The organism is Synechococcus sp. PCC 7336, assembly GCF_000332275.1.
Classification (GTDB): Bacteria; Cyanobacteriota; Cyanobacteriia; order Thermostichales; family PCC-7336; genus PCC-7336.
In genome coordinates this window covers 1,163,268-1,393,953 of sequence record NZ_CM001776.1, presented here as the reverse complement: position 1 = coordinate 1,393,953, position 230,686 = coordinate 1,163,268, and the positions used below count along the sequence as shown (strand labels likewise).

Sequence of the window (230,686 nt, the reverse complement as noted above, 5' to 3'; positions counted from 1 at the left end):
ACCGTCTGGTACAACCGCTTTGCGAGAGAAGATAGACCCGTGGCGAGATATATTTGAAACCTGCAATATTGACAGTAACTGGGCACGAGGCCGCTTCAAATCCTTATGTTTCAGCGAACCATCCGAGCGGGGTTCGCTCCTACTCGACCTGAGTTCGATGACTCTGCATTGCCCTCACCCCCGGCCCCTCTCCCAAGCTTGGGAGAGGGGAGCAACAGCCTCAAACCCGCAATCTACCGTTCTATTCCCCTTCCCCCAAACTTACGGCTGACGCCACGCTTCGCGAGGGGGGAAGGGGTTAGGGGATGGGGGCCAATCCCTTGTCGAACTCACGTTACTCGGATGCCGAACTATACTAGACCTTCTAGGGTCGCCCCAATCACCCGAAAATCGAGATCTTTGCGCAGTTTTTCCAAAGCAGCTTTGGCGGCTGGGTCGTCAAAATAGCGCAGGATACGAGCAGATTGGGCTCTCACATCCCCATCCTCAGCATTTGCGGCTTGCAGCAGGATAGCGAGGGCCTCCGCTCGATAGGGGGTATCGTACAGATTTTGCAGGCAGGTCAGGGCCACCTGCTTCACCACCAGGTCGTCCCCTTCGTATCCAGCTCGACAGAGTTTGAGCAAAACGGCAGGACAAGTGAATTCCTCCAAAGCAGCGAAAATGCTTTGGCGTACCAACCAATGGGGATGTTGCTCGAAGATCTCTTCTAAATGAGGTAAAGCGCGATCGCCATACTTCGCCAGAGAGTTGGCTGCTTCCGCAATCACATTGCTATCTGTCTCGCGAGCGACAATATCTAACAGAGCTGCAAACCCGTCTTCAGTTTGCTTGTAGCCAAGACCCATCGCCACAAACGAGCGAATCAGAAACTCTTTGTCAAACATCCGCTGTTTGAGTAAAGGCACAGCATCCGCTGGAGGATGGTGTCTCAGCTCAGTGATGCCTTTCATCCGCTGCTGGGGATCGGAGCTTTCTAGAAGAGTGGCGATTTGATGCAAGTACATCAGAAAACTTTAAGTTATCTACGCCTCTAGTTTACACAACTTTACAAAAATCCACCGCAGTATCAGTAGAGAAGGCCCCGTTGGTGACCGCAGGCAAGCACTTTTGTGACTTCCGGGAGTCGTAAGCCGTTACCGTCAAATGAATAAATATAAATCAGTTTTATAAGTTCGATTAGATTTCCTTATATAAAGGGATATGTTTAGGAATGTTGCGTTATATTGAGTTTGTAGCTTTCAGCTATGGTTTGTGATTTAGGCTCACCCCCGATGTAACTACCTCGATTGTCACACTCCTTTTGCGCTCTGCAGACAAGGGGATTTCTGAGTTGTTGACGCTTGCTGGTATTTGCTAGCAACTGTGCTTTGCAAGTGCAACGGAATTTCTTAAGTGCATATATTGATTGAGGAGCTCAGGATTCGGCAGCGCTTCCTTTGCAATCATGCTCTCATTATTTGGAGGCCTTGAAATAACTCGATCGCAAGGTGTCTTTTGACATCGAGCAATGCCTGAACGCCACAACATCAAGCTTTATTTTAGGTACAACTATGAACGGAAGAAACATGAATTATCTAGTTGCCGTGATGACAAACCGAGTTCGAGCTGAAGAAGCCTATTTTGCTTTACGAAAAGCAGAACTGCCGATCGAGCAACTAGACATTCTAGGTCGTGGATATAAGACTGCAGATGAGTTTGGCTTGATTAATCCCAACGATGAAGCGGAAAAGCAAGCAAATGGACTTGCATACTGGGTTATTCCTTTCGGGTTTGCAGCAGGCTATCTCTTTAATCTCCTGACGAATATTGAGATCGTCGGTTGGCTTGGAGATATAGGTAACCATATTTTAGGAGGGTTCTTCGGCGCTGCTGCAGGTGCTTTTGGAGCCTTTGTCTCTGGTACGTTAACGGGTTGGACTGTTGGCAGTGGCGATGCGATCGCTTATCGAAACCGCTTAAATGCGGGAAAATATCTCATCATTGCACAAGGAAACGGTGCTTTTATAGAGCGGGCAACCCAGTTAATCCGCCAGTACGAACCTGAAAACCTTCAAGGCTACGTTGAGACTGTTCCTGTATAATCTGACGTGACTAATGACTATTATCTGAAGAATTTAATTGTCAAGTTCCGGCGAACGATCGAACGATGGAATAGTTTATCTATCGAGCAAAGGTAATTTTATTGCTTGATTGACAAGAGGGCGATCGTAGAGATTTACATCGTAGAGATTTACATCGCAGAGATTTACATCGCAGAGATTTACATCGCAGAGATTTACAAGCTCAAAACTTGCTCTAAAATCTAGATAAGCCTCATCTATGTTGAAACCTAGAGTTTTCAGACTGGGGGATTTAGGGGGCGAAGGCAGCGATTGACAGCGCTAGTGGAAGGAACTCAAAACTACGGGTTTCAAACTGGACGCGCTTTATAAATGAATTTTAAGCCACAGTTTCCCATGTGAACGACCGCGACCCCCATCTATAGCGATCCTAAATGAATTGTAAACCCCAATCCTTGCCAGCACTGGGTTTCAGGCCACTTAGCGTTCACGACTGATTTATGACTGCTATATCACGAATACCGAATCTCAAACCCTTGCAAATGTTCCAAAGGCTCGTAAATCACCTCCACCGCCTCTACGATCGCCGCCGGACTTCCTTCGCGACACCACCGCACGACCCCTTCCACCGCTGGCGCAGTCCCCTCAAACACCGCTTCCACTCGACCATCTGCCAGATTGCGTACCCATCCCTGCAAATCTAATGCCACAGCCGCACGTCGGGTATACGCTCGGTAAGAAACCCTTTGCACTCGGCCCGAAACCAACACGCGGGCTCGGATCGTCTCCCGAGCTCGATCGGGATCTTTCAGCATTGCGCGATCGCCTCAACCATTCCTCAATACCCCTATTTCCGTTTCAGCAACACCGCCAGCAACCAAGCCGTGAAGAGCCCCACAGAAGCCGCCATCACAACCACCAGTCCCAACGGCAGTTGAACCGATTGCCAGACCATAAACCGCAGAGAAACCACACTGGAATTTTGGGTTGCGAAGACAGTCACCCACAACAATCCAACACTGACGAGTAATAGCTGCAGCAGTCGCATTGACTTCCCTCAATCGGCAACGAGCGACAAATCACTCTTTAATTACTATGACCGCTATTGGAGCATTATTGCCCGCTGTCGCCGAACGCAGGCGATCGGGAAAGATAGCATTGCCGATGCGCTTTGGCGATCGCGCTGGCTCGCGCCATCGATCGCACTGACGCCTGTTTTGTGATTGAGGATTGACAGAAGATGTACGACACCATCGCGATTGGAGCCGGTCTATCGGGGCTGATTTGCGCCCGTAGATTGGTTCGGGCGGGGTTGAACGTGTTGGTGTTAGAAAAGTCTCGCGGCGTTGGCGGCAGGATGGACACCCGACGGGTGGAGACTCCATTTGGGACTGCAACGATCGATCGCGGAGCCCAATACATGACCGCCAGCAACGACCGATTTCGGCGATTCGTGCGCGAGCAGATCGAGCTGGGCACGATGGCAGAATGGACTCGCGACATTTACGAACTCAAGCCAACAGGATTGCATCCGGCCCAACTGGACAATCGCTACCCTCGCTATTGCTGTCCGATGGGCATGACGGCAATCGCAAAAAACCTGTGCGAGTCGGTGACCGTGCAGCGGGAAACGCGAATCCAATCGTTACGGGTCACCTCCGAAGGCTGGCAGGCGATCGCAACAGACGATCGCGTTTATCGAGCTGCCAGTGTGGCGATCGCGATGCCCGCCCCTCAAATTTTGGCTTTATTGGCCGACTGGTTAGATGACAGCTCTCCCCTCTACGCTCCCCTGCAATCCGCCGAATATATGCCCTGCATTGCAGCAATCGCCGGCTACGACCCCGAAGTTGTCTTACCCGACTGGCAGGGGGTGAAGTGGGTGGATGACGAGCGGGTGACATGGCTGGCGATCGACAGTAGCAAGCGAATCGAGCCGCCGCAGCCCACAATCGCAATTCATTCCACCGCCGAGTTTGCACAGGAATATTGGGATGCGGATGAGGGAGGGTTGCAGTCTGCCGGACGGTATTTGCTGGAGCGGGCAGGCGATCGCCTCGAACCTTGGCTGACTTCCCCCCAATGGATGCAGGTGCATCGCTGGCGCTACTCGCTTCCCGTGGAAACGGTGGGGTTGGCCAGCTTAGCCACGAGAGTGGCGGCAGAGGGAAGCAATCGCCGTTGGCCTCTGGTCTGTGCGGGGGATTGGTGTGCGGGACCGACGGTCGAAGGAGCTTTTATCTCTGGTGAAGATGCCGGAGCGCGTCTTGTCGCCATGCTGCAAGAAATTGCAGTTTGAACTGCTAGCAGCGCGCAATCCCAGCTTCGCGAGCTGCCTGTTTCACGGCCGCCGCCACCGCAGGCGCAACGCGATCGTCAAATACCGACGGAATAATGTGGATGGGGTCTAAATCAGTTTTGGACACTAAACTGGCGATCGCCTCCGATGCCGCCAAAATCATCTCCGCATCGATCCCCGTCGCACGACAATCTAACGCCCCGCGAAACACCCCCGGAAAGGCCAAGACATTATTGATCTGATTGGCATAATCGCTTCGCCCCGTGGCCATCACCCCCACATTGTCAGGCACCCGTTCCGGCTGGATCTCGGGAATCGGATTGGCCAGAGCAAACACGATCGCCCGTTCCGCCATACTGCTAACCATTTCGACCGACAACGCCTTGCCCGTACTGACCCCAATAAACACATCGGCCCCTTTAATAACATCGGCGAGCGTGCCAGACATATCTACCGCCAGCGATCGCTTTTGGGCTGTCAGGTCCGTGCGATGGCTGCCAATAATGCCCTGGCGATCGCAAGCCACAATCTGCTTTGCCCCCGCCCGTTTCAAAAGCTGAACGATCGCCACACCCGCTGCCCCCGCTCCATTCAGGACAATCCGCACTTCACTGAGGGATTTTTGCACCACCTTAAATGCATTCATTAGCGCCGCCAACACCACAATCGCCGTCCCGTGCTGGTCGTCGTGGAAAATGGGCATCTCCAGTTTGTCCTCCAACCGCGCCTCAATTTCAAAGCAGCGGGGAGCTGCAATATCTTCCAAATTAAAGCCGCCAAAAACTGGTGACAGATGCACGACTGTCCGCACAATCTCGTCGATGTCCTGCGTATCCAAACAAATGGGGAAAGCATCGAGATCGGCAAACTTCTTGAACAGCATCGCCTTCCCTTCCATCACCGGCAAGGCCGCTTCGGGGCCAATATTGCCCAAGCCCAACACCGCGCTGCCATCCGTCACAATCCCGACCGCATTCCCCTTCACCGTCAAGTCGTAAACCGAGGGTGGATCTTGGACGATCGCCTTGCAAATGCGACCCACCCCGGGCGTATACACCATCGCCAAATCCGAAGCCGATAAAATCTCGATCTTGCTGAGAATGTGAATCTTGCCCCCCCGATGTAGGTTGAAGGTGCGATCGCAAACCAATTCGATCGCAACATCTGGCAATGCCTTCACCGCCCGCACAATCTGCTCGGCATGCGCTTCGCTGACCGCATCCACCGACACTTCGCGCACCGTGTGACTCAAGGTCCGTTCGAGCAATTCAATATGACCGAGATTGCCTCCCTCTTCGGCGATCGCCTGGGCGACCTTTGCTAACATGCCAGTGCGATTGGGTAAGTGCAGTTGCAGCGTGATACTAAAACTGGAGGTGGGGGTGAGGTCAACCATATAATCGTGAGAGCGAAGGGGCTTGAGTTCTGGGGCAATAACGCCACTACTCGGGGCCGCACCAGGCGGAACCGAGCCAGCGAGTATGATACGTCAAAGTGGAGACAATGGAAGTTGTCTTAACTTACAACTCAAATTTGGGCTCGCGGGCAGAAAAAAGCCACGCAAGCCTGAAACAAACTCAAACGACTAGTTAATAAACACCCCTCGCGACACCGTCAGATCGAACGTAAAGTGGATGTCGATATTCGTTCCCTGAAAAGCGGTTGGGAGCGGTTCTAGAGGGGCAGCCAATTGTACGGCGGAAATTGCGGCGGAATCTGTTTGTTGGTTGCCAGAAGACTGAGCCAAGCGCAGATTTGAGATTTGACCGTTGCGGGCAATGGTGAACAGCACCACAGTGCGACGGGATGAATTGGACTGACCGGGAATCCAGTGGCGCTCGATGGCTCGCTGCAGGCGGGCTAAATAAGGCCCCCAATCCACTTCGGCACGGGCCGCGACGCTGGGGGGACGGGCCGCGCTTTGACTGGGGTTGAGAGGACCGGAGGCAGCCGATCCTCCTGAGCCGCGAGAGCTGGCGGCAATGGGGGGGCCTAACTGGGAGGCAGCCGATTGTCGCGTCTGGGGGGCGGGGGGAGTAGGGGGCGAGGGGGCTGCGGCAATTTGATTGAGGTTGGATTGACGGGATGAAGGAGCGGCTGGGGCCGGAGTCGAGATCGGTGCTGGAGTGGGGCGCGCAGTTGGGCGGGGGGTTGGGCGGGGAGTGGGGGCAGGGGTTGGACGGGGAGTGGGGACGGGGGTTGGGCGGGGAGTGGGGGCCGGAGGCACGGGAGCTTGAGCAATGGTGTCTTGCGGCAGCGGCTCGGGTTCGGGTTCCGGCGGAGCGGGGGCCGGAGGCTCGGGCGGCGTGACTGGAACCGGGGGGGCGGCCTGGATGGGAGGTTGTGGGGGTTGAGCAGGAGGTTGCGGGGCTGTTTGAGGGGGGGCAGGTGGAGCGGGAGGAGGCGCTGCGGAAGCAGCAGGGCGTCCTGCCGAGGGGGGCTCGGGACGGGCCTCGCCACCATCGAGGGCATTGTTATTGGCGCGCAGCTCGGTGTCTTCGGGCGGCAAGATATCGCTGGGGTCTACAATCGTGAACTCGATGGTTTCTTGCTCTGGCGGAGTCACCGGCCAAGCCCAGAATCGCAGCAGCCAAAAGAGCAAAAGCAGGAGGTGAAGGCCCAAGGAGCCCAACAACCAAAGCAGCAGTCTGTCATTGCCGGCTTCTGATTCTCTGCGTCTGTATTCCGCAGATAGAGTCATGAGCTCTCCTTCGATCGGACTGAATGCGGGCACAACTAAGCCATTTATAACACCCGTTTTTGCAGATGCCCCTAGCGCGGGCACGCAATCGCGGCTGCGGCTAATCGCCCCCCGACTCCGCCGAGTTCGCTGCAAGATTACTCTAATGGGCGATCGCCCGAATCGTCGGCCACAAAACAGGTTTCCAAAATATTCAGCAGCTCTTCTGGACTGCTGCGAGCGATCAGCTCGCGGATGAGCTGTTTTTGGGCTTCGGGATTGTCAACTTTACCCAATCGCTCCATTGCAGCTAGCTTGGCGAGGGCTTTGGCTTGGTTGGTTTGGAGATCCAAGCGGCGATCGGGGCTGAGGGCGCTGTTGGGGGCGCCGAGCAGGTATTGGGAGATTTCGGTAAAGAGGAGGGGACCGGCCAGGGTAATGGAATCTTTGGCACGGGCGGCGGCACGGGCTAAGTCTTGTGCTTCCTGCTGGCGGTCGATCTCTATGACCAAGGTTTCTAACAGTTGCAGCAGTTCGGCCGTATCGCATGGCCGCAGTTGCTTGCGGGCTGTTGCCTGGAGGGGTTCGATATCGATGTGGCGATCGCGGGCCACTGCGGCAATCTCGTCATTCAAACGCTCCACTTCAGTGGCGATCGCCCCTTTACCCCCGGCTGCAATTTCTTCGAGTTGTGTCTCTGTCAGTCTTTGGGCTAATAGCTCTAGCACTTGGCTGTAGAGTAGCTCGCGGGGCAGTAAGACCCCCGTTACGCCTGCATCCGAACGTTCTAGAAAAGCTTCAACATCTCCTCCGGCGATGCCGATCAGCCGCTGCAATAGAGCCAGCACATCATCGGGGGAAGAAAGCTGCAGGACCGAGCGAATGGTTTGGCGCAGTTGGGGCGATCGCGGCAGGTCTAATTCTTCTAACCGCTGCTCGGCCTTGGCGATCGCCTCGGTCATCAGCCCCGGCAAATCGACAGACTCGCGTCCCTGTTCTACTAACGAGCGGCTGGTCTGCTGCAAGACGCGAGCGGTCTCGGCGAACATTAATAGGTTGGGGGCTTCGATAGAGGGGGTAGCCATAGGGGTCTCGGCAGAACGGCAACTTGCAAGCTCCCTTGAAGAATAGCGCGGCGGCAGCCGCCTCTCTCCTGGTTTTAGTCGCGCACCTGAATGTTGAGTGGTATTGGGGAAGATCGCGATCGGAGGCTTGGGGGGAACATTGAAATTTGGAAAACTTATATACAGTTGGCAAGATATTGATTCTTCGAAAAGGAAGTCACTCTACTGGCATGCATTTTCAATGGGCAGCCTGAGAGCAACCTCTGAAAAATGATTTGGAAGAGCGATTCTCTACAATCTCGCGAGCGTGAATCTATTTTGCCAGTTAATGACTCAGTGAAAATTCAGCAACCAATAGAGAGATGCCAGAATGTCAATCTTAAAAAAGATACAGAATCGATTAATGAGATTTTCTAGAGAACAAAAGCTTCGGCAGTTCTATTCTCTTTTCAAGGAAGGCGAGACTGTTTTAGATGTAGGAGTATCGCCAGAATCAAACAGGGCAAAACCTGCTCGAAACTACTTTCTCAAGAATTATCGTTACAAGCCAGAAACCTATACTGGCCTAGGAGTGCGAGAGCTCATCGGTATGGAAGGTAAATTCCCCGGGAAAAAATTTGTTCAATATTCAGGTGGAAAGTTCCCTTTTGCAGACAAAGAGTTTGATTGGGTGTTTAGCAATGCAGTGATCGAGCATGTTGGCGACGATCGATCGCAACTATTGTTTCTCAATGAAATGATGCGCGTATCGAAAAATGTCTTTTTTACAACTCCAAATAAATACTTCCCTATCGAATCGCACACTAGCGTTTTCTTCTTACACTGGCATGACGATCTATTTTATAAGTGGTGCGGTAAAAACAAGCCAGCTTATGATAGAGACAGTCTTTATTTGTTTTCCTTCAAGCGCCTAGAGAAGATGGTGAAACGTTCTCGTGCTTCCTCTTTTGCAATCTATCAGAATCGATTCATTGGCTTGCCCATGACGTTTAGTGTGACTTGCACGAACGGCTGAGTTGACTGAATATACTCAAGGCTGAATGGTGACGGTGCCGTCATACAGTAGTTCGCCCGCTAATAGTTGAAGGCGAGTCACGCTGACATCTTCGCCGAGGTCGAGAAGCATGCGATCGAGCCCTTCAATCGGGATGGCAGTTTCGCCACTGAGCCAAACGGGATTGACTAGCAGCAGTTGGTTGCTGTTTTGGGCTTGCAGTTGAGTCGCAATTGAGATCGGTACGGCGTCGCCACCAGGCATGTCGAGGGTGGCGTCGAGCTGAAGCGCTCCATTTTGCAGCGTGACTTGCGGATCGCGGATGAGAAAAGCCACCGATTGCTCGTCGCCAAAGGGAAGTTTGACTCGAGCTGCTTCTAGCTGCGATTGAATCAATGGGGCCTGCAAAGACTGGTTGAGATCCGCTTCGCTCCAGCGCATTTGCACGGCGACCGGCAGGGGTTCGATTAAGCGCAGAGATTCGCCGCGTAGAGCAGCTTGGGTGTTGAGGCGAATGTTGCGTCCGTCTAATTGAACTGTGGTGATGTGGAAACCATCCCGGACTAAGTTGTCTCCCGAGACTTCAGCCCGTTCGATGGTGCCGCCGAGGATGTCGCGATCGCGACCGCTAATGGAGACGGAGAGATTGTCGACGCTATCGACTTCTGATTCGAGCCAAGCACCCACTAAAGGGTTGAGGATGGGACTGATGAATTGGGCTAGGGCAGGGGTTGTAACGATGCTCGCCGGTAAGGCGGCAGCAACGGCGATCGCCATCCAGCGTCCAGTGTTCGTTCCCATGTCTGTCTGGCCCAAATTCTCTATAGGTGCTTCCGAGAGTCTAACGCCCCTGTCGATCGCATCGCTATGTGTTTTAGAGAAAGGATTTCAGCGTTTCGACGTATTCGTTAATATTACGTTGATTGCCGCCAAAGTCGTATTCGCCCATGCGACCGACAGATTGGATCGACAGTTGGGTTTGAGGGGGATCGTCGCTGGTGGGGGCGATCGCCACGGTGATGTCATCGACAAATTTGAACACTTTAGTGCGAGATAATCCTTTCACGACATGGGTTTCGGCATCTGCGGCGACGAACTCGCCGCGAGGCCAAGCGGTAAAGGCTTGTTGTGCAACGGAGAAGACGCGATCGGGATCGGCCTTGACAATCATTTGCTGGGTAGCTTGGTTGTTGGGGCTGGCAGCCATAGCAGGTGGGTTGAATCCAAAGGTGAAGGCGAGCAAGAGGGCAATGATGCCAAAAGCAGGTTTGAGTTGGCGCACGAGTGGAACTCTCGATAAAGTTTGACTGCATTTATGATGGCGGTTCCGGGGTGGAATGGCTAGAGAGAGGCAGGTGGCGATCGTGCGATGCGAAGTGCTTGCCCGTTCGCGGTAGATGGACATCGTCAAAAAATTTAGGCATAAAGCAATTGATTCCCGATCTCCTCAGCCGTCAGTGCATTCACCAAAATGCCAACCCGTTTGGCAACTTCATAGGCTCTTTTCTGAGGCACAACAATAATTCCAGAGTGCTGTTTATCTTCTTCCACATACTGTAGGTGCAACCGCTCAAAATCAACTCGGTTATGGGTTAAAATACACCGGTTAATGGACGTAGCAAACTCAAGTTGCTCGCGATCTGTTTTGCCAAGGGTTGCTTGTTCGGGAACAGTCATAATATCTAAACCGCGCGATCTCAACAACGTGGCAACCAGAGCCGAGATATCCTCATCTGTGTAAAGTGCCGCAAAAGTTGTCACGAGGCATCCAATGCGGCTCTCACAGATGGATGCACGAGTTCGTCGGGTACCCGATTTTGCTCAATGTATTCATTAATCTCTGCCTGACAATCTAGATAGAAGCTCAAGGCGTCAAACACTTGCGCTAGACTTAGGTGAGGCAAATGGTTTAAGATTTCTTCTGGCATAATGCCAAGCCGCCACAAGCCAACAATAGCACGAACAGATGTACGAGTGCCCAGAATAATTGGCTCTCCGCTCAAAATCTCAGTATTGCGAGTAACGTAGCGCGAGAGAGTTTCAGCAGGCATAGAACAAAGCATTGAGCAGAAACATTAGATTCCATTCTATCAATAGGTAGCAGCTAGCGACAGAAATATGCTTTCACCCACATCTCGAGATCCAATTTTCTCGGACCATTGATTTCTGGTTAGCCATGCCGTTGCAAGCAACGTCAGTTCGACAGGTGTCAGGTCAAGCAAGATGGGAACATTGATTCGTATCTCAATGGATTTGCTCGCATTCCGATTCTCGTCCGCGCACAACCCGCCTCCCTGTCAACAGACCTCTAGTCTCCGTTACCACCGTACATTGCCCTTCGCGATTGGAGCAGCGGTAGGGATTGGGGGAGACTAAGCCGGTCGTGTCGGTGTTAGCTTGCGATTCTGTGGCAACCATTGGAGTGCCCTAAGCTCCTACCTCCATTATCTTCTCTGCCAGAAGGAAAGGCGACGTTTGCGATCGCTGTAACCGTCATAACCCATCAAACTGAAAGACCCCAGCCCAATGCCGAGGTCTTTTCAGTCTTGCTGCTAGAGCTTTGAAGGCTTTAGCTTTTTGTTGGCGGCGACGATGTCGCTTGCGGCCCTTTTCTTGCGGCTGACCGCTAGCCTTCCAATTGGGGATTTTCACGGCTATCCTCCGATACATGCGCGTCACGAGTTGAAAGGTAGATTAACTCTAGCGATTCAACAACATTACTAGGCTCTTCTACCTACATTAGCATATTCATTCCTAATCGCTAAGGCTAACAGGTGGAAGTCCAGCCAAATGCTTTATTTTAGCGAAATGTACTTAGCGTTACAATTGAGAAGATCTCGTCCCCTTTATACGGCGACCCTTAAGAATATGCAGGAGAAGTACAAATGGGAAGTTACACCGAATACCGTTTAGACCCAGAGCAATTTCCCTTTCTCAAGGGCTTCCAAGCAAAGTGGCAGACTATTAGGGATGAGTTTACACAATTCAACCAAAATGCCTCTAGTGAAGAGTTAGCATTCGCCTATAATGTACTGGGGCCGAAAAGTAAAACACTGAAGACTAAAGGAAAAGGCAAATATAGTGCTTTCGGAATATTGTTCCAAGGCATCTTTATTGAAGAATACATTAGGGTACATCACATACATTATCCTAATTACGATTCACATCATGCCTCAGAACGAGCACTGGAGTTAAGGGAGAAATATTTTTCAAAATTGTCGGAGGCGATCGCAACGATAAATTCCACTGACGATGACATCCTCAGGAATGTCTACTTTGGCACTTACTATCCGGGGCTAGATATCAAACTGCATGTGAACAATCACCCCCATATGAATCGCGGCTATCTAGGATTGATCGTGCCAAAGGGAGATGTCGCGATGAAGATCTGTCACGACGAGCTCTTTTGGCATGAAGGCGAGTTCATGGTTTTAGATCATAGCTATCCACACTGTCCGCATAATTATACCGATCGCGATAGAACTGTCTTAATCGTAGACTTCTTTAAACCCGATATGCCGAGAGAGAAAGCGATCGCATTTGAAACAGATCTAGTCAAAAAACGCATGCAGGATAATCCCTATAGCTTAGGAGTATTTGGCAAAAGCGACAAAGCTGAAAAAGCAGATTTCATCAAGTATGGTTTAGCCCATCAGTTAGAATGGGACAAAGCCCTACAAGCCTAAGATAGACCCAATTCTTAGCATAAAGTTGTATAAAATTTCTCAAAACTAACAGGCAAGCTTTCCTCCTCCGATTTCCTCTCTAGCCACACATGAGGTCCATCGTGTCTGAAGCCACAGTTCTGGACAAAGTTATCAAAAATGTGCGCCTGGTTCGCCCCAATCACCCGACTGTCGAACAGCTAGATTTGGGCATAAAGGATGGCAAATTTGCCTGCATCGAGCGGGATATTTGTGGCGATCGTGCAAAAGATGTGTTCGACGCTCAAAACCTGCTGGGTTTTCCTGGGGTGATTGACTCCCACATGCACGTCGGTATCTATCAACCTCTCGACAAAGATGCCGCGACCGAAAGTAGAGCAGCGGCGATGGGGGGGGTGACGACAAGCTTGAATTATATCCGTACCGGTCAGTATTACCTCAATAAAGGCGGACCTTATCAGGATTTCTTTCCCGAGGTACTGGCACTGTCAGACGGGAAGTTTTTTGTCGATTATGGCTACCATATTGCACCCATTAGTGGCCAGCATATTGACGAAATGCAGTGGCTTTTTGAAGAGCATGGCATCTCGTCGTTCAAAATTTTTATGTTCTACGGCGGCTACGGCCTGCACGGTCTCTCAGACAAGCAAAACTTTTTCCTCATGATTGAGCCAGAGGAACGCTACGATTTTGCTCATTTTGAATTTATTATGCGCGGCCTGACTAAACTGAGAGAACGTTACCCAGAAGCCAATGATTTCATCAGCCTCAGCCTTCACTGCGAAGTCGCTGAAATCTTGAGTGCTTATACCAAAATTGTCGAGGGCGATCGCAATCTCAGCGGTCTCAGAGCCTACAGTGCTGCCCGTCCGCCCCATTCAGAAGGGCTAGCCATATTTATCGCCTCCTACTTAGCTCACGAGACCAATTGTGCCAATATCAATCTGCTACACCTCAGTTCCCGTAAAGCATTAGATGCTGCTCTGATGATGGATGTGGCCTTTCCTCAGATCAATTTCAAGCGAGAAGTGACAGTCGGTCATTTGCTCTTAGATGTGGACGCCCCCACAGGCAAATGGGCTAAGGTCAACCCCCCCATTCGATCCCGAGCTGATGTGGAATATTTGTGGCAGGCAGTCTCGAACGGCCAAATTGATTGGATCGTCAGCGACCACGCCTGTTGCTCTGCTGAGAAGAAAGCAAGTCTGCAAGACCCCGACAATATCTGGCTGGCAAAATCTGGTTTTGGCGGTACGGAATACTTACTCTCTGGCGTGTTTAGCGAAGGTAGCAAGCGCGGCTTGTCCTACAATCGCATGGCCGAGATGTTGTGTTGGAATCCTGCCCAGCGATTTGGATTGTTGGAAAAAGGGGATATTGCCATTGGATACGATGCCGACTTCGTGCTTTTCGATCCGAACGAATCCTTTGTGGTTCGTGCCGAAGAGTCTGAGTCCCAGCAGGGCTATTCGCCGTTTGAGGGGATGGAATTGACTGGGCGAGTCAAGAGTACATTTTTGCGCGGCAATCTGATTTACGACAAAGGACAAGTCATCGGTTCGCCCTGCGGGCAGTATTTGAAACGCCCCTATGGGGTGTCCCCGAAAGCAATGGCATAAAGGTCGATCCCCTTTGTAATCTCTATAGAGCCTAGCTAGTTATAATTGGGATGAATGTACGAGATAACTGTATCTGGGGCGAAGTATCACAGGAGTAGAAATGATTGCAACCCTTAAGCAACCATCTTCACTGATTCATGAAATGCAGCTTGAAAAGGTCGGAGATTTTTATTTATTTAAGTTTAGTGAGTCGCTTCAACTTCGCATGGAAACTCTGCTGGACAGGAAGAAGAATGAATCGTTAACTCTCGATGAAATTAGTGAACTAGATGCGATCTCGGAGCTAGATCGTATCTTTACCCACATTAACGCGATGTTAGCCGCTCGAGATGTCAATTAGTTAAACCCCATCCAGATTGAGATCTGGAGTTTTCAGGCATTGCACTCGGCCCCCTAAATCCCCCACCAGTGGGGGACTTCCGAGAGGCTATTGGCTTCGTTCTACAACTTTCTCCATCGCCTTCTCCGCCTCCCAACCCTCAACTGGAACTGTACTCAAGTCCCCCAGAATGGGGGATTTAGGGGGCTAATGCAGCGAACCACAGCGCTAGTGAGAGGGTCTAATAGACACATTCTCAAAACCACGAGTCTCTGCTTAAACGAGAAGATTTTGGCTTAAAACTGGGTTACACCCACCATCGATGCTTGATTAACCTGCGAGTAGCTTACCGAGATACAGTCTTCGGGATCGTCGCGGAATGACGTCCGAGTAGATGCACCCACTCACGATCGAGTGAAACTAGAGGTTGACTGATGGCGATTGATTCATTCAAAGCATTAGCGCTCCAAGTGACCTGCTCGGCCGTCAATCGGGCTCGAAATCGCACTGAAGCGCGATCGCTGATGCAACAGACTCTCGATCGCCTAGAGTCTCAAATTGCCGCCAGCCTTGCCTTTATTGGCCCCGACTGTCGCCTGGTAGTCTTGCCCGAATACGTACTGACGGGTTTCCCGATGGGAGAGTCAGTAGTCGCTTGGGCAGAAAAAGCCTGCTTAGACATGGACGATCCGCTCTACGACTCGCTGGGACAGATTGCCCAAAAGCACAATATCTTTTTAGCTGGAAATGCCTACGAACTCGATCCCAATTTTCCAGATCTGTACTTCCAGAGCTGCTTTACGATCGCCCCGACAGGCTCGCTCGTCCTGCGCTATCGACGGCTCAATTCCATGTTTGCTCCCACCCCACACGATGTCTGGGAGCGATATCTCGACTGTTACGGTCTCGACGGTGCTTTTCCGGTGGCTAAAACCGCCATCGGCAATCTTGCTGCCGTAGCCTCCGATGAGATTTTGTTCCCAGAAGTGGCGCGCTGCTTGGCCCTGCGGGGGGCGGAAATTTTTCTGCATCCCACGTCAGAAATTTACGGCAAGGGGCGATCGCCGAAAGACATCGCCAAAATCGCCCGCGCGATCGAAAATTCCGCCTATGTCATCTCCGCCAATACCGCAGGTATCGCTAACACCAATATCCCTAGTTCCTCAACGGACGGCGGCTCCCAAATCGTAGACTATCGAGGACTGGTTTTGGCCGAGACTGGTGCCGGAGAAAGTATGGCCGCCTTTGCAGACATCGATCTGGCAGCCTCGAGACGATTTCGCCGCCAACTGGGTTTAAATAATCTGCTGGCCCGACAGCGACCGGAGCTCTATGCCGATTGCTATCGCCAAGCGCGCATATATCCCCCCAACACCATGCTGGAGGGTAAAGTGGAACGATCGCACTTTAGGCAAACTCAGCAAGAAACCATCGAGCGTTTAGACGAGCTCGGGATGATTTGAGAGATGGCTGGCCCCATTGGCGTTCGCAATCCCCGCACGGGAATGGTTGACTACTGGATCGAGCCTCCAGAACGGGATCGGCTGGCCGAGCGATGCGATCGCCTGCGAACTGCTCAACTCGACTGGCAGGCGGGAGGGCTGGAACAACGCATCGAGGCACTGCAAAGATGGAAGCAGTCTTTGTTGGCCCGCAAGCAGAAACTAGTACAGGCATTGACTGCCGACACGGGCAGACGAACGGAATCCGCGCTCGAACTGGATTCGGTTATCTCCAGCATCGATCGCTGGTGTCGGCTAGCCCCCCAATTGCTGGCGGAACCAGAACCGAAGTCCAGCGCCATCCCCTTCATCCGATTGCAACAGCAGTCAGTTCCCTATGCTTTAGTCGGTGTTATCAGCCCCTGGAACTTTCCACTTTTGCTGTCTGCGATCGACACCATCCCGGCCCTGCTGGCTGGTTGTGCCGTCGTCGTGAAGCCGAGTGAAATTGCCCCCCGATTTATCAAACCGCTGTCAGAGGCGATCGCCGCTGTCCCCCAGCTTCGAGATGTCTTGGCTTATGTGGAGGGGGCAGGCGATACGGGGGCTGCTGCAATCGACTGCGTCGATCTAGTCTGCTTTACGGGCAGTGTGGCAACGGGCCGGACAGTAGCAGAGGCCGCAACCAAGCGCTTTATTCCAGCTTTTTTAGAACTGGGAGGCAAAGATCCGGCGATCGTGCTGGCCTCCGCCAATCTAGAGTTGGCCACCTCAGCCATCTTGTGGGGCTCGACGGTCAATACCGGTCAATCTTGTCTCTCCCTCGAACGCATTTACGCTGCCGATGCCATCTTCGAGCCCTTTGTCGCAATGCTGGTCCAAAAGGCAAAGCGCCTGCAGCTAACCTATCCATCCGTCGACAGTGGCCAAATCGGTCCCATCATTGCTGAAAAGCAGGCAGCGACGATTGCCGCACACCTCGATGAGGCTGCGGCAAAGGGGGCAGTGGTGCATTGTGGAGGGGCAATTGAAGCATTAGGTGGGGGGCTCTGGTGTCGCCCGACAGTTTTGACTCAGGTCGAGCGATCGATGAAGGTGATGGCAGAGGAAACGTTTGGTCCGATTATGCCGGTCATGTCATTCTCGACAGTTGAAGAAGGCGTGGCGCTAGCCAACGATACGAACTACGGCCTCAGCGCGGCTGTTTTTGCCGGATCGGACGCTGAAGCTCTAGAGGTAGCACGCCGTATCGATGCGGGTGGCATCAGTATCAACGATGCTGCGTTAACGGCATTCATCTACGAAGGAGAGAAAAATGCCTTCAAAGGGTCCGGCTTGGGGGGTTCGCGCATGGGACCGGCAGCGATCGCGCGATTTATGCGGAAGAAAGCCTTTTTGGTCAAAACAAACTCCGCACCCGATCCCTGGTGGTTCGATCTCCCAAAAGCCACGGACGATATGTCCGACTAGCGATTATCTCTGCGAAGCAATGCCTGAGGGAAATAGATAAATCTGAAACTAGGTGCGATTGAAGCGATAGCAACAAGGAGCATTAGACATGTCTGCAATTCGAGCTGAAATGCCCGTCCTCGTTCGACATGAAGGGACCTGGGCTGGCACTTATACTATTATCGATAATGACGGAAATATCATCGACAAACACAAGTCGCAGATAACCTGCAAGTTTCCAGAGGAGGATGCTTCTTCTCCCTACTTTCAAACCAATCGGTATGAGTGGCCTGATGGAAAGGTGCAAGAGTATCAGTTTCCAGGCACTTACCGCGATAAAAGCCTCTGGTTTGACACAGAACGCATTCACGGACGTGCGTGGGAAGCAGATGATTCGATCGTTATCTTGTGGTTTAGTTACAAAGATATAGCGGACGTTTACGTCTATGAAATGATTCATATTAATTCCGGCAACGCTCGTCGCGCTCGTACTTGGCACTGGTTCAGGGATGGGGAAATTTATCAACGGACTTTGATTGAAGAAGAGCGGATACGATAAAGCGTTCTAATTGACTGAGGGATTGAGATTTAAAGATGAACCAGCCTATCAAGCGGGCATTCTTAGATACTGACGACGGCCAGATTCTTTACCGAATCGGTGGAGAAGGCGAGCCACTTCTTTTAATGCACATGAATCCCCGCAGTAGCGATGAATTTCGCGAGTTGATGCCCATTTTTGCTGAAAACAGACAGGTGATTGCAATGGATCTCATGGGCTTTGGCGATTCTGACAAGCCTCCCAGACTGTATACGATCGCCGACTACGCCAAAACGGCGATCGCCTTATTGGACGAGCTAGGCATCCAGAAAGCAAGCATTATGGGCAACCATACCGGTGCATTTGTTGCTGGAGAGATGGCCGCCGCTTACCCCGATCGCCTCAATAAGCTGATCTTGGGCAACGTCGCAGGCTTCGGCGAAGCGGGTAAAGCAAGGCTAATGCAATTATTCGAGCGAGGCTTTCAAATTCAAGCAGACGGCTCCCACCTGATGAAACGATGGCAAGCCCGCTCTAGATACGTAGGTTCTGCCGAGTTAAATCATCGCTGGGTTTTAGATGACTTTAAATGCTTTGGCTATCCTTTGTACGCAGTTTGGGCTGTAGCCGATTATTGCCTGGAGGCGGAAGCGAGATTTCGCACGATCGCCTGTCCCACACTCATTCTGTGGGGACTAGATGACGTGGAGGAATTTGAACGACTGGGCTTAGCGAAAATGGAAAATCGCCATTTTGTCTCTCGGGTTATTCCTCACAGCAGAGTGGTTGAATTTGAAAAGGGGACAATTTGTATGATGAACCAGATGCCCGAAGAAATCTCGAAGGTGGCGATCGAGTTTCTGAATAATTCGCAATAGTTTAGTATATGCGAACAAAACCTCTGAAGGCCAGCGAGCCGATAGTAGCGAACAATTCATGCATTTAACAATGAAACAAACCTCGTCCGTGTTGAGACCTGAAGTTTTTAGACATTGCACTCATCCCCCTAAATTCAATGACGGAATTTAGGGGGCTAATGCAGCGAACGACAGCGCTAGTAAAAAGAACTCAAAACTACGGGCTTCAAGCTAGACTTGGTTTATATATTTAATCGTTAAACATATTTAATCGTTAAACGCCAAGCAAAAGTAACTTCAATTACAGTTCTCTAGCTCAAAGTCTGATAACACTGGGGTTACCATCGAAGAGCCACATTAAAGATGTTTAACCTCCTCAATGCTTTTTTTGCGTTTATTATGCTGGGAATTTTGGTCCTTTTGGCGAGATACGTCAAGCATAATGTTAGGTTATTTAAAACTCTCTATTTGCCCGAATCGATTATAGCCGGAGTGATTGCCCTGTTGTTAGGACCTGGAGTGTTGGGCGCGATCGCAAATTCTTTGGGGGCAAATGCAGATTCTTATCTTGCAGGGGGAATATTTCCCGAAGCCATGCGGACTGTCTGGTCGCAAGCTCCCGGTATCTTTATCAACATAGTCTTTGCTGCTTTATTTTTAGGAGAAACCATTCCCAATCCCAAAGAGGTTTGGCGTAAAACTGCACCTCAAGTGGCCTTTGGCCAAAGTCTTGCTTGGGGACAGTATACGATCGGAATTCTTCTGGTCGTGCTAGTTCTGTCTCCTCTATTGGGTGTCGATCCCATTGCAGGAGCATTGATCGAAATTGCTTTTGAAGGAGGGCACGGTACTGCGGCGGGAATGGCCGGAACCTTCACACAGTTGGGTTTTCCCGAAGGTGGAGATTTAGCCTTAGGCCTAGCTACTGTGGGTATTGTCTCTGGAATTATGTTTGGTGTGGCCTTGGCTCATTGGGGTCGTCAAAAAGGCTATATCCAAAGCGAGCTGGAGGAAGTCAGTAGTGGCGATGCTCAATTTCAAGAGACGGCAGAAATCGAAGACCAAAGAATACTTGAAGGAAGAGCTCGGTTGATGCAAAACCTATTGGTCGATCCACTTTCACTCAACTTTGGTTTTACGGGTTTGGCAGTAGTAATAGGTTGGTTAATCTTACGCGCACTTACTTGGATCGAGTCGATCGCTTGGGGTAGAGGCGGCTTTGAGTTAATTGCTGCAGTCCCTCTATTTCCAATGGCATTAATTGGCGGCATCATCGTCCAGCTGGTCATGAAATATCTCGATCTCGATTGCCTGATTGTCAGAAGACTGCAAGAAAGAATCGGTGGCGTGGCTCTTGATGTAGTGGTGGTCACAGCTTTAGCTTCAATTAACCTTGCTGTATTGGGAGCAAATCTTGGCATTTTTCTGAGTTTGGCGATCGCCGGCATCACCTGGAATATTTTAGCCTTTATTTATCTTGCTCCTCGCATTTTACCTGTTTATTGGTTCGAGCGAGGTATTGGCGATATGGGGCAGTCGATGGGGGTTACTGCGACGGGGATTTTATTAATCCGTATGGTAGATGCAGACAACCGAACCGGGGCCTTTGAAAGTTTTGCTTACAAACAACTTTTTTTCGAACCGATTGTCGGTGGGGGTTTATTTACAGCGGCTGCCCCTGTACTCATTAGTCAGTTTGGTGCCGTATCGGTTCTTATGCTGACCTCTGGATTACTGGCGTTCTGGCTAATATTCGGCCTAATTAATTGTCAGCGAATCAAACAACAATTCAAGCTAGTTTGAATGCTTTCCTCTCAGCTCCCGGCTCAAACTTGTTGAGCATGTTGCTCTACCTTTCGAGGATTGCCGTACACTTAATCTCTACGATAAGCCCTGGTGTAGATAAGCCCGTCACACCTACGCCCGTCCAAGTGGGAAACTGATGGGTGAAGTAACGGTCTTTGACCTGCATAAACAGCGGCAGGTGGGGAATGGTCCCTGGCTGTTGCTCTAACTTAGAAGACAGTTGAACCTGTGACTGACCGGAGCCTATCCCTGTGACGTGGTAGGTAATCATCTCTACCACATCGTTAAAAGAGGCGTCTGCTGCTAAGAGTACCTGTTTCACGTTCTCGAAAGCCTGCACAAATTGAGCTTCCGTTTCCTCGACGACTTGTAAATTTTCATCGCGGCCCACCTGCCCTGAGATATACAACATATTCCCAACCCGAATGCCAGGGCAGTAGCGATATTTTTCGTATAAAATTTCCATTCCCTTCGGAATAATGGCTTTTCGGGTAATGCTCATCGCTAATATCCTCGATATTCTTTCATCGTCTCAATATTCTTCTATCGATAGAATTCTTCTATCGATAGATCGTAGGCTACTACTGGAGATGGCAACTCTGAGGTCGAGCTCGTGAACGTTGCACTAGTGACTGGAGGCACTCGCGGTATCGGTCTAGCGATCGCCCGCAAGCTGGCGAGTGATGGCTTCAATCTTATCCTCGGATACCATTCCGATCGCGCAGCCGCCCTCGAAGCTAAGCACGAGTTGGAAAAGTTTGACGTCAACGTTGTGACGGTGGCAGGAGATATCGCGGCGATCGAGACGGTTGACAGTCTTTTCAAAGCGGTAGAGGAAGACTTCGACAATCAGCTCACCGCCTTCGTTCACGTCGCTGGGTATGCCATTACTGCCACACTGCCCGGTGGATTTACGTTTGAGCAATATGAGGAGGCTCAGAATCTTTATCCGAAAGCGTTTCTCAGATGTATGGAAAAAGCGTTGATTTATATGCCAGACGGACGGGGAAGGGCGATCGCCATTTCTGCCAGTGGCATTCACAATCCCGGTAAGGTCTATGCCATGTCTGCACCTGCGAAAGCGGGGATGGAGGTGTTAGCCAAGCATTACGCGATCGCCCTCGCCCCTCGGGGAATCACTGTGAACGTTATTTCACCAGGCTACATTAAGACCCAGGCGTGGAATGGGTATCTAGAATTATTACCCGAGATTGACCAGGTTCCAGCAAAGAGCACCCCCATGGGGAGATGGGGGCAGCCCGAAGATATTGCTCCCTTGGTCGCTTTTCTATGCTCGCAAGACAGCGGCTTCATTACAGGACAGCACATTTATGTCGACGGGGGTTTAAGTCTTTCTCTATTTTGGAATATTCATCGTTTGAGCGAGCATGTTGAGTCTGAGTAGCGATCGGTTCTGACAAAAGTAACTTTCAACAGTCAGTGCTCCATCGAGCAATCAGCAACCCTCACGCTGCGGGAAGTTCTCGAAAGAAAAATACCTTATCGGGAAACACACGATGCCCAGCTCGATAAGCCAACTCTTTTGTTTTACCGAGAAAGCACTTTCCAGAATTGGGCTCTAGCGCAACAAACCAACCGGGATAATCCCTTTTCAGAGAAGGAGAAATCAAATTCTCACAAATCCATTGACTAGACAGATTGCCTAAAAAATGAGGCACATTTTCTGGATCGATGTTATGCCGATCTAGACTTGTCAGTCTTGCCTCGACCGCTGCGATAACCTCTTCGCGGCTGAAAGGCTTGGTCAGATAATTATCTGCACCAAGATTTATCCCCATTCTCAATCGATCGTTTTTGCTCTTTGCTGACAAAAACAAGAACGGCATGTCTTTTGTGGCCGAATCTTGGCGTAGTTCTGATAGCAATGCATAGCCATTTAATCCCGGCATCATAATATCGCAGATGATGAGATCGGGATTGAGCCTTCGTGCTAGCTCCAATCCTTCCTTACCACTGGCTGCACAAATGACTGAATAGCCTCTAGACAGCAAAATCTTTCGGAGGCACAGCCTAATCACCGAATCATCGTCAATGACTAGAATTTGCTGGGTCATGACCACACTCGTCAATAATTGGACCTGAACTACCAAAAATATGGTATAAGATTGCCCGTGAAATTTTTGTGAACACAAAAGTTACCTACAGGCCCCTCAGCCCGAGCTTCAATTGCTACTCTACCAGATCGGTATGGGCAACTTGCAAAAACAGACACTCCTTGACAGGGCAAGATGGCGGGATTATTGTTTAGGAGTCCTAAATTTAGAACTCCTAAACAAACACGGGAGGTTCTGATGTATAAGGTTTTGTCAGCTGCGATCGCGGCTGTTCTGGCTAGCATTCTGTTCGTGGTTGCGGGGGCTTTCGTGCAAGCAGCTCCCGAGATCGATCCAGTTCCCGCGTCTCCATCCCTGGATATCGCAGCAACGAGGGTCACTTACTTAGAATCACTCGACTTATTGGTGTTCGAGCAAACTTTACAAGGGGAGGTGGGTCTCGCAATGCCGAGCCCTGCGGGGCAGTTGGATGGCGCTCCAGTGTACTGAGATCGCCCGGGAGAGTGACCTTGCCTTCTCGGACAGAACCGGAAATGGCTATTGGGGCCCCAAAGCCAGGTTCCGCATTCATTTCATACGATAGACACATCCCCCTTCGCCGTTTTGTTGTGACCCAAACCTTTTTCGATACCGAATTGTCCCCACTGTCCAAAAGGGTGATGGTGGGTCTAACGAAAATTGCTACGGCCCTCCAAAGCCAGTCTTGGCAGGATGCAGAAGCGTTAGGCTTATCTCCTACCCAGGGAAAGATCTTGGCCCTGCTGCTCGATCGCGATCGCCTCGGAATACGACTTTCGCTTGTGGCGGAAGAACTCGAAATTACTGCTGCGACGGCGAGCGATGCGGTCAAAGCGTTGGTGTCTAAAGGGTTAGTGGACAAGGCTCGGGCTGCAGATGACAGACGGGCGATCGCCATTACCCTGACAGAAAAAGGCAGAAGTTATGCACGGCAAGCTGCGGGTTGGACGGATTTTTTGGCCGTGGCCGTAGATGAATTATCTGAAGCAGAACAAGAGGTATTTTTAGCTGGATTAATCAAAATCATTCGCAAGCTCCAGGAGCGAGGACAGAGCTCGGTGGCTCGCATGTGCGTCACCTGCCAGCACTTCCGACCCAATGTTTACGCAAACTCCGATCGCCCCCACCATTGCACGTTTGTGGATGCTCCTTTTGGAGAGCGTCACCTTCAGGTGGACTGCCCCGACCATCTGGCTCAAACATAGACTGTCGGCGGGCAGTGAAATAGCAACAGGAAGGACAAAGCGCTGCAGTCGCTACTGTGACAGATCGGTATACACAATCTGTTGAAACTGCTCGGGGGTGAGGAAGCCTTTCCCCCAATCGGCATCGAGATCGGCAGTGGGCTCCGAGGCCACAAACTCTTCCATCGTCAACCCCCCAGCGATCGCCCGCGCGGTGCGAGCGCGCACCACCATTAGCATGTCCCGATAGGCAGCTAACTCCGCTTTATTCGAGAGCGGTCCGTGCCCTGGAATAATTTGGGTATCGTCATCCACTTTCTCTAACAACAACTCGACCGCAGCGATTGTGCCGTCAATCGAGCCGCCACTTTCCACATCGATAAACGGATAGCGACCGTTGAAATAGACATCCCCCATATGCACCGCATCGGCATCGGGAAAATGCACAATCGCATCGCCATCGGTATGGGCAGTCTCGACGTGAAAGACCCGAACGGACTCGCCATTGAGGTGAAACGTAACGGTGTCATTAAACGTCACCACCGGCAATGCCACTTCGGGCGAGGCGGGAAAATTCAAGCCGAGGCTTTCCACCACCGCATCGACACTCATGCGCTCGCGCACGTTGTCGTGGGCCACAATCAGCGCCCCCGCTTCGCCCAGGGCTTCGTTGCCGCCCGTGTGATCGAAATGCCAGTGGGTGTTGATGACAAACCGAATCGGGAGATCGCTAATCTCGCCGATCGCGGCGATGACCTGCTCGGTTAGGGGGGCAATATCGTCGTCAATTAAAAAGACGCCATCCTCTCCGGCCAACACCGCCATGTTGCCTCCTCCCCCCTGCAACATGTAGAGGTTTTCATTCAGCGTTTGGGTTCGAATCCTAACGGGTTCTTCGCTCTCTTGCGCAACAGCGGCACTCAGCAACGCCCCACCAAAGGCCCCCAGCACTAGGCCAGCCAGCACCGTCTGTTTAATGTGGAACATGAGAGAACCTCCCGCTCGCGGTCACAGTAGAAATGAGTCGCCGAAATTGGCTGACCCTCGGCATTATATCCAACGACATTGTCATAACTGCGGCTTGCGTTTCTTCCGGGCTGGCTGGATAACGAAATGAACAGGCAAGATCGAACAAGATATCTTATTAAAGGTACTGCACCACCCCCATCGAGAGCCTTGACGGTATCGACCTCGCGTTTCGCAAGGAGCATCGCAGCGATCGCAATTATAGCTGGACACACATAATCACTAGGCTGTCAAACCAGAATTGAACTACTTAACATTTCGCAATAATGGTGTTAGCATGTGTAAAGTAATTGCAGCATCAGAACATGACAGCAGCTTTATTTGGCGGTCTGACATTCGATAAGCAGGGGGGCGATCGCTTCGTCAGTAAAGTGGTCGCAGCTGCGATCTCGACCCTATTTCAACGGACTGAGAAGCTAGAAGCTCAGGTGCGGGCAGAGCCCGTGGCAAAGCTCCTACAAGGCAGTGTCGATGGATTTGACTTTATCGGTCGCGGCTTGCGCATGTACAACGGCTTGCGCATCGAGGCAATGGAACTCTACCTACAATCGGTGGCGATCGATTTTGGGGCTATCTTCCAAGGCCGAGTAAAACTGAAGCAACCCACTCAGGCTGTCATGCGAGTGGTGCTGACGGCAGAGGATTTGACGAAGTCATTCAATACGCCCTTTGTCGTTGAGAAACTGCAGCGGTTGCAGATCGACGGTCAACAGCTATCCTTGCGCCAAACAGATGTGGAGATTACTCGCGATCGCGAACTGAAGCTAACCACTCAAGTCAAGCTGGGCGATGCTGCCGAGTGGCAGCCGCTGAGTTGGACAGCTCGCTTGCAGGTGGTGGAGCAGCACCGCATCGAATTTGTGGATGTTAAATACGAGGGAGCTGGCGAGCTGCTAGACCTTGGCCGCGCCCTCATAGAGCACGTCAACGAAATGCTCGATCTCGGCAACTTCGATCTAGATGGCACGAGTGTGTCGATCGATCGCCTGCGGATTCAGCAGGAGAAGCTGATTTTCTACGGCATTGCCAAGATTGCACATTTTCCCAGAAAGGCGGGTAAGACCCAGTCGTAAAAGTAGGCTTACAGACAATTCGCGCCAACAGCGACTGCGGCTGAGGTATTTTGGAGACAGTCCCTCCTGTCAGCAGGGCAGCGGGCTACTGAATTCATACAGGGATGTCGCTGAATATATGCTCGAAAAGCACCGATCGATGCCAGTGCGAGCTCCAAAGCGGGTTGAGAGGTTGACGCAGATTGAGAGATTGACTCCATTCGGGCTCTGTTTGCTGGGACTGACTGCTGCTTTTTTACAGGGCACTGCAGCGCGGGCCGAGTTAGCGACCCAACTGCCCGTTACCGTTCCTATTGCCCCACCGACACCTGCCGATCTCGCTACATTCGACCGAGTCGTGCAGCGAGCTACTGGCGATCGCCTCTCTCAGGTCTCCTTTGGGGAGATCGTGCAGGCGATCGCCACAGAATTTCTCGGTGCCCCCTATCGAGCGGGACTGTTAGACCGGTTCGGGCAGGAAACGCTGCTGACCTCGCTGCAAGAATTTGACTGCGTCCTCTTTGTGGAAACAGTGCTGGCGATCGCCCGTAACATTGCTCTGGAGGATACCTCCTTCGAGAGCTTTGCCGGACACATTCAGACCCAACGCTATCGCGACGGCAAAATAGACGGGTATTGCAGTCGGCTGCATTATTTTTCCGACTGGATGGCAGACAATCAAGAGCGCGGCAATCTGCGAGATCTCGCGCCAGAGTTGGGGGGGATGCCGCTGCAGAAATCCCTGACGTTTATGAGTCGCCATACCGAGTACTACCCTCAACTGGCCAACAGTGCTGCCAATATTCGATGTATTGCAGAGAGGGAAGCCGAGTTGCAGCATCTCTCCCTGGCCTACATTCCCTCCGATCGCATTCGAGAGTCGTATGCCCAGATTCAGCCTGGCGATATCTTTGCACTAGTCACCTCGCTGGAAGGTCTCGATGTCATTCATACAGGCTTGACCTACCGTACCGAGACCGGCATTGCGGCGATCCACGCTTCCCCCAGCGGAGAGGTCAAGATTTCTAGCGACTTGCAAGCCTATGTCCAACAGGCTGAAACGGCGATCGGTATCCTCCTGGCTCGCCCCAGCGATCCCCGACAGCCTACTGCTGTCCGTTGACCGGTCGCGCCATCCCCCTTCATTCGATCGCCTGCGAACCATCCCCGCGTGAATCCCAATCCCATCCTTCGCCTACGCCAGTTCCTCACCGTTCCCCAGCAGGGCGATCGCCGCAGTCTCAGCCGATGGTGGCTAGCTGCCAGTTGGCTGTTTTCCTTGACCTACAGTAGCCTTGCCCTCCAGCAAGCCTTTGCCGGAGACTACATCATCCAAGACGATGCCCGCCAGCACGTATTTTGGATGTACCGCTACCTCGATCCGAATCTATTTCCCCACGATTTAATTGCCGATTACTTTCAGTCGGTGGCTCCTGCGGGATACAAAGCGCTCTATGGGTTACTGGCCCAGGTCGGGATCGAGCCCGTGGTGGCGAGTAAGCTATTGCCGACCGTTTTGGGACTGCTGACCACTTATTTTTGCTTTCAACTTGCCTTCGAACTGTTGCCCGTCCCTTTCTCAGCCTTTCTTGCGTCTTTACTGCTCAATCAAAACCTCTGGGGACAGGATGGCTTGATCTCGGCTACGCCGAGGGCCTTTTTGTACCCGATTTTCTTAGCCTTTCTGTGGGCACTGCAGCGGCGATCGCCGCTGGGAGTCAGTTGCGCGATCGCCGCTCTGGGCACTTTTTATCCCTCTCTCGTGCTGGTCTGCGCCACGTTACTTGTTATCCGTGCCCTCAGCATGCGAGCCAAATTTCCCTATCTGGGTCTCCGGCAAGAGGCACTACCCGCCAGCCTCTCGGGACTGGCGATCGCCGCTGCAGTCATTTTCGCCTATGCCCTCGGCACCTCCACCTACGGTCCTGCCATCTCCGCCGAGCAAGCCCGCCTGCTGCCGGAGTTTGCCCCCAACGGTCGCACCAGCTTTTTCAGCAATGGGGATCTGTGGCAGTTTTGGCTGAATGGATCGCGCAGTGGCCTCAATATTGCAGCGGCACTGATTCCGCCGCTGGCCTATGGATCGCTGTTGTTGCCGGTACTGCTGAGAGTTCCGCGCCTGTTTGACTTAGGGAAGCAGGTGCGGGACAAAGTAGGGCTATTATGGCAACTCCTCGCGGCATCGGGGGTAATGTTTTTAACTGCTCACGCCCTCCTCTTCCGCTTGCATTTACCCAGCCGCTACACCGTTCATTCCCTCCGCATTGCTGCGGCCCTGGCAGCCGCTCTAGCGATCGCGCTACTCTTAGACACCACACTCAAAACCGCTGCCAGCGCCACCCGGCATCGGCGCTCCAAAGAATTGTTTGCTCTCTTGAGTGTCGGGCTGCTGGCGATCGCCACGATCGGCTACCCGGCCACCCAACACGAGTTTATCGAAACCGATTATGTCACGGGGACAAAACCCGCACTCTACCAGTTCTTTCGACAACAACCCGGCGATCGCCCCATCGCCTCCCTCTCCGCCGAAGCCAATAACTTGCCGACCTTTGCCCAACGCTCCATCCTCACCGGGGCCGAATACGCCATTCCCTTCCAGCAGGGCTACTACAGCCAAATTCGCCAGCGCACGCTCGACCTCTTCGCAGCCCAGTACACTTTGTCTCCCAACCGCGTCGTACAGTTCCTGAACGACTACAACGTGGGATTCTGGCTGCTCGATCGCAATGCTTTCACGACCTCGGCCATTACCGGCAGTGACTGGCTGAAACAATTTCAACCGATCGCAGCGGAGGCGATCGCCACCCTCGATGCAGGCGATCGTCCGGCGTTAATGGCCGCGATGGGCACTTGTAGCGTCTTTGAAAGCGAAGCCCAGATCGTGCTGTCTGCCGATTGTATAAAAACTGAATTGGCCCCAGGCGATTGGTGGTCAGTCGTCCGCGACAAAGTCTTAAGCCCAAACTCATAGATAACTGGTATTAGTAGTTCTACTGTGGTTTATTTGCTCTGGATATGCTGTTTATGAGAATGAAGACGGTCGCATTAGCAGTAGCACTGACAATTCTTTCCACCGAAATGGCTCGTGCCGAAGTTGTTGTCGAGTTGAATCAATTACTGAGTGACGGCACGATTGGACCATCCATCGGAACAGTCACGTTGAGCGATTCCGAGTACGGCCTGCTCGTCAGTCCCAACTTGGAACAGTTAGAGCCCGGACTGCACGGCTTTCACATCCACGCAAACCCTACCTGCGAGGCTGCCACGAATAGTGAGGGCAAACTGGTCCCCGGTTTGATGGCAGGGGGACATTTCGACCCCGAAGAGACTGGCACCCATCTGGGACCTTATGCCGAGGGCGGTCATTTAGGCGATCTGCCGGTCCTCTACGTTGACTCTGAAGGGGTTGCTGCCGTTCCCTCTCTAGCGCCTAAAGTGACCGAAAGCGACCTGGCGGGAAGAGCCTTAATCGTTCATGCTGGCGCCGATAATTATTCCGATATCCCCAGCAAATTAGGCGGTGGTGGAGCTCGCTTCGCCTGCGGAGTATTCTAAGATCTCTCAGATTTTCAACCTAGCTCGGGAGGTGCTGCAGATCGTCGGCTGCACCCTCTCAGGCTTCGTTGAGACAAACTCACGATCGCCGCGAGGCCGATTGCAGCGATCGTCCCCGCCAGGTCCATCCCCTACCCGTGCTGGTGCGATAGGCGGAGGACACCAGAATGGCGATCGCGATCGCCCCCCCCAACCCCGAAAGCCACCAATAGTTCGGAGGTAAGCCTCCCCAGCGCCAGAGCAATCCCCTCGGAATCGATTGGCAGAGGAGTCCAATACAGCCCAACCCCAGCCAAAGGAGGCGGCCGGTAGCCAAACCAGCTACTAGGGCCACCCAGGGGAGAAGGTAAATCACGACTAAGGCGGCGATTAAAACCAGCCACAGCCTCCACTTGCGCTCCAGCCCTTCAAACAGATTTTTGCTCCAGCCTTCCCACAAACTGGCGGTATCTCGATACATGCGGGACTGCACTAGGCCGCCGCTAAAGCTGTAATACAGTCCGAGTTTTCGGCGTTTTGCCAACTTGGCCAATTCCACATCTTCGACAACGCGATCGCCTACTGCTGCATGGCCCCCAATTGCCCGATAGGCCGACTGGCGAAACAGCATAAACGGTCCTGCCCCAAAGGCTTCCTCCGAAGCAGGGTCGTTGACGGCTATATAGTCAAACCCCGCCCCCAGAACCGCCATCATCACCGGCTGCACCAGCCATTCCGCCCAGCAGCCACAGACAATCTCGGGGCCAACGCTCAACAACCCCACCTCTTGCTGGCGGGCTCGGTCCACTGCTGCTTCAATTGCCCCCGGCTGCAACCGCACGTCGCAATCGACGAAGAGCAGATAGTCAGCCTCAATCTGGCGGGCAGCCCAATCGCAAGCCCAATTTTTGCCCACCCAAGCCTCTGCTTCCGGCCTGGGAGGCGTGCTGAGGATGTGGAGGCGATCGTCCTGTCGCTGCGCTGCAAAAGCTCGGGCTAATTGTAGAGTGGTGTCGGTGGAACCATCGTCAGCCAAATAGAGCTGCAGGGGGCGATCGGTGCTGTCGAGAATGTGGGAGAGGCAACCGACGACGTTGTCTACTTCGTTGTAGGCTGGCACGATAGTGGCAAGGCTGGGCCAGTCCATATCGTCTTGGGGAGCTTCTAGTTGAGGGGCAGCGGTGAGGGCGAGATAGAGTTTGCGACCCAATCCCAGAATGGTGGCAATCGAGCAGGCAAAGAGGGTGGAAATGACAGTATCGATGGGATGGCTGAAAAGACTGGAGAGCATAGTAGCAGAATGGCGATCGCGACCCATCAATTCTGCCCTAGGCGATCCTGCAATGCGCTGCTCGACGCGATCGCTGGGGGCTAATAACATAATGGGCAATGTGGGCATTGCCGATGCTAGATGTCGGCAGACATGAATGCCCTCCACTTGGGGCAACTGCCATTCCACAATGGCTAAACTGGGATTCAAGATGGCAATTCGTGCCCAATCTCGAAAAAAATTAGTCGTCATGAGGGTGGAGTACTCCGACTGGGCTAACCAGTCGGGGGGAGTGTCTCTATTCCCGATAAAAGCGATCAAATGCTGCTGGATTTCGGAAGATCGATAGGATTGTCGATTGCTAGCGACAGGCAAAGATCGAACAGCGTGCATAAATTTCATCCCAAATTCAGCGGACAGTCAACAGCCGCAATAGATCTTTCCGACGGAAAAAAGTTAGCCTTAACGTGCAGCTTCCATGTCTGTGAATCGATGATTTGAATCACGATTCACAGTCAATAACTTAATTTTTCGCCGCTGGCGGGCAATCAACCCTTCACCTTCCAAAATAGATAGTGTCCGATAAAACACCTCTGGCGCCAGCCCGAGCTCATTTGCAACATCTTTCAGCGGGCGATCGAATTCAATTAATCGATGACCTGGTTGTGTGACAAATTGTAGATATCTCAAAATGCGACCGCGTGCAGACCGAATGCCCCGCAATTCCAGACCATTTTTGAGGCTGTCGATCGTTTGGGCGAGCTGTTGGGCAAACACAAATGTCAGTTCGGGCAAGTCATTCAAAGCTTGAGCAAACTCTTGCTTGGGATAGGCGAGTACCGTTGCATCGACTTCGCAAATGGCAGAACAGGTATAGCGCTCGCTAAAGGGGGCGATCGCTGCCACCATTCCTCCCGCTCTTGCCACCTGCAGAGTTATCGCTACCCCTTCATGGGTATATCGAACCACTCGCAATCGTCCTATTTCAACAACATAGAGAGCGGTGGAAATATCCCCTTGATGAAACAGAAACTCGTCAGCAGCTAAGTTTTTAACTTTGACAGTTTTCTGTAGAGAAGTCGGTAAGTCTGAAGACCTCAAATATTGAGATAACGTCATACTCAATGCCTATAAATGCAACGATGACCTCCCTAGAGAGGCACATTACTCATTAAAGGTGGGCTGCCTGAGAGCAGTCTTGATGGGGTAGGGTGCCGCTATAAAGAAACCAAGAGCTAGAGCTCAGGACACATTCGCAAGATTCTCAGTTTTCGTCGATGGAGATTACTATGGGTAAAAAGTTTCGATCGAAATGTTCGAGATCGAGTCAAGTTTTCTTGTCCTAATGGACTAAGTGCATAACTAGCTAATTTGTAAAGGGTTTTTCGTAAATAAATATGAAGTATTCTGTGCGATCGCCAAATGGTATTTATGTCGAGAATGCAGCGGGATTCGAGCAGTAAGAATCAATCGCGATCGCCCCCGATATCGGCGGAGATTCGGTCTATTCCCCACCGCCGAAGCAATGGAGATCGAATATAATCGAGCGGCCGTATCGAGATGGTTACCTCAAACATGGCAGCTCGTTCGCAGTCCAAAGCACCCACTGCAGTCTCGCCGATCGCCTCCACTGAAGCCACTCTTGCAGGCTTTCGCGCTCTGTCCGATCCTTTACGGCTGCAAGTGCTCGAAGCCTTACGCACCGAAGAATTGTGTGTCTGCGATCTGTGCAGTCGGCTGGACGTACCTCAGTCGAAGCTTTCCTTTCATCTCAAAGTGCTTAAAGAGGCAGGACTCTTGCAAGCCAGACAGGAGGGTCGCTGGATGTATTACCGCCTCAACCTATCAACTCTGATCGAGTTAGAAAGATATCTATCTGAATATCGTCGCTTCAGCCCCATCCTGCCCGCGCGACCCTGTCAAGACTAGGAGTTCTGCAGAAGAACCTTGCACTAGCCCCCACTCGCTACGCTGCGACGCAGGATAGGGCGTTCGGTAGATCGGTTGACAGGAGTGGCAGCACTGCTGCGGTAGCGGCCCCAGTGCTTGTTGACGCCGTATCGACTGGGGGGAACGCAGTCTGTATCAGAAACCTCCTCTGTATAGACGGGCCGATCGCCGTCGACAGAGAACTCGTATTTCAGTTGGCAGATACGCTTGTCCCAATGTTCGAAATTGAGCTGTTCCAGCAGATCCAGCGATCGCGAATACCGATAATCCATCGTTTCTCTCAACACAGTTACCGGCTTGCATTCAACACTACAGTTTGCAACGCTGCCAGCGCTCCGCAACAGTTCTTAGTCAAATTCGTCTCTCCTTTCAGTTTCCCATCGAGGGCGATCGCCTCTCCCGTTCTGCCGAGGGGGCTTGACTGGCATAAAACCAGCACGTGGAGAGGGGAAGCTCTCTCTTACAACTCGAACACAATCAGCTTGATTTCCGTCATTTCTTCAATCGCATAGCGCGGACCTTCGCGACCGGAGCCCGACTTGCCGCGACCGCCATAGGGCATGTGATCCACCCGCCAAGTGGGACTGTTGTTAATCAGGACAGTACCGGGCGTGAGTTCGCGACCGGCTTTGAGGGCTAACCGATAATCGTTGGTGAACACGCCCGCATTCAAGCCGGAGTAGGGGCTATTGTTGGCCAGCGCGATCGCCTCGTCAAAGCTGTCGTAAGGCTGCAAGGCAACTACCGGGCCGAACACCTCGCTACAGGCGATCGTCGTATCGGCAGGTAGGTTCTCTAACACCGTCGGTAGATAGCAACTGGGGAAATCGGCATGGGGTTTACCCCCAATCGGGACCGTGGCACCCGCAGCCCGAGCCTCGCTCACCCATTGGTGGACGCGATCGCGTTCGGCAGCTCCGACCATCGGCCCCACAAACGTGCGATCGTTCAGCGGGTCTCCTACCACGAGAGCGGCCACTTTATCGATAAACCGCCGCTTAAACTTCTCGTAGATAGAGGCGTGAATCAAAATTCGCTGGGTGTGAATGCACACCTGTCCGGCAAAGGCAAAACCGCCAAAGACGCAGCGATCGACTGCCAGAGTTAAATCGGCATCGCTATGCACGATCGCCGGACTCATGGAGCCCAACTCCAACATCACCTTTTTCTCTTTCGCCAGCGATCGCAGGTGCCAGCCCACATCCGCACTGCCCGTAAACGTCAGCACTTGGATGCGGGGGTCGGTGGCCAAGCGCTCTGCCACAGCACCGCCACAGGGCACCACATTGAGGCAGCCATCGGGGAGCCCCGCCTCCGCCAAAATATCTGCCAGTAATAGTGCCGCTGAAGGCCCGTCGCTGGGGGGTTTGAGCACAACGGTATTGCCGGCAGCAAGTGCGGGAGCCACCTTGTGCGCCACGAGATTGAGGGGGAAATTAAAGGGGGTAATGCCCCCCACCACCCCCAGCGGTTGGTGCAGGGTGACGGCAAACTTGCCTTCGCCATTGGGGACGATATCCATCGGAATTTGTTCGCCCCGCAATTCCAGACAAATGTGGGCGGCTTCTTTAAAGGTCTTAACCGCACGACTCGCTTCGCCGCGAGCCGTCACAATCGGTTTGCCCACCTCTTCAGCAATGGTGCGGGCCAACAGCTCTTGCCGCGCTTCGATTAGCTGGGCGGCGCGGCTGAGAATGTCGGCGCGCTTGTGGGCGGGAGTGGCCTTCCAAGTCTCGACAAACGTTTGATGGGCCACGGCAATCGCCTCGTCCAGCAAAGCCCCATCGCCAAAATGCACCCGAGCGACTAGCGAGCCGTCAAACGGATTGGTCACCTCTCGAATTTCGACACCCGCACGCTTCCGACCGCCGATCCACAGCAGCCTTTCCTGCACTTGAGTGTGTGGCGTCACCACTTGCATGGCCCTATCCTCAAACGCTCTAACCTATCCTCACCGTAGCCAACCCCTCTGGCGATCGCCTCTAGGCCGATGGGAATCTTTACGGTCAAGTCGGCAAACTTGCCATCGCAGCCGCTATGCTTGCAACCTCGTCCGCATACTGTTCAATCCCGCAGGTCATTTCTCTGCTATTTGCAGTTGGCTAGAACAACATTGAGTGGAGTCTCGACCCAAATGGGAGGTATAGTGCGATGAAAAAGTTAGCATTCCCCCTGGTTCTACTTTTGGCGGCGGCTTGCAGCCCCCCTCAAACTGCGAGTGAAATTCCCGAACTGGCTGAAGAACGGGTTTCCTCTGTCAGGCAAGGAACGGTCGCAGCCCCCGATGGGGTCTCTATTGCCTACGACGTTCGGGGTAGTGGCGACACTGCCTTGGTGTTCGTTCACTGCTGGTCCTGCGATCGCTCTTACTGGAGCGAGCAACTGGATACCTTTGCCGATCGCTATCGGGTTGTTGCCCTCGATCTGGGCGGACACGGTGTCTCGGGGAGCGATCGGGAGGAATGGTCCATAGCGGGTCTTGCTGGCGATGTAGAAGCGGTTGTGGAAGAACTCGATCTAGAGCGAGCCATCCTCATCGGTCATTCAATGGGGGGCCCAGTTTCGCTAGAGGCCGCACGCAGGATGCCAGAGGCGGTCATTGGCGTAGCCTGTGTCGATACACTGCACAACGCAGAATTTGCCTGGGACCCAGTTTTTGCCGAGCAGGTCGCCGATCGATTAGCAGATGACTTTATCGGAGCCAGGACCGAACTACTAGGGCAAATGTTTCTGGCCGATGGCAGCTCTGAAGGCGTGTTGGAGTGGGTTGCCGAGCGAGGCCGTTCGGCCAATCCAACAGCGGCGATCGCGCTCTTGCGCGATTTCCCTAACTTCGATCTACAGGCTGTCCTGTCTGAAGTAGAGGTGCCGATTCGCTGTGTCAACGCTGCACCACTGCCCCCCTTAATGCCCGAAACGGCGATCGAGATCAATCAAAAATACAGTGACTTCGATGCCGTCATCATGGAAGGGGTCGGACACTTTTTACTACTCGAACAACCTGAAGCATTCAATGCAAAATTGGATGAGGTTTTGGCAGAGTTAAGCGCTGGTTGATGTCATGGCACTGGCTCATCCCTTTTGTCACAAGCGTTTGAGGAAATTTGGTCGCGTCGAGAAGATGGGTATTCCCAATCGCTATCGCCTGTTCTTTCGGGCTTTTGCCGTTCCAGAGCAGAAGTCTATCTTCATCCTCTGGTTGGGCTATCCTCGCAAAGAGGGGGATAAAAACGACTGTTACAAAGCTTTTCGGAGAATGGTAGAGCGTGGGGATTTTCCTGAATCTCTCGATGAACTGTTGCTAGAGAGCGAACGAGACTGATGCCGAGCATGGCCTAAACTGAGTTCGATGACTCTGCATGGCCCTCACCCCCGGCCCCTCTCCCAAGTTTGGGCGAGGGGAGCAACAGCCTCAAACCCGCAATCTACCGTTCTGTTCCCCTTCCCCCAAAATTACGGCTGACGCCACGCTTCGCGAGGGGGGAAGGGGCTAGGGGATGGGGGCCAGACGCCTGTCGAACTGACGTGGCCTAAAAGAAGCGTAAGGCCAAATCGGAGTATCGCGCCCAAAGGCTAAATCAGCAGATTTGGCCCTGTATGGAATTGGCGATCGCCTTTCAGGCATTAGATATTAATGCTTTGGGGAATATTTGTGGGTTTGAGATAGTCGTAGTCGGGTCGGTTGAGATTGCGGCGATCGATTTCTTCGCCAATTCCCTTCAACTGGTCTTGAAAGACTTTGAGAGGAGCCTCTACCTGCGGATCGTCGAAATGGTCTGGCTTATAGTCCCCGAGTTTCGAGTAATAGACCGACCCCAGCAAATAGAGCAAATTGAGCCCTGACTGCGCCTGGTCGAGGGGTGGCAGGAGCTGGAAATAATCTGCTTCGGTCATATCCTTATCGATCTTGCGACCCGGTAAATAGCCCGCCGTCGGCATTGCGGGCGCGTAGCTCATAATGCCCTTTTGCGGAAAGTTAACCGCTGCATGTTGGGCACTGCCGGTAAAGATAATCAGCGTAACCGCATCGACCAGATACTCTAAGGTATCGATCGCCCCTCGTCCGTCACTGCCAAAATCCGTCAGACGCCCGCCCTCAAAGGCCACGATTTCTTTAGCCCAGTTTTGCAAGTGGGCATCCTCCGTTACTTTTTTCAACCCACCATCCGCTGTGTCGCTATCGGTGTAGTACAGAGCCAGATAGGCACCCGCCCACTCGTGAATGGCGTCCCACACCAGCAGGGCATCGTCTCGGTAGGGGTAAACGGGCAAGGCTTGCCGATCGTCCACGCCGCGATCTTGCAAGCGTTTGTACAGCATCTCGGCATTAAAGCCCCGCATCTGCAATCCTTTCACTGCCAGGGTGCGGGATTGTTCGATGGTGCAAGACAACAAAGCGTTGACCCCGCCTTGGGGGGCGACTAGGAAGGCTTGGGCTGCATTGTTAATGGCGAGGGTGCCTTGAAAGTGAGGCACTAAAAGTTTGAACAGGGGATGGGTGGCGGGCAGTTGCCGGTGGGTCGCCATCACAAACGGCTCGACCAGCAGGTGGGTGCGGGCTAGATGAGAGATGGCTTCGTGATAGTTGGCGTCGGCGATCTGGACGGTCGTTTTTGCAGCCAGCCAAGCATATTTGCCTGTGGCGGCGGTAATGTAATCTTCTGCGGCCTGACTGCCCGTTTGAATGGCCACGGGCTTCAGCAGTCGGTGAGGACCGTCGCCAGCGGGAACCGCAAACATCGCTAGCGGAGGATAGATATATTTTTGCTCCTCTGGTTCGGGGCCGAAGCTGCCTTCCAAAGCCCCCGCCAAGATCGAGTAATCGGCGAGATAGACCCGCCCCTCGGCGATCGCCTGCTCTAACGAATCGGCCTCATCCCCCATCGCCTGCTTGTAGTCGGCCTCAGTAACAGGCAAGCGCGGATCGGGAGCAGTCATGCGAGCGATAACCAAAGGATTGGCCCCGGCCACCCGCAGGTAGGCAAACATCTCGTCTGCTTGAAAGGTATTGGCAATTTCAGGCAGATCGACGTAGGCAAATAACTTGCGAAATTGCTCTAGGCTGGAAGCATGGCCGGCATCAGTTTGGAGATCGACGGTCTTCAGAACATTATCAGCAAATGGCGAGAGAAAATCGTCGCCGAGGGCTTGGATAGCGGGAGAGTTAATGAACGATTCCACTTCTTCTTCACTCGTGGGAAAGCCTCGGAACAGCAATTGGGGAACGATCGTTAACACTGCTCCGTACAACTTGAGTCGGCCCCTGCGCCCCAAGTCGGCCAGCGTTTTGCGGAAGGCGGTTCTCAACACTCGCTTAACATCGTCTTTAACCCCGGGCTTGCCGCGATCGCCGTAATTGGCAATGAGGGTGTTGATGACTAACCTAAGAGCGTTTCTTGCTGTCAAGACCACCCAATCGCTAGCAAAACCTTCACCGTCAGGCAGGGTATCTGCCATCGCGATGGGTTCGATGTACGTGTAGTTGTAGGTATACGCTTTCTGTGCGCCCTCAAGCGATGGGGACTGCTGCAAACTGTTCGTATCGTTCATGAACCGAGCCTCTAGAAAGGTTGATAGAACTGGTTAGCGAGCGCCGCCGGTCTCGAAAGTCTTCGCGTAGCGGAGTTGCCAGCACAAGCAACTTTGGCGATCGTCGCATACCGATGTAAATGGGCACTGAAGAGGCGCTGAGCCGCGTTATAGGCTTAATGCCAATGGTATATATGTGCTTATGTATGTCTGTGCCTATGTATGCGCATTCTCTTAAGACTTTAGACAAATCCGCCAAACTCGCAAACCCTTGTCCTAATCGCCATCCACTGGCGAGCGGGGGGGGCGTCCGGGCTGTGGGGATTTAAACCGTTGTTTGGCTGCGGTAAAGGCTTCGTTCGCGATCCGTTGAATGCGAGCGGGGTCGGGGGTTTTGCCCCCCATCAGATCGCCGAAATAGACGCAGGCCCCTTCCCCTAACGCCCAAGTATAGGCGGCAGCCCACCAAGCGGCGATCGCACTGCCAAAACCGGGAATAAATTTGAGCAATTCTCGCCCTACCGTGCGGGCCACAAAGCCCCCGGCGATCGTACTGACCAGGCCCCCCACCTGCGCGGGCGTCAGGGTTTGACCGTATAGCTTGCCCAATAACCCCACCATCGAGATTTGGAGTGCGGTGAGGGCGGGCATCGTGGCAAAGGGGAGGGGAACGGCAGAGACCGCCGCCGCCATAATCGAAAATGCCAGCAGATATCGTCGTGCCGTCTCGCGGTAGAGGCTGCCCAGCTTGCGACTGGCGTCCTGAGTTGAATCCAATAGCTGGGCAATGGCTCGGGCTTCGGCTTCGGGCAGCATTTCTGCCAAGCTGTCGCGTAGAGCCTCAAGTCCGTAGAACGTAGGCTCGTAGCCGTCTTCTTCGAGCGTAAAGTCAATCGGTAGAGCGCGATCGTAAAGCCCCGCAAACGATGTCCGTACGGCCTCGTAGGCTCGGCTTACATCTGGGTCATCGGGCGGATAGGGGGGATGGTTATCAGTCTGGGAGGGATAGACCTCGTGCAGGCAGGTAACCGCAAGCAGGCAGGGAATGTCTGGATATTCCTGCCGCAGTTGTCGGGCGATGGCACGGAGGGTGTCGGTGGCAAAGTCGTTCAGTTTGACTGTCAGAATGACGATCTTGGCACCGGGACTATCCCGGCCTAGCTCCTGCAGTAGTTCGCCTACGAGCACTCGATCGTCTCGCTCGGCATCCCCCAAGCCCACAGTGTCGGTAAAGAGCAATAGGGGTAGGTCGCCAGAGGGATAGGCATAGCGCTCGGTGTGCTGCGTGTAGGGCCGAAACCCGCGACCGACAATCTCGGCGGACACCCCTGTCAAACCGCGCACGATCGAACTTTTGCCCGCTTGGGGCTTGCCAATCAGCAGAGCTGAAGTGGTGGGCAGTTCCGCCCGGACGCGCTCGATAATCTCAGCCATGCGAGCATCGCTCACCCCCAACCACTGGCTGAATAAACTGCCCCACCCCGCTTGTGGCCAGCCGATAGCAAAATTATCTCGATCGCCGTCGCCATTCGGTTGAGGGCGATCGGGATCTGGCCCGCCAGTTGGCGGCGGGGATATTTCAGGGCGATCGCCCATCAGTTCACTCCCAATCCACAACACAGACTCTTGGAGACTGACCTCATCGGCTCTAGCCTCCAATCCCCTCTAGCATGTCTCAGCCAAGATGGCTGCGGCAATTCGATCGCCTCCACCTCGACCCAGCCGAGCCTCGCGGTATCGATCGCGAAACAAACTAACTTAATATAGAAATGTAAAGGCTTTTCAATGGATCTCAGGTTCGGTCGCAGCGATAAAATACTTGAGATTTAAGAGACCTTAACAGCTCTTGCACGATCCCCCATGTTCGAGACTGCACTGTCGGCGATCGCTCGGCCTAGTGAAGTGTGGCGAGCGGTCTAGGGAGTGGTCGTGTCAGCCGTTTTTTATGGAGAATCCAGATCGTCCATGACTGCCACAATCTATCCCCCTGCCGCCGAACCACCGTCGCATACCCTCACACCCGAGACGAAGCTTACAGACATCATCAAAACGCTCCCCAAGGAAGTCTTTGTCAAGCATCCGCTCAAAGCGTGGCGCTCGGTAGCGATTAGTATTGTGGCTGCTGCTCTCGGCTATGGGGCGATCGCCTTTGCGCCTTGGTATCTGCTGCCCTTTGCCTGGTTTTTCAGCGGCACTGCGCTAACAGGATTTTTTGTGATCGCTCACGACTGCGCCCATCGCTCCTTTGCCAAGCAAACCTGGTTGAACGATCTCGTCGGTCACTTGGCGATGCTGCCCCTGCTATATCCCTTTCACGGCTGGCGCATTCAGCACGATGTCCACCACTTACACACCAACAAGTTGAATGTGGATAATGCTTGGCACCCTTGGACTGAGGAAGGTTTCAAAGCCGAATCTCCGGCTATGCAGAGATTATACAAAGCGCTGCGGGGCGGGTTTTGGTGGCTGGCATCCATTTTCCACTGGGCATTGCACCACTTCAATCCCGCCACTGAGAATGTGACCGCTCGCGAGCGGGGCAAGTTTACCTTTTCGGCGGCATTCGCGCTCGTGGGTGGGGCAATGATGCTATCTGCCCTGGTGTACTTCACCGGTTGGTGGGGATTGGTCAAGTTTTGGCTGATGCCCTGGCTGGGCTATCACTTCTGGATGAGCACATTCACGCTCGTGCATCACACTTATCCTGGCGTGCAGTTCAAGCTAGCTGAAGAATGGAATGCAGCCGAGGCACAGTTGGCGGGGACAGTTCACTGCGACTATCCCAAGTGGGTGGAACTGCTTTGCCACGACATTAATGTCCACATCCCCCATCACATTTCGACGGCCATTCCCTCCTACAATCTGCGCGCCGCCCACGCCAGCTTGAAGGAGAACTGGGGAGAATCCACAATCGAGTGCAAATTTAATTGGGAGTTGATGAAGCAGGTGGTGGGCCAGTGCCATATCTTCCACCCCCAGCAGGCCTATCAATCTTTTACTGAAATTAAAAAATAAGCTCCGAGGACGAATTCACACAACTTTTGCTGGCAAACAAGTTCCCCGTAACTCCCTTAAACCCCGTCTAAGTAGAAACCTGTAGTTTTGAGAATGTGTCTATTAGACCCGCCTGCGATGGCAGTAGCGGCGATCGCCGCGCGGCAGAAACCTGTAGTTTTGAGAATGTGTCTATTAGACCCTCTCACTGGCACTGTGGTTCGCTACATTAGCCCCCTAAATCCCCCATTCTGGGGGACTTGAGTACAGTTCCAGCTAAGGGTTGGGAGGCGGGGAAGGCGATGGAGATCGTGATGATTAAAGTTGTAGAACGAAGCCAATAGCCTCTCGGAAGTCCCCCACTGGTGGGGGATTTAGGGGGCCGAGTGCAATGTCTGAAAACTCCAGATCTCAATATGGATTGGGTTGAGATGTTTATTTGCCGATACAAAATTGGCTGAAAATGCGATCGAGCATCGATTCGGTGACCGTTTCGCCCGTGATTTCCCCCAACGCTCGGACGGCATCTCGCAAATCGATCGTCCAAAAATCCAAGGGCAATGCATCGGAGAGGGTCTGAATCACCTGTCGCAACGAAGCTTGCGCCCGCAAGAGGGCGGCTTTTTGGCGATCGTTGATGGCTACATCCAAATTGCTGGCGGTCACCTTGCCTTGGGTGGCGATATGGATAACAGCACGTTCGAGGGCACGGATGCTTTGGGCGGCGGGCTCGGAGGCTTGCAATTGAGTGGAAATAACCGGACAGGTGGCGATCGCCTCCGGCAGCTCGACACTCTCGGACGGGGCTAAATCCGTTTTGTTGATCGCAATCAGGAGCGGACGGCCTGCCACAGTTGCGTAAATCGCCTCATCGCCAGCAGTCCACCCCAACGGCGCAGCAACCACGAGGATGACGAGATCGGCAGATTGGGCCACCTGGCGCGATCGCTCGATACCCAAACTCTCCACCCGATCGCCCGTCTCCCGAATTCCCGCCGTATCCAGCACCTGTACCGGCATCCCCTCCACCACCAACTGCGATTCCACCACATCCCGCGTCGTTCCCGGCAGGTCCGTCACAATGGCGCGATCGATCCCACTCCAAGCATTCAACAAACTGGACTTACCCACATTCGGCTGACCCACGATCGCCACCTTCAACCCCCGCCGCAACAACTCCCCCCGCTCGGCAGTGGCCAAAATCGCTGCGACGCGATCGCAAATTTCCTCCAACGTTTTCTGCACCTCTGACTCGTCCAGCGGCCCCAAATCGTCTTCAAAATCAATCTGGGCTTCCACCGTCGCCAGCACATCGAGGCAGCGCGATCGCAACTCCCGAATCGGTTGGGCCAACTTGCCCCGCACCCCCGCCAAGGCCAACTGGGCCGCCTGCTCCGACTGCGAACCCACCAACTGCGAAATACTCTCCGCTTGAGTTAAGTCAATCCGCCCATTCAAAAAGGCCCGCAATGTAAATTCTCCGGGCTCTGCCAGCCGTGCCCCCTGCTGCAAACAAGCCTGCAGTGCAGCCTGCACCACCATAATGCCGCCGTGACAGTGAAACTCCACCACATCCTCGCGAGTGTAGGAACGGGGGGCTTGCATCCACAGCAACAGAGCTTCGTCAATTTCGTTCCCCGCAGCATCCCGCAAGCTGCCGTACAGAATGCGATGACTGTCCCAAGCGGGCTTGCCCGCTGGATGGAAGAGCACTTTAGCAAGATCGAGGGCTTCGGGACCGGAGACGCGCACGATGCCGACGCTGCCTCGGGCGGGAACGGCGGCGGTGGCGATGGCGGCGATTGTATCGGAGGGATTGGCAGACACGAACTATCGCTAGAGCAGACTGGATCTACTCTAGCGACTTGGCTCCTCGGGGCTCGTCAACCGAGACCTCTATTCCTGCGGGCGAGCCATCAAAACGGGGCACTGGGCGTGAACGCGCACGTAGTCAGACACAGAATTCCCCAATAGACGCTCTAGATCGGGCAGGGTTTTGGCAATACTCGGACGGCGATCGGGAGAGCCCATCACCAATAGGTCGGCCCCCTTCTCGCCCGAAAGCAGTGTAATTTCGCGACCCGGATCGCCAACGGCGTAAAACGATCGGTAGGGAACACCTTTGTTCTTTAGCGTGGAGATTGCAGTTGCTAGCACCTCGTCTTCTTTCTCGGGATTGTCTGGAACTTTCTGATAGCTGGCCGAGGCGCGATCTGAAAGCACCCGGATCAGTAACAGTTCGCGGCCGACTGCATCCGCGATCATATCCATGCCAATTTTGAGGGCTTGCTGGGCGGCTTGGGACCCATCGAGTGCCACCATGACGCGGTTGATATTGGGGGAGGGCATCAGACCTTCCCGCACAATCAATAGCGGGCGAGTAGACAGTTGGAACACGTATTGGCTGACCGAGTTTTTAAAGATGGCCACCAGCCGGTTCATACTGCGCCCCCCCATAATCGTCAGGGACGCATCGATTTCGTCAGCAACCTTCAATAGGACGGTTTTGGGATCTCCTTCTTCGAGGCGATCGCTCACAGTCACATTCTCAAAACCCTCTAGTTCTGCTTTGGCGCGATCGAGATAGGCACGGCCATCGGCTTCTTTGCTGCCACTGAGCCGCTCTGTTACTTGAGTTTTGGGGACGACGTGCAACAGGGTGACAGCTGTTTGACCGTAGCGGGGTAGCCCTAAGAGCGCTTTGGTTTCTCTAACGGATGCCCCCGAGGCGTCCACGGCCACCAAAATGCGATTGAAAAGCTGCATGAATTCAGTCCTCCAGATACGTTCGAGCTCGCTCGCTGAGGGCGGGATGCGCTGGTTAGCTAAACCCACGATGGGGCGATCGCTCGAACCCCGAGAGCGCAGGAGCCTCTCTTGCAGTATGAGACTCATCTCAATCGTTGTAAGTCGAATGGCAATATTCGTTAATATCGAGATGCCGCAAGGCCGCAGGCAAGAAAAAAATACTTCAATACTCAGCAGTTATTCAAAGCCTGATTGAGGTCTTGTCGTCCCAAAATGCGGATAATCTCAACTCCGCCACTCTCGATTCGATAATAAATCGAATGTACGCCGCACACGCTGCGCCTATATCCGGCGCGGATATCGTCAACGGCAGGGTAGAGCAAAGGGTTTTCTCCAAGGTCGGAAAATCGCTGTTTCAGCCTATTTTGTATAGTCTATTGCTTGGCTTAGGCCGTATTCGTCAATACCATAATCAAAAATCTGGTCGAAATCCTCAGTGGCTGCCACACTGAGCTTATAGTGTCCCATTTTCACGCTTTCGTTCGATAACGCCTTGCATAATTTCTTCCGGCGTCCGATCGCTAAAACCGCTGTTCTCGCCTTCAATTAATGCAGCACGGATAAATTCAACTTGACTCTCCCGCTTCTGACGTTCGCGGATCAGATCGCGGATCGCTTCGCTATCGCTGGTGTACTGACCACTTTGGACTTGCGCTTTCAGCCAGTCGTTATGGGCGTTTGTGAATGAGATTGTTTTTCTCGGCATGGTGATAGCCTCCAAAGGTCTGCACCAAAGTGGTTCTAGACTACACTACTTTTCACCGCTTTGCAGGTAAAATCTTTGACTCGTTCTGATGCCATGCGTTAGGAGAGTCCTACAATCGTTTCAGCCGAGGTACCGATCGCAGTCGAGCCCAGTCGGCAGGAGTATTGCAGTTAAAGAAAAGTTGTGGCTTGTTAATGTCCCACTCTTGCGGCGATTCCCCCGCCAGCCACATTTGAAACGATCGCCCCCCTTCGTGCAAAAATGCCTGCACCGAGGCCAAACAGCTCGTCCGATAAAAGCCGCACAGCGGTTCCCAGCCTCGTTCGGAGCGGTGGAGCAGGGCGATGCGATCGTCCCCCACGCGATCGAGCTGCGCGATGCCCTGCCGCAAGCTATCCGCATCCAGGCAAGGTAGATCGCAGGCCAACAACAGTACCCAATCCGCCGTCACCTGCTGCAGTCCCAAGGCAAACCCCGCGAGAGGACCGCAAGCCGTGTCGGGATCTTCGGGAATGAATTGGCCGCCGAGGGGCAGATGGCGGTAGCGATCGGGCCAAGGGGTCACCACATAGGTGGTTTGAGTGCAAGCTGACGCCACTCGGCAGACCTGCTGCAGTAGGGGCAGACCGTTCACTGGCAGCAGCGCCTTATCTCGGCCCATCCGCCGACTGCGACCGCCCGCCAATACAATCGCCACGATCGATCCTGCTGTCACACGCCACCTAAAGCCGCTTCCGCAGCTCCTTTCGCCCTTTCCACAGCCCCTTGCAAGCGCTGCAACTGCTGCTGCACTTGCCCGCTAGAGAGCAGCGCTTCTGCCCGCTCGATCCCCTCCGCCAAGGTCGCACAAAGCCCCACCTGCCATAAGTAAAATCCGCCATTCCACAGAGCCGCCTGCTGCCACTCGCCACCCCCTCCGGCCAGCACCGCCCGGATGCGATCGCCCCATTCTGCCGTCGGCACAACCGCAATTTCCGACCCGTCCATCCCGAAATCGCGAGGATGTGACAGCAACCGTTCCGGTTCGAGTCCGGGCTGCATGGGGTGAATGCAGATAATGCCGGTGCGATCGCGCGGCAAATCGCAACTGCCTTCCAAGCCTTTCACTGTCACCAGACGGCGATAGCCCCCTTCGAGCAGGCAGGTCTGTTGCAGCCGTTCTTCGGTGGGGGGATGGACATAGCCGGAGACCATCAGTACCTCGCCGCGATAGGGAGCCCAAACCAGTTCCAGAGTGGCGAGGGGAGGACGCTTGCCAATTTGTTCGCGATAGGACACCAAGGCTTCAGCCAGCGGGAAGTGTTGGGGTTGATAGACAAATCCCAAGCGGGTTTGCTGAAACACTTGCTGGGTGCAAGCGAGCGAGAGAGGGGTCCAATCCACCCCCAATGCCTGCCACAGATCGACGAGGGGAACGCCATATTTCGTGGGCATGCGCCGACCGCCGTGCAGGATGGCGGGATACTTGGCGGCAGTGAGGATAAGAGCAGTGAGGGGGGCAAAAGGGGCCGAACGCGATCGCCCGTCGTAAGGAATGCCGAAGACGATGGGGGGCTCGGCACCAATTGGGGTCAGGTTTGGCCCCAGTCGGTTGTAAGTATCCAACAGGCCAACGAGTTCTTCGCTGGTGGGACGCTTGATGCGGTGGGCAATCATGAACGCGCCAATTTGAGCGGGAGTGGCTTCTTGCTGCAGCATCATCGCCGTGGCCGCAGCCGCTTGAGCCCGCGTCAAATGCTTGCTGGTATGGGCACCACTACCGACTAACTTCAATAACTCTCGAAAGGCGTCGCTCATAGTTACAGAGGGGAAAGGTGAAGCAGTTGTCAGCCAATCTGGCGCGATCGCAGCAAGGAAGTCCGTAAAAGCACAGCGCTCTGTAGGCGCTATTATGCCGCAGCGATACTGCGATGCCGATACCTAGGCTACACAAATGACCCTTAGGGATGAGCTATCGCCTCAGCATTATCCAATTCGAGCTCTGGTTCGACGGCAGTCCAGTCACGACTCTTGGGGACGGGCTGTTGGCGGACTAGCTTGCAAAAATACTGTATAGGGGGGAATTGCAGCCGATCTTGGGTGGTTACGAGCGACACCTGCCGAGCCAATCGCGGCGCTTCGGTGGGTCGAATGGCCAATTCGCGATCGTCTCGTGCTGACAGCGTTGCAGCCCGAGGCAAGAGCGCCGCCATTTGCCCCTGCTTGACAATGCCGCGAAAGGCTTCCAGAGTGTTGAGTTCCAGAGCTATCTTGAGCTCGATCCCCTGGCGCTGAAATTGTTCCTGCACGAGCCGCTGCATGCCATAACCGTCTTTAAAGACCACTTGGGGGTAGCGGGCGAGTTCGCGCCAAGGGATGAACTCGAACTGGGCCAGCGGGTGGCGGGCCGAGATCAACACCTCAACGGGTTCGTCGTAGAGGGGTTCGATCGCAATTTCAGTGTTGGCGGTCATCCAGCGGTTGTGCATGACAATCGCCACATCCACCAATCCATCGCGCAGGACTTTGAGGGCGCGATCGCTACCGAGGGAGGTGACCCGCAACTGTACGTTGGGATAGGCGTGGCAAAACTGCTGCAGGATAGGGGGGAGATAGTCCGAACAGGCGGATTGAATGGCCGCGATACACAGTTCGGTTTGCTTGCCCGCAGCCAACTCCGCCAATTCGGTGGAGGCGTGCTCCCATTCCTGGCAAATGCGGCGGGCGCGCCCCAGTAAGTGTTCCCCCGCGACAGTGAGTTTGGTGGGGGTAGAGCGGTGTAGGAGCGAAAGGCCCAATTGAGTCTCTAGCGCTTGAATTTGGCGGCTGACAGTCGATTGGGTAATGTTGCATCGGCGAGCAGCCTGCTGAAAACTTCCCGATTCTGCCACCGCAAGAAATGCCTGAAGCTGCTCTAGCCGCATTCGCCACCTCTAGTAATGCCACGCTTTAACGCGCAGCAAGATTTCTGTTGCTTGCAATCCGATCGAGATCCCATTTATGAAGAATCACTGAGAAAAAGATTGCTGTGATGTCAGAGTAGGCAAACGCCTTCAACAGGTTCGTATCGGAGGTTACATAGTGTATATCGGTTTTTCGGCAAGTATCATATTCAACTATCTTCGCCCCTATCCCACCCCACTGCATACACTAGTAGGTAGCCGCGATCGCCGAGTCAGCCAATGGTTGCCGTCAAAGACTCTATGAGCTTTGCCGAATATCTAGAATGGGAAGCCCAACAGGACTGGAAACACGAATATATCGACGGACAGGTATACGCTATGGCTGGCGGCACCCTTGCCCACAGCCTCTTAGCGTCCAAACTGATTACTGCTTTAGGTGTCCATCTAGACGGAAAACCTTGTCAAGTCTTCTCCCCCGACGCTAAAGTTTGCATTTCGGAATCCGGCCCCTGTTTTTATCCCGACGTTAGCGTTACCTGCCATCAGCAGGATTTAGCGGCAAGCGACTATCTGCAATTTCCCTGCCTGATTGTCGAAATCCTTTCCCCCAGTACAGAAAAAATCGACCGAGGCAAAAAGCGCCTCCAATATCAACGTATCGCCACCCTACAAGACTATGTATTAGTCTCCAGCGAAACCCAAAGAGTTGAAATCTATCGCCGCACCAATCACAACACCTGGGAATACACCCTTTACGAGCTTGGCGATACCCTTCAATTCAGCAGCATCGATCTCGCCCTCCCCCTCGATCGCCTCTACGAGAATGTTGTCCTAGTCCCCGAATCGGAAGCTAGCTAGCATCAGGCCCGCTGTAAGTAGTGCGGGAGAGTCGAGATCGCCTCTACAGAACTAGCTCCATCCATTTGCTGGGGGAGAGACACGCGATATCCCGCTTCAATGAGGCCATCAACGATCTGCTGTACGTGTTCCAGTCCTCTTGTCTGGAGGACGAATTGAATACTCACCGACTGCAGCGGCAGACTGGTAAATGCCCGTTGATGGTGAACGTCAACAACATTGGCTCCAGCTTCGGCAATACAGCGGGAGACTTCCGCCAGCCCCCCTGGCCGATCGCTGACATCCACATCTAGCCGTATCAGCCGACCGGAACGCACCAAACTCCGCTGCACAATTCTGGAGAGGATGGGCAGATCGATATTGCCGCCACTGAGAATAATCCCCACAGACCGACCGACAAAGCGATCGCGATATTTCATCAGAGCTGCCAGTCCGACCGCTCCTGCCCCCTCCGCGACAGTCTTTTCCCGTTCGAGCAACAGTCGCACCGCTTCCTCGATATCCTCTTCATCGACCAGAAGGATGTCGTCCACCCACTCCCGCACAATCGGCAATGTCAATTGACCGGGGGACTTGACCGCGATGCCTTCTGCAATGGTGGAACTGCCGCACACCGCCAGATCCCCTCGCAGAGCTTGGAAGGTGGAGGGGAAGCGTTTCGTTTGGACGCCGATAATCTCGATGTCGGGACGCAGACTCTTGGCGGCGATCGCATTCCCCGAAATCAAGCCACCCCCTCCCACAGGCACCACGAGCGCCTCTAACTCTGGATAAGCGGCCAATATTTCAAGGGCGATCGTCCCCTGTCCGGCAATAATGCGTTCGTCATCGTAGGGGTGAACCGTTTGAAGACCCCGCTCGCGGGCCAATTGATAGCCCAAGACGATCGATTCGTCTAGAGTATCTCCGTGGAAAATCACTTCAGCCCCGAAGGCGCGGGTGCGTTCCACTTTGTTATTGGGGGTGAAACGGGGCATGACGATGGTGGCCGCAATGTCCAACTGTTGGGCCTGATAGGCCACGGCCTGAGCGTGGTTACCCGCTGACATGGCAACGATGCCTGTCTCCTTCTGGGCGGGGGTGAGGGAGAGCAGTTTCACCAAGGCTCCGCGTTCTTTGAACGAGCCGGTGAATTGCTGGTTTTCAAATTTGAGGATGACGTTTGCCCCCACTAGGTCTGACAGCGATCGCGACGGACGACAGGGGGTATTGGAGACGCGATCGCGCACGATTTCGGCAGCAGTGTGAATGTCCTGCAAAGTGACAGTCATTGCAAGTCTCCTCAGTCAGGATGAATGGCCTATGCTGGGCTTGCGGTTAGGATAGCGTACTGCTTGCTAATACGAGTAATGTTGTCCCTTATCTCAGGATGAAAAACTATTGGCAGCTTAATAAGCCTCCTGGGACGGTTACACTGATAAAGCCTCTGTTCACAAGAATGGGAATTTATTGATTGGTGCTGTTTACGCTAAGAAAATGGGATTGAAGCCTGGGGATGAATTTACCCTCAAACTGGGCAAGCGGAGTATTGCGTTGACGCGGGTAGATTAAAGCGAATGAAAATTTGGAGGCGATCGCACTGCTCCAATCACCTGAAAGCATGCAGTCTAGCAATAGTAGTGACCAGTTGGTATTTGACGGGTATTTCCACAAGCTAGAGCGTATCGGGATCGATTCCCTTTTGTCGGAGTTTGTCCAGCAGTTGCTCGCGTAACTGTTGTTCCTGCTCGGCCCGCAGGCTCTCCTGCTCGCGCAATTGTCGTTCCTGTTCGGCCCGCAGGCTCTCCTGCTCGCGCAATTGTCGTTCCTGTTCGACCCGCAGGCTTTCCTGTTCGCGCAACAGTCGTTCCTGCTCCGCGACCTCAGTAGGAGCAGTGAGTCGATTCCCCTCTCGGTCATACCAGTACAACCAGTCTCTCGACCAACCTCGATAGGTTCCCGACTCGCTTCCCAAGCCCAACCCAATCTCTGGCAGCCAAACCGGCTCCCCCGTTTGCAAGACGTAGCGATCGCCTTCGAGCCGATAAACCTCTAAGGGCTGACGCCGCTTGCGAGTGCAGTACTCCAGGTTGTAGATCGCGTAATACAACACACCGATGCGGGCGTACTCTTCCATCTTGGAGCCGTACTCCTGCCCGTAAGTGCGGGAGACGTATTCCACCACCAGAATCGGTAGCTCGCCCTCATCCCAGACGACGTAGCTGAGTCTGCCGCCCTTTCGAGGGAGCCGCTCCACTCCCAGACTCAAGAAGCCATCGGGGGCAATGGAAGGTTTCTCGGGGTCGTAATAGACGGCTAAATTAATGCCCCAGAACCAATCGGTGCGATCGCGCCAGTGCCAAGCGAGGAGATCGCCGAGGAGGCTGGCGGCGAGCACTTGCAATTCGCTATCCACAGGGGCAAAGTCAGTTTCGGGCAGTTCGTCTTGAGTGGGGAGGTATTGCCGGGGTTTGAACTGGACCATCGGGTTTGCTCCGAGCTGAGCTTACTCTATCGTAGCGAGGTGGGTTAGAGCTCAAAGAGATCGTGGTTGACGACAAGAGGGAATGCTTTCGTGCGATCGGGTTTGGTGCGTCAGGTGGGCAATGGTTCACTTCCAGACTTCAAGAGTTGAAAGCTACTCACAGTAAGCCTTTCAGCCTCTGGAAGATAGTCGCAAAAAGTAGCGAATTATCTGGACTATGTTTGCAGAGAGTAGATTAAGAGACTGATTGACACTCAAGAGGCAAGAAAATTATCAGAACTCAATGTAATCGTGCCCTGCAGACATCACAAGATGGCTAGCTTTTGCTTCCTTTGCTAGCCAAGATTGGCCGATTTTGAACCAAAGCCGTAACATAGCGGCAATTCGAACGGTTCGGTTTGATGGGCAGCCCATGTCATTGGGGCTTGCTCTCAATGTACGTACAAAGAGGTGGGTTGAGATTCCCTGCAACGCGCCGATCGCTCAGTTCAATCGAATTTTCCCGCAGTGCTATATACCAACTCTTGTCTTAGGGGAATTGTATAAGGGGCTTATTGTTCGCAGCAGATTCAACGTAATATTGATACCCTCGAAGAACTGAGCGAACTGCTAACGATCGAGCCCTTCGATCGAGCCGCCGCAGTAGAATTTGGCAAAATCCAAGGCGAACTTCGCCGCGTAGGCAAACCCACGGGAGAAATAGATGCCCTCATTGCTGCAGTTGCCCGTAGGATTCAACAGCCATCCTGCTTGCGCATGCGAGTCAAGGCATCGATACAGCGATCGAGCTGCTCGCGGGTGTGGGCAGCAGAGATTTGTATGCGAATGCGAGCTTGTCCTTTGGGCACGACTGGATAACTAAATCCAGTGGCATAAATTCCTTCCTCCAGCAAGTCGCGGGATATATCCTGGGCCAGTTGGGCCTCGTAGAGCATAATCGGCACAATCGGGTGAATGCCGGGTTTGATGTCGAAGCCGAGGGCAGTCAGGCGCTGGCGGAAGTAGCGGGTGTTTTCCCGCAGGCGATCGCGCAGTTCGGGGGTTCGGTCGAGCATCTCCAGCACCTTCAGGCTGGTGTAGACAATGGCGGGAGCCAGACTGTTGGAAAACAGGTAGGGACGCGATCGCTGTCGCAGCAAATCGATCGTCACTTTGCGACCTGACGTAAAGCCGCCCGAAGCTCCGCCCAGGGCTTTACCGAGGGTGCTGGTGACGATATCGACTCGGCCCATGACGCCGCAATGCTCGATGGAACCGCGTCCTGTCGGGCCGAAGAAGCCCGTGGCATGGCTGTCATCCACCATAACTAAGGCATCGTAGCGATCGGCCAGATCGCAGATTTGCTTTAACTGAGCGATATCGCCATCCATACTGAAAACGCCATCGGTGGCAATGAGACGAATTTTGGCAGACTGCGCCTGCTGCAGGGCCTGTTCCAATGCCTGCATGTCGCTGTGGGGGTAGCGGTAGCGCTGGGCTTTACACAGCCGCATGCCATCGATGATGCTGGCGTGGTTGAGAGCATCGCTGAACGCGGCGCAGTCGCCATCCAAGAGGGTCTCAAATAATCCTCCATTGGCATCGAAGCAGGAACTGTAGAGAATTGTGTCTTCTGTACCGAGAAACTGCGAAATTTTCGCTTCTAATTCTTTGTGAATGGTCTGGGTGCCGCAGATAAAGCGGACTGATGACAGACCGAAGCCGTACCGATCCAAGCCTTCCCGAGCGGTGGCAATCAGCTCGGGGTTGTTGGCCAAGCCCAAATAGTTATTGGCACAAAAGTTAATCGCTTCCTTCCCCCCTCGAATGGCAATCTCGGCATCCTGTGGCGTCGTCAGCAGTCGTTCCCCTTTGTAGAGACCGGACTGGTGAATTTCGTCCAGGATGGCTTGGAAGATGGGGGTCGCTGTCATCGCCATGAGGGAATCTCCTCAGAATTCAGCAGGCAAACTGGTTGTTCCGTTCAAACACCACCCGAGATCGGTTGCGGACCCGCACGATCGGCTGCTCCGTTCGAGCCAATGTGTTGCGAGAGATGCACGAGCATATCTGCCACGATCGCGGGCAAGTCATAGCAGTGCTGCCAGCCCCAGTCTTGCCGTGCCTGTGAATCGTCAATAACAGACGGCCAGGAATCGGCGATCGCCTGCCGAAAATCGGGCGCGTAGTCACAGGTGAAGTGTGGCAGGTGGGTCTGAATCTCTGCAACAAGTTCTACTGCAGAAAAACTGACTGCCGCAACGTTATAGCTGGAACGAACGGCGATCGCTGTAGAGTTCGCTTGCATGAGGGCGAGGATAGCGGCGATCGCGTCCGGCATATACATCATGGGCAGGCGAGTGTCGGGCCGGACAAAGCAAGTGTAACTGCCGTATTTGAGGGCGTCATAGAACATTTCAACCGCAAAATCCGTCGTTCCACCCCCCGGTAAGGCGCGGTGGCTGATGATGCCGGGGAGACGCAGGCTGCGCACGTCCACCCCAAAGCGATCGGCGGAATAGCGACAGAGCATTTCTCCTGCCGCCTTGGTAATGCCGTATAGGCTGGACGGATCTTCGATCGCGAACTGGGGGGTACCCATCTTGGGACTGTGGGGACCGAAGACAGCAATCGAGCTGGGCCAAAACACTTTTAGCCGGTGAGTTTTGGCAACTTCGAGGACGTTTCTGAGCCCATCGATATTGACCTGCCAGCAGCGATCGGGATACTGTTCTCCCTTAGCTGAAAGGACTCCGGCCAAGTGGTAAATCGTCTCGATGCGGTACTGTTCTACGAGCTCTTGCAGCCGCCGCTTATCCGTCACATCCAGAACCTCGTAGGGCAGCCGATTGGCATCTGAGGCGGACAGGGGCCGACGACTCGTTTCGATGACTTGTTTTGCACCATAGCGATCGCGCAAGGCGATCGCGAGGTCACTCCCAATCTGACCCTTAGCCCCAGTGACTAAGATTCTTTCATTCATCAAACGATCGGTTTCCAGTCAGTTTTACTCAACTATTTTTAGGCAATTGAACGAATGCTAATCTACTCGATCTCCGGTTGATTTCAAGATCCTATTTGTAGTGCAGCAAACAGAGAGAGTCATAACATTGACTTGAAGGACTTGACCGGATAGGACAAGTGCATGTATTGATGTGTATTGCTTCCAGACAGGGGTTGGACAAATTTTAGAAGCTTGAGAATGTCTCTCTGGACTTCGAGCCCTGCTGACTCAGCCGCCAAACCAAGCTCCTCAAACTACAGAATTTGAAGACCGAGACGCAATCAAATCCATTTTATTTGTTTTTACAGAGCCTGTCAGGTAGTCCAATTGATTTTTGTTACACAAAAATCAATGATTTTGATTGACCTCGGCCATAATTGAGATGGAGAAGGCTCAGCCTGAGGAGGCCTGTAATGGACAATCGTCGAGTTGAAGCGTACGAAGTACTGGGGTTCATTGCTGTGTTTGCCGTCATTTTGGGCGTCATCGCGCTGATTTGATCGCGCCAGCACTCTAGCCCGACAGTGCCAAGCCACACTGTCGGGGAATCCATTGAGCTGAGAGGGGCAGCAGCCTGCATGAGGCGATCGCTGCCAGCGGCTCGGTCTGCTCGGACTGCGGTCCAGCAGAGATGTTGCACTGGGCGGGAAAACCCCGCCCCTACGGGTCAATAACCTACATTTCACCTCCATCTTTTTCCACCATAGATAATTGGGGGGTCGATCCAAAATGTTCGAACGGTGCGTCTGTACTTTGGAGGTTTGAAGATTGGTGACTCCAATGCAGTGTCTGAATTACATCGACGGTCGCTGGGTGCCCGCGCGATCGGGGGCTGTGATGGAAAGTCGCAATCCTGCCGACTGGCGAGAGTTGGTGGCAACCGCGCCGCAGTCTGATGCGGCTGATGTCGATGCCGCCGTTGCCGCTGCCCGCCGCGCCTATCGAAGCTGGCGTCTCGTTCCCGCCCCGGTGCGGGCAGAATCTGTTCGCCGTATCGGCGAACTGTTGTTGGAGCGCAAAGCAGAACTGGCCCAACTGATGACTCGGGAAATGGGCAAACCTCTGGAGGAAACCCGAGGAGATGTGCAAGAGGGCATTGACTGCGCCTTCTACTACGCGGGGGAAGGGCGTCGCTTGTTCGGCCAAACCACCCCTTCGGAATTGGGCAATAAATTTGCCATGACGGTGCGAGTTCCCATTGGCGTCTGCGGCCTCATTACCCCGTGGAATTTCCCCATTGCCATTCCTTGCTGGAAGTCTCTCCCAGCCCTGGTTTGCGGGAATGCGATCGCCTTCAAACCGGCCAGAGACACCCCTGCTTGCGCCACCCTTTTGACTCAAATTTTTGAGGCCGCCGGTCTGCCTGCTGGCGTCGTCAACCTGGTCCACGGCACGGGAGAGGCCGTCGGTCGAGCCCTCGCGGAGCATCCCGGCATCGACCTCATCTCGCTGACCGGATCGTCGCAGACGGGGGCCGAAGTGGGGGCCACCTGCGGGCGCACCCACAAGCGCGTTTGTCTGGAAATGGGCGGGAAGAACGCCCAGATTGTGATGGAGGATGCCGATTTAGACCTGGCCCTCGAAGGTGCTCTGTGGGGAGCGTTTGGCACGACGGGACAGCGATGCACTGCCACCAGTCGTCTCATTCTGCATCGCGATATCAAAGCTGAGTTTGTCAGTAAACTGATCGAACTGACCGGCAATTTGCGACTGGGGTCCGGCCTCGATCCTCAAACTGATGTCGGTCCTCTGATTAACCAAGCTCAGCGCGATCGCGTCATACGCTATCTCGACATTGCCCGCGACGAGGGAGCGAAGCTGGCGATCGGAGGGGAAGTGGCGAGGGAGGACGACCTGCAATACGGCTGCTTTTTCCAACCCACGATTTTGGATGGCGTAACGCCGGATATGCGCGTTGCCCGAGAGGAAATTTTCGGTCCCGTTGTATCGGCGATCGCCGTGGACTCGTTCGATCGGGCCATTCAAGTGCTGAACGACACCCCCTACGGTCTCTCCTCCTCTGTCTACACGCGGGATGTCAACCGCGCCTTTCAAGCCATGCGCGATCTTGAAGCAGGCATCACTTATATCAACGGTCCCACCATCGGCGCAGAAGTTCACCTGCCGTTTGGGGGCGTCAAGCAGACGGGGAACGGCCACCGCGAAGCCGGGAGCGCAGCCCTCGATGTGTTTTCGGACTGGAAGACGGTCTATGTGGACTTTTCCGGTCAATTACAGCGGGCTCAAATTGATAACCGTTGAGGATGCCATGTTTGATGCATTGTCCAACCCCACGCTGCCTCGGTTTCCGAAACTGGTCGCGCCGCTGCCGGGGCCTCGCGCCCGCGCTTCGATCGATCGCGATCTAGCCGTGTCTTCCCCCTCCTACACCCGCGCCTATCCGCTGGTGGTGGCTCGCGGCCAGGGTTGCTCGATTGAAGATGTGGATGGCAATGTCTTTTTGGACTTTACGGCAGGAATTGCGGTCACAGCCACCGGTCACGCCCATCCCCAAGTGGTTGAGGCCATTCAACAGCAGGCGACTCAATTCCTGCACATGTCGGGCACAGATTTTTACTACGCTCCCATGCTGGAGTTAGCCGAAGCCCTGGCCGCGCGCGCACCGTTTCCAGAGCCGGACAGTGGCACTCGCGCGCGCGTATTTTTCACCAACTCCGGCACGGAGTCGGTGGAAGGCGCAGTTAAACTAGCTCGCTACTCCACAGGTAGGTCTCGGATTGTTGCCTGCCTCGGCGGCTTTCACGGACGCACCTACGGCTCGATGTCCCTCACGGCGTCCAAAGCTGTCCAGTGTCGGGGGTTCGGCCCCCTCCTCCCCGGTGTCACCCACATTCCCTACGGCAGCCATGCCAGCCTCGATGACCTGGAACGGGAACTGTTTCCCTCGATGCTGCCGCCGGACGAGATCGCGGCAATTGTGGTGGAGCCCATTCAAGGGGAAGGGGGCTATATCGTGCCGGAGGATGGATTTCTGCAGCGGGTGCGCGGGATTTGCGATCGCCATCGCATTTTGATGGTGGTAGATGAAGTCCAGTCGGGCATGGGGCGGACGGGCAAGCTATTTGCGATCGAGCATTGGGGCGTCCAACCCGATATTGTCACGTTGGCAAAAGGCATTGCTAGCGGTTTGCCGCTGGGGGCGATCCTGTCGCGACCGGAACTGATGACTTGGCCTCCCGGCTCCCATGCCAACACCTTTGGGGGCAATCCCGTCGCCTGTGCGGCAGCCAAGGTCACGTTGGGACTTCTGGAAACCGAGCTGATTGAAAATGCGCGCCAAATGGGAGAGGCATTGCAGGTGGGCCTAACGCAGCTCGCCGCTCGCTTCGACAACGTTTCTCTGCCTCGGGGGAAAGGGTTGATGGTGGCGATCGATCTGTTCGATCGCGATCGCAATCCCGATCCAAATTTGCGCGATCGCATCGTCGATCGCGCCTTCCATCGCGGTCTTTTACTGCTCGGTTGCGGCAAAGCTGCCATTCGATTTTGTCCCCCCCTAGTCGTCGAACGCGAACAGATTCAGGTTGCCTTGCAAATCCTTGCTGAAGTGTTGAAAGATCTCTGATGAAACGCATTCAGATAGCGCTCCAACTGTGGGAGCGACTCTGGCAGACCTACCTCGGCCGAGTTCCCTACGCCCGAATTTATCAACAGACGATCGAAGCAGCGGGGGGAGCGATCGCCAACGACCACATTGCCTTTCGCTCGCTGCGTCTCGACACCGAAACTCCCCACGGAGCAATCGACTTGGGGATTCTCTACCTCGCCTGGATGTTTGAATCTTTAGGCTACGAAGTGGCAGGAGAATATGAATTCCCAGACCGGCATCTCTACGCGCGTCACTACCTGCATCCCGAGCGCGATCGGTTTGCATTACCCAAACTCTTCATCAGCGAACTCTTAGTAGACGAGCTGCCTTCCCCCATTGTGCAGTCGATTTACCAAAGCGTTCGGTCCGGCCACTTTGCGGACGTGCAAACCCTGAAGCAAACCATCGAGACGGCCTCCAACGATTTCGCTATACAACAGACAGCCGATCGCCTCCAAACGGTCTTCACCCGTCCCTGGAACCCTCCCCTGCGTTCCGTCGTTGAAGCCGTCAATAAAGTCAGTCAATACGGAGCTTGGGTCTTACTGCACGGCTATGCCGTCAACCACTTTACGGGTTACGTCAACGCCCAAAACACCCCCCATTTCCCCGATATTGAAAGCACAGCCCTCGCTCTGGCGGAACGGGGAGTACCGATGAAAGTGGCGATCGAAGGCAGTTGGGGCAGTGGTCTGCGTCAAACCGCAACCCATGCGGTGATCGAAATGGTTTCAGTGCGGGATGACGAGACTGGAGCCTCGATGCAAATTCCTTGGCCCTATGCCTACTTCGAGATTGCCGAGCGCAATTGGGTCGAAGTTTCTCCGGGGCAGACCGAACTATTTGAAGGGTTCCTCGGAGCTCAAGCCCAGAACTTATTTGAGATGACTCGAAAGGCGATGTAGTCGAGATTTATAGGAGAGCCACTAACAAGCCTGCGCCGATCGCGCTATTGATGGCGAGGAGCTGGCGCAGACTATTACGTTGGGCAGCATTCCCAGCCTCAACTTCACATGCACAATCTGCCATCACGACTCCTCCGAGCAATTGTAGCGAGTGCATTCGTAAACACCCTTTGCCACATCCGCTAGCAATTCATCTGCTAGTGCCAACATTTCGATCGCTCGCGGATCGCTTAGCTGGTAGCTGACGTAACGTCCCTGCTGGGTAGAAACGACCAGTCCGCAATCTTTGAGACAGCTCAGGTGATTGGAGGCATTCGACTGACTCAATCCAGTTGCCTCAACAATTTCACCGACAGTGCGCGAACCCGTTCGCAGCGCCTCCAAGATGGCCAATCGCGAGCCATCTGAAAAGCCACGGAAAAGCTTGGCCTTCAACTTGATAGAAGTTGTTCGAGCAGTGACGATCATATTGCTGAGGTTGGAATCTTAATTTTTCTTTTAGATATTATCATATCAGCAATTGCTGATATGATAATATCTTGAGTGTCCACCCAGTTAGTCGAAATCTAGTGAAGTTTGATTGCACTCATATCATTCTCCAGTTGACTGGAGGTCCTACGATCTAGGTGGGCTCATTAACCTCAAGCAAATAGGAGGACCGAGAAATGAAGGCTAGTTATGCTCTCAAAAAGCCAACCATTGCTGCCTTGACGGGACTAGTTTTACTAATAGGAGGAACGAGTTCTTTGCTAGCCCACGAGATTTCTCAGCAACCCAACCCAGCGACAGATTTTTCTAATGGAGATTTAACAGCACCTTCTCAGACCTATCCTCCCCTCCAGCAGGGCACGAATCCAAATGCTCCCTGGATAGGCCCCAGACATAGGATGGGACCCGGACAACATATGATGGGACCCGGCTTGGGGAGAGGCAACCGTTGGGGATACGGTCCCCAGCATGGCATGATGTTTGACCCCAATACCGTCGAAACCGTTCGAGGGAGAGTCGTTAGCGTCGAGCCTTTTACTCCAATGCAAGGGATGTCCCAAGGTAGGCAGCTACTGATTCGGACCGGCGATGAAACGGTACCCGTGCATCTCGGTCCCGCCTGGTATCTCAATACCCAGGAGTTGCCACTTGCCCCCAATGATGAAGTAGAGGTCGTCGGCTCCCGGATGCCCTTTGCTGGAAATTCGACGATTATTGCATCTGAAATCCGACGGGGGGACGAGCGGCTAATTCTGAGAGATAACCAGGGATATCCGGCCTGGAGTGGTTGGTCTCAGCAGAATGGTCGCTGGGGACCTGGAAGAGCTTGCTGTTGGTAAGGCGTCTGGAGTGACTGAGGGCTTCTGTCACCGATCGCACTGGAGAATTGCCTACGCAGGCGATCGCATATTGGGTGGCGCGTTCCTCACCGTGAAAGGTACGGGCGCTAGACCTGACGCATTTCCCAGACACCTCAAGACCCTCAATAGGCTTTAGAGACTCATGCGATGAAACAACTCAGACGCCGACAGTTCATAGCGCTCGGCACCAGTGCTGCTGGTACCCTCCTGCTGTTACAGGGGAGGTTGTTTCAGTCGAAAGCTCAACCATCCTCGCCGTCCTCTACTGAAGATAGCGCTGAAGAGGGGTTAGTTGAGGTTTTCCTTGAAGCTAGCTATGGCACTGTCAATATCGGCGGACAATCGGCTCAACTCTTCTCCTATAACGGGCAGATACCCGGCCCTAAAATTGAAGCTCGCCCTGGCGATACGGTCCGCATCCGCTTTAGCAACAACCTCCCCGAGCCAACAAATCTCCACTACCACGGCTTGCACGTTCCTCCCACTGGCAATGCCGATAACGTCTTTCTAAACATCCCCAGCGGAGAAGTCTTCACTTACGAATTCACGATTCCCGACGACCATCCAGGAGGAACCTTTTACTACCATCCCCACCTCCACGGTTGGGTTGCCAGACAGGTATTTGGCGGTCTCGGTGGCATATTTGTTATTCGGGGGGAGATGGATGAAATTCCGGAAATTGAGGCTGCTCGAGAAGTCTTTCTATTCTTAAAAGACTTTGCTTTAGATGCCAGCGGTCGAGTTCCAGCACCCCATCATATGGAACAGATGCTGGGACGGGAAGGTCCTCTGGTGACTGTTAGCGGTCAGTCAAACCTCGATTTGTCTATTCCTCGCGGTGGCTTGCTGCGCTTGCGTCTGATTAATGCGTCCAACGCCCGCTTTTATCGGCTAACACTCGAAGATCACCCTCTTTATCTCATTGCTACAGATGGCATATCGCTATCCGAGCCAGTAGAGCTGAGAGAGTTGCTGTTAACTCCGGGAGAACGTGCGGACGTGCTCGTAAGAGGTGAAAGAGAGCCCGGACAGTATCGATTGCTGGATCTGCCTTACAACCGAGGGGGCATGGGAATGATGGGACGCGGCATGGGGTCGGGAATGATGGGGCCGATGGGACGCGGTCGTATGGGGCCGAGGATGGGGCCAGGTACGGATTTCTCCTCAGGCGGAGGCACCGCCCGGACTTTGGCCACTTTGACGTACCGAGGGCAGGTTGAGTCTATGGCTCTACCTCGGCAACTGATTCCCGTGGAAGCATTACCCGAACCCCAGACTGTGCGACGTTTCTCTCTAAACCACGGCATGAGGCCGGGTATGGGAATGGCCTTTTTAATTAACGGCTACACTTTCAACCATCAACGCATCGATACGCGGGTGTCCCTCAACACAGTAGAGGACTGGGAAATTGCCAATACAGGGACAATGGATCACCCCTTTCACCTCCATACCAATCCTTTTCAGGTGATTAGCCGGGATGGTCGGGCTGAAGCTTTTCGAGCCTGGAAAGACACAGTCCTCGTCCGGCCAGGGGAAGTGGTGCGCCTTCGAGTTCGATTTGCAGATTTTCCGGGCAAGGCCGTTTACCACTGCCATATTCTCGATCACGAAGACCTCGGCATGATGGGGATAATTCAAATGCAGGGGGGAAACTAATGGCTTGTTTGCGAGACTCAACAATGTCACGATCTCTGCAATAACGCATCACGTTTCGAGCAGAACCCAGCTCTTCAAATTGAGTGAATACTAGCTCAATACAGCTTTGCCATCATGACCTCCGGGGTACTCCCGCCAGAACGCAGAGCGTTTGGCGGTGAGGGGGATAGGATAGTTAAACGCAGGGCGGTTGGACTACCGCTCTCTGGCTGTGGAGGCTTATCCGCTGGGATGCCTGTGAAACAGCAACTCTCACTCGTGAGTCTGAGAAGCTCCCGCTAGACCCGTAGGGTTAGCGGTGAGAGTAGTCACCTTTACCCCCCGATCGAGCTGCTGCTCGGTGGGAGACGATCGTTCACGATATAAATCACAATGATGAGCTAAGGCAATCATTATGATGTATGTCAATCCTGAAGCCACACGATGAGCGAAAACATGAATGTTGCGGCGTTATTAGAAAATGTGAATGTCTCCCCTGAGGTTCTGACCGACCGTGGCGCGTTCATACAGGCTGTTCGTCAAGGCATTCCGGGTCTAGCCGTCAAACAGGCCGTCGCCGTCTTGGGCGAGCGAGAGCTGTTTATCCGGTTGCTGGATACCACCTCAGCGAACCTGAGCCGCTTCTATCGCAAGAAGGCGCTGACCCGCGCCGACAGCGAGGAAGTGCTCGATACATTGCGCCTGTTCCAGTACGCCGTTACCGCGTTTGAAGATAAAGAGATTGCGCAGGAATGGCTGCATACCCGCATTCCTGCCTTGGCCGGAGAGCGTCCGGTCGACCTGTTCGATACCTTTGAAGGGCGCACTTTAGTGAGGGAATCGCTGCGCGCGATTGAGTACGGCGAATTCTCCTGATACTGCTTTACCGGATTGTCAAGGAGAAATATCTCGACAACTTCTCAGGACAGGGTAAATCCTTTATCGACGGCGCTCGCTGGAATCAGCCAGGACTGCCGGTACTCTATTTTGCATCCAGTCCTGCGGTGGCCCTTCTAGAGATGGCCAACTACCTTCCGTCACCCCGACTTGTCCCCAAAAGCTATCGGCTCGGGATCTACGAATTGCCCGAAGATGTGTCTTGTGAAACACTAACCATCGCACAAATGCCGAAAGACTGGGCCAAGTACCCTTATCCAGCAAGCACTCAAGCAATGGGCAGCGACTGGCTGACACGGTCGACTAGCCTGTGTCTGCTGGTACCCAGCGCAGCCATACCCGCCGGTTTAGAGCAGATAGTGGCGATAAACCCCAACCATCCGGAGATTGGCAGCCTGAAACGAGTTGATGTGAAAACAGACTTGTATAACGAACGAGCGTTTCAAGGCATCAAATAAACTCTTGAGAAACAAATCCAAAAAACTCCTCACAATTACCTCTCAACCAATAATGAACGCTCGACCGATCGCGATCCCCGCGATCGACAAATAGAACCTGCCTATTTGGCAGAGGCGATCGCAGAATTCGTTAGAATCAGCAGCAATCCAACTCAATGGAATGCCCGTTCCAGAAATATAGCAATAGTGGGGATCGCAAGCATTCTTAGAAAACTCTCAGAATAGAGGCAAAAGCTCAAAAGAGCCTTCTTCGTTACGTCTCGCAATCAAAATACTACATAATCCATAAACTTTGTTGTCAAAATAATTTCGAAAAATCTAGTTTGTTATAATGAGTTGACAATCGTACATCCAATAGGCTGGGAGGTGATTCAGATTTTCTGTTGCAGCTCGTTGAGGTCTTTTAAAACAGGACGAACAATCGAATGCTGCCGCCTGGCGCAACCTTTTGCCCGGGCAATTGATTGTTTGACTCCGAGACCTTTCAAGAGTGGCCTTTATAGCAACAGGATGCTTCCAAAGTGTAGTCAGGTTTTACTCTCTTTTATCTCAAACTTGCTAGTTGCTGTTTCTGTTCGCATTGCCGTATAACTGACCTGAGAGTTCTACTCCACAACATGCATCCCTGTTTCTAAAAGTCGAAAGGCAGCATTGTCAGAACTTAGGGTGAAATTATGAACGGCCCAGGAACGCTCAAAATGGAGCAGCAGTTTAGGCTGCAAGTGATGAGAGAAGCAGTCAAGTCTGCCGATCGCGAGCAATTAGAGGAGTTTTTCCTCGAACTGACGCGACAGTTAATGCTGAAAGACAATTGGATTCAGCACATGTTCAAAGAGTGCTATCTCCCGGATTTCTCAAGCTTGAAAGTTCAATAAATGAGAGCTCGTCTTTTTAACTGCCTTCACGTCCAGTGAGAGAGGCTACAGCAAGATTGAAGGCTGTTCTTACGGCGGGCTCTCGCAATCTAGCCTGTCGCAGACCGACTCGCATTCCGCAAAGACGGGGATAGAGTCTGCGGTCAGGTGTGAATTTTGAATTGCTGTGTGAGTTTTGAATCGCTGTGTCGAAGTTCAGCCTCCAGATTTCGTAGAATTGGACTAGAGGTATGCGGAGTGTTTGTCTCTCTGCTGGCGATCTTGCTGCGATCGCGAACGAAAGCTTTGTGGAATCGCTAGATAAGATTCTCGCTCGAACTACCACGCCAACCGTTTGCAGTGCAGTCATCCCCTATTGCTGCTGAGAGATAGCGAAGTGAAGCCGAACTGCAGAAGACTGCGGTTCCCAATTTAGATGTTTGAGGGATAGAATCGTGCCTCAGTTAGCTCCTCATATTTTCGAACTCCTGCACCGTCAGGGAGTTCAACATGCGTTTGGGATTCCGGGGGATTTTGCCCTGACCCTCTACGACGCTTTGGCAGAGAGCGAGATCGAACCGGTGGTGATGACCCACGAACCCTGCGTCGGGTTCGCTGCCGATGCCTACTCCCGCATGCGGGGAATCGGGTTGGCGGTGGTGACCTACGGGGTCGGCGGCTTGAATATGGTTAATGCGGTGGCGGGGGCCTATGCCGAGAAGTCGCCGCTGGTGGTCTTGAGCGGCGGTCCTGGCGTGAAGGAGCGGCAGGAGCGGGGGTTGCTGCACCATAAGGTGAAAAGCTTCGATACGCAGCGACGGGTTTACGAAGAGGTGACTCTGTACGCTGCAACGTTGGACGATCCGGCTACTGCCGACGCGCAGATCCACAAGGCGATCGACAGCGCCATCACCTTCAAACGCCCCGTCTATTTGGAAATTCCCCGCGATCGGGTCTACGCGGAGATTGAAGAAACCAGTCACCCACTGCCGCCCCTCAAACAGACGGACCCAGACACACTCTCGGAGGCGTTAGCCGAAACCCTCGACATGCTGCAACAGGCCCAATCCCCTGTGTTGCTGGTGGGGGCCGAGGTGCATCGTTTTGGCCTGCAAGAGCGAGTGGTGGCGATCGCCGAAAAACTGGGCCTGCCGGTCTGCGCCACGATGCTGGGCAAATCCGCCTTTCCAGAAGGACATCCCCAGTACATCGGTATCTACAACGGCGAAGCTGGAGATCCCTACGTGCGCCATCGGGTGGAGGACTCGGATTGCCTGCTGATGGTGGGGGTGTTCTTGACCGACATCAACTTGGGCATGTTCACAGCCCACCTCGATCCGGGCCGAACCATTTCCGTCACCTCCGAGCGGCTGGCGATCGAGCATCACGAGTATGTCAATGTGCGGTTCGAGGACTTTATCGCGGCCTTAGAGGAGCACCCCGATTTACCCCAGCGCGATCCGGCGGCGATCGTGTCGATGCGTCCGCGCGTTGCGCCCGATAGCAGCAGCGTTTCTATGGGCGGCTTAATCTACGAACTGAATCAGTTCATCGACAGCGACACCCTACTCGTCACAGACGTGGGCGACCCGCTGTTTGCCGCTGACGATATTCGCATGCAGGCCGGGACGTCATTTTTGTGTCCTGCTTTCTACGCCAGCATGGGCTTCGCAGTCCCTGGGGCGATCGGGGCGCAATTGGCCGATCCCTTCCGACGGGCGATCGCCTTGGTGGGGGATGGGGCCTTTCAAATGACGGGGATGGAATTGATTACGGCGAAACGGCTGGGATTGAATCCGATTGTCATCGTCATTAATAACGGCTCGTTCACCTCCTTGCGTTCGATGGGACACGAGGAGGCGGCCTTTGTGAATATTCCTCATCTCGACTATGCCCAACTCGCTACGGTGTTGGGGGGGCACGGTTTTGCGATCGGAACGGGTGAAGAGCTGCGACAGGCATTGCGTAGTGCCCGAGCCAGCAACAGCTTCAGTATTTTGGACGTTCGTCTGGCTGCCGATGACATATCGCCCGCTTTGCAACATTTAAGCGCCCTGTTTGCCAAAACCCTCAAGGGATAGCAGGGCGAGGAGGATCGTTATGACAATGGCCACCCCATTGAAATCGTCGCTGGATCTCGCACCCACCCAGCTACTCATCGATAACGAGTGGGTGGACAGTCTCTCGGGCAAGACTTTCGACACCCTCAATCCCGCCACTGAAGAACCGATTTGTGCCATTGCGGAGGCTGGCGCTGCCGATGTCGATCGCGCTGTCAGCGCTGCCCGTGAGGCATTTGAGCTGGGCGAGTGGGCTGAAATGTCCCCCAGGCGTCGTGGCGAGCTCCTGTTCGCCCTAGCCGATCTCGTCGAACAGCATCGGGACGAACTGGCTCGGTTAGAAACCCTCGACAATGGCAAGCCCCTCAGCCAATCGCTTAGCGCAGATTTGCCTCTGACCGTGCAGTGCTATCGCTACTATGCGGGTTGGGCCGACAAAATCCAGGGGCGCACCTTGCCCGTCGATCGCCCCTATTTCAGCTATACGCGGCACGAGCCCATCGGCGTCGTCGGTCAGATTATTCCGTGGAATTTCCCCCTGCTGATGCAGGCATGGAAACTGGCTCCTGCGTTGGCGGCAGGCAATACGGTGGTGCTCAAGCCTGCTAGCAACACCCCTCTAACGGCTCTGCGGGTGGGAGAACTAATTGTGGAAGCGGGGTTTCCTGCTGGCGTTGTGAATATTGTGCCCGGTCTGGGGTCTGTCGCTGGAATGGCGATCGCCAGCCACCCAGACATCGACAAGGTAGCCTTTACGGGGTCCACCAAAGTGGGTCACTCGATTTTGGCAGCGGCCGCCAGCAGTAATCTCAAGCGGGTGACGCTGGAGTTGGGGGGGAAGAATCCCAATATCGTGTTTGCCGATGCCGATATGGATGCGGCGCTTGCCGGGGCACATTTTGGCCTTTTCTTTAACCAAGGACAATGCTGTACGGCGGGATCGCGGTTGTTTGTGCAGGACAGCATCTACGACGAGTTTGTCGATCGCAGCGTCGAACGCGCTCGGAACCGGATTGTGGGCGATCCCTTCGACCCGGAAACGGAGCAAGGGCCGCAGGTCAGTCAGGCCCAGATGGATCGAGTCATGCACGATATCGAGTCGGGGATGCGCGAGGGCGCTCGCCTGTTGTGCGGCGGCAACCGGATCGGCGATCGCGGCTTTTTTGTCGAACCGACGGTGTTTGCCGACGTTCGAGACGAGATGACGATTGCGCGGAAAGAGATTTTCGGCCCCGTGATGAGCATCATCAAATTTAAGGACATTGACGAAGTGATTCGGCGAGCGAATCAGACCATTTACGGTCTGGCAGCGGCTGTGTGGACTCGGGATATTTCGAAGGCTCACGCGATCGCCCATGCCATCAAGGCCGGAACGGTTTGGGTGAATTGCTATGACGTCTTCGATGCAGCAGCCCCCTTCGGTGGGTTCAAGCAGTCGGGTATTGGCCGCGAGCTGGGGGAATATGCTCTGCAGGAATACACCGAGGTGAAGGCGGTAACGGTCAAGTTGTAGGCAGAGCCAGAACTGCTGCTGGCACATTTCTGAGGTGATTCCTAATGGAAACTATCTTTCGATTTGCGGACGATCTCGGTCCAGCCAAGATCGTTCACCTGTATGACCCCCGCACGGGGTTGAAAGCCATTCTCGCGATCGATAATGTTGCCCTCGGCGCGGCGATCGGCGGGGTCCGCATGGCTCCTGATGTCACCACCGAGGAGGTGTTTCGGCTGGCGCGAGCCATGACGCTGAAAAATGCTGCGGCCAACCTGCCCCACGGCGGCGGCAAGGCGGCTATCTTGGCCGATCCGAAATTGCCGCGAGGGGAGAAGGAGCAATTGATGCGGGCGTTTGCACGGGCGATCGCCCCCTTCACCGACTACATTCCCGGTCCCGATATGGGGACTGACGAGCAGTGTATGGCTTGGGTGTACGGCGAGATGGGTCGCGCGATTGGCTTGCCCGCCCAGATGGGGGGGATTCCGCTCGACGAAATTGGCGCGACGGGGTTCGGTCTGGCGATCGCGACTGAAGTTGCCACTGGCTACTGCGATGTCGAATTAGAGGGCGCTCGCGTTGTGGTGCAAGGGTTTGGGTCTGTCGGACAGCATGTGGCGAAGTTTCTAGCCGAGAAAGGAGCGATTTTGGTGGGTGTTACGGATTCGCAAGGAACGTTGTTCGATCCTGACGGGATTGATGTGGCAATGGCGATCGCCCTCAAGCGATCGGGTCGCAGCGTTATCGATCTGCCCCGAGGCAAAGCTTTGGATCGCGATGGGGCGATCGATATTGAGTGCGAAATCTGGATTCCGGCGGCGAGGCCGGATGTGGTCCGTCTCGATAACATCGATCGCCTGCAGGCCAAGTTGGTGGTTCAGGGGGCGAACATTCCCTTTACAGCGGCGGCTGAAGAGATTTGTCACGCCCAGAATATTCTCGTGATTCCAGACTTTATTGCTAATGCGGGCGGCGTGATTTGTGGGGCGGTGGAGTATCGAGGGGGGACTCAGGCGGATGCGTTTGAGGCGATCGAGCGCGAAATTCGTGTCAATACTGCTGCGATGTTGGATGAAGCGGTGCAAGCGGGGCGGTTGCCCAGACATGTGGCGATCGAGCTGGCGCGATCGCGGATTCGAGCCCGACAAGATAACCGCATGTCTGTCAGCTAAGGGCTAAGAGCTGGTTGTGGAATTGGGGTGAGGGCGATCGGGTGAAGTCCGACGAGTGCCAGCAAATAGCAGGGGCCTATTGAGATTAGTTCATTGGTCTAGCGTTGTGTTCATAGGTTGGGAGGCTTGTGGCGCAGAGTATAAAGATTGGCGAAGTTTATGAGCGATCGAGTAAAGCTGACTCAAGTGCCATAAAATAGCTGAATTTATCTAAGTTAAAGACAAATCCGATCGAGAAATTCGGTATCAACAGAGCTTAACTGTTGAGAGTAAATATCTGAATTTTACTCTAAACAAATATTTATATTATCAATATAATAATTTCAGGGAACAGGAAAGAGGAGTTCAATATGTATAGAAGATCTAAACATTTAAAAGGCTAGTAATTCTGCCAAAAAGGTTCAATCAAAAAAAATCAACGAGCTTTCAATGATTTGATTCATTGAAAAATCTTGAATTGGTTGAGATACCAAAAATCTATATTAGTCTAGTAAGTTTATGGAGATTCAAAAATGGCTGTTTTTAGAGATGATTTTGTCGATTTTGAAATTGCCGATCTGAATAAAGATGTAACTGTGACAGTTACAGTTGGTGAAGGAAATCTTGGAGGATCTAGCTATGATTTGAATGGAGAATTTATTCGCGATGTTGATGGAGATGGAATACCAGTAAAGATTGGAACTGGAAATGAAATGAATGGCAAAAAACTGAGAATTGTTACTACTGTAACTGATAGTAACGCTAGAACAAATCGAACCAGTATTGCTCTCAAAATTGAGAATCAAGGAAAAAGATTTAATAGAACTTATATAGCAACGGTAGATGAAGACAATGAGACAGCGATCTTTCTAACTCTTATTACGTTCAGATAGTTTTCAACTTGATCTGGCGGCATCTTGGTGTCTCTTGACTAAGGATTGTACAGTTCTGGACTGGGATCTGGCTTGTGAATTTACGAGAAAAAAATTCTTCTTTTGGAGTCAATAAACGTACAGGTTAAACATCAAAAATCTAGATTAAAGTGAGGAGAAGAAATGCGGCTTAAAGATCTTAGACTATCACCAAAAATTGCTTATTTTTTATGTCTATTTGGCTTGTTAAGTATAAGCAATTTATCCTTCGCTCAAGTGACAGGTGATATCGACTCTTCTGAAGAAGAAAAACGACAAGAAAGTCCTGAGCTTGAAGCAAGGGTCGTTAGTAATCGCGCTCAAGATTTGATGAATACAGTTCTTGAAGACGGAGAAAATCTAAGCATTGATCGCCTTAGAGTGAGCAATACTCCAGCATTAAATATTCTTGGTATTTCTGAAAGAGAGATATCTAAACCAACAACACCTCAAGCATTTGGTGTGACTATATTGGAATCAGTTAGTAGTGCACAAGGCAGCTTTCCTAGTAATTTTGTAGTGGAAATTTCTCCTTTCTGGTGGTTCCCCCGTCCAAATCTGACATTTGAAGATTACTACAGCAAAACAGGTTTTGGTGAATTTATTCCAGAGAGTTTTGCAATATCTCTAGGCAGCACAGATGTTATGTTGACGGATGGAGATAATGAGATTGATGCAACCCGGTTATCCACTGGAATTAGTTTTTTACTAGATCCGGGAAAACCTGACAATGAACTATGGGAAAAAGCTGAAGAGGTAACGCAACTACAAAGGCAACTGAGAGCCTTGCTACGAACGCATCTAGATAGTTGCCAAAGAAAGATTATAAGTGAGAAACTGGGCATTCCAGAAAATGATCCAAGGTTCGTGGACCTTATGAATGAGCTTCTGAATGATGAAGCAGAAGCGACAAGAGTCAATACAATTTGTTTTGCCCAGATAGGAGTTGAACGTGCGGAAGAAGATCCTGAAGATACCGAAGGTGATGATGCAAGTATAAATACTGAAAGAGATCGACAGAGCGTCTCTCAGAATTGGAAAACAACAATTATTAATCTTAGAACTTCTTTAGACTGGTATAAGAGAGAATATTGTTCTAGTCAAAGTATAACTAGATTAGTTACGGGAGATGCAATAGTCTCTCAACGAGAACTTTGCTCGACCGTAATCAATCGAATCAAATTGGTAAACGAAATCATTTCAACAGCAGACTCTAAAGAAATCAATGAGAATGAAATTTTCTTCCTAGACTCCATCAAGCGAAACTGTACAGGAGCTATCTTCACAAATTTGCAAGAGAATAAGAGGCAACTAGACAGCTTGATATCTGATTGTTCGACAGATTTGCTAACAGTTAGCGATCAGCTAGAAACCTTCGATCTCCTCTTGTCTATTGAAGCTCAGCCTATTCAGAAAATGGAGGAAGAAATTCAAAGTATTCTTACGAAGCTTAAGGTGCTTGCGGCAGATATTGAAGAGCTTGATTTAAATCGAGAAGGATTTCAACTTAGGTTCGATTCTGCAGGAGCCTTTGATTTCATTGATGATAGTATCAGTTCAATAGATTTTGCTAAAGCTGCAGCTTGGTTGACAGCATCTTATCAACCTACTGGACTTATGGATGACTTCACGTTTCTTGGCATTGGCCGTTATACTTTCGATGATATAGGTGATAATGGTGAAAATTTAGTCGATCTAGGAGCAAGCTTTCTCATAACTCCCAATCAAGGACCTGTCAATTTCCAGATTGAATATATTGCAAGATTTGGAGATCGAAGAGACGATCGCTTAGTCGGAGTACTTGAATATCGAATCAATGATACTTACTCAGTGTTTGCCAGTTATGGTCAGACATTCGACGATAGCTTTAATGGAGATAGTGATTTAGTCTCAATCTTTGGAATTAATTTTGGTCTTGGAGAAGGTCCTGTAATTAGCGAAATTTCTGCCGCCGCATCTGAGTCTGAAAATGCTAGATAACTCCGAACAGTCATGAGACTCTGTAAAAATGATAGAAGTATTCAGTGCTTTTATGGCTAGTAACAGAAATTTCATCAAAGAGCTATACATCTAATCTTTGACTACAATTCTCAGGAGTAATACTATGTCTTGGATACTCGAAACCAGAACATCTATGTATCTTATGGAAGAGGATAAGTTTATATCAAAAATTGACTTTAAATCAACAAATCCTAGTGGCAAAGATAAGCTGATTGTTGTCGATCTACAAGACTGGTTTAGAAGAATAGATTCTCTAGGCACGTTGGTTCGGGATCTAGGTCGTACTGATGAACCCGAACTTTTAGCTGAAGATCATCCTGGTACTGGTTCTGACTTCTTTTCTAAACCTCCCACCCAAATAAAGCGAACACGAAAACAGAGTAATAGACGGACTGGTGTTGATATCGACACAATTGTTTTACACTACACAGCATCTAACAATGATGCTTCTGGCCTCTTCACCTTGACAGATGGCGATCGCGAAGCTAGCTCCCACTATCTTGTATTCAAAAATGGAACTATATACGAGATTGTCCCAGAAGACAAAAAAGCTTGGCACGCACCATCGGTGAATTCGCGCTCAATCGGAATTGAGCATACGGCAGGAGTAGGAGAAAGATTTACTGAAGAACAAGAGGCTGCATCCATTAAATTGGTTTCGTATTTGCTAGCAAAATATGACTTGCCTTATACGGCTGTGACTGCACATAAGTGGACACCTCAAGCTACACTATGTCCTGGAAATCTCTTTGGCAGCAATGGCACACTTGAGGAATTTATGGCTTGGCGTGAACGTAATTTTGCTACTTTATTTCCTTCAGATGGAAGTGCAGATCGAATCATGACGGCTTAGGGACAGGTGAATTCGACGATATCGAACTGCTCTCATGCCCAGCCCTCTCCTAATATTGGGAGAGGGTAGCAACAGCCAAAAATCTCTATTTATCATCAAGTTCCCCTTCCCCAAACATTGAGGGAAGGGGTTGGGGAATCGGGAGCAGCCTGTTATCGAACTCACGTTAAGTAAAGCTCAGCACTTGAACTCAGATCTGAATAAATTATCTTAATGGAGAGTTGGTTAGGGTGACTTGGTTTCTAGCTTTTCCAGCCTGCTGACTAAATCACGGTTGGTTTTCTTAAGTTGCTCCAACTCATCTCGCAGCTCCTTCACCGCGCTGTCAGACCCAGCATTCTTCTGCACCTTCTCGATCGCCTCTCCAACCATCCGCTCAACCCGTCCATCGCTACTCTCCAAACTCTGAAGAACTGGAATCGCCTTAGTCGTATTCAACTGACCTAACGCATTCACAGTCGCCACTTCAGTCAAGAAAAACGTTTCGCGAGAGAGCTCGCGCAAGCGTTCGAGCACTTTGGAGTTCTCCTTCTCAGAAGCATAAGAGCCCAGAGCGCGGATAGAGGCCAAGCGCAACGGTTGAGACACGCCACTTTCGGTGTATTTGAGCAATAGATCGAGAGCCGCTGCCGACTCCTTCATTTGAGACAGACCGCCGATCGCCCCCGATCGCACCACCTCATTCCAACCTGCCTTCTCCTCCAACACCGACTTGAGAGCCGCGATCGCCTCTTCCTCCCTCACATCGCTATCCACCGTCTTACCGGCAATCACCCCGATCGCCCGAGCGACAGCCCCCTCAAAGTAATAGCTCTCGTCCCCGTCTTTCAGCCGTTGCAGTAGCAGGTCAAAAGTTTTGCGGGTTTTGAACTTCGTCAGACCGGCGATCGCCGCTCGGCGCACGTGGGCATCGCCATCCTCAAGCGCAGAAGCCAAGACATCGAAGACCTGGTCGAGGGAGATATCGGCCAACGCTTCGCACACCTCCACGCGCACCCCCCAGAATGCCTCGGCTTTGAGGGATTCTTGTAAAGCTTTGAGCGCTTCGAGATTGCCTTTTTTGGCGATCGCCTTGGCCGCATAAATGCGCGCCATTACATCAGACGCATACAGCAACTGAGCCTTCAACTCCGGCAGAGCGTAGGTGAGTTCGACCGTTTTGAGGTGGTGATTGCCGCGATCGAAGCTGATAAATTGCGGTTTCTCGGGCAGGGGGAAGAAAAAGCTCTGTTCGGCTTCGCAGACTTTGACCGTGAAATCCTTCAGGGTCTTGCCGTCGTCGTAGCCAAAGGCGATCGGAATTTTGAGATCGAAAAGAGACTCTTTATCTTGGGTTTGAGTAACCGTGACCTTGGCCAACTTGGCATCGTCATCCCAGCTATAGCCGACCTTGTAATCGGGATGGCCCCCTCGAAAGACATACAGATCCAGCAGGGGTTGGATGTTAATCCCAGTGGCCTTATCCACCGCCCGCACGAGATCGGCAGTATCGACCGTGCTGTGGGCATGGTCGGTGATGAGAGATTGAATCGATTGACTGAACAGATCGTCACCGAGGCGATGGCGCAGCATGTGGTAGACGCAAGCGCCTTTCTCGTAGATGTGGCGATCGTAGAGTTCGATCGCCTCCTTATATACATTCGTCACCATCGGACGGCGATAGCGACTGGAATCTTCGCTCAAATAGCTCTTTTGGTCGCCGTAGCGGTTGTAATCTGCCCGCTCTTTATCGTAAGCATGGTTCAACCACAGCGTTTCAGAATAGGTGGCCATGCCCTCCTTAATCCAGGCATGAGACCAATGCTTAATCACAATCAGATCGCCAAACCACTGGTGGGCGAGTTCGTGGGCCACTAGCGTTTCGGCGCGGGTATTGTCGATCGCCGCCCGCTCGTCCAACAAACAGCGATCGGTCAGCAGTGTCACAGAGGTATTTTCCATGCCGCCAAAAATGAAATCATCCACACACACCTGAGCGTATTTGGGATAGGCATAGGGATAGCCGAACGCGGTCGAGAAAAACTCCACCATCTCGGGGGTTTTGCCCATCGTGATGCGGGCTTGCTCTTCGCGACCCTTCTCGACGTAGTAGGTAATGGGCTTGCCCTTCCACTCGTCCTGCAGTTCGGCAAAATCGCCGATCGCCAAAGCCACCAGATAGGAGGGATGAACCTCCGCCTGACTCCAGTGATAAGTCTTTTTCTCCGCCCCCGATTCAGTCACCGCCACCAACTCCCCGTTGCTGACTGCCATATAGGGGTCGGGCACAGTGGCGAGAATTTCGGTGGTCGCCAATTGGCCCGGATAGTCGAAGCAGGGGAACCAATAGCGCGAGTCTTCATCCTCCCCTTGGGTCCACACCTGCACCGGCTTATCGGGATAGTCCTCACTGGGATGAATGAAGTAGATGCCCCGTTGGGGTTGGCGGGCGGCGTAGGCGATCGCCAGTTCTAGCCGTTCGCCCCTACGGGTAGGCTCCGCTAACTGAATCTCCAGTTCCTTGCCGTCGTAGCTGAAGCTCAGATCGGCGTGATGGCAGCGGACAGATTGAATTTCGAGATCGACCGCATCCAGCTTGAGGGAACGAATCCCGTCCCGAATCGGGTTGAGCTGAATGCTGCAGGTGCCTTCGATTTCGCGCGCATCGAGCCGGATATCTAAATCGAGGCGAATGTGTTCCACCCGACCGGGGCGATCGGGGGTGTAGTGGGGGCTGGAACCCGGTCGGGCAAAAGGTTTGGGTTTGGGCTTGCCATCTTTGCTGTCTTCGTCAAAGCCAAAGCTGCTGAGGGCGTGCAGGCGGTTGAGGAGGGACATGGCAACGGCTCCGAGGGGGATCGAGTGGGCTGAAAAGGGGCGATCGCTAGCGTAACTCGCCGATTTGCCGAGTGCAGCAGCAGAAGCGGATGAAATTAACCTTGATGGAGAGCGATCGTTGTGTTAATAATCGCGACACCTGTCTAAATGTCAGGGGATCGCAACTTAATATGGGGGTAAAGGAATTCGGTGCAAGAACATGCAAACTTATTATGCGAGTCAGGCGGATCGCACCACTTTTGAATTCGAAACACATCGTCTCTATCTGTGCGAGTGTTTGCGAATTCAGACTGCTGCTGCGGGGCGCGATGCGGCGACACTGTTAATTTTAGCGAAAGAGTCGCAGGCACTGAGCTGCGACATTCCCGAGTTGCTGGATTGGACCCCCGGCATGGACCCAGTGTCGCGAGCGAGCCGCGAAATGAGTCATCTCAATCGACGACTAGCCTTGGCCCATTAAGGTCTGCGGCGTGGTCAAATATCTCGCTGAGGCGATCGCGATCGCCTCAGCGGAATACTGGAATCTGGCCTTAAGGATATGCTAAAGAGCGGTGGCCTCAGTCCTGCTTGATGGAAGCTCGGCGACCAACGGGACTTGCGATGACGATCTGCCCATGACTACGACCTCTGAAACACTTTCTCCCATCATTTCCCAGCCAGAGCAGCAAATCCTTTTGCATGGGGTTAGCTGGCAAGAGTATTTGGTGTTGGATGCCACGTTCGAGGAAAGACCTGGCATACGGCTCTCCTATCTGGAAGGAACTCTAGAGATGATGACAACCTCATCGCTACACGAAGCGTTGAAGAAAGTCATTGCCCGCTTGCTCGAAATCTATGCCTTTGCCAATCACATCCCACTGCAGGGTTTTGGCTCTAGAAACTATCGAAGCGAAGCACTGGCCAGGGGGTTGGAGCCAGATGAATGTTATTGCCTCGATCCTGCGAGCGAGTTTCCCGACTTGGCCATTGAGGTGGTGTTAAGCAGTGGCTGAAGCTGTGAGCGCGTTTTACGCAGTAGCAGTCGCGGCCAGAGCCAAGCGCGACCGGTAGAACTGGCGCGGGCCATTTCTCTAGATGCCTTTCCCATTCGTTGGATCGAGCTGGCGATCGCCCCTCACTTGCGCTGATTGAAATTTCTTGAGGGAACCTAAAACAATTCTGTAAACTCTCTGGGTTTTAAGGTCGTTTTGAATTCACCTACCTACCATAGGCGATAGAGGCCAGCCTCCTTCGCGACGGCATTCCTCCCCACGCCCCAGATTAGGCCAGACACTATGGTTGCGACCGCCCCATCCTCCTTAAGCGATGCCTCCAATCGCGATATCCAACGGGGGTTTATGACCCTCTCCCGATACATCCTGCAAGAATTTGGCGACTATTCTGCCGAGGCCCAAGATTTCAGCGCCCTCATGTCCCGCATCAGCTTGGCAGGCAAGATGATCGCCCACCACCTGAGCAAAGCGGGCTTGGTGGAGAATGCCCTCGGCGTCACCGGTACGGTGAACGTACAGGGAGAAGAAGTCAAGATGATGGATGAATACGCCAATACCGTATTCATTCGGGCGATCGAGCAAAGTGGACTGGTATGCCGGTTGGTGTCTGAAGAAATGGACGAACCCGCCCACCTGCCCGACAATTGCTCGTTGGGTCGCTATGCCATCTTGTTCGACCCCATTGACGGTTCCTCCAATATCGACGCCGACCTCTCCATTGGCTCCATCTTCTCTATCATTCGGGCTGAAGGTATCGACGAAGGCAATTACGAGGATTTACTGCAGCCCGGACACAAACAGTTGGCGGCAGGCTATATCCTCTACGGCCCCAGTACCCAGTTGGTCTATTCCATGGGGAAAGGGGTACATGCCTTTATCCTCGACCCCAGTTTGGGGGAGTTCGTGCTGTGGAAAGACAACATTCAAACGCCCTCCCGAGGGACCACCTACAGCCTCAATGAGGGCTATTACTGCCAGTGGGCCGGAGCGGTGCAGGAGTTCGTCCGCTACGTCCATCGCACTGAAGGCTACACGGCTCGCTATAGTGGCGCGCTGGTGGCTGACGTACACCGCATTTTGATGTACGGCGGCGTCTATCTCTATCCCGGCACGTTAGAGCAGCCCGATGGCAAGCTGCGGCTACTGTACGAGGCGTCACCTCTGGCCTTTTTACTCGAACAGGGGGGAGGGCGCGCCGCGACCACAGCGGGCGATCGCATTCTCGACATTCATCCCACCGCCTTGCACCAACGGGTGCCGCTGGTGATTGGCAGTGCCGACAATGTTGCCGAAGTGGAGAATATCCTGCGCCAGCACGCCACCACTGGCCCCTCCTGCTGACCCGAAGGGGATACGATCTCTAAGCCATTCCCCCTTTCACTCTCGTCGCTCCCCATCATCAACACCCCATCGAGACTTTAATCCCCCAGGTTTGAGTATGGTCGCCCTAGCCCCCAACCCCCTTCGTATCGGTCTGACCCAAGAACGCGTCCCAGCCCCCCTTCTGTTCGTGCTGTTCGGCGCGTCGGGGGATCTGGCAGCCCGCAAACTCATCCCCGCCATTTACCGCCAGTTTCAAGCCCGCCGCCTGCCCGCCCAATTTGCCCTCGTGGGGGTGGCCCGTCGGGAATGGACCCACGAGATCTATCGAGAGAAGATGCACGCGGCGGTGGAGGAATTTGCCCCCAACGATGTCGGGCGTCCGGGGGTATGGGGCGACTTTGCCAGCCGCCTGTTCTACTCGCCGCTCAATATCCAAGAGCGAGAGAGCTACCTGCGCCTGAATGAATTACTGGATCGACTCGATCGAGAACAGAACATTCGCGGCAATCGCGTCTTCTACCTGTCCGTCTCCCCCAAGCTCTTTCCCAGTGCTCTAGAACAACTGGCTGATACCGGCATGATTGCCGATGTCAGCAAAAACCGGATTGTGATCGAAAAACCCTTCGGTCGCGATCTGCCTTCAGCCCAAGAACTCAACCAAATCGTCAGTGCCGTCTGCGATGAAAAACAGGTCTTTCGCATCGACCACTATTTAGGCAAAGAAACCGTCCAAAACATGATGGTGTTTCGGTTTGCCAATGCGATTTTCGAGCCGTTATGGAATCGCAACTACATCGACCACGTCCAAATTACCGTGGCTGAAACCGTGGGTGTAGAAGAGCGCGCGGGCTATTACGACTCTTCGGGTGCGCTGCGAGACATGTTGCAAAACCACCTCATGCAAATCTATGCGCTGGCGGCGATGGAACCCCCCGTTTCGCTCGGTGGGGATGGCGTGCGCAATGAAAAAGTGAAGGTGGTGCAAGCGACTCGCGTGGCCAATCCGCGCAACATTGCTGCCTGTGCCGTGCGGGGCCAGTATTCGTCTGGCTGGATGTCGGGCCGGCAAATCCCCGGTTATTTGGAAGAGCCGGATGTCAATCCCGAGTCGGCGACGCCGACCTTTGTGGCGGTGAAGTTGATGTGCGACAACTGGCGCTGGCAGGGGGTACCGTTTTACCTGCGGACGGGCAAGCGTTTGCCGAAGAAGGTATCCGAGATCGCGATCTTCTTCCGGCAAGTGCCCTTGTTGCTGTTCGAGTCTGCTGCCCAACAGTTGAGTCCCAACGTGTTGACGATGCGGATTCAGCCGGATGAGGGGATTTCGCTGCGGTTTGAGGCCAAGATGCCCGGTCCCGATATTTTGACGCGATCGGTGGATATGGATTTTCAATACGGTACTGCCTTCGGCACCAAGACGGCAGATGCCTACGATCGCCTCTTGTTGGACAGTATGTTGGGGGATCAAACCCTCTTCATGCGCTCCGATGAAGTGGAAGCGGCTTGGCGGGTGGTCACGCCCTTGCTGACCGATTGGGAAGATCCCGATGCCAGCCACCGCGTCAGCCAGTACGAAGCCGGTACGTGGGGACCGGCGGCGGCGGAAGAGTTATTGACGAAAGAAGGTCGGCGCTGGCGGCGGTTGTAGGTGCGCTGGGGGAGACTCGGGAGCAGTTCGAGTCCCCCCGTTCCGGTCAGACCGATTCAGCTATCGTTCGGCCTTCGATACTGAGACGACAATGCCTGCGATCGCCCCCAAGCTCGAGCCAAGAGCGATCGCGATTTCAGCCCAACCGCTGCAGTTCGGCCTGAAATTCCTTTAGGGCCACGCTCGACGGAACCGCCCAACCCCGCTCGACATACTTAGGAATCAACTGCTTCACAGGAATTTCTGGAAATGCTGAGCTCTCTGTCGATAACTGATAGTGCTGTCCGTCGAACAGATAAATGCTCAACTCTGCAGATTGATAGATCCAGACTTCTGGAACGCCAATCGGTTCGTAATCTTCAATTTTAGTGAGAGAGGTGAGATCGACTTCTAAAACCAAATCAGGAGGAGGATCGATCTCTAAATCGATTCGATCCTTGCCCAGAACTGCTTGCGCATTTTGAATATACAAGCAAGTGTCGGGCTCTACTCCCTTCTGGCGAAAGCGCTTGAGGGTAGTCGGATGATAAACGGACCAATCTTTTTTCCGAGCAATCAACATGGCTTGAACGAAGTTCATCAAAGCAGCGGACCGATGGCCGTGGCCGGGTAAAGGAGCCATTATTCGAATTTCTCGGGTGGCGGCATCAAACGTAATTTTTAAGGCCGCATTATCCTGCCGCCGCTCTAATAGCGTCTCGTAATCTTCCCAAGTTTGTTGGCGCAAAAGCACTTCAGTTCCCGGCTCGAGATCGAGGGTACCTTCAGAAATCGTTGGCAACATAGCTGCTAGCAGTGAGGCACTGGCTTTAGTGTAGTCAATTCTCAATGTCGCGATCGCCCCCAACCCTTTGCCACCATCACAGCAACGGGCTGCCGTGATGGTGAATCAAATACCAATTCGGCCCCATCCGCTCGAAAATATTGGTGGCCAGCGATCGCGCCTTCCCCCGTTGCCGCTTCGCCACCTGCATCACATGTTCGATCGCCACAACATAACCCAAATCCCCATTCACCTCTACAGAAATAATCTCCGTATCGATCTCGAGGTAATCGGTATTGCGAAAAATCGCCCGCCAAGACTCGCCAATCGCCTGCCAGCCCTGCAGCGGCAAGCGACCGGGATGGGCACACAAACAGCCAATCCCCTGCGAACAGACCGCCTCCATTGCCTCCATATCGCGCTTCTCAAACGCCCGATAAAACGCCTCGTTCGCCGCCAATAGAGCCTCAGTCTCAGTCTCCACGCGATCGCTCTCCACTCACTCCCCTCTTATTCTGGCTGCGATTCTACCGCCTCCTACTACGTCGTTGGTTTTAGCGGCTGCCTCTCGAAATGTCTTGCTTGCTGTAAGCGTCCCCTCCTCAGATCCCGCTGGAGAGGCTATAAAAATTGGTCGGCTTCTGCCTCTACCTTCTGAAAATTTTGCTTAAAGCTATTTGCAAGCTGATTTGCAGCCTCTATCCACGCTAGGGCATTCTCAGGTTGAGTGTGGCAAAATTGGCTTTTTCCATCTGGACAAGCCAGTAGCTCGGGTGCATCATCCCATCGATCTGATTCAGGCCACAGAAACTCCATCTCTGCAATAACAGGCAGATTGTGGCCGACCAACCACAGTGGGTAGCAATTCAATATCACTCCGGGGCAGACTTCTAGCTCTAATCGATACTTCAGTTCTCGGTTTTGAAAGCTATCGCGGCTTGAGGAAGGCAATTCTTTTTCGATCGCATCTCGATCGGGTAGCGAATTCAACCATTCGCGAACTGTATTCTGTATGTCTGGGACATCAAATGGAGTCATCGTAGGTTTCCTAGCGTATGCAGGTCAAACTCCTTGGCGTCTTGTTTCTAACCTCTCAGGCTTGCTGCTGTCAGTATCGGAGAATGCTCTAGAAACAACAAATTAAATAATATGTAGATTCATTAAGCCTAGGAATGCCTAATACTTTCCTAACTCCATCTTATTTGAGTCTGATTTGAAGTCAGGTGTTCCTTCCTTGCCCAGGAATTGCTAGTGAAAGGGTGGAATTATCTCTAAAAGTATCAGTTTTTGTTCTGGATTTTCGACATTCATCGAAAATCCTTGAGATATATATTCTATACACCAGTCATAATCCTCCAAAAGGCGGATAAACTTATAGTCGAAACCAAAATCAGTATAATTTTATTTTTTAAGCTGAAGCTAGAATAAATCACGAGCATCTACATAGTCCAATAGCTACTTTACTAAAAATGAAAAATATCTTTTAAGGTAGACTCGCGTTAGGCGGGCCTAAAGTTGGCTTGTAGAGATTCAACGTTCGTAGAGAATAGATAATTCGATACTACGATATCCTCGACCGTGGTTCCATATAATCTCCTTCTGTCGATATAAACTCCTAGGCAGATAGAATTTAGCAATTTTGAGGCAAAGCATTCAACAACCGTCGATCCTTGCAACACCTATTCCAGAAGGAGTTTGGATAAAATGAGCACACTGAAGGAAGATGCAATCTTCGTGGCGGCAGTCAGCAAATATGTCAATCGAATTCTGAAACACTATCCCATCTGCCCCTATCAAGAAGCCTTTACCAATCCTTCTCTACGACAACAGCTCTTAGATTATATAACTAATAGAGTGTCTGAAAGTGATGTCTTGCTTGATGAGATACAGCAATGGATGTATGGATATAGCGAAGTCCGAGGTCGATCGAGAGATCGCTCTTTTGATTTTGACGAACTAATCTATCGAGGTGTTCATCAAATTTGCCAAGACAACTCAATTAGAGATACTCACATGTTCCATGCTGAAGATTTTTCCAATGGGGATACTCCCTCCAATTGGTTCGGCTAAATTTTCAGGAGTATGTAAGAAGTGTGGAAGTTCTCAGTTTAGAAGCTGCAGCCTGCGCCTGCCGTTTCCGTCACACTCGTTTAAACTGATGAATCGATCGCCTCTATGCTTCAGAGGCGATCGCCGACTGTTGCATCCACGAGGAACTCGTGAGCCGTCAAGAAAGTTCCCTGCGTAGGTTTGTCACCACTCGACTACTGCTGTTGCCCGCCACATTGTGGATGGTCGCGACAATTCTGTTTGTCTTGCTGCGTATCGTTCCGGGAGATCCGGTGGATGCGATTTTGGGGCCGAGGGCATCTGAGGCCGTGCGGGAGCAGATGCGGGCGGATTTGGGGCTGACAGGCTCGCTTTGGGTGCAATACCTCAACTATTTGGGCCAGTTGTTGCGTTTGGACTTGGGCACTTCGATTTCCTCCACTGGCAAACCAGTGCGCGAGATTATTGCCACCTTTTTTCCCGCTTCGGCAGAATTGGCGATCGCCGCTCTGCTGGTGGCCCTGGCGATCTCTATCCCCCTGGGGGTTCTCGCCGCCACCCATCCCCGCAGCCCTGTAGACACCGCCACCCGCACCGCCAGCATTCTCACCTACGCGATTCCGGTATTTTGGGTGGGCATGATGGTCCAGCTCGTGTTTGGCGTTTATCTGGGCTGGTTTCCCATTGGCAATCGCCTGCCGGTCAGCATGGCCGAGCCCAGAGCGATTACCGGGCTGTATGCGATCGATGCTGCTGTGACGGGAAATTGGGCGGCTTTAGGGGAAGCTCTGCACCATCTGGCGATGCCTGCAGTTACTCTCGGCCTCGTCTTAGCTGGGGTGTTCGTGCGCACGATCCGGGTGCATCTCACTGAGGTGTTGCGATCGCCCTATATTGCCGCCGCGCGAGCGAAAGGGTTGCGAGAATGGCGGGTGGTGTTCGTTCATGCGGGGCGCAATGCGTTGGTCCCCATTTTGACAGTGATGGGGTTAGTGGTGGCATCACTCATGGGAGGGGCGCTGCTGACAGAAGTGACGTTTTCTTGGCCGGGGTTGGCTAGCCGTTTGATCTTGGCGATCGGGCAGCGGGACTATCCGGTGGTGCAGGGGTTAGTGGTGTTTTTTGCCTCAATTGCGATCGCAGTTAGTTTGCTGTTAGACATTCTCAACGCTTACATCGATCCCCGCATTCGCTACTGAGGAGCGGGGGCGAGATTGCATTTAGGAACCAGCCTTCTCCGTTGGGCGTCGATGAATTTACGTCGGGAAGATGAATGGGTTTCTCCGAACACTTCATGACCTGATGCCAAGTGGGGTCATTGCCTCGTCCGACGATCTAATCCGACGATCTAAATCGTAACTGTTATGCCGTGAACCAACCGACGCTAGCCCGAGTTCTTCCCCGTTTGGGAGCGTGCCTGGTTGCTCTGGCTGTTCTACACGCCACTGCTTTCGCCGCGCCCGAAAGACGTCTCAACCGCACCAGCCGCTGGTTAGAAGTGCGCTCTATTCGCGGCCGAGTGGCCTACCTCCCGATCGCCTTGGAAACCGAACAAGTTGCCCAACTGGGCGATCGCCTCGTGGCTGTGGGAGACAGCCTCAGCACGGCAGTAGACTCAGGCGCTCAATTGCAATTCGACGATGGGATTGGCAGCCTCAGAGTATACGACAACACAGCGATCGAAGTTTCTAGAATTGAGACCCAGACAGACGGCAGTAAAATCACCCACATTACCGTGCCGCAAGGAACGGTGCAATTCCAAATTCGGCGATTCACCCATCCCGGCTCCCGCCTGAGGATCGAAACCCCCGCCGGCATTGCCGGAGTACGGGGCACGAACTTTGGGGTGGGGGTCACCCCCGACGGCAGCAACACAGCAGTGGCCACCCTCAGTGGCTCTGTCAGTGCCAGTGCCCAAGGCAAGACAGTCATTGTCAATGGCGGCTTTTATTCCACCATCGAACGGGGCCAGCCCCCCACCGCTCCCTTGCCTTTGGGATCGAGCAATCTGCGGGTGGGAATTCGGCGACTGGAAGTGGTGGACTTGCCGGACGGCCGAGTCGGAGTTCAACTGGCGGGGGTGCTCCATCCGATTAACTCCATCGTCTTCAACGGCACGATCGCCCCCAGCGATCGCGCGGGACTGTTTCAAAGCGAAGTCATTCCCCTGCAAGACAACCGCCACCTCACCATCACCGTGCGATCGCCGGTTTGGGGCTCCAGAGACTACGAGCTCACCCTGACAGAAGACCGCTGGATACTCGATAACCCAACTGCTCGGCCCCAGGTTATTTTGCCTGCTCGGGGGTCAGTGATTCGGCGGGAATAGCTCGACCGGCGGCAAAGCACAGGGCTCGCTGGCGATCGATAAATTGGCGGGCCGTCCGTCCCGAAAAACCATTCTGCTGCTGCGCCCAAATCAGGGCCTCTCGCTGCAGCCTCTCGGGAGAGAGCGGTAACTGGAAGTAATCTGCCAAGTGGTTGACTGTGGCAAAATAATCGGTCTGTCTGAAGGGAGGGAAGGTGAGGGTGAGGCCAAACCGATCGCTCAGAGATAAAGTTTCCTGAACGCTATCCCAGGCATGGACTTCGGTATCGCTGGGCCTGGGGCGATCGGCCAGATCCTCTTTGACCAAATGGCGGCGATTGGAGGTGGCGTACAAACAGACATTCTCGGGCCGAGTCGCAATATCCCCCTCCAGCATGACTTTGAGTTGCTTGTACTCAGTTTCTGCAGCAGCAAATGACAGATCGTCAATGAAGACGATGAAGGCGTGGGGCAATTGCGCTAGACGATCGATCGCCACCAACAGATCCCGCAAATCCGACCGCGCGATCTCCACCACGCGCAGGCCGCGATCGCCGTATCGATGCAGCAGCGACTTGACTAGAGACGACTTGCCCGTTCCCCGTGCACCGTACAGCAAGACATTCAAGGCGGGCTGTCGGGCCAACAGAGCTTCGGTATTTTGGCACAGCAGCATTTTTTGGCGATCGCAGCCGTAGATCCAATCGAGGGCAATGGCATCTGGTGCCGCAATGCCCGCTAGTTGACCGTCCTGCCAGCGCGCTGCTCGATAGCGACCAAACAGCCCGACGCCGTTCTGGCGGTAATAGGCAGCGAGATCGCCCACACAGTCGCCCCAATCCTCAGCATCCTGCAGCCGTCGGGCGATCGCAGTGCTCGGACTTCGAGCATCTTTCCAGGTGACGAGCGCCTGCCCCGCCGCCTTTTCCACAGCGCAACCCAGCAGATCCCCCTGTTTCCACCATTGCTGCAAGTGGGATAAATCGCGCGCAGCAGCCTCCAGCAGCGATCGCGGCAGATCGCCGAGATCCCGCCTCGACGCCTGCCGCGAAAAGGCGTTTTCAGTCACTAACAGCTCCCGCAACAGCCAGTCCGACCCGCTGCACTGCCGTTCGGCCAACTGTTCGAACCAATTGCCATAGGCTGAGAGCACCTGCAATTGCCACGCATATTGCTCCGAGCGATCGGGGGCCGACAGCAGTTGGCGGGCACATTCCAGCCACGCTTGCGCGACAGGAGTTTGCAACAGCGATCGATAGACCAGCAGAGAATGAATCGCCTGCAACTGGGCGAACAGATCTGGATTCACAGTGAATGCTCCTGAGTGGCAAGCCAGTCTCTATGCAATCCCACCAGCCGTCAATTAGCTACTGCGGATATCGCCATCGGGCATGACTGTGCGTTCGAACCGAGCGGCATCCAGATCCACTCCCTCAAACTCTGCCCCGCGCAAACAGGCTCCCGCAAAGTTGGCACCATCCACCTGTGTGTGACTCAAATTTGCCCCGATCGCCTGCACGGAGTCCAAGACGGCATCCGATAAATTCACCCCAGCCAAATTCGACTCCATTAAATTGGCTTTGGTTAAATTCGCCTCCACCAGGTCGGCACTGGCCAATTCCACTTTGCGCAATTGAGCTTTCACCAACTGAGCCTCTGACAAAATCGCTCCTGTAAAATTAGCGCCCGTGCAGTCTGCACGACTCAAATCGGCTGCCGTCAAATCAGCGTTCCACAAATTCGCTCCCGTTAAATTTGCCCGCTGTAGTTTTGCTTGCCGTAAATTGGCATCCCATAAATTGGCATCCCATAAATTGGCTTCCGCTAAGTTCGCACCGGCTAAATTTGCCACGCTCAGATTGGCCTTCCACAACTGAGCCCCCTGCAAGTTCGCCTCCATCAAATCGGCACGGCTGAGATCGACCCCCATCAAAACGGCACGACTCAAGTTGGCCCCAGTCAGCAAGATCTCGCTCAAGTTCTCCATGCTGAGGGTTGCTCCAACCAATTCGACACCGGCAAAATCGCGCTGGCCAGACTCGTAGAGCTCCAGTAATTCCTCCACCGTCATCGATCTATCCGTTGGAGTCGTGTTTTGTCGCATTACCTATCACCCTACAGACTTGCCTTGCGCCAGCCGAATCAGTCCACTCGCCAAACCGCCTGAATCCCCATCGCTGGTGCAGTGTAACTCTAGTCTGCCATTTGAGAGGACCGCAGCGATCCTTCGCCAGCCTTGAGTTTCGCCAAGCAGCAGCCCGAGTAACAGTCACACGCATTACGGATCGGTGGGCGATCGCTACTGCCCTGCTGCTGCCTCTACAGCCTCCACATACCAACGGGTAATCGTATCGGGACGCGTGATGGCTGTCCCCACCACTACGGCCCAGGCTCCAGCGGCGATCGCCTGTGCCGCCCGAGCGGGCGAATTGACGCGCCCTTCTGCAAACACCGGCAGATGGTGGGTTTGGGTCAGTCGACTGACCAAATCGAGATTGGGGCGATCGCGCGGCAAATCTGCCGTTGCGGGGGTGTAGCCGCTCAGGGTGGTCGACAGGCAATCCGCGCCTGCTTCTACACAAGCTGCAGCATCCTCGTCGGTGGAAATGTCGGCCAGGACGATGCAGTCGTAACGCTGTTTGACAGCACGGATCAATGCGGGACCGTTGAGGTCTGAATCTGGAGCGGGACGCGATCGCAAGGTTCCGTCCATCGCCACAAGATTGCAGCCAGTGGAGAGCAGGTCTTCCACAGCTTGGAAAGAGCCGGTGATGCAAACCGTCCCGTCGGGAAATTGCGTTTTCACGAGTCCGATCACTGGCAGCGAGACCGTTTCAACAATCTTGCGAGTCTTTGCAACCCCTTCTGTCCGAATTGCTGCTGCTCCGTTCTGTTCTGCTGCCCGCGCGAACATCGCCACCCCTTCTGGGGAGTTAAATGGGCTCTCTCCCTCCGCTTGACAGGACACCACTAAGCGATGTCGGAGCGATTGCAGTAGGTCGCCCCAATTGAATCGTTCACTATTCATGCTCAATCACAGGTGGGCGCGGGCAACCCCTTCCGCTCGTGCAGTTGTTTCAAAATCTCCGCATGACGCTTGCGGGTAATCGGATAGAAATAGGCCAAAATCAGACCGCAAATGAGAAACACCAACGGCAGCGGGCCGATCGCCACTCGAATCGCCATCAAAGCTGAATCCGGCTGCACTGCCAAATCATGATTGAAGCCCGAAATTTCCAACGCCTGCCCCACCATAAACAGACCGATCGCCAGCCCCAACTTTTGCAACAACACCATAAATGCGTAGAACACCCCCTCCCGACGTTCCCCCGTATTCAATTCGTCCTGATCGATCACATCGGGAATCATCGACCAAGGAATCAAGTAGGCCGTCGAGATGCCGATTCCTGCCAAGAAGCAAAGGAAAAAGAGAAAACCGCGATCGCCTTGAGGCAAGAAGAACAGAAAAATTTGGGCAACAATCCACAGTGACATGCCCAAAAAATACACCATCCGCTTGCCCAATTTACGACTGAAATAGCTCCAGACAAACAACATCACGATCGCCGTCCCCTGCACTGTAATCGCCAGAGGCGTGGGATCTTCCATTCCCATCCAATGCTGGGCATAGAAGGGAATGATCGAGGCTGTGAGCTGGAAAGACAGCCAAGAGGCCAGATAAATGCCGATGACAAACAAAAATGCCTTGGTGCTGAAAACAACTTTGATTTGCTCGAAATAGGACAGCCCGTGCTCGGTGGCAGAACTATAGCGTTCTTCGGTACCCCAAACACACAGAAAAATCGGAATCACCGCCATCACGGCGATCGCCCCAGCCAACACCACAAAGCGCATTTTCAGATCGTCGATTTGGCCAAAAATCACTTGGGCCATTACTAACGCCAAAATGCTGCCGCTAATCGAAAACGTGAAGCGAAAGCTATTCAAACTGGTGCGCTCGTTATAGTCCTCCGTCAATTCGGGCGTCAGGGCAGCGTAGGGCAAGTTGAAGCAGGTGTAGAAGGTGTGAAACAAAATTGCAACGATGGCGTAATACCAGAACCAAGGCCACGGGTTAGTGGCTATATCGGCTCCGAAGTCCGGTACCATCCAGCCGATAAAAAAGAAGAGCCCGAACGGGATCGCCGCACACAACATCCAAGAATGACGGCGCCCCCAGCGGGACTTGGTGCGATCGCTCAAACTCCCAATAATGGGATCGTTAATGGCATCCCATGCCTTGCCAACCAGCAGCACTGTTCCCGCCAGCCCCGGCGGCAGCCCAGCCACCTCGGTCAGAAAGAACAGCAGGTAAAACACCATGATAGTGGCTGTCATGCCCGCCCCCATATCCCCCACGCCAAAAGCGAGCTTAGTGACTAAGCTCAACTTTTCAGAGGGTGGTGTCTCGCGCGGCTCGATCGCCTTTGATTCGGAACTTGAAGTCATCGCCATAGTTTCACCGACAGTTTGCCACCGACAGTTTGCCACCGACAGTTTGCTTTACAGCATAGGCACTCTTCCTTATAGAAGCATTTTTTCTAAAGCCACCTGCAGCTCGTCAGTCACAGCCGCAATGGCCTGACGGCGATTCTGCTGATATTGAGGCCAATATTGCGTCACCGAAATCGGATCGCCCACTGTAACGGTAGCCGTCCGCAGGCCCAAACGCGGGTAGGAACCAATGGGCGCATCTTGCAAGCGAGCGACTAAATCCCACAGCAAGATTGCCGTTTCGGCAATGCGCTCTACCGTCGGTTTTTCGGCCACATAGTCATTTTTCAGCGCCACAAAATTTTCCACCAGACGCATGTGCCAGAGCAGCTCGCTCGATTCTTTCGCAATTCGATCGGCCAGCGCCTTTTCCACCAGCGGCAGCGCCTCGATATTGTCAATATCCTCTCGAAAGATCCGATCCCAAGCCGCCTGTTCGATGCGATGGCGACGCTGGATCAGTTCCCCCTCGGAATCTAACCCCAAGGCCCGCTCGGGGACGCTCAGAGAAGCCGAGAGTAATGCTTGCAGGCGATCGCGCAATGCCCCTTCCCGAGGCAAACTTTGGTCGTAAAAGCGCTGGTAAAAGGTCTCCACCTGAGGCAATAGGTAATCCCCCAGCCGCACCAATCGCTGGCGAAACCATTCGCTCCGCTCCTTACCCTCCAGTAGGGGCATCGGAGTGCGAACGTCCAAACCGCAGTCGATTTCGAGCTGGCACAGCAGGCGGTGTATTGCCTGCCAGGGGGGGCGGTTGAAGGTGTAGCGCATCCCCAGCGGCACAATCCAGACCTCTTCATCGCGGTTGGCCTTTTGCAGATCGCCCACACACCAAAACCCCATTTGCGCCACCCCCGGTTCCAGTGGGTTGACAATTTCGCTATAGCCATTGACCGTGCCTTCTGGGGCGAGCGCGACCGGAAATGGCCCATCGCTCAACAATTGGCGAATCACTTTCAGGGCAGTGCGATCGACCGTCCCCCGCTTGATCGGCACCGACCCCATGCGGGTAAACAACCAGCGCGCCGCCGCTCCCCCCCACATCAAAATGCCTCGTTCGTAGAGATAGTGGGCGTGGGTTTCGCCGGGGATAGGTTTGCCGAGGCGGCGAGCTTCTCCAGGTAACACACTCAGCAGCATATGCTCCAGACTGGGGGGATCGTCGGTGGACGGATGGCGAAAGGCCAAAATCATCCGGGCTTTGTGCTGGTGGAAATCCCGATAGAGATCCACTAAGGGTTCTGGATTTTCGACGGTGACGCGGCTGACCTTAGCATTGATCCACAACCAGGGGGCACCGATGACCCGCAGCAAGGTGAGAATCCAAGGGGTATAGCGGGGGGGTGCAAAATCGAGGGGGGGTTGGACGGTGCGGACGGGTTTCATGGGGTTCGTGCGAGGAAGGGTTTAGCAACGGGGCTGGAAATCTCGTGGGATGGTTTAGGGCTCGTACAGACTGGCGATCGCCTCGGCGTAGCGTTCGGTCACCTGTTTGCGCTTGATTTTCAAGGTTTGAGTCATCAGCCCATTTTCAATCGAGAACGCTTCCGGGACGAGGCAGAAATCAGCAATGGTGTCGTCCGAGCGGTAGCCGGGGCGTTGCCGAATGCGCTGTTTGAGTTCGCTGGCAATCAGTTCGCGGACGGCAGCCTGTTGCAATAGATTCTCGGCGGGCAGTCCTCGGGATTGCCCCCAAGCGGCGATCGCCTCTTCGTTGGGGTAAATCAGAGCCCCGAGTCGTTTTTGGTCCTGACCGACGACTACAATTTGGTCGATGTAAGGGCTGCGGCTACAGGCGTCTTCTAGGGGCACCGGCTCGATATTCTCGCCATTGCGCAACACAATCGTGTCCTTTGCTCGCCCCGTCAGCACGAGATCGCCTGCGGGGGTCAGCCAGCCCAGATCCTCGGTATTGAACCAGCCGTCAGAGGATAAGACCTTAGCGGTTGCCTCGGGGTTGTTGTAATAACCTTGCATCACCTGCGGTCCGCGAGCGAACACGAGGCCCACGCGGCCTGCAGGTAGAGGGGTGTGAGTTTCGGGATCGACGATTTTGATTTCAGTCTCGGCGATCGCCCTTCCCACGGTGCCGCGCACGTTATGGCTGGGGCCGCGACCGGCCAAGACGGGAGCCGTTTCGGTGAGACCGTAGCCGTTGAGCACGGCAATTCCGGTGACTTCAAAGAAGGTGTCGATGTGGCTGGGCAGCGAGCCGCCGCCGCTAATGGCATAGCGCAATTGGGGCGCAACCGCTTGGCGAATGGTGCGGTAGATGAGGCGATCGCCCAGTTGGTGCAGGGGGGCGAGCAATCCGGCTTGCAGTGCAGCCCAGCCCCGTCGCAGGGGAGAGATGTGAAAATGCTGAATCGATTCGTTGCGGGCGATGCGTCGCTCGACGATGTAGCGATGGCTGATGGCCAAACAGGTGCGAGCCAGAGCCTGTTTGAGGCCGGTCTGTCGCTGCAACTGCTGCTGGATGCCGTCGTAGAGCAATTCCCAAATGCGCGGCACGGCTACTAAAAAGTGAGGCTGCTCGGTCTTGAGATCGGTTTTGAGATGGCGGGGGTTAGTGTAAATCACCTGACAGCCCTGACTGAGCACGAGGTATTCTCCCGCTCGCTCGTAGGCATGCCAGGTGGGCAAGATGGACAAAACGCGATCGCCCGCGTTGAGGGGTAGCAATTGCCGCAGTGCCTCCACCTGATGCATCAGATTGCCGTGGGTCAGCATCACCCCCTTCGGGCGTCCTGTCGTGCCGGAGGTGTAAATTAAGGTCGCTAAGTCTTCGCGGCTGAGGTCGGGTGGAGTAAAGGAATGCGATCGCCCTTTGGCTTGTACCGCCGCAAAGGTCAAACACCCCTCAACAACTTCGTCAGAGAGCAAAATGACCTGCTCGATGTCGGTCCCGGCCAATTCCGGCTGCAGCCGCTGCCAAGTTTTAGCATTTTCCACAATCGCGATGCGGCTGTCGCTGTGTTGCAGAATGTAAGCCAATTCCCGCGCGTCTGCCGCAGAGCTGCGGGGGGCGTTGGCCAACCCCGCCATCGCGGTGCCGATGTCGGCAATCAACCAGCGAGGGGAATTTTCCGCCACAATCGCGACTCGTTCTCCCCCAGAGCAACCGAGTGACTGCAAGCCACTGGCAAAGGCGATCGCCTGCTCGTACACCTGTCGGTAGGTCAGCTCGACCGTCGGTTTGCTGTGGGGATCGCGCAGGGCGAGGCGATCGCCGTAGCAATCGGCCAGCTCCCGCCACAAGGTTGGCAAGGTGGTTAAGTTCGCTTCAACAGCCATAGCATCCAAATCGAGACAGCCCTGCCATCGAGTATGAACGGCTGGCTCGAATTCGCAAGGGCTGTTCGGGTAAAACGGGGTCGCAGACATACGCATCGCACTCCAGCACGGCAGCTACATCGGGATGTCTGTATGTTAGGGATGCCCCTTTCACCCCCCGCGACCGACTGTGCCACTTTCTCAAGTGGATGCAGGCAATATCGGCCTCCCAATCGGTGTAGGGCAAGAGGATTAAAGCAAATTCTCAAACTGCTTGCGCAAGCGCTCCAGAGCTGCATCACTCAGCTTGCCATCCGAGTCGCGATCGCCTTCAGCCACCTCAGTGGCAGCAGTTTCCCCCTCGCGATTGAGATCCCAGGCATCCTCAGACAAATTTGCTTCCGGCGGCACCACCAAATCTTTAGGCGTCACCAAGCGGTAGCGAAATCCCGCCGACTGGCAAAACTCTTTGATATCCTCGTCATCGATTGCTTCCACCGTGAGAGTTGGAAAGTCTTGTGCCTCCAGCATCATGGCAAATCGAGCAGCATCGTCCTCCTGCTCGAACATCAAGACTGTATCGGTCTGCCCCTGCTTGAGGGTATGAATGCCTTCGCTATCGGTATCGGCATTGAGCAGTAGAACGAAAACTCGCATAACTCCTAAATGAGAATGGGGTGGGTAGCTCGAAACGATCCCGTTGCTTGCATTGTACGACTCCACCCTCGATCTGTCGGACAGCTATGGCAATAACGCCTCTCGCCAATCGGGATGGGCGGGCTGAGCTAGTAGGTCCCGTTGAAAAGCGGCAATGTCGTAGTGGGGAGGACGATTGAGGGGGGCGGTGAAGCTGGGGGCGGGCAGATTGAGGCGATCGCAAGCCGCTTCGTAATAGTCCTGTCGGGTGGGGGACGGTAATGTCATGCCCACATAGACTGGCTCTACGTCCTTCAGAGTCAGGGCCGCCAGCACGGCTGTTGCTGCATCGTCGTAGTGAATGAGGCACAAGATTTTGTTGGGGGGGCCGGCAGGGGCACTGCCCCGTCGCGCCAGCGGAGTAATGGGGCCTCGACCCGGTCGGTGCAGCCCGCCAAAGCGAATCGCGACACCGGTCTCTCCTGCCCAGTCGCGAAAGGCTGCTTCGGTGGCGGCAATGCCTCGGGCTCGATCTTCGGGGCCAGGGGGAGTACCGGGGGAGATCGGGCCACTGGCGTTGGGTCCGTAGTATCCCGTCGAACTAATCAGAACGGCTCGGCGGGGGACACCAGTCTTAGTGATTTGTAGTTGCGCGATCGCTTCTGCTTGCGCCGCATAGCCGGGGATGGCGAGAAGAAAGGCATCCTCAGACTGCAGAATATTTGCTGCACTACCCACCCGTGCTTCCACCCCCATCGCTTGTAGTGTGGAATGACGCTTGGTGGATTGGGTGATTCCCACGACGGGGCCAGCAGTCCATCGCTGGGCGACACGACCGCCCAGTTCGCCTGTTCCCCAAATGACTAGTCGCTGCATGAAATCCTCGATCGCCATTGACCTACAGACTAAGCGATTCTTTGATGCAATAGAGGTGTTTTTCTGGAGGGAGCTTAAGATTGCTCTGGAGGCGCGGACGAGCACTCGATTGACTCGACTGAAGGGGGGAGTGTTGCCGATACTGGTGAGGAATTTGTTGTGAATGAGATGATTCGATGGACTGCGATCGCGACCGTCGCGAGCTTGGGAGTATTCATCACCGACGTGCAATTGCCTGTTGCGATCGCGCAAGATGCACCGATATCGGAGGATATCGGGCTGGTCTCTAGCGAGCAAGTGAATGACGAACAGGTGACTCAGCTGGTGCGATCGCTGCTGGCGATCCAGCCCTTGCTAGAAGAATCAACTGCACAACTGCAAGCGGCAGAAACCGAAGAGCAACGCTGGGAAATCGAGCGGAGCTTCATTCAGTTGGCCACCTCCATTCTGGAAGCGCGAGGGTTGACCGTCGAACAATATCGCCAACTGATGGCACTCGCCAATAACGACGAAGCATTTAGCGATCGCGTCGCCAGCCGCCTCGACGAACTCCAACCCTAAGGCGTGTCATCAGTTAAGCCAGATGGCAGAAGCAGCTCAATAAATTGCTCCGAGGAAGTTACGAGCCGTAGTCGCCAAAGCGCTCGGGTCGTCCCGCCAGGGAATCCCGGCTCGATATCGGTCAAGGACGGTATCGACAAACAGCCGATTGTCTTTGGCTGTACCGCCCACATGCCCTTCACGTCCTGGCAGAAAGTCCTCTATCTTCTATCTTCTTCAACCGCTCGTCTCTCAGTCCGTAGCGACGCATCTTACACTCGTTTAGGCTAGTTATGACACATTTACCTAACTGATGGCAGGCCCTAGCGTAATAATTCTTGAGGTTTCTCCGATTGGACGGTAGAACCTAATTCATTAAGCGAAGTTTTATTAGGCAAAATCGACGCGAATCTCAATGATTCTGCGCCATTGCCTCTGAGATTCAACAATCAATTGAATAATTCCAAACCCCCCTGGCCCAGGTTCTACAACATCATATCTGCGGATGACTTCACCAAAACGGGTTCGATAAGTGGCTAGACTTGTACCGAGGGGCTGCCCCGTGCTTGGATTTATATCGCCTGCCCAAGTCCCCCAATCTTGATACTGTTCGCGCCAGGGCACCAAGATTCCATCGAGCTCGGGTGGTGCGAGCCCTTCGTCAGCAGCTAAAACTTGGATTGCATTATCAATTGCTACTGTTGTTGCTCCAGAAAAGGCAACAGAGCTGAATCTATCTCGGACAAATTGTACTGTTGCAAACCCAGGATTGGGGCCTACATCTTCTTGTTTCTGCCGACCCCATATTGGATTACTAGGGTCACCTAGTCGTTGAGCAAAGGGTGTTCGATTTGAGGTGAACTGCTGTTCAGAAAATTCAGCTTCTGCAAATTGAACAGAGGAAACGACTGATGGATTCAGGTTAGAAGGCAATGTTGAAGTTGCATTTTGAGCTACAGACGATTGTATAAAATTTCTAAAAATATTATCGGCTGTCCCTTTGCTGAGTAAAAAGTTGATTGAATAGGCATTCGTAGGGCGCTGAACAAAGAAACTAGCCGCTGTGGCGGAAGTTGCCCCTGCAGCAAGGAGCTTAGTAAATTTTCGTCGATTTAGAGACATGGTTTTCAATCAATATACGATCAGAAGAAAGATTCTATGGAGCGTCTCAGACGATTCAAGTCATTAACGCCGTCGTTCAAATCATCCAGACTAGGTCTTTCGCCAGTACGATTGTTATTGGTTTGTGACTCTCTTTCTTGAGTTCTCAGTTGTGGATATTTCCTCTCAAGCTCGGTCTGCCCACTAGGACTAGAGCCTTGCGGTAATGATGACGATGCAATCAATTCAGCCTCAAAAAACAGGAGATTACAACTACCGCTTCTTGCCCTGAGGCATAAAACCTCAATCGCAACACTACTAGAATTCAAAATATTCATTGGAACACTCACCAAAGATCCTGGAAGAATTTCGTTGTAAGAGTGCTCTGTATTACCGTCCTTATAGATATTCATTTCGACAGCAGATTCATTTGAAATAGATGCATCAGAGAGACCAAACTTTAAGTTCAGTGTTGAAAATGGTCTACCTGAATTTAAGTTACAAGTGATTATAGTTGCGGAATTCCTCAGGGCTTTAACGCTAAAGCGAGCTCTTAAAAGTTCTCGACCAATTGAAACATTACCCGTATCGTCAGACACATAATTGCCATAAGAAGATGATGTATTGAATGAGACGCATTCGGAATTCGTCAAAAGATAGGAAAAATCATCGGCACGCTGAGCTTCTGCTGTCATTCTAACGATGCATGTGAATAGGAAGACTAAAATACCTACCCAAGCAAAATTAATAGCTTTAGCTTTCATTGGACTTCCACCACAAGAGTAATTTCAAAAATAGACTTATCTTAGATTCTTCTGGCAACATTAGCCTACATTTTTCTAGCCTCTCTTGACATTGTGCCGTCCAAGCATGATTTTCACCTAGTTTCTTCTGAAAGCTCTCAAGAGCCCGTAGATAATAGCCATTTGCTATGTCAAATTTCTCCCAATCAAAATATAGACTAGCCAAATTGTAGTATATTCCCGCAACATTAGGATGGTCTTTCCCAAGCAACTTTGTGTTTTTTTCTAAGGCTTTTCGATACTCTCTCTCTGCCTCTTCAAATCTTTTATTCTTCTGGTAAATCATTGCTGTAAGATTTAAAGTTTCTACAATGTCGGGATGATTCCCTGGTAAGTTTTCTTCTCTCAAGGCTCTAGATTTTAAGCTGTATTCTTCTGCCTTTTGTAGATCGTCTTTTCTATAGTAAATAGTTGCAAGAGTCATGAAGCTTTCGGCTACTTTAAGATTATCCTCCTCTTGGAAGTTCTTTCGAATATCTAGAGCTCTGTAACCATATTCCATGGCATTATCGAGTTCGCCTGTATCGCGATATACTGCGGAGAGCGTGGTAAATATGTCTGAGGCTAAAATTTCATGTCCTATATTCAGTTGCTTGACTATCTGCTCAGCTTGAGTGAGCATTTCCTTTGCTTCCTCTGGTCTAGCTCTAAAAAAATAAATTAGGGCTAACTTCTGCAATACAGCAATCCCTTGAAGATTTAACAGATTGCCAAATCGATTCAAAATCGCTCCTTGGCATTGCTCATAATATTCTTGGGCTGTTTCATATGCACCTTGTCCTTGGTAAAAGTATCCCAAGCCAAAAAAAGGTGAGGTTAGATCTGAATCATCTAGCCATTCAAATAAGTAGGAGCTTACCTCTGATAAATGGGCAACCAAGGAAGATAGCTGACTAATATCTTCTCGAATAGGTCGTTCAGGAATTTGCTTGGCTCGCTCAGCAATGACTTGACAGACTCTTGCCTTGATTTGGTTCTCATTTTCTTCCGATTCGGCAAGTTTTTTCTTTATAAAATCTCTAACCAAATTATGTAGTTGATATTTGTTTTCACTTATTCTCTGGAGTAGATTAAATTTGCACAACTTGAAATCGCGAAAATCTTTTAACTGTCGAGGCTCTATTTCAGGAAAGCATTCTTCTAGCAAATCCCACTCAATTGGAGCAGCTGCAAAAGCACTCAAGAACATACATAGCTCCTGAATCTCTTCAGAGAGCTCTACCCAGCTTAAGTTAAATATTTCCCAAATAGTCTCCTGCTTAGGATTGCCATCCATCGGGACAGATAAAGCAGAATTCAATAATGATTCCTGTAATGATTCCTGAATTTCTTCCCACCGATCTGGACATTGCCGTAGATACTGCCCTACCAATTCGATTGCTAACGGAAGATAGCCTAAGCGTTGGCAAACATCTCTACTCAATCTTGGCTGCTTTGTAATTAGCTCATGCCCTGCCAAAGTATTTAAGAGATGAAGAGCAGACTTTTCATGGAGGGGATCGAGATTAATCGATATAAAACTTGGCCCAAGTTCTTGGCGGCTGGTCATCAAAATTTGGAATTTAGGATTGAGCCCTGGCAAGTATGGCTGAATAGCTGCATAGTCAGATACGTCATCGAATATCAACAGTACTTTCCCTCGCCGATGCCAGTGCTTCCAACACCATTGTGCTTGAGCAATTGAACTATTAATTTGCTCGGGAAATTCATTAATATCGAGAGCTATAATTGCAAACTCTACAATCTGAGCCCCCAAATCAGCACTGCGCGCTTGCAACCAACAGGTTCCACCTGGGTACAGGTATGAGTATCTTCGGGCATACTGCCATGCCAACTCTGTCTTCCCAACACCACCCATCCCAATAATCGCTGCCGCCATCTTGTTTGAGGATGGCAGCTCCCTCTTGAGTACCCTTGCAAGTTGTAGTAGTTTGTCCGAGCGACCTACAAACTCTGTGGAGCCATGACACGGCAGGTTTTCAGGATACTGGCGAGAAAAGGCTATATCTGGAAGGATTTGGCTTATATGTATAAATAGTATCTCACCCAGCTTCGAGCCAAAACCACTTAACACAGGCACACTGGCTGCAGAAAGTTTCGATAATACTGCAGCTATAGCAATGGGCACCGCTACCCCAGCAATTGTTGTGATGGGACTGAGCTCCATAAAGAGATGCTGAAACTTACATAGAGTAGCTTAGCCCAAGTTAAATTTAGTTGTCGTATAGATATTAAGAGCTGACATTAAGATTTTGGTGCAAGCATTTTTTCGTTTGAAAGGTGGAATCGATCTTTTTCGACTCCAACAGGCCGACGATCTCGGTTGTAAGTCCAAAGAGACTGAAAGCCCCACCCAGAAGGGCTCGCCCCTTCTCGCCTCTATGCAATAAAGTTGCTAACACTCTATTTCAGGGTCAAAGCCTTTCTCAAGCGCTGTACTGCGACACCAAACTATCCAAAGCCAGTTGCATGTGCCGCACGACGATCGCATAACACTCAGCGACATAATCGCGATCGCGAGCAGCCTGCAGCCCATAGCGCGGAAACGCGATCGGCTGGCAAACCCGAGTGTGAATCTGAACGGGCAAGGGGAGATTGGGCAGCGGCCCAAACGCAAACCCCCAAGGCAGGCCCAAATAAACCGGAAATACTTCTGGATCGATGCCAAACAGCCAGGGCATCAGACCTCGCTCGTTTAAAAACTTAGCTTGCTCGTAGCAATCGTCCAATATGACTAGAGTGTCGTGGGCACCCCAAGAAACAATCGGCACGATGGGCACCTCCTGCCGCAAAGCCAACTTGATAAAGCCGGTATGCTCCGCCAAGTGAATGCGATCGCGCAGGCGGTGGGGGCGAAACACATCCCGCGCCCCCCCCGGATACACCAAGACACTAGCTTGCTGCTGCAATGCAGCCACCGCCATCTTCGGGTGCGCTTGCACTGCCCCCAAGCGCGAGGCTAAAGCTCCCATTTGCGGCGACACCTGCCACACTTTCGGATGCATCAAGCCGTAAATAGGTATTTCTAAGCCAAACCGCCGAAACCAATCCACCATAAACATGGGCAAATCGGGGCTGGCAATGCCGCCATTGTGAGACCCCACAAACAGAACCGTTTCGTCTGAAGGAATCTGCTCCCAGCCATCTGTTTGTACCCGGAAATAGTAGCGATACAGCCACTCCCACACCGGCAACCAGGTTTGAATCGTCTCGGGGTCGCGAGCTTCTAAAGACCATCCCCCGTCAGCAGCCGTTCTTCCAGATGCAGGCATATTAAGAAAAGTAAAGCAGTGCGAGTTTACATTCTATCCCGCTCGACCTAGCTATTCCACTCGGTCGACCGATGGCGATCGCGGATTTTGGAATCATACCCAGACAACCTGGCGGAGGCTCCCCCTCAAAAGTTGAACCTTTGACTCAGTCACATCGATCGCTGCCTTTCCTCCACTAGCCTATGATGATTGCACAGCACGATAAGGACTCGCCAATGGCTCCCCTGCCCGATCGCCAACCCAAACAACTGTCCTTGGGTCCATTGGAAAGAGAGATTTTATCGATTGTGTGGGATTTAGAGTCGGCCACCGTTCGCGACGTCCACCAGCAGATTTTGTCCGATCCCGATCGCGAGTTGGCCTACACCTCTGTAACCACTATCCTCAATCGCCTCACCCAGAAAGGTTGGCTTAACTGCAATAAGTCCGAGCGGGTGTTTCGATGGCAGCCGCGCCTCACCCGGCAAGAAGCCCAAAGCATTGAAGCCCATGCCAAATTGCAGGAATTCCTCTCGATTGGCAATCCCGATGTGGTGGCGGCGTTTGCCGATAGCCTCGATCGCGCCAGTGTGGACAAAATGACGGCCATTGCCCAGCGACTGCAGGCGGCTCGGCGGGAGCGGGAGGAAAGCTAGTGCATTTTCTGCTCTTAATTGCCGCACTCACGATCGCGATCGCCATCCGGCTATTGCCGACATCGAGCTCGCAGGGGTGGAGCGATCGCTGGCAGCGGGCGATCTGGCGATTTGCACTGCCGCCGCTGTTACTGATTGCCACCTGTGTGGCGATTGTGGTGATGGGACCGCGCGGTCGCATGAGCGGTCATTGGCTGGGTTGGTTGAGTCACGATCTATCTCTGCTGCTGCTGCTGGCGATCGCCGCTATTGTGGCGGGGCAGGTATGGCGAGGTTGGCGAACGCTGCGGCAGGTGCAGTCCTATCCGCTGTGTCGAGTGGGGCAGCAGTCAGGGCGCATCGTACCGATCGATTTACCCTTTGCAGCTCAGGTGGGATTTTGGCAGCCGGAGTTGGCGGTGAGTCGGGGGTTGATGGAGGAACTATCGCCAGAGCACCTCGATGCCGTGCTCGTTCACGAACGCGCTCACTTGTACTATCGCGATACCTTTTGGTTCTTTGGCTTGGGCTGTTTGAGACAGTTAACCAGTTGGCTGCCCGAGAGCGATCGCCTCTGGCAGGAGCTGATTACCCTGCGGGAACTGCGGGCAGATGCGCGGGCGGTGGCAGAGTGCGATCGATTAATGTTGGCCGAGGCACTCTTTCAGGTGGCGAGTGCGCCGTTGCAGTTTGAAGGAGTCGTGGCTGCGTTTGGGACTGCTGGGGGAACGGAGCGGCTGCAGGAGCGGATTGAGGCACTCTTGGCTGGGGACTCGACTGCGGCGCTTGTCGTTCGGATGAATTGGTCTTGGTTGTGGGTGACGGTTTTGCCGCTGTTGGCGATTCCGTTTCACAGTTGATTCCCCCTTCCAATTCAGCATTTAGCAGAACTTAGAGGCCGCTCTCGGGTAGATCCATTACAGCAATCGCAGGAATGCCCCAAGCTTTGGCAATTTGGGCCAGCGTGCCGTCAGCAGCCAACTGGGCGATCGCCGCACTCATTGCCTCGGTCATCTCGGGAGTTTCCTTGCGCAGAGCAATGCCGTAATACTCTACAGTAAACAGCTTTCCCACGAGTTTTAAGCGATCGGCAAACTGTCGAGCCACAATATACCCAGCCGTCGGAGCATCGGCAATGACCGCCTCTACATCCCCTCGGGCCAATGCCGCCAGTGCCTGCTCGATGCTCGAATAGCGGCGCACGTCAATCTCGTCTGTATAAATACCCGCTTCCATATCCCCCACAGTGCCCAACTGCACCCCCACCGCTTTGCCTGTCAGATCGGCAGGGCCGACGATATCGCTTTCCACCCGCACCGTCACAATCTGGCCTGCGTTCAAATAGGGCCGAGTGAAATCCACCACTCTACTGCGTTCTCGCGTGATGGTCGTGGCTGAGGCGATCGCGTCGTATTGGCCCGCTGCCAGCGCACTAAAGATGCCCTCAAACTCTGCCGAGACAAAAGTGGCAGTGCAATTGAGGCGATCGCAAATTGCCTCCAGCAAATCCACATCAAATCCCACAATCTCCCCCTGCGCGTTCGCAAACTCAAAGGGAGAATAGGTGGTCTCTGACGCAATCGAGAGTTCGACACCGCCCAAATCTGGCAAAGCGCGGACGGTCGTCGGGAGGGCGAGCTCGATCGCCACACTGAGGGCAATCCCTGCAGCAGCGATCGGAGCCAGTGATAAGCGCATGGGAACTCCTCGCGGTGACTCGGGTCCTGATGGGGGGCAGCATGCTTCAGAGGTTGAGGCTTGGGACAGATCGCTCTGGAGGGCTGGGAATCAAACAGGGGCGATCGCCGAGAGTGCTTCGACTAAGAAAGCCGGTGCTAAATAAGCCCCCGCCCATTCTCGCCCGCAGGGCTCAATGCCATCGGGCGCAGCTCCCAACGCGATCGCCTGTTGCAAGGTCGAGTAAGCATTCCCCGCCACCATTGTGTCCTTAATTCGACCGACAATGCTGCCCCTCTCCACCCAATAGCCCAGTTCTACAGCGATTGAAAAATCCCCGGACAGATCGCCGCCATTGCCCATCCCCCGTTCCACCACAATCCCCCGATCCAGCTTTGCCAGCAGATCTGCAAACGAGAGCTGGGGTGCCGGTAAAATCGCGTTGTACAGCCCCGGTGCGGGATAGTGATTGAGCCCGCCGCGAAAACCGTTTCCTGTAGGGTCGCAGCCCAATAGTTGGACATGACGGCGATCGCAAAACCAATGGCGCAACTGTCCCTCTACAATCCAGTCCAGCGCTCGGGTCGGCGTCCCTTCATCGTCGAACGGAACGCCATAGGGTCCCAGCAGCGGCTGTTGGGAGAGGGACAGCAGGGGCGAGGTCACGCGATCGCCCAACTTGTCACACCAAGGAGAGGCTCGCCGATACACTTGCCGTCCGTTGAGGGCGGCGATCGCTGTATCCACGAGGGTATCGATGGCGGAGGGTAGAAAGATGACCGGATAGCGACCCGGTGCGATCGCCACTGTCTCCTCTGCCCAACGCAATTGCCGAGCAATGGCTTCCACCCAGCGATCGAGCTGCATCGTTCGAGAGGGCTGACCGGGACGGGGGGCATCGGTTTGCCCCGCTTCCACCCCTAAAAAATCGTCCCCTCGAATCCACTCTGCCCCGAGATACCCCTCCAAGCTCCAATCGACAAACGAGTAATCTAAACCGCGAGAATCGATCGTTCTCGAAGCATCGCGATCGAGACTCCATTCGCTATTGCAAATCAGATCGGGATGGCGATCGCGCAATTGTGCGATTCCCTGACGACCCCATTCCACTAACTGCTCCACTGCAATATCCAGAGGGGGTACGGTCCAACTCGCAGGAGCGCGAGCGGGCAACAGGGGTTCCTCCAGTCGGCCAAACTGACTCGCGGCCAGCGCCTTATCCACTAACTGGCGCGCATCGACAGGTCCGCAAGCCACCGCCAACCCGCAGCGTCCCCGAGACCAAACCCGCAGAGCTACCCCTGCCGACTCGACACTTTCCACCTGCCTGAGACGATTCGCTTCAAAAATGACCGGCTGCGATCGCGACTGCGATGCATACACCTCTGCATCGCTTGCCCCAGCCTGCAGGGCCAAATCGAGCAATTGCTCGGGATTGAGGGTGGAGAAAGCTGACCCCATGTGGCGTGGCGATATTAGGACCGGTGGAACAGACTATTGAGATAGACGCGGGCGGCCCGACGATCGCTACTACCGCAATTTTGCAGCAGGAAGAGGGATAGTGCCGCTGTAAACACTCGATCTTGGTCCCAATCGGGGTGAGTGGTCAAATATGCCTGCAAAGTATCGTTGAGTTCTTCAGGAATTTCCGTCAGGATACTGACCGTCGTGCTCATGGCAACCTCCCAAAACAGTGGTACTACTTTTCAAGCTCAGTCAGAGCCCATCGGTTTCTCGCCAAGCGCAACAACGCATCTCGAACAGTATCGAGATTTCCACAGGGGCTCCCGACAGCTATTTCGCTGGAGTGACAAAAACCTTTGAGGCGATGGAACTCAATCTTTCCCCAACCATAGCGAGTCTGTCAATCCAATTCACGCACGGAGAAGGCAACCAATTGCCAAAATTTCAATGATTCAATCGACTGATATGCATGCTTCTCTTTACATCTTGAAACACTGTGGGGGATAGGGGGAACTAGGGAGGGAGTTTTCCCCAGATTGCCCCGTAACTCTCGAAAACTCGTTCGGCACCTGTGGAAAAAGGTGTGGAAACCTGTGGAAAACTTTTGAAAAACTGGGGGTCTCTTGGGGGAAACTCTGGGGAAATCCTGTGGAATGTTGCGCAAAAAAAATTTGTTTGGAATGGCAAAATTTCAGTACTGTCCTCAAGGGCTCAGTATCTTTTACAACTTTTGACTGGGGGTTGGAGGGAGGCGATCGCCCTGCCAGAATAGATGGGGCGCTGCGAGCGGGGGTTGGGGATGTTTGGCAAATTGCAAACTGCGACGGTACGGGTGGCCGTAAAGGCTCCCGCGCCCGTCCTGGCACGATGTGTGACTGAGGCAGCATTGCTGCGCCAATGGGTCTGGCCGCAGCGGTTAGACGATCGCCTGCCCCTACAACTGGAGTTGGGCAGCCAGTTTGATTCCCATCTGGGGCCATTGCACATCGGCCATCAGGTGGAAGCTCTCGAAGGCGATCGAATGGTGCTGACCCTGTGGGGGGCAATTGATGGCTGGAACGAGTGGCGCTGGGGAAATGGATGGGTGCAGCTGCATGTGGAGGGAGTATCTTTGTTACCGTTGCGGTTGGGGCTGTCAGTCACCCTCAATCGCTTGGGCGCGTTTGCCCGACAGCAGGCAGAATCCGAGCAGTCTGGACTAGATTGATGTGAGGGATTTCGAGATCGAGTTAGAGGGGGAGCACTGTCGCGGTAGGTTATGGCAATTGGTAGGCGGGCAATTGGTAGGCGGGCAATCGATAGACGGGCAATCGGTCGATGGCTGACGATCGCGTTCGCGATCGGATTGGCGCTGTGGTCATTTTTTCTGCCCCTCGGGCATGGGAATTTGCCCGTGAGGACCCTCCGGGCTCAGCCTGCTGTCGATGTGCCGGACTCGAGCGAGTCTGACGGTCAGACCGAGCGAGAGACGAAGCCCATTGTCGAGGAGCGCGACGATCGAGAAGGATGGCTGATCTTGGGGGGGCAGCAGCTCTTTCAGTTGCAGAGATTCGGTTCGCTGAGCGCCCGCGATCGAGCCGATCTGGTGCTGTCTAAAATTGAAGATTTTCTCGAACCGGACGAGAGCGGGCGCATTCCCGATCCGCGTCTAGATGTGGATTTGGTCGCCAACACTGAATATGTGGTCCATCTCTTCGATCGCAATAACCCCAGCCGAGAACCGATTAACCTCTTCACCGTCACCCGCAAAGATGCTGCCAACCATTTAGGGATTGGGGGGGACGAGACGAGTGTGGCTCAAGTGAAGGTGGTGGCCCAACAATGGGCCAAGCAGCTCGCCCCCGCCATCAGCGAAGAACGCGATCGCCGGATTGTCTTACAGCAAGCCAGTCAACCCCTCTTATTGGCTCGCAATCTGCTATATGTCTCGGCCATTGTGGCAGTCGCGATTGGATTGATGCGTCTCAGCGATCGCGCTATTCGTCGCCTCAAGGCATTCGAACGCAGTCACCTCAACCCCATTTGGCAACTCTGGATCGATGCAAGCGCAGAATTGGCCAAGTGGTCGATCCGCCTCGGCATTGTCACGGGGGCCATTCATTTTTCGCTCGAACTCTTGCCCGTTCTAGCCCCTTTCCAAAAGGTGTTCTATCGCCGCTTAGAGGTGGCTTTCGAGACGGTATGGGGTGTGCTCAGCCGCCCCATCCTGCCCAACAGTCAAGTCTCGATTGTCAGTGTGGTTGCCTTTTTCGTGTTATCTCTGATCGTTTTTACCCTTGCCCGCAACCTCAGCAACACCTTTAAGCTCCATTTCCTGACGCGATTTGGCCTGGATGTGGGCGATCGAGAAACCATTGCCACTTTGATCAAATATGCCCTGACCTTGGTGGGGGTGTTGATTGTCGTGCCCCTGATTGGTATCGACTTTAGTTCGCTAGCGCTGATTGCGGGTGCTGTGGGTTTGGGGATCGGGATCGGCTTGCAAAATTTGAGCAACAACTTTATCAGCGGCATTGTAATGCTGTTCGAGCGCCCCGTCCAAGTGGGGGATTTTGTCGAGGTGGATGGGTTGTTAGGGACAGTCGAGCGAGTCAGCCTGAGATCCACCATTATTCGAACCCTCGATAGCATTAATGTCATCGTGCCGAACTCCCGCTTCATGGAGTCGAACGTGATTAGTTGGAGCTATCGCGATCCCCGCTGCCGCCTGCACGTTCCAGTGGGTGTCGCCTACGGTTCTGACACTCAACAGGTGAGAGAGATTCTCTCAGAGGTGGCCAACAATCACGACAAAGTGCTGAAATCTCCGGCCCCGCAAGTGCTGTTCCGAGGTTTTGGGGATTCTTCTCTGAATTTCGATCTCTTGGTATGGTCGTTACGACCTGCCGAACAATTCGTGCTGACCAGCGAACTCTATTTCGAGCTGGAACGGGAGTTGAATCGTCACAGCATTACCATTCCGTTTCCCCAAAGGGACTTGCACATTCGCACCCCTGGAAAACTCGAAGACGTCGTTCAGACCTCTGCCAAACCTAATTCGAAAAAGGAAACCTTTGAATCGAGATCGGAGTTTCAGGCAGCAAAAGACCCGACACCCTGACAGCCTGGATATCAATCGACTAGGCAATCAGCGTGTCCTATGTACTGAGCCCTACGTTCTTTCTGCCGCCGAGACAGACTATTGGATGCCCATGTTGCTGTCTGCATTCGTTGAAGGAGTAGGGGCACGCCCGTCAATATTGAATGGTGCGGGAGGATCTAGAACGTATCTCGAAAACGATTGCCGCGTTTTGGCAGCATCCTCAACATTGTCTGTACTGCTGGAGGCTTTGGACGGAGAGGTCGGCCCACTATTCAACGATGGCATTGATGGCATGGTAAAAGGTGAAGAGGGAATCGTGTTAGTCTCCGGCACCGACGGCGATAATTGCAGTGGCGAGGCTTGAGGTCCATTCATTGCTGATTCAATCGCAGTAGACCCCATCAGAAAAATTATTAAGATAGAGCAAACAATACTCAACCTCTCGAGCGCAAAGGCTATAGTTTCTGCTACATTTTCCGTCCCAAGCCTGTGCCTCATTGTTCTATTGCCAAATGTTGAGTATGATTCAGTGCAATAAAATCATAACAAACACCACTCCGTGAGGGGTCTACAGCCACTATAAAGACTGCTGACAACATACCGAGAAAACGAGGTTAGATCGTGCTGGAGGCTTTTAATATACCTTTTGATGGAGTAAAAGATGTCAATTGGCAAATTCAGCTCTTGGCTCTGGCAACGATCGCGATCGCTGCGTTAGCCATTCGAGGCATGATTGTAGCTATGCGCACGCTGAAACAAAAGCTACCTCGAATATCAACTCTCTACGAGAAAGCGATTAAACCGCAACAAAATTTTGTCAAGATTTCTGCATACATACTCCTCCTCGATCTTTGTTTGATTTTGATACCATTGAGAGTCTCGATCGTCAAAGATCTAGAGACCCTCGTAGGTCTTGTGTTTTCTTTTAGCCTCGGTACGGTTTTATATCGCTGTTTCAAAGTTTTTTTCGACGATTACTATCTGATTGCCGAGCTCAATAAAAGTCATAAACTGAACAGCGAGCTGCTAATACTCATTAAATTCGCTGTCGGCTTAGGAATTTATATTGCTGTAGTGATTGTCTTCCTAGAATTTCACCACATCAATGTCATCAGTCTATTTGCTGGCTTAGGTATTGGCGGGTTGGCGATCGCGTTTGCAGCCCAAAAGACTCTAGAACAATTTTTGGGGGGCATTGTTCTCTATATCGATCGCCCCTTTGTGGTGGATGACTACATTGGTTTGCCAGACGGAACCTTCGGTCGCGTCGAGTCTATCGGTTGGCGTTCCACCAAAATTCGTATCTCAGGGAAAGGAACCGTAGTCGTTGTACCCAACACGGGTTTAACACAGGTCGCGATCGAAAATTTCACTGGGGCGAAAAAGATGATGGCGCTTGTGAATCTAGTCTTTTTACAATCTCTACATCAAGACGAACGAGCCTTGATTCAGCAAGTGATTGCTGAGAGTACGAAAGAGATCTTTGGCCTCGATACTCGCAATACAGATGTGACGTTCAAAGACAATTTAGAAGACAATACAACGCAAGTACAAGTGACCTTTTTCATTCTGGGCTCGGGCGAGCTCTCTATGGACCTGCGAGTCCAGGTCCTCGACTTGGCCAATCAAAAGATTGCCGAACGGCTACGCAGCTATGACATCCAATTCCAATCCGACGAATCTACAATCTACGTCGACTCTCCGATTGCCATCTAGTCTCGAGCGCGGGCCATGAATCCATCTCAGCTATTAGATATGCTCGAATTGAAGGCGATCGTGGAGACCCTTGTCCAATTCCCAATTCTGGTCATATTCGCAATCTCGATCTTAGTATCCGCAATTGTTGGTCAATTCCTGCCAGATATAATACGATGTATCATCTCGAGATTCTTCTCTCCAACTACAGTGTCTACCTATGACACTCTAATTGAACCTATCTCGGGATCGATTCGTTTTGCGGGAACACTCGTACTCATTTCTCTCTCTTTGGTCTGGATTGAAGAAAAATATACAAGGGTGCATGCTTTCTTCAACCCCTTTGTCGACCTATTGACTATTGCAGCAGTTGCTTGGGGTTTCTCGCGTCTATTCCGGCAGATTGTCAGAATATATGGCATCGATCTGCTTCGCCGGTACGGTCGCCAAGTTGATGATATTTTACTGGTTTTCGAAACATTTATAAATCTCATCATTGGATTTATTGCTATCCTTGCCTTTGCGCAGAGTCAGCAATTCAATCTCATTGGTTTACTGGCAAGTTTTGGGCTCAGTGGATTGGCCGTAGCCTTTGCAGCTCAAAAGATTTTGGAGCAGTTGCTCAGTACGATTGTGCTCTACTTAGATCGCCCTTTCGTTCCGGGAGAATATATTCGCTTAGCAAATGGTCAGCTCGGTAGAGTTGAGTCAATTGGGTTGCGATCGACCAAAATCCGAACGCCAGCGAAAAGTACACTGCTCATTATCCCAAATTCAAACCTAATCTCGATGGAAATCGAGAATGTAACCCGAGCTAAGAAAGTTATGGTGATGCTCTACTTAGATTTCAAGAATTCGATTGATAAGAAGCATTCAGCCTTAGTCAAGCAAGTCATTTCTGAAAGTACAAATTCAGTGTTTGGCATCGATCCAGGCAGCACGAGCGTCACCTTCACCCCCGATCGAGCTGATAAATTTACCCAGGCTAGGATAACATTTTTTATTCTCGGTTCTAGTGAAAGCTCAATTGCTTTAAGAAAGCGCCTGCTGGAATTAGCCAACAAGGCGATCGCCGCCAAGCTTCAAGTCCACAACATCGATTTTACAGCTAAAGAGCCGACAATTTATGTCGAGTCTCCGGTCACAATATAATCGAGCGCCAAGTAACTCCCTCAAGCCCCTGTGGTCGGACGCTTGTCTGACGGTAACAGATGCTTTTCAATCACCATATCGATCAGACCGTATGCCTTGGCCTCCACTGGAGACATAAAGAAATCGCGATCCGTATCGCGCTCGATTCTCTCCAAAGGCTGTCCCGTTCGCTCTGCCATAATCTGGTTCAATTGCTGCTTGACAAACAGAGTCTCCCGCGCCTGAATCTCCACATCAGTCGCCTGTCCCTGTGCTCCCCCCAGCGGCTGGTGAATCATGATACGAGCATTGGGTAGCGCCATCCGTTTGCCGGGAGCTCCGGCATTGAGCAAAAATGCTCCCATGCTGGCGGCCAAGCCCATACACACCGTGCAAACGGCTGGCTGGATATGCTCCATCGTGTCGAAAATACCCATGCCGGCATAGACCGAGCCGCCCGGACTGTTGATATAGAGATAGATATCTCTGGCTGGGTCCTCCGACTCTAAAAACAGCATCTGGGCGATCGCCAGGTTGGCGACTTCGTCATCGATCCCCTTGCCCAAAAAGATAATCCGATCGCGCAGGAGGCGGGAGTAGATATCGAATGCTTTTTCGCCGCGACTGGATTCCTCAATAACAGTCGGGATGGCATTGAACGCAGACATACAAACAGGCTCCGGTGAATGCAAAAGAAAATGCTGGCAAGATTTCCTTACCAGCATGGCATATCTCATTGTTCTAGGTGGAACTGGAGTTGCAATCAACGACTCCTATTTCGAGGAGACTGCTGCACAGCCGTTGGGGAGATCGCCGTTAAGTCGACGAGCTGAAGCTGTCTAGCCAATTGCGCAATTTTTCGCCAGCCACTTTGCGACCGCCCAAGCCGAAGGCGATGGCAAAGGCGATCGCCAAACTGCCAAAGAAGAAGCCAAAGGCCAGGTTGACAATCTGAGAGGCAATCCCGATTTGCTGTAAAGCCATTGCCCCCACCAACACCAAAATGCCCACCCGCGCGGCCAAGGCCAGCAGCTTGGTTTGGCTGCCCGTGCCGGTACTGGAGATGAATCGGCCAGCCAGATTGGCCAGATACAGCCCGATGCCAAAGATGAGCACGCCCACCAACACCTTGCCCGCAATCTCCAACAGTTGCTCGGCAATGTCGCTGATGGCGGCTAGGGCCAACACTTCAGTGGCAGCTACGGCCCCCAATAAGACGATCGCCACCGCCACCCCGATACCGACGATTTCAGACGGAGATTTAGTGGGAGGGCTATCTCCAGCCGCTTGCTCTTGCTCTGCCGCTGCAGGCAAAGCGGGTAGTGAAGGAAGGCCTAGCCAACTGCTGATGTTATTGAAGCCGATCCCGGCCAAGAAACCGGTGACGAAGTTCCCCACGAGACGGCCAATGACATAAAACACTGCTAGGATGACCGCTGCTGTCACCGCTTGAGGAATAAACGTCAGCACCCGATCTAGCATGGCGATCGCCGGGTCCGAAATCGATTCAATCGCCAACTCGTTCAGTGCCGCTACGATCGTCGGAATCAAAATCAAGACGAAAACGATCGTACCGATCGCCCCAGATAGAGAGAAGGCCGTAGCTCTCTCGCCCTCTTCCCCTTCAGCCGCTCTAGAGGGCAAACCAAACTGTTCGCCAAAGCGATCGATACCCGTGGAAGCCAGTAAGTTAGTCACGATCCCCCGCACGATCTTGGCCAGCAGCCAGCCCACAAAACCGATGACGATCGCCACCAGAATATTCGGAATGGCATCGAGAATGCGGTTTAGCAGATCTTGCACTGGTGCTAGGGGGCCTTCGAGCTCCAGCACCCCCAGAATCGTGGGCAGGAAAAACAGCCAGATAAACCAGTAGAGGATATTGGCAATCGTTTCGCTTACAGGAATGGGAGCAGCCCCTTCCCCCTCACCTTGCTCTGCCAACTTGTCATCCAGCCGCAGGGGAGCGAGGCCCCGCACCAGCAGCAATTTAACTGCAGTTGCCACCAACCAAGCCACCACGACCAAGCCGATAGCAGACAGCAATTTTGGCAAGTAGTTAAACACTTGCGCTAAAAAGTCATTCAAGGGGGAAGATACGGCTTCTAATTGGAGGGTGTTGAAGAATGCCACGATCGTGAAGATCGCGATAGTCCAGAACACAATGGTGTAGCCCCACTTTTCAGTGGGGGGCCGCTCCCGTAAGTCTTGACCAGTCACCCATTGAAAAAGTTTGTTGTCCCAGTCAGTGCTGTGGAGGATTTTTTTGGTGGCGGTCGCTGCAAGGACGGCAAATAGCCAGCCGCCCAAGAGGACGAGAATAGCCCCCAGCAAATTGGGGAGAAAACCTCCTAATTCACCGGTCAGGTTATTGAAAAATTCGACTACTGGCCCCGCTTGAGCGAAGGTGGGAGGCGGGGTCAGCACGCTAGGGTCGAATGACGCCATAGATAGCTGCACGATTTCAGTCATAAGTAATGATGTAATAAGTGGACAATCTGCACGAGTTATCGGCTATCGACTGGCAAACAAACCTGCCGTTGCAGCGATATCCTCCAGTCTGGATACACTTTTCGGCACAGTTGTCAATCAATACTTCGATATGTGAATTATGCGACACACATAAGCAGTGGCATCGATATTTAAGCTATTCCTCGCTATTTTACCGATTCGAACTGAATGCCTTTCAGACTATTTTGACGCCTGACCGCCAAAAGGGTTTCCTCGAAAAGATATTTCAAGTATTATTTCCAATTGTTGCGATGAAATTAGACTGGGAAAAACCCGCAGGCGTGAATGTTTGTGCGCAAATTTGCGCGAGAGTCAATCGTACTCGCTAGGCGGCCAAGCGATCGCAGAAGCCCAATCCCAACCCGACCCTCTGGTTCATCCCTATCCCACGGGCAGACCGCTATTGTGGAGAGTGGCCCCTGACAGGGGGCGATCGCGAAGCGCATCGGATGGGGAAGCAGTAGTGGATCGATCGAGCGGCCGAATTCTGTTATTCGACACCAGCCTGCGAGATGGCTTGCAGATGCGGGGGCTGAGATTGGGGATCGAGGAACGGGTGGCGATCGCGTCGCTGCTCGATCGCATGGGGATTGATGCGATCGAAGCTGGCTCTTGTCTGAACGGCAAACAGGATTTAGAGGGATTGGAGGCGATCGCCCCCACCATCCAGCGGGCAACAGTTTGTGGCTTAGCCAGTCCCGATCGGGCCGATATCGAGCGGGTGGCAGACGCTTTGCAGTCAGCCGCGAAACCCCGCCTCAATACTTATGAGTCCACTCGGGTGACGCAACTGGAGAATGTTCGCCCCCTGTTAGATCGCGTGCGAGATAGCATCCTCCGGGCAAAAGATCGGTTAGAAGATGTGCAGTGGTCGGCTGTAGAGGCTACTGCCAGTGACATCGAGGTGGTGTGTCAGGCGGTGGATGTCGCCATTGCCTGCGGGGCCACCACGATTAGTATTGCCGATACCAAAGGGATTGCCGTTCCAGAGGCATTTGCTCAGTTTCTATTACAACTGCAGGACGCCGTTCCGCAGTTGGGGCAGGTGACGCTGGCGATACACTGTCACAACCATCGGGGATGGGCTGTCGAAAATGTCCTGGCGGCGATCGGCGTAGGAGCGCGACAGGTGGAAAGCACGTTAGAGGGGATTGGCCCTCAAGGGGGGAATTCGAATCTCGAACAGTGCGTGATGGGTATTCACGATCGCTACAGCTATGGGGCGATGGAGCTCGATATTGACTTCAACCTGCTAGAAACAGCTTCGCAGCTCGTTCGCAAGAAAATGCCGCGAGCCTAGATCCCCAACTGTCCTAGATTTTCGAGCTTCAACCATCAACCCCATGCCTGCCTCGCATTCCTCAGACCCACAGCCAGCCGAATGGGATCGAGCCGAAACCGACATACGCTAGGCTTTTAACAACTGTTGCGCGAATCCATTAATGAAGATTGCGATTTCTGGAGGTTCTGGATTTGTCGGGCGGCGCTTGGCGCAGATGCTGCTGGCCGCCGGACACAGCGTGCGCGTGCTCAGCCGCAATCCAGCTGCAGCCCAACCCGCATTTGCCGACCTCCCCGCCGATCGAGCCGATCGCCTCAGTCTGACCCCATACGATCCCCTCGATCGTCAAAGCTGGAAGGAGGCTCTGACTGGCTGCGAAGGTGTTGTCCACTTGGCGGGCGAAAGTCTGATCGGATCGCGCTGGACGCAGAAAAAAAAGACTGAAATTTTGCAAAGTCGAGCCCAGACCACCAGCAAGCTGGTGGAGGCGATCGGACAGATGGACTCGAAGCCTCAAGTAGTTGTCAGTGCTTCAGCCATCGGCTATTACGGCGATCGCGGCGACGAATTATTGGATGAATCCAGTCCGCCAGCCGACGACTTTCTCGCCCGCGTCTGCAAAGAATGGGAAGCTGCCGCCCGCCCCCTCGCCAACTTGGGAGTCCGCCTCGTGCAAGTGCGCATTGGCATCGTGCTCGGTCCCGGCGGCGGCGCTCTGGCTCAAATGCTCGGCCCCTTCCAAATGTTTGTAGGCGGCCCGATCGGCAGCGGTCGCCAGTGGACCTCGTGGATTCATCGAGATGACCTGGCTGGCGCGATCGTTTATGCCCTCACCCACGACAGCGTTTCCGGCGTTATAAACGGCACTGCCCCCAACCCCGTCAAAATGGCCACCTTCTGCAATATCCTCGGGCAAGTAATCGCTCGACCCTCTTGGCTGCCCGTCCCCAGCATCGCCCTCGAACTGCTGTTGGGAGAAGCCGCCCAAATTGTCCTAACGGGTCAGCGGGTCCTGCCCAAACGCACCTTAGAGCAAGGCTACCAGTTTCAATATCCCGACCTCAAGCTGGCTCTGCAGGAGATTTTGATCGGTTCGTGAGCTCGGCCAATACTTGCTGTACCGCCACTGTCAAGCGAGAATGGGAAAGCTCCTCCATAAAAGTCCTCAGATAACGTGAACGCCGTTCGTACTGTCGCCGCAACTAAAACCGCCTTCCAGCAGGGCTACCAGCGCCCGATCAACTCCATCTACCGTAGCTTTGTGGAGGAGTTCTTAACGGAACTCCATCTGGTGACGGTAAACAGTAGCTTCTCTTACAACCCCTTTTTTGCCTTGGGGATGACAAAGGTGTTCGAGCAGTTTACGCAGGGGTATACACCAGAGGCAGAGCCGGACAAAATCTTCGATGCCCTCTGTCAGTCTCTGCAACTCAAACCCTCCGTAATTCGACACGATGCCGCTAAGTTGTTGGAGTTACTAGAGTCGAGCGATTCCGATCGCGCTGTCAGCGTACTCCAGTTGCAAGCAGGTGTTGAGGATATCGGCGGGATCGCTGGGATTTTGGAAAAGATCCGCGATGACGAGAAGTTCCACTACAGCCGCACCTTTTTGTTGGGGTTATACATCGCCTTCGAGACAGTGGCTGGCCATCTAGGAGATCGCGATCGCCGCACCGAACTGTTTGTGGATTTAACCCAAACCTTGAATCTATCGAAGGAGCGGGTGGAAAAAGATCTCGATCTCTATCGTTCCAACATCAGCAAATTGGAGCAGGCACAGGCATTGATGCGAGATTTAGCAGAAGCAGCTCGCCGCCAGAAGACTCAAGCGAAAACCAGCCCGCCTGCTGCCGAGCCACCCCTCCCCAAGACAGAGGATGCCTCCATCGAGCCTCCGGCCCCAGCGGAAGAGGGGTGATTGTTCCGATCGCTCGGGATGAGTGGTTTAATTTGAGTAGTTAATTGAGTCTTGTTGCGAGAACCGATGTCATGACTGCTGTACTGGAATTTTTCTGGACTGTTTCCGCCATTTTGATGGTGGTGTTAGTGTTGCTGCACAGTCCTAAGGGAGATGGGATTGGGGCGATCGGCGGTCAGGGACAATTATTTTCGAGTACCAAGAGTGCCGAGAAAAGTTTGAATCAATTCACTTGGATTGTGTTGGCGGTCTTTCTCGGCTTGAGTATTTTGCTGAGTGCGGGTTGGGTGAGTGGCCCGATCGCCCAGTACGGTTTTCAGTTCTCCTCACTGCCGATCGGTCATTGGTCCTGAGTCCTCGCCCCTGCTCTCGATGCCAGAACCCTGCGATCGCTACCGCGATCGGGCAGGTAGGAACGGGTAGAGGCGTGATAGGATTGAGGACCTCGGGGCGCTTGGCACAGTGGTAGCGCGCTTCCTTCACACGGAAGAGGTCACTGGTTCGAACCCAGTAGCGCCCATGTCGATCGGACCCATCACTCAGCAAGCTCGGTCAGTCGCGCTCGGGACTTCCAACAGGGTTATTTAGGAGGTGGGAAATGAGAACCCTGGCTGTTATTGACGCTGTAGAGCGCAGATTGTCAAGATAGGCTACTCAGCAAAACATCTAACCGGGAAAACATCAAGGCATTATTGATCGAGCAAAAAATCGTCAAGAAAAAGCATGTCAGTAAACTAATCCTCCGAAATTTGCCTAAGGTTCCATACGCTGAAACCAGAATCAGCAGTGGCAGAAAATGCAGAGAGAATAGGAATGTTTCAGTGCCATAAAGTATGTGCAGCAATAGCTGCCCGAGCAGCGTCAAACCAATAGCAAGCCTCAATCTCGATCTGACTTTTTGCTTATACAGACTGTAAACACCAAGCCCAATCAGTACAGTCCAAAGGACGACAGCGATCGATCCCCACAGACTGCCCGATCCGGGAGATGAGAATTGGGTAATGAGCTTTGGAAAATCGGGATGTTGAATATTTTCGACGCTTGACCATTGAGGCATTACAATGCTATGAAAAAAGAAAGATTTGAGTACCCTAAAAATCCCTCCAGATTCAGGATTTAGGGTAAATTGCTTGAGCCCAGTGCTGCGCTGATCTAAGAAAAATTGGGTGTTGGCAAAAAATAGCCTCTGAATTCCCCATAAAATTGCGATCGCGATAAAGGTTTGTCCCAATGTCTTAGCTGCTTTTCTTCTCGGCATCGAAACCACAGTTGCAATAATTCCAACCATCCAGTTTGTGATGGTCATACTCATTGAAAGAATCCCAGCTATGATGAAATATATTCTCGGCAGCTCGATATATTCACTAGCGGCTACGCATGCTATCGCGACAAGAATAGTGACCGACCCAAATGAAAATGATTCTGGAACCGCAAACCAAAAGATTGAAGATGCGCTGACTGAAGCCAAAACACTAAACAGTATACTGTCTGGACGACGACATCCCATAGCCCTAAAAAGTATATATAGCAAGCCAAGCCATATAGATGCAGATATGGCTATTAAGATTTGAACTGCTCTAAGATTGCTGACACCTGGGACGGCAGAAATAATTGAAGTAATAGGAACAATGAACAATGGGAACAGAGGGTGAACCTTTGTTGACCTCAGATTATAGAAACTATTTCTTTGGATGGCGGTCTCGATAACCCTAGGAATATCGCCATCAAACCAAATATCAAATTTCTGTAAAACAATTGGCTGCACACTTTGCTCGGTGAAGTAGACTGCCAGTCCAAATAAAGTCGATAGGGCGAGTAGAGTCCAGAAGTCATATGCATTGCTTTTGATAAAATCACCAACCTTTCTATGCTGGCAGAGTTCATCTATTCTGTCTTTCAACATTCCTGCTTCTCTTTAATGTTCGGTGACGTTATGCTTGGATGACTTTTGAAAGATGAAAAGATGGCGCGATCGCAGTCAATGCTAGGTCAAGTCGATCTCCCGCAACAGCCACAAACCTGAAAACGATTGGCTCCTCGGGTCTGCTTGAATGCCCAAAAAGTGCAATCCTCTCACCTCCAGCTTGCGCCGCTCGAAGCCCTCTCCCTCGGCACGAGTGGCCTCGCTATTGAAACGCGCCACAATATCGCGATCGCTCGCCCCCGACTCCAAGACCAGCCCCGCTTGCTGGCCGCCATAAGCTTTCAAAAACACTGGCTCTACGCCAGTCATCCAAGCAGCCAGTGCCTTGGCTCGACTGGAAAACAGCAATAGCCCCGGCACAATCGTGTCGGGATCGAACCGGTCCCATTCCGCCGAAAACAATTCCCCAAAGTCTCGCGGCCATTCCCCCGCTTCGCGCATGTCGCGCACCCGCAGCGTCACCAAAGCCCAGCGATCGGGCTGTAGCGCATCTGGCAGCGGATTGGGAGCCTCTCGCTCCATCTCAATCGGAATCGCGATCGCTTCGGGCTCGTATCTATACTCGGGCTCGTTGGGGTAGACCTCTTTGGCCCGCTGCTGCATCCAACTGGCCAGCGCAAACACCCGCCGCGTCAACTTGAACGGCACTCCTATCTTGTCGCACGATCGCGCCAAAATAGTTTTGATACGTTCGCGAAAGGCCCGAATGGTGGTGGGACGAACGGGAGCTTCGTCAATCCATTCTTGCAGTTGTGCTGCCACCCAAGGGGTAGTCGCTTGCGTATTGGCACAGTAGCTAGATCGTTTGTAGGTGCCGTGGCTATCGCAGGCCAGCAACTCCCAGACTCGCTTGCCTCGCTCGTCCAGCAGAGGCCGCGAATAAAAATCGATTTCCCAGATTTTTGAAGGTTCCACCGCAGATTCTCTGGCTCGGGGATAGGTTTTATCAGTGTACAGACGATCCAGGAATTACCGGAAAACTAGACTTCAGGCTACCTGCGCAGCCTGTTGCTGGTTGAGTTGAGCCAAAAGCGGCTTCAGTTTCGCTGACTGCTGCGATCGCAACGATTCGGGAAACGAAAGTTCGATCGCAGTCCGCTGAGTGCCCTGTAATGGCTGCAACCGATCCACTTGCGTTACGAGATTGAGGAACTGGCCTCCCGGCCCCCTCAGCCGCACACCCAATACCGGGCGATCGCGCTCTAGAGCCGCCACATCCAAGCGAGCCGGTAATTGCGCCTCTAGTTTCAGACTGCGACTGCCCAATTCCGTTACATTGCTGGGGTGAAACTGCCCTTGCCAGAACAGTTGGGCGGGCAGTTGTATTTTTTGGCGCGCTACAACGCTTTGGTAGGGAATAAACTCTTGTAAGGCCCTGCCCATGGCGGTTGCGATAAACCACATCGAGTGCAAGGGGCGATCGATCTCGGCACGATGTTGCGAGAACCACTCTTTCACATCCGAATAGAGCACCAGTGCTAGGTTGTCCAGTTGCTTGCGATAGAGCTCGTACTCCTCGGGGGCGGCATTTGGCTGGGCCCAAGCGGAGTTCTGACCGATGCCAAAATCGACGCCCACATCCACCTGGCCGCTGTCAACCGGGCGCGTCCAGACGATGCGCGATCGCAGCAGCCGCACTCGACGTCCGTAATCTCCCACGAGCTCTACCTCTAGGTCTTCAGAGAGATCGGGCTTTCGATTCAAACGAATGCGGGCCCCCGTCTCGCTCACATCCAAGGTATATCCCTGCCACTGCCGACCGGGGCCAAAGATCGTCGCCTCCAGCTTGCGATTGAGGCGGTGGGATTCTCGCAATTGTGCCTGTTCCAAACACACCAATACCCCTCCCCCGAGCAAAACCAGATTGAAAGCACACCAAGCGGCATTCACCAACGTGGCCTCTATATCTTCCGGACGCAACAAAATCCAAAAGGGAACCGCACAGATTGCTACCCCAATCAGCCCCAACAGCCAGAGTAGATAGCGCGCCGACTGCCAGTCGAAATTGCGCTGGGTGACCAACATGCCTTTATCGGTGACGTTAAACGATCCCAGGCTGGGGTTAATCACGGCCATGAACGTGACATATGCCGTTTGAAAGGCCAAAACAAACTCGAACAGCTCATTCCACCAAGAGTAGCGGACGTGTTTGTGGACAATGTGGTTGGCGTTCAGAGAGAGGATGATGTGAGGGAGCGCGTATAGCAATGTTTCCACCCCCAAACCTCGAATGGGGTTGATGCCAAACAGGAGATAGAGGGTCGGCACCACAGCATAAATGAGGCGCGGAATGCCATAGAAAAAGCAGAAGGTCGCACTGAAATAACACAACCGCTGCGCGATCGTGAGATTGAGTTTGGGGTTAATGAGAGGGTTTTCAGTGCGCAGAATTTGGGCCATCCCCCTCGCCCAGCGCACCTGCTGGCCGACATAGGCCGAGAGCAGCTCGGGGGCCAAGCCCGCCACCATAATTTTGTCGTAGTAGAACGACTTATAGCCCAACGAATGCAGTCGGAAGGCCGTATGGCAGTCTTCTGTGACGGTCTCGACCGCGATTCCGCCCACCTGCAGGACGTACTCTTTCCGAATGACAGCAGCAGAGCCGCAAAAGAACGTGGCGTTCCAAAAGTCGTTGCCCTTTTGCAAGACCTTATAAAACAGCTCGTTGTTGACAGGAATTTTGCCACGGGTCAGGAGATTGCGTTCGAATGGATCGGGATTGAAAAACCAATGGGGGGTCTGCACTAAGGCCAACTGCTCGTTGTTGAAAAAGCCCACCACTTCTTTCAGGAGGCTGCGGGCGGGCATGTGATCGCAGTCCAGGATCAGCACCAGCTCGCCCTTGGTTTTGGGAAAGGTCTGGTTGATATTCCCGGCTTTGGCGTGGGAATTGTCATCCCGCGTCATCATCTCGACGATGCCGGGGTGGTCTGGGTCCGCCGAGATTTCGTCACACATGGCGTAGAGTTCTTTGCGCCGCGAGGCATATTTAGCCGCACGCCCGTCGTCGAGGATATACACCCCTTTTTTGTGTTGGGGATAGTCGAGGGCCAGTGCTGCCAGCACCGTTTTGCGGACAATTTCCACATCCTCGTTGTAGGTGGGAATGTAAACATCCACTTTGGGCCACTCATCCTGCTTGGCTTCATCCAGCGGGATTGACGGGCGATGTTTAATTCTGAGGGTTTGGAAAAAGCTGAGCAACAACATCACGATCGCATATAGCTCGGCACTGAAGAGCAGCACACTGGCGATACCGTCGGGAATATTGGCGAAGTTGAGCGTATAGACCACCCGGTAGTAGAGGTACCGCATGGTGGTCAGCAAGCTGAGGGCGATGAGAAATAAGTGGAGGTTATGGGAGAGCTCGGAGTATTCGCGGCCGCCGAAGCGGTTATCAATTTGAATGGCAAGCTCGCCCAAGCCCAGCACGGCGAAGGCTAAAGCGGCTTGCTGCCAAACCTGCAGGGAGGTGACGATTAAGGGGATGGCGGCAACAGCGAGCAGGAGGAGGCAGGCGACTAACTGCCACTGGGGGAATCGTTTGAGGGCCTGCGAGCATTGACGGTTAAAGCGTTGAAACCAGCGATCTAACACTTCGGCAGAGCACCCATTACCGAGTTTGAACATAAGACTCCAAATCTTGCAGGCGCTGCTCCAACACCTGTAACAGATTCAACTGTTGCTGCATGCGATCGAATGCGGCTGGATCGATATTGCCCTCCTCGGGCTGCAGGGCGACCGTCACGTGGCGAGAAAGGTCTTCTGCTTTGGCAAGGGACGAAAGGCTGGATGCGATGCGATCTTCCAGGCTGGAGGTAGGGGGTGCAGGCTCTTTAGCCAGGGGTTGCCGGTTTGCGATCGCATTCGTGTCGGAGAGCTCGGGATGGGCGATCGCTGGGCTGACGGGGGTTGTATCGAGTGGGCGATCGCGCTTGGCAATGTCTGCGACTCGATTCACTTGGGCTGTCAAATCTTGCACCCACAGATCCAGCTCTTGCAGTGCTTCGAGCTCTAAAGGCTCGTCGGCGATATTGGATGGGGAGGGTGCGACTGAAGCATCGGTTGGGGCAGTGTTTTCGACTGAGGCCAGCCAGTTGCCAAAGAGGCGTTCGATCGAGGAAGTCGAGGCGTCGATGGAAGTTTCCAGTTCGACAGAGTTTGGGGCTTGCAGTTGAGATTGAGAATCTCTGTGGAGGGAGGGGCGATCCAGCCAGGATTCTAAGCCTGAGAGCAGGCGATCGCCTTCGGGAGATGCCTCGATCTCGACAGCGGCTTCAGATGCAGAAATAGGCTCGGTCGATTGAGACTGGCTTGCCACTGGGGGGGCATCTGACATGAAGCAGGTCAGACCAATGGCTTCCAGCTGAGCGGGAGAGAGCCGCAGAGCTTCAATTTCCTCGTTTTTCTGGGCCAGTTTTAGCTCCAGTTCGGCCTGACGTTTTGCCAGTGTTGTTTTGCTTTGGTTCGCTGCCCGCCAGCCAGCGATTGATAGAGCTGTCGTTCCGACCATCGCGCTTGCGGCGAATGAGAACATCACATAGGGCCAAGCAGCATCTCTGACGCGGGCATCGAAGATGCGATCCCGTTCGATTTCCACAACGAGAGACTTGTGTTCGTTCACCTTCAAGGCAATCGACAGGCCGAGGAATAGGATGCCAGCTAACAGGGTAGCGGGCACAACAGCTTTTTTAAGCGAATTCAATGACATAGCTGCAATCGCAGGTCTGGATTTCTAAAGGACTAACGCTTCACCGTTCTGTCTGGCGGACAGTGACGAGTAGTCATAGAGTACCCATTTATTCAGTTCGACAAGCGTCTTCCCTCCACCCCCTAACTCTTCCCTCAGACTTGGGGGAAGGGGAACCGAACGGTAGATTGGGGTTTAAGGCTGCGCAGATTTCAGGGGGAAGTGGGTTTGGAGAAAGGCGATCGCCCCATCGGTATCGCAAATTGCGCCATCGAGGGTGGCGCTGCGCATTGCTTGCAGGATGGCTTTGAATTGAGGTCCGACCCGGTAGCCCATCTGTTTGAGCGCGTGGCCGTCTAAGGGGGCCTTGATGAATTGCCAGACGCTCAGGTATTGCCACAAATAACGGCGGCAGTGGGGGGACGCCTCGCCTGCAAGCAGAACGACATCGGCAGTGCGTAGGGGGTTGAGATGGGCGACCACTTGGCTGGGGAGGAGGTCGCCAGCCAGTTGCGGCAGCAGGCAATCGCGCCAGACGGGAAATTGCTGCAGCCGCTCTAGTCCCTCTTTCGGCCAGTTGAGAGATTGGGCGATTTCGGCTGCTTGGGGACAGTGGGCCAGCAGGCATTCCAAGCGCAGTTGCCAGAGGGTGCGGCGATGCAGATCGGGGTGACGGGCACTAAAGTGATAGGCCCAAGCTCCCACCCGACGCATTTGTGGCAGGATTTGCGAGCTGAGATGTAGGTCGGGATGCAAATATCGCAGGGCTCCCAAGTCGTTCAGCAGTTGCAACGCCTCGGGCCAGCGATCGCTGCAGAGAACATAGCCCAGTTCCTGCTTCAGGCGGGCTCCCTGTTCGAGGGCCGGGGTGGGAAACTGCTGGCCGTGGGCCAGATGGCTGGCGGCAATAGCATAGTCGCGGGTGCGATCGTCGAGGCTGAAGCCGAGACGAACGGCAAAGCGGACCGCTCGGATGGTGCGGGTGGGGTCTTCGATAAAGCTATTGGGATGCAGCACCCGAATTTGATGGTGCTCCAGATCGTCCAAGCCGCCGAAAAAGTCGAGAATTTCTCCCGCTGGCGGCCCGTTGAGACGCAGGGCGAGGGCGTTGATGCTGAAATCGCGCCGATACAGATCCTGCTGAATGGAGCTGGCGGCAACTTCGGGGGCAGCGGCAGGGTAGGGATAGAATTCGGTGCGGGCGGTGGCGATGTCGAGCCAGAGGCCATCCGGCCAGGTGAGGGCAGCCGTTTGGAATTTGCCGTGGATTTCGAGCTTGGCGTCGGGGTAGTGGAATTGCAGCGATCGCGCCAATTTCACCCCCCATCCTTCCGGTTCTTTGCCCTCGGTCGCGATCGGGTGGCGACCATCCACAACGAGGTCCAGATCGTCAGTGGGGCGATCGAGGAGTAAATCGCGCACGGTTCCCCCCACCAGATAGAGATGCAACTGCAGGCGATCCGCCTCGATCGCCGCTTGCTGCAGAATGTCCCGGTAGCGGGGGGGAAGCATTTTTTTGAGCCGTACCTGCAGGCGATCGCGCACTTCTAACTGCAAGGGGGTGGCAGGCGATAGATCGTGCAGTTGGCGCAGCACGTCCGTGCGGGTGACGATGCCCGCCAGTTCTCCCCGATCGAGCACGGGCAAGCGACCGATATCCCACTTCAGCATCAAATCTTGAATCTCGTTGAGGGAGGTATCGGGGGCGATGGTGCGCACGGGGGTTGTCATGTAGCCTCGCACGGGGGCATGGCCGAAGCCGTGGTGGAGGGCCAAATCGAGATCGCGACGGGAGATGACCCCCACCAGTTGGTTGTGCCGATTCATCACGGATAAGCCCGAATGGCCGTAGCGCAAGAGCAGCCGTTGAGCTTCGTCGATGGTGGTTTCGGGGCGGATGGTGCGCACGGGAGAGGACATGATGTCAGCCGCCCGCACGGGCTGGGGAACGCGATCGCGCAACGCCGAGCGAATCTCCTCGGCAATCTGTTCGATGTCGCGATCCTCGTGCTTGGTGCTTAGGGATGCCGATGCTGCCCGAGGGTGGCCGCCGCCGCCGTAGCGTTGCATGACCTCCTGCAGTTGCGCGAAGTCCTGTTGCGATCGCCCGATGATACTAATGCGATGGTCTTGTTTGGCGATCGCCACCAAAACATCCACATCGGTCAAGTCAATCAGTTGTTCCACAATGCCCGCTAACCCCCTCAGATAGGTGGCGCTGCGGACGGTCCAGACCGCCAACCGATAGCCCGCTTGCTCGCGAGCAACTTCCCCCAATTCGTCCAAACCGCGCGCCAACAAGTCCTGCATTTGGGGGGTGAGGCCGCGATCGATGTAGGTGGCGAGCACGTCGAGATTGACCCCCCGTTCCATCAGCCAGGTTAAGGCTTTGGCGTCGCGGGCAGTGCTGCTGCCAAAGGTGAGAGAACCGGTATCGACATGGATGCCGAGGGCGAGGGCAGTGACTTCGAAGGGGCTGAGGTCGATGCCTTTTTCCTGCAATCGTTCCACAATCAAGGTGGAGGTGGAGCCCACGGGTTCGACGCACCAGAGAGCGGGACGATAGTCGGCGGGGGTTGGGTTGGGGTGGTGATCGTAAACGTGGACTTCGATCTCGGGGCGATACAGCCATTCGGCAGCTTTGCCCAGTCGTCGAGGCGCTTGCACATCTACCAAGACAATGCGGTGGAGCGATCGCTCGTCCACCGAGCGCAATTCCAGTAGGGGATATTCATCCCGATACAGCCCGAGAAATTCGCGCACCGATTGATGGGCTCCGCCGGTTAGGACGATGCGGGCACCGGGATAGAGTCGAGCGGCTCCGACAGCGGCTCCGAGAGCATCAAAGTCGGCGGTTTCATGGCAGAGGATGATATCCATGTGGGGATTAGAGTGGGTAAAACCACATATAGCCTAGCGAGACCGTCTATCCGCGCGATCTTCAAGGGCGATCGCCTTCAATGACAAGGGTTGTCCGCAGGGAGGATAGCTCAGGATGAGTACAAGCACCACGGGTCATGTTGGGCATACTTAGTTTTTTCGAACTTAACTGATGGAGGCTTCCCGATTTGTGAGTTGGCCAATCTCCACAACCTTGTCTGAAGAGGCGATCGCAATTGCACAAGAATAGACTACTAGTGGATAGGAAGAGAAGCCTTGGGACTCAGGAAGGCACAGGTCAACTCAGGCTCACACTGCTCACACTTACTTTGCGTGCTAACCCTCTCTCCAGTTAGTACTGAAATCCAATTTACGGATCATTTGAAAAGTGTGACAGGACTGAATACCAACAGCGTTACACACATCTGGAACACGTCGATTAGCTCTTTGTTTTTTCGGCTTTGAGACTTCTGTGGTTACAACAACTCTATTTTTAGGGTCAGCAAGAGCATCAGCAATCAAAAAAGGATCGTACCCTATCTCTTCAATCTCTATATCTGTCAGATCGTTTGCATAGCCTACGTGTACTGCTTTCTGTACCAAGATTGGATCGAACTCTTCATCAAGCAGTAAAGCGTCCCGAACTTGACCATTATTAACCCATTTCGTTAGTTCGTCCTCTTTCTTACCTTGTTTTATTTCATCAAACATTTCATTTGGAATTTTAACTCTGCCTTGTTTCCCCAACTCCTCTAGCCACTCCCAAAATTCTGGCACACGCGCAATTGAGTAGTAATCTCGATTTGCATCAATCAAAACATTTGTATCTAGAAGATAGAGCAACTGTTATCCCCCCTCCTTAGACATAGAGGAGGAACCTGCCGCGAGCATCTGCTCAACATGATGTGCTTTGACACCTAAAACACGAGCTGCTTTGACAGTTGTCAAGCCTCCCAAGTTCATCATTTCTGAAACAGTACTTAGAAGAGAGCTCCCAACTTTATACCGACGTACAGTGTACCAATTTGGCCCACTATTAGATTCACGCTCACGTTCTTTCTTTCTCTCTTGTTGAGATTTCCATTGTGAACGAAAAAGAGATGCTAGCTTTGCCCACGTATCTGTTGTAATTCGATCGCTTAGCAACATGCGATAGGCTACCATAGAGCGACTTACATATCTATTCTCAGCAAAGTCGCCAATGAATTTCGCAAGGGTAGGAATATCTTCACCTCCAGTCATCTTTAACTTGTCTAAATCATCAGAAGGCAGGAGAACTTCACTAGCTACAACATTACAAAAGCGCTCAACATTAGCTGAGCGTGATTTCTCGTTGCCAATTTCTATACGCTCTAGCTCTCCACTTACCCCAGATTTCCCCATTAAAATGTGGCACATTTCATGCAGCAAAGTAAACGACCATGCGTAAGGTGAGTCTAAATCATTGATTACAATAAATGGAGCTATTGGATCGAAAAGCGCAATGCCACGATAAGTTCCTAGTGAAATATTTGTATGGTGAGTCCCCAAATTGCTTAGAAGTAATACAAATATCCCTGATTCTTGGACATGCTCTCGAAGGAGAGCAAAAGCTTTTTTTATATTAGGTTCTGCACGGTATTGGCTTAAATCTAATTTAATCGTCTCATGAATCTTATCCACAAATGCAGGAACTCCATCATTAATACTTAATGACTTGACAAATTGTAGTTCAGATACGTCCTCATCGTCTTCTAAAGCAGACTTGATAAGATTCTGCCTAGTTTTGACATCTCGAAGTAGAGCATCGAGAAGTGCTGCTTCCTCTTGGGCTAAATCTCCAGGTTTAGTACGAAAGTCTTCGCCCCGGTCGGCTTTTTCTGGAGGATCTGAAAGAAAAAAGGTTACAAGCGATCTTCGGTACTGTTTAGCCATCCGCTTGAGCTGCGGTAGAGTTGGCTCTACTTCTCCAGACTCTAATGCCGCAAGGCGTTCATCTGCAGACATTCCTTTGGCCTTGTTAATCCCAACTTTCTTGGCCGCCTCACCAAGACTGAGCCCAGCGGTTTCGCGAGCCCATATCAGTATCTGTGGATTAACACGTGGCACAGTGAGGTCTTCTCAAATGCTCTGTGTTCTCAGTTTGCCTTAAATTTGACAGACTTCAACACTACGCGCCTCCATAGTTACAATTACCTCCCACTTAAACTGCCTACTCCCCGCTACTCCAGTGCGATCGCCTTGAAGCAACTCGATAAGAACTATTGCCATCTTTGAAGGGGTGTCATTGAAGGAGATCTGGAAGGGAGAGCGCGATCGCTGTTGAGTTCAACTATTTGGATTTTCAGCAGGTAAAACTACTTAAATAATCTTTAAACCTCCAGCACACACATCGATGGTGACCGCAAGTCTCCCAAAATGGAGGATTTAAGGATTGCGGTCGGCTTCGATCTGCGTCCATACTCGCAGAATTTCAGCCACACTCCAGGCTTGAGCGAAACAGCCGCGAGGGGTGTGGGGCGGGTCGCCATCAAAAATTTCACTGACACTGCCCAGTCCGGCATCGGCGAGATGGTCGGCAATCGGGGCGAGCCACTCGCGGGCCTGAATGGGATCGTTATAGACCGCGAGATGAGCGCTAGTGAAGGGACCGAGCAGCCAACCCCATACGGTTCCCTGATGATAAGCTCCATCCCGCTGCCAAGCATCGCCGCCGTAGTGACCGCGATAGTCGGGATGGGTGGGGGAGAGCGATCGCAAGCCGTAGGAGGTTAGCAGATGGCGAGCCACAGTATCCACAACCGCTTTTTGGCGATCGGGCGCGAGTAATGGAGGTAGTGACGATAGGGTCTTATAGGGGAGAGCAACGGCAAAAATTTGATTGGGCCGCAAACTACTATCGTCGCCGTCGGGAGTATTTAAGACATCGAAGCAGTAGCCCAGCGAATCGCTCCAAAATCGCTGAAAGCCTCGAGCGCATTGCTCGGCCAACTGACGATACTCTTGTTGAGGTTTATTTAACTGGCGGGCAAAGGTTGCAGCGATCGCCAGAGCGTTGTACCACAGCGCCTGAATCTCGATCGGTTTGCCCGTGCGGGGTGTCACCACCCAATCGCCCACCTTGGCGTCCATCCAGGTTAATTGCACCCCGGGTTCGCCTGCGTAGATCAGCCCGTCCTCGGGGTCGAGGTGAATGTTGTAGCGGGTGCCCCGACGATGCCAGTCAATCGTTTCGGCCAAGGCAGGAAAGACTTCTTCGAGCAGGTCGATGTCGTCAGTCGCGTCAACATAAGCGCGTACGGCTTCGAAGTACCACAGCACGGCATCGACGGTGTTGTATTCCGGTTGCTGCCCCGATTCGGGGAAGACGTTGGGCAACATGCCCCGATCGAGATAGCGAGCAAAGGTGCGCAGGATGGGTCGGGCTAATTCGGGGCGGCCCGTGGCGATCGCCAGTCCGGGCAAAGCAATCGCCAGATCGCGTCCCCAATCGCTAAACCAGGGATATCCGGCAATCACCGATTGACCGTCCGGCTCCCCCTGCAGCGGACGAGCCACGATAAATTGGTCGGCAGCTAGGACGAGCTGTTCGCTCCAGTCGGGTCTGTCGGGATTGGGCGCGACAGCTTGCCAGCGGTTCAGCAGGTGCGTATCGCGATCGCGACGATCGCCCAGCGCTTTTTCCCCATCCAGTGACGGTGACGCCTGAGTGCTGGCCGCAAGGGTCAAGCTTTCCCCCGGCCTCAGAGTGGTATTGAGGGTGGCGGCATGGAGATGATTCTCGCGATCGCCAGTACCGCGATACTGTTCCATTGCCAGCGAGTAATTGCGATACCATTCCCGTTTGAGTTCGAAATGATTTGTCGGGGCCAAGATGTAAAACGGCGTGGCCTCTGGAAAGGCTCGAACGCAGATTCCATTGGCTAACGGCTCGATCTGCCAGTCTCCCTCAGTGCTGCCGCCGTGGTGGTCGCGGTAGTTGACCAGCACTTTGATGGAGAGGGCGATCGGAGATTGAGTGCGCTGGAGGGAATAGTTGATGTAGGTGGTGTTTTCGCCCGCTTGCATCCAAATGCGCTTGTGCAAGCGGGCATCGGCGATCGCGTAGGTCCAGTGGGGAACTGTACCGTCCAGTTGAAAGCTCTCGATATGGCGATCGCCCCGAGGTTCAACTGCGCCATCCGCCCAGCAATTGGTGTAGAGGGGATAGATCTGCTGTCGGTCAGTGGCTGTTTCCTCCAATCGAGTCAGTAATAGGTGGCGTTGTAGGGGAAGATCGAGGGCGGCCACGAGTAGGCCGTGATAGTGGCGGGTTAGATGTCCGGCGATCGTGCCGCAGGCGTAACCCCCAATGCCATTAGTGACTAGCCACTCGCGAGAGCCTGCTGCCGATAAGTGACCGCAAATCGCTCGCCCAAATCGAATGGTCATAGTGCGTCACTTATACAGGTCTAGATCGAGTATGGCGACCGAGCGAGCAGGATAGCCTCAGCGAGCGGCCCGAGCAGATCTCCAAGGTTTTTCCGAGCCCCTAAGCTGCTATTGTCCTCGAATCTGTCCGGTGACTAACCCTCTAACCCAGTTTTGCCGCTGCCGTTCTGACAATTGCTGCTGCCGACTTGGGCAAACTAACTCAATCAGAAGGCCAGTGAGAACTTGCCGTGCGTGCTGACGATTGCTACTGAGACTCGATGGGGGGATCGACTCGGCGTCGGTCGCTAGAAGGCGTGGCGGCACGAGCCGCTTTGCTCTCGCTGGACTTATCTCCACACGCACCTTTTAACGTGAATGTCCATGCACTCTCCTATGGCTGTAACGACAAATCCACCAAAGGTACTTGCTCCCTCCTCAGCGCCATCTCCCCAGAACGCTGCCCTCTCAGTACGAGGATTGAGCAAGACTTATCGTACTGGTTTTTGGCTGAACAAAGTTGTCACCCCGCTCAAAGACTGTACCCTCACGGTTGCCCGAGGGGAAACCTACGGTTTATTGGGTCCCAATGGGGCGGGCAAAACCACCACAATTAAATGCCTGCTCGGCATCATTCAAGCCAGTTCCGGTAGCGGCACCATCCTCGATTGCCCCTTAGGCGATCCCAGCATTAAACAACAGGTGGGCTATCTGCCCGAAAACGCTTATCTGTACGACTATTTGACGGGCTGGGAGTTTTTACAATTTTCTGGAGAGCTCTTCCAAATCCCTCGCAAAGTCTTAAAAGAGCGAATTCCGCAGCTGTTAGAAGAAGTCGGCTTGCCCGTCGATACCGCCCGCAATCGACAGTTGCGCAAATACTCTAAGGGCATGATGCAGCGGGTGGGAATGGCTCAAGCCCTGATTAACAATCCCGAGCTGGTTTTTCTCGACGAACCCATGTCCGGCCTCGATCCGGTGGGTCGGGCTCAATTCAGGGAAATTATCCTCAATCTCAAGCGGCAAGGCAAAACCGTCTTTTTCAACAGCCACGTTCTGTCAGATGTGGAAGCGATTTGCGATCGCGTCGGTTTGCTAATCCAAGGGGATATGGTGGCGCAGGGCACCCTAGAAGAACTCTTAGCCAGCCAGTCGGGCTATCGCGTTCGGGGAATTGGCGGCGAGCTCGAATCACTTTCCCGCCAACTGCAAAACTGGGAGTTGCTCTCCCCTACCTCCGCATCGCTCGAATCTGCACTGTGGTCTGGAGATTGGCTGGGTCAAACGGGGGACTGCACGACTATGCTGCAACAATTGGGAGCTCAGTTGGTCGAGCTCCGCCAGCACAAGCAATCCCTAGAGGACTTTTTTCTGCACGAGGTTCGCGCTCGACAAGCCGAGGCCGCTGACAAGGTTCGATGATGCCGGTCGGGCGATCGAATACGTTCAACTTCTGCGGATTTGTCAACAGATCGGGGACGAGCATTTGCAAGTCGCTATCCATAGGGGCCAAGTCGGCTTCTGGCAGCTCGATCGCCCACAATCTAAGGCGATTTCCAGCTCAGAAGTTACCGGGCGATCGAGCTCTGTCAGTGCAGTTCGCGATCGCCGCTGGCAGATTGCGAGAGCCCATCAGCAGCCTCGACCTTACCCTAGCGGTACTCTAGAGTGAGTCAGACGTTGTGGTTCGCCCGAGACATGACCTCACCCCGAGCAGACTTCGATACCCCCTGGAAGGAGATGCTGGAGCTCTATTTTGAGCCCTGTCTCCGGCTCTTCTTCCCCGCCGCTCAGGCCCAAATCGACTGGTCGCGTCCCTACGAGTTTCTCGACAAAGAGCTCCAGCAGATCGCCCGCGATGCCGAATTGGGCCGTCGTTATGCGGACAAACTGGTGCGGGTTTGGCTGCTCGACGGACGGGACCTGTGGATTCTCATTCATGTGGAAGTGCAGGGCCAGAGAGATGACTCTTTCCCCGAGCGCATGTATATCTACAACACCCGCATTGCCGAGCGCTACGGTCACCCCGTGGCGAGTTTAGCCATCCTCTGCGACACCAGTCCCAACTGGCAGCCCAGCGAGTTTGTGCGCGAGGTCTTGGGCTGTCGCCTGGAATTCCGCTTTCTCACAGCAAAGTTGCTAGGCTACAAGCAGCGCTGGGCCGAATTGGAGGCCAGCAGCAATCCGTTTGCAACCGTTGCGATGGCTCACCTGCAGGCGCAGGCCACTCGTGGGGACGAGCGCGATCGCCTGCAGTGGAAACTGCGGTTGATTCGGCGGCTGTACGAACGGGGCTACGAGCGCGAGGATATCATCCAGCTCTTTCACTTCATCGATTGGGTGATGGCATTGCCGGAGGAGTTGGAGCAAGAGGTTTGGGAGGAGATTCAAGCTTACGAGCGGGAGCAGAGGATGCCTTACATCAGCAGTGTGGAAAGAATCGGTCTGGCCAAAGGGCTCGAACAAGGGCTCGAACAGGGGCTCGAACGAGGGCTCGAACAAGGGCTCGAACAAGGGCTCGAACAAGGGCTCGAACAAGGGCTCGAACAAGGGCTCGAACAAGGGCTCGAACAGGGGCGACAACAAGAAGCGCTCCGTATGCTACTGCGTTTAATGGAACGTCGGTTTGGTTCTATTCCGAGTTCACTTCAGACTCAACTTCAGGAGCTGACCGTAGTGCAGCTAGAGGAGCTACTCGATACAGCTTTAACCGCTGCCTCACTCAAACAACTGGCCGAATACTTGGAGGTTCTCCGAACGGTAAATTCTGATGGAGAAAATGCCTAAGAGGCAAATCCATCAAAGAAAGGCGTCCAGTTAATGGACGCCTATTGATGAGTGTGAAGGAGTAACTTCTCTGTAACCTTAGTAGGCCAATCCCATGCTGCGGCTGGTCTCAGCACCGAGATAGACGCGGATACTCAAAAAGTCAGTCGGGCAAGCCGTTTCGCAACGCTTGCAGCCAACGCAATCTTCGGTACGGGGAGAAGCAGCAATAGTGCCAGCCTTATTCCCACCGTCCCAGGGCACCATTTCCAGAACATCAGTAGGACAAGCGCGGACGCACTGGGTGCAGCCAATACAGGTGTCGTAGATTTTAACGGCGTGAGACATTCAAAGAGCTCCAGCGAATATGATGAGTGCTACCAGATTTGTTATGGCATTAGTTTACCGTAGACTTCTGAAGCCCCTAAATGGGGACACAAAAGTTTAACTACTTTTTAATCTGCTCGATCGCCTTCTATCCCCGAACCTGGAACTCAGGTCTGGTAGTTCTTTCAGACTGACCCCAGACTAAGCTAGGGCCGAGCCATCCGCCCAAGTTTCCGGTATATCTTGCCAGCGACCGTTCCCCACTGCCTGCAGGGCTTCTTTAAGGGAAATGCTGCCTGCATACAGAGCCTTGCCGACGATCGCCCCGACTACGGCAGCCCCCGCCCGCCCTGGGGAGCATAGGGGGAGCAGGGCTAGCAGATCGGTAATAGAACTAATGCCCCCCGATGCGATCGCCGGAACGGACGAGACCTCGGTCACCGCCCTCAGTTGTTCGATGTTAGGGCCGCTGAGGGTGCCGTCGCGATGAATATCGGTGTAGATAATGGCGGCGATCGCATGCTGGCAAACCTGCTCGACCAAATCGGTCGCCTTCACCTCGGTAGTATCCACCCAGCCCCGCGTGGCCACCTTGCCGTTACGGGCATCAATGCCGACGGCAATGCGATGGGGATGGCGATCGCACATCAGAGCTAAGAGCTCCGGCTGCTCCACCGCCAGCGTACCCACGATGACGCGATCTACCCCAAAGCCCAACAGTTGCTCGGCTGTGACCAGCGATCGCACCCCTCCCCCCACCTGCACGGGGATATCGAGGGCGGAGACAATCGCTCGAATCGCCTCAAAATTAACCGGCTCTCCCGTTTTCGCCCCGTCCAGATCCACCAAATGCAGGCGGGTAGCCCCTGCATCAGCCCAACGACGGGCCATCGCCACCGGATCGTCCCCAAACACCTCCGAGCGATCGTAATCCCCCTGAAACAGGCGCACGCAGCGCCCCCCCAGCAGGTCAATAGCTGGAATGACTTCCATATCGAGCCTCCCATTCAAACGCGATGTTCACTGTACCGCTAACTGGTCGACCCTCCGAACCCCTGCGATCTCCGAATAGAGCGTCGAGCCATTCCCCATTCGACCCCCCGATTTCCCTAGCCGGTCAACCCTCTACGGGTGCTGCTCTTCCACTCAAATGGGCCGCACGATCGCGATCGCTTGCCGCCAGATCAACTGCTCGGCCCCACTACTATCGATCAAACAAATGCAATCGGGATCGATCCATTGGATGCTGCCCGCTATTAGATCGGAGGTTTGGAGTTTTATCTCTACAGTGCGATGGGTTTGAATCAGCGCCTGCAGCCAGCGAGTACTGGGAATGCTCGTATTGAGTTCTGTCACACACCTACTTCGAAGTAACTATCGCTAGCTAGTATATGAAATTCAAGCGGCGTCGGCAGAACTCTGTCCCACAGAAAGCATTTTCAAGGTGAGTCGTATATCTTCTGTGCCGAAGGAGGTTGGAGGTTCTGGATTTGAGTATTAGAGCGTATGCGGTCCACCTGAAAATTGCTCTAACGCGATAGACTTTGGAAGATATTCGCGGGGACAAACTGTGCCATTCGATCGCATGAGTGGGATTTTACTGCATCCCACCTCTCTACCCAGTCCGTTTGGCATTGGCGATATGGGGCCAACCGCCTACCAGTTCGTCGATTTTTTGGTGGCGGGCGGCCAGAAATTGTGGCAAATTCTGCCATTAGGGCCGACGGGATTTGGGAATTCACCCTATGCTTGTTATTCGGCGATCGCGGGCAACCCCTTGCTGATCAGCCCCGAATTGCTGGCGCAGGCGGGCTGGCTCGATCCTCAAGATTGGCAAACCACCGCCGAGTGGCCGCAACTCCAGGCTCAATTTCCGGGTTTAGTCGATTACCCCGCCACGATCCGGCTCAAGCGCCATTTGATGCGCACGGCGTTTGCGCGCTTTAAGGCAGATGCGAGCGATACCCGACACAAAGACTTTCAAGTGTTTTGTCAGGCAGAAGCTGATTGGCTGGACGACTATGCTCTCTTTGCGGTCCTGCATGCAGCTCACGAGGGTTGCGAGTGGTGCGATTGGCCGGATATCGAGGGGGCGAGTATTGCACGGCGGGAGCCAGAGGCGATCGCTGCTGCCCGCCAGATGTATGCGGATGAAATTGAATATCGTCAGTTTGTCGAGTTTGTGTTTTTGCAGCAATGGCTCGATCTCAAAGCCTATGCGGGCAAGCACGATGTCAAAATTTTCGGCGATGTGCCCATTTACGTGGCCTATAACAGTGCCGATGTTTGGGCCAACCGCGAACGGTTTTACCTCGACGAAGACTGCAAACCGGAGCAAGTGGCTGGCGTCCCGCCCGACTATTTCAGCGATACTGGCCAGCTGTGGGGCAATCCAATTTACCGCTGGGATGTACTGAAAGAGCGCGGTTACGACTGGTGGATCTTCCGGTTTCAGCACCTACTGCGGTTTGTGGACGTTGTACGCATCGATCATTTCCGGGCCTTTGAAGCTTATTGGTCGGTGCCGGGGGGTGCCGAGACGGCGATTGAGGGCAAATGGGTGGAAGGACCGGGGGCACATTTTTTTGAAGTATTGCGCGATCGCCTGGGACAGTTGCCGATTGTGGCAGAAGACTTGGGGGTGATTACTCCCGAAGTGGAAGCTCTGCGGGACCAATTCCAATTTCCCGGCATGCGGATTTTGCAGTTTGCCTTTGACGGCAACCCCAACAACCCCTACCTTCCGTTTAACTACGTTCGCAATTGCGCCGTCTACACTGGAACCCACGATAACGACACGATGGTGGGATGGTTTTACGGAGAACACATGCGGCCCGATCGAGGCTACGGCATCGCCCCTCACGAACGCCAGAATGTGCTCCGCTATCTGGGCTATCGCTCCCTCGATGACATCCGCCATGACGGCATTCATTGGGACTTTATTCGCATGGCAATGTCTTCTGTGGCAGATATCGCCGTCATTCCCCTGCAGGATGTGTTGGGGCTCGATCGCGACTCCCGCATGAATTTCCCCGCAACAGTGACGGAGAACTGGCAGTGGCGGTTTACCTCCGATTTACTCTCTTCTGAGGTGGTGGAAAAACTGGCCGACCTGTGCTCGATCTACAATCGCATCTCGTCAGAGCAGCACCATCAGAGACTGCACCGGCTGAGACATTGAGGTGAGGGCGAGGTGTCTTAGCGCGAGGGCAATTGGCGATCGCGACTGGGCATTGGGGATGCGCATATCGGATTGACTACCACAACTTCTTATATCTTTCTGAGCTGAGCAATGCCATCCGACCTGCTACGACAACTAGCGACGATCGCAGCCATTTTGGGCGCATTCCTCGTCAATGTACTCTCCAATTTCTATCCCCTCAATGGGCTCAACATTGGCGAGATTTCTAACACCCTTTTTGCCGGCGTACAAATTACGCCGGCCAGCTACGCCTTTGCCATTTGGGGCCTCATTTATCTGGCCCTATTTTCTTTTGGCGTCTATCAACTGCTCCCCGCCCAACGACAAAATCCCAGCTTGCGCCGCATAGGATATCGACTGGTGTGGGCCTGTATCGCCCAAGCTATTTGGGTCTTTCTGTTTCTCTCTCGCCAGTTCCTCTTATCCCTTCTGGCTATGCTGGGTATCTTGCTGCCCCTGATTGCCATCTACCTGAGGCTGGAGGTGGGCCAGCAACGAGTCTCCCCCCAAGAACAATGGCTCGTCCGCCAGCCCATCAGCATCTACCTGGGCTGGATTACCGTCGCCACAGTCGTCAACGTTGCCATAGCCCTCTCTGCTCTAGACTGGAGCGGTTGGGGGATTTCACCGCCTGTCTGGACCGCAATTTTAATCATTGTGAGTGCGGCGATCGCCACGATCGCTGCCACCCATCGAAAAGATGCAGCCTATCCTCTCGTGATTGTCTGGGCCTCGATCGCGATCGCAGTCCGGCAGCATGCTATTCCTCTCATTGCTGTGACTGCGATAGTCGCCTCTGTCTTCCTGAGCTTGCTGGTTTTGGCGACCCAGTTGAGGAAGGGCGATCGCAGTTCTCTCCCTAGCCTTTAATGCCGCTACCCGACTCTGAGGGAATGATGAACTGCTGCAGGGCGGCAAAAAAGCCCAAGACTGGCAGGATCGAGAGGATGGAGCCAGCGGCGATCGCCCGCCAATCTGCCGAAAAGGCACTCGCCAAATTGGCCACCCCCAAAGGCAACGTAAACCGTTGGGGATCGTCCAACATCACCAGTGGCCACAAAAAATCTCCCCACATACCCACAAAGGTAAAGATCGCTAGGGTGGTCAGCGCAGATCGAATCGATGGAAGCATGACATTCCACCAAATTCCGATAGGACTGCAGCCATCAATGCGAGCAGCCTCTTCCAGTTCTAGAGGAACCGTTTGGAAGGCTTGGCGCAAGAGGAAAATCCCGAAAGCTGAAGTGGCATAGGGAAAGACTAACCCTAAATAGGTATTTTTTAAATTCAGTTGAACGGCAAGAACGTATAGCGGAATCATCGTAATTTGAAAGGGAATAGCACTAGTGCCGACAATTCCCCAGAAAATAAGGGATTTGCCGCGAAACTCGAGACGCGCGAGGGGATAGGCGGCGAGGGAGCAAAAGAGGAGATTGCAGACAACGGCGATCGCCGACACCACCGAACTGTTCCATAAATATTGCGGGAAGGGATTATCTCGCCAAACGCGGCCAAAGTTTTCCAACGTCGGAGCTTGTGGAATCAGTTGAGGGGGATAGGCAAAGATATTTTCGCTGGGGGATTTGAGGGCAGTGCTGAAGAGCCAGAGGATGGGTCCGACGGCGACAATGGCGATCGCCACCAACAGCCAGTAGTTGCGCAGCGCTGTCCAAATGGCTCGCTTCACAATTGGATTCCTCGAATGTGTAAGAGGCGAGCCGCGGATAGAGATAATCCCACAACAATCGCAAACAGAACCACTCCGATTGCCGCCGCATACCCCATGTCTAAATCGCTAAAGCCTTTTTCGTACAGATAGTACACCAGTGTCTTCGTACTGTTGGCCGGACCGCCATTGGGAGAGATCGCGTAGATTTCTTCAAAGACTTTCATAGAAGCGATCGCCGCTAACACTCCCACTAGAAACAGATAGGGTCTCATCAACGGCACCGTAATATCCCAATGTTTCTGCCAGCCATCCGAGCCATCAATCTCAGCCGCTTCGTAAACATTTTGAGGAATAGACTGCAATCCGGCCAGATAAATCACCATATAATAACCCAACCCCTTCCAAACCGTGACAGCAATAATGGCCAGCAGAGCCAAATTGGGATCGGTCAGCCAGGGGATACGAATCTCTCGGAAGGTGAGTAAAGATAGCAGAAAATTTAGTAGTCCATTCTCGGCATAAATCCATTTCCAAGCAAGCCCGGCAACCACAACGGAAACAACCACTGGCAGATAGTAGAGTACGCGAAAGGTGTGAATGCCTTTCAGCTTTTGGTTGACTAGAATCGCTAAAATAAGAGGCAAAAAAATGAGTGCTGGAACGGCAACGGCTAAGTAGACGAGTGTATTGCCAAGCACTTTCCAAAAGAGGCGATCGCCTGCTAAGTCGATATAATTCTGGAGTCCGTGAAAGTGCGGAGGACTGAGGAGATCGTAGCTGGTCAGACTGTAGTAGATGGCTTGTAGAGCAGGCCAGAATGAGACAATCCCCAACACTAATAGAGCGGGGAAAAGGAATAGATAGGGAGTCCAGGGGGAGCGATCGCTCATATTAACTGGTTCCACTGTTGAGCTGCTGTGCTAACAGCTTGTTCGACAGTTTTACTGCCCAACATTGCCAGTTGCAACTGGTCGTAGATGAGGGTTTGCAGTTTATCTAACCCCTCCACTGGGGGAATCAGGACTTCGGCGTTCGGTAATTGTCGGGCACTGACGATGCGGGCTTTGTCGAGGATGGTTGCGCCACCTTCAGAGAAAAAGGCCGATCGAGTGCTGGCGATCGTAGAGGGTAAGGTGTTGGCAAGTTTGGAAAATTCTAATTGATTGCGATCGCTGGTGACAAACAGCGCGAACTGGAGGGCGAGATCGATGTTGCGGGCCTGTTTGGGAATGGCGACATTCATAACACTGGCACTCTTGACGCCGCTGGAACCGGAAATTTGCGCCGTCACATCCGTCACACTGGCAATACTGGGAGCATTTTCAGCCACCTGCACTAACAACTGCGGTCCTGTCAGCAGCATGGCCAACTCCCCCGCCTGATAGAGCTCGATCGCCCTTCGATGACTCTCCGTCAGCATTTCTCGCGGCACAACCCCCTGCTGGAATAAGTCCACCCAATAGCCAAAAGCTGCCCGCCCTGCCGCCGAGTCAAAAGCTGCCCGACCATCGGGAGCGAGCAGTTGCAGACCCATCTGCACCATCGACTCCAGTACCTGCGAGCCATCCATCGTCAGCAAAAAGGCTAATTTATCCGTGTTTGAGGCAATTTGGGTTGCGGCGCTCGCGAGCTCCTCATAGGTCTGAGGTGGCTTGTCGGGATCGAGACCGGCCCGCGCGAACAGATCGCGGTTGTAAGCCGCAATATCGGTGGCTACGTACCAAGGCAATCCGAAGGTGGTCTCTCCTAACTGATTGGCTTTCCAGAGGTTGGGGAAATAGTTCGCCCGATTTTCCGCCCCTACTAGCTGTCCCAAATCGACTAAGGCGTCTTTTTCTGCCAGCTTCGTCGCAAACTGCGGATTGAGATTGACGACATCTGGGCCTGTCCGAGCGGCGATCGCCGTCAGAATTTTGTCCTTCATCTCCCCCCAAGGCACATCCACCCACTGCACTGTCACGCCCGGATGTTGTTGTTCGAATTGGGCAACCAAAGCGGCCATGTACTCGTTAAAGGTGGGTTTGAGCTGCATGGTCCAGAAGGTCAGCTCGTTGTTGGAATTGCCTCCCGTCGGGCTGGTGGCGGCAGCGCAAGCCCCGAGGGTGAAAGCAGCAGAGGCGCTCAGAAATTGACGGCGGGAAAGGGGCATGAAGCTGAATGGGGGAGATCGTGTTGCTAGGCAGTATATCCCCTCAGTTCCAGGTGCCGACCGAGATACTGCGAAGAAGCGATCTGCACCCATCTTCACCTCCACCTACCTGAGTTTATAAAAGCATGTATTATGAGGAGTTCGAATACCTCTGTCAATGTTTTTTTATAGATTCTTCTGGAAGAAGCCCCTATAAAAATAATGCTATGCTACCCTAGCAAGGAGCATACTTATAAGACATTAGATTGGGTATACCAGTTATTGTCAGTATGCAGCAGTGCTTCTATATTGTGCTCCCACCAAACTGGTCGTCATAAAAACGAATTTATCGTAAAGTAAAATACTCTCCAAGTATGGGAAAAGTACTTTTATGACATATATGCTTGCAAGCTGTTGTCTAAGTCATAAGGTAAATCGTTATGTCTATGTCTCCTGCAGCGCCATGTCCTCCTATTCGAGGGCTAGACCCCTCATCCATCCGCCAAAATCTAGGACTTACCTATGATGAGATGGCAAAGATTATGAAGGTCAGCCCAGAAACCATTAGAGGATGGGAGCCTGGTAAGTGCGAGCTGCCAGCCCCTGATGTCTTCGAGACACTCAAAAGCTTGCAAGAAGTCATTGCTCTTGGCCTCTCTGTATACACACCTGAAGGATTTAAAAAGTTTATAAGAACCCGTTTGAAAGTGTTTTCTGGCCTTGCTGCCTACGATCTCCTGCAAGCGGGCAAGTTCGATCTTGTTTTGTCGGCCCTAGCTAAAGACTATGAGGGTGCTTTCTGACAACTGATGAGCCTAGAAGACTTTTGTTCCCCTTGGTCTGGCCATGCCATTCGGCACATTCCAGATGCTCCAGACAATACAATATTTGATTTTGGAAACGTTAGGAGGGTTCGTGAACATCGCTGGAATTATGCTGGAGAAAGGACAATATATCTAGCTAAGAGTCAAGATGTTGCTCTTGGAGAGTATGCTCGCCATTTTAGAGAGAGTAGGCCAGGTCTAGCCGGGCAAGCTCTGTCTCGGAAGGTTTATAGTATCGAGATTAAGCTAGAGAGCACTATCAACCTATGCAATAAAGCTATTTGGGATAACTTCGGTGTGGTAAAAGGCCCCCATAGCTTCATGGATGAGCAAATTGCTCGAAGTGTTGCCAGATCGATCCGTACTGCTACACCTGCGCAAGGCATTTTTGTCCCTTCTATGTGCTTTCTCGATAACTTAGAAAAATGGAATCTGGTTTTATTTCTGGAGAAGCTGCCTAATAGTCCTCGACAATGTTTAATCTCTGCAGAGCTAATAGGACGCTTTTCCATCCAAGTAAAATGCACTTAGTAAGGTAATCCTGGTAACCAATCCAAATTTTAATAGAAATGAGAGATAAATCGAGTAGTAGTTCTGCTTCTCGAATATCTTGAATGGTAGAGTAATAAGAAATTCTTTCTTGGTAAGGGCTTGAAAATTGGCAAGACTGCAGCTAGCTCAAAAGCACTGCGGCAGCTTGACTTATAAATACTTCAATCAAAGGTAGTGCCCTGGAAGTAAGGAGCGAGTGTTCGAAAGGCAAAGATTTTAGCGCCTCATATCCTGAATCGTTCAGGATTAACCAATCACATAGTTGCTTAATGTAGTGAGTTTGACATGAGTCCAGAAATATAAGCAGTATATATTTCAACTCTTTAATGAGTACTAATACTTAGGAGACAAAAATACTTTTCTAGTATTATCTCAGAAAGATCCTAGAAACTCACATCGATTGTCAGCTAATATTAATTGGAAGTATCTCTAAAGTAAGTGGCTCACGATAAATATCGTACAAGCACCTATCTCCACTCTTCTGCTATTGAGTGTTACTGGGGCACTACTATATAGACAAAGTATTGATAGTACCATAAATTCCTTCATTTGAATGCTTCCCAAGTGAGAGTCTGGCTCATGAGTGAAATTCACGGAATCAAATCATTGAGAGGAATTAATGGGCTAACTCAAGTTGAGCTAGCGGAAAAAGTAGGTATAGCTAAACAGACGCTAGAGAATTGGGAAAAGGGCAAGTGCGATAAGACAATCAAGAAGATTTATATGCTCTGTCAATCTCTCAATTGCAGCTTGGAGGAGCTAGTTAAAATAATAGAGGGCGATCGAGATCTGAGAATCTATTCAGATCGGGATGAAACTAGTCTCGTAGAGAAGGAGGATGTAGAACTCCTAAGTAGGTATCTTTTGATTAGATCTCAAAGCAGTTCAAACAAAGAAAAAAATCTGAAAAGTTTAATCGATGAAATCCGAGCAGAAAAGCGGCGAGATGCTTTTGTAAAGATGCTTGTGACTTCCGAGTTAATCACTAATTCTCTAAATAGATTCTATAAACATAAAGATATGGAGGAATATACAAAGACGGCAGAATATCGAGAAACAGTCATAACAATTCTGAGCGTACAGCGTATGATAAATAGTCTACGATCGCAAAAAAATCCATTAGACATAGACACGTTCAGAAATATTGTTCAGAAAGCTTATATATCTAGCAAGGTTTTGATAGAAAAATCTAGGTATGGAGATGAAGAGTATGCAAGAAAAAAAGTGTTTCAAACTGATGCTCTTACTGGATATATAATTTCTTGGAATCCAGGGCAAAGATCGAGTAAGCATCACCATGGGAATTCTCTAGATGCAATCAAGGTTGTTTCTGGTCAAATGACACATGGGAAATTCAAGCCGCACACAAATAGAAAAAATCAGATTGAATTTGAAGGCGTAGATGAATCGAAGAAAGCAAGTGACAAGCTTTCTCACAATCAGCTCTACCAGTGTTTCCATCAGGACGCATGGGTATTAATAGACAGGTTATACGGCCATCATATTTTAAACGAGTCAGATAAAGGTTTAATTACTTTTCACCTGAGATTGGGAACTCAGCCCTTTGATGCGCGTTGGATTGGCTCAGGAGCATCTGACTGGAGTTGGAGAGGGATTCGTTTCTATTTGCTATGAGTAGGGGGTCAAATTTGTATTAGACGATGAAGGTTTAGGATGTCTAGTCAAGAATTAACCCTGATTGTTAGCGACTATCGTCGTTTCCCTTTGCCTGCCGCCAACTTGCTCTTCTTTTGCTTCGGCTTCGCGTGGGTCTTCTCGTAATATTCGTCATAGCCTGCATAAATGCGAAACTCCCCATCCCGAATATCGACCACCTTAGTGGCCACCTGCCGAATGAAATAGCGATCGTGAGACACCACCAACACTGTACCGTCGTAATGCTTTAAGGCATTCTCCAAAGTTTCCTTCGCCGGAATATCCAGATGGTTGGTGGGCTCGTCCAGTACGAGCAGATTGGCCTTGCGCAGCAGCATCTTGGCAAGTGCCAACCGCCCCTTCTCACCCCCACTCAACGCCTCAACCGGCTTAAATACGGTGTCATTCGAAAACAAAAACTGCCCCAACATCGTCCGCACCTCTTCATCCTTCAGGTGGGGTGCTTCATCGTGGATGGTGTTCATCACCGTTTTGGTCAGGTCGAGGGCATCCGCCTGATTCTGGGCGAAATAGCTGGGCAAAACGTTGTGCCCCAACGCGATCGCCCCATCCATCGGCTCCTCTTCCCCCACAATCAGCCGCAACAACGACGACTTGCCGCAGCCATTGGGACCGAGGAACGCCACTCGCTCGCCCCTCTCCACCTCCAACGCAGCGCCGAGATAGAGCAGATCGTCGCCATATCCATGGGTCAAATCCGAGATCTCCACCACCATGCGCCCGCTGCGAGGGGCAGGCGGGAAACGGAACTGTAAAGACTTCAACTGGGACTGAGGTGCATCAATGCGATCGATCTTGGCGAGCTGCTTCTCCCGCGATTTAGCCTGCGTGCTCCGCGTCGCACTGGCTCGAAACTTATCCACAAACGCCTGCTGCTGGGCCAGCTCCTTTTGCTGCCGATCGAAGGCACTCACCTGAGCCGCAGCCGCTTCCTCCTTCTGCGCCAAATAGCGACTGTAATTCCCCACATACGTACTCGAAACCCCGCGTTCCGTTTCCACAATGTGGGTACAGAGGCGATCGAGAAAATGGCGATCGTGGGACACAATCACCATCGGCTGCTTCAATCCCTTAAGATAGGTCTCCAACCACTCAATCGTCTTTAAATCCAAATGGTTGGTGGGCTCGTCCAGTAGTAGAATATCTGGCTCCTGCAACAGCACCTTGCCCAAACTAATCCGCATCTGCCAGCCCCCCGAAAACTCGCTGATGAGGCGATCGCCATCTCCTGGCGCAAACCCCACCTCGGGCATCATCTTCTCAATCTGACTTTCGAGGGCATAGCCATCCATCCCCTCAAATTCCCGCTGCAGGCGATCCATCTTTTTCAGCAGCTTTTCCAGTTCCTCCGCATCATCCGGCGTAATTGTCTCCAATCGCTTCTGGATGACCTTCTGCTGCTGCTGGTTTTCATTCGCCTCTGCGAACACCGTCCAAAACTCGTCGCGCACGCAGCGATCGAGCTCCCCCTCAAACTCCTGAGTCAGATAGGCAATATTGAGGGACGCCGGACGCACCACCTGACCGGCCGTCGGCTCGATTTCCCCCGCCACAATTTTGAGCTGCGTTGTTTTCCCCGCACCATTCACCCCCACCAAGCCAATCCGCTGACCCGGTTTTACCTCCCAAGTCACGTCTTTGAGCACTTCGTTATTGGGATAAATTTTGGCAATACGTTCCAGGCGCAGCATGGCAAATCCAACGGGAGGGGTGAGTCTTCGGGTGAGGGGTTAAAGGCTCTCGTGCCCGCCAGCCGCTCTATCCTGATGAGTCAGAGACCGCAGGCTAGCTGTCCTTACAAATCGTGACGAATTGTAAGAGTCTTTCAAAATGTAACAGAACTTGGGCGAGCCCGCACATCACTGCACAGCCCCTCCGCATCACAGAGATAGCGTTGCTCGCACGCCATCCCCCCATACAGAATGCCCAAATCGCTACACCGCTCGCACCAGTTGAGGCACCCGCACCAAATCCTCCTGAATCAATAGCTCGCCAATTTGAATGGCATTGAGGGCAGCCCCTTTGCGAATTTGGTCGCCACACAGCCACAAATCGAGGCAATTGGGATGGGAAATATCCTGACGGATGCGTCCCACGGCCACATCGTCATTGCCGCTGACATCGACAGGCATGGGGAAGCGGTTCGCCTGCCAGTCATCAATCAACATCGTGCCGGGAGCATTAGCAATAATCTGCTTTGCTTCTGCGGCATCGAAGGGGCGATCGAACTCGATGTTGACCGCTTCGGCATGGGCGCGCAATACCGGCACGCGGACACAGGTGGCTGTTAGGCGCAGGTCGGGGATGTGCATCATCTTGCGCGCCTCGTTCACCATCTTCATTTCTTCTTGGCAGTACCCCTCGTCGTTCACGGGGGAATTGTGCAAGAACAGGTTAAAGGCGATTGGGTGCGGAAAAACTTGGGGATTGGCAGGGCGATCGGCCAGCAGGTCGGCAGCTTGGCTCTCCAACTCCTGCATGGCACGGGCTCCAGCACCGCTGGCAGATTGGTAGGTGGACACCACAATCCGCCGAATCGGGTTAACGCGATGCAGGGGATAAACCGCTACGCACATGAGAATGGTGGTGCAGTTGGGGTTTGCAATCAGTCCTTTGTGGTGCCGCGCGTCACCGGGGTTCACTTCGGGAATGACCAGTGGCGTGTCGGGGTCCATGCGAAAGGCGCTGGAGTTATCGATCGCGACAGCGCCGCTGGAGATGATGTTATCGGCCCACTGTTTCGAGATGCTGCCGCCTGCGGAGGCAAAAATAATGTCGAGCCCCTTAAAAGCATCAGCATTGACCGCTTCAACCGTCAGAGTCTCTCCTTTAAAGTCGAGAGTGTTACCGGCAGAGCGTTCCGAAGCCAACAGCTTGAGTTGGGAGACTGGAAAGTTGCGCTCGGCCAACAGAGCAATCAATTCCTCGCCCACTGCTCCCGTTGCACCTAAGATGCCAACCCGAAATTCTCGACTCATGAGGATACCCTCGCTTCTTAGGGTTTTAAAAAGTGATTTATTTTCAACGGTATCACGGATGACAGAAGCGATGCGACGATCGCCGAGCGCGATCGCCAGATACACCTCCAATGAGTCTCTGGGAGACTTGGCCTACAATAAAGAGACAAAACCCACCCCATTGACTGGAGATTGCACCCATGTCTGCGGACACCCTCGAACTCACTCCCGAAAATGTTGAAATAGTACTGGACGAGTTACGCCCCTACCTGATGGCTGATGGCGGCAACGTGGAGCTAGTCGAACTGGATGGTCCGGTGGTCAAGCTGCGCCTGCAAGGGGCTTGCGGTTCCTGTCCCAGTTCCACCTATACTCTCAAGATGGGTATCGAACGCAAGCTGCGTATGACGATTCCCGACATCATCGAAGTGGAACAGGTTGCGTAACGCTCCCGATCCTTTGCCACAAGTACTTGATGCGATCGCGGTTGGCTCGAGAGACTTCAATTCTCTCGAACCAGCCGCTGTTTAGTCAGCGATCGGAAAATGCGAGGACTTATGGAGTCAAAAAGGTTAACTTTCTCTTCACTTTGCAAGTGTATATCTCTACGAAAGAGCAGATGCATTGCATCCAAAAAAGTTTACTGAGATTGCAGAATATTATCTGCTGTACAAAACTTCAAAAATTGCTCGCTAAATTGAGAATTGCGTATAGGCAGTAGCCTGCTAGTGAGTGGAGCAACCCAATTGGGAGTTTCTAGCCCAACAGTTGTTGTACCACTACTTCCACTTAAGCCGAAATCAGCTCGTCGTGCTTCAGCCAAGCGTAATTAGCCATTTCTCCTACCACAATGCAGTAGGAAACGATTTCTGCTGCGGCATTGCGAACCTTTGCCGGATCGATGCCTGCCGAAATCTGCGATAGCAGTTGGGCGAGTTTAGTCTGCTCTTCGCTCAAGCGACCTGAGAGAAACGAGCGATCGGCATGTATCAAGTGGATGGCATAGTTTGAGATGTCTGCGATCGCCGTCGTTGAACCCTCCAACAGCAGAACAGTTTGAGTCATCATGACGTACCTCATTAGCAATGCTTCGGTGAGTGCTCAATTGGAAATCAGTCGAAGCTATTGCGACCTCGATCTACGCGCGTTAATCCGTTCTAGAGTCCTTGAGATGTCGGACTCCCGCTCATTGGGTTCGGTGGCGATCGTGCTGGATACATCTGTAGAAGCAACAGCAGCACCTTCAGTTCTGCGCTGCGTATAGGAGACTCGCTCAATACGGTTGCGACTATTGCCTTGTGCTTCGATCTGGCCCAGACGTTGCAGGATAGCAGGTCGAGCGGAAACTGAGGTAGCAGTAAGGACGGTGAGAACTCCAACAGCTGCTGCAAGTCCTGCGTATTTGTAATTTGCAATCATTGGTTTGACTCCTTTTAGTCGAACAGTTCGAGAACCCATGCCTCGAATAACCCTATTATCTAAATCCTCTCAATGCATAAAGCTGCGATAAAGGGCACTGTGATAGATATGCAAGACTAATATGGGGTTTAGAGAAGAAGAGCGATCCACATTGAGAAAAAAAGGTCATTTTGGCAGTAAAAAATAAATGTCTATTTCGAAACACAGATCCGATCGTCTAAACAAAAAACGCTCTCTATTAAACCTCTTGCAAAAAATTTTGTGATAAGATTATATGTTTTCCTTCGTCTCATAGTGCTTGCTAATGGAACGCTAAATATGGCATACCACAGGGCGAAGATAATTGATGTTGCTGCCGATGAACTACGAATCAGCCCAACGACTCAACCCTAAATCGTTTAAACGCCGATTTGGTGTGCATCGCCCCACCTTTAAAAGCATGGTCAAAAGCTTAAAAGCCCAATTGCCTGAAACCCCAGGACGGGGTCGCAAACCCAGCCTCTGCTTGGAGGACCGTGTGCTGGTGGCCCTAGAGTATTGGCGAGAATATCGTCCATACTTTCATATCGGCACCGATTGGGGGATGTCCGAATCGACCGTTTGCCGCATTGTTCATTGGCTTGAGGATAGTCTGATGGGCTCTGGTTTATTTCGTTTACCCGGTAAAAAGCGCTTGTTTCGAGGCTTTGGCAGACCTGAAGTGGTGGTGATGGATGTAACAGAAACTCTGATTGAACGCCCCAATCGCAAGCAAAGACACTTCTATTCCGGCAAGAAGAAGCAACATACGCTCAAGTGTCAAATCATCCTCGACCAGCAAACCAGAGAAGTCATCTGTACCTTCTTTGGTCAGGGGCGTCGCCACGATTTCAATCTGTTCAAAGCCTCTGGCATTCATTTCCATCCCGAGACGCAAAGCTTGCAAGACAACGGATATCAAGAAATTGAGACTCATCACCCCAATAGTTTCATCCCGAGGAAAAAGCCCAAGGGTGGAGAGCTCTCATCCCTGGAGAAATCTTACAATCAAGAGTTGGGGCGCGAGCGCATCTGCATTGAACATGTCAACCGAAGTCTCAAGATTTTCAGGATTCTGCGAGAACGCTACCGCAATCGCAGAACAACGTTATGGCCTGCGGTGTAATCTGATTGCCGCTATCTACAACTATGAGCTTGCTGCTGCTTAGCTCCTCAGCCAAAGTCTTCCATAGCACCACAGATTAATTTTGCAAGAGGTCTATTGACTTCTGAATGTGTGTACTCAAATTAACTGCGATGACAGTTACGAGAACGGGATGAACAGAATCCGACCTTCGTATTCGTCAGGCTAACTGCACAGAATGAATAATTCCAAGTCATCAATGACCTGTCCGATGGGGGCAGTTGCAATGACCTCGACAACCCCTGGCATGGGCAGTCCACGGCTGATGCGCTCGTAGGTATACAGGGTGATGGTGGCGACGTCGTGAATGAGCAAGATGCGTTCTTCATTTGCAGCCCAATCCAGAATCGTCGGATCGTCAGCATGAATCAGCCCCACATCCTGCACTCGGACTACATCCAGCTCGGGTAAACGTCCGATCGACCCTCGCAATATTGCCCCATTGAAGTTTTCGTCGGTCAATAGACGCACTTGACATCAGCCTCTTTGAGACTGACGGCGAGCCAGTAGCCGTTGTCTCAGGTCAGTCAAGTTATGGTCTTGTGTAAAGCGCTTCCGCCGCTGTTGAGCTTGTTGACGGCGCTGCTCCAAGTAGACGTCCATCTGCTGGCGATGGGCGAGGTAGTAAGCAATGGCAGCGTAGATCTCCGTGAGAGGAAGGATAGGATACTGAACGGCGATCTCTTCGGGAGTTGAGCCAGCGTGATAGGTCGCGAGCAAACTGTCGAGGGCCACTCGGCTTTGACCAATCCGAATGCCCCCTGCCTCATCCCAGCGTAAGGGTGGGGCTGTAGCTTGGAATTCAACTTGAACGCTCATGTCAGCCCGAAAAAGCGACTATCCCCAAGATCTTAACGAACAAGTGATGTGTGCGATCGCCAAAAGGAAGAATGGCAAGGCGACATCTGGGAGCTGCAGCGCCAAATGGAGCAAGCTGAGTGGCCCCACTGGCAAATCCAACTGCGTTTTACTGGGAACTCCAGAGCTTGTACTGTGCAGCCTTGTGGCTCTACTTGAAGCAGAGCATGATGCGGATTGGGCGTTGAGGGCGATCCCGTCCAGCAGCGATCGACCTGTCTTTAGGGTGAGGGGATCTGCGGTCCCGAAGTTTGAGAGTCCAGATTGAAAACCCTTCTGAGGGTGTCAAAGTTGAAACCTTGGCTGAAAAGTATCTGAATAACTAAAGCTGTCAGCATCCACTTCAAAAGCCACTCTGGATTCTGGATTATCCAAACTAAAGATTCCCAAGCTATATCCTGGAAACTCTTCTCTACTTTTGCCTGCGGAAGCGGCTGGTGCAGATCGATCTTGACCTGGGTAACCTGGTTAATCGGCCCGACTGACTTGACCTCAAGGGGAATGCTTTGGGACTCTTCGCGATCGCCTCCGTCACCACCTTGGCTCATGGATATAATTTCTGAGGATTGGGAACAATTACCTCTTGATCTTCCCTGTAGCCCTTTGCGTGACGAATCACTACTTGTGAATCTTCTACAGTTAAATCTTCCAGCAAGAAGGCGTAGTTAATCAGGTCAGAGAGTTCCTGATTTAGGCTCTTGCCTGTTTTATCAGCCCTGGCTTTTACCTTCGCGCTGAGGGCTTCTGGCAAACGCAGATTAAACGTTGATCGTGTCATGATGATAACTGCAGAACGGGTGTAGATGTGGCCCCACATCTGGTGCATATATGCTAACACCAAGTGTGGGTATAGTGGCCCATAGTTTGAGTTCAGCCCCCACTGCCATCAATAGTTAGCCGCGTCAGCTCCTGAACCAACGACTCCAGCGCAGCCCTATTCTGTCTGCCCGCCTTCAAATCAATCAGCACAGCCAGCGTTCGAGCTATCAGGGTCCGAGGGGCAGCCACCGAGTCAGTGGGCATCTTGGCATCCTCTATGCGACCGTCATCAGTCCATCTCAAAGAGAGGATAAGGTCGCGAACCCGTTCGATGTCCTGCGACAGACCCCAGGTGGCGTAATGCTGAGCTGATTCCCCATCCTTGGCATAGATTGCCTCTGCCAGACACTCTGCAGTCCCAGCCAGTCAGGTCAAAAACGTCTCTAATTCGCTGCGGGTAGTCAGCCCGCCATCAGGGGTAATTTGTAGTTTCATGGGTCAAATCTCCGAAGCTGAGGTTTATTGTTTGGCGAGCGGTTTAGTGACGCGATCGCCATCGGTCGAGATGTTGGTTAGGCGATCGCTGCTGCCGCCTCAAACTCGCGCTCTACTCGCTGCACGCCTTCTAGCTGGCTTTGCAGGGCTTCTAGACGGCAGTAAAGGCGATCGAGTTTGCGATCGACGTGTGCCAAGGTCATGCAATTCAGTTCTGCGTACCAGGCGGGGTCCTCTTCGATTTCGCGGATGGTGGTTTCGAGGTCCGCGATTTGCTCCTCCAATATGGGGAAGGGGGCATCGGGGTAAAAGATTTCGTGTTGGTCGATAAACATTGCTCGTATCCCCATGGGTGGTTGGTCTATAAAGGAGCCCAGCACTGCGAGGGGCAATGCTGGGTGAGGGGGCTAGGCAGTCTGCCGGAGTGCAGCTAGCTGATTGCGGACCATCCTGATATCGAGTTGGATTTCAACCAGACTGGCGGGGGCGGGGGCGTATTCGAGTTGCTCGCGCTGTAGGCGATCGAGACGGCTCCTCAGAGCAGCCGTTTTGGGTTGGGATAGCATGGTGGAAAGCTCCAAATAGCTTTTGTTTGTGGAGAAGGCGCTTCAGATTGGTAGTCGGGGGCGCTTTCTCTATGCCCTAATTATGCTATCCTGCTAACTGATTGTCAATATATTGATTTCCAATAACTAGATAGTCAGCTATCCTGTAATCAGGATGCCTGGTAATCAGTCAGCGATTACCGTATTTCTGGAGGTGAATGTGACTGTTTGCATTGATATGAAGGCATACGTAGACATTTCTGAATGGTGGCCGCGCAAAGAGGGCGGTGAGATGGAGTCTGTGTATGCCGTCCACAAGGAAATCGAAGATCGGTACAAGGATGATGTCGTGACCCGGCACACCCTCACAAGAGCGCGAAATGGGCAGCTAGAAAAGGGGGATTTTCTCAACGCCATTAAGTTGCGGAGGATTTGCTCTCGATGGGCTGGCAAGGCGCTGAGCCTAGATGATCTTGTAAAGGTGGAAGACGATGACTGAAACCTTTACCTCTTCCACTCTCGACCCCTTATCGCTGCCATCTGTCACCTTAGAAGAGAGGGGCGATCTGCCTGAGTGCAGTGCTGTTTACTTGGCGATTAATGGTCAAGATAAAGTCCAGTACGTCGGGCGGTCTGCCAATCTCTATAGGAGATGGATTCAGCATCACAGGCTGAATGACCTGAGCAAGGGAACAGGGGTTCGCATTGCCTATTTAGAGGTCGATGCAGACCTACTAGACGAGGTCGAAGCGGCGCTTATTGAGTGGTTCGATCCTCCATTGAATGGCTTGCGAACCACTCGGGTGCCAGCGATGAAAGACCTAGGAGAGACAACGCTGAAATGCCGACTGAAGGTCTTGATGGCCGAGCGCGACCTGACTCAGCGAGATTTGGTCGATGCAATTGGCTTGTCAAGCAATACGATTTCCAAGCTCTATGGGAACCGCTTTAAGCGGGTTGATATAGACACGATAGAGAAGCTACTGAACTATTTTGAGTGCCCACTAGAAGGCCGGGATGGACTGTTCCTCCTTATCGAGGAGGCCGCGTGATGTCTGCGATCGCTCTCACCGAGACAGCTATCATGTCGATGCTCGATTCTGGGGAAGACTTTCCTATTGACTTCGAGCAGGCTTGGAAGTGGATTGGATATAGCACCAAAGGCAATGCAAAACGGAAGCTGTTGCAAGATTTTGTGGAGGGAGTAGATTACCTGCTTATCAATATTGATAAGCAGCACCAGACAGGCACAAAGCATGCAGAGCAAGTTACGCTCACCACCGATTGCTTCAAGATGCTCGCCATGATGGCTGGCACCGAGCAAGGTCGTAGCACTAGAGAATATTTTTTGCGGTGTGAACGGCTGGCAAAGAAGGCTGCCGAGGTCATCCCAGTCCAACAGCGCAAGATCTTAGAGCTTGAGTTGAAGGTGGCAGAAGCCAAAGCTAAGGCTGCCGCCGAACAGCGCCTACTCGTAGAGAAGCGGGAAGCGATCGCCCAATTTGCACCTGAGCCATTCAAAGCTGCGATTCTGGGGACTGGCGAGATTGTTAGGACTGAGTATCGCGATCGCACCATCGATTCCAGTACCCAGCAGGCTTACGAGAACTTTGGCATCACTGCCCTATGCCGCCGATATGACGTGATGAAAGGGAAGAGTGCCGATACGAAGAAGATGTGGGTATTGCTCGAAAGCATAGGCATGGGCCGGAACTCGGACGCATGGACTGAGGCGCTGGCGGCAACCACCATGAATACTTTTGATGTGGAGCGGCGGCTGAATTGGATGAACGGATGCTTGTAGGACGCAATCGGACGATATGGGAGGGATAGGAACCAACCATGACGCCCGAACAAATTCAAGCAGCGATCGCGCAGTTGACCATCAAGCAGGATCGTACTGCCGATCTAATCGCGCAACTGGCGAACGCACAGCGAGAAAGCTTTGAGTTTTCCAGACAAGCCTTTGAAGCGATCGAGCAAGACCTTAGGGCTGTGCATGATGATTTGAGGGAAACTCGTCAGCTTGTCGATAGCAACGCCCGCGCCATCGAGAGCAATGCGCGAGCGATTCAAGCTTTAGCAGATTGGGAGAGGTGAAGCAGGACGCGGGCTCACCATAGGGGAGGGGTAAGCGATCGCCTCCAACCCCCAGCAAAGGAGATCTACTGAAATGGACGAAGACAAATTAGCCAAACAAGTAGCTTCAGCAGCACACTCTGTTGAAGCATTGACCAATCAGGTAACCGGTTACATGCAACGCACCGAAGTCATGCTGGGGCAAATGAACGCGACGAATGCCCAGATCGTCAGCAACAATGCCCAGCTTGGGGCGGCGATCGCTCAGCTCAGCACTGTTGTGATGAGCAACGCTGAGTCCACCCGTCAATGGAGAGAGGAGACGGACCTCAGACTGCGAGCGCTTGAAGACATTGCGAATGACGTGGGTGGGGTGCTGAAGCGTCTCGAACAAAGAGTGGACTGAGAAGGCGATCGCCCCAAAGTGTTTAAACGCAAGTCGATTTGGGTGGCGATCGAAGCCTGGAAACCCTGCTGAGTAAGGGCAAAAGTGCTTAATTGCAAATCGTCCTTAGGGCGATTTGAGCAAAGGGCAAGAGGGCAACAAGTGAAAAAGGGCTATGAAGAATTCCTCGCGGGGGAACAGGCGACGCGAAAACCGCAGAGGTCGTTGCGGCCCTCGGGAAAGTCCCAGTCGCGAAAGGCCGACCGGCAGAGCCTCGGAGGGTAGTACCACGAACCACCGCGCAGCACCCGGCTACTACCCTTCCCTTCATTCCAGGGGGTTCCCCCTGCGGGCGCGCCCGTATAATTTTCATGCCAGCGGTCCTCGCACCATTCCCACACGTTCCCGTGCATGTCGTACAGTCCGAAAGCATTTGCTTTGAAGGTACCTACAGGAGTGGTTTGTTTCCGATATTCACCCTTCGATCCACTCCCATAGATGGATCGGCCATCAAAATTCGCTAAGTCCGTTGTGATGGTCTCCCCAAAAGAGAAAGGGGTGAAGGTTCCAGCACGACAGGCATATTCCCATTCCGCCTCGCTGGGTAGCCGATACTCTTTGCCCGTTTGTCTGGCCAAACGGGCGCAGAATTCAACAGCCTCGTGCCAAGAGATTAACTCTACGGGACGGTCGAGGCCGGAGAAGCATGAAGGTTGAGGTTTAAGCTCTAACTCCACTTTCGGGAAAGCCGCCACCTCCATCCACTGTGCTTGAGTTACCGGATATTTCCCCATCCAAAATGGAGATAGATTGACGCGATGTTGAGGGTCTTCACCATCTTTCCTCTCTGCTTCACGATCTGGCGACCCCATCCAAAAGCCTCCCCCAGGGATTGCAATCATCTCCAGCCCTATCCCATTGCCCAGGTCTTCTAAAAAGCTTTTAGGAGCCTCCTTAGAACGTGTCTGAAAAGTCTCAAGCCAGCCTACGAAGCATGAGATTGACCATAGCAGCGTAAAGCATCGTCTCACTCGTAGTGGGCAAATATTCGTAGTCCTTGCTCAAGCGACGGTATCGACCAAACCAGGCAAAGGTGCGCTCAACCACCCATCGCCGAGGTAAAAGCTGGAACCCTTTTTGCTCAGCAGGCCGTTGTACGACTTCAATAGTCCAGCCAAACGCTTGCTCAACCCAAGCCACAAAAGATTTGCCACCAAAGGTTTTATCGGTCCAAATCAATTGCAAGCAACTCCACATACTGGCAAACCAAATCCCCAGCAAGGTGAGGCCGTCATGGTCGGAGCGTCGGGCACTGTGGACCTTGGCACCCAGCAGTAGACCCATCGTATCAACCAGGATAGTGCGCTTGCGACCTTTAACTTTTTTGCCTCCATCAAAGCCTGTTTCTTGAGCGGCACCAGCTGTTTTGACCGATTGGGAATCCAGGCAGGCTGCCGAGGGAGAAGGATTGCGCCCCACCGTTTCTCTCAGTTGCTGGCGCAGAGCATGGTTGAGAGCTTCCCAGGTGCCATCGGCTTCCCACTGACGGAAGTAATGGTAGACCGTTTGCCAAGCGGGGAAGTCGTGGGGCAGCAGACGCCAGGCACATCCGGCTCTCAACAGATAGAAGATGGCATTGACCACTTCGAAAACGTTGACGCTGCGGGGACGACCGCCTGGCTTAGCTGGCGGTAATAGCGGAGCTAGAAGCTCGCACTGGGCAGGGGTTAGATCGGTGTCGTAGGATTGGCGTGTCATTGGTTGGGAGGCTCTAACTCAGCCTCTCAACTTTATCTGCTGACCTTTTCAGACACGCTCTTAGCCTCATTTGAAACAACTGGCTGCAATGGAACCCGTTGACTAGACTTTTGTTCTTCCTCCAATCCAAAAAGCTCTTCAACTCGACTACCTAACCGGTCCCAGACTTTTTCTTTCTCATTGTAGGACAACTCCAGAAGTGGTTTAGAAGGTTCATTGACCGCCTGAAATATGCCCAAACGACTTCGACTGAAGCGGCACGTAGATAGAATTACGGGTAGGACAACAAGTCCTTCCTTTTTTGCAGCCATGAATATCGGTGGCAGCTCATCCTTATAGATAAAGTCAGATGCTATGAAATCAGCACTGACCAGCAAAATAGCAACCCTAGCCTCATTCAAAGCCGTCTTAATTTCCGTTTCTCAGTCCTGACCTGATTTGATTTTTGTATCGACCCAAAGATCCAATCCTTCACGCTCAAGTGGGGCCAAATGCACCAGCATTCGATCTAGAGCAGAAGTATCCTTGTGGCTGTAGCTGACAAAGACCTTGGTGCGCTTGGAGTTGTTTCCAGTAGTGGACATCGCTTAGAATACCGGTGGTTATAGTTCTTGACGATCGCGTTTCTTGGCGGAGGTGCGATCGCTCTTCATTTTATCGGAAGGCACCTGATATACCTGAACTTAAGCAGCAGGGTTTTACGGTGTCTTCCGCTAAAGGGAAATAGCTGGGAGGGGCGCAGGCTTACGATAGGGAAGGGAACAACCATGACACCCGAACAAATCCAAGCAGCGATCGCCGTGGAGAACCAGTAGCTGTAGAAATTGGCCTAAGCCAAGATACCCTGGTTTCTTGGGGGAGCAGCAAGGCTCAAAGCTTTGTTAAGCCTGCCTCTGAAGGTGACACGCCTTGCCAGCAGAAATTCGGCCAGCTCAAACTCAGGTTCGCGCCAGCAGGAAGCTATGAGATTACAGGGCAATCCCCTATCCAGCAAGCACTTCAGCACATAAAGCCACACTTACTTTAATTCAAGATTACGAATTAAAATTTTTCGGCTATAATTTTAATTGGGGTCTGCGAATTAAAATTTTGTTGAGGTCTGGATGGACGAGGATATATTTTCAGGTGAATTTCCTGGTAAACTCTCGAAAATATCAACAGGTGACAAGCAGGACTGGGCATATATCCCTAATCCTCTACCGATAAAATGGAACAACTCAACTGAAGTTTGGAAACTACTAGCCCTGGCGCGTGAGGAATTAGCGCGGCTTGATGGCGTTGGGTACAACATTCCAAATTACAATTTGCTGTTGCGGCCACTGCAACGCCGTGAAGCCTTGCGCTCTTCTAGCCTAGAAGGGACTTACGCAACGCCAGAGCAGCTTTTGCTGTTTGAGATCGATCCAAAAGAGCCAAAATCGGCGAGCGATCCAATGGGCTCTTGGCAAGAGGTGTGGAACTATAACAGAGCGTTAGAGTTGGGCTTGCATCTTTTGACTGAAAGGCCACTCTCACTGAACCTAATTCGAGAAATCCACCGAGAACTATTGGCAGGCGTGAGAGGAGCACAGAAAGATCCAGGCAATTTCCGGCGTGTCCAAGTTCATATTGGTTCAGACAGACGCTTTATTCCACCGCCTCCAAATGAGCTAAAACCTTGTTTATACGATCTTGAAAAAGCTATTCATAAAGAAAAGGATGTCGATAAGCTAATCTTCTGCTTTATGGCACACTATCAATTCGAAACGATTCATCCTTTCCTTGATGGAAATGGTCGAGTTGGAAGATTGCTCCTATCTTTGATGATTTACGAGCAGTGCAATCTTAAAAAGCCTTGGCTATATCTCAGTGCCTTCTTTGATAAGTATAAAGATGAATATATAAAGTTATTGTTCGAAGTGAGTTCAAAGGGTAATTGGGAAGGCTGGATTAAATTTTGTCTACGAGGAACTATCGAACAGTCGAGAGATGCTATTAGGCGTTTTGGCGAGTTACTGGTGCTTCGCAATAAATATATGGAGATTTTAGACAAGTCTAGAGGTAATATTCGGCTCAATCGAATCATCGAAAGTTTATTTGAATCACCAGCAGTCACAATCCCTCAGGTAAAAGAAATGTGTGACATATCCTATCCGACTGCCAGTACTGATATAGAACGTTTGATTGATGTAGGAATACTGGCTAAATCAGATATGGTGGAGCGCCCAAAGATATTTTTTGCTCCTCACATTATAGACATAACATACAGTAATTAGACTTAACAGACCTCTTGCAAAAAAATTTTGTGATAAGATTATATGTTTTCCTTCGTCTCATAGTGCTTGCTAATGGAGCGCTAACTATGGCATACCACAGGGCGAAGATAATTGATGTTGCTGCCGATGAACTACGAATCAGCCCAACGACTCAACCCTAAATCGTTTAAACGCAGATTTGGTGTGCATCGCCCCACCTTTAAAAGCATGGTCAAAAGCTTCAAAGCCCAATTGCCTGAAACCCCAGGACGGGGTCGCAAACCCAGCCTCTGCTTGGAGGACCTTGTGCTGGTGGCCCTAGAGTATTGGCGAGAATATCGTCCATACTTTCATATCGGCACCGATTGGGGGATGTCCGAATCGACCGTTTGCCGCATTGTTCATTGGCTTGAGGATAGTCTGATGGGCTCTGGTTTATTTCGTTTACCCGGTAAAAAGCGCTTGTTTCGAGGCTTTGGCAGACCTGAAGTGGTGGTGATGGATGTAACAGAAACTCCGATTGAACGCCCCAATCGCAAGCAAAGACACTTCTATTCCGGCAAGAAGAAGCAACATACGCTCAAATGTCAAATCATCCTCGACCAGCAAACCAGAGAAGTCATCTGTACCTTCTTTGGTCAGGGGCGTCGCCACGATTTCAATCTGTTCAAAGCCTCTGGCATTCATTTCCATCCCGAGACGCAAAGCTTGCAAGACAACGGATATCAAGAAATTGCGACTCATCACCCCAATAGTTTCATCCCGAGGAAAAAACCCAATTGAGAGAAGGTTTTTGAACAGATCGCTGAACGCCTGAAAATTATCCTGCAGTGTTGTTTTCTGACTCACCATCATGCAGGTATTGAGAGCTTCTTTTATATACTCTTGGGAGTTGGGGATAGATTCATTCCGAGCTGCCTACTAGGTTTGTCTGTGCAAATTCGAAAGGCCAGACGCCTTGAGTCCTGCATGGATCGCATTGCCCTTTGCTCTCCTATGGACGATCTGTTGGTCGTATGTATACCAACTAGTCTGTATATTATTGAGAGCATCACCTCCCGTCAACGCTAGTAACAGCTCTACTGAAGTTCCTCAAAATCCCTACAAAGTTTGTGGCAAAAGAATTTCAGCTCTGGCCAGTCAATTTCGAGATGTCACAACATTTAACAAACTGGTTTGTATGGAAACTGAGAAGGACGAACGCAAAGCCGTACAGTCCCTACAGGCCCAACTGCGTTCGCGCCAATTCTGCCGCCCGCAAAACCTCCTCATCTGACGCCTCACTCCAATCGGGTTCCCCAATCTCGGCATAAAACCGCTCGTCATACGGCCGCGTGCGCACCACCACCGGCATCGGCACTGCATGGCCCAAGATCAATGCCTGCTGCTTGGAATCCAATTTCGCCAAGATCGTGCGCAGATTCTGTCCCCCCGACACCCCTGTAAACACCGCATCGATATCTTTCTCGTCATTGAGCAGTGCCGTAATCCGCGTACCGATTTGGGACATCACCTCGCTATCGATCCCCGACGGTCGCTGATCCACTACCAACAGCGTGACAAAATACTTGCGCATTTCGCGGGCGATCGTGCCGTAAATGGTTTGCTTCACCGTCTGCGGAGCTAAGAACCGGTGGGCCTCCTCGATCGCGATCGTCAGTTGCCGGGGTTTATCTGCTGGATTCTTGCTGTATAAGTAGCGCTCGGCTTTGTGAACGTAGGCTTTGTGAATGCGGCGAGTAATTACATTGCTGGCCAACATGTAAGAGAGCATGTTGGATTGAGAACCAAACTCGATCACAACGTGCTGGCCCGCCTCCAGCGACTCCAAAATTTGGTTGATGTAATTGTGGGGAGTCGCCGACCGAATGTAGTCCAAATCTTCCAACCGCGTCAGCTTGCGCTGCAGTGCCATAATCGACGCCTTATGACCCATCCGCTGCTCGCAAAACTCTTGAATCTCGGCATTCGACATTGTCAAGAGTCTCGAAATCCAGTCTCGCCCGAACTCATTGCGCAAAATGACCGCATTCTCCAAGCTCGCTTCTGAAAGGTTTAGCTCCTCCCGCAACAACATCAGATCTTCCACTTCAATCTGGTTGAAACTAATAAATAGCTCCAACGCATCTCGAACCCCCCGCCGCTTAGTCGAATCGGCATCGAGGGTGTAGATCTGTACCTGCCCGGGAAACAATTGCTTCAAGCCCTTGACAGTATTGGCCCCACTCTCCTCCGTTGCTGCCTCCCAGCCATATTCCGAATGCATATCAAAGATCAAGTTGACAGCAGCTTGCTTGCGGATAATCCCCGCCAGTAAGAGGCGAGTCAAGAAAGATTTCCCCGTGCCGGACTTGCCGAAGATGCCGTTACTGCGCTCCACAAATCGGTCGAGATTCAAGCAGATGGGCACGTCCGTATCCACAGGCTGACCGATGGCAAAATTGCGCGATCGCGGCTCGGCTTCCGACCCAAACACCGCTTGAAAGTCTCGCTTCCGCGCTTCGTAAACCTGTGAAAAATGGGCCGGTACCGTTTTTACCGGCAGCAGTTGCGTCTCATCCGCATCTTTCCCATCCACCAACATCAACATCGGGACGAGCGTCACCGTCCCAAATGTCCCCGTTCCTGCCAATATTTCTGACAAAAATATTTCTTCGGGGCGGGGCGGATCGATTAAAATCTGCGGGCTAGTGGACCCCAAGGCCACATCCGAGAGCAGGCCAAAAAAGCGATTTCGCTGCCCCCGCACTACCACAAACTTGCCCACCCGCATCTCCTCCACAGAGATCCCCGGATTGAGCCGCGCTTCCAGCCCCTGACCTAACGATCCCTGGGTCACGGTCGCCAGTGCTTGAGGGGTTTCCGCTGTGTCCCTGTCAATTGAGCCGTTTTCGACTGCTTCCACCACTGCACCTATGGAAAGGATTGGGTTAACGGCGATCGTAGCCCTTCTATCTCGCGGTTACCAGCGATCGCCTCGTTAAACTCAGCCCGGCCCATTGTTGCCCGCAAAGAATCTCGATTGATGGTTGGCCGATATGTTTTGTGTGAATTTGTTGAGTAAATTTACTTAGAGAAAGTATCTTTCCTGCCGTAGAAATACTCTACGATCTCGATCTCCCACTTCCGACGTCCAGATATCTACGGCAGTCAAATTTGATAAGTCAGACTAAAGTTATAAGAGAGCGACATTCACGTTCCATTACTAGAGTTACCTTTTGCCCCGATCGATTTTCTTTCGAGCTACAACTCGGAAGCTACTTTAATAAATTGGTCATTTTTTCAAGCTGACGTTGAAAATAACCCGATTTGTAGATTCTATCGATCCTGGCTGCAGGTCGTCACAATTACAACTCATTCTTACTCATTGAGAACTACCGAACGATCTTCATCTAAAATAACTTCACATGACTCTGCCTCTGATGTAGGAAGAATTAAATAATTAGTTGGCGAGCTAGTGACACTATTCCATACGGAGAAGACGATAGAGCCATCAGAGTCTTGACTTAAATCCCTCCCCTTAATATAACTTGTCTCTGGGACTGTGAGAACCGTGTTTAATTCATCATTGATACCCATTATAATTCTATATCTAGATACTCCCCACAAACTTCGATCGTCAGGCATTGAGAAAAGCTCAATCCAGCTATCTACGACTTCAGGAGGAAGCGAAATTTCTTGAAGAACCAATCCAGGTTGCAGTTCTATTAAAAATGGATATCGATCCACTAAATCAATATTTGTTAAGAAAATTCGACCATCAAGAGGTGTTCTTGTGACAAACCAGTCTGGTATATCCCGATTAAAATTCTGTCTTTGTGAAATATCAAAAATAAGCGTAATATCTGCCCCGTCGTAGAAGAGTGTCTCGCCGGATAGTCCTTCTAGAATGACTCCCCCTAATTCTGAAATATCAACCAGTAAAGGCGAGTCTTGAATGTTTATTGGCAACTGTCTCGCCTCACCTTCCACTATTTCATATGTTACGAGGCGTGGCTTGCCAAAGAAATTAACCTGATGTCCTCTTATAAATGGTCTTTGAAGTGTTGTGCTATAAAACACCTGTTCGCGCCGTGAGCAATTGCCCACATAACGTCCCCATGAAGAGCACGGTTCGGTATACAGTTCAGGGAGTGCTGTCGGCAAACCAATTGTAGGCTTTGTTCCATCAAGATCGATCTGAACCAAATAATCGTCTTCGTAACCATCAACCCAGAGCCAGTCATCTTCGCCTAATGCCAATGCCTTTATGATATTAGTGCCGTACTGTTTAACCTCCACAACGGCTAGGGGTTGAGAGCTTTCTAGATCGTCTTTAAGAAACAAGTGCTCTTCACCAGCAATAATGTAATATGTTTCGTTATTCAAGTTAATAGTTATTTGTGGTGACTCATTTCGTCGGCGATCGGAATTTGAGGGTAGAAGTGTATGGGTTTCTCCTACAGCTGTAACGCAATAGGACAGAGTATCAGCCATTACTTGAGTAGCGATCGAGATAATAGCTACTACGACAATCGCAAAACTCTCACACAGGTGCCGCTTTGCATTGATGTGCTTTGAACAGGATTGATTTGCTAGCAGCCTGCCTAAAACAACCAATATCGCACCTGAGGAATAGGCCATTGTATCCAACCAGCAATGAATGCTATAGACACTAGGTTTTCGCTTGTCCCTATATTACAACACTCCCACAGCAATAAAAACTGAACAGCACCAGAGAAAGACAGTAATTTTTCTGAGCTCTATAAAAATTAGTAGTGATAACATCTAACCTACACATTCTAAGGAAACATCATACTTGGAGCGCATTCCATGTTCGACCCAATCGAGATTAAAAAACTTTACCTTTTCGGAACAGCAAATCCATCACCAAACGACTACAACGAGCATATCAGGCCCCTAAATGCTTCCCCAGCATCCAAGTCTTATGATATGAATACCTATCTGACGAGCGGTGGAGGACGTTTTGCTTACCCTTCGCTATTTGGCGCCGTGGAAAAATTCTTTGCGGCAGAAAATCTCGATGATAGAACATATACTTTTGCCGAACTGAGTACTAGACTAGGACTAAATGACAACGATCTAGAAATTAAGATCTCTCAATAAAAAACAGGTCTTGGAAGTGCCGATCATGCTGATCGATCCTATATTTTTGGTAGTAACAACAATTTCGTCTTAGATACCACAAACCTTGAATTCAGAGTTATTAATGGAGTCAAAACTATCAGCGGCATGGAAGTGCGAGCGGAGAATGATAATTTTGGCTTTGAATCTCTTGCAGGCTCTTTAATTCAGCAATTCAACGATATCTTTCTACAACCAGTCTTAGATCCTTTTGGATTAGGCCGAGGTCAAGTCCAGATCGAGTTCACGGGCTCTGGCCGAGTTTACTCTACTTATACACAAAGTGATTTTGCAGCAGATCGGGTGCTTGAAGCGAGTGTAGATAGCAGCACAGTCAAACAAGGAGTTTTAAGTCTGCTTAACAATGGTGGAATCAATTACTTCTTCGACCTCTTTTCAGATCCATTTCTTGCCTATCAGCATAATAACTTAAAAGTAATTTACGGAACCCACGGAGGTGACAATCTCGATCCATTTGACGGAATTTTTGATATCAATAATGGCGTTAATTCTGACTTTCTACTTGTTGGTGGTGATGGTAATGACATTATTGATGGTGGGCTTCTTTCTGACGTACTTGAAGGTGGAGAAGGAAACGATATTCTGAATGGTGCTAGCAGTGACGATCGCCTCATCGGAGGTGCTGGTAATGACATAATAGAGGGTGGATCTTTTGTATTAGGTCTTTTCGAAGGAGATGATAAAGCTATTTATAAAGGTTCATTTGCCGATTACGACATAGAGTTTCTTCTCGATGACACCATAAAAATCAGTGATAAAACAACGGGTCGGGACGGTACTGATACACTTACAGGAGTCGAGACAGCAGTATTTGCCGATAAATCAATCAAACTTTCCCCAGGTCAAGATATTGCATTCGTTATTGATATAACTGGCAGTATGCGCGACGATCTTACTGCTGTTAAAGCCCGCGCCGCAGACATCATTAGTACCATCTTTGACGGCGAACGCGGTTTTTTAGATTCTCGAATCGCCGTAGTTGGCTACAACGATCCTGCCACAGCCACTCTTCTCTCCTTCACCGACCAACCGAAAATAGAAGCTCAGAAAGCTGCAGCGATTAGCGCAATTAACCGTCTCTCTGCTAGTGGAGGCGGTGATTTTCCCGAAGCCGTGAATGCGGGACTCATCCGTGCCCTATCTGGTGATGCTGGAGAATGGAGAAGAGAAGCGATCGCCCGACGCATTATCCTGTTCGGCGATGCCCCTCCAAAAGATACCGAGCTTCGTTCCCAAGTTTTGGCACTCGCCTCTAATGTCGAAGGGTTAACTACGAGCAGCAGTCTGAGTTCGATGTCAATTGCAGGCGATATCAAAACGAGCAGCCTCGCAAGCGATCTCGCCGTCACCAGTTTTGCGGTAACAGCCACAGATAGTGACGGTTTACCTGTCACGATTCCGGTCGAGATTTTTACTGTTCTCATCGGCAATTTGGCGGGGAGGGCAATGACATTCTGACTGGCGGTCACGGTAAAGACTCGATCGCTGGCAATGAGGGAGATGATGTACTCACTGGGGGTAACGGCAAAGATACCCCGATCGGGGGGGGAGGGAGATGATATCCTGACTGGCGGTTACGGTAGAGACATCTTTGTGTTGGCTGCTGAGGATGGCACCGATCTCATCCTGGACTTCAGGCAGAGGGCTGACCTCATTGGTTTAGTTGGAGAGCTCACATTTGGCAGTAATGTATCTACACAGGTTATCGATGGCGAGACTTTACTGCTCGCTGAGGGCGAGACTCTCGCGCGTCTGAAAGGTGAGTTTGCTCTGACGGTAGCGGACTTTACTTCTCTCTAATTTTAGGGAACTGCATCAGATTCTCCCACAACCGTAATTAGACTTGCAGGCGTTGGAACCATGGGATCGATGCGTTGGTTGTTGGGGGGAACCGTGGTGACGTTTTTGGCTGGGGTAGCCGTTGCAGTCCGGCTTAGCAACCTACTACCGGTCTCCCAATCCCCGACGATTGGCGCGGAGATGCCCCTAGCAACAAGCTCTCCCGACCCTGCTGCGGCCACACCACCGGAAATTTGGACCTGCGAAGTCGTTGTGATTGGGGGGTCGCTGGGAGGTGTGGCCGCAGCGGCGCACGCCATGCAGGCAGGAGCCCGCACCTGTCTGATCGAACTCACCCCTTGGCTGGGGGGACAGATTAGCTCGCAGGGGGTATCGGCGATCGACGAATCGCTGGTGATGCGACAGCGGCAGAACTTTTCTCGCAATTGGAATCGCTTCAAACAGTTAATCGCGGCCCAAACCGTAGCTCTACCGTCGGAGGTTACAGGCATCGCAACCGCCGTCGTAGCCGACATTAATGGCTGCTGGGTGGGAGATCTGTGCTTTCCACCCGCTGCGGGGCATGCTGCCTCAGAAACATTACTGCAATCAACCCGCCAGACGGCTCCCGACAGCCGCTGGGCCACCTCTACCGCGTTTAAAGGGGCAGAGTGGAATGCCGAGGGCGATCGCCTTATTGCCATCAACGCCGTCCGCCGCATCCCGCGATCGCCAGATTACATTCCAACCGGCCGCCTCTCCCGCGAACTGCACCGTTGGTACGACTGGGAGAGCGACGCCACCTTTGAAAAAATTCCCCTACGCCTTCAGCCGGTCGCCGGTCGCCCCTTCGCGGTCATCGACGCCACCGATACGGGGGAACTGGTGGGCTGGGCTAACCTACCCCACCGCCTAGGCTCCGAAAGCTACGCCACCACGGGCGAGCCCCACGCCGTAGCTGACAATCCCGACTGCACGCAAGCCTTTACCTTTCCATTCGCCCTGGCGATCGCCGACGATGGCGGGCGATCGCGCAATCAACTGGCCCAACTGCAAACGGGCTATGCCAAAGCAGAACACCGGCGTGACTTTTCCCTCAATGGCTTCAATCTCCTCTCCGGTCGCAGTTTCTTCCACTACCGCCGCATCGTCAGCCTCTCCGGCAGCAATCCCCTCACCGGCACCCCCGGTAGAGGAGACATCGCCCTGGTGAATTGGAATCGCGGTAATGATTGGAATCTGATGAACCCGCCGCTGATTCTCACTGCCGAGCAGATCCTGGCTGAGGGTCAAGATCGAAACTGGTTGGGGGGACTCCAGATCGATGCCTTGCGAGCTGCCGAGAATCGCGCTCTGTTGTTTTCCGAATGGCTGATGCAACATCACTCCACCCCCACCGTTCCCCTAGCTCATCTGTCCGGTCCCGACTCCCCCTTGCAAACGCAATCGGGTCTGAGTATGTATCCCTACATTCGCGAGGGACGGCGAATTCTGGGACGGGCGGCTTATGGGGACGACGAGTTTATGCTGCGAGAACAAGATATTCGCTTCGATCTGAGGGGCGGTCGAGACTGGCGAGCGCGAGCGATCGCCGTTACTAACTATGCGATCGATATCCACGGCTGCCGCTATCGCAATTGGGAACCCTCCGGCGAAGCTGCTTCGGCCCCCATTAACGAATTTGTTGTCAAGCCTATCTATATTCCCCCTGAAGCCCTGATTCCACAACGGGTTGACAATCTTCTCATCGGTGGCAAAAGCATTGCTGTCACCCACATCGTCAACGCCGCCACCCGCACCCACTACGGCGAATGGAGTGTTGGCGGAGCGGCCGGTGCGATCGCCGCCTGGTATATCCAACAGGGCAATGCCGATCTCCCTCTAGCTGAGGCCAGCCGCGATGAGGTTTTAGTGCAGCTTCAGAACCAGTTGCGATCGCAAGGGCTGCGTCTCGATTGGTGAGGTTGCGCCCCACCCCAAACACCCTATAACCAATCTCTGCTTACTGGAACTGCTGCTTGAGCTGCTGTAGTGCAGTCCAACGGCGATCGACAGTTTCCCCCTGTTTCACCTCGGCAACCAGCCCAGCGCAGTCTTCAGCACAGAGTTGCCGCTGGGGCAAAGACAAACACAATTGTTGGTACACCCAATCCTCAAGATCGAACTCCCCATCGGGAGATAGCGTTTCCAGCAAGTCTTCCATACCCACTTCTGCCTCCTTGGCGATCGCCGCTGGAGCCTTCTCCAACCACAATACTTCGCTCATCTCCGCTTGTAGCTGGTGGTTGTAGGTTTGCAAACAGCGATGGCAGCTGAGGGTAACAATCGTTTGGAACGAGCCCGCCACCTCCACAAAGGTGCCTCGATGGACAATCTTCACCCAGCCCTGCACGGGGGTTAGAGAGACAAAATTGGCGATCGGCTGGCGAAACTCGATTTCCCGCCTACCGCCGGACACTTGCGACAGGTCCCCGAGCGAAATCGGGCGCAACATCTCAAGCCTCCGCCTTCCCGGCTAAACAAACGACTAAATGGCGATGGGGCTCTTTGCCGCGACTGAAGGTTTCCAGATCGGCATATTCTTCAGCGCTCAGCAGCGTATGCACTTGCCGCCGTTCCGCCGCCGAGAGGGACTCAATTGCATACTCGGTCCCACTCGATCGCACTCGCTCAACTGCTGCTGCCGTCAACTGCTGTAAATGCTCTTGGCGCCTCTGGCGATAGCCGTCCAACTCAATAGTGTAAGCAAATTGAGCATCTTTCGGCAGATGCAAATTCAATAGCGCATTGGCCAGATACTGCAGCGCATCTAACGTTGCCCCCCCTTCTCCGAGCAGTGCCTGTTTCTCGGAATCCAATAGATCTGCAGCCTCGATCTCTAGCATGTCCTCCGACTGCACGACTGGAACAGACACCGACATCAGTTGCAAGACCGATTCCAGCCACTCGCGACCGCGTTCTAACGCACTCTCTGCCTGACTCGCCATTGCCCTAATGCCCTCAGCACCCCGTTAGCGTTCGAATGGTAAGGACCCGCGCCCGCCGCTGTCTTTTAGCTTACTGGCTTTGCTCTCCTCGAGCTCCTGTTGTTCTTGCTCCATTTCCACCAGCTTTTGCAAGTTCTCGGGCAGCGGCTCTTGGGAGAGAAAATACGTCTGAACCGTTTGGAAAATATTCGACACTACAATATAAATCAACACTCCAGCCGGCAGCGGGAAAAACAGGAACATGCCAGAGAACAGAATTGGCGTAACTTTATTAACGGAATTCTGGCTGGGATTACTCGACCCGGGGCCACTGCTGCCCGAAATCGATTGGCTGACATACGTACTCAACCCGAAGACAATCACCAAGCCCACAATATCCCAGTGAATCGTGCCATCTTCAGCTCGGGCCCCCACCCGACCCAGTTCTTGAATAAACCAAAATCCAGTATTGGCAGCGACGCCCGGTACTTTGACCTGAACGGTGACATCTCCCGGCTGCAAAGCCAGCAAGCGACCGTCGGAGGTCAGCTGGGCCCGCTCTTCCCCTTTCGTAATTTGCCAGTTAGGAATGAGGGAAATCTCGCCATCAGTGTGGTATTCCCGCACTAGATCGGCAAACGCCCGTCCCTGCACACTTTGTAATTGCAGCTGAGTCCTGTCTCCCACGGCAATTTTTTGGCCAATCGGGGCAGTCAGCACCACCGGACGATGTACGGAGTCGTTGAAAAAGAGATTTTTAGGCTTGGTGCTAACGGGGGCAGGTACCACTTCAGCACTCAACTCTGCGGGCAATATTTGCAGGTTGATATCGAAGGGCACATCTGCAAACGGCGAGCCCTTTAGGGTGGCAAACAGCGCGAACAGAACTGGCATTTGCAGCAGGAGTGGAAAGCAGCCCCCCAAAGGATTGCCAAATTCTTGGTAGAGCTCGGATTGAGCTTCCCGCATTTTGACCGGATCGTCGGCGTATTTCTCTTGCGCCTCCTTCAGCTTCTTTTGCATCAGGGGCTGAGCCACTTTCATCTTGCGCATATTCCGAATGGAACCCGCATTGAGAGGGAATAGCGCCAAGCGGATCACGAGGGTCAAGAAAATGATGGCGAGTCCGTAGCTGGGCAAGATTCCGTAGAAAAAGTCCAGAATCGGCAGCATGACGTTGTTGGAAAGAAAGCCGATGCCAAAGTCCATGCGGGTCTCGTTTGGTAACGTTTGGTTTACATTGTAGTGGGTTTTGCCAGCCACTCGGAGTCCGACTCGCAAGAATCGGACCGCAATTTTATCGCGATCGCAGTCAGGACTCTCTGCCGGGGCATGTCGGGGACGACTGAGCCGACGAACCAGCCACATGCTGCAAGCGATCGCGCCTTAAATAGGGGCGAGCTCTAAGTCCGAGAGCGCTTTTCTCCAGCGGGACCGCTCACCTGACGGGCCCTATCGTCAATTTTCTCCAGAATGTAGTCCGTCACTTTACGAAACTCAGGTACCGATCGCATTTCCAAGCGGCTGCCATCCTTCAGGGTCAACACAATATCCCCCCAAGCACCAATTCCCCTCGGCACACTCGCCACTTTAGCGATTTCCTTATAGATAATATCGGAGCGATCGCGGCTCAGCCAGCCACCAATCACCGTCACGCGACGATTGGTAATGCGGTAATTCACCCAAAGACGGCGGGTGAGGGAACCGATAAATAGCGGCAGGCCAACAATCGTCGCCCCCAACAGCGTATTGCCAATCAGATCGCCAATGTGAGGTTTACCCTCAAAAAAAACCTCTTCTGTTTTGCTGGCCATACCGTCGAATTCTAAAAAAACTCTAAATCCATTTTATGGGGCGATCGCCCCCTCCCCCACCATCGGCGGCTCGCAGTCCCCCACAGCAAAAGGCTTTCTGGAGTTTTCCACAGAATTCCCAACTGTGGAAACTGCGCTATCGGTCGAGTCGGGAGCTGCGAGCAGCAAGCCCGCTTGCAGCAAGAGCTGCTGGAGCTCTGCCTGGAGTTGGGCGATCGGGCAGGTCAAAATTGGTGCTGCTCGTTCTGAACTCCGCGCTCGATTGGCCGTCACGATCGCCAGCCAGTCTGGCGACACCAGCGGCAGAAACTGCTGAATTTGAGCGCGGATACGCCGTTTGATGCGATTGCGATCGACTGCTCTTTTACTGACTTTTTTACTGACCACTACCGCCCATTGAGTGGGACGCGCCGAAGTTGGCAGCTCGGCATACTGAGAACTGGAGCGACTGCGGGAATGGCGCGATCGTACTTGCCACGCTCGCAATGTCAAAAGTTGGCCGCGATAGCAACGCCCGCGACGATAGATCGTATCGAATGCCGGTCGATAGCGCAGCCGGTGCGATCGCGGCAGCACAGGCGTTACGCACCCAAACGAGCGCGACCTCTGGCTCTGCGGCGGCGAATGACGCGACGGCCACCGGGGGTTCTCATACGGGCACGAAACCCAGAAACGCGAAGGCGCTTGCGGTTCGTCCCACCTAAAGTACGCTTAGTCACGATCTATCCTTATGGGTCACTTCTCCAGCAGCACTTGAGGGGACCGCCCCCGAATGGGTTCGCAGCTCGACTTCGGCAGAGCGGAGTACTGGCAGGCTCAATATTGTAACGAACTTTCAGCCTTTTCCACAAACTATGCCTGAGTTCGACTGCGAACCAACCCTCAAATCTCTAGTTCGATCGAACAACCAGCATCGATCGAACCATCAGCCCCTTCCGAATGAGTCTGATATGCTATCTATCCAGGAGATTGAAATCCTGTCTGGGTCGAGGCAATCCCTCCACCGCTCTGTCGTTTGCAAGAGCCAATAACCTCGTGACTTTGTCTGCCGAACAGCTCTGGGACCAAGTTCTAAGCCACCTTCAGGTGCAGCTCAGTCGGCCGACATTCGAGACTTGGATTAAAACTGCTCGGGCAGAATCCCTCACCGAGCACTGTCTGACGATCCAAACCCCCAACACCTTTGCCCGCAATTGGCTGCAAAAGAATTACGTCACCACCATTGCCACCGTCGTCGAAGGCATTGTGGGCAGCCCCCTAGAAATTGCCATCTCAGTCTCCAGTGGAGAGAGCAACGGCAAGGGAGAACCCGCCGACCTGCCGAGTGCGCCAGTTGCTCCACCTTTGCCTGTCCTCGAAGCCAAACCCACCACCACTCGAACGCGCGCCGTCGAACTCAACCCCAAATACACCTTCTCCCGCTTTGTGGTGGGCTCGAATAACCGCATGGCCCATGCCGCCGCTCTAGCCGTGGCAGAGATGCCGGGCAGGGCCTACAATCCCTTATTTCTGTGCGGCGGCGTCGGGCTGGGCAAAACCCACCTCATGCAGGCAATCGGCCAATATCGCTTGGAGAGCGACCCCAACACCAAAATCTTCTACGTTTCCACCGAGCGCTTTACCAATGACTTAATCGACGCAATCCGCCGCGACAGTATGCAGGCGTTTCGGGAGCACTATCGCGATGTCGATATTCTAATGGTGGACGACATTCAATTCATTGAAGGCAAAGAATACACCCAAGAAGAGTTTTTCCATACCTTCAACACCCTGCACGAGCGCGGCAAGCAAATCGTCCTCTGCTCCGATCGCTCCCCTCACCTAATTCCCCGACTGCAAGAGAGGCTCTGTTCTCGGTTTTCGATGGGGTTGATTGCCGAAATCCAATCTCCCGATATCGAAACCCGCATGGCGATTCTGCAGAAGAAAGCGGAATATGAAGGCATGCACCTCCCGCCGGAGGTGATCGAATATATTGCTTCCCGCTATACCAACAACATTCGAGAATTGGAAGGGGCGCTGATTCGAGCCGTGGCCTTTGTGTCCATCTCTGGATTGGCAATGGCGGTGGAGAATATCGACCCCATTCTCAATCCCCCCACCAAGTCTCGCGAGGTCACCCCTAACGTCGTCATAGAGACGATCTGCGAGGAATACAAACTCTCAGAGGCCGATCTGAAGGGCAACTCCCGCAAGCGAGAAATCAGTCAAGCTCGCCAAGTCGCCATGTTCCTGATGCGCCACTACACCGATCTGAGCCTGCCTAAAATCGGCGAAGCTTTCGGGGGCAAGGACCATACCACAGTAATCTACAGCTGCGAAAAAGTAGCCCAAATGCAGAAAAAAGATCCTCAATTGGCACGCCAAATCCAGCAGTTAGGCGATCGCCTGCGCATTGCAGCCAATACCCCGTAGTAGGATAATGACCTTAATCCAAACTTAAGCTTCTCTAAACCCATTACCCCACTTGGATTTCACCTCAATTGTGACTGCAAAAATGGGGAAAGCCTGTGGAAACCTGTGGAAAACTGCAAGGGGCCACTGGAGGCAATCTTCGAGCCAACTTTTCGGACTTTCCATATCTAGGGTGATATGTCAAGATATCTCGCTTACAGACACTGATTGTATGTATCTTTTCGTTAATCTGCGATCGTCCGATCGCATTACCCCTGTGGGAAACCTGTGCAAAACTTCTCTTTTCTGTGGAAAACTTGTGGAAAACCTGTGGAGTATTTGAGTAAGTAAAAATACCCTGTGGAAAAGTGGGGTATTTTTGCACAGGACTTTCCACAGGCAAAATTGAGCCCGATCGCCGCTGGGGAGAGCGATCCCCAGTTTTCTCCACAGTTTCCACAGCCTCTACTACTACTAGTTTAAATATTTAAAAGAAAGACAGTAGATAGAGAGCGGGCAAGGAGATGCAAAAAAACTTTTGAGCTGGAGCAGGGACGAGAAATGCCAATCCCGGGTGCTAGGATGGCTGTGCCCGGAGCGAGCCGAGGCGCTGTCGCCGTTGCCCCCAGCCGCCTCTAGCCAATCGATGCTTCGGCTGGCACTCCACATCGCTGCTTTTCGAGTCGGGATTTATCCATGCAATTGGTTTGTTCTCAAGCAGAGCTCAGTCAGCACATTGCTTTTGTCAGTCGAGCGGTGAGCAGTCGCCCCAATTCGCCTATTTTGGCCAATATCTTGCTGGAAGCCGATCCTGCAGCAAACACGCTAGCCCTCACGGCGTTCGATCTAAGTTTAGGCATTCGTACTCAATTTGAAGCGCAAGTGCTGGAAGGAGGACGAGCGGCTTTGCCCGCTCGCTTACTCAAAGATATTGTGCCCCGTCTCCCCAATGCGGATTTGACCCTGTCCCAACCGGACCTCGATGCGCCAGCCACGCTCTCCTGCCTTGCGGGGGAATACCAGATCCGGGGAGCCGATCCGAACGAATTTCCTGAATTACCCGAGATCGAAGGGGAGATCGAGGAACTTGCAGTTGACGACCTCTTGGCCGGGATTGGCAGTACATTATTTGCTGCTGCGAGCGACGAGACTAAGCAGGTTTTGACTGGCGTTCATGTGAAGTCGACTGCGGAGGGATTAGAATTTGCCGCGACTGACGGCCACCGGTTAGCGACTATCCAGGTGATGGGAGAAGCGGATGAAACTGAAGCGGATGAAAATCCCGTTCGCGGATCTGACGGTCTAGAGTTTACGATTCCTGCCCGCACTCTCAAAGAATTAGAAAGCGTGCTGTCCAGCCAAGCAATTCCAACTCTCAAGCTGCAGTTCGATCGCTCGCAGGTGGTAGTGCGGCTGCCCGATATTACGATAACCAGCCGCTTGCTGGACGGCCAGTATCCCAATTATGCCCAACTCATTCCCCAGCAATTCGAACGCTTGGCAACCCTCGATCGCCGAGAACTGATCTCGGTGCTAGAGCGCATCGCTGTGTTTGCGGCGGAGAAGAACGATATTTTGAAGTTTCAGTTTTCGATGGCCGACCAAACAGTCAATATCGAAGCGGAAGCGCCAGATGTGGGAGGCGGACAAGAATCGCTGCCACTGCAGTTCTCGGGGGAAGATCTGGAGATTGCCTTCAATGTCAGATATCTGCTCGATGCCTTGAAGGTGTTTAATGCTGCCGAGGTCAAGCTACAGATGAACGGGCAGACTCAGCCCGCCGTTATGGAACCTTTAGGGGCTGAGAAGGTGAAGTATTTGGTTATGCCGGTGCAGATTCGACCCTAATGGCGGGCATTTACGAATCCAACTCTTTCAGGCTGCGTTCTTCTACGGTTTCTGCCGGTACTTGCTCCCAGCCATGCACTTCGCCTTTGACGAAGACTTCCTGGACGCTGAGCTGTTCGCTGAGTTCGGGATGGGTTTGGAGAAATTCCTCTGCTTCAGCTTCTGACTCAAAGCAGCAGACTTTTCCTTCAGCATTGCCAGCGATGCGACCGCCGGGGCCGAGCAGACAAAATAAACCACTGGCGGGTTTGCTATAGGCATCTTTGGTGCCAGTCGATGGGTCTTGAGGGTTCTGAGTTGGAGTAGACATATACGAGATAGAGTTCAAAGCTTTCCACCTTTATAGTTTCGCCCAATTTGCGGTCTCCAACTTACAAAGATTTGTGGGGCTGACTGCAGTTCGGCTCGATCGGCCAATGGGACAAGCTCTGACGAAAGCAATTCAGGCTAAGGAGGTGAATGAAGCGATCGCCTCCGATCGCTTGTCGATCGCGTTCGGTGTTGTATCCCCAAGTCGCCAAAAATAAACCGACGTTCTGCAGATCTGGCTGCTGTTGCACCAACCGTAGGGCTTTGAGCCGATCTTCCACAAACCAGAGGCAAGAGCTTGGCAGGTTTCCAGAGGCTTGCAAGAGTTGTCGCAGGGTTTCGTATTTGGGTTGCCCGATCTCTTTGCCGAAAATGCGATCGCGCGGCAGCTCTATTCCCGCTTGACTTGAGAGCTTGTGAATAAAGCGACCTTCCTTGGTGGAGACAATATAGATTTCTACTTCGCTAGCGAGCAATTGTTCCAGCCGCGCGATCGCCCCCGGATAAAACCGTTGGCTGGCCAGCCAACCTTCCAGATCTGAGGCGATCCAGCGATCGCGGATGCCGTCTACCGCTCGGGCGAGGACGACGCGATCGAGTTCTTCCCTGGCCACTCTGGACTGCAATACTGATGGCCAATCCGCCAGCACAGCATCGTCAGGGATACCTGTCACAATGGCACGCACCAATACAGGCATTTCCCAGCCCGTTTCGATGACCGGGCGCAGGCGATAAAAGCGATCGGCCACCCCAGCGGGAGGAATAACCTCTCGGGGCTGCCAAATTTGGCAATAGGCTCGCCAAGCAGTTTGAAAATATTCTGGTAGGCCGTCGAGCAGAACGCCATCGAAGTCTAGGGCGAGTATGTGCGGCGGTGCTGCCATATCGATGCTGTCCTGCAAGAGATGCCAACATTATTGAGAGTTTGGATGACTCGATGCAAACTGTCGAACCGTTTGCTGCCACCAGTGATAGTGGCGATCGCCGCTAGCACTAGCGCTAGCCAGACGTCTCGTCTCGTCGACTACTTCTAATCTCAACCGCAGCCACTCCGGCGGCAGTTCGGGCAGGCGATCGGGCCATTCAATCGCCATCACCCCTTCCCCTACCCACAACTCATCCAAGCTCAAGTCATAGACGGCCTCGGGGGTCAGTCGATAGAGATCGCAGTGGAATAAGGGTAAGCGCCCTTCCCAATACTCTTGAACGAGCGTGAATGTAGGACTTAGGATCGCATCCTCAATGCCCAATCCTTTTCCTAACCCTTGCACGAAAGTGGTCTTACCACCGCCTAAATTCCCTTCTAGCAATAGTACCGAGCCAGCCGTGGCACTTTTGCCCAGCAGATACGCCAGGGTTTGGGTGGCTTGAGGGGATGTCAGGGTGAGGGGGCGATCGCCGCTGGGAGACTGAGACATGAAGGGTGCCTGCAAGGCGCAAGTAACGGTGCGGAATTCTCAGAAACTCTAGCGTTTCTGGCGATTCCAAGCTGCAACTTTACAACAGTCTGAGTGGAGAGGAAACAGACAATGTTGCCAGCGAGCGGGGTGCTAGAATGCTGTCGCCTTCGATCGCGCCTTCCCAACCTCAAGCTCGATCTTTCCCTGCCCCACTCTGTTTTGGAGATCCTGCCACTATGCCCCGAAACTCTTCTCAATCCAGCAATGGCAAAGAAGCGGCTGCTAAGGAGCAAGCGCTGGATCGAGTACTCGGCCAGATCGAACGCAATTTTGGCAAAGGGGCCATTATGCGTTTGGGAGATGCCTCCCAAATGCGGGTGGAGACGGTTTCTAGCGGACCCCTCACCCTCGATCTAGCCTTAGGAGGGGGATTTCCCAAAGGGCGAGTCGTGGAAATTTATGGCCCCGAGTCGTCGGGGAAGACTTCGATTGCCTTACATGCGGTGGCGGAGGTGCAAAAAGTGGGAGGGATCGCGGCATTTGTGGATGCCGAACATGCCCTCGATCCCACCTACGCGGCAGCCTTAGGTGTCGATGTCGAAAATCTGCTAGTTGCTCAGCCCGACACCGGCGAAGCGGGCTTAGAGATTGTGGACCAATTGGTGCGGTCTGCTGCAGTGGATATTGTGGTTGTCGATTCGGTCGCGGCTCTGGTTCCCCGGGCCGAGATTGAAGGGGAAATGGGGGATTCTCATGTGGGATTGCAAGCCCGCTTGATGAGTCAAGCGTTGCGCAAAATCACTGGCAATATTGGCAAGACGGGCTGTATCGTGGTGTTCCTCAACCAGTTGCGCTCCAAGATTGGCGGCATGGGCTACGGTCCCCAAGAAACCACCACCGGCGGCAATGCTCTCAAGTTCTATGCCTCGGTCCGCTTAGATATTCGCCGCATTCAAACCTTGAAGAAGGGGAACGAAGAATATGGCATTCGGGCTCGGGTAAAAGTGGCGAAGAATAAGGTTGCTCCCCCCTTCCGTCGGGCGGAGTTCGATATTATTTTTGGTAAGGGAGTTTCCAATACTGGCTGTATCCTCGACTTGGCTGAGGAAACGGGGTTAGTGGAGCGCAAGGGCTCTTGGTATAGCTACAACGGCGATAATGTGGCCCAAGGGCGCGATAACGCCATTGTGTACTTCGATCGCAATCCCGAAATTCGCACCGAGATCGATCTAAAATTGCGCGAACAGCTCTCGATGGGGGTTGCGGTTTCAGCTAACACAGTCGCTGCTGAGACCGCAGATCCAGAAGGGGAAACGGATGGCAATTAAACGGAAATCTCTGAAACCTTTTGCCATCCGCTGGATTTGATGGCGTGGGGTTAGCCTGCCTCACCTGAGTCAATCGCATCTAGTTCCGATTGAATCGCATCCACCAGCTCCTCGATCGACGCGGCCAAGACTTTAACAGAATCCCGCAGCATGACGTTGGGGAAGATGGTGCGATCGGGCAATTGAACGGCAATTTCCGAGCGGATCGCGAACACTGGAATACCTTTAGCATAGGCATATCCCACCTCAAAAGCTGTTCCAGAGTCCACATCTATACCGGATAGGTTGGCAATGACGTAGCGGCTTCGATCCACGGCATCAATGCAGGCAGAAAAGATTTTTTCTTCGTCTTGGGGGCAATCCCGCTGGGGCAAAAAGGTGCTGCCCAGCTCGGCGATCGCCGTTTCGATTTGCTGTTGAAACACCTGTTCGTAAATATTGAACAGCGGTCCGGCAATATAAAAGTCTATGAGGGATTCTGGTGAATTCAAACGGAACCTCCTTTACACTCGAAATAATCTCTTTGGAGGGAGATTATGTTCGACATTCATTGTGAAACAGATCGGTACAAAACTTATATTTTGCACGATCGAACTACAGATTTTCGGGTCTCGGTCGTACCGGAGCGGGGAGGGGCGGTTGTTGACATCCAGAAGGGCGATCGCTCCCTGCTGTACCTCGATCGCGAGCGATTTGCCGATCCCGCGCTGAGCATGCGGGGGGGGATCCCCATTTTGTTTCCCATCTGCGGTAACTTACCGGAGAATCGATATACCTGGCAGGGACAGGTCTACGAGCTCCCCCAACACGGCTTTGTCCGCAATTTGCCCTGGACAGTTACCCAAATGGAGACCGAAGCCGCCGCTGTCCTGACCGTTACCCTGACCGATACCCCTGCAACCCGCTCCGTCTATCCGTTTGCATTCGAACTCAACTTCACCTACCGTTTGACGGGCAGCCAACTGGCGATCGAGCAGCAGTTCCGCAATCGATCGCAGAATATTATGCCTTTCTCGATTGGCTTTCACCCTTACTTTGCCGTTGCCGATAAAACCCAACTGCAATTCGAACTGCCGACAAAAGTCTATTTCGATCGCGCCAACAACATCGCTGACAAACTCACTGCTGGCTGGAATTTCGATCTCGATGAAATTGATGCTGCCCTCGATCCCGCCCCCTCCGACGCGGCTCTAGAAGCAACAGTGCGCGATCGCGATTTACAGCTCAAACTGACAGGGAGCCCTCACTTTCGACATTTGGTATTTTGGACTGTCAAGGGGAAACCGTTCTACTGTTTGGAGCCTTGGTCTGCTCCTCGCAATGCCATCAACACGGGTATCGATCTCATCTTGCTCGAACCGGGGGCACACCTGAATGCCGACGTTACCCTCGCATTTCTACTGCCACCAGCGGAGAGATCTGCATAGTTTGAGACGGGCAGTCGATCTGTTGAGTTCGAGTCAGGCGGGGAGAATTGGCAGGAAATCTCGGGGGAATGGGCATACTCTGGGCATCCTCTAGTCAATGCCGATGAATACCTCTTCTCGTCGTGCCCTAGTCGTGAGCCAAACCAGCGTCACTCCCTTCGGACGCAAACTGGTTCAGATGGGAATTGCCGATAACGCTCAAATTCAGGCTGCTTTCGAGACCTATCGCGAAACGGGTCGAGATCTGGTTTCAGTGGTCAGCGAGATGACGGGTCGAGAACTGACCCCCGAACTGCAGCGCCTGTATAAGCGGCAAGAACTGTTCGAACTCAAAGTGATTTATGGGTTCCCTTGCCTAGATTTAGCGTTAGAGCCTGCCGCTCTGGAGCAGGTCATGGCCTTGCAGGAGACTCTGTTACCGGTAGACGTCTGCAATCGCTACCAGATGTGTCCCATTTCCCAAGAGGGGGATGTGGTGACCGTGGCGATGACAAACCCCGAAAACCTGCGCGCCCTCGACGATCTCAACCGCCGCTTGCGGCTGCAAGGGCTGAAATTAAAGCGGGTGGTCTTTGGGGTCGGCGACTTCACCCAGCTTTTGGACGATTGTTTGAACCAGCAGGCACAGTCGCTGGCGAGCAACAATAAGCTGCAAGATGAAGAAGGGTACGACGATTTCTACGATGACGACGATGACGATCGTGAGGAATCTGGGGAAGAAGAGTTTGATGAGGAAGAGATCGAAGTTACCGGTCGATTGGAAGATATCGATCTGGATATTGAAGGGTTAGACGATGCCGTTGAAGAGGAAGGAGAATCGCTAGAGGCAGCACTGCGCAGTGCTGAAGGTGCGCCAGTCATTAAGTTGGCCAACCAGGTGATGGTGAAGGCCCTCAAAGAGGGGGTCTCGGACATTCACATCGAACCCCAAGAACAGTACCTGCGCATTCGCTTTCGGAAGGATGGCGTATTGCGCAAAGGGTTTGACAACCTGCCCAAGCAAATTATTCCCGCGCTGACCACCCGCTTCAAAATTTTGGCTGAGCTGGATATTGCCGAGCGCCGCCAGCCTCAAGATGGTCGCATTCGTCGCATGTTCAAGCGCCGTCGGATCGATTTTCGCGTTAATACCCTTCCCTCCCGCTATGGCGAAAAAATCGTCATGCGGATTTTGGATAACTCCTCCACCAAATTGGGATTGGATGTCCTCATTAGCGATCCCGATGTGCTGGCTGGGGTGCGAGATGTGATCCACCGACCCTTCGGGCTCATTTTGGTGACGGGGCCGACGGGGTCTGGGAAAACCACCACCCTCTACTCGGCTTTAGCAGAACTGAACAGCCCCGGCATTAACATCAGCACGGCAGAAGACCCGATTGAATACTCCCTCAAAGGCACGACACAGGTGCAGGTGATCCGCGAAAAAGGTATGAACTTTGCCAATATTTTGCGAGCATTTCTGCGGCAAGACCCGGATGTGATTCTGGTGGGGGAGACCCGCGATGTCGAAACGGCGAAAACTGCGATTGAGGCGTCGCTGACGGGTCACTTGGTTTTGACCACATTGCATACCAATGACGCACCTGGGGCGATCGTGCGCCTGACAGAAATGGGGGTGGAGTCGTTTAACATCTCTAGTGCTTTATTGGGGGTGTTGGCTCAGCGTCTCATGCGCCGGGTTTGTGGCGAGTGCAAGCGCCCCTATCATCCCTCCCCTGAGGAACTCGCCCGTTACGGTTTGGTCACGGTTGGAAGTACGGAGCAGATTACGTTCTTCCGTGCGAATGCCCTCACCCCCCCTGAAATTCGGGAGGCTCGAAAAGCAAAAACATTGTGCCCCAAGTGCAAAGGGGTCGGTTACAAGGGCCGGGTAGGTGTGTACGAGTTCATGCGTATGAGTGATGAGATTGCCAAGCTAATCAACCAAGGAGCCCCGACGGAGAAACTCAAGGAGGCTGCTGTAGAAGCCGGTATGGATACGCTCCTGACCTACAGCCTCAAACTGGTTCAGCAGGGGATGACCACTTTAGATGAAGTCAATCGAGTGGTGCTGACGGATAAGGCCCTGGAGTCAGAACGCAAGCAGCGGGCCAAGGAAACGGGTTCTTGCCGTAGCTGTGGTGGCGAACTGCATGTCGAATGGGTGACTTGTCCCTATTGTTTGACGCCACGCTTTGACCCTGTGGCGGAAGAATCGGATAGCCCAGCAGGTGAAAATCCCGGTTTCGAGCATGGACACGGATTTGAGCAGAGTTCAGAGCCCGAGGCTGCTTTGGCCGAAACTAGCTGAGATTACACCTTCCGAGATGGCGATGGGAGTTGCACCTCAGTGCGCTTGCGATCGCCTGCAGACTCAAAACATTGACCCTAAACACCACTGACCGTGCCGACCTGCGTAGGAGACTCACTCGCCATGATGATGATTGAAGATTTGATGGAGTTGACCGTTCAAAAAGGCGGCTCCGACCTACATCTTTCAGCGGGGTTGCCCCCTTATATTCGCGTCAGCGGCCATTTGGAGCCGACGGAGGACGAGCCCCTCACTCCCGAAGAGGTACAAAAGCTAATTTTCAGTATGTTGAACAATACTCAGCGGAAAAACCTAGAGCAAAACTGGGAGCTGGATTGTTCTTATGGCGTGCGAGGAATTGGCCGCTTTCGGGTCAATGTTTACAAAGATCGCGGCACCTACGCTGCAGCATTGCGGGCACTGTCGTCGGATATTCCCGATATTGATAAATTGGGTTTGCCAGATATTGTCAAGGAAACCGCTCAGCGCCCTCGCGGCCTTTTGCTCGTGACGGGGCCGACAGGATCGGGAAAATCCACCACACTGGCTTCAATGATTAACTATATCAATCAGACGCGAGCCGAGCACATTCTCACGGTGGAAGATCCCATTGAATATGTCTATGAATCGGATAAGAGTATCATTCACCAACGCCAATTGGGAGAAGATACTCGCAGTTTTGCCAATGCGCTCAAGGCTGCTTTGCGGGAAGATCCCGATGTGATTCTGGTGGGTGAATTGCGGGACTTGGAAACGATTCAGCTAGCGATTTCGGCAGCAGAAACCGGTCACTTGGTATTCGGTACGCTGCATACGTCTTCCGCAGCCCAGACAGTCGACCGGATGGTGGATGTGTTTTCACCCGAGCAACAGCAGCAGATCCGAGTGCAGCTCTCGAACTCGCTGATCGGAGTATTTGCTCAGACCCTCGTGCCCAGGCTCAATCCGAGACCGGGGGAATTCGGTCGCGTGTTGGCGCAAGAGCTCATGTTGGTCACTCCAGCGATCGCCAACTTGATGCGAGAGGGGAAAACCTCCCAGATTTACTCTGCCATTCAAACGGGCGGCAAGCTGGGTATGCAAACTCTGGAAAGAGTACTGGCGGATCTATACCACCAGGGCAAAATTTCTTTCGATAACGCGCTGGCCAAAACCTCTCGGCCTGACGAACTCGCCAGGATGCTGGGCGGCCCCAAAGGCAATGCTGCCGCCCAAGCGAATGGCCGCGCCCAGCCAACGGCAGCTCGCATTCGCTAAATGATTTTGAGTGCCCGTCGAGATCGTGGGGCTATGGCTTGCGGTTGGTTTGGGCACACTTTGAACGTCACGACCCTCAATCTCGCGAACCCCAGACTCACGAGCGATGGACGAGTGTCGTACAGTTCCCGAGCTCACTAGTCTCGACTCACAATCGGTAACGTTTAAGGAAATTGGCTATGCCACAGTTTAAAGTGCTGGGATTGCAGGCGGGACGACCCGTGTCTCGCACCATCAAGGCCACATCGCTTGCAGAAGCCCGCGCCTCTTTGCGCCGCAGTGGCGTTTACGTTCGCGATATTAGCGAAGTGAAGAGAGGGTTTGACCTCGGCCAGCTCGAATTGTCGATGGGCAGTATTGAAGTTCGGGACAAAGCAGTCTTTTCGCGGCAGTTTGCAGCCTTGATCAATGCGGGGGTTTCGATGGTGCGATCGCTCACCATCATGACCGAGCAAACCGACAATCCCAAAATGAGGAAATACTTGACCTCGGTAAAATCCGAGGTCGAATCGGGCAAAAATCTCTCCGACGCGATTCGCCCCTATCCCGATGCCTTTGACGGCCTCTACTGCGCTATGGTGCAGGCGGGCGAAGTGGGGGGGGTCTTGGATGAGGTGCTGCAACGCTTGGCCAAGTTGCTAGAAGATGTGGATCGGTTGCAGCGTCAGATTAAGTCAGCCATGACCTACCCCGTGACGGTCTTGGTGTTGGCCGTTCTGGTCTTCCTCGGTATGGTGATTTTCATTTTGCCGACATTTGAAAGTATTTACGAAGAATTGGGTGGAGAATTGCCAGCCTTTACTCAGTTTTTCTTGACCTTGAGTGAGTTTTTACGATCGCCAATCGTGATTGTAGGCACGATTGTAATGATTGTTGCCGGTACGTTTGCCTTCAAGCAGTTCTATCGCACCCCTGCCGGTCGCGAAAGTGTCGATGCTTTAATGCTGAAGTTGCCCCTATTTGGAGATTTGATTCGCAAGAGCTCGGTGGCCCGTTTCTGCCGCACCTTCGGCTCGCTCTCCCGCTCGGGTGTGCCGGTGCTCACCAGTTTAGAAATTGTTAGAGATACAGCGGGAAATCGCGTCATTGCCAATGCTGTGGACTCTTCCCGCACCGCGATCGCGGCAGGCAATCCAATTGCTCCTGCTTTAGGTAGGGCCAAGGTCTTTCCTGTCATGGCCGTACAGATGATTAGCGTTGGGGAAGAAACGGGAGAATTGGATCAAATGTTAGAGAAAACCGCCGAATTTTACGAGTTGGAAGTGGAACAGGCGGTAAAATCTTTAACCAGTTTGATGGAGCCGATTATGATTGCTGTCTTAGGCGGTATGGTGGGCACCATCATTGTGGCGATGTACCTACCGATGTTCAATCTGTTCGAGCTGGTTGGCTAACGGCGATCGCTCGGAACAGGTCTCCGATTGTGAGATGACTCGTTAATGATTTTAAAGCGGGCTCAGGCCCGCTTTTCTGCAATCTAGGAGGGGATTCTCCGCGACCGACTAGCTATAGGAGAAGGATTGCACAGTCTCAAAGAAGTACCGCACATTCTCCTCGGGAGTCGTGCGGTGGATACCGTGCCCCAGATTCATGATATGACCGGTGGGACCCGCTTTGCGAATGATATCGAGGGTGCGATCGCGAATGAGCGCTTTGCTACCCAACAGCACCATGGGGTCGAGGTTCCCTTGCACCGCCATGTCGGGACCGAGCCGCTGGCGAGCCTCGCCGATATCCGAGAGCCAATCCACACTAAATACATTCACGCCAGATTGGCCGACCCGCTCTAGGAGTGCGCCACTGCCATTGATATAGAGCACGAGGGGCGTATCGGGATGAACTTGTCTGACCTGTTCGACAATGCGCTGTTCGTAAGGGAGGGCAAATGCTTCGTAGTCGATGGGGTTGAGCTGACCGGCCCAAGTGTCAAACATTTGCACCACTTGAGCGCCGCATTCGATTTGATAGCAGACATAGCGGGCAATGGAATCGGCCAGCTTGCCTAGAAGTTGGTGCAGGATCTCGGGGGCACTGTAGGCCATCTGTTTGATGACCGCATAGTCTTTAGAGCTTTTGCCTTCGACCGCGTAGGCCGCCAACGTCCAGGGGGCACCCACAAAGCCCAGGAGAGTGGCGCGATCGCCAATTTCACTGCGCAGCGTGCTTAAAATTTCTTTGATGAAGGGGAGGCTTTCTTCTGGATTGAGTGGGCGGACTTTATCCACCTGTGCTCGAGTGCGGATGGGGGGATCGATGATGGGACCGACGCTTTCCACGAGGTCGAAGGGGATGCCCATGCCGTCGAGGGGGGTGAGGATGTCGGAGAACATGATGACGCCGTCAGGGCGGAAGGCGCGGAAGGGCTGTAGAGAAATCTCCACAGCCAATTCTGGTTGTTCGCAGCGCTCTTTGAAGCTATATTTTTCCCGCAGAACCCGATACTCCTGCATATAGCGACCGGCCTGTCGCATCATCCAGACGGGCGGACGGTCTACAACCTCGCCCCGCGCTGCACGTAAGAGGCGATCGCCCGCGATCGGAGGAGCGGAGATAGAATGGGTCATTTCAAACGTTCAACTCGTCGATTGTTTCTTCAAGCAAAAGAAAGCCAATCCCGATCTTAAAGCACAGCGGGAATGGCTTTCTCAGAATCAGTCGTTGCAATTTATGAAGCTGGCTGGGCGAAAAACCGCGAGGGCCAACTGCAATTGCCTGCGGGGACTATGCCTTGGCCCCTTCAACAGCGGCTTTGACTAGGGGTTCTAATTCGCCGCGATTGTACATCTCTAAAGCGATATCGCAGCCCCCCACGAATTCTCCGTCGATGTAAACCTGAGGGATGGTGGGCCAGTTGGAGAAAGTTTTGATGCCTTGGCGGAGCTCGTCATCGTCGAGCACGTTTGCAGTGGCATAGGGATAGCCCATCCGTTCGAAGACTTGGATGGTGGCTGCAGAAAAGCCGCATTGGGGAAATTCGGGCGTTCCCTTCATGTAGATCATGATTTTGTTGTTGTCGACCTGTTGTTGGATAGTGGTGTGGATTGCATCGCTCATCGCTAACTCCGCGCCTAGAATGAATGGGGTGTATGCAAGTGATTCTGGTTGATTTTGAGGTTGACTGACCCACGAGGGAGCATCAGCACATTGCTTTATTGTATTCTTGGTTTTTCACTCCTGTGTCGTTCCTCGCAATCTCGCTCGCAAAAGGGGCGACCGCCCAGTGGACTGCTTTGCTTGAGGAGATGGAGCATACACTGAGGGGACGTAGCTATCACCTGCCAGCCGCCGAACTTGTTTTTTAGCAATTGAGACATTCTGATGGTCGATCCAGTGAATTACTCGGATGCTTCTGGCGATCGCCAGACTGAGGTTCGCGGCTCGAACTCGAAGCAACCGCAACCCAAGCGCGCAATTCCCCGACCTCGACTGCGCGCTTGGGAGCAGCTCTTAGAAGATATCGACTGCGTCTTCGATCGCGATCCTGCCGCCCGCAACCGGCTCGAAGTGTTTTTTACCTATCCGGGGCTGCACGCGCTGTTAGTTTATCGGTTAGCCCATTGGATGTGGCAGCACAAGTGGTGTTTTTTGGCTCGCTACATCAGCTTTGTGGCTCGCGGCCTGACCCTGATTGAAATTCATCCGGCGGCGAAAATTGGGCGGCGCTTTTTCATCGACCACGGCGCGGGGGTGGTGATTGGCGAAACCGCCGAAATTGGCGACGATGTAACCCTCTATCACGGCGTCACCTTGGGGGGGACCTCTTGGGATAAGGGCAAGCGCCATCCGACTTTAGAAGATGGGGTGGTGATTGGGACGGGGGCGAAAGTACTCGGACCGATTACGGTGGCGAAGGGAGCGCGGGTGGGAGCAAATGCTGTAGTGGTGAAGGATGTGCCTGCCGAGATGAGTGTGGTGGGGATTCCGGGACGCGTGGTATTGCCGATTCACTGCCGCCGCATTACCGAACACGGCATCGATCTCGACCACCATCTCATGCCCGACCCGGTGGGCAAGGCAATTTCTTCGCTGATCGAACGGATTGACGAATTAGAAGCTGAGCTGAAATCGTTGAAGGCGGGCTCGGATACTGTGGGCGATCGCCCTGTTGAGTCAAGGGATGAGAGTTCCGATTCGGCAGCGAATCCCTCGGGCAATGGCGTACCTAACTCTACGATCGATTGCTTTTAAGATGGGAGTTCTCTCGATATCGCTATCGCTCGAATGCGGGACTAGACCTCTGCTAGTCTGAAGGGCATGGGCACATTCTCCGAAGAGTTCAATCTATTATTGCGGGCTCGCTATCCGGCCATCTATATCAATACGGTGGAGGAGGAGCGAGCGGAAGATGCAATCGTAGCTGCCAGTGACGGCAGAGCGATCTATCTCTGGGATTTTGTCACCGGCTACGACCTGCAGGGCACCGATGCTGGCACTGCCCAGCGCAATCCCCTACAAGCGCTGCAATATATCGAGAAGACCGACGATCGCGCCCCTGCAATTTTTGTTCTGCGAGACTTTCAGCGATTTCTTACCGATATTTCCGTTGCCCGCAAACTGAGAAACCTAGGGCGAAAACTGCGATCGCTCCCAAAAACAGTTGTCATTTTGGCCCCAGTGCTAGATATCCCTGCCGATCTAAGTGAAACTATCACAGTTTTAGAATTTGATTTGCCCAGTTCGACGGAGATCGGTCAGGCGATCGATCGGCTCGTAGGACTCGCCCAGACTTTAGCTCAGTCCGAGCGGGACGAGCTGGTGCGAGCTTGTCAGGGGTTGACGCTCGCTCGGGTTCGGCAGGCGCTGGCCAAGGCGATCGCCCAGGCTGGCAGCTTGAGCGCCGATGCCGTGGATTTGATTTTGGAAGAAAAGCGTCAGAAGATTCGCCAAACCCAAATTTTGGAGTTTTATCCTGCTGCTACCGAAATTGCCGATATTGGCGGTCTGGACAATCTCAAGTCTTGGCTAATGCGGCGGGGCAGTGCTTTGAGCGAGAAGGCCCGCAGATATGGTTTGCCTCAGCCTCGCGGTCTGTTGTTAGTGGGAATTCAAGGCACGGGCAAGTCTCTCACGGCCAAGGCGATCGCCCATCACTGGCACCTGCCTCTCTTGCGTCTCGATATTGGCCGACTGTTTGCTGGTTTGGTGGGGGAGTCAGAATCGCGTACTCGCCAGCTCATCCAACTCTCGGAGGCGATGTCTCCCTGCGTCTTGTGGATTGATGAAATTGACAAGGCGTTTGGCACGAGTGCGAGTAGCGATGGCGGGACGACCGGTCGCGTATTGGGGACACTGATTACCTGGATGGCAGAGAAAACGGCTCCGGTGTTTGTGGTAGCGACTGCGAATAATATTCAAATTTTGCCGCCAGAACTGTTGCGCAAGGGTCGATTTGACGAAATCTTCTTTGTGGATCTGCCCGCGCAGGAGGAGCGAGCCGAGATTTTTAACGTGCATCTCGGTAAATTGCGGCCCCAAACCGTTCGCGATTACGACATTCAGCGACTGGCTTACGAAACCCCCGATTTTTCGGGGGCCGAGATCGAGCAATCTATTATCGAAGCGATGCACTTAGCTTTTAGTCAAAATCGCGACTTTACCACCGAAGACATTCTGGAATCCGTTGCCCTCATGGTTCCTCTAGCTCGTACGGCTAAGGAACAGGTGGAACTGTTGCAATCTTGGGCAACTCAAGGCAAGGTGAGACTAGCATCTCAGCGCAGTTTCTTGCAGCAAAGAACGGCCTAATTTCTATTCGGATGACGTTAAGTTTGGCCTGTCGGTATTCCTTACGTAGAGCAGGTGGCGGATGGCAAACACAAGTATTAGCACCATCGCAATATTTTCGCCAAAGTCTTCTAATATGCCAAGAATTGTTCTGACGAGATTGGAAGGAAAGTAGACTTCACTGTATATGAAGTCAATGACGACGCCGCTAAAAACATAGATGGAAATGAGTTTGATAAGATTGAGGCTGAATTGTTTGTATCTTGTCACTTTTGTGTTGGCGTAACTGATTGCGATTGAAATGATGGGGACGAGCCCGAGTGCCAACATTGCGATAACTTCTCCGACGTGATCTACAGTGTTAAGCCATACTCCAATGAGATCGCCGAGATTTTCATGGATGGATAAACTATCATCTAGAAAAATGAGCCAAAACAAGAGAGAGAAAAATCCATAAATTCGGCTTTTATATTTGATTTCTAACCACAAAAAAATACTTGCAATGAGAAATAACTTGCCGTACTGGAACCATTCTGAATAACTGCGATCGACGCCGAGAGCCCAGCGGTTGCCGATCGGCAAAATCTCGTAAACGTGAACGATATGCAGGACAAGAAACAGACTATCGATCGCCAGAAGAACGACTAAAAAACGAGCCAGATGAGTAGGAATCTGTAGTGCGCTCGGCCAATGAATCCTGCGGCGGCGAGCGGAAGCGATCGCCGCTTTATTTTGGGACAGTAAATGAGGCATCGATTTTGATTTTCTCAAGGTTAAGGTATGTATAACAAATGCTTAACCGAGCTGCAATAGGGGCGCGGTCTTTGGTTCTTGGAAATAGGGACGATCGGTTAGTGCCGAGCTACCAGCGATCTGAGAGGCAGTGAATGGGGTGGCGATCGCCAGATGCAACGGGCCGAGGTTACGGCATACACTAGAAGTCCTTTGCAGGGACTCGCGATCGATGGCCACTCAGCTCAGTGTCAACCTCAATAAAGTCGCCCTGTTGCGCAACAGCCGCAATTTAGGCATTCCCAGCGTGTTGAAGGCGGCCCGGATGGCGTTGGAGGCGGGAGCTTATGGGGTGACGGTGCATCCTCGCCCGGACGAGCGACACATTCGCTATGCAGATGTGGATGAGTTGGATGTGTTGCTGGAGGCGGAGTATCCGACAGTGGAGTTCAATATTGAGGGCAATCCGTTTTTAGGGCGCTTTATGGAGGTGGTGACTCGGGTGCGGCCGACGCAGGCCACCTTGGTGCCGGACGATCCGAATGCGTTTACCTCAGATCGTGGTTGGGATATCGCAAAAGATGGCGATCGCCTCCGTCCGATCTTGAAGCAACTACAGGATTTGGGCATTCGCGTCAGTTTATTTATGGACCCCGATGTGGAGCAGATTCGACTGGCGGGCGAGCTAGGACCGGAGCGGATTGAACTGTATACGGAGCCCTATGCAACAGCTTTTCGGGATGGCAAAGTGGACGAGTCTTGGCCTGTTTATGCTGAGGCCGCAAAGCTGGCACGGGCAGTCGGTCTAGGCGTGAATGCCGGACACGATCTCAATTTGAACAATTTGGCTAAATTCTGTGAAATACCGGGAATTTTGGAGGTTTCCATTGGCCATGCGCTGACGGCAGATGCCTTGGAGATGGGGATGCCAGAGGCGGTTCGACATTATTTGGCGATTTTGGCAAAAGATTGAGGAGGTGAACTATGGCGATCGCAATAGCAAAACGTTATATGCCAGCGGAGTATTTGGCACTGGAGGAGAAAGCAGATTTTAGAAGCGAGTTTATTGAGGGACACATTATTGCTATGGCGGGAGCGACAGCCAATCATAATATTTTGGCGGGTAAGTTCTATGCTCGGCTATTGTTGGCGCTGGAAGATTTAGATTATTTGGTGTTTATGAGCGATATGCGGTTATGGTTGCCGCTGTATGAAAGCTATACTTACCCAGATGTGATGGTGGTGGCGGGAGAGCCAAAGTTCACAGATAATCAGCAAACAGCAATTACCAATCCTTGTTTAATTGTTGAGGTGTTGTCCAATTCAACAGGGGGTTATGACAAATCAGCTAAATTCCGGCTATATCGATCGATTCCTGAATTTGAAGAATATATTTTGATAGACCAGGATGCCCTTCGAGTCGAGCAGTTTACAAAGGTAGACGATCGCCAGTGGTTGTTAACTGAATTGATGGGAGAGAAGGCAGTTTTGGCGATACAGTCGATAGCGATTGAGATGAGTTTGAAGGATTTGTACAAGCGGGTGACATTTCAAGAAACAAGCGAGGATGCTAAGTAAGCGCTGGCTGCAAGGTAGCCTCCCTCTCATTGTTTTAGCCATGCTTCTAAAAGTGGAAAGATTTTTTGATTTGCCACAGGAAAGGCATAATTCTTAAGTTCTGAAGGCTGTACCCAGCGAACGTCGTCAACTTCTAGAGCTTCAATTTCGCCAGCAATATAGCGACAAATGTAAGCGTGTAGCGTGACTGAAAAATGAGTATAGCCATGTTCGACACTGCCCAAGTGGGCGATCGCCTCCACCTCTATCCCAACTTCCTCCTTCACTTCGCGAACAGCACAGTCAGCCGCTGTTTCTCCCGCTTCAATTTTTCCCCCCGGAAACTCCCACAACCCGCCCAACAGGCCCGACTCCGGTCGGCGATCGATCAGAATTTGGCCATCTTGCAACACAATCGCCACAGCGATTTGCTTGTGGGGGCGTTCGGGTTTTGGAGACTTCACGGGCAATTCGGATTGTCGGTTTGTTCGATAGGCGGCACAGCTATCTTGCCACGGACAGCGGGGACAATCTGGCTGGCGCGGGCGACACAGGGTCGCGCCCAAGTCTAGCAGTGCCTGGTTGTAGTCGCGCGGATGCTCGGGGTCGAGCAGCGCTTCAGACAGATCCCACAATTGGGGCAGAGCCTTAGCGGGGGGTTGGGGCAAGGCGATCGTACGGGCTAGCACCCGCTTGACATTCCCGTCCAAAATCGCTGTAGGGCGATCGAACGCAGCACTGAGAATGCCGCCAGCCGTAGTCCGGCCAATGCCGGGTAGAGCGATCGCGGCTCGGATATCGGTGGGAAATTGACCGTTGTGCTCGGCCATAACGATTTGAGCTGCTCGGTGGAAATTGCGCGCGCGGCTGTAATAGCCCAACCCTTCCCACTGCTTGAGTACGCGATCGCGAGGTGCCGCTGCCAAAGCGGCGATCGTGGGAAATGCCTCCAGCCAGCGCTGGTAGTAGGGCAACACCGTCTTCACCTGCGTTTGCTGCAGCATGATTTCAGAGACCCAAATCGCATAGGGATCGCGAGTCTCTCGCCAGGGGAGCGATCGCCCCTCGCGGGCATACCAGTCCAACAGCGATCGGCGCAGTTGCCGATAGAGCAGTGTTTCGGCCACAGGGAGTGTTTCGACCAAATTGAGAGACAAACCAGAACGCTTGCCATCATAAAGCTTGCGAGGCCTCGCGGGCTCTGAGATTCTGGCTGAATGGCCAGACATCGACCTTCATGCTGTCCGTGACAACTGGAGTGGGAGCAAAACCCCAATGACGAGCTAAACTTTAACAACACCCCAGGGGTGCGGCGAGGTTTTTTGCACAGGTGAGAGAAAAACTCAAGCTCCGGTTAGTTAGTGCGATCGTCGCGATTGTTGTCGCTCTATCGATGACGTTTTTGGGCGGCTGGTTTTTTACCGCCATGATGGCAGCGATTGTGTTGCTGGCTCAACTGGAGTTTTTCAAGCTCGTACGCGCGACTGGGGCAGCACCGGCAATGCGCACCACCCTGGTCGTGAGTCAAATTTTAGTTGTGATGCAGCAAGTGCGACCGGAATGGTCTGGACTGACCCTGACGGTCTCGGGCACGATTATTTGCTTTTATCTCCTGTTCAAACCGAAAGTTGCCACCATCAATGACATCGCCACCTCCATTCTGGGTTTGTTCTACTGTGCCTACTTGCCCAGTTTCTGGATCTTGGTGCGGGCTCATGTAGGTGGCTGGCAACTGGTGCTGTTGGCCTTTGGTTGTATTTGGGCGGCAGATATTGGTGCTTACTTTATGGGTAAGTGGCTGGGCAAAACGCAGCTCTCGATTATCAGCCCCAAAAAAACGGTGGAGGGATCGATTTCTGGGATTGCGGGCAGTATTGCGATCGCCGTTCTCGGAGCTAGTTTGCTAGAGTGGCATTCGTGGCCCTATTCAGGTATGGCGATTGGGTCGTTGATTGGCATTACCAGCTTGTTGGGGGATCTGACTGAATCGCTGATGAAACGAAATGCGGGGGTCAAAGACTCGGGAGACTTGATTCCGGGGCATGGAGGTATCCTCGATCGCGGCGATAGTTACGTGTTTACCGCTCCATTGGTGTTCTATTTCGTCGAACTCCTGAGACTGTAACCCGAGAGGTGCTTGCGTCTTTTGAATAAAATTTGCAGAATGTTAAGTGGCTAGATTGATAGAATTACGTTTTAAGGATGAGGTAAGTTGTCATGGTGTTCGCGGAGGTCAAGCCAAAAAGCTCAACCGACCGTAAGCCGATGCCCATGTACCGGGTGTTGTTGCACAATGACGATTACACCCCGATGGAGTATGTGATCGAGGTATTGGTGCAAACGATTCCGGCTATGCAGCCTCCCCAAGCCCGCGAGATTATGTTGGAAGCCCATACTAATGGTTCTGCAGTGGTGATCGTGGTGCCGAAGGAACATGCCGAGTTTTACAAAGAGCAATTGCAAAACCACGGCTTGATCAGCACGATCGAGCCAGATTGTTAAGGCTCGGATTCATTTGACGATTATTCGCTTGACGGTTGTTCGCTCTAAAGCGCTGTTGCAGCGATGCAGTGGGTGGGTGCGATCGCGTTCCGCATGGCTGCGCGTACTCATTTTTCTTCTGATCTTCCCCCTCGTTTGCTTGCCGGTGTGGGTAGCCAGTTGGCTGGGCTGGTTACCCGTCTTGGGAGATACCCTGACGATTGCCATCCTGTATCCGTTGTCGGTCCTCTACATCGGCGTCTGGGGCAAGTGGATACACGGGCGATCTCATCCCTATCGAGTTTTAGGTCTACAGCCTTCCTGGGTATTTTGCCGAGGGCTAGGGTTGGGGGGAGCAGTTGGTTTTGCGAGTGTTTTTCTCCCTTTCTGGATAGAAGGGTGGCTGGGTTGGCTGGAATGGCAGCCGGTGGAGCCCGGTCAATTGACGATCGCCTTTGCCAATGCGATCGCCACTGCTGCTGCTGTCGGTTTTGGCGAAGAGCTGCTCTTTCGCGGCTGGCTGTTGGAAGAATTGCGACTGGATTGGAACCGGTGGGTTGCGGGGGCGCTCGTGACAGGTATTTATGCGCTGGCTCACACTTGGGGGCCACAACTGCTCGGGCTCGTGCTGGTGGGGACGATTTTAGTGGAGGCGAAGTATCTGACGGGCAATCGCTTGGGCCTGGGAATTGGACTGCACGCCGGCTGGGTCTTCTCCATTGCTTGGGTCAATATCTCCGCTTGGGTTCGCTATCCAGAGGCTGTCCCCAACTTCGTCACAGGAATTGATGGCAATCCCCTCGCAGGCATTGTGGGGTTGAGCTCGCTGGCGATCGCTGGGTTGGCGCTGTTAGCGTTACCAAAACTGGCCAACGATCGCTTCGGAGCTCGATCGAGCTAACTTCGCGTGAAGTCACATGTTTTTCTTGGCCTTGTCTACTTGTTGGAGTAGTTGAGCAAAGTGTTCTGAGTCTTGGAGATCTGCCAGCGTACCGCTCGCTAGTGTCGGCGCATCCGCCAGTCTATCCATATAAGCCTGAAAAGCCCGTTCGTCACTGCGATGCCGGAGCAAGTAAGTCCGCAGTTCCTTCCGGCTCATGCTCTGAAAGTCAGTTTCCTTCATAGGAATCTCCAGTTGCCATTGGGGTTAATCAAGATCTCGGTTTCCTCGCCTGCCAGAATATAAACCTGCAGGGAGTGCCGATCGAAGCTGACTAAATGAATTGGGAGATAGTATCTCGTCAACTGTTGAGACAGTTCTAGACAAATCATCGCTTGGGCAGTTGTGGGAATGGTATTTTTCTCCTCTCGATTGCCAACTTCTTCATAGATTGAGTCAAACTGGCTTCGTTGCAACTCCCTTATAAGAGTAGCCCACAAACTTGGGCATCCCGTCGGCATAGAAGGACTCCAGTTGCGTCAGTTTCAAGCCAGCGGCTTCGACGATTTCAGGGATATTGCGGTTGAGGTGGCAGCCGTCGGCGATCGCCTTTTGCAGCCCATTCAAACGATTTTGCCAAACCTCTACAGGGCGATCGGGACTCAGCCCGTGCTCGATAAACAACAATTCTCCCCCCGGCTTCAACACCCGCCGCACTTCCTGAAGGGCCTGCGAGACATTCGCAATACTGCACAGCGTCCAAGTGCTGACCGCAGTATCGAAACTCGCATCCGCCATCGGCAACGACTCCCCATTGAGGGTGGCGCGCTCCACCGGAATCTTCGCTTGCTTCAATCGACGGCGGGCGATCGCCATCGTGCCCGGATTGGCATCAATCGCCGTCAATTGCTCCACTGAGGCTGGATAGTAGGGCAAATTCAATCCCGTCCCAAACCCAATTTCCAACACCTGCCCCTTAGCGCGGGAAAGGACATCCCGACGGTGCTCCGTCAAGATGTCCGCCGACATGGTCAAATCCAGTAAACGAGGAAAAATAACTCGCGAATAGAGTCCCATTCAGTCCAGTGGAATGCAGCTACCTCTAGGCTAGCGAATCATTCTCTCGGGATGCTACGAGGCTTCGATCTGAAAACTGGCCTTGGCCCCAGCAGACCACCGTACGCTCCACAAATCACCCCCCGTCCGGCCCGTCCGAGAAGCTTCACGCATGTGAAAATCGCGCGCCGAACCATAAATACCCATGTAATCGAGGCAATCCGATAGCGTCCCGACAATCGATCGATCGCCCCAAAGTGCTGTCCACAGAGGCAGATCTCCCGAGAAGGCGGCTAAATGGGTCGCCGTTGCACGACGATTTTCAACAGACACCCTTGTTCCTGCACTGGTGCCGCCATTCATCCCCTTAACTTGCAAAGCTTCGCGGACTGCGAGAAGAGAGCCTACCATTTCACGTTCCTCAGAGGAGTAAACAACAAAAACATTGCTGGCGATCGCGTTCTAACGAGCACAGCTCAACTAGCTCTAGATGAATGCGCCCCCTATCATCTAGCTCGAAGCTAAAAATCTTGAGTTTCGATGCGAATGAATCGAAATGCTAGCCTTGAAACCATTTTTGACTTTCAGAGGCTAAGTCATCGAAGTATTAAATCCTAGAATAGCTTTTCGGTTCTATGACAACTGCGATCTCCGATACAAAACACCCATTTAGATTCACAACATAACAAAAAGGATTTGCTATCGAAGAAGAGCTGACATAACTCATTCTCTTGACCTATGTGCCAAACACATTGTGAAGGCGATCGCTGGGAAAAGCGACGAAGTTAATATTTTCTTCCAATTTGCGGGGATCGCCACAATCCAGTTGAAATAGGCGATCCCCGTCTTCTGAGTATCAATACTTAGCGCCATCTGCGCGCTCGTGCTAGATTGTTGATGAACAAACATGTTCGACCTTGAAGCAGTTATTGTGTTTTGTAACGAGCACCAGAAGGCTCGAGATCGACCCAAAAGCGATCGTTCGATGGCTTAAGAAAACATCAAATAAGCCATTTCGACAATAGCGAATCTCAGTGAAAACGTTCTGTTGTTTTCCGCTGTTTCGGTGAAATAACGTAGGTGTTGTTTGAAGATTAGTAAAGAGAGGCGATCTGGAGTTGAAATCGATCGCTGCATATCTCCCTTTGGTCTAAGGGAACTGTTCCCCCCGCATCGATCGATCTAGCAGTTGGATGGGGTGAAAGACTGGCACAGATTGCCCCTGCTGCTGGAGGTGCTTTTGAATTTGCAACGCACAGCCGGGATTGGGAGAGGCGATCGCGTCTGCTCCGGTGGCGAGTAAAGTTTCGACTTTCATGCGACCCAATTCATCTGCAGTATCCGGTTGCAGAATGTTGTAGACACCAGCACTGCCGCAGCAGAGGGCCGCGTCAGCGGGATTGCGCACCGTGACGCCAGGAATTTGGCGCAGCAGTTGGCGAGGTTGAGCGCTGATGCCTTGACCGTGTAACAGGTGGCAGGCATCTTGATAGACCAAGGTGAGGGGTTTGTCTTGTAGGGGGTGAAGTTTGCTCGCCAGCCCCACTTCCGCTAAAAATTCGTGTACGTCCTTCACTTTGCTAGAGAACTCTTCCCCCCGGCGGACGTAATCAGGATCGTCCCGCAGAATACGGCCATATTCTTTGAGGGTGTGACCGCACCCGGCTGCATTGATGACGATCGCATCCAACTCCAGATCGGCGAAGCTATCGATCGTCTGGCGAGCTAGGGCTCGGGCCTGTGCCTCTTCCCCTTGATGATAGGGCAGGGCGGCGCAGCAACCCTGAGACTTCGGTACGACCACTTCGCAACCATTGGCAGTCAGCACTCGGGCAGTGGCATGGTTGACATCGGCGAATAACACCCGCTGTACGCAACCGAGCACCAGACCCACTCGAAACCGCTTTTGCCCTCGCGCGGGCAGAACCTCGGGGAAATCGTCGCGAAACGCATTGGCAGGGATGGCGGGCAGGATACATTCCATGCTGGCCAATTGTGGCGATAGGCGTTTCAGTAAGCCCGAGTTGCGCACGAGCGCCCTCAATCCCAGGTTTTGAGCCAGTTTCAGTGGACGCAACAGCAGTCGCAGGCGATCGGGATAGGGAAACAGCTTAAAAGTAAGGTCGCGCAACAGTTTGTCTGGCAGGGAGCGAGGGTGGTGGCGAGTCACTTGGGCGCGCATGTCTGCCAGCAGCTCGTCGTAGCGCACCCCCGACGGACAGGTGCTCACACAGGCCAAACAGCCCAAGCAAGAATCGAAGTGCTTGACCACATCGGGGGTAAGTTCGATTTCTCCTCTATTGAGGGCATCCATCAAGTAGATGCGACCGCGCGGAGAATCCATTTCGGTTCCCAAGACGCGATAGCTGGGACAGGTGGCCAAGCAAAAGCCACAGTGAACGCAGGAGTTAATGACGCTCGGATCGGGGGGATGGAGATCGTCAAAGCCTCGGGAGGAGGAAGAAGCCGAAGGATTTTGCGTCTGCATGGGAATATCGGAAAATTTTAGTCGCGCTGGAACAGGCGGTTGGGGCTGAGCAAGGCGTGGGGGTCGAAGCGATGGGCGATCGCCTGCATGAGGGCAAGGCTGCCCTCAGCATAGCCCCAGATATCGAGCTGTTGTTCGAACGATCGCGGCGCTTGCAGGATGCTGAGATAGCCGCCGTTGGCTTGGCAAAAAGAGCGCAGGTCTCGCAGAGTGTCGGGGGCGATCGCCTCGCGATCGAGATGTAGCCAACCGATACCGCTACTGGCGTGAATGCGGGCACGGGCAGCCGCCAGCGATTCTAGGCGGGCCACGAGCTCTCCCGCTCGGCTCGGCAAAATGCCGAACTTGCAGGCAATCAAAGTGCCTAACTCATCTGGGGAAGCGGGCACATCTAGGTGCAGAGCTTGGCGGACAGTGGCCCACAGGTGGGTTTCATCGGCGTCAGAGGCAAGCTCGGAGGATAACTTCAGGGCTCGTGCCCAATTCAGCACCTGTTCTATTTGGGCGTCAATGCTGCTGGGAATGCTCTGAAACTGCACCAACAAGCCCGTGGCTGAGGGATGTCCTAAGGCTTTGACAATCGAGGCAGAGAGGAGATCGATCGCCGTTGGAGTCAGGCTGGAGCAGCGCAGTTGTCGCGCTAAGGCCGCGATCGCCGCTGTCGAACCCACGAGTAAGAGCGATCGCGACTGTTCCGGCTGTGGATAGACTCGCAGCGTTAGCTGTGCCGAGATGCCGAGAGTGCCGTAAGAGCCCGCCAGCAATTTCATCAAATCGTAGCCTGCGACGTTCTTGACCACCCGACCGCCCGCTTTGACCACCTGGCCGTCATGGCGTACGAAGGTCACCCCCAACAGCATGTCCCGCACGCTGCCATATCGCTGTCTGAGAGAGCCTGTATCTGCAGTCGCGATCGCACCGCCCAAGGTGGCGATGTCGGCATAGGCTGGATCGAGCCCCAGTTGCTGCTGGTGAGGGGATAAGAGGGCTCGCAGGTTTGAAAGGGTCGTGCCCGCTTCGGCAGTGAGGGTGAGATCCCCAACAGCATGTTCGACGATGCGATTGAGGTGCGCCGTAGAGATGGCAATTGTGGCTTTGGCCGAGCCCCCCCAACTCAATTTGCTACCGCTGCCAAATGGGAGCATGGCAAAGCGATCGCGATGGGCGAGTGTTACGAGTTCTGACAATGCTTGGATTGTGGAGGGATAAGCGACTGCAATAACTCCCTCTGCAGTCGCAGCAGCCAGATTTGCCCGTAGGCCGATATCCAATGCCTCCCACCGCCGGACACGATCGGTACCGACGACGCGCTCCAGTTGAGTGGCGATCGCCTCCGCCGCAGTCAATCCAAAACTCCTTTGCCTCAAATACTGCTTCAAATTGCTTTCAGCATCCCTGCAAATGGCAACCGAGTCCAGTTCCTGCAGCGGCAATGTTGGAGATCGGGGTTGCAGGAGAAACCAGCGTGATATAGTGAGGTTCTGCGCAATTTGAGACGATCCATGCACGCCCAGGAAATCATCCGCTCCATCGAAGCCGAGCAGACCAAAGATAATTTGCCCACCATCTATGTGGGCGACACCGTTAAAGTGGGCGTTCGCATTCGCGAAGGGGGCAAAGAGCGGGTGCAGCCCTACGAAGGTACTGTGATTGCCATGCGCAATGGCGGCATTAATGAAACCATTACGGTGCGCAAAATTTTTCAGGGGGTGGGTGTGGAGCGAGTCTTTCTCATCCATTCCCCTCGTATCGAATCTGTCAAGGTGCTGCGTCGCGGCAAGGTGCGTCGAGCCAAGTTGTACTACCTGCGCGATCGCATCGGTAAAGCCACCCGCATCAAGCAGCGCTTCGATCGCAAACCTGAATAATTGGAATCGAGCTAAAGATTCAGATAAAAAGATTCAGATCAAGATTCCATGAAAATGATGTGAATCAGTTCTCATCATTATGTATCGTCATAGGATGGTCCTCATTGAATTTGCCGACGGCTTGTGTGAATTCCGAACACTGCCTTAGAGCAGCCGAATCCACTAACCAATAGGAGAGGTGTTTGTGAGTATTTTTCGCGCTATTCGCCCCATTGCGACGAGCGGCCTAGCGGCTGCGATCGCCATTGGCTCCGCTACATTTTTTGCTTCTGTGGAGCCCGCTCGGGCTGATATCTTGGAGCGCTTGCAAATGCTCGAAGCTGCCGGTACCTCGCGCAATGGCATTCAGGCGGCAGACTTCAATTTGGCCGTGCTGGATAGCCTGATTGAATCGATGATGGAAATGGCTGAGGTTTCCCTGTTGGGCACAACTTCTGAAGATCCCGAAATTGCTGCCATGTCTGAAGCCATGCTGTCCATGGTAGAAGAGGAGCTCGAACACCTCCAAGAAATGCGTCAAACTCGGTTCCAAGAGCGGATTGAATCTTTGCGTAATGTGACTAATTAGCCGACAGAATTCGGGCGGACTGGGCCTAACATCGTCTTATCTGTCTATTTGCGTTCAGATAAACTAGCGAGCGGCAGCCCGTATGGGCTGTCGCTTTCTGTTTTTCATTTCAACTCACGAGGCTTCAGCTACCAGCGTGAATGCGGTAATTTCGGGGCGACAGAACAATCTTGCGGGCAGAGCGATCGTGCCCAAGCCCACATTGGTATAGAGCTGCATGTCTCCCAAGCGATACATTCCTTCAGGATATTTCACTGCCAAATAGGGCAATTTCAGTGGCGGTAAGAAGGGCAAGCGAATTTGACCGCCGTGGGAATGGCCCGATAGTTGCAGGTCAAACCGATCGGCGGCGGCACTGGTATCGGCAAAGTCGGGCTCGTGGACGAGCAAGATAGATGCACCTGTGGGGGGCAAGAGACTGAGGACGCGGTCGAGATCGTCGGCTTGTTGCCATACATCGTCGACGCCGGCAAGATTGAGCAGCGCTCCATTGCGATTGAGGGTATAGACGCGGTTATTGAGTTCCAATACACCAGCATTGCTCAACACTGTTCGCACGCTTTGGGGGTCGAACCAGTGGTCGTGGTTGCCCAGCACCGCCACCACCCGATCGCGCGCTTGCAGCCGCTGCAGTTCCAACTGGAGTGCGCTTGCGTCGACAGAGGGGGTGCGGGAGAAAAAATCGCCGGTAATCGCCACTAGATCGGGGTCCAGTTGGTTGACGCGATCGATAAAGCGATGCAAGCGGCGGATAGGCATGCCCCCTTTGCGATCGCGACCCAGATGAATATCGCTGATGTGAACGATGCGATAGCCCTGAAATTCGGTGTCGAGATGGGGCAATTGGACGGAGATGTGGTTCACTTTAGCCCAGTTGGGCTCGATCTCGATCGCGTAGGCAGCTACCGCGATCGCCAAGAGCAGCAAGGCGATCGCCACCCGGCGCACTCGTTTGTACAATCCCACCATCAGCCCAGATTCTGCCAGTGCTTGCCGAGACCATTGTGGCTGTTCGAGGGCGATCGCTGCTTGGGATTGACGATCTGCAGTTGTCGATTGCTCGCTGCCAATTGTTCAACCTGAGTTCGATAGCTCTGGCCCTCACCCCCGGCCCCTCTCCCCGGGGAGAGGGGAGAGGGGCCGCGATTCCTTGTTGGGCTTTGTTTCAAGCGTATTGTCAAACTTTGCTTCGACTTGAGCGGGGAGAGGGGCCGCGATTCCTTGTTAGGCTTTGTTTTCCTGCCCCTGCAGTTACGGCTGATGCCATGCTTTGCGAGGGAAGTAGAGGATGGGGATAGATACTTGTCGAACTAACGTTGTTAACGATTTATCGCTTCTTAAGGCTCTAGTGCTACTCTGACTCTCGGAACCTGTCTGCGGCGGGTTCTGTGTAGCATTTTGGTCTTCCCATGCCCCCACGGCAGCCCCAACCGTCCCGCCATTCCTCTCGTCGTGCTGTTCCCCCTCGTGCATCGGGGTATCGACATCCTGCGGCTAGCCCCCGACCGCGCCGCTTTCTGCTGCTATTGATTGTTCTGATTGGGTTGATGGCAGGGGCTGCCATTGCCTGGTGGGGGGCGAGCTGGGGGGTGGGCCGTCTGGGCGATCGCCCCGCTATCGTGGAGTCTGAATCTGCCGATTCGACAGCGATTGTAGACAGCGAAGGCGGTCCCGTGGCGGCGATCTCCGATCCCGCCGACACTACCACCCTCAGCCCTCTACCGGTGGCCAATCCCGCCGACCCCTATGCTCTCCACCCTTGGGCCAAGCAGTCTTACGTGCCCGCGATCATGTACCACGATGTTGTGGTCGGGACAAAGCAAGTGTGGTTCGACCATACGCTTGCCGATCTGCGGCGAGATTTTGAGGCCATTCGAGCTGCCGGAGCCACCCCCATCAGTATCGATGCGCTGTACGATCACCTGCGCAACGGCACAAATCTACCCGAAAAACCGATTCTGCTGACCTTTGACGATGCCTATTTGGGTCAGTACGAAAATGCCTACCCCCTCCTGCAGGAATTTAACTATCCCGCCGCCTTCTACATCCAAACGGGATTTGTCGGAGTTCCCACCAGTAAAGATCACTTTACCTGGGACCAAATGCGGGAAATGGAGGCGAGTGGCTTGGTGACGATGGCAGCTCACACCATCAATCACCCTGAAGATCTGCGGTTATTGGACGACGAGAAACTGCATCGAGAAGTGTTTGAATCGAAGCGGGTTTTGGAGGAGCAACTCGGCCATCCCGTCTTGCAGTTCGCTTACCCTTCAGGCAACCGCGACGAGCGGGTCATGCAAGTGGTGAAAGATGCCGGGTTCGCGATGGCGATCACAATGGATTCTGGCTATGTCGGCCAGTCTCCGAATCTGCTCGAAGTCCGCCGCTTCAACCAGTTCCGACTCACCGAGGCACTGATTGGCACGCGGACGGTGCCTCGGGGGGAGTTACACACTTACGACCTAGATGTAACCGCTCCAGTCACACTGTCGGAAGAGACCGTCGATAACGTGCATTTGTTCGCGATGCGGGGGGGGCGAGCGGCTACAGTGCATGCAGATGCCCGCTACAACGTGGGGACATTGATCGATCGCTATCACGCTACTGCTGGCATTAACGGCAGTTTCTTTTCGCTGCCCTGGATTTATGCCTCCAGCAACGTCATGGTGGGGCCGGTGATGGCCGCCAACAATCATGCTTTCGTTCCCGGTCGCGATCGCGATAATCGGGCGATTCGAGGGCGTCCGCTGGTGTTGTTCGGGCGCGATCGTCTAGCCTTCGTGCCTTTCCATCCCGATGTCATGAATACCCAGGCAGACATCGAGCAGTTGATGCCGGATGTCACCGATTTGTTTGTGGCGGGGTTGTGGTTGGTGAAGGATGGCGAGGCACTGTCTCTGTCGGAGCTGGAATCGTTCAATCTATCGAGTGCGGCTGAGGCTCGTCCGCGCGTGTTCTTTGGTGTGGATGAAGACAATCAAATCATTGTGGGCGTTACCGATACCCACATCTACAGCCTCAAACTGGCGCAAATTTTGCCAAAGCTTGGCGTACGAGAAGCTGTGTTGCTGGACTCGGGATTTAGCAGTTCGTTGGTTTACGAAGGGGAGGTGCTGGCGACGGGACACGCCACTGCCGAACAGCCCAGTCGTCCGGTTCCTCATGCCATTATGCTGTACGACCTTTACAAGCTGCAGTTAAACCCACCCGATCGCGATCCCCTCACCCGCTTAGTCAAAGCTGTACCGGAAGAGTCTCAGTTTGCAACCCAACAGGTCTTGCAGTCGATCTTGGCAGGGAGGAACACTTTGGAAAAAGGCGATCGCGGCGCGGCAGTGTATGCCCTGCAGCGGGGATTGGAGATGGTGGCGATCGCGCAGGGGGAGCCCAATCCGCTACCTTCGGGGGCAGATGGAGTGTATGGCAATGAGGTGGTGGCGGCGATCGAGCCCTATTTGCCTGCAGCGCCCTCTAGAGTTTGGCTGGCTTCCACTGAGGGGGAGACCTTTGAGGGGGAGACCTTGGCTGCCGAACCGTTGCGAGGAACGTCGATTGATGGCAGGGCGCTGCGATCGGTGCTGAATGCGGTCGGGGAGCTACCCTCGCCAGTATTGGTGGATACAGATCTGCCGGGACGACGCGAGAGGAGTAGAGATCTCTCGCGCAATCCTTAGCGTTACATTGGCGATTGTTAGTGTCACTCAGAGTCTGCTTCTTCAGTTGTAAATCTGGCGCTCGCGGCTGCTTCTGTCAGTTCAAAGGTGGGGGAGTCGGGGCGGGAGAGATCGATGCGATCGATGTCTTCGGGAGTGCAATCGCACTCGCTATAGAGGTTGCGCATCCGATCGAGCACTCGCAACTGCTCTGCGAGGCGCAGGGCAAAGGCGGAACTGCCTCGCTCGCCCTCAGGCAAGCTGCCGAAGGTGGGACCAAAATGGACGGTGCCCAATTCCGTTGACATGATGAGGTTTTCAGGCGATCGCCAGTCCACTTCGGCAATGTCCACCGGACTGCGACGCACCACATAGAGCAACTCCGCCCAATCGGTTTCTGAATGGGCTTTCACCCCCAATACCCGCAATGTCGGCCAATCCTGCGGCAGCCGTCCCCCCGGCAAATACGATCGCGCCACCCAGTGTCCCTCGGTATCGATGAACCCTGGTGTCCCTTCAAAGTCACTTTGGGCGGCTGGCTGCCGTTCTGATACCCAAGCCCGAATGCGAGGCGGCAGCAATTGGCGACGGACGCGGACCGCTCGCAAGAGTGGATGTTGCAGTAGGGCAGTTTCCAGCAAACTGGGCTCGATTTGCCAGATATAGAGAGGCCATGCCTGGGGCAAGGTCGCGCGCAGATCGCCATCGGCGAGCAATTCGTTCCCCTCAATTTCAACCCGTTCGGCAGTGCGAATTTGCCAATTGGGCAGTTGCGTCGCATAGATGGCTCCCCCCAATAAGCTCGCTGTCAGGGCAAACCGCCACAGCCGCGCGACCCGCCGCTGCCGTTGCTGCTGTCGCAACCGCTGGCGGCGCTCTCGATAGCGAGATCGTTTGTTCGACTCTGCATCAGCCATGATATCTGTGGGTTCAGCCGCGATCGGGCGATCGCCTCAGCCAAACCGAATGATGATTCCTAACACTGCAACTGGGCAATTTAGCGAGAAATTGCCATCAATCTAAGCAATTCTACACTTCGAGCTGGAATTGAGCAGGGACGCAGCCTCGAGAGCACTCGCTTGCTAAAGGGCTCGGACTGGCAAGACTCAGGAAAAAATCAATTAAAGTGAAGATACGTAAACTCGCCTTAGCTCCCCACAGGTTCTATGGACATTCAAAAGATTCTCTACGTCCGCCTTCCTTGCAACCCCATCTTCCCCATTGGAGCGGTTTACCTCGCCGACCACATCCACAAACAATTTCCCGCGATCGATCAGCGCATCTTCGATATGGGTACCTTCCCGCCGCTCGATTTCCGCACCAAACTCTTTGAAAAAATTGACGAGTTCCAGCCGGACCTATTGGTCTATTCTTGGCGGGATCTGCAGGTGTATGCACCTGTGAACGGGCGGGCTGGCAATCCCCTACAAAATGCCTTCGAGTTTTACTACGCTAAAAACCCGATCAAAAAAATCCGCAGCGCTTTCGGCAGTCTCAAACTGGTGACAGCTTACTACGGCGAGCTGTGGCGGAATCAAAGTTTGGTCGAGCAGGGGACCGAGCGGGCTCGCCACTACAATCCCGCAGCGAAAGCCGTTCTGGGGGGGGGAGCGGTGAGTGTTTTCTACGAGCAACTGAAGACCTCCCTCCCCACAGGCACGATCGTTTCGGTGGGCGAAGGGGAACCCCTGCTAGAAAAGGTCATTCGCAGCGAGAGCCTTGATAGCGAACGCTGTTACGTTGTGGGTGAAGCCGATCCCCGTCCCGGTTTAGTTCACGAGCCGCCGCGCGATATCGAGAAAACCGCCTGTAATTATGACTATATCGAAAGCATTTGGCCTGAATTTTCCTATTATTTCGAGGGGGGTGACTTTTATATCGGGGTGCAGACGAAGCGCGGCTGTCCCCATAACTGCTGCTATTGCATCTACACGGTGATTGAAGGCAAAAAAGTTCGCATCAACCCTGCAGATGAAGTGGTGCGAGAGATGCTGCAGCTCTACCGGCGGGGGGTGCGCAATTTCTGGTTTACCGATGCCCAATTCATTCCTGCCCGTCGATATATTGCCGATGCGGTGGAACTGTTGCAGAAAATTCTCGCTGCAGGTATGACCGATATTCATTGGGCTGCCTACATTCGTGCCGACAACCTCACCCCCGAACTGGCAGATTTGATGGTGAAGACGGGGATGAACTATTTCGAGATCGGCATCACGAGTGGGTCTCAGGAGTTGGTGCGCAAGATGCGCATGGGCTACAACCTGCGCACGGTGTTGGAAAGTTGTCGCTATCTCAGAGATGCGGGCTTTGACGATCTGGTGTCTGTCAACTATTCCTTCAATGTGATTGACGAGCGGGAGGAGACCATCCGCCAAACGATTCGCTACCATCGCGAACTGGAAAGCATCTTTGGCCGGCACAATGTCGAACCGGCAATTTTCTTTATTGGCCTGCAGCCCCACACGCATCTGGAGAGTTATGCCATCAAACAGGGAATTTTAAACGAGGGTTACGACCCCATGAGCATGATGCCTTGGACTGCCCGCAAATTGTTGTGGAACCCCGAGCCGATGGGCAGTTTCTTTGGGGAGGTGTGTTTGCAAGCTTGGGATCGCAATCCCGATGATTTTGGCCGCGAAGTGATGGCTATTTTGGAGCAGCGGTTGGGGGTTGCGGAGTTGGAGGAGGCGATTTCTGCACCATTGGCTGGCACGTTTGTTTCTTGAAGTTCGCAGGGATTCAAACTCTTCTGCAACCTGTGAGTTCGATGGCTCTGTCGAACTGACGTTCTGCAGATTTACACCAGCGGCAAGCGAGCAGTGAATGAATGACCGGGAAAAATTTCGGATAGCTGAGTGCGATCGAGCTGAAATTGAGCCGCCAAGACCGAGGCGATCGCGTCCCGAATATCCGTTGTCACCGCCAGATCCCGACCCTGATATAACTGCGACTCCCCCAACCCCGGCCAAGTCCCAAATACGTGTCCGCCATTGAAGCCACCCCCCAAGACCCACAACAATCCTGCCGTACCGTGATCCGTACCGCGATTGCCATTTTCTGCCGCCGTCCGCCCGAACTCCGACATCACCACGATCGCTGTTGTTGCCAAGGCCGAGCCCAGCCCCTCTCGCAACGCCGCTAGCCCCCGCCCCAAATTCTCTAACTGATCTGCCAAGCGCCCCGCGCGACCGCCTTGGCTGACGTGGGTATCCCAGCCCCCCACTGACAAAAACGCCACCTGCGTGCCCACCTCCGCTGCTAGCAGTTGCCCCAACTGATGGCCGCGATCGGCAAAGGTCCGGCTCGACGGCGCGCCCCTCCCCGACTCCACCATCTCCCGCTGCAAGGCATCGGTCAGCAGTGCCTGGGCTTCCCGCCCCTCTCGGTAAGCCTGCCCCAAGGTATCGGCCCCCTGGTAGAGCTGAGAGAATGCATCGGCGAGTTCCACCTGGCGTCGATTGGGCGCATCGGTGGCTGTCCTGAGGGGAAAATTACTGACCGATTGCCGCCCGCGCATAATCAACGGCGTTGGACCGCCAAAGTTCACCCCCTGCACTACAGAACCGTCACTCAGTTGCCCCAACAACCGATTCATCCAACCATCGGCGATCGCCTTACTATCGGGGCTGCCCACTTCGAGATCGTCTTGGGCTTTGAAATGCGATCGCGAGGCCGGTCGCAGACCGCAGGCAGGTACGAAACTGAGTTGTCCCTGCTGCCAGAGCGGGAGCAAATCGGCGAGGGCGGGATGGAGGCCAAATCCTTCGGTTAGAGCGATCGCGCCATCCGTTTGGCTGTTGGTGCGACGGGGTGGTGCGATCGCGATCGTGGGACGCAAGCTGTAATAGGCCGGGTCGCCGTAGGGGACGAGAACATTGAGAGAATCCGCTCCCCCTCGCAGGAACACGACCAACAAGCTGCGGCTGCTAGCGGCGCGGGCGGGCTGTCGCAGCCACCAGCCCGACAGCCCCAACGTTGCTAAACTACTGGCGGCAAAGGTGGCACTGCGGCCTAGAAAAGAACGGCGTTTCACGGGAACATCCTCCTGCAAGGCTCCTGTCGAGCCAACTTAGCGATACATCATCTCGGGACTGCCCAGCATCAAGGTGGGCTGCAGTTCTGGGGGGTTGCTGGCGATAGTGGCGGCAGTGTCAGCGGCAAGCTGGGGCAAGACAGTTCTGGCGATCGCCGAGGCGGGATCGTAACCGTAGCGGGATTGGGGGCGACTGAGATTGGCGGCGAAGTGGGTACGGGCCAACAGGGCATCGGAGCTGAGCCAGTCGCTTTCGAGGTTGGAGTAGCCGGTGGGGATGCGGCAGCCATAGAGGGGCATATTCATGCGATTGAGAGCTTGGTTGACTCCTGCACCGTTGTTCGTGCGGGGAAACGGATTGCCGCTGTTAGCCCCAACCGCTCGCAGGGAGGAAATAACGAATTGGTAGGGGGGTTTAAACTTGCGACCCCGGTATTCTGCCGCCCAAAATTCCGGGCTATCCAGCAGGGTTTCGACGACGGCTCGCAGATCGCCATCTGTAGCGAGGAAATGCTGGGAGAGGGCATCCACTAGGCGAGTAGGAGGGTCGTCGGCGACGAAATATTGGGCCAGCTTGTAGCTAATGTGGCGGGCGGTGGCGGGATGGCGAGCCAACAGGTCTAGGGCCAGTTCACCCTCTTCCATGCCTCCACCCGCGATCGCGGTTCCCAAGAACACTTTATCGCTGCTGTCGTGGCGGCTGTAGTCAAACTCAAAGCCAAAGGCTGCCCAGCGATCGTCAGCCGCAACGGCCGAGGTGGAATGTTGCCGTTCTGACTGTTGTTGCCCCAGAAAGTTAGAAACCGCCTGTTGTGCTACCGATCCTCTCCGTCGCAAACTGTTAGGAGTTCCGACCACTCCCCAGCCCGTTAAAATCTGAGCCAGTGTTTCTACATCTTCTTGCTGGTAGCCACCCTCTATTCCCAAGGTGTGGAGTTCCATCAGTTCGCGGGCGTAGTTCTCGTTGATGCCGCTGAAGCGATTGCTGGCACCGAAGCTGTTAGGAGCGGTGTTTTGCCAGTTGTCTAAATAGAACAGCATGGCGGGATGGTGGGCGGTGGCTCCGAGCATGTCTCGAAAGCGGCCCAGCACGTGGGGACGGATGGCATCGCCTTCGTAGGACATCAGCCAGTATTTCTCCCGAAACTGACCGCCGGTGCCGCAACAGAAGACATTGAAGTGGTTGAACCAAAAATCGACGAGGACAGCTTCCAGTTGACGGGGGCTGGCGATGGAGTGCAGCAGTCGTACGCGACGGGCTCGATCGAGTGTCGAGCCAGGGGGGCGCAGGGATTTTGCTGTCGACCTGGTTGGCATGTCTGAAGTCTCGGCGTCAGAGCCGGGTCGCACGGCATTGACGGTGGGAATGCTGGCGGCTGCCAGTCGTTCGCTGAGGGCTGGCGGTAGGGCGATCGCTTCGGGGTGCAGTTGCTCTTGCAGGTAGGCAGAGATTCCCATCGCTTTGACTCGCTCTAAGTCTCCTGGCGCGAGGCCAAAGCTGGTGCGGCCCAGTAGATGAATGAGATTGGCATCGGTGGCAGCAATATTACTGGCGATCGCGCTGGCAGGGGCACTCGTGGCTGGATGCCAGCTCAGCAGGGTGGCGCAAGCCAGCAGAAAACCGATGAGAAAACCGAGCGATCGCCTGCGGTGGCGACCCTCCAGTCTGGGGCGTCCGAACGGATTTAATCCTTGCCTGCGGATGTGTTGCCGGTGAATGCGATCGAGCCAACCTTTCATGTCAGTAGTCTCTTTCCGATTGGGACACCGATCTCTTACGCAGCCCACAGCCCACTGTGACGCAACAATGCTTCAGTTTTGGGCTCGCGACCTCTAAAAGCTTCGAACACCTCGAGCGGATGCTGGCCGCCCCCCAGAGCGAGGACTGTATCGCGGAAGCGGCGACCCGTCTCGGCGATCGCCCGATCGTCATCTAAGCCCGCCTCTTCAAACGCCGAAAAGGCATCGGCACTGAGCACCTCCGCCCATTTGTAGCTGTAATAGCCTGCTGCGTATCCCCCGGCGAAGATATGGCTGAAGGAACACAAAAAGGCATCTTCGGGCAAAGGGGGCAGGATGGTGGCAACTTTGGCAATGCGATCGCGCACGTCCGCGACGGTTTCGTCCCCCTTGGGGTTGTAACGATGGTGCAGTTCCAGATCCACCATGCTGAAATTGAGCTGGCGCAGCATTTGGGAGCCACTGCGATAGGTGCGAGCCGCCAAGAGCTTGTCGTAATAGTGTTCTGGCAGGGTTTCCCCCGTTTCGTAATGCTTGGCCATGCCGAAGAGAGTCTGGCGGTGATAGCACCAGTTCTCCATAAACTGGCTGGGTAACTCCACCGCATCCCATTCCACATTGTTGATGCCCGCCGCAGCGGGATAGTCAACGGTGGTGAGCATGTGCTGCAAGCCGTGACCGAACTCGTGGAACAGGGTGAGAACTTCCATGAAGGTCATCAGGCTGGGCTTATCGTCCACGGGTGGGGTCTGATTGCAGGTGAGATAGGCCACCGGCAGCCGAGTCGCAGATTTGCCATCCACCACGAGCTTGGCTCGATTGATGCATTCTCCCATCCAGGCACCGCCTCGCTTTTCGGCTGGGCGACTGTAGGGGTCGAGGTAGAAGTGGGCGATCGCCTCTCCCGCTCGGGAGATTTCAAAGTAGCGCACGTCGGGATGCCAGACAGGGGCAGTGCCGTCAGCAGCAGTAATGGAAATATCGAAGATGCGTTCGCATAACTGGAACAATCCGTTCAACACTTGCGGCAGTGGGAAATAGGGGCGCAGTTCTTCAGCGTTGAAGGCAAACTTATCCTCCCGCAGCCGTTCTGCCCAAAAACTAATGTCCCACTGCACGAGCGCCTCTGCTTCTGGAGCCCCTTTAGAGGCCGCGAAGGCTTTGAGGTCGGCCAAATCCTGCACGGCGGCATCGTAGCTGGCGACACGCAATTCCTCCAGCAGCTCGCCCACAGCTTCGACGGAAGGTGCCATTTTGCTGGCGAGGCTGAGCTCGGCGTAGCTGTTAAAGCCCAGCAGTTGAGCCTGTTCGCGGCGCAGTTCCAGAATGCGATCGATGAGGGCGCTGTTGTCTAGCTCGCCACTGGAGGCGCGGGTGATATAGGCTTTGTAGACGGTTTCGCGCAGATCGCGGCGGGTGCTGTATTTGAGGAATGGGCCGAAGCTGGGAAAGTCGAGGGTGATGCGCCAGGGGCCGGTCTCGGGGGAAGCATTTTCTTCACCTGCTGCGCGGGCGGCTTGGGCGGCGAGGCTGAGTAGGCTGGGGGGCAAGCCACCCACCTCCTCTGGGGTGGCGAGGGTGAGACTGAAGGCTTTGGTGGCGTCGAGGACGTGGTTGGAAAAGTCGGTGGAGAGTTTGGCCAGCTCCATTTGAATATCGTTGAAGCGCTGTTGTGGTTCCCCTTCGAGGCCCACACCGGCCAGCTCCGCTTGCAGGATGGAGGCTTCCACAATGCGATGTTGAGCGTTGTCAAGAGTGGTCCAGGTGTCGCTGTCGCGCAGGGCTTTGAACGCGAGATAGAGGGGCTTGCTTTGACCGAGGCGAGTATAGAACTGAACCACTTGGGGTTGAACGGTTTCAAAGGCTGCCCGCAGTTCGGGGCTGTTTTTCACCCCCATGAGGTGACCGACAATGCCCCAACTCCAGTTGAGGCGATCGCTGAGGCGATCGAGGGGTTCCACCAGCCCTGCCCAGGTGGGCTCTACGGCTTGCTCCAGTTCTGCCAGCTCCGCCTGCAGTTGTTCGAGCAGTTGGCTGATGCCGGGGACGACGTGCTCGGGCTGAATGCGATCGAAGGGGGGCAGTCCTCGACCGATGAGGAGAGGATTGTCGGTGCGGGTGGGAGTGGCAACCATAGATTCAACCGGGGTTTGCGAACAGTGTTTCGATGCTCGATCGTTAACATACGCAGAGATTGGGACGCCTCCTGCACGATCGGGGCGCGATCTTACGCAGTTGCCAGACCCAATAGCGAGTCAGACTGTATCGAGGAACTGGCCGTGTCGGGGGCAAAATCATTGCCGAAGGCAACGTATTCGTGAAGCCCCGCCAGTGCCCCCGAGAAACCTGCGTTATAGTCGAGCGCCACTTCATTTTGAACGAAATTCGAGCGCACGTCGCTATAGTTGCCATTCACATCTGGTCCCCCCACGAGTCCGCCATTAATGTCGTAGAGATTGGGACTGGGATCGTTCACATCTGTGGTGCCCGAGGCTGCCCGATGGTGAACGTTCGTGGGATCGTTCTCGCCAAAGCCCACCACAAAGCTCTGGTTGTCGGGGTTGACCCCCAGCACGTAGTCGATTTGATCGCTGGCAAACTCGACCAAATCCCCCACTCGATTGGCCTGGATATCGAGATCGTCCAAAGTACTGGCATGGACAGTGGCTAGAAATGCAGCATTGGCCGCGTAACGATTGGAGCCGAAACCATCCAGCCAAGCGAGGCCCGCATTCGTCGCAGTACCGGGCGTGCGAGGCAAGTCAAAGATCCATTGATTGAGATAGCTGTCAATTCCCTGCCGGTATCGATCGCTGCCCGTAATTTGATAGAGCAATTGTGCTGTGCCTGCAGTTTTGTTATCCCAGGCAAAGTAGAGGCTGGGGGGTTGGTAGTATCCCTCGGCCTTGGCGAGGTAGCTGCTGTCGCCCGTTGCCTCGTACAGCCATGTCGCGCCCCAAGCCAGCTCGTCTCGATAGCCGCTAAAAGAGTTGTAAAACTGAGCTGCATCGGGAATGGAGTCAGAATATCTGCCTAAGTAGGTTTCGGCAAACTCGTAAACGGCGATCGCCGTTTCCAGCAGGCGATCGGCATAGGCAATATTTCCTGCTTGGCGAAAGGCGATGGACGAGGCCGCCAGAGAAGCTGCCATCTCCCCTGCTAAGTCCGAACCGGGATTTTGGCGATCGATGACGTAGGTGGGTCGTTCGGTTGTGAGGGTTTCGGGTGCTCCCCAGTAAGCGTGATCGATATTGCCATCCCCCACTTGGCCCGCAATCCAGGCTACGTCTCCCTGCCCGTCGAGGACGACAGTGCGCAGCAGATAGTCTGTCGACCAAGCTAAGTGGTCGAGCAGCTCGTCGTTCGCGCCAGATTGGCTGTAGCCAGCTTCAAATTCGAGAGCGCCCCAAGCCAGCACTGTGGTGGTAAAGGCTGCCGGAAAGTGGAACTTGACGTGGTCGCCCGCATCGTACCAACCGCCACTCAGGTCGAGCCCCACATCCGAGCCATCGTCGAGAGCAGAATCGCCGCGCCAGGCGATCGGGTTATCGTCGGGCAAATCACCCGATCGCTGAGCGTAATAGAAACTCATGGACAGACCTAAAGCCGTCGAGTAGTCTGTCGCACCGAAAGGAGTGTCGAGTGCGCCGTAGTCCGTACCACTCGCAGCGATAGTGCTGTCGCTAACTCCCACGTCATAGGAAATGGGCTCGACGGGAGCCCCCTCAGCGGTAAAGCCAAAGGTTGCCGGATCGCCTGGGGCAATGCTGTCGTTCCAGTCCGGGGCATTGCCGACGACGTAGGTATAGATTCCGTTCGCAACCGTTTCGCTGAGGATTTCAGCACTCCAGATTTTGGTGATTCGCGAGGTTGTCGTGAAGGTCAATTCCCACTGTTCGACGGGTTCAGAGCCAGTATTGCTGAGGCTAATCTTGGCGTTATATCCGCTGTTCCATGCTTGGGTCGCGGCGAAACCGAGCTCGATCGCATCGGTCGAATCGATCGCAAGGTTGGTATCGGTGGGAAGGCTGGGCTGTCCGTTCGCTTTAAAGCGAAAGTTAATCTGTCCGTTGGCGGCTAGCGTGGTTTCATCTCCCAGGCCCTGCACCACGTAAACGTACTCGCCTCCCTCTTGGGTGACGCTGACAATTTCCGCCCCATTCCAAATATTGACCAGCTCGTAAGGGGCACGAAAACTAAATGACCAATCGGTATAGTCAATACTGTCTAAGTTGGCAACCGTTAGTTCTGCGGTGAAAGTGTTTTTCCAGTCACCAATAATTGTCAATTTGGCATCGATATTTGCCATGGGTTAAATCCCCCTTAAATAGGAGATAGGTGAAGCATGCAAAATTACGAGTCGTGCAATAGAAAGGCCAACGATCGACCTCAACATCGCAAGACATCATATACTTCAACAAGTTATCTTCTGAGGTAGTATTTGTCCTCTGAGAAACCACTTAAGGGGCACATAATTTAACAAACCTTAAAGTGAGGGCGATCGCCCTCAATAACATTGAAGTGTCTGTATCGGACTTTATGTATCGAACTTTTTGTCTAGATCGAGCCGACTGACGATCGCATTTTCGACGTCATAAATGAGTCTTTCCCCCGCCTATTTCCCCGACACAAAAAGTGCTGTACTCGACAATTACGCGGATACAGCACTTGAGGGAGGTTGAGGCAATCGCTTATCGCTTGAAAGCCAGAGGTAGACCTCAGGCGGAAGGAGCTAGCTCTTCTTCCTCTTCTTCTACCGAGCGGGAGGAGGATGCAAACACTTCAGGCTCCAGATCGAGCTCGGAGTCTAGACCGAGTTCGGGCTCGCTCATGACAGCGGGACTGGCATCGCGATATTCGCTAATTTTGGCTTTGGTAGCACTGGCGAGCTGTTTGACCTTTTGGTCCAGCCCTTTGTCGTAGTAAAATTCGTTCGCTCGTTGGCCGAGAACAAATGCTCTGGCTCCTATCGTTTGCAGGGCCCGCGCAGCTTGGACACTGAGTTGAGCCCCGGCATAGATGGCGTAGGCGACAAAATCGATTGCACCTGCCACATAGGCGGTGGCGTTGTCCACCGCTTCGGAATACTGCTGGTTTGTGCGGTAATCTAGCACCGTACGGTGATTGCTGAGAATAATATTGTTTTGAGATTGCTGCTCTTCAGTCATGACACACCTTTGACAACACGCCTGTCGGAATTGTTGTGCCCATCATGCCAGTAGGATTGGAAATGGGCAATCGTCTAAAGGAGTCAATGGGCGATCGCCACTACAGGTGGACACTTTAACCATTCCACGCTAGCAAATCTCAGCTCGAACGTAACGGGTAGCAGAGGCGATCGCCGCAGATTTTTAGAGTTCCTTCACAAGCGCGATATCTTCAGAAATTGTATCTCTGTCTGTATAATCCCAATCGAATCAGGCTTGAGCTTCCAGCGTTGTCTCAGGATGCAGATTTGGGTGAAGTCAATCCATTATCGGAGGTCATGCCTGACTTAAATCGCATTTTTAATGGCTAGAAGCTAAGCAGGGTAAGGGTTGTAGCCTTAGCGTAGTTTTCTATGTGCGATTCGTTTCAGATGACCGTAGCGTTGGCCATCTCATACCCATAGGACATTGAGAATAGAAAGGCGATCGCCCCACAACAGGAACTCGTCAAACAGAGTGCGGCAGATAGGAGAGCATGTTAATTTTTCCGATCGCCCTTCGCCCCTCCAGTTCCTCTCAGCCCTAGTTTCGCTAGCCGCGAGCACAGCTCGGACAGCGTGCAAACCCAGACATCGCGAGATCTGAGGCAGTCGATAAGTCACAGACCCAAAGTCTCGATCGAAGCCTAAAGGCCCTACTTTGCTGATTTCTGTTTTGATACCTATTTAATATTTCTTACAATTATTAAGCATCTATTTATACTATTTCCGTGGATACACGCATGTGTAGCCGCTAGGTCGCTGTTAACTTTAAACCGTCTCAGGCATTTCATCACGCTCTCATAGTGTTTTCACGGCACTCCCATACCTGGGAAGGCCAATTGCCGTGCCGTCCGAACGCGAGATAGCGTCTGTCCCACTCGATCTGTCGTTGGATATTCAGTTCCCATGCCTCTCTCCGATTCGCCTTTGAACGCCGATCGCTCGGCGATCGCCTCTGGGCTCGTGCTCGATGACGAACTCCCGAGCAGCTCTCTGTTAGAACAAGCCAGCTTGGAAAGCAGTTTGGAACAGTCTGGCTCCCGTTCGAGCGGGTCGGTGGGCGAAGGAGCTCTCGCCACGGAAGCGGAAACGCTTTCCCTGCTGGCAGAACAACCCTTCGAGCCTGAGGACCCCAACTCAGTATTTTCATCTCAGTCCTCATTTCCTTCCTCCTCGGGCGGCGGCACGGGAGCGTCTGCCGACCAGCAGCGACAACTGTTGGAAGCAGCGGCGAACTCATTCGATCCATTGACGGGCAGCGGGACAGACTCGCAACTGCTGGGGGCAAGCTCGGATGCCGAACTGCTAGTCGCGAATAGTAGCTTATCGACCCTGACTGAAGGGACAGCAACAATACCAGTCTTTGCGGTGGTGGCCGAAGGCCGAGTCACGATTAATGGCGGTGGAGATTTTGACGGCAATCCGCTCGATCTCTCGGACGATGCCCGCATCTATGCCGGAAATGGGTTCGCCTTCAACCAGACTCCCATCCTGCCAGTGCAGTTGGATAGCCAGGGCAATCCAGTGCTCGATGCCTCCGGTCAGCCGATTCTAGTCGAGAATGCCGTGGCGGTGGCAGCGGGATTTTCCGTAGCAAGCGCCTCCGACAATCCCTACGCCAACTTGCTGCCTCCCCAGGAGGTCGCCCCGCTAACGGTTGAGCTGCCTGCGTTTGCCGAGATTCGAGCCAACGAACTGGCGGCGAGACTCCCAGCAGGAGTAACTCCGATTGACTTCAATCCCAATCAGACCCCCATCAATACCGCTGCCGAGTTCGAAGCCAATTTTCCTGGCGGCGGTACAGTTGAGAATCCAGCTTTCATTCGCATTGCGAACGGCAGCCTGACCATTCCCGATGGGGTGTCTATCAGCAATGCCGTCATCGTGGTGGAGAGTGGCTCGATTAGCTTCAACGGCAGCCATCAGAGCCTCGACAATGTCGTACTGCTGGCAGAGCAGCGAACCATCGATCTGGGCAATGCCCAACTCAATAACAGCTCGGTCCTAGCAGCCAATAATATTCGCACGGGCAGTGGGTCTCGCTTTAGCGGACAAACGTTGCTGGCCAATGGCAATGGCAGTAGTATTCTCAATTTTAATGGGGCCACCGCTTCCACAAATGCGGATGATTTCCTGACAGTCGTGGCTCAGGGCCGACTGACCTTCAATGGGGTGGCGGATACTCGCGCTCAGTTGGTGGCGGGGGGGAATGTCTCGTTTAACAGCCCCGCGATGTTGGTGGGGTCAGTGTTGACTCGGGGCAATCTCACCTTTAACGAGAGCATTACGGTTGTTGCCGAATCTGCAGGCTCCCCTCAGCCGGATACGATCGCCCCCGTAGTAACGGCTGGGTTAGCTAACGATACGGGAGTTGAGAGTGGAGATGGCATCACTAACGACCCCGCTATTAGCGGTCAGGTCACAGACGATCGGGCTGTAGCGGGATTGGTAGCCCGCTTTGCCAATGGGCTCAATCCCGAGTTTGTGGATGTGCTGGCCAATGTGCAGGCAGATGGCAACTTTAGCTTCACGAACGACCAACTGGCGAGCATTTATGGCGGCCCGTTGCCCGATGGACCATTAACGCTGCAGTTGGTGGCGCAGGATAGCTCGGGCAATATTTCGGAACCTGTGGAGTTGGCATTTGTGCTCGATACGGCTGCACCTGGGCTGGGGACACCCGAGTTGTTGGCTGGGAGTGACAGCGGTTCGAGCGATGCCGATGGGATGAGCAATGCCGAGCCATTGGAGTTTGCTGTTGCAGCAGAAGTAGGCAGTAGCGTTCAGCTATTTGTGGACGGGCAGCTCGTGTCTCAGGCGATCGCCACCGATGTCGCGACTGTGTTTGCGATCGCGCAGTTGGCGGAGGGAGAACGCGAAGTCACCGCAACCGCGACCGATGCAGCGGGGAACAGCAACACGTCAGAGGCGATCGCGGTGACAGTAGACCGTCAAGCACCTCAGGTGACGGTGGAGAGCATTGCCGATGGAGCTGAGATTGCTGAAGGGGCTCGGCTGCAGGGGATGGCTGCGGGAACGGGTTCGGCGATCGCCAGTTTGAGCTATCAGTTTGAGGGCACGGCTGCAGTTGAGGTGCCAGTCAATCCCGATGGCAGTTTTGATGTAGCGATTAGTTTGGCTGGTTTGGTAGATGGAGCCCAAAGTCTGACGGTTAGAGCGGTCGATGTGGCAGGGAACGAGATTGTTTCGACCTTTGCCGTGACGGTGGTGCTGGCGGGAGATGAAGATACAGTACTGCCCGAGCTGACGGTAGAACTGACCGGCGATACCGGGATTGACGGGGATGGGATTACGTCCGAGGTAGCGATTGCAGGTACAGCTTCGGACGAGTCAGCGGTGGTGTCGCTGCGGGCAGGTCTGGATGGCGTGCCGGTAGCCGAGTTTGTGGATATCTCCACAGCACTCAATCCCGATGGCAGTTTTGCCCTGTCTGCCGAGCAATTGGTGCAGTTGTTTGGCGAGCTGGCCGATGGCGAGCACACCCTCAGCTTTGTGGCAGCGGATGAGTTTGGCAATGTCTCGGCGATCGCCGCTCTAACCTTCACCCTCGACACCACCGGTCCCGACCTGACGCTCTTGGCTCCCATCGTCAATGCCGAGCACAGCGGTACGGCTCGACTGATTGGCTCGGTGGGCGATACCTCCGGCCCACTGACTGCCCAATTCAGTTTGGATAGCCAGCCCACGACTGAGGTGGTCTTGCAGACCGATGGCAGTTTCGATGTGGCGATCGGCAGCACTCCTCTGGCAGAAGGTACTTATCAACTGACCCTGGAGGCCACCGATCTAGCGGGCAATCGCAGCCAAACTCAAGTTTCCTTCCAGGTCTCCCCCGATTTCGTGCTCGGCCCCAATGACGGCACTGGCTTTGGCATTCGGACTGAAGATGCCATTGTTCTTAACGAGCGCGACAGTTTCCTCGTGCAAGCCGACCGCACGATCGACCTGCCTCTGGCAGAAGGTTCGCGCACCCTCCGCTTCGAGCTGGAGACGGACTTCGATACTTCGGCCACGGCTGCGATTGAAGACCAACTGTTGGTTTATTTGCTCGATCCAGTTACGGGCGAAACGCTGCTGGGTGAGGATGGGGCGGCGGTGTTTGCTCTAGCAGGCGATCGCGCTGAGTTTATCCCTGGCTTGGTGCGCTTCGACGGCTCGGCGGTCGAGATCGACCTCACCCGTTTGAGCGAGGTCAACTCCGCTCAACTGGTGGTGCAGTTGGTTAATGCCGATGGGGATACCGGCTCCTCGGTGCAGTTGAGTAACATTACGGTCGAGATTGACCCCGAAGGGAATGAAGCACCCCTCTTCCCCGAGAACGACGCCTTTGCGACAGCAGCAGGCGAACTGGATTTGAGCCAGCTGACGGTGGCAAGCGCCGACACGATTGAGCTCAACTTCGACACCGTCAGCTTGGAAGCCGAGACGGGGCTCTACCAGGCAGAAGTGCAAATTCGCAATGCCGGGACTGAAGTCTTGGGTCGTCGGGTGGCGATCGTCTTCTCCAATTTGCCGGAGGGGGTGGAGTTATTGTCTGCCTCTGGCTTTGATGGCGAGGGCAATCCTTACATCAATTTGGGCAATGCCATCTTCTCGGGCGGATTGGATATCGGTCAGTTCTCCGATGTGGTGACCCTCAGCTTCAGCAATCCCGAACTGCTGCAGCTCGATTTGCAGGCGACTGTGCTGTCGGGGGGAGCTAACCGAGCGCCGGTCTTCGAACCCCTACCGCCTCTGGAGGTCATGCCGGGGGACACGCTATCGCTGCCGCTGACGGCAACGGATGCGGATGGGGATACGGTCACCTTCCGAATTCAGGCGGATGGTCCTCTGCCTGCGGGCACGTTGGAGGGTAATGGCCGTCTGGTGTTCCGGCCTCAACTGGATGAGATTGGCAGTTACAGCTTCACGTTGGTGGCCACCGATGGCGGAGCTGAGGTTCGTCAGCAAGTGACGCTCGATGTGGTGGCCGACCCGGTTACCACCACTCGTTTTTCGGGCACGGTGGCCAGCACCGAAGCCGATCCGGTGACGGGGGATCAACTGCGCCTGGAGGGGGTACGGGTGACGTTGGGCAATGCTGAAACGTTTACGAGTGCGGATGGGTCGTTCGCCATCGAATTGCTTGGGGAATTGCAGGGGGACGAGATTCTGCAGGTACATGGCGATTCAGTAGAAGGAACTTTTCCCTTCATTGCCGAACAATTGCCCCTACTTCTGGGGCAAGAGGCGATCGCTGGAGTGAACAACGTCATTACTCGACCGATTTATCTGCCCCCGATCGATCTTGCGAACGGTCAGGCGATCGATCCGGCTGTGGATGTTCTCGTCACCACGGAGGCGATTCCGGGGGCAGCGGTTGAGGTGAGTGCGAACTCGCTCAAGGTGGTGGACGAGAGCGGCCAGTTTCAGGATTTCGCAGGCAGTTTGAGCATTACTGAGGTGCCACCCGAATTGACTCCTGCTGCTCTACCGGAGGGCTTGCTGCCGGATTTGGTGGTGACGATTCAGCCTGCCGAGTTGGTGTTCGAGATTCCCGCCGCACTCACTCTGCCCAACCTGACAGGATATGGTCCCGGAGAGTTACTCGATCTGCACTCCATCGATCCGAATACGGGCGAGTTTGTCATTGTGGGGACGGGACGGGTCAGCGACGATGGCTCGGTCATCGAAACCATTGAAGGGGGCATTCGCACCAGTAGTTGGCACGGTTTTGGCATTCCGGCCTCAGGTAACCCCATTGAGTCAGAATCCCTCAACCTGAACCACGATCTCAGTGCAGAGGAACACCCTTGTCCCTTACCAGCTACTTCTTCAGTCGATGCCTTTTCCGGCAGGTTAACGGAAACTCACGATTTGGTCAGCTACTTGTCGGTGGGAGTAGAGCGCAGCCTTCAACTGACCTACGACTCGGAGCGAGCCAATCCGTCACCGATTGTTTACTTCGGTCGCGAAAGCGCTCGCCAGGGGCGCGCAACAGAAGACTTCCTCACCGCTAGACTGACGCTGAATCTCGACGGCTTCGACTATGTCGTCCCTGGCTTCTCGGGTGGGGGAGGTCTGGGAGCCGGATTCCATTTTTGGAGAGCGGATGGCGACACTATCTTTGGCAGCTTTCGCGGCGCGCTTCAGGCAGAGCTGCAGGAGGTAGCCTCCGGTCAATATGCTTACACCTTAGAGAGCGGCATCCTCTTCCGACCCGGCGAGCGTTTTCGGGGCAGCCTCGATTCGCAATCTGGCGAGCTGATTGTGGTCAATACGGTTGCGAGCTTCTTTGGGGCCGGTTGGGGATTGCAGGGCTTGCAGGAGATTGTTGAGAATGCCGATGGCTCTCTGCTACTGATCGATGGCGATGGGAGCGAGTTGGTGTTTGATGCGCCTGCTGCTGGAGGAGATGTATATCAATCGCCCGCTGGAGATTTCTCCACCCTAGAGCGGCTGGCTGACGGTAGCTTCCAACGGACTTTCACAGATCGCACCGTGCATCGTTTTAACGCCGACAACCAGCTACTCTCCGTGACCGATCGCAATAGTAACCAGACCCAATACGTCTACAACGAGTTGGGGCAGTTACAGGCGATCGTCGATCCAGTGGGTCTGGAAACCAGCTTTACCTATGGTGCGGACGGTCGCGTCGATACGATTACCGATCCGGCTGAGCGGGTGACGCAACTGGAGCACAACGAATTTGGAAATCTGACTCGTATCACCGACCCAGACGGCAGTAGCCGCAGCTTCGAGTACGACCGGGAGCACAACCTAACTGCCGAAGTCGACCAGTTAGACAACCGCGAAGAAACCTACTACGATTTTGCCGGTCGCGCCACGGGGGCACTCAGAAAAGATGGTTCCACTATCCAGATCGCTAGCGCACAACAAGGACTATTCCGACCCGAGCTGACGAGCAATCTAGAGACTGCGCCAGAGGTTCTCCCCCGTCTCGAGCCCACGGCCAACTATGCCGATGGCAGTGGGAACGTTACCAGCATCAGCCTAGACCGGGCCGGTCAACCCACTGGGATTAGCGACCGATTGGGCGATGCAGATGTGCTGTTTTTTAGCGAACAGAACCAAGTCTCAGCATCCACAGATGCAAGGGGAGCCACCACCAACTTTGTCTATGACGAGCGTGGCAATGTTATTGAGAGTAGCGATGAAATATTCTCGGTTGCAGCATCGCAGCCGAGTCAGTTCGACTTCTTGCCCACTCAAACCCTCTTCAATAACGGCATTGATATCCCTCGCTCCCCGGTCACTGCAGATATCAATCACGATGGACATATCGATATCGTTGCAGCCACAAACACAGAGCTCTCTGTCCAATTGGGCAATGGCAGTGCTCAATTTGGCCCTCGGATGCTCTCGGAGATTGGTTTCGAGCCATCCATGTTTGTTTTGGGAGATTTCAATGGTGACGCTCTCCTAGATCTAGCTGCAGTTAACTTTGGCGAGGATAGCCTGTCGATTTATCGAGGTGACGGTGCGGGCAGGTTTGAATTTGAAGATCGCTTTGCCATCTCAGTGCCAGATGACTCTACAGATGGGGCTGCTTTGTTGGAGTTGACGGACATTGCGGTGGCAGACCTCGATGGGGATGGCGAGCTCGACATTGCAGTCAGCGGTACAGGCAGGCAAAGTATCCGGGTGCCCGATACCGGTGGCGGTTATGGCGGCGGTTATGGGGGTGGCTACGGAGGGGGATATGGCAGTGGTTTTACGACCACTTCTGAAGACTACGGTCGCGTCTTTACGTTTACTAGGGCAGTAGATGGCAGCCTTACTCAGCTGGGAGAGTTCGAGCGGCTTCCCAACGGAGAGCGAGATCTAGCCATTCAATTAGGCGATCTTGACTTGGATGGCAATGCCGATCTGATCTATTCCTCATTTTCAAACATCTCTGTCGCGCTGGGCAATGGGGATGGTTCTTTTACGCTTGACAACACTTTTGCTGCTGCTCCCCTGACACAAAGAACCCCTCGTTTTTCCGGTCTCGAGCTAGCTGATTTCAATCGCGATGGCTTCCTCGATCTGGTCACCTTAACGGATGGACTCTTTGTGCCTGTTAGCAGCACTGCACCGGGCACTGACGATCTCGTCTCGATCTGGCTGGGCAATGGCAGCGGCGACTTCAGCTTCAGCTCTTCTAGAAGGGTGACAGTTTTCACCGATTCCCTGGCGATCGGGGATGTCGATCGCGATGGCAATCTCGATGTGGCGGTCTCCACACTTTCAGGTTCTAGGGAACTATTTATCTTCGGTACGGATGGAGAGGGGCAGTTTGTCTTCAATCAATTGGGGAATGAATTTGCCAATGATGCAGGCATTACCGATCTCTCGCTGGCAGATTTGGATGGGGATGGAGCGGACGATCTGGTCGGGTTCAGTCAGTCCGAGCGTCGCATCGCTTTTCGGCGCAATGGTCGGGCAGTTCAAACCAGACAAACGTTTGAGTACGATTCGGTTTTCAATCAGCTGACTCGCTCTACCGATGAGTTGGGGCGCGACACGTTCTTCGAACTCGATCCTGCTACGGGCAATGTATTGGTAGCGCGACAGGTTGTGGGCCAAAACGATCGCACCTCTGGCGAAACCGATGATGTGGTGACAGCATTTACTTATACTGCATTGGGCTTGGTGGACACCATCACCGATGCTCTGGGTCGCACCACAGACAACGACTATGACGAATTCGGTCGCTTGATTGCCACAACTTTTGCTGTTGGCACGGCTGATGAAGCCACTGTCCGTCAAGAGTACGACGATCTGAGCGGCAACATCTCGGCATTCACAAACGAACTGGGCAATCGCACCGAGTACGAGTTCGATTCGAACAATCGCCTAACTCAAATTGTTGAAGCCGATCCCGATAGGGAGGGACCCTTAAGCTCTCCCGTGACTCTCTTTGATTACGATCGACGAGGTAATGTCCTCTCAGTTCGGGACGCGAATGGCAATCTCACTCAGTTTGAGTATGACGAGCGCGATCGGGTTGTTGCCACCCTCGATGCTCTCGAACAACAGGCCACGTTTGCCTATGATTTGCGGGGCAACCTCATCGCTGAAACAGATTTCAACGGAAATCTGACTGAATATCGCTACGATAGCCGCAGTCGTCGCATTGAAGAAATTGATGCTGAAGGATTCTCAACTCAGTTCTCCTATGACCGAAATGGCAACTTGCTCTCTGTGACCGATCCGCGTGGAAATACTACACGGTACGAGTACGATGCTCGCGATCGCTTGACGGAAATAGTTGATGCAGTTGGGAATTCAACTCGATACGAATACGATCTAGCGGACAACCTAATTTCTGTAGCAGATCGCAACACTAATCGAACGGAATTTGCATACGACGAGCTCGATCGCCTTATCGAGCAAATCGATACCGATAGCAATAGCGCTCTATTTGAATATGACAAGCTTGGCAATCTAGTACGTCAAACCAACCGGCGCGGATTCGCTCTCGAATTTGAATACGATGCTCGCAATCGTCTAGTTAAAACCAGAGATCCATTAGACGGACAAGTTTTGTTTTCCTATGATAATGCCAACAATCTATTGTCTGTGACCGATGAATTAAACCGAACGACTCAGTTCAGCTACGATGCCCTCAATCGCCAAACTGAAATCCTCGATCCCTTATTGCAATCCACACAGTTTAGGTACGATCTCGTTGGAAATTTAGTAGGTGTTGACGAAGAGTTAGGTCGCACTGTTGAGTACGCTTACGACCCACTCAATCGTCTCACGACCATTACCAACGCCTTTGAAGATACCGTTGAGTACGGCTACGACGAAAACAGCAATCTCACATCTATTACTGATGAGCTGAACCGCACGATCGCCTTCACCTATGACGGTCGCGATCTCCAGACGAGTGTTACCGACCCACTCGGTAACACCACCACCACTGCCTATGACGGCAATGGAAATGTGGTGTCCGTTGCCGATGCCTTAGACAACACCATCACCTTCGCCTACGACGAACTCAATCGCTTAGCGATCGGTGCCGATGCCAATGGAGACCCGACTACTTATACCTACGATGCAGAGGGAAATTTGGCCTCCCTGCTCGATCCAGCCGGTAACCTCACCACCTATGAATACGATCGCCTCAATCGCTTGGTAGTAGAAACCAATCAACTGCTGGATAACCGTCTCTACGATTATGACGAAGTCGGCAATTTAGTGGGTCTTACCGATCGGAACAACCGCCGCACCGTCTATGCCTACGACCCGCTCGACCGACTGGCGAACGAGCAGTTCTTGGGTGATGGAGGGGTGGTAGAGCGCAGTTTTAGTTATACCTACGATGCCACCAGCCAACTTAAAGGTGCGGGCGACGACCTCTATACCTATACCTACGATTACGATCTGGCCGGTCGGCTCACCTTGGTTTCAAATGTTGGCTCAGCTGGTGTTCCCGAAGTGGCGTTGGGCTACACTTACGATCGCTTGAACAATCTGACTTCGGTGACTGACATCATCAATGGTGCCGAAGCCGGCATTGAAACCTTCGAGTATGACTTGCTCAATCGCGTCACTCGCCTGACCCAATCGGGAACGGGGGTAGCCGAGAAAGCTGTCACCTTTGCTTACGATGCTGCCAGTCAGCTCGAACAGTTGGACAGTTTTAGCGACTTGGCTCAAACTCAGCTAGTCGCAAGCTCCAGCTATTTCTACGATCTGGCAGGCAGGCTGAAACAGATTGTGCAATCGAATGATGCAGGTGAGATTGCCGAGTATGACTATCAGTACGATGCTGCCAATCGGATTACAGAACTGGTGTCGCCGGATGAAGTCAGCACCTTCACCTACGATGCTCGCAATCAATTGACCTCGGCTGAGCATAGCTTACAGACGAACGAGGCTTACAGCTATGATGCCAATGGCAATCGCACGAATGTAGGCGATCGCACGGGAACCAACAATCAATTGCTTGAAGACGAGCAATATCTATATGACTACGACGGCGAAGGCAATCGTAGTCGTCAAACGGACAAATCCACTGGTGCGGTCACTGAATACAAGTGGAACCATCGCAATCAATTGATAGCTGTAGTTACTCGCGATATGGATGGTAATGTCATGCTCTCCGCAGAGTATGGCTACGATGTCTTCGATCGCCGCATTCTGAAAACGGTGGACTTGGATGGGGATGGAGTTTTGGAAGCGGAAACGGAGCGATTTGTTTACGATGGTGCACATATTGCGTTAGTGTTTGATAGCGACGGCAACCTAACATATCGCTATTTGCACGGTCCGGCGATCGACCAAGTATTAGCACAGGAGGATGCTGAAGGTAACGTTCTGTGGGCGCTGAGTGACCATCAGGGCTCGATCCGAGATCTACTTGATGCAGATGGAAACCTTGTCAATCACATCAGCTATGACAGTTTTGGTAACATTACGAATGAGACGACACCTGATATCGATTTCCGCTTCGGGTATACGGGGCGGGAGTTTGATGATGAAACAGGACTCTATTACTATCGAGCACGATATTACGATTCATCAACTGGACAATTCATCAGTCAAGATCCTTTAAATTTCCAAGCAGGCGATCCAAATCTATACCGATATGTCGAGAATTCTGTCCCCAATCTGAGCGATCCATCAGGACTAATGCCTGGTGCAATAGTTGAAGCACCACCGAGACCTCCCGTCACTACTCCCAGACTGCCTCGTTCTCCTATCCCAGGGCGTTCTCCTGCGCCTAAACCTGGAGTCCCACGAATCCTACTTCCATTTCTTCTATGGGAGATCTTTGATGCAGGTCCCGTGGGAGATGGAACTATCGAAGGATTTCCAACCCCCCAATCAGATCCTGTTCCCATTCCTCTCCCCGATCCTCTTCCAGAGCCATCAGCACCACCGACTAACCCTTGTGATGATGATGATGATGATGACAGACGAAACTTTGCGCATGGAACTTCTAGAGAAAGTGCTCAAGACATTGTTACTAATGGTATCAATGAAATACCGGCAAGAGCTAACTCCTCACGCGGGCGAAATATACCGGGCAGCTTTCACACATTCGATGTTGATAGGCAAATAGATGCAATTCAACTTGCCTATGAGGCTGGCTTTACAAAAGTTCCAGATCCTGTTGTAGTTATCATGAGCATTCCAGAATCTACATTTGATGACCTAGTGACTAGCGGTCAAGTTCTCATACAACCAATTGCTGAATCTGGTGCAACTGAGACTGTTTTTAGACCTAGCTCTTTTGACACTCTCAATAGTGTTGCAACTTTTCCAGCAATTATTGACCCAAATCTACAACAATAAATATATTTATATTACTGAGGATTTAAGCCATGTCTTCCAAAGACTATTCAAGTTTTAAACTGGTCACTAAAAACTATCCCGATTTGATTCAGATCTCAGAAGATCGATTTCAAAGAGAGTGGTCGATAACCTTGAAGAGGGCTATCTCTTCTGAGACCAATTTAGGGTCTATTTCAGAAAAACTATCGTATGAAGGCTTTCAAGTTTTACTCAAGAGTCTTGATGGTAATCTACTTGAAGCATCAGTGACAACAAACTATTCTGAGACAGATTATTTATTTTTTAACACAAGTAATTTATTTGCGGAGATCGATCAACTGTTATGTGAAATTGAGTTAATTCAAGGACAGGCAAGGAATGATTGGTTCCCTTGGTTGGCAGAAAGAAGTGGCCAACCTTTCAAAATAAGTAGGTGGATTATTCGAGAAGTTGATGTGGGCTTGCGCTTTTCTAAGCAAGGGGGGATTACCTTCTTTGGTACCGAGGAGGTTAATGAGATGTTGCTACACGGCTCGAAAGTTGTCTCAATCAACCCTGGAGGGGCTCTAACAAGACAAATTACTCGTGGTGGTGGCGATCCTAGTTTTGAAATTTCTGGTTTTTTTGTCAGTGTCAGGTTACATGAGCATCCTCCTTCTTTGTCAGACTGGACAAACCCTACCACCACTCCTGGAAACAAGCCCGAGGCTGATATGTAAATGAAGTCGCTGCGCTCCGCCTGTTCCGCATCGCCGGTGATCAAGCGCACTGCGTGCAACGGTAATGCTAGTCCCCCCACCCGCGCTAATCGCGCCTCCCAATTCGCGCCAAGCCGCCCCCGCGCAACCCCGCTAATGCCCAACAGTGCCATCAACGAAGCGGGGGCAACGCACCCACCCACCCGCCGTAGCTGCTTGGCGCGGGGATAAAACCAGCAGGCATGACCCTTGAAGATTTCTTTGGCCCTCAAAGGTAAGAGCAGGTAAACCTGCCCTCACCTTCGAGGTGAAACGGGCTCAATATTGCTATTGAGCCCGTTTCACTTGCTCTAACTTTTCTTGCAACACACGCTGCATCTCTTCCCTCGGCATATTCGCCGGATAGATCGGCCCATCAGTGTCGCGAGTTAACAATTCACCCAACGCAGCGCTGCACTTGTCATCATCTGCACGATTCTCTGAGATGAATTGCTTCAGTTCTTTAATCGTTAACTGCTTCAGATTAGTCATTGTAAAACCTCCAACGTCCATCCGAAAAAATAACAATTACCATACTGTCCGTCACCCCACCTTGAATATAAATCGTCTCAAGGTTCACATCAAAGCGAAATACATTAATCGGCTGATATCCATTCGAAAACCACTGACATAAAACCACAGCTTGAATCGCTTGTTCGGGGGTTACCAACTCCTCACTCCTTAAGCACTCCAGTTTTTCACCATTTGACTGGTCTGATATTTGATAATCATACCGTCGAGTAAAGCTCGGATAATCTTCTTTTCCTCCTCTGGCATCTGAGAGACCGCCTCGAACTGCAACTTTAACTCATCTTCAGGGCCACGCTCATCATCATCAAACACCAACGCATCAGCACTGATATTGAAAGCCAGAGCCAACTTTCGGATAGCCTCCAGAGTTGGCTTGGAAGTTCCACTTTCGTAGCGACGAATTTGCAGGACACGTACGCCGACTCGGTCAGCTAACTCCTGTTGGGTCCATCTTTTCTGCTTGCGCAACTTCAGGACACGCTCAGCGAAGCCCATAGGCAAAGCCAGAACTACAGCCTCAGTAGTATATTCCTTACAATCTGAAATGAGTGCTTGAATAGATGCAAAAAGATATGCTAAATATATCATGAATGAGCCTTGACGGCAATCTGAGAGGATAACCTATGCCCCGCTACCCAGACGAGTTAATCGAGCGCATCAAAAGCGATGTCAGCCTCGAACGCCTCTTAGCCGCCCAAGGCCACAACCTGAAGAACCACGGCCAGGACCTGATAACCACCTGCCCCTTCCACGAAGACAAAACCCCCAGCCTGGTCATCAGCCCCGATACCAACCTCTGGCACTGCCTGGGAGCCTGCCAAACCGGCGGCTCCGTCATCGACTGGGTGATGAAACGAGAAGCCGTCAGCTTTCGCCACGCCATCGAACTGCTCAAACACGACCTCCCCCACCTCGACGCCGATAACCCCACCAACAGCAAACCCATCAAACGCAGCAGCACCCCTAAACTCCCACCCTTAGCCGCCAACCCCGATAACCAGCGGCTACTCCGCCAAGTCATCGACCATTACCACCGCACTCTGACGGAATCCCCCGATGCCCTGGCCTACCTACAAAGCCGTGGCTTACACAGCAGCGAACTACTACAGCAATTCAAATTGGGCTACGCCAACCGCACCCTCAGCTATCGGCTGCCCCAAAAGAACCGCCAATCTGGTGCGGCCATCCGCACCCAACTGCAAGAGATTGGCTTGCTGCGCTCCAGCGGTCACGAACATTTCAACGGCTGTTTAGTGGTGCCGGTCATCAGTGCAACAGGCGTGATTGAGGAAGTCTACGGTCGCAAAATTGGCAAAGCCTTGCGCAAAGGCACTGCCCAGCATCTCTATCTGCCCGGTCCCCATCGCGGCGTCTGGAATGTGCCAGCCTTAGCCGCCAGCTCGCAAGCGATCCTCTGCGAATCCCTGATGGACGCGATGACCTTCTGGGTCCACGGTTACCGCAATGTCACCAGCAGCTACGGCACCAGCGGCTTTACGTTTGACCACCTAACCGCTTTTGAGCAGCACTCTATCCAACGGGTCTACATCGCTTACGACCGCGACCGCGCCGGTAATACTGCGGCTGAGAAGCTGGCAGAAACCTTGATGGACAAAGGCATTGAATGCTTCCGCCTGCTCTTCCCCCAAGGCATGGACGCCAACGCCTACGCTCAAGCCGTCTCCGACCCCGCCGAGCGTCTGGGAGCTGCCATCCGCAAAGCTGAGTGGTTGGGCAAAGCTCCAACTCCCTCTCCCACTCCCCCTCAACCCCCTCCTTTAGCTGCTCCCTCTTCGCCACCACCACCAGCAGAAGAAGATGAGGTGACAGCAGCCAGCACTGAGCTACCTCAAACCGAGATCCAAGAGCACGAAATCAAACTCAGCTTCGGTACACGTCACTACCGCATTCGGGGCCTAGACAAAAACCTCAGCTACGACCAACTCAAGCTCAACCTCCTGATCCGCCGCGACAAGACCTTCCACGTCGATACCCTCGACCTCTACAACGCCCGCCACCGCAGCGCCTTTCTCAAACAAGCCAGCCACGAACTCTGTCTGTCCACCGACACCCTCAAAGCAGATCTCGCTCAAGTGCTGTTGCAATTAGAAGAGCTGCAAGACCAACAGATCCAGCAGGCCCTCAAGCCCAAAACTCAAGTCCCCCACATGAGCCAGACGGAACTGAAAGCTGCTCTGGAGCTGCTCAAACAGCCCAACCTGCTCGAGCGTATTTTGCAAGACTTCGACCGTTGCGGCGTCGTCGGAGAACAAACCAACAAACTGGTGGGCTATCTGGCCGCCACTAGTCGCAAACTGGATGCGCCTTTAGCCGTCCTGATTCAAAGCTCCAGCGCGGCCGGGAAAAGCTCGCTGATGGATGCCATCCTGGCTCTGATACCGGCAGAAGCACAAATCAAGTATTCCGCCATGACCGGTCAGAGTTTGTTCTACATGGGAGAAACCGACCTCAAACACAAGATCCTGGCCATTGCTGAACAAGAGGGAGCCGACCAAGCCAGCTACGCCCTCAAACTTCTCCAGTCAGAAGGAGAAATCACCATTGCTTCCACCGGCAAAGATGTCACCACCGGCAAACTCCAGACGGTGCAATACCGAGTCGAAGGTCCGATGATGTTGATGATGACGACGACGGCTATCGATATCGATGAGGAATTACTCAATCGCTGTCTGGTGCTGACGGTCAATGAAAGCCGAGCCCAAACCGAAGCGATTCACGCTCGCCAGCGTCAGCACAAAACTCTAGCCGGTCTGCTGGCCCAACAGCAACGGCAGGACATTCTCAAGCTGCATCAAAACGCTCAGCGTCTGTTACGCCCTCTTTTAGTGGCTAATCCCTACGCCGAGCAGTTAACCTTTGTCAGCACCCGCACCCGCACCCGCCGCGACCACCTGAAATATTTGGGGCTGATTCAGACGATTGCGTTGCTTCACCAGCATCAGCGCCCGATTGAGCGGGTGGAACATAACGGTCGGTGGGTCGAATATATCGAGGTGACGCTGGATGACATCGAGATTGCCAATCGCTTAGCCCATCAGGTTTTAGGCCGTTCTCTCGATGAGTTACCCCCCCAAACTCGCCGCTTGCTGGTGTTGATTCAGCAGATGGTCATTGACGTTTGTACCCGCCAGAATATCGCGCAACCGGACTATCGCTTTAGCCGCAAAGATATCCGCAGTTGCACTGGCTGGAGCGATCAACAACTCAAGGTTCATTGTCGCCGCCTCACGGAGTTGGAATATCTACTGATCCATTCCGGCAGTCGCGGCCAAAGCTTTCAATACGAACTGCTCTATGACGGCAATCCTGCTGCACCAGGCGCTCATCAGATGGGCTTGATTGACCTGGACCATCTCAGACAGGAGTACGACACGCAAAAGAATGGGCCAATCCTCCATAAGAAGGGGCCAAGTTTGCCCCAAGTTGCCCCCAAGTTTGGGCCAAGTACGGGTGCCTCAAACCCAGTACTCAACGGGCATAGAGCCTGATTTTGGCTGACTTCTCCAAAAAAACACAGTACCCCCCTATCTCAAAACCGTACTTTTTGTCGTACTTTCCCGTCGTACTCACTCCCCTCCTCCTGAGCCGCTCATGCCCCGCAAGCGCCCACCACCATCCTTCCCTGATGTGCCCAACATCGCCGACCCCCAAGGCTTTGTCTGTCTGATGGAGCGCTACTTTGAGTGGCTGAGCGTGCGTAACTACTCCCCCGGCACCATCCGCACTCGTCGGGTCCGCTTGAGCCAGTTCATCAACTGGTGCGCCCAGCGCTCTCTGCTACGACCCTGCGAAATCACCAAGCCGATTTTGGAACGCTACCAGCGCCATCTCTACCACTACCGCCAAGTCAACGGCAAACCGCTGACCTTCCGCTCCCAACACCACTCCTTGGTCGCCATCCGGGCCTGGTTCAAGTGGTTGGCCCGTCAGAATCACATCCTCTACAACCCCGCCAGCGAGCTGGAGTTACCCAAACTAGAGAACCGCTTGCCTAAAGCGGTTCTCTCCCAACCAGAAGCCGAGCAGGTACTCAGCCAGCCCGATGTCCGCACAGCAACGGGCCTGCGAGACCGGGCCATCCTCGAAACTTTCTACAGCACTGGTATTCGCCGTCAGGAGCTGCTCCAGCTCGCCCTCGAAGACCTCGATAGCCAACGGGGCACCTTGATGGTGCGTCAGGGAAAAGGACGCAAGGACCGTATGATTCCCATTGGCGCTCGTGCGGTGGCTTGGATTGAGAAGTATCTTGCGGATGTGCGGCCCCATCTTTGTTGCGGTCATGAAGATGGCTGTTTGTTCCTCTCTCATCTCGGGGAGCCGTTTACTCCCAATCGGCTCACCCAATTGGTGCGCGCCTACGTCGATAAAGCAGATATCGGCAAGACGGGTAGCTGTCATTTATTCCGCCACACCATGGCAACGCTCATGCACGAGAATGGGGCCGATATTCGCGATATTCAAGCGATGCTAGGTCATGTCAATCTCGCCACGACTCAGCTCTACACTCAGGTATCGATTAAGAAGCTCAAGCAGGTTCACACCCTCACCCATCCCGCTCGCTCGGACCGCTCGCTGACGGTGAACTGGGACGAGCCCGCTCCGGCAACTGCCGATGAGTTATTCGCCACCTTAGCTGCCGAACTGTCAGATGAGCAGTAGACTTGATTCACATCCCGCGTCAGGGGGCTTTTACAGAACTAACTACCTATCGTTTTTCCTTAGCTGCTCAATGCCAGGGCTCATAGGTGGCAACAACATCCGAAGCGTAAAGTGCCTCTGACTCAACTGTTTTGTCAATCACATCAGCTATGACAGTTTTGGTAACATTACGAATGAGACGACACCTGATATCGATTTCCGCTTCGGGTATACGGGGCGGGAGTTTGATGATGAAACAGGACTCTATTACTATCGAGCACGATATTA

212 protein-coding genes, 1 tRNA gene and 3 pseudogenes (1 of these 216 running past the window's edge) are annotated in these 230,686 nt (G+C 53.2%); 102 read left to right on the top strand and 114 right to left on the bottom strand.

Features of this window, described 5'->3' with window-relative positions; genetic code table 11:
* A protein-coding gene (gene ruvC / locus SYN7336_RS24815) for a crossover junction endodeoxyribonuclease RuvC (RefSeq protein ID WP_017325180.1) crosses the window boundary here: on the top strand, window positions 1-57 show its final stretch. The gene continues 495 nt to the left of window position 1, outside the view; 57 of the gene's 552 nt are visible here — the last part of the coding sequence; the start codon falls outside the window, past its left edge; the stop codon is at window positions 55-57.
* A 293-nt stretch (window positions 58-350) separates the two neighbouring features.
* On the opposite strand, the gene SYN7336_RS06805 is transcribed toward ruvC, so the two are convergent.
* Entirely contained in the window at window positions 351-1,007 is a 657-nt protein-coding gene (locus SYN7336_RS06805) for a HEAT repeat domain-containing protein (RefSeq protein WP_017325179.1), read from the bottom strand.
* Between the two features lie 561 nt (window positions 1,008-1,568).
* Here SYN7336_RS06805 and SYN7336_RS06800 point away from each other — a divergent pair.
* Entirely contained in the window at window positions 1,569-2,084 is a 516-nt protein-coding gene (locus tag SYN7336_RS06800; protein ID WP_017325178.1) for a hypothetical protein, read from the top strand.
* Between the two features lie 491 nt (window positions 2,085-2,575).
* On the opposite strand, the gene SYN7336_RS06790 is transcribed toward SYN7336_RS06800, so the two are convergent.
* Both SYN7336_RS06790 and SYN7336_RS24810 read right to left on the bottom strand, forming a co-directional pair.
* Window positions 2,576-2,878, bottom strand: a complete 303-nt coding sequence (locus tag SYN7336_RS06790; RefSeq protein WP_017325176.1) for an acylphosphatase — start codon at window positions 2,876-2,878, stop codon at window positions 2,576-2,578.
* Between the two features lie 32 nt (window positions 2,879-2,910).
* Window positions 2,911-3,111, bottom strand: coding sequence for a lipopolysaccharide assembly protein LapA domain-containing protein (locus tag SYN7336_RS24810; protein WP_017325175.1), 201 nt, complete (start codon window positions 3,109-3,111; stop codon window positions 2,911-2,913).
* A gap of 192 nt (window positions 3,112-3,303) precedes the next feature.
* Between SYN7336_RS24810 and SYN7336_RS06780 the strand changes: the two genes are divergently transcribed.
* Window positions 3,304-4,362: an NAD(P)/FAD-dependent oxidoreductase gene (locus tag SYN7336_RS06780; protein WP_017325174.1), complete on the top strand. Its 1,059-nt coding sequence runs from the start codon at window positions 3,304-3,306 to the stop codon at window positions 4,360-4,362.
* A gap of 4 nt (window positions 4,363-4,366) precedes the next feature.
* Here SYN7336_RS06780 and SYN7336_RS06775 read toward each other — a convergent pair whose 3' ends face one another.
* From SYN7336_RS06775 to SYN7336_RS06765, 3 genes are all read right to left on the bottom strand, one after another.
* A complete protein-coding gene (locus tag SYN7336_RS06775; RefSeq protein ID WP_017325173.1) occupies window positions 4,367-5,758 on the bottom strand; it encodes an NAD-dependent malic enzyme in 1,392 nt (463 codons plus the stop codon).
* A gap of 189 nt (window positions 5,759-5,947) precedes the next feature.
* Window positions 5,948-7,063, bottom strand: a complete 1,116-nt coding sequence (locus SYN7336_RS06770; RefSeq protein WP_038026668.1) for an energy transducer TonB — start codon at window positions 7,061-7,063, stop codon at window positions 5,948-5,950.
* 137 nt (window positions 7,064-7,200) lie between these two features.
* Window positions 7,201-8,127 (bottom strand): hypothetical protein, encoded by a 927-nt coding sequence (locus tag SYN7336_RS06765; RefSeq protein ID WP_017325171.1) that lies wholly within the window; start codon window positions 8,125-8,127, stop codon window positions 7,201-7,203.
* 349 nt (window positions 8,128-8,476) lie between these two features.
* On the opposite strand from SYN7336_RS06765, the gene SYN7336_RS06760 reads away from it, so the two are divergent.
* Window positions 8,477-9,121, top strand: a complete 645-nt coding sequence (locus tag SYN7336_RS06760; RefSeq protein WP_038025785.1) for a methyltransferase domain-containing protein — start codon at window positions 8,477-8,479, stop codon at window positions 9,119-9,121.
* Between the two features lie 15 nt (window positions 9,122-9,136).
* Here SYN7336_RS06760 and SYN7336_RS06755 read toward each other — a convergent pair whose 3' ends face one another.
* The 6 genes from SYN7336_RS06755 to SYN7336_RS30625 all read right to left on the bottom strand — a co-directional run bounded on the left by SYN7336_RS06755 (window position 9,137) and on the right by SYN7336_RS30625 (window position 11,752).
* Window positions 9,137-9,901, bottom strand: coding sequence for a DUF2993 domain-containing protein (locus SYN7336_RS06755; RefSeq protein WP_227498614.1), 765 nt, complete (start codon window positions 9,899-9,901; stop codon window positions 9,137-9,139).
* A gap of 73 nt (window positions 9,902-9,974) precedes the next feature.
* The gene (locus SYN7336_RS06750) at window positions 9,975-10,505 is read right to left on the bottom strand and encodes a DUF1499 domain-containing protein (RefSeq protein WP_017325168.1); all 531 of its coding nucleotides are present in this window, start codon (window positions 10,503-10,505) and stop codon (window positions 9,975-9,977) included.
* An 11-nt stretch (window positions 10,506-10,516) separates the two neighbouring features.
* Entirely contained in the window at window positions 10,517-10,861 is a 345-nt protein-coding gene (locus SYN7336_RS06745; protein WP_017325167.1) for a DUF5615 family PIN-like protein, read from the bottom strand.
* A complete protein-coding gene (locus SYN7336_RS06740; protein ID WP_017325166.1) occupies window positions 10,858-11,151 on the bottom strand; it encodes a DUF433 domain-containing protein in 294 nt (97 codons plus the stop codon). Before SYN7336_RS06740 ends, SYN7336_RS06745 begins: the two co-directional genes overlap by 4 nt.
* Before the next feature lie 193 nt (window positions 11,152-11,344).
* On the bottom strand, window positions 11,345-11,518 hold the full coding sequence (locus SYN7336_RS31980; RefSeq protein WP_202951144.1) for a hypothetical protein: 174 nt from the start codon (window positions 11,516-11,518) through the stop codon (window positions 11,345-11,347).
* Between the two features lie 75 nt (window positions 11,519-11,593).
* Complete coding sequence (locus tag SYN7336_RS30625; protein WP_156820060.1) at window positions 11,594-11,752, bottom strand: hypothetical protein; 159 nt, start codon at window positions 11,750-11,752, stop codon at window positions 11,594-11,596.
* Window positions 11,753-11,985: 233 nt separating this feature from the next.
* Between SYN7336_RS30625 and SYN7336_RS06735 the strand changes: the two genes are divergently transcribed.
* The 8 genes from SYN7336_RS06735 to SYN7336_RS06700 all read left to right on the top strand — a co-directional run bounded on the left by SYN7336_RS06735 (window position 11,986) and on the right by SYN7336_RS06700 (window position 20,792).
* Complete coding sequence (locus SYN7336_RS06735; protein ID WP_017325165.1) at window positions 11,986-12,786, top strand: aspartyl/asparaginyl beta-hydroxylase domain-containing protein; 801 nt, start codon at window positions 11,986-11,988, stop codon at window positions 12,784-12,786.
* A 101-nt stretch (window positions 12,787-12,887) separates the two neighbouring features.
* The gene (locus tag SYN7336_RS06730) at window positions 12,888-14,384 is read left to right on the top strand and encodes a dihydroorotase family protein (RefSeq protein WP_017325164.1); all 1,497 of its coding nucleotides are present in this window, start codon (window positions 12,888-12,890) and stop codon (window positions 14,382-14,384) included.
* 100 nt (window positions 14,385-14,484) lie between these two features.
* On the top strand, window positions 14,485-14,724 hold the full coding sequence (locus SYN7336_RS06725) for a hypothetical protein (RefSeq protein WP_017325163.1): 240 nt from the start codon (window positions 14,485-14,487) through the stop codon (window positions 14,722-14,724).
* 413 nt (window positions 14,725-15,137) lie between these two features.
* Complete coding sequence (locus tag SYN7336_RS06720; RefSeq protein ID WP_017325162.1) at window positions 15,138-16,166, top strand: nitrilase-related carbon-nitrogen hydrolase; 1,029 nt, start codon at window positions 15,138-15,140, stop codon at window positions 16,164-16,166.
* A 3-nt stretch (window positions 16,167-16,169) separates the two neighbouring features.
* Complete coding sequence (locus SYN7336_RS06715) at window positions 16,170-17,615, top strand: aldehyde dehydrogenase family protein (RefSeq protein WP_017325161.1); 1,446 nt, start codon at window positions 16,170-16,172, stop codon at window positions 17,613-17,615.
* A gap of 88 nt (window positions 17,616-17,703) precedes the next feature.
* A complete protein-coding gene (locus SYN7336_RS06710; RefSeq protein WP_017325160.1) occupies window positions 17,704-18,153 on the top strand; it encodes a DUF3598 family protein in 450 nt (149 codons plus the stop codon).
* Between the two features lie 35 nt (window positions 18,154-18,188).
* The gene (locus SYN7336_RS06705; RefSeq protein ID WP_026100763.1) at window positions 18,189-19,010 is read left to right on the top strand and encodes an alpha/beta fold hydrolase; all 822 of its coding nucleotides are present in this window, start codon (window positions 18,189-18,191) and stop codon (window positions 19,008-19,010) included.
* Window positions 19,011-19,352: 342 nt separating this feature from the next.
* Window positions 19,353-20,792 carry a sodium/glutamate symporter gene (locus SYN7336_RS06700; RefSeq protein WP_017325158.1) on the top strand — a complete coding sequence of 480 codons (1,440 nt, stop codon included), beginning with the start codon at window positions 19,353-19,355 and terminating at the stop codon, window positions 20,790-20,792.
* A gap of 46 nt (window positions 20,793-20,838) precedes the next feature.
* Here the strand turns inward: SYN7336_RS06700 and SYN7336_RS06695 are convergent, their stop codons facing one another.
* Entirely contained in the window at window positions 20,839-21,297 is a 459-nt protein-coding gene (locus tag SYN7336_RS06695; protein WP_017325157.1) for a RidA family protein, read from the bottom strand.
* A 111-nt stretch (window positions 21,298-21,408) separates the two neighbouring features.
* On the opposite strand from SYN7336_RS06695, the gene SYN7336_RS24805 reads away from it, so the two are divergent.
* Window positions 21,409-22,200: an SDR family NAD(P)-dependent oxidoreductase gene (locus tag SYN7336_RS24805; RefSeq protein WP_017325156.1), complete on the top strand. Its 792-nt coding sequence runs from the start codon at window positions 21,409-21,411 to the stop codon at window positions 22,198-22,200.
* Between the two features lie 61 nt (window positions 22,201-22,261).
* On the opposite strand, the gene SYN7336_RS27765 is transcribed toward SYN7336_RS24805, so the two are convergent.
* Window positions 22,262-22,870 carry a PleD family two-component system response regulator gene (locus tag SYN7336_RS27765; RefSeq protein WP_017325155.1) on the bottom strand — a complete coding sequence of 203 codons (609 nt, stop codon included), beginning with the start codon at window positions 22,868-22,870 and terminating at the stop codon, window positions 22,262-22,264.
* A gap of 237 nt (window positions 22,871-23,107) precedes the next feature.
* On the opposite strand from SYN7336_RS27765, the gene SYN7336_RS06680 reads away from it, so the two are divergent.
* Both SYN7336_RS06680 and SYN7336_RS06675 read left to right on the top strand, forming a co-directional pair.
* Window positions 23,108-23,359, top strand: a complete 252-nt coding sequence (locus SYN7336_RS06680) for a hypothetical protein (protein WP_017325154.1) — start codon at window positions 23,108-23,110, stop codon at window positions 23,357-23,359.
* Window positions 23,360-23,478: 119 nt separating this feature from the next.
* Window positions 23,479-24,093 (top strand): MarR family winged helix-turn-helix transcriptional regulator, encoded by a 615-nt coding sequence (locus SYN7336_RS06675; RefSeq protein ID WP_017325153.1) that lies wholly within the window; start codon window positions 23,479-23,481, stop codon window positions 24,091-24,093.
* A gap of 51 nt (window positions 24,094-24,144) precedes the next feature.
* On the opposite strand, the gene SYN7336_RS06670 is transcribed toward SYN7336_RS06675, so the two are convergent.
* Window positions 24,145-25,059, bottom strand: a complete 915-nt coding sequence (locus SYN7336_RS06670) for an MBL fold metallo-hydrolase (protein WP_017325152.1) — start codon at window positions 25,057-25,059, stop codon at window positions 24,145-24,147.
* Window positions 25,060-25,403: 344 nt separating this feature from the next.
* Between SYN7336_RS06670 and SYN7336_RS06665 the strand changes: the two genes are divergently transcribed.
* The 4 genes from SYN7336_RS06665 to SYN7336_RS06650 all read left to right on the top strand — a co-directional run bounded on the left by SYN7336_RS06665 (window position 25,404) and on the right by SYN7336_RS06650 (window position 29,705).
* Entirely contained in the window at window positions 25,404-26,171 is a 768-nt protein-coding gene (locus tag SYN7336_RS06665) for a DUF2993 domain-containing protein (RefSeq protein WP_017325151.1), read from the top strand.
* Between the two features lie 190 nt (window positions 26,172-26,361).
* Window positions 26,362-27,273, top strand: a complete 912-nt coding sequence (locus SYN7336_RS24795; RefSeq protein ID WP_162139089.1) for an N-acetylmuramoyl-L-alanine amidase-like domain-containing protein — start codon at window positions 26,362-26,364, stop codon at window positions 27,271-27,273.
* 48 nt (window positions 27,274-27,321) lie between these two features.
* On the top strand, window positions 27,322-29,121 hold the full coding sequence (locus SYN7336_RS06655; RefSeq protein WP_017325149.1) for a hypothetical protein: 1,800 nt from the start codon (window positions 27,322-27,324) through the stop codon (window positions 29,119-29,121).
* Between the two features lie 107 nt (window positions 29,122-29,228).
* Complete coding sequence (locus SYN7336_RS06650; protein ID WP_017325148.1) at window positions 29,229-29,705, top strand: superoxide dismutase family protein; 477 nt, start codon at window positions 29,229-29,231, stop codon at window positions 29,703-29,705.
* 79 nt (window positions 29,706-29,784) lie between these two features.
* Here SYN7336_RS06650 and SYN7336_RS06645 read toward each other — a convergent pair whose 3' ends face one another.
* A complete protein-coding gene (locus SYN7336_RS06645) occupies window positions 29,785-31,206 on the bottom strand; it encodes a glycosyltransferase (RefSeq protein WP_162139088.1) in 1,422 nt (473 codons plus the stop codon).
* Between the two features lie 210 nt (window positions 31,207-31,416).
* The gene (locus SYN7336_RS24790; protein WP_051039773.1) at window positions 31,417-32,073 is read right to left on the bottom strand and encodes a Crp/Fnr family transcriptional regulator; all 657 of its coding nucleotides are present in this window, start codon (window positions 32,071-32,073) and stop codon (window positions 31,417-31,419) included.
* Between the two features lie 441 nt (window positions 32,074-32,514).
* Between SYN7336_RS24790 and SYN7336_RS06635 the strand changes: the two genes are divergently transcribed.
* Complete coding sequence (locus SYN7336_RS06635) at window positions 32,515-32,883, top strand: helix-turn-helix transcriptional regulator (protein WP_227498613.1); 369 nt, start codon at window positions 32,515-32,517, stop codon at window positions 32,881-32,883.
* A gap of 23 nt (window positions 32,884-32,906) precedes the next feature.
* Here SYN7336_RS06635 and SYN7336_RS06630 read toward each other — a convergent pair whose 3' ends face one another.
* Together SYN7336_RS06630 and SYN7336_RS06625 are read right to left on the bottom strand one after the other, a co-directional pair.
* Entirely contained in the window at window positions 32,907-33,176 is a 270-nt protein-coding gene (locus SYN7336_RS06630; RefSeq protein WP_017325144.1) for a hypothetical protein, read from the bottom strand.
* A gap of 188 nt (window positions 33,177-33,364) precedes the next feature.
* Window positions 33,365-34,825, bottom strand: a complete 1,461-nt coding sequence (locus SYN7336_RS06625; RefSeq protein WP_017325143.1) for an aldehyde dehydrogenase family protein — start codon at window positions 34,823-34,825, stop codon at window positions 33,365-33,367.
* Between the two features lie 230 nt (window positions 34,826-35,055).
* Between SYN7336_RS06625 and SYN7336_RS24785 the strand changes: the two genes are divergently transcribed.
* Window positions 35,056-35,961, top strand: a complete 906-nt coding sequence (locus SYN7336_RS24785; RefSeq protein ID WP_017325142.1) for an alpha/beta fold hydrolase — start codon at window positions 35,056-35,058, stop codon at window positions 35,959-35,961.
* A gap of 4 nt (window positions 35,962-35,965) precedes the next feature.
* A complete protein-coding gene (locus SYN7336_RS24780; protein WP_071590753.1) occupies window positions 35,966-36,226 on the top strand; it encodes a type II toxin-antitoxin system YhaV family toxin in 261 nt (86 codons plus the stop codon).
* A gap of 302 nt (window positions 36,227-36,528) precedes the next feature.
* Here SYN7336_RS24780 and SYN7336_RS06610 read toward each other — a convergent pair whose 3' ends face one another.
* Together SYN7336_RS06610 and SYN7336_RS06605 are read right to left on the bottom strand one after the other, a co-directional pair.
* The gene (locus tag SYN7336_RS06610; RefSeq protein ID WP_017325140.1) at window positions 36,529-38,454 is read right to left on the bottom strand and encodes a lipoxygenase family protein; all 1,926 of its coding nucleotides are present in this window, start codon (window positions 38,452-38,454) and stop codon (window positions 36,529-36,531) included.
* A 255-nt stretch (window positions 38,455-38,709) separates the two neighbouring features.
* Complete coding sequence (locus SYN7336_RS06605; RefSeq protein WP_083885883.1) at window positions 38,710-40,029, bottom strand: GTPase family protein; 1,320 nt, start codon at window positions 40,027-40,029, stop codon at window positions 38,710-38,712.
* Window positions 40,030-40,398: 369 nt separating this feature from the next.
* Between SYN7336_RS06605 and SYN7336_RS06600 the strand changes: the two genes are divergently transcribed.
* Window positions 40,399-41,448 carry a fatty acid desaturase gene (locus SYN7336_RS06600; protein WP_017325138.1) on the top strand — a complete coding sequence of 350 codons (1,050 nt, stop codon included), beginning with the start codon at window positions 40,399-40,401 and terminating at the stop codon, window positions 41,446-41,448.
* A gap of 414 nt (window positions 41,449-41,862) precedes the next feature.
* On the opposite strand, the gene mnmE is transcribed toward SYN7336_RS06600, so the two are convergent.
* From mnmE to SYN7336_RS06570, 7 genes are all read right to left on the bottom strand, one after another.
* Complete coding sequence (gene mnmE, locus SYN7336_RS06595) at window positions 41,863-43,254, bottom strand: tRNA uridine-5-carboxymethylaminomethyl(34) synthesis GTPase MnmE (protein ID WP_017325137.1); 1,392 nt, start codon at window positions 43,252-43,254, stop codon at window positions 41,863-41,865.
* Between the two features lie 69 nt (window positions 43,255-43,323).
* Entirely contained in the window at window positions 43,324-44,193 is an 870-nt protein-coding gene (locus SYN7336_RS06590; RefSeq protein WP_026100758.1) for a universal stress protein, read from the bottom strand.
* Window positions 44,194-44,405: 212 nt separating this feature from the next.
* Window positions 44,406-44,594, bottom strand: a complete 189-nt coding sequence (locus tag SYN7336_RS32935) for a type II toxin-antitoxin system RelE/ParE family toxin (protein ID WP_227498660.1) — start codon at window positions 44,592-44,594, stop codon at window positions 44,406-44,408.
* A gap of 95 nt (window positions 44,595-44,689) precedes the next feature.
* Window positions 44,690-44,941 carry a type II toxin-antitoxin system ParD family antitoxin gene (locus SYN7336_RS06585; protein ID WP_017325135.1) on the bottom strand — a complete coding sequence of 84 codons (252 nt, stop codon included), beginning with the start codon at window positions 44,939-44,941 and terminating at the stop codon, window positions 44,690-44,692.
* A gap of 109 nt (window positions 44,942-45,050) precedes the next feature.
* Complete coding sequence (locus SYN7336_RS06580) at window positions 45,051-45,638, bottom strand: molybdenum cofactor guanylyltransferase (protein ID WP_227498612.1); 588 nt, start codon at window positions 45,636-45,638, stop codon at window positions 45,051-45,053.
* A 14-nt stretch (window positions 45,639-45,652) separates the two neighbouring features.
* Entirely contained in the window at window positions 45,653-46,738 is a 1,086-nt protein-coding gene (locus SYN7336_RS06575) for an anthranilate phosphoribosyltransferase family protein (protein WP_017325133.1), read from the bottom strand.
* Between the two features lie 143 nt (window positions 46,739-46,881).
* Complete coding sequence (locus SYN7336_RS06570; RefSeq protein WP_017325132.1) at window positions 46,882-47,844, bottom strand: LysR family transcriptional regulator; 963 nt, start codon at window positions 47,842-47,844, stop codon at window positions 46,882-46,884.
* A gap of 258 nt (window positions 47,845-48,102) precedes the next feature.
* Here SYN7336_RS06570 and SYN7336_RS06560 point away from each other — a divergent pair, with 258 nt between their 5' ends.
* The gene (locus SYN7336_RS06560) at window positions 48,103-48,681 is read left to right on the top strand and encodes a Uma2 family endonuclease (RefSeq protein ID WP_017325130.1); all 579 of its coding nucleotides are present in this window, start codon (window positions 48,103-48,105) and stop codon (window positions 48,679-48,681) included.
* A gap of 2 nt (window positions 48,682-48,683) precedes the next feature.
* On the opposite strand, the gene SYN7336_RS24775 is transcribed toward SYN7336_RS06560, so the two are convergent.
* Window positions 48,684-49,952: a threonine ammonia-lyase gene (locus SYN7336_RS24775; RefSeq protein ID WP_017325129.1), complete on the bottom strand. Its 1,269-nt coding sequence runs from the start codon at window positions 49,950-49,952 to the stop codon at window positions 48,684-48,686.
* 160 nt (window positions 49,953-50,112) lie between these two features.
* On the opposite strand from SYN7336_RS24775, the pseudogene SYN7336_RS28700 reads away from it, so the two are divergent.
* A pseudogene (locus tag SYN7336_RS28700) lies at window positions 50,113-50,232 on the top strand (AbrB-like transcriptional regulator); the annotation flags it as partial.
* A 103-nt stretch (window positions 50,233-50,335) separates the two neighbouring features.
* On the opposite strand, the gene SYN7336_RS06550 reads toward SYN7336_RS28700, so the two are convergent.
* From SYN7336_RS06550 to SYN7336_RS24770, 3 genes are all read right to left on the bottom strand, one after another.
* Window positions 50,336-51,145: a Uma2 family endonuclease gene (locus tag SYN7336_RS06550; RefSeq protein ID WP_017325128.1), complete on the bottom strand. Its 810-nt coding sequence runs from the start codon at window positions 51,143-51,145 to the stop codon at window positions 50,336-50,338.
* A gap of 734 nt (window positions 51,146-51,879) precedes the next feature.
* A complete protein-coding gene (gene kbl / locus SYN7336_RS06540; protein ID WP_017325126.1) occupies window positions 51,880-53,064 on the bottom strand; it encodes a glycine C-acetyltransferase in 1,185 nt (394 codons plus the stop codon).
* A 44-nt stretch (window positions 53,065-53,108) separates the two neighbouring features.
* Entirely contained in the window at window positions 53,109-54,107 is a 999-nt protein-coding gene (locus SYN7336_RS24770; protein ID WP_017325125.1) for an NAD-dependent epimerase/dehydratase family protein, read from the bottom strand.
* 801 nt (window positions 54,108-54,908) lie between these two features.
* On the opposite strand from SYN7336_RS24770, the gene SYN7336_RS06525 reads away from it, so the two are divergent.
* The 3 genes from SYN7336_RS06525 to SYN7336_RS06515 are packed head-to-tail and all read left to right on the top strand — an operon-like array spanning window position 54,909 to window position 58,643.
* A complete protein-coding gene (locus SYN7336_RS06525) occupies window positions 54,909-56,390 on the top strand; it encodes an aldehyde dehydrogenase family protein (RefSeq protein ID WP_017325124.1) in 1,482 nt (493 codons plus the stop codon).
* Window positions 56,341-57,714: an acetyl ornithine aminotransferase family protein gene (locus SYN7336_RS06520; protein WP_227498611.1), complete on the top strand. Its 1,374-nt coding sequence runs from the start codon at window positions 56,341-56,343 to the stop codon at window positions 57,712-57,714. Before SYN7336_RS06525 ends, SYN7336_RS06520 begins: the two co-directional genes overlap by 50 nt.
* On the top strand, window positions 57,714-58,643 hold the full coding sequence (locus SYN7336_RS06515) for a DUF1338 domain-containing protein (RefSeq protein WP_017325122.1): 930 nt from the start codon (window positions 57,714-57,716) through the stop codon (window positions 58,641-58,643). The genes SYN7336_RS06520 and SYN7336_RS06515 overlap by 1 nt, the downstream gene beginning before the upstream one ends.
* 123 nt (window positions 58,644-58,766) lie before the next feature.
* On the opposite strand, the gene SYN7336_RS06505 is transcribed toward SYN7336_RS06515, so the two are convergent.
* Complete coding sequence (locus tag SYN7336_RS06505; RefSeq protein WP_017325120.1) at window positions 58,767-59,111, bottom strand: helix-turn-helix transcriptional regulator; 345 nt, start codon at window positions 59,109-59,111, stop codon at window positions 58,767-58,769.
* 197 nt (window positions 59,112-59,308) lie between these two features.
* Between SYN7336_RS06505 and SYN7336_RS31975 the strand changes: the two genes are divergently transcribed.
* The 11 genes from SYN7336_RS31975 to SYN7336_RS27760 all read left to right on the top strand — a co-directional run bounded on the left by SYN7336_RS31975 (window position 59,309) and on the right by SYN7336_RS27760 (window position 72,307).
* Window positions 59,309-59,971, top strand: a complete 663-nt coding sequence (locus SYN7336_RS31975) for a hypothetical protein (protein ID WP_017325119.1) — start codon at window positions 59,309-59,311, stop codon at window positions 59,969-59,971.
* A gap of 168 nt (window positions 59,972-60,139) precedes the next feature.
* Window positions 60,140-61,648 (top strand): multicopper oxidase family protein, encoded by a 1,509-nt coding sequence (locus SYN7336_RS06495; RefSeq protein ID WP_017325118.1) that lies wholly within the window; start codon window positions 60,140-60,142, stop codon window positions 61,646-61,648.
* 423 nt (window positions 61,649-62,071) lie between these two features.
* Complete coding sequence (locus SYN7336_RS06490; protein ID WP_017325117.1) at window positions 62,072-62,503, top strand: antitoxin Xre/MbcA/ParS toxin-binding domain-containing protein; 432 nt, start codon at window positions 62,072-62,074, stop codon at window positions 62,501-62,503.
* Window positions 62,494-62,982 (top strand): RES family NAD+ phosphorylase, encoded by a 489-nt coding sequence (locus SYN7336_RS06485; RefSeq protein ID WP_202951178.1) that lies wholly within the window; start codon window positions 62,494-62,496, stop codon window positions 62,980-62,982. The genes SYN7336_RS06490 and SYN7336_RS06485 overlap by 10 nt, the downstream gene beginning before the upstream one ends.
* A 674-nt stretch (window positions 62,983-63,656) precedes the next feature.
* Complete coding sequence (locus tag SYN7336_RS06480; protein ID WP_038025779.1) at window positions 63,657-63,857, top strand: NblA/ycf18 family protein; 201 nt, start codon at window positions 63,657-63,659, stop codon at window positions 63,855-63,857.
* A 434-nt stretch (window positions 63,858-64,291) separates the two neighbouring features.
* Window positions 64,292-65,917 (top strand): alpha-keto acid decarboxylase family protein, encoded by a 1,626-nt coding sequence (locus tag SYN7336_RS06475; protein WP_017325114.1) that lies wholly within the window; start codon window positions 64,292-64,294, stop codon window positions 65,915-65,917.
* Window positions 65,918-65,936: 19 nt separating this feature from the next.
* Window positions 65,937-67,409: an aldehyde dehydrogenase family protein gene (locus SYN7336_RS06470; protein ID WP_026100754.1), complete on the top strand. Its 1,473-nt coding sequence runs from the start codon at window positions 65,937-65,939 to the stop codon at window positions 67,407-67,409.
* A gap of 44 nt (window positions 67,410-67,453) precedes the next feature.
* A complete protein-coding gene (locus SYN7336_RS06465) occupies window positions 67,454-68,563 on the top strand; it encodes a Glu/Leu/Phe/Val dehydrogenase (protein WP_017325112.1) in 1,110 nt (369 codons plus the stop codon).
* Between the two features lie 512 nt (window positions 68,564-69,075).
* The gene (locus tag SYN7336_RS06460) at window positions 69,076-69,435 is read left to right on the top strand and encodes a hypothetical protein (protein ID WP_017325111.1); all 360 of its coding nucleotides are present in this window, start codon (window positions 69,076-69,078) and stop codon (window positions 69,433-69,435) included.
* A gap of 162 nt (window positions 69,436-69,597) precedes the next feature.
* Window positions 69,598-71,433: a hypothetical protein gene (locus tag SYN7336_RS06450; protein WP_156820059.1), complete on the top strand. Its 1,836-nt coding sequence runs from the start codon at window positions 69,598-69,600 to the stop codon at window positions 71,431-71,433.
* Between the two features lie 124 nt (window positions 71,434-71,557).
* Window positions 71,558-72,307 (top strand): N-acetylmuramoyl-L-alanine amidase, encoded by a 750-nt coding sequence (locus SYN7336_RS27760; RefSeq protein ID WP_017325109.1) that lies wholly within the window; start codon window positions 71,558-71,560, stop codon window positions 72,305-72,307.
* 225 nt (window positions 72,308-72,532) lie between these two features.
* Here the strand turns inward: SYN7336_RS27760 and SYN7336_RS06440 are convergent, their stop codons facing one another.
* Complete coding sequence (locus SYN7336_RS06440) at window positions 72,533-75,124, bottom strand: M1 family metallopeptidase (protein ID WP_017325108.1); 2,592 nt, start codon at window positions 75,122-75,124, stop codon at window positions 72,533-72,535.
* Between the two features lie 199 nt (window positions 75,125-75,323).
* Here SYN7336_RS06440 and SYN7336_RS06435 point away from each other — a divergent pair, with 199 nt between their 5' ends.
* The 4 genes from SYN7336_RS06435 (at window position 75,324) to zwf (ending at window position 79,087) form a co-directional block, all read left to right on the top strand.
* A complete protein-coding gene (locus SYN7336_RS06435; protein ID WP_017325107.1) occupies window positions 75,324-75,584 on the top strand; it encodes a hypothetical protein in 261 nt (86 codons plus the stop codon).
* Between the two features lie 154 nt (window positions 75,585-75,738).
* The gene (locus SYN7336_RS24755) at window positions 75,739-76,116 is read left to right on the top strand and encodes a Uma2 family endonuclease (RefSeq protein WP_017325106.1); all 378 of its coding nucleotides are present in this window, start codon (window positions 75,739-75,741) and stop codon (window positions 76,114-76,116) included.
* Window positions 76,117-76,398: 282 nt separating this feature from the next.
* A complete protein-coding gene (gene fbp / locus SYN7336_RS06425) occupies window positions 76,399-77,457 on the top strand; it encodes a class 1 fructose-bisphosphatase (protein ID WP_017325105.1) in 1,059 nt (352 codons plus the stop codon).
* A gap of 97 nt (window positions 77,458-77,554) precedes the next feature.
* On the top strand, window positions 77,555-79,087 hold the full coding sequence (gene zwf / locus SYN7336_RS06420) for a glucose-6-phosphate dehydrogenase (protein WP_017325104.1): 1,533 nt from the start codon (window positions 77,555-77,557) through the stop codon (window positions 79,085-79,087).
* Between the two features lie 136 nt (window positions 79,088-79,223).
* Here zwf and SYN7336_RS06415 read toward each other — a convergent pair whose 3' ends face one another.
* The 3 genes from SYN7336_RS06415 to SYN7336_RS06405 all read right to left on the bottom strand — a co-directional run bounded on the left by SYN7336_RS06415 (window position 79,224) and on the right by SYN7336_RS06405 (window position 80,888).
* Window positions 79,224-79,871 (bottom strand): Uma2 family endonuclease, encoded by a 648-nt coding sequence (locus SYN7336_RS06415; protein ID WP_017325103.1) that lies wholly within the window; start codon window positions 79,869-79,871, stop codon window positions 79,224-79,226.
* Between the two features lie 76 nt (window positions 79,872-79,947).
* Window positions 79,948-80,349: a nuclear transport factor 2 family protein gene (locus tag SYN7336_RS06410; RefSeq protein ID WP_227498610.1), complete on the bottom strand. Its 402-nt coding sequence runs from the start codon at window positions 80,347-80,349 to the stop codon at window positions 79,948-79,950.
* A 122-nt stretch (window positions 80,350-80,471) separates the two neighbouring features.
* Window positions 80,472-80,888 carry a hypothetical protein gene (locus SYN7336_RS06405; protein WP_038025776.1) on the bottom strand — a complete coding sequence of 139 codons (417 nt, stop codon included), beginning with the start codon at window positions 80,886-80,888 and terminating at the stop codon, window positions 80,472-80,474.
* Between the two features lie 666 nt (window positions 80,889-81,554).
* On the opposite strand from SYN7336_RS06405, the gene SYN7336_RS06400 reads away from it, so the two are divergent.
* The 3 genes from SYN7336_RS06400 (at window position 81,555) to SYN7336_RS24750 (ending at window position 84,228) form a co-directional block, all read left to right on the top strand.
* On the top strand, window positions 81,555-81,920 hold the full coding sequence (locus SYN7336_RS06400) for a hypothetical protein (protein ID WP_038025774.1): 366 nt from the start codon (window positions 81,555-81,557) through the stop codon (window positions 81,918-81,920).
* A 149-nt stretch (window positions 81,921-82,069) separates the two neighbouring features.
* Window positions 82,070-83,098 (top strand): ABC transporter permease, encoded by a 1,029-nt coding sequence (locus SYN7336_RS06395; protein WP_017325099.1) that lies wholly within the window; start codon window positions 82,070-82,072, stop codon window positions 83,096-83,098.
* A gap of 170 nt (window positions 83,099-83,268) precedes the next feature.
* The gene (locus SYN7336_RS24750) at window positions 83,269-84,228 is read left to right on the top strand and encodes a FecR domain-containing protein (protein ID WP_017325098.1); all 960 of its coding nucleotides are present in this window, start codon (window positions 83,269-83,271) and stop codon (window positions 84,226-84,228) included.
* On the opposite strand, the gene SYN7336_RS24745 is transcribed toward SYN7336_RS24750, so the two are convergent.
* From SYN7336_RS24745 to SYN7336_RS06350, 8 genes are all read right to left on the bottom strand, one after another.
* Window positions 84,188-85,516 (bottom strand): ATP-binding protein, encoded by a 1,329-nt coding sequence (locus SYN7336_RS24745; protein ID WP_017325097.1) that lies wholly within the window; start codon window positions 85,514-85,516, stop codon window positions 84,188-84,190. The genes SYN7336_RS24750 and SYN7336_RS24745 overlap by 41 nt on opposite strands.
* 54 nt (window positions 85,517-85,570) lie before the next feature.
* Complete coding sequence (locus SYN7336_RS24740) at window positions 85,571-86,278, bottom strand: pentapeptide repeat-containing protein (RefSeq protein WP_017325096.1); 708 nt, start codon at window positions 86,276-86,278, stop codon at window positions 85,571-85,573.
* A 228-nt stretch (window positions 86,279-86,506) separates the two neighbouring features.
* Window positions 86,507-87,235: an N-acetylmannosamine-6-phosphate 2-epimerase gene (locus SYN7336_RS06375; RefSeq protein WP_017325095.1), complete on the bottom strand. Its 729-nt coding sequence runs from the start codon at window positions 87,233-87,235 to the stop codon at window positions 86,507-86,509.
* A gap of 2 nt (window positions 87,236-87,237) precedes the next feature.
* Complete coding sequence (locus tag SYN7336_RS06370) at window positions 87,238-88,656, bottom strand: MFS transporter (protein WP_051039771.1); 1,419 nt, start codon at window positions 88,654-88,656, stop codon at window positions 87,238-87,240.
* A 75-nt stretch (window positions 88,657-88,731) separates the two neighbouring features.
* On the bottom strand, window positions 88,732-90,087 hold the full coding sequence (locus SYN7336_RS06365; RefSeq protein ID WP_017325093.1) for a 1-acyl-sn-glycerol-3-phosphate acyltransferase: 1,356 nt from the start codon (window positions 90,085-90,087) through the stop codon (window positions 88,732-88,734).
* Window positions 90,088-90,141: 54 nt separating this feature from the next.
* Window positions 90,142-92,085, bottom strand: a complete 1,944-nt coding sequence (locus tag SYN7336_RS06360) for a long-chain fatty acid--CoA ligase (protein ID WP_017325092.1) — start codon at window positions 92,083-92,085, stop codon at window positions 90,142-90,144.
* Window positions 92,086-92,226: 141 nt separating this feature from the next.
* Complete coding sequence (locus SYN7336_RS06355) at window positions 92,227-92,631, bottom strand: DUF3110 domain-containing protein (protein WP_017325091.1); 405 nt, start codon at window positions 92,629-92,631, stop codon at window positions 92,227-92,229.
* Window positions 92,632-92,715: 84 nt separating this feature from the next.
* A complete protein-coding gene (locus SYN7336_RS06350) occupies window positions 92,716-93,486 on the bottom strand; it encodes a hypothetical protein (RefSeq protein ID WP_017325090.1) in 771 nt (256 codons plus the stop codon).
* Between the two features lie 168 nt (window positions 93,487-93,654).
* Between SYN7336_RS06350 and SYN7336_RS24735 the strand changes: the two genes are divergently transcribed.
* On the top strand, window positions 93,655-94,047 hold the full coding sequence (locus tag SYN7336_RS24735) for a DUF4168 domain-containing protein (protein WP_227498657.1): 393 nt from the start codon (window positions 93,655-93,657) through the stop codon (window positions 94,045-94,047).
* Between the two features lie 67 nt (window positions 94,048-94,114).
* Here SYN7336_RS24735 and SYN7336_RS28695 read toward each other — a convergent pair.
* The 5 genes and pseudogenes from SYN7336_RS28695 to SYN7336_RS06325 all read right to left on the bottom strand — a co-directional run.
* A pseudogene (locus SYN7336_RS28695) lies at window positions 94,115-94,297 on the bottom strand (transposase); the annotation flags it as partial.
* A gap of 119 nt (window positions 94,298-94,416) precedes the next feature.
* Window positions 94,417-95,148 (bottom strand): hypothetical protein, encoded by a 732-nt coding sequence (locus SYN7336_RS31970; RefSeq protein ID WP_202951142.1) that lies wholly within the window; start codon window positions 95,146-95,148, stop codon window positions 94,417-94,419.
* Window positions 95,149-95,168: 20 nt separating this feature from the next.
* A complete protein-coding gene (locus tag SYN7336_RS30620) occupies window positions 95,169-95,891 on the bottom strand; it encodes a hypothetical protein (protein WP_156820058.1) in 723 nt (240 codons plus the stop codon).
* Window positions 95,881-98,097: a tetratricopeptide repeat protein gene (locus tag SYN7336_RS06330; RefSeq protein WP_017325086.1), complete on the bottom strand. Its 2,217-nt coding sequence runs from the start codon at window positions 98,095-98,097 to the stop codon at window positions 95,881-95,883. The genes SYN7336_RS30620 and SYN7336_RS06330 overlap by 11 nt, the downstream gene beginning before the upstream one ends.
* A 259-nt stretch (window positions 98,098-98,356) precedes the next feature.
* Window positions 98,357-99,202 (bottom strand): lysophospholipid acyltransferase family protein, encoded by an 846-nt coding sequence (locus tag SYN7336_RS06325; RefSeq protein WP_017325085.1) that lies wholly within the window; start codon window positions 99,200-99,202, stop codon window positions 98,357-98,359.
* A gap of 182 nt (window positions 99,203-99,384) precedes the next feature.
* On the opposite strand from SYN7336_RS06325, the gene SYN7336_RS06320 reads away from it, so the two are divergent.
* Together SYN7336_RS06320 and SYN7336_RS06315 are read left to right on the top strand one after the other, a co-directional pair.
* Entirely contained in the window at window positions 99,385-99,837 is a 453-nt protein-coding gene (locus SYN7336_RS06320) for a BlaI/MecI/CopY family transcriptional regulator (protein WP_017325084.1), read from the top strand.
* A complete protein-coding gene (locus SYN7336_RS06315) occupies window positions 99,837-100,676 on the top strand; it encodes a M56 family metallopeptidase (RefSeq protein WP_017325083.1) in 840 nt (279 codons plus the stop codon). Before SYN7336_RS06320 ends, SYN7336_RS06315 begins: the two co-directional genes overlap by 1 nt.
* Before the next feature lie 31 nt (window positions 100,677-100,707).
* On the opposite strand, the gene SYN7336_RS24730 is transcribed toward SYN7336_RS06315, so the two are convergent.
* The 3 genes from SYN7336_RS24730 to SYN7336_RS06300 all read right to left on the bottom strand — a co-directional run bounded on the left by SYN7336_RS24730 (window position 100,708) and on the right by SYN7336_RS06300 (window position 103,169).
* The gene (locus tag SYN7336_RS24730; protein ID WP_017325082.1) at window positions 100,708-101,514 is read right to left on the bottom strand and encodes a basic amino acid ABC transporter substrate-binding protein; all 807 of its coding nucleotides are present in this window, start codon (window positions 101,512-101,514) and stop codon (window positions 100,708-100,710) included.
* Window positions 101,515-101,604: 90 nt separating this feature from the next.
* On the bottom strand, window positions 101,605-102,954 hold the full coding sequence (locus tag SYN7336_RS06305; protein ID WP_017325081.1) for a TldD/PmbA family protein: 1,350 nt from the start codon (window positions 102,952-102,954) through the stop codon (window positions 101,605-101,607).
* Window positions 102,955-102,968: 14 nt separating this feature from the next.
* Window positions 102,969-103,169 carry a DUF2811 domain-containing protein gene (locus tag SYN7336_RS06300; RefSeq protein ID WP_017325080.1) on the bottom strand — a complete coding sequence of 67 codons (201 nt, stop codon included), beginning with the start codon at window positions 103,167-103,169 and terminating at the stop codon, window positions 102,969-102,971.
* 587 nt (window positions 103,170-103,756) lie between these two features.
* Here SYN7336_RS06300 and SYN7336_RS06285 point away from each other — a divergent pair.
* The 5 genes from SYN7336_RS06285 (at window position 103,757) to SYN7336_RS06265 (ending at window position 108,886) form a co-directional block, all read left to right on the top strand.
* A complete protein-coding gene (locus SYN7336_RS06285; RefSeq protein ID WP_026100750.1) occupies window positions 103,757-104,164 on the top strand; it encodes a hypothetical protein in 408 nt (135 codons plus the stop codon).
* 186 nt (window positions 104,165-104,350) lie between these two features.
* Window positions 104,351-106,057 carry a mechanosensitive ion channel family protein gene (locus SYN7336_RS27755; RefSeq protein WP_162139087.1) on the top strand — a complete coding sequence of 569 codons (1,707 nt, stop codon included), beginning with the start codon at window positions 104,351-104,353 and terminating at the stop codon, window positions 106,055-106,057.
* A 208-nt stretch (window positions 106,058-106,265) separates the two neighbouring features.
* Window positions 106,266-106,403, top strand: coding sequence for a hypothetical protein (locus tag SYN7336_RS30615; protein WP_017325075.1), 138 nt, complete (start codon window positions 106,266-106,268; stop codon window positions 106,401-106,403).
* A 257-nt stretch (window positions 106,404-106,660) separates the two neighbouring features.
* Window positions 106,661-107,755 (top strand): mechanosensitive ion channel family protein, encoded by a 1,095-nt coding sequence (locus SYN7336_RS06270; RefSeq protein WP_017325074.1) that lies wholly within the window; start codon window positions 106,661-106,663, stop codon window positions 107,753-107,755.
* Window positions 107,756-107,944: 189 nt separating this feature from the next.
* Window positions 107,945-108,886, top strand: a complete 942-nt coding sequence (locus SYN7336_RS06265; protein ID WP_017325073.1) for a mechanosensitive ion channel family protein — start codon at window positions 107,945-107,947, stop codon at window positions 108,884-108,886.
* Window positions 108,887-108,906: 20 nt separating this feature from the next.
* Here the strand turns inward: SYN7336_RS06265 and clpP are convergent, their stop codons facing one another.
* Together clpP and SYN7336_RS06255 are read right to left on the bottom strand one after the other, a co-directional pair.
* Entirely contained in the window at window positions 108,907-109,533 is a 627-nt protein-coding gene (gene clpP, locus SYN7336_RS06260; RefSeq protein ID WP_017325072.1) for an ATP-dependent Clp endopeptidase proteolytic subunit ClpP, read from the bottom strand.
* 148 nt (window positions 109,534-109,681) lie between these two features.
* On the bottom strand, window positions 109,682-111,337 hold the full coding sequence (locus tag SYN7336_RS06255) for a mechanosensitive ion channel (RefSeq protein WP_071590751.1): 1,656 nt from the start codon (window positions 111,335-111,337) through the stop codon (window positions 109,682-109,684).
* Between the two features lie 328 nt (window positions 111,338-111,665).
* Between SYN7336_RS06255 and SYN7336_RS24720 the strand changes: the two genes are divergently transcribed.
* The 5 genes from SYN7336_RS24720 to SYN7336_RS06230 all read left to right on the top strand — a co-directional run bounded on the left by SYN7336_RS24720 (window position 111,666) and on the right by SYN7336_RS06230 (window position 115,096).
* Window positions 111,666-112,676 (top strand): hypothetical protein, encoded by a 1,011-nt coding sequence (locus tag SYN7336_RS24720; protein WP_156820056.1) that lies wholly within the window; start codon window positions 111,666-111,668, stop codon window positions 112,674-112,676.
* A 142-nt stretch (window positions 112,677-112,818) separates the two neighbouring features.
* Window positions 112,819-113,757 (top strand): TIGR01777 family oxidoreductase, encoded by a 939-nt coding sequence (locus tag SYN7336_RS06245; RefSeq protein ID WP_017325069.1) that lies wholly within the window; start codon window positions 112,819-112,821, stop codon window positions 113,755-113,757.
* 75 nt (window positions 113,758-113,832) lie between these two features.
* On the top strand, window positions 113,833-114,576 hold the full coding sequence (gene psb29, locus SYN7336_RS24715; RefSeq protein WP_017325068.1) for a photosystem II biogenesis protein Psp29: 744 nt from the start codon (window positions 113,833-113,835) through the stop codon (window positions 114,574-114,576).
* Between the two features lie 71 nt (window positions 114,577-114,647).
* Window positions 114,648-114,929, top strand: a complete 282-nt coding sequence (gene secG / locus SYN7336_RS24710) for a preprotein translocase subunit SecG (protein WP_017325067.1) — start codon at window positions 114,648-114,650, stop codon at window positions 114,927-114,929.
* 95 nt (window positions 114,930-115,024) lie between these two features.
* A tRNA-Val gene (locus SYN7336_RS06230) sits at window positions 115,025-115,096 on the top strand.
* Between the two features lie 120 nt (window positions 115,097-115,216).
* Here SYN7336_RS06230 and SYN7336_RS06225 read toward each other — a convergent pair.
* The 8 genes from SYN7336_RS06225 to SYN7336_RS06190 all read right to left on the bottom strand — a co-directional run bounded on the left by SYN7336_RS06225 (window position 115,217) and on the right by SYN7336_RS06190 (window position 128,480).
* Window positions 115,217-116,479: a hypothetical protein gene (locus tag SYN7336_RS06225; protein WP_017325066.1), complete on the bottom strand. Its 1,263-nt coding sequence runs from the start codon at window positions 116,477-116,479 to the stop codon at window positions 115,217-115,219.
* An 81-nt stretch (window positions 116,480-116,560) separates the two neighbouring features.
* Complete coding sequence (locus SYN7336_RS06220) at window positions 116,561-117,415, bottom strand: Tab2/Atab2 family RNA-binding protein (protein ID WP_017325065.1); 855 nt, start codon at window positions 117,413-117,415, stop codon at window positions 116,561-116,563.
* A gap of 72 nt (window positions 117,416-117,487) precedes the next feature.
* Window positions 117,488-120,130 (bottom strand): glycosyltransferase family 2 protein, encoded by a 2,643-nt coding sequence (locus SYN7336_RS06215; RefSeq protein WP_017325064.1) that lies wholly within the window; start codon window positions 120,128-120,130, stop codon window positions 117,488-117,490.
* Window positions 120,114-121,181 (bottom strand): hypothetical protein, encoded by a 1,068-nt coding sequence (locus SYN7336_RS06210; protein WP_156820054.1) that lies wholly within the window; start codon window positions 121,179-121,181, stop codon window positions 120,114-120,116. The genes SYN7336_RS06215 and SYN7336_RS06210 overlap by 17 nt, the downstream gene beginning before the upstream one ends.
* A gap of 204 nt (window positions 121,182-121,385) precedes the next feature.
* On the bottom strand, window positions 121,386-124,070 hold the full coding sequence (locus SYN7336_RS06205; protein WP_017325062.1) for a CBS domain-containing protein: 2,685 nt from the start codon (window positions 124,068-124,070) through the stop codon (window positions 121,386-121,388).
* Window positions 124,071-124,406: 336 nt separating this feature from the next.
* A complete protein-coding gene (locus SYN7336_RS06200) occupies window positions 124,407-124,913 on the bottom strand; it encodes a DUF4411 family protein (RefSeq protein WP_026100747.1) in 507 nt (168 codons plus the stop codon).
* Window positions 124,914-124,916: 3 nt separating this feature from the next.
* Window positions 124,917-126,158, bottom strand: coding sequence for an ImmA/IrrE family metallo-endopeptidase (locus SYN7336_RS24705; protein ID WP_017325060.1), 1,242 nt, complete (start codon window positions 126,156-126,158; stop codon window positions 124,917-124,919).
* Window positions 126,159-126,476: 318 nt separating this feature from the next.
* A complete protein-coding gene (locus SYN7336_RS06190; protein WP_017325059.1) occupies window positions 126,477-128,480 on the bottom strand; it encodes an amylo-alpha-1,6-glucosidase in 2,004 nt (667 codons plus the stop codon).
* A 459-nt stretch (window positions 128,481-128,939) separates the two neighbouring features.
* Between SYN7336_RS06190 and SYN7336_RS24700 the strand changes: the two genes are divergently transcribed.
* Genes SYN7336_RS24700 through SYN7336_RS06175 form a run of 3 tightly spaced genes read left to right on the top strand, consistent with a single transcriptional unit; the run spans window position 128,940 to window position 131,246 of the window.
* Window positions 128,940-129,881 (top strand): ABC transporter ATP-binding protein, encoded by a 942-nt coding sequence (locus SYN7336_RS24700; RefSeq protein WP_017325058.1) that lies wholly within the window; start codon window positions 128,940-128,942, stop codon window positions 129,879-129,881.
* A complete protein-coding gene (locus SYN7336_RS06180) occupies window positions 129,878-130,126 on the top strand; it encodes a hypothetical protein (RefSeq protein ID WP_038025768.1) in 249 nt (82 codons plus the stop codon). The genes SYN7336_RS24700 and SYN7336_RS06180 overlap by 4 nt, the downstream gene beginning before the upstream one ends.
* 31 nt (window positions 130,127-130,157) lie before the next feature.
* Window positions 130,158-131,246 carry a DUF4351 domain-containing protein gene (locus SYN7336_RS06175; protein ID WP_017325056.1) on the top strand — a complete coding sequence of 363 codons (1,089 nt, stop codon included), beginning with the start codon at window positions 130,158-130,160 and terminating at the stop codon, window positions 131,244-131,246.
* A gap of 78 nt (window positions 131,247-131,324) precedes the next feature.
* Here the strand turns inward: SYN7336_RS06175 and psaC are convergent, their stop codons facing one another.
* The 3 genes from psaC to SYN7336_RS06165 form a co-directional block, all read right to left on the bottom strand.
* The gene (gene psaC / locus SYN7336_RS24695; protein ID WP_038025767.1) at window positions 131,325-131,573 is read right to left on the bottom strand and encodes a photosystem I iron-sulfur center protein PsaC; all 249 of its coding nucleotides are present in this window, start codon (window positions 131,571-131,573) and stop codon (window positions 131,325-131,327) included.
* 180 nt (window positions 131,574-131,753) lie between these two features.
* Window positions 131,754-132,545: a 1-(5-phosphoribosyl)-5-[(5-phosphoribosylamino)methylideneamino]imidazole-4-carboxamide isomerase gene (gene hisA / locus SYN7336_RS06170; protein WP_017325055.1), complete on the bottom strand. Its 792-nt coding sequence runs from the start codon at window positions 132,543-132,545 to the stop codon at window positions 131,754-131,756.
* 153 nt (window positions 132,546-132,698) lie between these two features.
* On the bottom strand, window positions 132,699-132,908 hold the full coding sequence (locus SYN7336_RS06165) for a hypothetical protein (RefSeq protein ID WP_017325054.1): 210 nt from the start codon (window positions 132,906-132,908) through the stop codon (window positions 132,699-132,701).
* 229 nt (window positions 132,909-133,137) lie between these two features.
* On the opposite strand from SYN7336_RS06165, the gene malQ reads away from it, so the two are divergent.
* Complete coding sequence (gene malQ / locus SYN7336_RS06160; protein ID WP_017325053.1) at window positions 133,138-134,733, top strand: 4-alpha-glucanotransferase; 1,596 nt, start codon at window positions 133,138-133,140, stop codon at window positions 134,731-134,733.
* A gap of 111 nt (window positions 134,734-134,844) precedes the next feature.
* Window positions 134,845-135,624, top strand: a complete 780-nt coding sequence (locus tag SYN7336_RS06155; protein WP_017325052.1) for a hypothetical protein — start codon at window positions 134,845-134,847, stop codon at window positions 135,622-135,624.
* Here the strand turns inward: SYN7336_RS06155 and SYN7336_RS06150 are convergent.
* Genes SYN7336_RS06150 through SYN7336_RS06140 form a run of 3 tightly spaced genes read right to left on the bottom strand, consistent with a single transcriptional unit; the run spans window position 135,614 to window position 138,572 of the window.
* Complete coding sequence (locus tag SYN7336_RS06150) at window positions 135,614-136,441, bottom strand: ABC transporter permease subunit (protein ID WP_017325051.1); 828 nt, start codon at window positions 136,439-136,441, stop codon at window positions 135,614-135,616. The genes SYN7336_RS06155 and SYN7336_RS06150 overlap by 11 nt on opposite strands.
* Window positions 136,438-137,313, bottom strand: coding sequence for a carbohydrate ABC transporter permease (locus tag SYN7336_RS06145; protein WP_017325050.1), 876 nt, complete (start codon window positions 137,311-137,313; stop codon window positions 136,438-136,440). The genes SYN7336_RS06150 and SYN7336_RS06145 overlap by 4 nt, the downstream gene beginning before the upstream one ends.
* The gene (locus SYN7336_RS06140; RefSeq protein ID WP_017325049.1) at window positions 137,310-138,572 is read right to left on the bottom strand and encodes an ABC transporter substrate-binding protein; all 1,263 of its coding nucleotides are present in this window, start codon (window positions 138,570-138,572) and stop codon (window positions 137,310-137,312) included. The genes SYN7336_RS06145 and SYN7336_RS06140 overlap by 4 nt, the downstream gene beginning before the upstream one ends.
* 419 nt (window positions 138,573-138,991) lie before the next feature.
* Here SYN7336_RS06140 and SYN7336_RS06135 point away from each other — a divergent pair, with 419 nt between their 5' ends.
* The 3 genes from SYN7336_RS06135 to SYN7336_RS27750 all read left to right on the top strand — a co-directional run bounded on the left by SYN7336_RS06135 (window position 138,992) and on the right by SYN7336_RS27750 (window position 141,562).
* Window positions 138,992-139,354, top strand: coding sequence for a DNA-binding transcriptional regulator (locus SYN7336_RS06135; protein ID WP_156820051.1), 363 nt, complete (start codon window positions 138,992-138,994; stop codon window positions 139,352-139,354).
* 6 nt (window positions 139,355-139,360) lie between these two features.
* Window positions 139,361-139,906, top strand: a complete 546-nt coding sequence (locus SYN7336_RS28690; protein ID WP_071590750.1) for an RES domain-containing protein — start codon at window positions 139,361-139,363, stop codon at window positions 139,904-139,906.
* A gap of 600 nt (window positions 139,907-140,506) precedes the next feature.
* Window positions 140,507-141,562: a helix-turn-helix domain-containing protein gene (locus tag SYN7336_RS27750; RefSeq protein ID WP_017325047.1), complete on the top strand. Its 1,056-nt coding sequence runs from the start codon at window positions 140,507-140,509 to the stop codon at window positions 141,560-141,562.
* A 74-nt stretch (window positions 141,563-141,636) separates the two neighbouring features.
* On the opposite strand, the gene SYN7336_RS24685 is transcribed toward SYN7336_RS27750, so the two are convergent.
* Both SYN7336_RS24685 and SYN7336_RS06120 read right to left on the bottom strand, forming a co-directional pair.
* Complete coding sequence (locus tag SYN7336_RS24685; protein WP_017325046.1) at window positions 141,637-143,295, bottom strand: ABC-F family ATP-binding cassette domain-containing protein; 1,659 nt, start codon at window positions 143,293-143,295, stop codon at window positions 141,637-141,639.
* Window positions 143,296-143,538: 243 nt separating this feature from the next.
* The gene (locus SYN7336_RS06120; protein ID WP_017325045.1) at window positions 143,539-144,582 is read right to left on the bottom strand and encodes an aspartate-semialdehyde dehydrogenase; all 1,044 of its coding nucleotides are present in this window, start codon (window positions 144,580-144,582) and stop codon (window positions 143,539-143,541) included.
* A gap of 179 nt (window positions 144,583-144,761) precedes the next feature.
* Here SYN7336_RS06120 and SYN7336_RS06115 point away from each other — a divergent pair, with 179 nt between their 5' ends.
* Entirely contained in the window at window positions 144,762-145,007 is a 246-nt protein-coding gene (locus SYN7336_RS06115) for a NifU family protein (RefSeq protein ID WP_017325044.1), read from the top strand.
* A 343-nt stretch (window positions 145,008-145,350) separates the two neighbouring features.
* Here SYN7336_RS06115 and SYN7336_RS06105 read toward each other — a convergent pair whose 3' ends face one another.
* Window positions 145,351-145,626, bottom strand: coding sequence for a hypothetical protein (locus SYN7336_RS06105; protein WP_017325042.1), 276 nt, complete (start codon window positions 145,624-145,626; stop codon window positions 145,351-145,353).
* A gap of 57 nt (window positions 145,627-145,683) precedes the next feature.
* On the bottom strand, window positions 145,684-145,980 hold the full coding sequence (locus SYN7336_RS30610) for a hypothetical protein (protein WP_156820050.1): 297 nt from the start codon (window positions 145,978-145,980) through the stop codon (window positions 145,684-145,686).
* A gap of 358 nt (window positions 145,981-146,338) precedes the next feature.
* Between SYN7336_RS30610 and SYN7336_RS24680 the strand changes: the two genes are divergently transcribed.
* Window positions 146,339-147,167 (top strand): IS5 family transposase gene (locus SYN7336_RS24680; protein ID WP_227498609.1). Its coding sequence is split into 2 segments (ribosomal slippage): window positions 146,339-147,097 and window positions 147,099-147,167, totalling 828 coding nucleotides; the frame shifts between segments, so codons are not numbered across the junction.
* 140 nt (window positions 147,168-147,307) lie between these two features.
* Here SYN7336_RS24680 and SYN7336_RS24675 read toward each other — a convergent pair.
* The 7 genes from SYN7336_RS24675 to SYN7336_RS30605 form a co-directional block, all read right to left on the bottom strand.
* Window positions 147,308-147,613 carry a DUF5615 family PIN-like protein gene (locus SYN7336_RS24675; RefSeq protein ID WP_051039769.1) on the bottom strand — a complete coding sequence of 102 codons (306 nt, stop codon included), beginning with the start codon at window positions 147,611-147,613 and terminating at the stop codon, window positions 147,308-147,310.
* Window positions 147,614-147,619: 6 nt separating this feature from the next.
* A complete protein-coding gene (locus tag SYN7336_RS06090; RefSeq protein ID WP_017325040.1) occupies window positions 147,620-147,961 on the bottom strand; it encodes a DUF433 domain-containing protein in 342 nt (113 codons plus the stop codon).
* 260 nt (window positions 147,962-148,221) lie between these two features.
* On the bottom strand, window positions 148,222-148,548 hold the full coding sequence (locus SYN7336_RS06080; protein WP_017325038.1) for a hypothetical protein: 327 nt from the start codon (window positions 148,546-148,548) through the stop codon (window positions 148,222-148,224).
* Window positions 148,545-148,826: an Arc family DNA-binding protein gene (locus tag SYN7336_RS06075; protein ID WP_038025763.1), complete on the bottom strand. Its 282-nt coding sequence runs from the start codon at window positions 148,824-148,826 to the stop codon at window positions 148,545-148,547. Before SYN7336_RS06075 ends, SYN7336_RS06080 begins: the two co-directional genes overlap by 4 nt.
* A gap of 44 nt (window positions 148,827-148,870) precedes the next feature.
* A complete protein-coding gene (locus SYN7336_RS06070) occupies window positions 148,871-149,023 on the bottom strand; it encodes a hypothetical protein (RefSeq protein WP_156820049.1) in 153 nt (50 codons plus the stop codon).
* A 308-nt stretch (window positions 149,024-149,331) separates the two neighbouring features.
* The gene (locus SYN7336_RS06065; protein ID WP_017325035.1) at window positions 149,332-149,589 is read right to left on the bottom strand and encodes a hypothetical protein; all 258 of its coding nucleotides are present in this window, start codon (window positions 149,587-149,589) and stop codon (window positions 149,332-149,334) included.
* A 72-nt stretch (window positions 149,590-149,661) separates the two neighbouring features.
* On the bottom strand, window positions 149,662-149,820 hold the full coding sequence (locus SYN7336_RS30605) for a hypothetical protein (RefSeq protein WP_017325034.1): 159 nt from the start codon (window positions 149,818-149,820) through the stop codon (window positions 149,662-149,664).
* 154 nt (window positions 149,821-149,974) lie between these two features.
* Between SYN7336_RS30605 and SYN7336_RS06055 the strand changes: the two genes are divergently transcribed.
* The 5 genes from SYN7336_RS06055 (at window position 149,975) to SYN7336_RS06025 (ending at window position 152,284) form a co-directional block, all read left to right on the top strand.
* Window positions 149,975-150,298 (top strand): hypothetical protein, encoded by a 324-nt coding sequence (locus SYN7336_RS06055; RefSeq protein WP_017325033.1) that lies wholly within the window; start codon window positions 149,975-149,977, stop codon window positions 150,296-150,298.
* Window positions 150,291-150,851: a helix-turn-helix domain-containing protein gene (locus SYN7336_RS27745; protein WP_051039768.1), complete on the top strand. Its 561-nt coding sequence runs from the start codon at window positions 150,291-150,293 to the stop codon at window positions 150,849-150,851. The genes SYN7336_RS06055 and SYN7336_RS27745 overlap by 8 nt, the downstream gene beginning before the upstream one ends.
* Window positions 150,851-151,603 (top strand): hypothetical protein, encoded by a 753-nt coding sequence (locus SYN7336_RS24665; protein ID WP_038025760.1) that lies wholly within the window; start codon window positions 150,851-150,853, stop codon window positions 151,601-151,603. The genes SYN7336_RS27745 and SYN7336_RS24665 overlap by 1 nt, the downstream gene beginning before the upstream one ends.
* A gap of 38 nt (window positions 151,604-151,641) precedes the next feature.
* A complete protein-coding gene (locus SYN7336_RS06030; RefSeq protein ID WP_017325030.1) occupies window positions 151,642-151,899 on the top strand; it encodes a hypothetical protein in 258 nt (85 codons plus the stop codon).
* A 73-nt stretch (window positions 151,900-151,972) separates the two neighbouring features.
* Entirely contained in the window at window positions 151,973-152,284 is a 312-nt protein-coding gene (locus tag SYN7336_RS06025; protein WP_017325029.1) for a hypothetical protein, read from the top strand.
* Between the two features lie 152 nt (window positions 152,285-152,436).
* On the opposite strand, the gene SYN7336_RS06020 is transcribed toward SYN7336_RS06025, so the two are convergent.
* From SYN7336_RS06020 to SYN7336_RS27740, 3 genes are all read right to left on the bottom strand, one after another.
* Window positions 152,437-153,165 carry a formylglycine-generating enzyme family protein gene (locus SYN7336_RS06020; RefSeq protein WP_156820048.1) on the bottom strand — a complete coding sequence of 243 codons (729 nt, stop codon included), beginning with the start codon at window positions 153,163-153,165 and terminating at the stop codon, window positions 152,437-152,439.
* 73 nt (window positions 153,166-153,238) lie between these two features.
* Window positions 153,239-154,021 (bottom strand): IS5 family transposase, encoded by a 783-nt coding sequence (locus tag SYN7336_RS06015; protein ID WP_017324155.1) that lies wholly within the window; start codon window positions 154,019-154,021, stop codon window positions 153,239-153,241.
* 32 nt (window positions 154,022-154,053) lie between these two features.
* Window positions 154,054-154,422 (bottom strand): hypothetical protein, encoded by a 369-nt coding sequence (locus SYN7336_RS27740; protein WP_017325027.1) that lies wholly within the window; start codon window positions 154,420-154,422, stop codon window positions 154,054-154,056.
* Between the two features lie 702 nt (window positions 154,423-155,124).
* On the opposite strand from SYN7336_RS27740, the gene SYN7336_RS05995 reads away from it, so the two are divergent.
* Window positions 155,125-156,276, top strand: coding sequence for a Fic family protein (locus SYN7336_RS05995; protein ID WP_017325024.1), 1,152 nt, complete (start codon window positions 155,125-155,127; stop codon window positions 156,274-156,276).
* A 126-nt stretch (window positions 156,277-156,402) separates the two neighbouring features.
* Window positions 156,403-157,032, top strand: a pseudogene (locus SYN7336_RS05990) (transposase family protein); the annotation flags it as partial.
* A 442-nt stretch (window positions 157,033-157,474) separates the two neighbouring features.
* Here SYN7336_RS05990 and SYN7336_RS05985 read toward each other — a convergent pair.
* The gene (locus SYN7336_RS05985) at window positions 157,475-159,163 is read right to left on the bottom strand and encodes a helicase HerA domain-containing protein (RefSeq protein ID WP_017325022.1); all 1,689 of its coding nucleotides are present in this window, start codon (window positions 159,161-159,163) and stop codon (window positions 157,475-157,477) included.
* Window positions 159,164-159,615: 452 nt separating this feature from the next.
* On the bottom strand, window positions 159,616-160,878 hold the full coding sequence (locus SYN7336_RS05980; RefSeq protein WP_227498607.1) for a hypothetical protein: 1,263 nt from the start codon (window positions 160,876-160,878) through the stop codon (window positions 159,616-159,618).
* A 189-nt stretch (window positions 160,879-161,067) separates the two neighbouring features.
* Between SYN7336_RS05980 and SYN7336_RS05975 the strand changes: the two genes are divergently transcribed.
* The 4 genes from SYN7336_RS05975 (at window position 161,068) to SYN7336_RS05960 (ending at window position 165,141) form a co-directional block, all read left to right on the top strand.
* Complete coding sequence (locus SYN7336_RS05975; protein WP_017325020.1) at window positions 161,068-161,361, top strand: hypothetical protein; 294 nt, start codon at window positions 161,068-161,070, stop codon at window positions 161,359-161,361.
* Between the two features lie 126 nt (window positions 161,362-161,487).
* Window positions 161,488-162,858, top strand: coding sequence for a VWA domain-containing protein (locus SYN7336_RS27735; protein WP_017325019.1), 1,371 nt, complete (start codon window positions 161,488-161,490; stop codon window positions 162,856-162,858).
* Window positions 162,852-162,959: a hypothetical protein gene (locus SYN7336_RS32185; protein ID WP_162139141.1), complete on the top strand. Its 108-nt coding sequence runs from the start codon at window positions 162,852-162,854 to the stop codon at window positions 162,957-162,959. Before SYN7336_RS27735 ends, SYN7336_RS32185 begins: the two co-directional genes overlap by 7 nt.
* 301 nt (window positions 162,960-163,260) lie before the next feature.
* On the top strand, window positions 163,261-165,141 hold the full coding sequence (locus SYN7336_RS05960; protein WP_026100743.1) for an FAD-dependent oxidoreductase: 1,881 nt from the start codon (window positions 163,261-163,263) through the stop codon (window positions 165,139-165,141).
* Window positions 165,142-165,181: 40 nt separating this feature from the next.
* Here the strand turns inward: SYN7336_RS05960 and SYN7336_RS05955 are convergent, their stop codons facing one another.
* From SYN7336_RS05955 to rpmH, 6 genes are all read right to left on the bottom strand, one after another.
* Window positions 165,182-165,673 carry a DUF177 domain-containing protein gene (locus tag SYN7336_RS05955; protein ID WP_071590748.1) on the bottom strand — a complete coding sequence of 164 codons (492 nt, stop codon included), beginning with the start codon at window positions 165,671-165,673 and terminating at the stop codon, window positions 165,182-165,184.
* Between the two features lies 1 nt (window position 165,674).
* Window positions 165,675-166,166: a R3H domain-containing nucleic acid-binding protein gene (locus SYN7336_RS24650; RefSeq protein WP_017325016.1), complete on the bottom strand. Its 492-nt coding sequence runs from the start codon at window positions 166,164-166,166 to the stop codon at window positions 165,675-165,677.
* 24 nt (window positions 166,167-166,190) lie between these two features.
* On the bottom strand, window positions 166,191-167,354 hold the full coding sequence (gene yidC / locus SYN7336_RS05945) for a membrane protein insertase YidC (protein ID WP_026100742.1): 1,164 nt from the start codon (window positions 167,352-167,354) through the stop codon (window positions 166,191-166,193).
* A gap of 194 nt (window positions 167,355-167,548) precedes the next feature.
* Window positions 167,549-167,959 carry a PH domain-containing protein gene (locus SYN7336_RS05940; protein WP_017325014.1) on the bottom strand — a complete coding sequence of 137 codons (411 nt, stop codon included), beginning with the start codon at window positions 167,957-167,959 and terminating at the stop codon, window positions 167,549-167,551.
* A gap of 33 nt (window positions 167,960-167,992) precedes the next feature.
* The gene (gene rnpA, locus SYN7336_RS27730; protein ID WP_017325013.1) at window positions 167,993-168,535 is read right to left on the bottom strand and encodes a ribonuclease P protein component; all 543 of its coding nucleotides are present in this window, start codon (window positions 168,533-168,535) and stop codon (window positions 167,993-167,995) included.
* Between the two features lie 5 nt (window positions 168,536-168,540).
* On the bottom strand, window positions 168,541-168,678 hold the full coding sequence (gene rpmH / locus SYN7336_RS28685; protein WP_071590747.1) for a 50S ribosomal protein L34: 138 nt from the start codon (window positions 168,676-168,678) through the stop codon (window positions 168,541-168,543).
* Window positions 168,679-168,994: 316 nt separating this feature from the next.
* Here rpmH and dnaA point away from each other — a divergent pair, with 316 nt between their 5' ends.
* Window positions 168,995-170,374 carry a chromosomal replication initiator protein DnaA gene (gene dnaA / locus SYN7336_RS05930; RefSeq protein ID WP_026100741.1) on the top strand — a complete coding sequence of 460 codons (1,380 nt, stop codon included), beginning with the start codon at window positions 168,995-168,997 and terminating at the stop codon, window positions 170,372-170,374.
* Window positions 170,375-171,049: 675 nt separating this feature from the next.
* Window positions 171,050-172,201 carry a DNA polymerase III subunit beta gene (dnaN, locus tag SYN7336_RS05925; protein WP_017325011.1) on the top strand — a complete coding sequence of 384 codons (1,152 nt, stop codon included), beginning with the start codon at window positions 171,050-171,052 and terminating at the stop codon, window positions 172,199-172,201.
* A gap of 10 nt (window positions 172,202-172,211) precedes the next feature.
* Here the strand turns inward: dnaN and SYN7336_RS05920 are convergent, their stop codons facing one another.
* The 3 genes from SYN7336_RS05920 to tsaE all read right to left on the bottom strand — a co-directional run bounded on the left by SYN7336_RS05920 (window position 172,212) and on the right by tsaE (window position 173,928).
* Complete coding sequence (locus tag SYN7336_RS05920) at window positions 172,212-172,511, bottom strand: hypothetical protein (protein ID WP_017325010.1); 300 nt, start codon at window positions 172,509-172,511, stop codon at window positions 172,212-172,214.
* Between the two features lie 61 nt (window positions 172,512-172,572).
* Window positions 172,573-173,394 (bottom strand): HAD family hydrolase, encoded by an 822-nt coding sequence (locus SYN7336_RS05915; protein ID WP_038026617.1) that lies wholly within the window; start codon window positions 173,392-173,394, stop codon window positions 172,573-172,575.
* 30 nt (window positions 173,395-173,424) lie between these two features.
* Window positions 173,425-173,928, bottom strand: coding sequence for a tRNA (adenosine(37)-N6)-threonylcarbamoyltransferase complex ATPase subunit type 1 TsaE (tsaE, locus tag SYN7336_RS24640; RefSeq protein WP_017325008.1), 504 nt, complete (start codon window positions 173,926-173,928; stop codon window positions 173,425-173,427).
* A gap of 218 nt (window positions 173,929-174,146) precedes the next feature.
* Here tsaE and recA point away from each other — a divergent pair, with 218 nt between their 5' ends.
* Window positions 174,147-175,238, top strand: coding sequence for a recombinase RecA (gene recA, locus SYN7336_RS05905; protein ID WP_017325007.1), 1,092 nt, complete (start codon window positions 174,147-174,149; stop codon window positions 175,236-175,238).
* 50 nt (window positions 175,239-175,288) lie between these two features.
* Here recA and SYN7336_RS05900 read toward each other — a convergent pair whose 3' ends face one another.
* Window positions 175,289-175,729, bottom strand: coding sequence for a nucleoside 2-deoxyribosyltransferase (locus SYN7336_RS05900; protein ID WP_017325006.1), 441 nt, complete (start codon window positions 175,727-175,729; stop codon window positions 175,289-175,291).
* Between the two features lie 45 nt (window positions 175,730-175,774).
* On the opposite strand from SYN7336_RS05900, the gene SYN7336_RS05895 reads away from it, so the two are divergent.
* From SYN7336_RS05895 to SYN7336_RS05880, 4 genes are all read left to right on the top strand, one after another.
* On the top strand, window positions 175,775-176,665 hold the full coding sequence (locus SYN7336_RS05895; RefSeq protein ID WP_017325005.1) for a hypothetical protein: 891 nt from the start codon (window positions 175,775-175,777) through the stop codon (window positions 176,663-176,665).
* 103 nt (window positions 176,666-176,768) lie between these two features.
* The gene (locus SYN7336_RS05890; protein ID WP_017325004.1) at window positions 176,769-178,955 is read left to right on the top strand and encodes a GspE/PulE family protein; all 2,187 of its coding nucleotides are present in this window, start codon (window positions 176,769-176,771) and stop codon (window positions 178,953-178,955) included.
* A 123-nt stretch (window positions 178,956-179,078) separates the two neighbouring features.
* Window positions 179,079-180,212, top strand: coding sequence for a PilT/PilU family type 4a pilus ATPase (locus tag SYN7336_RS05885; RefSeq protein ID WP_017325003.1), 1,134 nt, complete (start codon window positions 179,079-179,081; stop codon window positions 180,210-180,212).
* A gap of 179 nt (window positions 180,213-180,391) precedes the next feature.
* A complete protein-coding gene (locus tag SYN7336_RS05880; protein ID WP_017325002.1) occupies window positions 180,392-181,606 on the top strand; it encodes a type II secretion system F family protein in 1,215 nt (404 codons plus the stop codon).
* Window positions 181,607-181,714: 108 nt separating this feature from the next.
* On the opposite strand, the gene hemE is transcribed toward SYN7336_RS05880, so the two are convergent.
* Both hemE and grxD read right to left on the bottom strand, forming a co-directional pair.
* The gene (gene hemE / locus SYN7336_RS05875) at window positions 181,715-182,776 is read right to left on the bottom strand and encodes a uroporphyrinogen decarboxylase (protein ID WP_017325001.1); all 1,062 of its coding nucleotides are present in this window, start codon (window positions 182,774-182,776) and stop codon (window positions 181,715-181,717) included.
* Window positions 182,777-182,933: 157 nt separating this feature from the next.
* On the bottom strand, window positions 182,934-183,266 hold the full coding sequence (gene grxD, locus SYN7336_RS05870; protein ID WP_017325000.1) for a Grx4 family monothiol glutaredoxin: 333 nt from the start codon (window positions 183,264-183,266) through the stop codon (window positions 182,934-182,936).
* 264 nt (window positions 183,267-183,530) lie between these two features.
* On the opposite strand from grxD, the gene cysE reads away from it, so the two are divergent.
* Entirely contained in the window at window positions 183,531-184,400 is an 870-nt protein-coding gene (cysE, locus tag SYN7336_RS05865; protein ID WP_017324999.1) for a serine O-acetyltransferase, read from the top strand.
* Between the two features lie 66 nt (window positions 184,401-184,466).
* Window positions 184,467-185,957, top strand: coding sequence for an AAA family ATPase (locus SYN7336_RS05860; protein ID WP_017324998.1), 1,491 nt, complete (start codon window positions 184,467-184,469; stop codon window positions 185,955-185,957).
* A gap of 3 nt (window positions 185,958-185,960) precedes the next feature.
* Here the strand turns inward: SYN7336_RS05860 and SYN7336_RS05855 are convergent, their stop codons facing one another.
* On the bottom strand, window positions 185,961-186,689 hold the full coding sequence (locus SYN7336_RS05855) for a hypothetical protein (protein WP_017324997.1): 729 nt from the start codon (window positions 186,687-186,689) through the stop codon (window positions 185,961-185,963).
* A 211-nt stretch (window positions 186,690-186,900) separates the two neighbouring features.
* On the opposite strand from SYN7336_RS05855, the gene SYN7336_RS05850 reads away from it, so the two are divergent.
* Both SYN7336_RS05850 and SYN7336_RS05845 read left to right on the top strand, forming a co-directional pair.
* Window positions 186,901-187,641 carry a pyridoxine 5'-phosphate synthase gene (locus tag SYN7336_RS05850; protein ID WP_017324996.1) on the top strand — a complete coding sequence of 247 codons (741 nt, stop codon included), beginning with the start codon at window positions 186,901-186,903 and terminating at the stop codon, window positions 187,639-187,641.
* A gap of 11 nt (window positions 187,642-187,652) precedes the next feature.
* A complete protein-coding gene (locus SYN7336_RS05845; RefSeq protein WP_026100738.1) occupies window positions 187,653-188,246 on the top strand; it encodes a Uma2 family endonuclease in 594 nt (197 codons plus the stop codon).
* 26 nt (window positions 188,247-188,272) lie between these two features.
* Here SYN7336_RS05845 and mutY read toward each other — a convergent pair whose 3' ends face one another.
* A complete protein-coding gene (gene mutY, locus SYN7336_RS05840) occupies window positions 188,273-189,352 on the bottom strand; it encodes an A/G-specific adenine glycosylase (protein ID WP_026100737.1) in 1,080 nt (359 codons plus the stop codon).
* Between the two features lie 203 nt (window positions 189,353-189,555).
* Here mutY and SYN7336_RS05835 point away from each other — a divergent pair, with 203 nt between their 5' ends.
* From SYN7336_RS05835 to SYN7336_RS24635, 3 genes are all read left to right on the top strand, one after another.
* Window positions 189,556-190,350, top strand: a complete 795-nt coding sequence (locus SYN7336_RS05835) for a phosphatidate cytidylyltransferase (RefSeq protein ID WP_038025756.1) — start codon at window positions 189,556-189,558, stop codon at window positions 190,348-190,350.
* Between the two features lie 92 nt (window positions 190,351-190,442).
* Complete coding sequence (gene clpS, locus SYN7336_RS05830; RefSeq protein ID WP_026100735.1) at window positions 190,443-190,727, top strand: ATP-dependent Clp protease adapter ClpS; 285 nt, start codon at window positions 190,443-190,445, stop codon at window positions 190,725-190,727.
* A gap of 13 nt (window positions 190,728-190,740) precedes the next feature.
* Window positions 190,741-191,607, top strand: coding sequence for a CPBP family intramembrane glutamic endopeptidase (locus SYN7336_RS24635; protein WP_017324991.1), 867 nt, complete (start codon window positions 190,741-190,743; stop codon window positions 191,605-191,607).
* A 12-nt stretch (window positions 191,608-191,619) separates the two neighbouring features.
* On the opposite strand, the gene SYN7336_RS05820 is transcribed toward SYN7336_RS24635, so the two are convergent.
* The 5 genes from SYN7336_RS05820 to SYN7336_RS05785 all read right to left on the bottom strand — a co-directional run bounded on the left by SYN7336_RS05820 (window position 191,620) and on the right by SYN7336_RS05785 (window position 196,476).
* A complete protein-coding gene (locus SYN7336_RS05820) occupies window positions 191,620-191,829 on the bottom strand; it encodes a hypothetical protein (RefSeq protein WP_017324990.1) in 210 nt (69 codons plus the stop codon).
* 213 nt (window positions 191,830-192,042) lie between these two features.
* Window positions 192,043-192,615 (bottom strand): class I SAM-dependent methyltransferase, encoded by a 573-nt coding sequence (locus tag SYN7336_RS05810; protein WP_227498606.1) that lies wholly within the window; start codon window positions 192,613-192,615, stop codon window positions 192,043-192,045.
* Window positions 192,616-192,717: 102 nt separating this feature from the next.
* Window positions 192,718-193,053, bottom strand: a complete 336-nt coding sequence (locus tag SYN7336_RS05805; protein ID WP_156820044.1) for a hypothetical protein — start codon at window positions 193,051-193,053, stop codon at window positions 192,718-192,720.
* A gap of 739 nt (window positions 193,054-193,792) precedes the next feature.
* Window positions 193,793-195,130: a (Fe-S)-binding protein gene (locus SYN7336_RS05790; RefSeq protein ID WP_017324985.1), complete on the bottom strand. Its 1,338-nt coding sequence runs from the start codon at window positions 195,128-195,130 to the stop codon at window positions 193,793-193,795.
* Window positions 195,131-195,147: 17 nt separating this feature from the next.
* Entirely contained in the window at window positions 195,148-196,476 is a 1,329-nt protein-coding gene (locus SYN7336_RS05785) for an FAD-binding oxidoreductase (RefSeq protein WP_026100734.1), read from the bottom strand.
* Between the two features lie 156 nt (window positions 196,477-196,632).
* Here SYN7336_RS05785 and rplS point away from each other — a divergent pair, with 156 nt between their 5' ends.
* Window positions 196,633-196,998, top strand: coding sequence for a 50S ribosomal protein L19 (gene rplS / locus SYN7336_RS05780; protein ID WP_017324983.1), 366 nt, complete (start codon window positions 196,633-196,635; stop codon window positions 196,996-196,998).
* 184 nt (window positions 196,999-197,182) lie between these two features.
* On the top strand, window positions 197,183-197,566 hold the full coding sequence (locus tag SYN7336_RS05775; RefSeq protein ID WP_156820043.1) for a hypothetical protein: 384 nt from the start codon (window positions 197,183-197,185) through the stop codon (window positions 197,564-197,566).
* 114 nt (window positions 197,567-197,680) lie between these two features.
* Here SYN7336_RS05775 and SYN7336_RS05770 read toward each other — a convergent pair whose 3' ends face one another.
* The gene (locus SYN7336_RS05770) at window positions 197,681-198,535 is read right to left on the bottom strand and encodes a metallophosphoesterase (RefSeq protein WP_017324981.1); all 855 of its coding nucleotides are present in this window, start codon (window positions 198,533-198,535) and stop codon (window positions 197,681-197,683) included.
* 440 nt (window positions 198,536-198,975) lie between these two features.
* Between SYN7336_RS05770 and SYN7336_RS05760 the strand changes: the two genes are divergently transcribed.
* The gene (locus tag SYN7336_RS05760) at window positions 198,976-201,240 is read left to right on the top strand and encodes a polysaccharide deacetylase family protein (protein WP_227498605.1); all 2,265 of its coding nucleotides are present in this window, start codon (window positions 198,976-198,978) and stop codon (window positions 201,238-201,240) included.
* Window positions 201,241-201,263: 23 nt separating this feature from the next.
* On the opposite strand, the gene SYN7336_RS05755 is transcribed toward SYN7336_RS05760, so the two are convergent.
* Complete coding sequence (locus tag SYN7336_RS05755; protein ID WP_017324978.1) at window positions 201,264-202,136, bottom strand: cell division protein FtsQ/DivIB; 873 nt, start codon at window positions 202,134-202,136, stop codon at window positions 201,264-201,266.
* A 249-nt stretch (window positions 202,137-202,385) separates the two neighbouring features.
* Between SYN7336_RS05755 and SYN7336_RS05750 the strand changes: the two genes are divergently transcribed.
* Window positions 202,386-203,945 carry a photosystem II high light acclimation radical SAM protein gene (locus SYN7336_RS05750; RefSeq protein WP_017324977.1) on the top strand — a complete coding sequence of 520 codons (1,560 nt, stop codon included), beginning with the start codon at window positions 202,386-202,388 and terminating at the stop codon, window positions 203,943-203,945.
* Between the two features lie 71 nt (window positions 203,946-204,016).
* Here SYN7336_RS05750 and SYN7336_RS05745 read toward each other — a convergent pair whose 3' ends face one another.
* The 5 genes from SYN7336_RS05745 to SYN7336_RS05725 all read right to left on the bottom strand — a co-directional run bounded on the left by SYN7336_RS05745 (window position 204,017) and on the right by SYN7336_RS05725 (window position 212,160).
* On the bottom strand, window positions 204,017-205,252 hold the full coding sequence (locus SYN7336_RS05745) for a DUF1501 domain-containing protein (protein WP_026100732.1): 1,236 nt from the start codon (window positions 205,250-205,252) through the stop codon (window positions 204,017-204,019).
* A gap of 36 nt (window positions 205,253-205,288) precedes the next feature.
* On the bottom strand, window positions 205,289-206,992 hold the full coding sequence (locus SYN7336_RS05740; protein ID WP_017324975.1) for a DUF1800 domain-containing protein: 1,704 nt from the start codon (window positions 206,990-206,992) through the stop codon (window positions 205,289-205,291).
* Window positions 206,993-207,027: 35 nt separating this feature from the next.
* Window positions 207,028-209,127: a M3 family metallopeptidase gene (locus SYN7336_RS05735; RefSeq protein ID WP_017324974.1), complete on the bottom strand. Its 2,100-nt coding sequence runs from the start codon at window positions 209,125-209,127 to the stop codon at window positions 207,028-207,030.
* Between the two features lie 92 nt (window positions 209,128-209,219).
* Entirely contained in the window at window positions 209,220-211,301 is a 2,082-nt protein-coding gene (locus SYN7336_RS05730) for a glycoside hydrolase family 9 protein (RefSeq protein ID WP_017324973.1), read from the bottom strand.
* 409 nt (window positions 211,302-211,710) lie between these two features.
* Window positions 211,711-212,160, bottom strand: coding sequence for a hypothetical protein (locus SYN7336_RS05725; RefSeq protein WP_017324972.1), 450 nt, complete (start codon window positions 212,158-212,160; stop codon window positions 211,711-211,713).
* 926 nt (window positions 212,161-213,086) lie between these two features.
* Between SYN7336_RS05725 and SYN7336_RS31870 the strand changes: the two genes are divergently transcribed.
* Both SYN7336_RS31870 and SYN7336_RS05715 read left to right on the top strand, forming a co-directional pair.
* Entirely contained in the window at window positions 213,087-224,492 is an 11,406-nt protein-coding gene (locus SYN7336_RS31870; protein WP_017324971.1) for an Ig-like domain-containing protein, read from the top strand.
* A gap of 29 nt (window positions 224,493-224,521) precedes the next feature.
* Window positions 224,522-225,190 carry a hypothetical protein gene (locus SYN7336_RS05715; RefSeq protein ID WP_017324970.1) on the top strand — a complete coding sequence of 223 codons (669 nt, stop codon included), beginning with the start codon at window positions 224,522-224,524 and terminating at the stop codon, window positions 225,188-225,190.
* Window positions 225,191-225,496: 306 nt separating this feature from the next.
* Here the strand turns inward: SYN7336_RS05715 and SYN7336_RS05710 are convergent, their stop codons facing one another.
* The 3 genes from SYN7336_RS05710 to SYN7336_RS24620 are packed head-to-tail and all read right to left on the bottom strand — an operon-like array spanning window position 225,497 to window position 226,327.
* A complete protein-coding gene (locus SYN7336_RS05710; RefSeq protein ID WP_038025753.1) occupies window positions 225,497-225,700 on the bottom strand; it encodes a hypothetical protein in 204 nt (67 codons plus the stop codon).
* Window positions 225,693-225,878 carry a hypothetical protein gene (locus SYN7336_RS32180; RefSeq protein WP_071590746.1) on the bottom strand — a complete coding sequence of 62 codons (186 nt, stop codon included), beginning with the start codon at window positions 225,876-225,878 and terminating at the stop codon, window positions 225,693-225,695. The genes SYN7336_RS05710 and SYN7336_RS32180 overlap by 8 nt, the downstream gene beginning before the upstream one ends.
* An 11-nt stretch (window positions 225,879-225,889) precedes the next feature.
* Window positions 225,890-226,327: a helix-turn-helix domain-containing protein gene (locus SYN7336_RS24620; protein WP_017324968.1), complete on the bottom strand. Its 438-nt coding sequence runs from the start codon at window positions 226,325-226,327 to the stop codon at window positions 225,890-225,892.
* 35 nt (window positions 226,328-226,362) lie between these two features.
* Between SYN7336_RS24620 and SYN7336_RS05700 the strand changes: the two genes are divergently transcribed.
* Together SYN7336_RS05700 and xerC are read left to right on the top strand one after the other, a co-directional pair.
* Entirely contained in the window at window positions 226,363-229,248 is a 2,886-nt protein-coding gene (locus SYN7336_RS05700) for a CHC2 zinc finger domain-containing protein (RefSeq protein ID WP_017324967.1), read from the top strand.
* Between the two features lie 103 nt (window positions 229,249-229,351).
* A complete protein-coding gene (xerC, locus tag SYN7336_RS05695; protein WP_026100728.1) occupies window positions 229,352-230,419 on the top strand; it encodes a site-specific tyrosine recombinase XerC in 1,068 nt (355 codons plus the stop codon).
* Window positions 230,420-230,686 lie beyond the last annotated feature (267 nt).

Excerpts from the sequence above, each read along its gene's own strand:
- SYN7336_RS06370 (WP_051039771.1), bottom strand. The coding sequence starts at position 88,656 with ATGACTTCAAGTTCCGAATCAAAGGCGATCGAGCCGCGCGAGACACCA.
- SYN7336_RS24755 (WP_017325106.1), top strand. The coding sequence starts at position 75,739 with ATGACTACGACCTCTGAAACACTTTCTCCCATCATTTCCCAGCCAGAG.
- SYN7336_RS06695 (WP_017325157.1), bottom strand. The coding sequence starts at position 21,297 with ATGAGCATTACCCGAAAAGCCATTATTCCGAAGGGAATGGAAATTTTA.
- SYN7336_RS06325 (WP_017325085.1), bottom strand. The coding sequence starts at position 99,202 with ATGCCTGCATCTGGAAGAACGGCTGCTGACGGGGGATGGTCTTTAGAA.
- SYN7336_RS05955 (WP_071590748.1), bottom strand. The coding sequence starts at position 165,673 with ATGTTGCGCCCGATTTCGCTCGGGGACCTGTCGCAAGTGTCCGGCGGT.
- SYN7336_RS06065 (WP_017325035.1), bottom strand. The coding sequence starts at position 149,589 with ATGTTTATCGACCAACACGAAATCTTTTACCCCGATGCCCCCTTCCCC.
- xerC (WP_026100728.1), top strand. The coding sequence starts at position 229,352 with ATGCCCCGCAAGCGCCCACCACCATCCTTCCCTGATGTGCCCAACATC.
- SYN7336_RS06015 (WP_017324155.1), bottom strand. The coding sequence starts at position 154,021 with ATGACACGCCAATCCTACGACACCGATCTAACCCCTGCCCAGTGCGAG.
- SYN7336_RS05940 (WP_017325014.1), bottom strand. The coding sequence starts at position 167,959 with ATGGCCAGCAAAACAGAAGAGGTTTTTTTTGAGGGTAAACCTCACATT.
- SYN7336_RS06120 (WP_017325045.1), bottom strand. The coding sequence starts at position 144,582 with ATGAGTCGAGAATTTCGGGTTGGCATCTTAGGTGCAACGGGAGCAGTG.
- recA (WP_017325007.1), top strand. The coding sequence starts at position 174,147 with ATGCCCCGAAACTCTTCTCAATCCAGCAATGGCAAAGAAGCGGCTGCT.
- SYN7336_RS30605 (WP_017325034.1), bottom strand. The coding sequence starts at position 149,820 with ATGCTATCCCAACCCAAAACGGCTGCTCTGAGGAGCCGTCTCGATCGC.
- SYN7336_RS06405 (WP_038025776.1), bottom strand. The coding sequence starts at position 80,888 with ATGACTCCATTTGATGTCCCAGACATACAGAATACAGTTCGCGAATGG.
- SYN7336_RS06515 (WP_017325122.1), top strand. The coding sequence starts at position 57,714 with ATGAAACGCATTCAGATAGCGCTCCAACTGTGGGAGCGACTCTGGCAG.
- SYN7336_RS05890 (WP_017325004.1), top strand. The coding sequence starts at position 176,769 with ATGAATACCTCTTCTCGTCGTGCCCTAGTCGTGAGCCAAACCAGCGTC.
- SYN7336_RS06365 (WP_017325093.1), bottom strand. The coding sequence starts at position 90,087 with ATGAAACCCGTCCGCACCGTCCAACCCCCCCTCGATTTTGCACCCCCC.
- SYN7336_RS06080 (WP_017325038.1), bottom strand. The coding sequence starts at position 148,548 with ATGAGCCAAGGTGGTGACGGAGGCGATCGCGAAGAGTCCCAAAGCATT.
- malQ (WP_017325053.1), top strand. The coding sequence starts at position 133,138 with ATGAGTGGGATTTTACTGCATCCCACCTCTCTACCCAGTCCGTTTGGC.
- fbp (WP_017325105.1), top strand. The coding sequence starts at position 76,399 with ATGGTTGCGACCGCCCCATCCTCCTTAAGCGATGCCTCCAATCGCGAT.
- SYN7336_RS05980 (WP_227498607.1), bottom strand. The coding sequence starts at position 160,878 with ATGGCCTATTCCTCAGGTGCGATATTGGTTGTTTTAGGCAGGCTGCTA.
- SYN7336_RS27735 (WP_017325019.1), top strand. The coding sequence starts at position 161,488 with ATGGAAGTGCGAGCGGAGAATGATAATTTTGGCTTTGAATCTCTTGCA.
- SYN7336_RS06725 (WP_017325163.1), top strand. The coding sequence starts at position 14,485 with ATGATTGCAACCCTTAAGCAACCATCTTCACTGATTCATGAAATGCAG.
- SYN7336_RS06105 (WP_017325042.1), bottom strand. The coding sequence starts at position 145,626 with ATGACTCAAACTGTTCTGCTGTTGGAGGGTTCAACGACGGCGATCGCA.
- SYN7336_RS06710 (WP_017325160.1), top strand. The coding sequence starts at position 17,704 with ATGTCTGCAATTCGAGCTGAAATGCCCGTCCTCGTTCGACATGAAGGG.
- SYN7336_RS06215 (WP_017325064.1), bottom strand. The coding sequence starts at position 120,130 with ATGTTCAAACTCGGTAATGGGTGCTCTGCCGAAGTGTTAGATCGCTGG.
- SYN7336_RS06765 (WP_017325171.1), bottom strand. The coding sequence starts at position 8,127 with ATGGCTACCCCCTCTATCGAAGCCCCCAACCTATTAATGTTCGCCGAG.
- SYN7336_RS24730 (WP_017325082.1), bottom strand. The coding sequence starts at position 101,514 with ATGCGCTTATCACTGGCTCCGATCGCTGCTGCAGGGATTGCCCTCAGT.
- SYN7336_RS06705 (WP_026100763.1), top strand. The coding sequence starts at position 18,189 with ATGAACCAGCCTATCAAGCGGGCATTCTTAGATACTGACGACGGCCAG.
- SYN7336_RS05855 (WP_017324997.1), bottom strand. The coding sequence starts at position 186,689 with ATGCCTCATTTACTGTCCCAAAATAAAGCGGCGATCGCTTCCGCTCGC.
- SYN7336_RS06350 (WP_017325090.1), bottom strand. The coding sequence starts at position 93,486 with ATGCAGCGACTAGTCATTTGGGGAACAGGCGAACTGGGCGGTCGTGTC.
- SYN7336_RS06665 (WP_017325151.1), top strand. The coding sequence starts at position 25,404 with ATGACAGCAGCTTTATTTGGCGGTCTGACATTCGATAAGCAGGGGGGC.
- SYN7336_RS06360 (WP_017325092.1), bottom strand. The coding sequence starts at position 92,085 with ATGTCTGCGACCCCGTTTTACCCGAACAGCCCTTGCGAATTCGAGCCA.
- SYN7336_RS24650 (WP_017325016.1), bottom strand. The coding sequence starts at position 166,166 with ATGGCGAGTCAGGCAGAGAGTGCGTTAGAACGCGGTCGCGAGTGGCTG.
- tsaE (WP_017325008.1), bottom strand. The coding sequence starts at position 173,928 with ATGTCTCAGTCTCCCAGCGGCGATCGCCCCCTCACCCTGACATCCCCT.
- SYN7336_RS31975 (WP_017325119.1), top strand. The coding sequence starts at position 59,309 with ATGAAGGCTAGTTATGCTCTCAAAAAGCCAACCATTGCTGCCTTGACG.
- SYN7336_RS06355 (WP_017325091.1), bottom strand. The coding sequence starts at position 92,631 with ATGCGAGTTTTCGTTCTACTGCTCAATGCCGATACCGATAGCGAAGGC.
- SYN7336_RS06805 (WP_017325179.1), bottom strand. The coding sequence starts at position 1,007 with ATGTACTTGCATCAAATCGCCACTCTTCTAGAAAGCTCCGATCCCCAG.
- SYN7336_RS06490 (WP_017325117.1), top strand. The coding sequence starts at position 62,072 with ATGAGCGAAAACATGAATGTTGCGGCGTTATTAGAAAATGTGAATGTC.
- zwf (WP_017325104.1), top strand. The coding sequence starts at position 77,555 with ATGGTCGCCCTAGCCCCCAACCCCCTTCGTATCGGTCTGACCCAAGAA.
- SYN7336_RS06245 (WP_017325069.1), top strand. The coding sequence starts at position 112,819 with ATGAAGATTGCGATTTCTGGAGGTTCTGGATTTGTCGGGCGGCGCTTG.
- SYN7336_RS30620 (WP_156820058.1), bottom strand. The coding sequence starts at position 95,891 with ATGAAAGCTAAAGCTATTAATTTTGCTTGGGTAGGTATTTTAGTCTTC.
- SYN7336_RS06790 (WP_017325176.1), bottom strand. The coding sequence starts at position 2,878 with ATGCTGAAAGATCCCGATCGAGCTCGGGAGACGATCCGAGCCCGCGTG.
- SYN7336_RS06205 (WP_017325062.1), bottom strand. The coding sequence starts at position 124,070 with ATGGATATCATCCTCTGCCATGAAACCGCCGACTTTGATGCTCTCGGA.
- SYN7336_RS06780 (WP_017325174.1), top strand. The coding sequence starts at position 3,304 with ATGTACGACACCATCGCGATTGGAGCCGGTCTATCGGGGCTGATTTGC.
- SYN7336_RS24740 (WP_017325096.1), bottom strand. The coding sequence starts at position 86,278 with ATGACGGTGGAGGAATTACTGGAGCTCTACGAGTCTGGCCAGCGCGAT.
- SYN7336_RS05700 (WP_017324967.1), top strand. The coding sequence starts at position 226,363 with ATGCCCCGCTACCCAGACGAGTTAATCGAGCGCATCAAAAGCGATGTC.
- SYN7336_RS05805 (WP_156820044.1), bottom strand. The coding sequence starts at position 193,053 with ATGGTAGGCTCTCTTCTCGCAGTCCGCGAAGCTTTGCAAGTTAAGGGG.
- SYN7336_RS06450 (WP_156820059.1), top strand. The coding sequence starts at position 69,598 with ATGCGGCTTAAAGATCTTAGACTATCACCAAAAATTGCTTATTTTTTA.
- SYN7336_RS06610 (WP_017325140.1), bottom strand. The coding sequence starts at position 38,454 with ATGAACGATACGAACAGTTTGCAGCAGTCCCCATCGCTTGAGGGCGCA.
- SYN7336_RS05810 (WP_227498606.1), bottom strand. The coding sequence starts at position 192,615 with ATGTCGGCGGACATCTTGACGGAGCACCGTCGGGATGTCCTTTCCCGC.
- SYN7336_RS06190 (WP_017325059.1), bottom strand. The coding sequence starts at position 128,480 with ATGACCATTCGATTTGGGCGAGCGATTTGCGGTCACTTATCGGCAGCA.
- SYN7336_RS06375 (WP_017325095.1), bottom strand. The coding sequence starts at position 87,235 with ATGAATAGTGAACGATTCAATTGGGGCGACCTACTGCAATCGCTCCGA.
- SYN7336_RS05740 (WP_017324975.1), bottom strand. The coding sequence starts at position 206,992 with ATGAAAGGTTGGCTCGATCGCATTCACCGGCAACACATCCGCAGGCAA.
- SYN7336_RS05880 (WP_017325002.1), top strand. The coding sequence starts at position 180,392 with ATGCCACAGTTTAAAGTGCTGGGATTGCAGGCGGGACGACCCGTGTCT.
- SYN7336_RS06560 (WP_017325130.1), top strand. The coding sequence starts at position 48,103 with ATGGTTGCCGTCAAAGACTCTATGAGCTTTGCCGAATATCTAGAATGG.
- SYN7336_RS24685 (WP_017325046.1), bottom strand. The coding sequence starts at position 143,295 with ATGCTGCGCCTGGAACGTATTGCCAAAATTTATCCCAATAACGAAGTG.
- SYN7336_RS06075 (WP_038025763.1), bottom strand. The coding sequence starts at position 148,826 with ATGCACCAGATGTGGGGCCACATCTACACCCGTTCTGCAGTTATCATC.
- SYN7336_RS06025 (WP_017325029.1), top strand. The coding sequence starts at position 151,973 with ATGGACGAAGACAAATTAGCCAAACAAGTAGCTTCAGCAGCACACTCT.
- SYN7336_RS06090 (WP_017325040.1), bottom strand. The coding sequence starts at position 147,961 with ATGAGCGTTCAAGTTGAATTCCAAGCTACAGCCCCACCCTTACGCTGG.
- SYN7336_RS31870 (WP_017324971.1), top strand. The coding sequence starts at position 213,087 with ATGCCTCTCTCCGATTCGCCTTTGAACGCCGATCGCTCGGCGATCGCC.
- SYN7336_RS06650 (WP_017325148.1), top strand. The coding sequence starts at position 29,229 with ATGGCTCGTGCCGAAGTTGTTGTCGAGTTGAATCAATTACTGAGTGAC.
- cysE (WP_017324999.1), top strand. The coding sequence starts at position 183,531 with ATGGTCGATCCAGTGAATTACTCGGATGCTTCTGGCGATCGCCAGACT.
- SYN7336_RS06625 (WP_017325143.1), bottom strand. The coding sequence starts at position 34,825 with ATGCAAGTGGTGACGCCACACACTCAAGTGCAGGAAAGGCTGCTGTGG.
- SYN7336_RS24770 (WP_017325125.1), bottom strand. The coding sequence starts at position 54,107 with ATGAATGAAAGAATCTTAGTCACTGGGGCTAAGGGTCAGATTGGGAGT.
- SYN7336_RS06800 (WP_017325178.1), top strand. The coding sequence starts at position 1,569 with ATGAATTATCTAGTTGCCGTGATGACAAACCGAGTTCGAGCTGAAGAA.
- SYN7336_RS27750 (WP_017325047.1), top strand. The coding sequence starts at position 140,507 with ATGAGTGAAATTCACGGAATCAAATCATTGAGAGGAATTAATGGGCTA.
- SYN7336_RS05895 (WP_017325005.1), top strand. The coding sequence starts at position 175,775 with ATGTTCGACATTCATTGTGAAACAGATCGGTACAAAACTTATATTTTG.
- SYN7336_RS05915 (WP_038026617.1), bottom strand. The coding sequence starts at position 173,394 with ATGGCAGCACCGCCGCACATACTCGCCCTAGACTTCGATGGCGTTCTG.
- SYN7336_RS06480 (WP_038025779.1), top strand. The coding sequence starts at position 63,657 with ATGAACGGCCCAGGAACGCTCAAAATGGAGCAGCAGTTTAGGCTGCAA.
- SYN7336_RS06145 (WP_017325050.1), bottom strand. The coding sequence starts at position 137,313 with ATGAGCGATCGCTCCCCCTGGACTCCCTATCTATTCCTTTTCCCCGCT.
- SYN7336_RS06180 (WP_038025768.1), top strand. The coding sequence starts at position 129,878 with ATGATGCCGGTCGGGCGATCGAATACGTTCAACTTCTGCGGATTTGTC.
- SYN7336_RS06700 (WP_017325158.1), top strand. The coding sequence starts at position 19,353 with ATGTTTAACCTCCTCAATGCTTTTTTTGCGTTTATTATGCTGGGAATT.
- SYN7336_RS06435 (WP_017325107.1), top strand. The coding sequence starts at position 75,324 with ATGCAAACTTATTATGCGAGTCAGGCGGATCGCACCACTTTTGAATTC.
- SYN7336_RS31980 (WP_202951144.1), bottom strand. The coding sequence starts at position 11,518 with ATGGTTGCCACAGAATCGCAAGCTAACACCGACACGACCGGCTTAGTC.
- SYN7336_RS06635 (WP_227498613.1), top strand. The coding sequence starts at position 32,515 with ATGGTTACCTCAAACATGGCAGCTCGTTCGCAGTCCAAAGCACCCACT.
- SYN7336_RS24780 (WP_071590753.1), top strand. The coding sequence starts at position 35,966 with ATGGCACTGGCTCATCCCTTTTGTCACAAGCGTTTGAGGAAATTTGGT.
- SYN7336_RS05770 (WP_017324981.1), bottom strand. The coding sequence starts at position 198,535 with ATGGTGGGATTGTACAAACGAGTGCGCCGGGTGGCGATCGCCTTGCTG.
- SYN7336_RS05850 (WP_017324996.1), top strand. The coding sequence starts at position 186,901 with ATGGCCACTCAGCTCAGTGTCAACCTCAATAAAGTCGCCCTGTTGCGC.
- SYN7336_RS06155 (WP_017325052.1), top strand. The coding sequence starts at position 134,845 with ATGCCATCCGACCTGCTACGACAACTAGCGACGATCGCAGCCATTTTG.
- SYN7336_RS06495 (WP_017325118.1), top strand. The coding sequence starts at position 60,140 with ATGAAACAACTCAGACGCCGACAGTTCATAGCGCTCGGCACCAGTGCT.
- SYN7336_RS06415 (WP_017325103.1), bottom strand. The coding sequence starts at position 79,871 with ATGTTGCCAACGATTTCTGAAGGTACCCTCGATCTCGAGCCGGGAACT.
- SYN7336_RS06770 (WP_038026668.1), bottom strand. The coding sequence starts at position 7,063 with ATGACTCTATCTGCGGAATACAGACGCAGAGAATCAGAAGCCGGCAAT.
- SYN7336_RS05845 (WP_026100738.1), top strand. The coding sequence starts at position 187,653 with ATGGCGATCGCAATAGCAAAACGTTATATGCCAGCGGAGTATTTGGCA.
- SYN7336_RS06330 (WP_017325086.1), bottom strand. The coding sequence starts at position 98,097 with ATGGAGCTCAGTCCCATCACAACAATTGCTGGGGTAGCGGTGCCCATT.
- SYN7336_RS06285 (WP_026100750.1), top strand. The coding sequence starts at position 103,757 with ATGTTTGGCAAATTGCAAACTGCGACGGTACGGGTGGCCGTAAAGGCT.
- SYN7336_RS06470 (WP_026100754.1), top strand. The coding sequence starts at position 65,937 with ATGACAATGGCCACCCCATTGAAATCGTCGCTGGATCTCGCACCCACC.
- SYN7336_RS05725 (WP_017324972.1), bottom strand. The coding sequence starts at position 212,160 with ATGACTGAAGAGCAGCAATCTCAAAACAATATTATTCTCAGCAATCAC.
- SYN7336_RS05885 (WP_017325003.1), top strand. The coding sequence starts at position 179,079 with ATGATGATGATTGAAGATTTGATGGAGTTGACCGTTCAAAAAGGCGGC.
- SYN7336_RS06020 (WP_156820048.1), bottom strand. The coding sequence starts at position 153,165 with ATGATTGCAATCCCTGGGGGAGGCTTTTGGATGGGGTCGCCAGATCGT.
- SYN7336_RS27765 (WP_017325155.1), bottom strand. The coding sequence starts at position 22,870 with ATGACCCAGCAAATTCTAGTCATTGACGATGATTCGGTGATTAGGCTG.
- SYN7336_RS06055 (WP_017325033.1), top strand. The coding sequence starts at position 149,975 with ATGCCTGGTAATCAGTCAGCGATTACCGTATTTCTGGAGGTGAATGTG.
- SYN7336_RS27745 (WP_051039768.1), top strand. The coding sequence starts at position 150,291 with ATGACTGAAACCTTTACCTCTTCCACTCTCGACCCCTTATCGCTGCCA.
- SYN7336_RS05920 (WP_017325010.1), bottom strand. The coding sequence starts at position 172,511 with ATGTCTACTCCAACTCAGAACCCTCAAGACCCATCGACTGGCACCAAA.
- grxD (WP_017325000.1), bottom strand. The coding sequence starts at position 183,266 with ATGAGCGATGCAATCCACACCACTATCCAACAACAGGTCGACAACAAC.
- rplS (WP_017324983.1), top strand. The coding sequence starts at position 196,633 with ATGCACGCCCAGGAAATCATCCGCTCCATCGAAGCCGAGCAGACCAAA.
- yidC (WP_026100742.1), bottom strand. The coding sequence starts at position 167,354 with ATGGACTTTGGCATCGGCTTTCTTTCCAACAACGTCATGCTGCCGATT.
- SYN7336_RS05735 (WP_017324974.1), bottom strand. The coding sequence starts at position 209,127 with ATGGTTGCCACTCCCACCCGCACCGACAATCCTCTCCTCATCGGTCGA.
- SYN7336_RS06740 (WP_017325166.1), bottom strand. The coding sequence starts at position 11,151 with ATGCCTGCTGAAACTCTCTCGCGCTACGTTACTCGCAATACTGAGATT.
- SYN7336_RS24620 (WP_017324968.1), bottom strand. The coding sequence starts at position 226,327 with ATGATATATTTAGCATATCTTTTTGCATCTATTCAAGCACTCATTTCA.
- hemE (WP_017325001.1), bottom strand. The coding sequence starts at position 182,776 with ATGACCCATTCTATCTCCGCTCCTCCGATCGCGGGCGATCGCCTCTTA.
- SYN7336_RS06305 (WP_017325081.1), bottom strand. The coding sequence starts at position 102,954 with ATGGGGTCAGCTTTCTCCACCCTCAATCCCGAGCAATTGCTCGATTTG.
- SYN7336_RS06140 (WP_017325049.1), bottom strand. The coding sequence starts at position 138,572 with ATGCCCCTTTCCCGCCGTCAATTTCTGAGCGCCTCTGCTGCTTTCACC.
- SYN7336_RS06525 (WP_017325124.1), top strand. The coding sequence starts at position 54,909 with ATGCAGTGTCTGAATTACATCGACGGTCGCTGGGTGCCCGCGCGATCG.
- SYN7336_RS05860 (WP_017324998.1), top strand. The coding sequence starts at position 184,467 with ATGGGCACATTCTCCGAAGAGTTCAATCTATTATTGCGGGCTCGCTAT.
- SYN7336_RS06225 (WP_017325066.1), bottom strand. The coding sequence starts at position 116,479 with ATGTTGAAAGACAGAATAGATGAACTCTGCCAGCATAGAAAGGTTGGT.
- SYN7336_RS05760 (WP_227498605.1), top strand. The coding sequence starts at position 198,976 with ATGCCCCCACGGCAGCCCCAACCGTCCCGCCATTCCTCTCGTCGTGCT.
- SYN7336_RS06255 (WP_071590751.1), bottom strand. The coding sequence starts at position 111,337 with ATGACTGAAATCGTGCAGCTATCTATGGCGTCATTCGACCCTAGCGTG.
- SYN7336_RS06600 (WP_017325138.1), top strand. The coding sequence starts at position 40,399 with ATGACTGCCACAATCTATCCCCCTGCCGCCGAACCACCGTCGCATACC.
- SYN7336_RS06115 (WP_017325044.1), top strand. The coding sequence starts at position 144,762 with ATGTCTGCGGACACCCTCGAACTCACTCCCGAAAATGTTGAAATAGTA.
- SYN7336_RS06175 (WP_017325056.1), top strand. The coding sequence starts at position 130,158 with ATGACCTCACCCCGAGCAGACTTCGATACCCCCTGGAAGGAGATGCTG.
- SYN7336_RS06070 (WP_156820049.1), bottom strand. The coding sequence starts at position 149,023 with ATGCCCACTGACTCGGTGGCTGCCCCTCGGACCCTGATAGCTCGAACG.
- SYN7336_RS06300 (WP_017325080.1), bottom strand. The coding sequence starts at position 103,169 with ATGAGCACGACGGTCAGTATCCTGACGGAAATTCCTGAAGAACTCAAC.
- SYN7336_RS05975 (WP_017325020.1), top strand. The coding sequence starts at position 161,068 with ATGTTCGACCCAATCGAGATTAAAAAACTTTACCTTTTCGGAACAGCA.
- SYN7336_RS06460 (WP_017325111.1), top strand. The coding sequence starts at position 69,076 with ATGGCTGTTTTTAGAGATGATTTTGTCGATTTTGAAATTGCCGATCTG.
- SYN7336_RS06680 (WP_017325154.1), top strand. The coding sequence starts at position 23,108 with ATGTATAAGGTTTTGTCAGCTGCGATCGCGGCTGTTCTGGCTAGCATT.
- SYN7336_RS31970 (WP_202951142.1), bottom strand. The coding sequence starts at position 95,148 with ATGTCTCTAAATCGACGAAAATTTACTAAGCTCCTTGCTGCAGGGGCA.
- SYN7336_RS06720 (WP_017325162.1), top strand. The coding sequence starts at position 15,138 with ATGGCGATTGATTCATTCAAAGCATTAGCGCTCCAAGTGACCTGCTCG.
- SYN7336_RS06520 (WP_227498611.1), top strand. The coding sequence starts at position 56,341 with ATGTGGACTTTTCCGGTCAATTACAGCGGGCTCAAATTGATAACCGTT.
- SYN7336_RS06465 (WP_017325112.1), top strand. The coding sequence starts at position 67,454 with ATGGAAACTATCTTTCGATTTGCGGACGATCTCGGTCCAGCCAAGATC.
- SYN7336_RS06570 (WP_017325132.1), bottom strand. The coding sequence starts at position 47,844 with ATGCGGCTAGAGCAGCTTCAGGCATTTCTTGCGGTGGCAGAATCGGGA.
- SYN7336_RS06715 (WP_017325161.1), top strand. The coding sequence starts at position 16,170 with ATGGCTGGCCCCATTGGCGTTCGCAATCCCCGCACGGGAATGGTTGAC.
- SYN7336_RS06630 (WP_017325144.1), bottom strand. The coding sequence starts at position 33,176 with ATGGATTATCGGTATTCGCGATCGCTGGATCTGCTGGAACAGCTCAAT.
- SYN7336_RS05755 (WP_017324978.1), bottom strand. The coding sequence starts at position 202,136 with ATGGCTGATGCAGAGTCGAACAAACGATCTCGCTATCGAGAGCGCCGC.
- SYN7336_RS06590 (WP_026100758.1), bottom strand. The coding sequence starts at position 44,193 with ATGCAGCTTTTCAATCGCATTTTGGTGGCCGTGGACGCCTCGGGGGCA.
- SYN7336_RS06550 (WP_017325128.1), bottom strand. The coding sequence starts at position 51,145 with ATGGTCCAGTTCAAACCCCGGCAATACCTCCCCACTCAAGACGAACTG.
- SYN7336_RS06400 (WP_038025774.1), top strand. The coding sequence starts at position 81,555 with ATGAGCACACTGAAGGAAGATGCAATCTTCGTGGCGGCAGTCAGCAAA.
- SYN7336_RS05710 (WP_038025753.1), bottom strand. The coding sequence starts at position 225,700 with ATGACTAATCTGAAGCAGTTAACGATTAAAGAACTGAAGCAATTCATC.
- SYN7336_RS06505 (WP_017325120.1), bottom strand. The coding sequence starts at position 59,111 with ATGATCGTCACTGCTCGAACAACTTCTATCAAGTTGAAGGCCAAGCTT.
- SYN7336_RS24735 (WP_227498657.1), top strand. The coding sequence starts at position 93,655 with ATGATTCGATGGACTGCGATCGCGACCGTCGCGAGCTTGGGAGTATTC.
- SYN7336_RS05750 (WP_017324977.1), top strand. The coding sequence starts at position 202,386 with ATGGACATTCAAAAGATTCTCTACGTCCGCCTTCCTTGCAACCCCATC.
- SYN7336_RS06605 (WP_083885883.1), bottom strand. The coding sequence starts at position 40,029 with ATGGGCGATCGCCCTGAAATATCCCCGCCGCCAACTGGCGGGCCAGAT.
- SYN7336_RS24785 (WP_017325142.1), top strand. The coding sequence starts at position 35,056 with ATGAAAAAGTTAGCATTCCCCCTGGTTCTACTTTTGGCGGCGGCTTGC.
- SYN7336_RS28690 (WP_071590750.1), top strand. The coding sequence starts at position 139,361 with ATGAGCCTAGAAGACTTTTGTTCCCCTTGGTCTGGCCATGCCATTCGG.
- SYN7336_RS24790 (WP_051039773.1), bottom strand. The coding sequence starts at position 32,073 with ATGACGTTATCTCAATATTTGAGGTCTTCAGACTTACCGACTTCTCTA.
- SYN7336_RS05960 (WP_026100743.1), top strand. The coding sequence starts at position 163,261 with ATGGGATCGATGCGTTGGTTGTTGGGGGGAACCGTGGTGACGTTTTTG.
- SYN7336_RS05715 (WP_017324970.1), top strand. The coding sequence starts at position 224,522 with ATGTCTTCCAAAGACTATTCAAGTTTTAAACTGGTCACTAAAAACTAT.
- SYN7336_RS06670 (WP_017325152.1), bottom strand. The coding sequence starts at position 25,059 with ATGTTCCACATTAAACAGACGGTGCTGGCTGGCCTAGTGCTGGGGGCC.
- psaC (WP_038025767.1), bottom strand. The coding sequence starts at position 131,573 with ATGTCTCACGCCGTTAAAATCTACGACACCTGTATTGGCTGCACCCAG.
- SYN7336_RS24810 (WP_017325175.1), bottom strand. The coding sequence starts at position 3,111 with ATGCGACTGCTGCAGCTATTACTCGTCAGTGTTGGATTGTTGTGGGTG.
- SYN7336_RS06575 (WP_017325133.1), bottom strand. The coding sequence starts at position 46,738 with ATGAGCGACGCCTTTCGAGAGTTATTGAAGTTAGTCGGTAGTGGTGCC.
- SYN7336_RS30610 (WP_156820050.1), bottom strand. The coding sequence starts at position 145,980 with ATGATTGCAAATTACAAATACGCAGGACTTGCAGCAGCTGTTGGAGTT.
- SYN7336_RS06440 (WP_017325108.1), bottom strand. The coding sequence starts at position 75,124 with ATGTCCCTCCTCAACCGCCTGCACGCCCTCAGCAGCTTTGGCTTTGAC.
- SYN7336_RS06760 (WP_038025785.1), top strand. The coding sequence starts at position 8,477 with ATGTCAATCTTAAAAAAGATACAGAATCGATTAATGAGATTTTCTAGA.
- kbl (WP_017325126.1), bottom strand. The coding sequence starts at position 53,064 with ATGGCGATGACAGCGACCCCCATCTTCCAAGCCATCCTGGACGAAATT.
- SYN7336_RS06735 (WP_017325165.1), top strand. The coding sequence starts at position 11,986 with ATGGGAAGTTACACCGAATACCGTTTAGACCCAGAGCAATTTCCCTTT.
- SYN7336_RS06750 (WP_017325168.1), bottom strand. The coding sequence starts at position 10,505 with ATGTCCATCTACCGCGAACGGGCAAGCACTTCGCATCGCACGATCGCC.
- SYN7336_RS24665 (WP_038025760.1), top strand. The coding sequence starts at position 150,851 with ATGTCTGCGATCGCTCTCACCGAGACAGCTATCATGTCGATGCTCGAT.
- SYN7336_RS06755 (WP_227498614.1), bottom strand. The coding sequence starts at position 9,901 with ATGGGAACGAACACTGGACGCTGGATGGCGATCGCCGTTGCTGCCGCC.
- SYN7336_RS24775 (WP_017325129.1), bottom strand. The coding sequence starts at position 49,952 with ATGACTGTCACTTTGCAGGACATTCACACTGCTGCCGAAATCGTGCGC.
- secG (WP_017325067.1), top strand. The coding sequence starts at position 114,648 with ATGACTGCTGTACTGGAATTTTTCTGGACTGTTTCCGCCATTTTGATG.
- SYN7336_RS05790 (WP_017324985.1), bottom strand. The coding sequence starts at position 195,130 with ATGCAGACGCAAAATCCTTCGGCTTCTTCCTCCTCCCGAGGCTTTGAC.
- SYN7336_RS05995 (WP_017325024.1), top strand. The coding sequence starts at position 155,125 with ATGGACGAGGATATATTTTCAGGTGAATTTCCTGGTAAACTCTCGAAA.
- clpS (WP_026100735.1), top strand. The coding sequence starts at position 190,443 with ATGGTGTTCGCGGAGGTCAAGCCAAAAAGCTCAACCGACCGTAAGCCG.
- clpP (WP_017325072.1), bottom strand. The coding sequence starts at position 109,533 with ATGTCTGCGTTCAATGCCATCCCGACTGTTATTGAGGAATCCAGTCGC.
- SYN7336_RS06645 (WP_162139088.1), bottom strand. The coding sequence starts at position 31,206 with ATGACGACTAATTTTTTTCGAGATTGGGCACGAATTGCCATCTTGAAT.
- SYN7336_RS06775 (WP_017325173.1), bottom strand. The coding sequence starts at position 5,758 with ATGGTTGACCTCACCCCCACCTCCAGTTTTAGTATCACGCTGCAACTG.
- SYN7336_RS06585 (WP_017325135.1), bottom strand. The coding sequence starts at position 44,941 with ATGCCGAGAAAAACAATCTCATTCACAAACGCCCATAACGACTGGCTG.
- SYN7336_RS06135 (WP_156820051.1), top strand. The coding sequence starts at position 138,992 with ATGTCTATGTCTCCTGCAGCGCCATGTCCTCCTATTCGAGGGCTAGAC.
- SYN7336_RS27760 (WP_017325109.1), top strand. The coding sequence starts at position 71,558 with ATGTCTTGGATACTCGAAACCAGAACATCTATGTATCTTATGGAAGAG.
- SYN7336_RS05820 (WP_017324990.1), bottom strand. The coding sequence starts at position 191,829 with ATGAAGGAAACTGACTTTCAGAGCATGAGCCGGAAGGAACTGCGGACT.
- hisA (WP_017325055.1), bottom strand. The coding sequence starts at position 132,545 with ATGGAAGTCATTCCAGCTATTGACCTGCTGGGGGGGCGCTGCGTGCGC.
- SYN7336_RS05730 (WP_017324973.1), bottom strand. The coding sequence starts at position 211,301 with ATGGCAAATATCGATGCCAAATTGACAATTATTGGTGACTGGAAAAAC.
- dnaN (WP_017325011.1), top strand. The coding sequence starts at position 171,050 with ATGCAATTGGTTTGTTCTCAAGCAGAGCTCAGTCAGCACATTGCTTTT.
- SYN7336_RS06030 (WP_017325030.1), top strand. The coding sequence starts at position 151,642 with ATGACGCCCGAACAAATTCAAGCAGCGATCGCGCAGTTGACCATCAAG.
- SYN7336_RS06320 (WP_017325084.1), top strand. The coding sequence starts at position 99,385 with ATGATGATTGCACAGCACGATAAGGACTCGCCAATGGCTCCCCTGCCC.